This is a genomic window from Xanthomonas sp. AM6 (assembly GCF_025665335.1).
Taxonomy (GTDB): Bacteria; Pseudomonadota; Gammaproteobacteria; order Xanthomonadales; family Xanthomonadaceae; genus Xanthomonas_A.
The window spans coordinates 4493705-4718820 of the sequence record NZ_CP106869.1; the positions used below are offsets into that span (position 1 = coordinate 4493705).

Below are 225116 nucleotides of genomic sequence, written 5' to 3' on the forward strand. Positions count from 1 at the left end.
AGCCGCCGAGGTCGCCGATCACCTCCTCCACCTCGCGCCCGACCACGTGGTGCGACAGCGCCGCGATCGCCGCGCTCTGCACGTCGTTGCCGCGGCCGATGGTGAACACCAGGCCGTAGCCGGCCAGGCCGTCGTCGGTGTCGGTGCGCAGGCGCAGGTAGGCGGCCGAGTAGTCCGGATCCGGGTTCATCGCATCGGAACCGTCCAGTTCGCGCGAAGTGGGGAAACGCACGTCGAAGGTCTCGAGGGCAACGATTTTGCTCATGGGGATCCTGGTCGGTGAGGCGGTGGAAAAAAGCGCTGTGTGGGCCCCTCTCCCCGGAAGCGGGGTTGGGGTGAGGGTGCGGGCGATGTACCCACAACACCCTCCGGATGCGCGAACGCAGCGGACGCGGCTGTGCCCACGCATGGAATGCGGAAGAAGGTGGGGCGGAAACTGCCTGCGCATGCATTGCGAGGTGGCTTCGCCCCGTACCCTCACCCCAACCCCTCTCCCGATGGGAGAGGGCTTTGTCTTACTGCGCGTCGCGGGGGTGGGCGACGACGGCCTGGCGCTGTTCGCCCAGGCCTTCGATGCCCAGCGCCATCACGTCGCCCGGCTTCAGGTACACCGGCGGCTTCTGCCCCAGGCCCACGCCCGGCGGCGTGCCGGTGCTGATCACGTCGCCGGGCATCAGCGTCATGTAGCGGCTGATGTGGCTGACCAGCTCGGCCACGCCGAACACCATCGTGCGCGTGCTGCCGTTCTGGTAGCGGTGGCCGTTGACCTCCAGCCACATCGACAGGTTCTGCGGGTCCGGCACGTCGTCGCGGGTGACCAGCCACGGGCCGAGCGGGCCGAAGCCGTCGCAGCTCTTGCCCTTGACCCACTGCCCGCCGTGCTCGAGCTGGAACTCGCGCTCGGACAGGTCGTTGATCACCGCGTAGCCGGCGACGTGCCGCATCGCCTCGTCCACGCTCACGTCGCGGGCGACGTCGCCGATCACCACGCCCAGTTCCACTTCCCAGTCGCTCTTCTTCGAGCCGCGGGGCAGCGTCACCGTGTCGTTGGGGCCGCTGATCGCGGTGGTCGCCTTCATGAACAGGATCGGCATCTCCGGCACCGCCATCCCCGATTCGGCGGCGTGGTCGGCGTAGTTCAGGCCGACGCAGATGAACTTGCCGACGCGGCCCACCGCCGGCCCGTAGCGCACCTCGCTCTGCACCTTCGGCAAGGTGGCCGGGTCGAGCGCGCGCAGCGCGTCCAGGCCGGCATTGGTGAGATGGTCGCCGGCGACATCGTCGATCACCGCCGACAGGTCGCGCAGGTGGCCGTCGGCGTCGAGCAGGGCTGGACGTTCGTGGCCGGGTTCGCCGTAGCGCAGCAGTTTCATGGAGTGTCCTTGTGTGAGGGGAAGGCCGGCGCGGTCAGTTCGACCAGCCGCCGTCGATGATGTGGGTCTGGCCGGTGGTGAACGAGGATTCGTCCGAGGCCAGGTACACCACCAGCTGCGCGATCTCGCGCGGGTCGCCGAGGCGGCCCATCGGCTGGCGGTCGGTGAAGCTCTTCCATACCGCCTGCTCGTCGCCGCCGAGCGCCTGCACGCGCTGCGCCAGCGACGGGGTCCTGATCGTGCCCGGGCAGATCGCGTTGCAGCGGATGCCCTGGGCCACGTAGTCGGCGGCGATGGCCTTGCTCAGCCCGATCACCGCGGCCTTGGTCACGCCGTAGGCGAAGCGGTTCGGCACGCCCTTGATGCTCGAGGCCACCGAGGACATGTTGACGATGCTGCCGCGGCCCTGCTGCAGCATGCCCGGCAATACCGCCTGGCACAGGTAGTACATCGCATCGACGTTGATCGCGAACGAGCGCCGCCACGCCGGCTCGTCGCAGTCCAGGATGCTGCCCTGGTGCACGTAGCCGGCGCAGTTGAACAGCACGTCGAAGGCCGGGTTGGCCGCGACCAGCGCCTGGATCGCGGCGGGGTCGGTGACGTCCAGCGCCTGCGTGACGATGGTCGGCGCCTCGGCGGCCAGCGCCTGCAGCGCGGCGGCATCGATGTCGGTGGCCAGCACCTGCGCGCCTTCGCGCGCGCAGGCCAGCGCGCTCTCGCGGCCGATGCCGGCGCCGGCGGCGGTGATCAGGCAACGCTTGCCGTGCAGCCGGCCGCTCATGCGCGGCTCCGGCGGTGGAATGCGGGCGTGTTCATCGTGGGGGTTTCCGGTCGGTGGAAGGAAGGGAATCGGGCAGCCGGTAGAAACGGCGCGCGGTGCCGGCGAACACGTCGGCGGCGTGGCCGGCGGCATGCCGCGCGACCAGCGCCTGCGCCAGCGCGAACCAGTCGCCATAGCCGGCGCGCTGGGTCAGCACCGGCCAGTCGCTGCCCCACATGACCCGTTGCGGGCCGAAGCTGGCGAACACCTGCGCCACGTACGGCTCGAGCGCCGCGGCATCGGCAATGGCGCCCGCAGGCACTTCGGTGAGCAGGCCGGACAGCTTGCACAGCACGTTCGGATGTTGCGCGAGGCGCGCCAGGCCGTCGGCCCAGGCGGCGAAACCGTCGCCGCCGATCGCCGGCTTGGCGGCATGGTCGAGCACCACGCGCAGCTGCGGGTGGCGCTGCAGCCGCGCCTGCAGCGCCGGCAGGTGCAGCGGCTTGACCAGCGCGTCGAACGCCAGTCCGTGGCGCAGCAACGCGTCGAACGCGGGGTCCAGCTGCGGCCGCGCCAGCCATTGCGGATCGGCCAGGTCCTGCACCATCGGCCGCAGGCCCTTGAGCAGGCCCTCGCCCTCGGCGCACAGCGCGGCGATGCGCGCGGCGGCGTCGCCGGCCTCGAAATCGACCCAGCCGACCACGCCGGCGATGCGCGGCTGCGCACGCGCCAGCTGCAGCAGGTAGCGGCTCTCCGCCTCGGTCTGCGCCGCCTGCACCGCGACGATCGCCTGCACGCCGTGCGCATCGAGCGTGGCGCTCAGGTCTTCGGGCACGAAGTCGCGATACAACGCGGCCAGATCGGGCGTCAGCCAGGCGTAGTCGCCGCGCGCCAGCTGCCAGAAGTGCACGTGCGCATCGACCACGTTCACGGCGTCGGCACCTGCGCCTGCAGCAGGCCCTGGTTGCGCAGGTCGCGCCACAGCGCGCGCGGGATCGGCGCGCGCAGGCGCGTGGCGGCGCTGGCCACCTCCGCCGGCGTGCGCATGCCGGCGACCACGGTGGCGACCGCCGGGTGCGCCAGCGGGAACTGCAGCGCCGCCGCGCCCACATCCACGTCATGCGCGGCGCAGGCCGCGAACAGCTGCTGCGCATGCTGCAGCGTGCGCGGATCCACCGGCGCGTAGTTGTAGGTGGCGCCCGGGCCGCGCGCGTCGCTGAGCAGGCCCGAACTGTACGGCCCGGCGACCAGGATGCCGATCTGCTGTTGCAGCGCCTGCGCCATGATCCGCTGCGCGGCGTGCTGTTCGAGCAGGGTGTAGCGGCCGGCCAGCATCACGCAGTCCAGCGGGAACAGCGGCATCAGCTCCAGCGCGATGTCTTCCTCGTTGACGCCGATGCCGATCGCGCGGCAGGCGCCGCCGGCCTTGAGCTCGGCCATCGCCGGCAGCGCTTCGTCCAGCGCCTGGCGCAGCATCGCCGGGTGGCGGTCGCCATGGGTGAGGCGGCCGATGTCGTGCAGCAGCAGCACGTCCACGTGGTCGGTGCCGAGCCGCTGCAGGCTGGCCTCGAACTCGCGCAGCACGCCGTCGCGGCTGTAGTCGAACGCCGCGCCGCGCCCGGCCACGGCGAAGCCGTCGCGGCCCGGCGCGGCGCCGGGGTCGTCGTAGACGCGGCGCCCGACCTTGGTCGACACCGTGTAGCTGGCGCGCGGCAGCCCGCGCAGGCCCTGGCCGAGGCGGCGCTCGCTGAGCCCGTAGCCGTAATAGGGCGCGGTGTCGAAATGGCGGATGCCGGCGGCATGGGCCGCGGCGACCGCGGCCAGCGCCACGGCCTCGTCCACTTCCGCGTACAGATTGCCGATCGGCGCAGCGCCGAAGCCGAGCGTGGCGATCTGTACCCCGCTGCGGCCCAGCGGGCGCCGGGCGATGGCGTCGGGCCCGGCGCTGACGGCGGCGGTCACCGACACCCGCGCGAGCCTCGGTCGATCGCCGACGCGGACCGCCCGCTCGGTCTGCCGGCTCGGGTGCTGCTCGGGTTGCGCATGCCACGCCTCCGCCCATCGGGGCCAGATCGGATGGTGCCGGATCGCGCGCCGCCCTGAAGGGCGTCGCTTGCCGGCTGTTCGTATATGAATATAGCAATCATAAGTGAACAATCAACGCCGCGGCGCAGCAATGGGGCTGGGAGACGGGAATAGGGAGTCGGGAATGGGAAAGCACCGTTCCTGGGGGCGGCCAGGCGCGCCCAGGCCGGACGCCCGGAGGGCTGGGATTCGCCGAGCCGGGAGGCGGGGCCGTGCTTGCTTGCGGCGACGCTGCGATCAGGCCGGAATCGCCAGGCCCAGCCGGTTCCACAGGTCGGCCGGGCGTTGCAGCAGCGGCAGCGGCGTGTGCGGTTGCAGCGCCGCCGGCAGGGTGTAGCCCCAGCCGACGCCGGCGAAGGCGATGCCGGCCTGACGCGCGGCGTCGGCGTCGCGGATCTCGTCGCCCACGCACAGGGCGCGCGCGGCCGGCACGCCGCAGGCCTTCAGCGCCGCGCGCAGCTTGCGGCGCTTGCCCAGCAGCGCGGCGCCGCAGCCGACGTGGCGGAAGCGCGCGGTCAGCTCGGTGCCGAGCACACGCTCGACGTTGTCGCGGCTGTTGGACGTCACCAGGGCCAACTGCACCCCGGCCTCCTCGAGCGCGCCCAGCAGCTCGGCCACGCCGTCGAACACCGCGATGCGCTCGATCTGCGCGGCCATCCGCGCGCGCATGCGCCGCGCCACCGCCGGCACCCGCCACCAGCGCAGGCCGCTGCGCGCCATCAGTTCGCGCGCGCTCAGGCCACGGATTTCCTGCAACCGCTCCGGTTCGAAGCGGCGGAAGCCGAATTCGTCGGCGACGTCGTTGATGGTGTCGAGGAACCAGGCGAAGGAATCGGCCAGGGTGCCGTCGAAATCGAAGATGACCAGATCGTAGCGGCGCATGCCCTGCCAGCATGCCGCAGTGGCCGCCCCCCATGCCACCACCTTGGCCATGGCCGGTGGCAGCACCTGTTCAGAAGCCGGAGCCGGCCGCGGCCGGCCCCGGCGCCGGTTCAACCGCAGCAGTAGCAGGTCAGCGGCTTGCCGGGGCCGCCCGGCCCCAGCTCGCCGCCGAACGGCGCGCACTCCTGCGCGCATTGCCAGGCGCTACACGATGCGTCCTTCTCGATCCCGTCGCCCGCGGTAGCCTGCATCGCGCCGAAGCCCATGCTGGCCAGGAACACGGCCGCGACCATCCCGTTGCGCAACGCTGTCCAACGCTGTTTCATGAGTTCACTCCTCGACAGTTGCCAAAGCCGCCGGCACTTCCGTGCGTCGCACTGCGGCCACCAGGTCCTGCACCCGCTCCGTGGTATCGAAGGCGCCGACGCGCGCGTAGCGCACCCGTCCATCGCGATCCAGCGCCAGCATCAGTGGCACGTTGCGCGCGCGGAACAGCATCAGCGCGCGGCGATCGGTGAGCGTGGTCACCGGAAAGGCGAAGCGGTGTTCGGCGGCGTACCGGCGCGCCTGCTCCGGACCGCAGTGGCATACGCCCAGCAGCTGCACGCGGCCCCCGCCCTGCTCGGCCAGGCGCTGCGCCGCCTGCACCACGCTGGGCGCCGAGCGCTTGCAGTACGGGCAGGTGGTGGTGAAGAAGAACAGCACCTGGAAGTCCGCCGCCGGCACGCCCAGGGTCAGCGGCGCGCCGTCCAGCGTGGTCGCCGCGATCTTCGGCACGTACATGCCCAGGTACGGTTCGGTGGTACGGGTCACCAACCAGCGGCGCTCCTCGCGCAGCTGGCGGTTCTGCCAGGCCAGCACCGCCACCAGCGCGCACGCGCCCAGCAAGCCCAACCACACCCAGGGAAAGCGACGTGCCATGCCGAACGCACCCGATGCCGTGACCGGAGTGCAGGCTGCGCAAGCCGGCGGCCGCGGTCAATGCATCGCGTGCGCGTTCATGCGACGCATTGCGACGCTGGGGAGCAGGTCACGCGGGGACTGGAATGGAAGCGGCGCTTGGATCGGTCCGATCCCGCCGGCGATCGCTGAATGCGACAGCGGCAACGGCTCGTGCCGCTTAAGCCCCGTGCCCCTGGGTCGATAACTCCTTGCCTCTGTCCGAAAGGTAACGCCCCCATGCCCCACACCTCCCCTCCCGGTTTCGTCAGCCTGCAGACCAAGCTGCTCGGCGCCCTTGCGCTGGGCCTGAGCGTGATCCTGCTGTGCGCGCTCGGCGGCCTGGCCAGCGCCTGGATGAACCTGTCCACGCAGGTGCCGCGCGAAGTGGCGCAGGCCTCGGCCAGCGAAGTGCTGAGCCGCGATTTCCGCATGCAGGTGCAGGAATGGAAGAACGTGCTGATCCGCGGCCACGCCGAGGACATGCGCGCGAAGTACCTCAAGGCCTTCGACGAGCAGGGCCGCAAGGTGCAACAGGGCAGCCAGGCGCTGGCCGCGGCGCTGGCCGATCCGCAGGCGGCGGCGCTGGCGCGCCGGTTCGCCGCCGAGCACGCCGACCTCGAACGCCACTACCGCAGTGCGCTGGAAGGCTTCGCCGCATCGGGCTACGACACCCGCGTCGGCGACGACGCGGTGCGCGGCCTGGACCGCAAGCCCAGCGACACGCTGCAGGCGCTGGTGGAACGCAGCACCGCGCTGGCCGAAGCGGCGGTGCTGCGCAATTCGCAGGATTCCCGGCGCAGCCTGGTGTATTCCGGGATCCTGACCATCGTCGCCGCGCTGACGCTGGTGGTGGTGATCGGCTGGTGGATCCGGCGCTCGATCGTGCGGCCGATCGAAGCGGTCGCCGACGCGGCGCGTGCGGTGGCCAGCGGCGAACTCGATACCCGGCTGCAGGTGCGCAATCGCGACGAGATCGGCGTGCTCGGCACGGCGATGCACCAGGTGGTGAGCACGCTCACCTCGGTGTCGGTGGCGCAGGCGCAGATGGCGCAGCGGCACGAGGACGGGCAGATGAGCTACCGCATGGACAGCGCCGCGTTCCCGGGTGCCTACGGGCGCATGGTCGACGACACCAATGCGCTGATCGGCGCGCAAGTGGCGCTGATCGAACGGATGCTCGACACCATGCAGCGCTACGCGGTCGGCGACCTGTCGCAGGACATGGCGCGGCTGCCCGGCGAAAAGGCGCAGATCACCGCGGCGATGGATGCGACCAAGCGCAATCTGGCGGCGATCAACGGCGAGATCCGCGCCCTGGTCGAGGCCGCCGCGGCCGGCGACTTCTCGCGCCGCGGCGACGCCGAGGCCTACCAGCACGACTTCCGCGCGATGATCCAGGGCCTGAACCGGCTGATGGCCACCGCCGACGGCAACCTCGATGCGCTGTCCAAGCTGCTGCAGGCCATCGCCGCCGGCGACCTGACCGCGCGCATGCACGGCGAGTTCAACGGCGTGTTCGCGGCCATGCGCGACGACGCCAACGCCACCGCCGCGCAGCTGGCCGACATCGTCGGCCGCATCCAGGCCGCGGCCCTGAGCATCAACAGCGCCGCCAGCGAGATCGCCGCGGGCAACGACGACCTGTCGCGGCGTACCGAACAGCAGGCGGCCAGCCTGGAAGAAACCGCCGCCTCGATGGAGGAGCTGACCTCCACCGTCAAGCAGAACGCCGAGCATGCGCGCCAGGCCAACCAGCTGGCGGTCGGCGCGGCAACAGTCGCCGCGCAAGGCGGCGCGGTGGTCGGCCAGGTGGTGCGCACGATGGACGGCATCGAGACCTCGTCGAAGAAGATCGCCGACATCATCAGCGTCATCGACGGCATCGCCTTCCAGACCAACATCCTCGCGCTCAACGCGGCGGTGGAAGCGGCGCGCGCCGGCGAGCAGGGCCGTGGCTTCGCCGTGGTCGCCAGCGAAGTGCGCACGCTGGCCCAGCGTTCGGCCAGTGCCGCCAAGGAGATCAAGGGCCTGATCGAGGCCTCGGTCGGGCAGGTCGCCGACGGCTCGGCGCTGGTGCGCCAGGCCGGCGACACCATGCAGGACATCGTGTCCTCGGTGCAGCGCGTCACCGACATCATGGGCGAGATCTCCGCCGCCTCGCAGGAACAGTCCGCCGGCATCGAACAGGTCAACCAGACCGTCACCCAGATGGACGAAGCCACCCAGCAGAACGCCGCCCTGGTCGAGGAAGCCACCGCCGCGGCGCGCGCGATGGAAGAGCAGGCGAACGGCCTGAGTGCGGCGGTGGCGGTGTTCCGCACCGGCGCCGGCAGCCCGACGCTGGCGGCAGCGGCGTAACGCGGCACGGCAGCGCGCGTCGCGGCCCGGAATGGGCCGCGACGCCAGGCCAGTTGGATCGATCGCCGGCCCGGTGGTGCTGAACCGGCCGGTCGGCGACTGGAGTCGGACCGGACGATTCCAGCGGCGCGCGACCGCTCCGGCGACGCGCGCAACGGCCACTTTTCATCCGCCCTTCCCGCTGGCTTCACGTGCTGCGTTCGCGGCGACGCGCACGGTGCGTATCTGAATCCCCACCGTGGAGACGCCCATGCAGATGCAGAATCCCAATCCTGGCCAGGACCCGCAGCAGCCGCCGAACGAGGTGCCGGGCCAGGTGCCGAATCCGGGCGTGGACCCGACCCCCGACCGCCCGGTGGATCCGATCCCGGACCAGCCGACCGATCCGACCATCCCGCCGATCAGCGATCCGGTCGGCGACGTAGACGCCCCGGTCCCGGGGCCGCGCGGGCCGACGCAGTACGTGTAGCGTCGTCGCCGAACACTGCAAACCCTGTAGGAGCGGCTTCAGCCGCGACCGGGCGTTACCGGGAACGCCCGGTCGCGGCTGAAGCCGCTCCTACAGGGAACACTGCAGCAACTAGCGAATCCGGAACCCCATCGTCGCTTCCACCGCCTGCTTCCAGCCGGCGTACAGTTCCTCGCGGCGTTCGGCCGGCATGCGCGGTTCGAAGCGGCGGTCCACCGCCCACTGCTGGGCGATCTCCGCGCGGTCCTTCCAGAATCCCGTCGCCAGGCCGGCCAGGTAGGCCGCGCCCAGCGCGGTGGTCTCGGCCACTTCCGGGCGCAGCACCGGCACGTCGAGGATGTCGCTCTGGAACTGCGCCATGAAGTCGTTGCTGATCGCGCCGCCGTCGGCGCGCAGCTCCTTCAGTTCGATGCCCGAATCGACCTGCATCGCGGTCAGCACGTCGCGGGTCTGGTAGGCCATCGATTCCACCGCGGCGCGGATGAAATGTTCCTTGGTGGTGCCGCGGGTCAGGCCGAACACCGCGCCGCGGATGTCGCTGCGCCAGTACGGCGCGCCCAGGCCGACGAAGGCCGGCACGAAGTACACGCCGTCGTTGTCGCCGGCGCGCTCGGCGTAGGCTTCCGAATCGCTGGCCTTGCCGAACATGCGCAGGCCGTCGCGCAGCCACTGCACCACCGACCCGGCGACGAAGATCGCCCCTTCCAGCGCGTACTCGACCTTGCCGTCCACGCCCCAGGCGATGGTGGTGAGCAGGCCGGTGTTGGAGGCGACCGCCTTCTCGCCGGTGTTCATCAGCATGAAACAGCCGGTGCCGTAGGTGTTCTTGGCCATGCCCGGCTCGAAGCAGGCCTGGCCGAACAGCGCCGCCTGCTGGTCGCCGGCGATGCCGGCGATCGGCACTTCGTGGCCGTAGAAATACTGGCCCTGGGTGGTGCCGTAGACCTCGCTGGACGAGCGCACCTCGGGCAGCATCGAGGCGGGGATGTCGAGCATCTGCAGCAGCTCCTCGTCCCAGCGCAATTCATGGATGTTGTACAGCAGCGTGCGCGAGGCGTTGGTGTAGTCGGTGACGTGCACCTTGCCGGCGGTGAGGTTCCAGATCAGCCAGCTGTCGATGGTGCCGAACGCCAGCTCGCCGCGCTGCGCGCGCTCGCGCGCGCCTTCGACGTGGTCGAGGATCCACTTGACCTTGGTGCCGGAGAAATACGCGTCGATCAGCAGGCCGGTCTTGGCCCGCACCATGTCCTCGTGGCCGGCGGCCTTGAGCTGCTCGCAGATGTCCTTGGTCTGCCGCGACTGCCAGACGATGGCGTTGTAGATCGGCTGGCCGGTGGCGCGGTCCCACACCACCGCGGTCTCGCGCTGGTTGGTGATGCCGATGCCGGCGATCGCGCTCGCGTCCACCTGCTGGTTGTTCAGCAGCTCGGTGATCGTGGTGTAGACGCTGGTCATGATCTCGCGCGGGTTGTGCTCCACCCAGCCCGGCTGCGGGAAGATCTGCCCGAACTCGCGCTGCGCCATGCCGGCGATGTGGCCCTTGCGGTCGAACAGGATCGCGCGCGAACTGGTGGTGCCCTGGTCGATGGCCAGGATGAATTTCTTTTCCATCGGTGACTCCTGCGGGGTCGTGAGGGCGCGCGCCGCGGCGCGCCCAAAATGATGGGGGACGTGCCGGCAGCGCCGGCACGAGAGGCGCGCCGGCTCAGGCCTTGCGCGCTGCCGCTTCTTCCTCCAGCGCCTTCACCCGCGCCGGCAGGAACGGATAGATCAGCAGCTGATAGGCGCCGCCGCCGACCACGCCGCCGATCAGCGGGCCGACGATCGGGATCCACCAGTAGCTGTTGGCCGACGGCAGCGCCGAGGAGCCCCAGCCGGCGAAGTAGGCGAACAGGCGCGGGCCGAAATCGCGGGCCGGATTGATCGCCCACGCTTCCAGGTAGCCCATCGAGGCGCCGATGGTCGCCACCAGCAGGCCGATGATCAGCGCACCGGAATTGGCGGTGGGCGCGGCCTCGTTGTAGCGCTCGGTGATGGCGAAGATGCCGAAGATCAGGAACGCGGTCAGGATCACCTGGTCGCGCAGCGCATGCATCGGCGTGATCGCCAGGCCCGGCGCGGTGAAGAACACGCCGGCCGCGCCGCCCGCGTCGCGGGTCAGCTGGTGGGCCTGGTTGTAGTGGTCGATCACCGGCGCGAACAGCAGGTAGACGATGCCCGCGCCGAGGAACGCGCCGACCACCTGCGCCGCCCAGTACGGCAGCACCTTCTTCCAGGCGAAGCCGCGGAACACGGCCAGCGCCAGGGTCACCGCCGGATTGGCGTGGGTGCCGGAGACCGAGCCGGTGACGTAGATGGCGATCGTCACCGCCAGGCCCCAGGCGATGCACACGCCCCAGTAGGCGTTCTGGTACGGGCTGGGGTCGTACAGCACGTACATGCACGCCACCGAGCAGCCGAAGGCGATGATGATCAGCATCGCCACCGCCTCGGAAATCAGTTCGCCAAGCAGTTGCCGGTTCATGCGCGCCGCTCCTGCGCTGCCGCCGTCGTCTTGCCGCTCATGCCGCTCGTCGTCTTGCCCATGCCTGCCACCCTCCACGGTCGTTTCCAGGTTCGCGCGCGGCGGCGGGTGCCGATGCGCGCGGCGATTGTGCACGCGCGGCCGGCGCCCGCGATGGGTGCGCCGGCCGCGCGTGCGTGCCTCATGCGGGCGCGGCGGCCACCGCGGCCGGCGCCTGTTGCAGATAGTCGGCCAGGCGCTGGTGGCCAGCCGCGTCGATGCGCAGGCCGAGCTTGCTGCGACGCCACAGCAGGTCGTCGGCCTGCGTCACCCATTCGTGTTCGCGCAGGTAGTCCACTTCCGCCTGGTACAGGTCGGCGCCGAAATGCTCGCCCAGCTGCTGCAGCGAGCCGGCCTGGCCCAGCAGCACCTCGGCGCGGGTGCCATAGTTGCGCGCCAGCCGCGCGGCGGTGGCCTCAGCCAGCCACGGCCGCGCCGCGCGCAGCTCCTGCGCCAGCGCGCGGATGTCGCGGCGTTCGCCGCCGGGCAGCGGCGCGCCGCGCACGGTCCACGCCGGCGCCTTGCGCCCGGCGTGCGCGACCAGCCGGTCCACCGCTTCCTCGGCCAGCTTGCGGTAGGTGGTGAGCTTGCCGCCGAACACGTTGAGCAGCGCCGCGCCGTCGTCCGCGTCCAGTTCCAGCAGGTAGTCGCGGGTGACCTCGGCGGCGTTGTCTTCCTCGTCGTCCAGCAGCGGGCGCACGCCGCTGTAGCTCCACACCACGTCGCCGGGCGCGATCTGCTTGAGGAAGTAGCGGTTGGCCGCCTCGCACAGGTAGCGCGTCTCCTCGGCATCGATCTTCGGCGCGGACGGATCGGCGCGGTAGTCCACGTCGGTGGTGCCGATCAGGGTGAAGTCGTGTTCGTAGGGAATCGCGAACACGATGCGCCGGTCCGGCTGCTGGAAGATGTAGGCGTGGTCGTGCTCGAACAGCCGCGGCACCACGATGTGGCTGCCCTTGACCAGGCGCAGCGCGTGGTCGTGGCCGACCTTGGCCACGTCGTCCAGGAACTGCACCGCCCACGGTCCGGCGGCGTTGACCAGCGCGCGCGCCTGCACCTGCTCGCGGCGGCCGTCGGCATGCTGCAGCGTCGCCTGCCACAGCCCGTCGACGCGGCGCGCGGAGACGCAGCCGGTGCGGGTCAGGATCCTGGCGCCGCGCTGCGCCGCATCCATCGCATTGAGCACCACCAGCCGCGCGTCCTGCACCCAGGCGTCGGAGTAGACGAAGCCGGTGCGGAACTCCTCGCGCAGCGGCGCGCCGACCGGGTCCGAGCGCAGCGCCATGCGCTTGGAGCCCGGCAGGGTGCGGCGGCCGCGGCCGAGATGGTCGTACAGGAACAGGCCGGTGCGGATCATCCACGCCGGGCGCAGGTGCGGCTGGTGCGGCAGCAGGAAGCGCAGCGGCCAGATGATGTGCGGGGCCAGGCGCAGCAGCACCTCGCGCTCGGCCAGCGCCTTGCCGACCAGCGCGAACTCGTACTGCTCCAGGTAGCGCAGCCCGCCGTGGATCAGCTTGGTGCTGGCGCTGGAGGTGTGCGAAGCCAGGTCGTCGCGCTCGCACAGGCACACCGACAGGCCTCGGCCCACCGCGTCGCGGGCGATGCCCACCCCGTTGATGCCGCCACCGACCACCAGCACATCGTAGATCTCGCTCATTGCCTGACTCCGGAAGCTCGTGTCCTGGCCGGCAGCGCGGGGCTGGCGTCGCGGGACGAAAAGATCGTAAACGAACATTTCCGAACATATCACGCTGCGGTGCAACGTAACGTGCAGGCGTGGCGCGGGAATCGGCTGTTACACAACCAATGTTGTCCGGATTAGTGCCTGTGCGCCGGTCTGGAGAGGGTCGGACGGCGCCTCTTTAACGTAACAATAACGAAATAATACGAACATAAACGTACACGAAACGTGTGCCCGCGACGCACCACGCCGCCCGCTTCCCCGGGCGCGCCAGCGCCGGGACGGCGCCTTCAGTCCGGATCGACGACGTCCCCGGCCGCCGCGTCCGGCGCATCGGCGCCTTCGCCATCGTCGGTGGCGACGAACACGCGGGTACCGGCCTCGGCCAGCACCGCGGCCAGCTCCGGCGGCGGCGCGCGGTCGGTGAACCAGGCCTGGACCCGCGCGATCGACCCCAGCCGGACCATCGCGTTGCGCCCGAGCTTGCTGTGGTCGGCGGCCAGGAACACCTGCCGCGAGTGCTCGATGATGGCCTGCGCCACCCGCACCTCGTGGAAATCGAAGTCCAGCAAGGTGCCGTCCGGATCGATGCCGGAAATGCCGATCACGCCGAAATCCACCTTGAACTGGCGGATCAGCTCGATCGTCGCCTCGCCGGTCACGCCCTGGTCGCGGCCGCGCACGCGCCCGCCGGCGACCATCACCTCGAAGCTGGGGTTGGCGCTCATCATCACCGCCACGTTGAGGTTGTTGGTGATCACCCGCAGCCCGCTGTGCCCCATCAGCGCGCGCGCCACGTCCTCGTTGGTGGTGCCGATGTTGATGAACAGCGAGGCGTCGTCGGGGATGTGCTGCGCCAGCAGCGTGGCGATGCGCCGCTTCTCCTGCGCCTGCAGCGTCTTGCGCGCCGTATAGGCCAGGTTCTCCACGCTCGAGGGCAGGCTGACGCCGCCGTGGTAGCGGCGCAGCACGCCGGCCTCGCACAGCAGCGCCAGGTCGCGGCGGATGGTCTGCGGGGTCACGTCGAAACGCGTGGCCAGCCCTTCCACCTCGGCGTAGCCCTGCTGCCGCACCAGCGCCACCAGCTGTTCCTGGCGCGGATTGAGCGCGGGCACCGCGCCCGCCTTGGGAATCGTGTTGTCCATGCGCCGATGATGGCGCATGCGCGCGCCGATGCAAACGCTCCGCGCGATGGAGGCGATCGCAGGCGTGGCCCGATCGCCGCGTGCGGCGGGCAGCGCACGTGATGGGCGATCGCATCGTCTCCGTGTCCAGGAGCCCGGACGCGCCGCGTCGGGCCACCGGTTCTGGGCGCGTGGCCCGCGCACGGCCGTTCGTGGCCGTTCGTGGCCGGGCGCGGCCTACTCGCGACGGGTGACACGGCCTAGACTACGCACCCCGCCGGACGCCACCGGCCACACCCGGACCGGCCATGATCGCCAACGACGTACTGCGCTCCATCCGCTACATGCTCGACCTGAGCGACCAGAAGATCGTGGACATCGTGCACCTCGCCGATCCCGCGTTCCCGATCGACAAGGCGCAGGTGCCGGCCTATCTGAAGAAGGAAGACGAGGACGGCTTCGTCGCCTGCAGCGACCCGGTCCTGGCGCACTTCCTCGACGGGCTGGTGTTCCACTACCGCGGCCGCGACGAGACGCTGCCGGCGCGCCCGGTGGAGACCCGGGTCACCAACAACGTGGTGCTGAAGAAGCTGCGCGTGGCGTTCCAGCTCAAGGACGTGGACATGCACCAGATCTTCGCCGACGCCGGTTTCCCGGTGTCCAAGCCGGAACTGTCGGCGCTGTTCCGCCAGCCCGAGCACAAGAATTTCCGCCTGTGCGGCGACCAGCTGCTGCGCAATTTCCTCAAGGGGCTGACGTTGCGGGTTCGCGGCGCGGGTTGAAGCCGTCGAGCAACGCGCGGCATGGCCGACGCGTGTGGTGGCGGCCGCGCGCAGCATGGCGCGGTGCGCACGCATGTGTAGTGCAGAGGCGCTTCAGCTCGACGGTGTCCGCGTCCGCGCTCTCGCTGCCGCCGCGGTCGCGGTTGAAACCGCTCCTACAGAAGGCCTGCTTGCTGACGTCGCCTGCTGGGCCCCGCTGTCCCGGCGTTGCCCGAGCCATCGGGCCCACCATTTCGTTCGTCGCGACTGAAGTCGCTCCCACGGGGCATTGCAGCGGCTGGCCGCGTGCAAGAACGATTGGGCATCATTGCCGCAGCGCGCGAGCGTGCCGCGCCTGCAGGAGCAATCGGCTGACGGGGCACTGTGGGGATGCCTGTCCCCAGACTTTCCGCAGCGTCAGGTCACCGCTTCGTTCGTCGCGACTGAAGTCGCTCCTACAGGGAGGATTGCAGCGGACCGGCTGTGCAGGAACGACCTGGCACAGGTTGCTGTGGCCATCACCTCTCACCTCTGGCGTGGCCGCAACCGCTCCTGCGGGCGAGGCAACGGACGCGGGCTTCAGCGGATGCGGTACACCCGCGCCTTCGGCAGGTCTTCGTCGACCTGCAGGAACCAGCGCCCGGCGATGCCCGGCACGACCGTGATCGCCGGCGAGGCCAGCGCGCTGCGCAGGGTCATGCTGCCCTTGAGCACCTTCCACTGCTGGCCGTTGTCCAGCACGAACACGGTGCCCGGCGCCCAACCGGAAACCTCGCCCTGCACGCGGGCGCTGATCGGGCCGTCGTCCAGGCCGATCATCATGCCCTGCTCGGGCTGGGGCTCGGCGCTGCCGGCCGCCGCCATCGCCGGTGCGGCCACGGGCCGCGGCGGGGCCTGCGCCGCGTCGCGCGCGTCGGCCTCGCGCAGCAGGCGATTGAGCGTGCCCAGCTGGGCCGGGGTCAGCCCGACCTCGCGCAACTGCTCGGCGCTCAGCCGCCGCTCGATCTCCACATACCCCGACTGCGCCCACGCCGCCGGCGCCATCAGGGCGCATGCCAGCGCCAGCACCACGTATTTCATCGTTCGATCCTGCCGCCTGTGCGGATGAGAAAAGACACGGTCCGACGGGACCGGCTCCCCAGTTCGGCAAGTTTGGGTCAGTTCGGTGACACTTGGATGACATGCGACGCCAGCTCCAACGTGGATCGCTTGTCCAGCTGCGAACGCCGCCACTGCCGCTGTTCGGCGCGGCGCGATGATGACCGCCCATGGTGATCGCATCGCAGCAGCGCTGCCGATGTTCGCGCTTGCAGCAGCCCGCCTCGCACAATGCTCTGGCGGCAGTGCGCACCGGGCGCAGCGTCGCGGCAGGACGTCGCCGAACGGCCAACGCACGTCGCCCAGCGCGAGCGCACACGCATCGTTCGATCCAGGCGTCGACCGAGCGGCGCTCGATCGCCGCGATTCCCATCGGCAAGTTCTAGCGCGCCGAGCGTGGTCCCGTCTCTGATTTCGCTGCCGTCTCTGTTGCAGGCCATGCGACCACCACACTGCGCGGCGATTGGCGGTGGCGATTGGCGACGACGGCGGATCGCCGACACGGCGGCGGAACAGCGCGGCGCTGTCCGACGCCCCCCGGTTCGGCAGAGCGTCCGCGGCGCCCACGGCCGCTCCCGCAGTGCGTCGTTCACACGCCTCGCAGCGTGTCCAGCCGGCACCATCAGGACGCACCATACCCCCAGGTGTGCACGCCGCCCGCCACGAATCGGTCTACGATGCGCGGGATTCGCCACCCATGGCGGGCGCCGCCCGCTCCCTGCGCGGCGGTGTCCCTTCCCGTTCCGTGTCGAGGTCTCCATGAAACTAGAGGTGCTGTTCGACCAGTTGCACACCCTGCCGACCATCCCCAAGGTGGCGCAGGAGCTGATCCTGCAATTCGACAATCCCAAGACCAGCCTGGACAGCGTGGCGCGCAGCATCGAGCGCGATCCGGTGATCGCGGCCAAGGTGCTGCGCCTGGCCAACTCGACCCGCTTCCGCGGCGCGCGCGACTCGACCAGCGTCGAGGACGCGGCGCTGCGCCTGGGCTTCAACACCTTGCGCACGCTGGTACTGGCCTCGTCGATGACCGACGCGTTCCACGCGCCGGCCCATTTCGACCTGCGCGGGTTCTGGCTGCACAGCTTCGAGGTCGCCGGCATCTGCCGGCTGCTGGCCAAGCAGAAGGGCCTGGACGCGGAGACCGCGTTCACCTGCGGGATGATGCACAACATCGGCGAGCTGCTGATCCAGACCGGCGCGCCGGACTATGCGGCGCAGCTGCATCCGGGCGCCTCCTCCAGCGGCCGCGCCGCCGACGAGACCGTGCAACTGGGCTTCGGCTATCCGGAAGTGGGCGCCGAGCTGGCCCGGCGCTGGCACCTGCCGCAGGTGATCCAGACCGCGATCGCCTACCAGGCGCGCCCGCTGCAGGCGCCGGACAACGAACCGATGCCGCGCGTGGTGGCGCAGGCGGCGCTGGTCGCCGATGCGCTGGAAGCCCATGGCGGGGCGACCCCGGAAGCGCGGCAGGCGGTCGGCGGCCCGCTGCTGGACGACGTGGACCTGGACGCGCTGTTCGCCGCGCTGCCGGAAGTGATCGAGGCCGACCGCGCGTTCACCGAGATGCTGCGCTGAGCGTTTTCGTTGCGCCTTCGGCAGCGAAGGCGATCGGCTTCCTTGTAGGAGCGGCTTCAGCCGCGACCGGGCGTTACCGGTAACGCTTGGTCGCGGCTGAAGCCGCTCCTACAGGGAATATGGAGGGCATCCGCTAGCCACCGCCCTCCGCCCGCAGCGCGCCGACCACGCTCGGCCACAGTTCCGACACGGTCGGATGGATCGGCACCGCCCATTGCAGCGTTTCGAACGGCTGCTCGGCGTTGATCAGGTCGAGCACGCCATGGATGGCTTCGTCGCCGTTGATGCCGAGGATCGCCGCGCCGAGGATGCGGTGGGTCTGCGCGTCGGCCACCAGTTTCATGAAGCCGGCGGTCTCGCCGTTCTCGCGCGCACGCCCGACCTGGGTCATCGGCCGCTTGGCCAGCAGCAGCGGGCGGCCGCTGGCGCGCGCCTGCGCCTCGGTCATGCCGACCCGGCCCAGCGGCGGATCGGTGTACAGCGCATAGGCGGGCACGCGCTGCGACACGCGGCGCTGGCCGCCGTCGAGCAGGTTGGCGGCGACGATCTCGTAGTCGTTGTAGGCGGTGTGGGTGAACGCGCCGCGGCCGTTGCAGTCGCCCAGCGCCCACACGCCGGCGGCGCTGGTCGCCAGCTGCTCGTCCACCTGGATGTAGCCGCGCGCGTCGGTGGCGATGCCGGCGCGGTCCAGGCCCAGGTCGTCGGTATTGGGCTGCCGCCCCATCGCCAGCAGCACATGGCTGGCCACCACGTCCGGCGCGCCCTCGCGGCACTCCACCTGCACCGCCACGCCCTGCGCGTGCGGCGCGAAGGCGATGCACTGCGCGCCGGTCCGCACCGTCACGCCCTCGCCTTCCAGCACCGTGCGGATGCAGTCGGACACGTCCTCGTCCTCGCGCGCGATCAGCCGTGGCTGCTGCTCGACCACGGTGACCTGCGCGCCCAGGCGGCGGAAGATCTGCGCGAACTCCAGGCCGATGTAGCTGCCGCCGACCACCGCCAGGTGCCGCGGCACCTCGCGCAACTGCAGAATCGAGGTGTTGGTCAGGTAGTCGATCCGCTCCACGCCCGGCAGCGCCGGCACGTGCGCGCGCCCGCCGACGTTGAGGAAGATCCTCGGCGCGGTGATGGCCTCTTCGCCCACGCGCAGCCGCTGCGGCGCCTCGAAGCGGGCATGGCCGCGCAACAGGGTCAGCCCGTGCATGCCGCCCAGCCACTGCTCCAGGTTGTCGCGCGCGCCGTGCGTGACCGCGTGCGCGCGCGCCATCACCCGCGCGATGTCGATGCCGACCTCTCCCTGCAGCTGCACGCCGTAGTCGGCGGCGCGGCGCGCCAGGTGCGCCACGCGCGCGCTGGCGACCAGGGTCTTGGTCGGCATGCAGCCGGTGTTGACGCAGGTGCCGCCGACCAGCTGCCGCTCGACCAGCGCCACCTGCATCCCGGCCGCGACCAGGCGCGCGGCCAGCGACGGGCCGGCCTGGCCGGCGCCGACCACGATCGCGTCGAACGCGCGGCTCATCGCAGCAGCGCCATGGCGAGCACGCCGAGCGCGAGCGCCGCAGCGTCCTCGAGCAGCGCGGCCGGCTGGTCGCGGCCGAAGCGGCGCGCCATCGCCGCGCGCGCCGCCGCGCCGCCGAACGTGCCGAACACCGCGCCCAGCGCACCGGCGACCATCGCCGCCACCCACAGCCCACCCGTCATGCCCACCGCCGCGCCGCACAGGCCGCCCATCACCAGGCGCGTGCCGAACTGCAGCGGCACCTTGCGGCTGGGCGTGCCCGGCAACTGGTCGGTCACCAGCTCGGCGATGGCCAGCAGCGAGACGATCCACGGCGTGAAGCGCCAGCCGAGGAAGGCCAGCGGCGTGCCGATCAGCGGCAGCACGCCGAGGCTGGCGGCCCAGCTGACCACGGCCGGCGCGGTCATCGCGCGCAGGCCGGCGACGATTCCGATCAACAGCGCGACGACGAGCAGGCTCATGAGGGCGACTCCAGCGGCTGAGGTAGGAAACCGGACGACCCGGCACGCGCGGCGCAGGGCGCGCGGCAGCGCCCCTCGAGTATAGGCAGCATGGCGCGGCGCCCGCCATGCACCGCCGAGATGCGCACGCGCATGCAATGCGGCTCAGGCGGGTGTAGCCGGCTTCGCGCGCCTGGCGGCCCTGGCCGGTTTCGCGCGCCGGGCCGGCGCGGTGGGATTGGCGGTGTCGGCGAGCTTGAGAGAACGCGCTGGTTTGGTCGGCTTGGTCGGCTTGACCGCCTTGGCGGCCTTGGTCGCCTTGGCCGGTTTAGCCGCCTTGGGCGCCTTGGTCACAGGGGGCGCCCCAGTCTCCCTGGTCGATTTGATCGCCTTGACTGCCTTGGTCGCCCTGGTCGACCCGACAGCACCAGGCGCCTTGGTCGCACCGGTCGCCTTCGCCGCTTTGGGCGCTTTCCCGGCCCTGGCGGAGCGCGTTGACCCGGCCGACGTCGCGGTGGCCGCAGTAGCCGCGACCTTCGCGGTCCTGGCGGTTTTCGTCGGCGCGGCCGGCTTGGCCGCTTTCCCGGTCCTTGCAGCGCGCGTCGACTCGGCCGCCGGTGCGGCCTTCGCGGCCCTGCCGGTTTTCTTCGCGGGCACTGCCTTGTCATCGGCCGCCGCGTCCCCGCCCTGCGCCGACGCCTTCACCATGACCCAGGTCGGCGCATGGTCGCTGGCATGCGGCAGGTCGCGCACCCAGCGGTCCACGTCGGCGTCGAGCAGGCGCGCGGCCAACGGCGGGTTCAGCAGCAGATGGTCGATGCGCAGGCCGGCGTTGCGTTGCCAGTGCTGGCGGAAGTAATCCCAGAACGTGTAGATCCGCGCATCGCCATGGCGCTGGCGCAGGCTGTCGGTCCAGCCCTGCGCCAGCAGGTCCGCGTAGGCCTGGCGGCTTTCCGGCTGCAGCAGCGCATCGCGCCGCCACGACTTGGGATCGTAGATGTCCTCGTCGGTCGGCACCACGTTGAAATCGCCGATCAAGGCCACCGGATGCGGCAGCGCGACCAGTTGCCGCGCATGCCGCTGCAGCCGCGCGAACCAGTCCAGCTTGTAGTCGAACTTCGGCCCCGGCTGCGGATTGCCGTTGGGCAGGTACAGGCAGCCGACCAGCACGCCATGCGCCATCGCCTCCAGGTAGCGGCTCTGCGTATCGCGCGCATCGCCCGGCAGGCCGCGCCGACTCTCCACCGGGTCGCTGCCCTTGGCGAGGATCGCCACCCCGTTCCAGGCCGACTGCCCCATCCACAGCGCGCCATAGCCGGCGGCATGGATCTCGTTGAGCGGGAAACCCGCATCCACGCTCTTGAGTTCCTGCAGCCCGACGATGTCCGGCGCCTCGCGCCGCAACCATTCCAGCAGCTGCGGCAGGCGGCTGCGGATGCCGTTGACGTTGTACGTGGCGATCTTGAGCGTCTTCATCGCATGCGCCGTTGCAGAACCGGTCATCACCTTGCCCAAGCTAGGCTCGGCGCATCGTGAAAATCGGGAGCGCGGCATGACCCCACTGGACAAACCGTTGCGCCGGGAACTGGAGATCGACGGCACGCCCTATACGCTGACCATCGACCCGGAAGGCCTGAAACTCACCGAAAAAGGCCGCCGCAAGGGCCTGGAACTGCGCTGGAGCGAGCTGGTCAGCGGCGACGCCGCACTGGCCACTGCGCTGCAAGCCTCCCTCGCCACCGCCAAGAAATGACGCCAGGGACGGCCGCGCCGCGTGGCCGCACAAAGCGCGGACCACGCAAGGGGCGCGGCCGCGGCCGGCCCGCCAGATGCCGTCGGCCCGCCCCGGTGGTATTTTCGCCCGACCGCCAACGGCAAGGAGCAGGCAGATGCAATCGAGCGACGGCACCGATCCTCGGGTGGGCCTGCGCCCGCGGTCCATGCGGCTGCCGCACATGGCCGTGCTGGCGCTGGCCGCCCTGGCCGGCAGCGCCAGTGCGCAACAGGACGCGTTGCGGATCGTGACCAGGACCGTCCATGCGGCGGGCACGCCGGAATGGCGCCAGATCCGCGAGTGGCTGCTGCAGCATCCCGAGACGATCAACGGCAAGCGACTGGGCGATCCCGACCAGCTTAGCGCGGTGAGCCTGGACTACAGCGCCGGCAAGCCGGCCGCCACCCGTACGGTGCCGCGGCCCGTGCCCTTGCCCGCGACCGGGACGCCCGGCGACAGCATCGCCATCGCGTCGTGCGCACAGGGGTATCTGCAGTCATGGAAGTACGGCGTGGACGACAGTCCGCAGCACCGCTGGAGCCTGCAGTCCTATTCGCTGACGTTGAGCGCCGCGTGTCCGGACGGTGCCGGCGCGGGCTGACGTCCGCTAGCGCGTGCGATCGGTTCGGGCGGCCGGCGCTTTCCAGGGCGCCGCAGCCACAATGGCCTGTTGGCCGGAAACCGCCACGGCGCTTCGATCGGCGCCAGAGCACCGCGCGGGCAGGCGGCCTTGCGCCCGGATCGCACCGCTTCACGCCGGGAGATCGCCCAGCGGCCGCACTTTCCCCGCTGCAACCGCTTGTCGATTCCGAACACGCTCGTACGTCGTATCCAGCAAGGCGCCCATCCCGGTGCGCCGGACTTCGGAGGTTCCCATGTCGTATGTCGATGGTTTCGTGTTGGCCGTGCCCACCGCCAACAAGCAGAAGTTCCTCGAACACGCGCGCATCGACTCGGTGTTCATCGAGCACGGCGCGCTGCGCGTGCTCGAATGCTGGGCCGACGACGTGCCGCACGGCCAGCAGACCGATTTCTACCGCGCGGTGGAGGCCAAGGACGACGAGACGGTGGTGTTCTCGTGGATCGAGTGGCCGGACAAGGCCACCCGCGACGCCGGCATGCAGAAGATGATGGAGGACCCGCGCGCGGATCCTGCCGTCAATCCGATGCCGTTCGACGGCAAGCGCATGATCTACGGCGGCTTCGTTCCGGTGCTGGAATTGAACAGATAGCGCGCAGGCGGCCGACGCGCGGCCATCGCTGCGCGGCCACCGCGGCATGTGGCCTGCGCGTGCCGCCGCATGCCGCGGCGACGGCGACGGCGACGCAGCGCGGCGGCGCGCTCAGAACCGGTAGCTGAAGCTCAGCGTCGCATTGCGCCCGGCGGCGTAGTACAGGTTGCTGTATTCGTCCAGCACGAAATACTTGCGGTCCAGCAGGTTGTTCGCGTTGAACTGCAGCGAGGCCTGCGCGTTGATGGCGTAGCGCGCCATCGCACTGAGCAGCGTCACCGAGGCCTGGTCCACGTGCTGCGGGCCGCTGGGGCCGTCCACCGCGGCATGGCTGGCGGACTGCCAATTGGCGCCGCCGCCCACGGTGAGCCGCTGCCATGCGCCGGGCAGCCGGTAGGTGGTGAACAGGCGCACCAGCGTGCGCGGCAGCGCGGTGCGCAGGTCGGCGCCGTCCGGGCCCTCCAGCTCGAAATGCGACCAGCCCAGCGACGCGCTCCAGTCCTCGCTCAGCTCGCCCGACGCTTCCAGTTCGAAGCCGCGCGAGCGCGTGCCGTCCACCGCGACGTAGGCCTGGGTCAGGCCGTCGGGCAGGGTCTGGCCGACGTCGGCCTCGGCCACGTTGTCCTGGCGGGTGTCGAACAGCACCAGCGCGGTGTTGAGCCGGCCGCCGAAATGGCGGCCCTTGATCCCGATCTCGCGGCTGCTGCCCAGCACCGGATCGAGGAAGCTGCCGTCGCGGCGGCGGTTGTCCTGCGGGTCGAAGATCTCGGTATAGCTGACGAACGCCGAATACACCGGGGTGATCGCGTAGACCAGCCCGGCGTAGGGCACGGTCTTGCGATGGTCGTGGCGGAACACGCCGCTGTAGAGGTCGTCGGTGTCGTTCTTCCAGCGGCTGTAGCGGGCGCCGGCGATCAGCGTCAACGGCTCGGCCAGCGACAGGCGCGCGGCGGCGTAGGCGCCCTGCTGGTCGGTGCGGATCGCGGTGACCTTGTCGGCGTCGGCGGCGAACTGCGGATACGGATAATCGCCATTCCACTGCAGGAAATCGCCGACCGGCGCCAGCGCCTCGGTGGCGTTCACCCACGAGGCCCTGGTGTAGCGCGATTCGCTCAGGCCCAGCACCAGTTCGTGTTCGCGGCCCCAGGCCTGGAACGGCCCGGACGCGTACACGTCGAGCATGTCCTGGCGGCCGCGGTCGCGGCTGCGGTAGGCGGACGGCTCCACGGTCTGCCCGGTGGCGCGGTTCGGGAACCCGTAGACGTAGAACAGCGCCATGTCGCCGTCGGTCTTGCGATGGCTGGCCATGGCCCGCAGCAGCCAGCCGTTGCCGAACGCGTGCCTGAGATCGGCGAAGGCGGTAGCGGTGGTGGTGTCCCAATAGGTCCAGTCCGCGGCGCTGCTGAAACCGCGCGGCCACTCCAGGAAACTGCCGTCGTCGTAGAACACCGGGTAGCTGCCCCAGGTGACGCCCTTGGGCCGGTTTTTCTGGTAGTCGTAGCCCACGCTCAGCGTGGTGGCATCGCCCAGGTCGGCGTCGACCACGCCGTACAGCACGGTCTTCTTCTTGCTGTAGCTGTCCAGGTAGGAATCGCCCTGCTCGTAGGCGCCGACCAGGCGGCCGCGCACGCTGCCGTCGGCGGTCAGCGGCGCGGCGACGTCGGCGCTGCCGCGCCAGGTGTCCCACGATCCCGCGCTCAGCGACGCGTCGGCCTGCAGCGTGCGGCTGTCGGCGCGCTTGCGCACGAAGTTGATCGTCGCCGACGGGCTGCCGGCGCCGGTGAGCAGGCCGCTGGCCCCGCGCAGCACTTCGATGCGCTCGTAGATCGCAGTGTCCAGGCTGGCGTCGGCGGACCCGGAATTCAGCCCAGGCGCGACCGGCACGCCGTCGTAGGCCATGTTCTCCACGGGGAAGCCGCGCGCATAGAACAGCACGCGCTCGGTGTCGTAGGCGTTGGACGACACCCCGGTGACGTTGTCGAGCACCTCGCGCACCGAGGTCAGGTGCTGGTCCTCGATCCGCTGCGCGGTGACGATGCTGACCGATTGCGGCGTCTGCTGCGGCGTCAGCGACAGGCGTGTGGCCGCCGCGGTCTGTTCGACCGTGTAGGAGCGTGCGCGTTCGCCCTTGACGTTGATCGCGTCCAGCGTGGTCGGATCGGCGGCGTCCGGCTGCGCCGCGGCCGACACCGCGATGGACAAGCCGACGGACAGCACGCTCAAACGCAGTGCGGCGGCGCGGAGATGGAAAACGGACATGGCAAAACCCCTGGATGAAGTGAGCCACAGGCAGGCGGCCTGTGCGGACTCTCACGACTGGGGCTGGCGGGGAACCACTGCTTGCGCGTCGTCAAGGCCGCCAGTTTAGCGCAGCGTGTGCCGCCTCTTACAGCGCCCGCACCGGCCTGCATGCCTGCGCCAGCATGCTTCGTCCCTTCTCCCATCGGGACCACGGCACTGTGGCGCGAAGCGCCGGATGCGGGTGCGCGCGGAACTCATGCGCCTGAATCGCACGAAGCTTCTCCCGTACCCTCACCCCCTACGCCTCTCGCGGCGGGAGAGGGGCTCAGCGCCGTTGCGCGCATCGGTGCCGCGGCGGCGCGGTAAACTGCGCGCTGCATCCAGCGGCGCCCGCGCCCCTTCCACGCCATGCACGTCGCCCACCCGCGGACCGCGTCCCGCCCCCTCCTCGCCTCCATTCGCCTGCTCGCCAAGCTCGCCGCCTTCCTGCTGGCCAGCGCGGCGCTGATCCCGCTGCAGTGGCTGTGCATGCGCTTCACCCGCGGGCGCGGCGCCTTCGTGCTGCCGCGGCTGTGGTTCGCCTGCCTGCGCGCGCTGCTGGGCCTCCGCGTGGAGACGGTGGGCGCGCCGCGACGCGGCGGCGGCACGCTGTTCGTCGGCAACCACGTCTCGCATTTCGACATCGTGGTGCTGGGCAGCCTGCTGCACGCGCGCTTCATCGCCAAGAACGACATGGAACGCTGGCCGGGGATGCGGCATCTCGGCGCGCTGGCGCAGACCGTGTTCGTCAGCCGCCGCCGGATCGACGCGGCCAACGTGGCCGCGGCCGTCGCCGCGCAGATCCGTCCCGACCACGACGTGGTGCTGTTCGCCGAAGGCACCACCTCCTCCGGCGAACGCGTCGCCCCGTTCAAGTCGAGCCTGTTCTCGCTGTTCCTGGGCGGCGACGCCAACGGCCGGCCGTGGACGCTGCAACCGTTCACGCTGGACGTGCTGTCGGTCGATGGCCGCCCCCTGGCGCACGGCGGCGACCGCGACGCCTACGCGTTCTACGGCGCGATGCGGGCCGGCGCCCACGTCGCGCGCTTCCTGCGCCTGTCCGGCGCCGTGGTGCGGGTGACCTTCCACGCGCCGATCGCCGTCGGCCACGGCGCGGACCGCAAGGCGCTGGCGAAGCAGGTGCATGCGATCGTGGCCTCGGCACTGGTGGCCGGCCGGGCGCCCGACATGTCGCCAGGCTGAAAGCGCGGCGAACCCTCCGCGTTGCAGGGCGGCGCGTGCGTCGGCGGCTGCGGGTGCGATCGACGTACGAAGCCGCGCCGCATCGCTGGCGTGCGTGGCGATTGCGGCTTGCTTCCGCATCGCGCGCAAGCCGCGTGCGATGCACTGGCGATTTTTTCGCGACGCCGGCGGCGCCAGTACAGAAGCGAATCGGAGGCACGTGCTTGGCGTGGTGGACGCGGCGTCCGGCTTGCCGTACCCGGTTCGTGTCACGCAGACGACATCGGGACTTCCTAGCCTGCTTCCAGCGCCGGCAGCCGACGCCGCGAAGGAAGCTCGCCATCGAAGTCCTGCTGTGGAGCGTGTTCGCCGTGGTGATGAGCGCCGTGCTGGTGACGGGCGTGTCGGTGGTGATCGTCGCCACCCGCGAGAACCGCATCTACTCCGCCGAAGCCAGGACCTGGCAGCGCCTGATGCACAGCGGCATCCCGGCCGAGGCCGAGATCCGTTCGCTCAAGCGTTCCGAGCACGGCCTGTCGCGCGGCGGCAGCCAGGGCCAGACCGTGCATGCGGTGGAACTCGTGCTTGAAGTGTTCGACGCGGCGGGCGGCGCGTCTTCGGCAACCGTGCGCACCTTGATCGACGAAGCGCTGTTGCCGCAATTCTGCATCGCCGGCACCCGCGTGCATCTGCTGCGCGATCCCGAGGATGCCGCGATCCTGGCAGTGGACCGCGCACGCACGCCGCTGGAGATCCCGCGCGTTGGCGGCTGATGGCGTGGGTGCGAGAGTGAGGAGCCTCGGGGTTGTGGCTATTGCCTTTCAATAGGGCCGGGGGACATTGCAGGGGGCTGCACCACTCTGGTCACCCGAGGTTTCTGTCGCGGCTGAAGCCGCTCCTACAGGTGCGGGCGGACTGGCTCGGTCGTCGCGGCCGATGGCCCAGGGCAGCCCGGAAGGCGCTTCCGCAGGAACGTGCGGACGCCTGCCGAGGGCGGCCCCCGCTACGGTTTCGCCGCCTCGCACAGCTTGCGGTTGAACCAGGTGGACTTGGCGATCGGCAGATAGCTGTCCCAATCGGTCGGCGGCAGCATGGTGCCGTTCTTGTCCAGTTCCTGCTGCAGCGACTCCTCGTCGCGGCTGGTGCCGGCGATGGTGCCGTCGAGCGCGGCCAGGCATTCCTTCGGGCGGCCCAGGCGCAGCAGGGTGATCGCGCGATCGTTGGCGAAGCGGTCGCGCTCCAGCCAGTGGAAGTACGTGCCGCATTCCTTGCCGAACGCGTCCATTCCCGCCAGCGCGGCCGCATAGCGCTTGCCGCGATAGTCGGCCAGGTACGCCGCGCGCCGCCGCGTGCTCGCCGCGGCGGTGCAGCCCGCCGGCAGCGCCAGGTATTCGCCGTCGAAGCCGGCGCGCGCGCCGCAGTAGTCGCGGCAGCTCTCCTCGGTCAGCGGCTTCACCGCGAAGCCGCCGGCCGTGCGCTTGAACGACACGCGGCACGGCGTGTCGCTGCCGTCGGTGGCCTCGGCGATCTCGCCCCGCAGCGTCCCCGACAGCCCGCAGGTATGGCCATTGGCGCCCACCGCCTCGATCTCGAACCGGCGCACGCCGCCCTGCTCGGTGATCTGCAGGCTGCCCCAGCCATCCTTGGTGCCGTACTCGACCGGCGCCGGCGCGGCCGCTGCGGCAGCGAACGCCGCGGCACACAACAGCACCGTCCATGTCCATCGTCCTGACATCGCGATTCCAAATGCGGGAAGGAAGAAGGATTGTCCGTCATCTGGCGCGCCGCGGGCCAGGACCAGGGAATTTTCGCGTGCGCGCTTTGGCACTGCCTGGACTGCCGCGGCGCTCGGGCCAACCCGAATGCCACGTGATGCACGTTGCGGGCGCAGGACGCGCGCACCGCTATCGCCGGCACCGCATCCAGGGCAGAATCACCCCATGCATCCCCTCGCGCTACCGCTCGCCACCATGCTCGCCGGCATCGCCGCGGCCGCCCCGGCGCCGGAGCGCATGCTGATCTTCAGCAAGACCGCCGGCTTCCGCCACGAGTCGATCCCCACCGCGGTGGCGACGCTGCGCCAGCTGGCGAGCGACGAGGGCCTGGTTGCCGACCACAGCGAGGACGCGAGCGACTTCACCGACGCCAACCTGGCCCGCTATCGCGTGGTGGTGTTCGCCAGCACCACCGGCGAGGTCCTCGACCCGGCCCAGCAGCGCGCCTTCGAAGGCTTCGTGCGCAACGGCGGCGGCTTCGTCGGCGTGCACTCGGCGGCCGACACCGGCTACACCTGGCCGTGGTACGGACGCCTGGTCGGCGCCTGGTTCCAGGGCCACCCGCCCGGCCTGCAATCCACTCGCGTGCAACCCGAACGCGACGGCCGCCCCGTCGGCACCCCGTGGCCGATCCGCGACGAGATCTACAACTACCGCAGCAATCCGCGCGCCCAGGTGCAGGTCGTCGCCACCGTGGACGAACGCTTGTACGAGGGCGGCACCATGGGCGCGGACCACCCCATCGCCTGGTGCCACCCCTTCGACGGCGGCCGCGCCTGGTACACCGGCCTGGGCCACGACGCGGCGGTGTACGCCGACCCGAATTTCCTGGCGCAGCTGCGGCAGGGCCTGCGCTATGCGGCCGGCCAGGCAGCGCCGTGTTGATCGGCGCGGCCTGCGCCACCAGGCCACATCGATACCGCGGTTGGTGACCGCATCGGCCGCGCGCTTCAAGGCTTCGGCCGCATTCCACGCACGGCGGACGGCATCGCCCTAGCGGCCACGACTTCTCGCATCGGCCCGCAACGGCTTGGCGTGCGGGGCACGTTGGGACACCCGCTCGCGATTCGCCCATGACGCTTCGGCGGGATCGCCGGCCGTGCATGCCGACGCTGTGCCCATGAGGTGGATTGCAGCCGCGCATGACGTTTGCTTCCGATCCAGGCCCGCGGCGCGCACCGTCGCAGGCGTGGCGCGGCGCCGTCGATCACCTGCAGGCCTGGGTCACAGCTTTCTCGACCGCCTGCATGAAGTCGCGATCGTCTTTCATGGCCGGATCGGCGCGGGCGCTGTCGCGCACGTGCCTGGCGCGCGTGCAGGCTTCCGGACCCGGCTGGCGCACCGAGCTGATCAGGCTCGCGCCGAAGCTGGGTTCCTGGCCGCTGCCGGCAGACGGTTCCGATGACCGTTGCGGACTTTGACTGCCGGCAGCCGGAGCGGGCGCCGCGGTCTCCCAGCGCTTCTGTTCGGTGCCGTTCGCGCAGGGCGCCGACTGGTACACCGTACCGAGCTTGGGATCCTTGCATTTGTAGGCCGACTGGGCCGACTGGGCCGACGCCGGCAGCGCCAGCACGCACAACAGTGCCGCAAGACTTCTGAGCATGGCGCCCCTCCCCCCAGGGAAAAACGCGAGCTTACACGACCGGCTCATGCGGGCAGCGCGTGCTTGCAGAGCGAACGCCCCGGTCTCCTCGCAAGGATTCCTGCGTGGCCGGCAAGCGGCTACCAAGCTGCATGGCCGCCCTATTCAGCTACCATATGAGATTAACTCTCATTCCGGATTGGCCATGCCCTTGCGTTCCCGTCCCCGCTCCCTGTCCCTGGCCATCGGCTGCGCGTTGGGCCTGGCAGGCCATTCGGCGACCGCGCAGGACGCGGGCGGCGATCCGGTCACGCTGGACCAGATCTCCGTCTACGGCCGCGTGACCAGCGAGACCACGCTGCAAATTCCGCAGACCGTGGACGTGATCGACCGCGCCATGATCGAAGCCACCGGCAGCGAGACCGTGGGCGATGCGCTGCGGTTCGTGCCGGGCGCCTCGCGCGACGGCTCCACCCTCGACGCGTTCGGCGACACCTACCTGATCCGCGGGTTCGCGGCGAACCAGACCGTCAACGGCATGACCGCCAACGCCCTGCGCCAGGCGCGCGATGCGGTCGGCATCGAACGCATCGAAGTGCTCAAGGGACCGGCCTCGGTGCTGTACGGGCAGTTGCAGCCGGGCGCCGTGGTCAACATCGTCACCAAGCAGCCGGAGAGCATCTGGGGCGCCGAGGCCACCGTGAAGTACGGCCGTTTCGACGATTGGCGCGGCACCCTGGACCTCACCGGCCCGCTCTCGGCCGACGGCGCCGTGCGCTTCCGCCTCACCGGCGCCGCCGACGACAGCAAGTCGTTCGTCGACTTCTGGAACCGCCAGCATCAGTTCATCGCACCCACGCTGGCCATCGACCTGAGCGAGCGCACCACGTTGACGCTGGAGGCCTTCCACACCCGCAACCGCATCGAAGGCTTCTTCAACGGCGTGCCGGCCGAAGGCACCGTGCTGGCGAACCCGAACGGCCGGCTGCCGCGTTCGCTCAGCCTGGTCGATCCCACCTTCGATCCGTCCGTGCGCAGCAACACCGACGTCAGCGCGCGCCTGGAGCATCGGTTCAGCGACAGCGTCCGTTACCGCGCCGCGGTCTCGTGGACGCGGGAAGAGGTCGACGAAGAGAACATCTTCGGCGTCCTCGGCTGGGACGAGCCGCAACGCACGCTGACCCGCGCGGTGCTGGATGGACGGAGCGCCGGCGAAGCATGGTCGGCCCACAACGACCTCGCCTGGCAGGCCAGCACCGGTGCGATCACCCACGAGGTCGTGGCCGGCGGCGACTACACGCGCTTCAAGCGCCACAGCGCGAGCACCACTGGGCTGGCCGACAGCCTCGACCTGTACGCGCCGGTCTACCAGCTCGCGCGCAGGCCCGAGGTGGTCCCGCTGCCGGCGCGCAGCAGCACCAGCGAGGAAGCCATCCGCACCCTGGGCCTGTTCGCGCAGGACCGCATCGGCCTGACCGAACGGCTGCGCGCCGTGGTCGGCGCGCGCTGGTCCACGTATCGGCAGGACACCACCTCATGGTCGGGCCGAACGGGCAACGGCAACTTCAGGCAGAAGCAGGACGCCTGGACCAGCCAGTTGGGACTGCTCTACACCCCGCACGAGCATCTCGCCCTGTTCGCCAATCGCACCGCCTCGTTCCTGCCCGTGTCCGGCCTCACCGCGAGCGGCACGCCGCTGGAGCCGGAAACCGGCGTGCAGTACGAAGTGGGCGCGAAGTCCTCGTTCTGGAACGGGCGGCTGGTGGCGACGGGCGCGCTGTTCCGGCTCGAGCGCGAACACGTGGCGGTCTCCGATCGCGACAATCCCAGCTCGCTCGCCGCCATCGGCAAGCAGCGCTCGGAAGGCGTCGACCTTTCCGCGCGGTTGGGCATGCACGGCTGGACCGTGCAGACCGGCTACGCCTACACCCGCGCCAGGACGGTGGAGGACACCAACACCGACCTGGTGGGTGCGCCCATCCGCAACGTGCCCAGGCACAGCTTCGTACTGCAGAGCGAGTACCGCTTCAGCGAGGGCGCCCTGAGCGGCCTGCGCCTCGGCGCGTCCTCCACCTACATCGGCACCCGCACCGGCGACGTGGAAGGCAGCTTCGAACTGCCGTCGTACTGGCGCACGGACCTGTCGATGGACTACGAGATCAGCCGCCAGCTCACGATGGGCATGCGCATCGACAACGTGGCCGACAAGCGCGGCTACACCCACGCCTTCAGCACCTTCGAGGTCTGGCCGGACATCCCGCGCACGGCCAGCATCACGGTGTCCTACCGCTATTAGGCCGCGGCGTGCGCCAGTTGTTCATCGGGCTGTATCGCGATGTCGGGCTGACGATTGCAGGCGCGCCGTTGGTCGTCGGCATCGCCGGCCACCGTCTTGCGTTCCAGGGAAACGACGCGGGCTGAACCCGGATGGGCAGCGATAGCCACCGTCGGGCGATCCCTTCGACATGCCGCTCTCGTCGTGGAGTGGCGGGCCAGCATCTACGGCGCGATTTTTACACGCGAGTTCGTTCGGTTGTTTCCCAGCCGACGCAGGAGTAATTTTTTGTCGGCGACACCATGTTCTGGCCCGCCGCCAAGCCAACGCATGCTCTATCTGCTCATGTAGATCACTCAAGTAGAGAAGGATTTTTATATGAGGCTGCAACCGATCATTGCCAGCGCAGTGACCAAGCCTGGAATTCTTCTGCGCAATTCCGCACGAGCGCAGGCAGCCCAGCGTAGAGGCAGCGCTGCCGAAGACCTACACGCGCAACTCGGCAACACGTCGTGCCTGCGACCGCTGGATGACCACAACACATACACTCTTCCTAATCGCGGCACATGCTCACGCAAGGTCGGCTCCATCTGCACGAGCAACTGCTGATGCGATTTACGACGTTCGCTGGTGCTGCCATCCTCTGGATGGCAGCACTTTTCACATCCCCTGCGACGGCTGCTCCTGAGGGCGTAGCTGCCGATACGCTCTATGAACGCCTGGCCAGCTTGAACGTGCAGTTGCGCGACGCGAGCGCGCAGGCGCGTGGGACAGCGGTCGTGCGGCGCTACCGGCAGCTGACGGCGGACACGCAACCTTGCACACCGGCAATGGCGAGCGGCTTCAGCGCCGACGACCTTTTCAGGGCGGCAGCGTTCGCCGAGCTCTACTCTCTCGAGACGAAGGACGTCGACACGCTCGGCTGCCTGTATCGCGCGCTGGTCGCGAGCGGAATCGCGACCGACTGGCACGCGCGCACCTATGCAGGCGCGCTGACGACCGTCTCGCGTTTTGCCGAGGCCAATGCATTGCGCGCGCAGACGACCGGGTCGAGCACGCCAATATTGCCGCAGCTGGAGGTTTCCCGGGACGCGACCGCGCCGGGCTGGCGCATGCTGTCGTTGAAGGACGCCGAACATGCCCGGGTGGAGACATGGCAGCCGGCCAGCCATCGTATGCATGTGGTCGCCGTGGTCCACCCGACCTGCGCCTACTCGGTGCGCGCCCTGTCGGAAATCGAACAGCGGCCGGAATTGCAATGGCTGCGCGACGACATGCTGCTGGTCGTGCCGCCGGACGCGTCCCTTCCGACAAGCGGTCTGCTCGCATGGAACGCGGCGCATCCCCGTCTCCAAATGCATCCGATGTATCTGCGCTCGGACTGGGAGGCATTAACCAGCCTGGATACGCCGACGTTCTATCTGGTCCGCGATGGCCAGGTCCTCAGCTCCTTCGAAGGGTGGCCGAACGCAAAAGGCCTCGCCGCGTTGCGGGCCGCCGCCGTGGCGCTTCATGGCCAAGCCAAGAGGTGACTCCTTGCAGGCGGAACGCGCACCAAAACACGCCGCGTCCGATTGCTCGACAGGCAACGTCATTCCATACGCAAGGGTCCGGGCAAGAACTTGATCCTGACCGGCGCGCCCAGCTTGCGCGTCAGGGTAGGCATCCGGCTGGCGTAATCGCGGTGATCGAGCGTTTCGCTATACACATCGAGCACGATATCCCCTGTGCGCTCATCGACAAAGATTCCTTGCAGTCCCGGAACCGTTTCGTACAGATCGGCGCGATGCCGTTTGATCTTTTCCCAAAGCTCAACGATGGTAGCGGGTGCTCCCATCTTTATCACGATGGGAAGTTCTCCCCTTGCAGTGGCCACGTTCGGTACGGGCGTCACTGGCGCCGAACCCTTGAGCCTTATCACGAAGTGCAGCGTTGGCACATCCTCCCAGTACGCGCCCGCCAGTCTGCTTTTGTAGCGATCGGCAATGCGGGACACCTCGGCCTGGGTATGCTCCTGCACATACAGCCTCCTGGCGGCTTCGTCCTGCGAGATTCCCACGCTTTTGGCATAGGACGCCGCCGCATCGTCATCGGAAGATTGCGCAAGGGCGGCACCCGACAGCGCAAGCGCTGCAGCCAGCATCCCGATCAGCGTTCTCATCTACAGTCTCCCTAGCGCGGCGCGGCAATCGATACCACACCTGCGCAGTGGCCCGGCTGACGAAGCAGTCCTGTGGTCCACGCGCTATGCATAAACCATCAACGCGAGCAGATCCATCAGGCCGTGGGCGATGATGGCCGGCCACAGCCGGCCCGTGCGTGCGAACCACCAGCCGAGGATCAGCCCCACCACGACCAATGCAATGGCGCCGATGGGGCCCTGGTACAGGTGATACGAGGCCCGGATCGCCACACTGACGTTCACTGCGAACGACCGGCCATGCCTTCGCTCCAGCACGCGTATCACGTAGGCGCAGACGAACACTTCCTCGAAAACCGGATTGATCAAGGAGATCGCCACGACCGCGGCCAGCGACAGGTTGCCGGCGACCATGGCGTCCCTGGAGGGATTCACACCCTCGGCCATGAATGCGCCGAGCAAGTTCACGGGATAGCACGCCGCGAGGCACGCGAGCACCAGGCCCAGTGCGGGCCAGATGTCCCGCCTCTGCCAGCGCAGGCCCAATGCCTGCGCGTTCCATCCACGCAACCGGAGCGCCGGACCAAGCACCGCCATGACCAGCAGCTCGTAGAAGACCATCGACCACAGGCTGGCTTCCGTAAAAGACGCATCGACGTCGGCCGTCAGCGCGGCCGAAAAACTCCAGTAGATGGGCAGCCCGAACGCGATCGCCACGACGACCAGCAACTCGCCCCAACCGGCAGATGACGTTTCGCGTCCTTGCATCGATGCCCTTTGTCAGACCCTGATCTGCAGGGAAGCGCTATCAGCCGTGCAAGGCCGTGCCACAGACTTGCGCGACTTCAGGCAGTGGACCTGCTGCGGGTGACCGGAAAGGCGGTTCACCGGGGTCGATCGCATCCAGGCCCATTGCAGTTCGTTCCCTTCCTTCAAAGTCTAAGAAATTTCACCGCGCCGTGCCGGCGTTGTCGCCCAGCGGGTACCGCGCTGTCCGCATGCAGCGCTTGCCGCGCACCGCATGCGACCACGACCTCAACAGGCGCCGCAATCCAAGCCATGCACCATGCGACAGCATGGCATCGCCCTCAGCCTGGGCGCCGCCCGACGCCTTTTCATGCTCCATCCCCCGGACGTCCGAACTTCTCTGCGTACAGCGTACTCAGCCAATCGACGAACACCCGCACCCGCGGCGACAGCTGGCGGTGCTGCGGGTACATCGCGGACAGAGGGTAGTCCGGACTCGGCCAGTCGGCCAGCACTTCGACCAGGCGTCCGTCCCGCAACTCATCTTCGACATGGAAGCGCGGCAGCTGGATCAGGCCGCAGCCGCGCAGCGCGCAGATGACGTTGTTCTCGGCATCGTTGACCGACATCCAGCCGTCGAGCGCGAACGCGCGGACGTGGCCGCCGACACGCAGGTCCAGGGTGTTGTCGGTGGCGCCGCCGCTGGAAAAGAACTTCACCACCTGATGCGCGGCAAGGTCGTCGGGATGGCGGGGCGTGCCGAAGCGGGCCAGATAGTCCGGGCTGGCGCAGACCACCTGCGGCATGATCGCCAGCCGCCGCGCCACCAGCGAGGAGTCGCGCGGGGTGCCCGCGCGGATGACGCAATCCACGCCTTCGCGGACCAGGTCGACCAGCCGGTCGCCGCTGCTGACGACCAGCTCGATGCCGGGATAGCGCGCCCGGAATGCGTCGATGCGCGGCAACACGATCCGCGTCGCGTGCGTGCCGTGCATGTCCACGCGCAGGACGCCGCGGGGATTGGACGCGACCTGGCGCAACGAGGCCTCGGCGTCGTCCAGCTCGCTGAGCACATGCACGCAGCGCGCGTAGAACGCCTGACCGTCCAGGGTCGGGCGCACGTTGCGCGTGGTGCGGTCGAGCAGGCGGGTGCCGAGCCGGGCTTCCAGCGCCTTGATCGCGTAGGTGGCGGTGGCGCGGGGGACGTCCAACGCCGCCGCGGCCTGGCTGAAGCTGCCCAGCTCCACGATGCGGGTGAACAGGTGCAGCGAGTCGAGGCGGTCCATTGGCCCTATTGTTGCTTGTGATTGAATTGTGATGGCAATTTACCAGGATTTATCCCAATGGCGCGAACCAGAAGAATGGCGGTCCACGGGCAGCCCGCCCTCCCTCTTCCGGAGCACGCCATGCACACCAACGCATCCAAGACCGCCATCGTCACCGGCGCCTCCCGCGGCATCGGCCAGGCCATCGCCCGGCGCCTGGCCGCCGACGGCTTCGCGGTGGTCGTCAACTACGCCGGCAACGCCGCCAAGGCGCAGGACACCGTGGCCGCCATCGCGGCGGCCGGCGGCACGGCCATCGCCGTCCAGGGCGACGTCGGCAACCCCGACGACGTCGCCGCGCTGTTCGACGCCGCGCGCGAGGCGTTCGGCCGCATCGACGTGGTGGTCAACAGCGCCGGCGTCATGCCCATGGCGCGGATCGCCGCGGACAACCTGGCCGACTTCGACCGGGTGATTGCCACCAACCTGCGCGGCACCTTCCTGGTACTGGGCCAGGCCGCGGCGCAGCTCGGCGAGGGCGGCCGCATCATCGCCCTGTCGACCAGCGTCATCGCCAAGGCGTTCCCGGGCTACGGCCCCTACATCGCCTCCAAGGCCGGCGTCGAAGGGCTGGTGCGCGTGCTCGCCAACGAGTTGCGGGGCAAGGGCATCACGGTCAACGCCGTCGCGCCCGGGCCGGTCGGCACCGAACTGTTCCTCAACGGCAAGAGCCCCGAGCAGATCGAGCAGAGCGCGAAGCTGGCGCCGCTGGAACGGCTGGGCACGCCCGACGACATCGCCGCCGTGGTGGCGTTCCTGGCCGGCCCCGACGGCGGCTGGGTCAACGCCCAGGTGCTGCGCGCGAACGGCGGCTTCGCCTGAACCCTGCATTCGCCCTTTATCGAGGAATTTCCCCCATGAGCCAAGTGATCCTGGTGACCGGCGCCTCCAGCGGCTTCGGCGCGATGAGCGCCCGCGCGCTGGCCGATGCCGGCCACGTCGTCTATGCCAGCATGCGCGACACCGGCGGCCGCAACGCGCCGCAGGTCGAACGTGCGCAGGCCTACGCGACCGAGCACGGCGTGCAGCTGCACACGATCGAGCTGGACGTGCAGTCGCAAGCCTCCGCCGACGCGGCCGTCGCGCGCATCGTCGCCGAGCAGGGGCGCATCGACGTGCTGCTGCACAACGCCGGGCACATGGTGTTCGGCGCCGCCGAGGCGTTCACGCCCGAGCAGTACGCCGAGCTCTACGACGTCAACGTGCTCGGCACGCAGCGGGTCAACCGCGCCGCGCTGCCGCAGTTGCGCCAGCAGGGCAAGGGCCTGCTGCTGTGGATCGGCAGCAGCAGCCACCGCGGCGGCACGCCGCCGTTCCTGGCGCCGTACTTCGCGGCCAAGGCGGCGATGGATGCGCTGGCGGTCAGCTACGCCGCGGAGCTGGCGCGCTGGGGCATCGAGAGTTCCATCGTCGTGCCGGGCGCGTTCACCCAGGGCACCAACCACTTCGCCCACGCCGGCACGCCCGCGGACGCGGCGCGCCAACGCGCGTACGACGAAGGCGCCACCCGCGGCCTGGCCGACACCGCGCTGACGAACCTCGCCGCATGCGAACCGCCCGACGCCGACCCCGCCAGCGTCGCGCGCGCAGTCGTCGACGTGGTCAATGCGCCCTACGGCCGTCGCCCGTTCCGCGTACATGTCGATCCTTCCGACGACGGCTGCGCAGTGGTCGCGGCGGTGGCCGACCGTATCCGCGTCGAATTCCTGCGCCGCATCGCGCTGGGCGATTTGCTGGCGCCATCCACACCGGCGTCGGCCGGCAGCTGATTCCTGATCCAGCGCCAGGGGTCTGCCCTGGCGAACCATCACGGCGTCATTGCCGAAAACCTGCCCTCCCTGCCCCACTCGCTTTTCCCACCCTGTTGCACCACCAACGGAGCACTCCCATGCCATTCGCCAACTACAAGTTCCCGGAAGGAATCCTGGACCACGCCCGCAAGGAAGAGATCATCCACCGCACCACGGCGATGTTCGTCGAGTACTTCGGCGAGGAGGTGCGTCCTTTCAGCATGGTCCTCGTCGAAGAAGTCGCGGACGGCGGCTGGGGCCGCGCCGACGAGACGCTGACGCTCGAGAAGATGGGCTTGCCGCCGAAAGGCAAGTAACGCCTTCGGATGGCGGAGAGGCGGTGGCAGCAACGCGCTGCCGCCGCTGCCTTCGCTGTGCAGAACCACGCTAGCGCCTTTGCGAGCGGCGGCGACGCAAGGCCGCCACGCCAGCGCTCGCGCATCCTTCCAAGGAGTTCCGATGACCGTCCAGACCACATCGCCGCTGCGCACCGCCTGGTCCGCCGCGGGCGCACGCGTCGCGCGCCTCGAACCCGCGCTCTACGCCCTGTTGCGCATCGCCTTCGCCACAGTGCTGTTCACCCACGGCCTGCCGAAGGCGCTGCGCATTCCGCATGGCTCGATGCAGGACCCGATGGCCGGATCGATCCACCTCATCCAGAACGTGATGGGCCTGCCCTTCGCGCCGCAACTGGCGTTCCTGGTCATGCTGCTGGAGACGGGCGGCGCGTTGATGCTGGCGATCGGGCTCGGCACCCGGCTGGTCGCGCTGCTGATCGTCCTGCAGATGGCCGCGATCAGCTATGCACTGGGGCCGACCTGGCCCTGGCTGGACCGCGGCATCGAGTTTCCGGTCCTGATGGGTTTTCTTGCGCTGTACATCGCCGCGCGCGGCGGTGGGCGCTATGCGCTGGATACGCGGCTAGGCCCGCACAGCAAAGTGGCCGCCGCCGCTCGCTCGTCGTGACGCAGGGAGCGGGCCGTCCCAAATATCCAGCGTGCAAAGCCGCGCTCCTCGGCAGCGGGCTGCCCCCACCAGCACCGCCACTGGAGTCATGCCGCACATGCGCTGGCGCGTTCCTTGCTCACGGGAGCGGTAAGTGACCATCATCGAAGACGGCGGGAAGACGCATGAGCACGACAACAAGGTACTTTTTCCTCTTTTGCGCCTTGTAAACAACGTGAAATTCAAAGCGTCATCTGGGGTTTAAGCGCCCTAGAAAATCGCTCTTTATCTATGAAGAAATTCTTATCTCCCGACCTCACAATGCCATTGTTGTCCACAAAATAAACGTCCCGCTCAGAGAAGTATACCTTTGCTCTCACGTGAGAAGATAGATAAAATTCAGAACTAGGCCTGGAGACAAGCATCTTAATGAACTCAGTCTTTTCTATCGAGTATCGGCAGTACTCGGGGCTGCTTATAGTTTTCTCCGTCTTTCCGACAAGAAACTGAACTTCAAAGCCAGTAAAACAGACATACCCGCTAGAAGATGAAGGCTCTTTCGAACTAATCTCTCGAGAGTCGGCCCATTGGCAAAATACCAATAACAACACTAAGGCAATCAATGCATTTAACTTCTTCATCGCGATCTCCGGCACTCGTCAATATTCTATCCTGAGCGGCAGCTTCATTTCTAGCCTTATCGGATTTTCAATCATCCTAACATTATCTCCCACCGAATCACCTGGCCCTGGATTATCTTGATAGCCGAGCCATGCGTGGCCCAATTCATGTGCAATTGCTATTGGCAAGAGGACAGTCTGTAGGCCTGCAGTGGTTTTAACTTGCGGCATGTGACAGGGATCGATGAACACTGCTCTCTCGTGGCCTTGGCAAGACGGCAATGAACCCGCGGCTAGTGGGCAATAAAGGTTACGACCATCTTTTGAGGCTCTAATTTCGTACACATTCGATGATCGTTCCAACTCACCATTCATGAGCCTTGCAACTTTAGAGCCTGCATTTAGTTCGGCATAGGCGTTCATCAGCAGCCTTGCTACAGCAGGATCGTTTTCGACGACTTTTACAACCAGCCCAAACCTGTCCACGGCAGCTAGCGGCGTTCCTGCGCCGTATCCATAGGTACTCGTGCCACCACCGGGTCCTGTCGGATCACTCTGCGTGTAGCGACCAGCAGCATCATAATCCCGGAAATAGTTCTGTTTAAGCTCCGTCGCACCGTCGTAGCACTGCCCCGGGAAGCGCATGCCGAACACCAACGCCGTGCCATCGCGATCTGCATCCTGGTCCGGCGGCGAGTTGCCAAACGCCTCGCCCTTGATGTCCCACTTCCAGATCGCCACGTCGCGCACCGAGTCGATGACCGTGCGTGGTGTGCCGAGATGGTCCGGCTGCACGTAGTTCAAGGCGGTGCCAGACAGCGCGCCCACGGGCAGCTCGTCCAACCAGATCGCCTGCTGGAGCGCCTTGCCGGTGGTGTCCTAGTCGCCCAGCCAGTGCCCGGCTTCGTCGGATTGGCGCTGGTGCGCATGAGTGATCGGGTTGCCAAGCCCGGCTGCATGATTTAACGCTACGATTTAATTTTGTTCTTTGCCAAGCAGGCGTCAACGAGCATTTGTAGACAGAAATGCAGGCTCTATACCAATATAAAGTCTACTCTGGCCCCGGCATTCCGTAGAAATAAGCTTCCCTGCCGCCTTCTGGAATTCGGTTTTTTTGGAGGCCACTTGTAACCCCGGCAGTTTAGAACCTAGAAACACGCACTTTGAGAGAGTCGACATAAGGGTTGGACATACGATCAGTTGAACGCCGTTGCGGCGTCAGAAAAAACGCCGCACGAGTACTCATAGCGAGGCATTGCCTAACGCCCAAATAGTTACTTCTTTGAAACAAATGTCATCTTGAGGCTCTGGTAGGTTTCCCTATCTCGGTCATCGCCCTTCTCAGCAGCCAACTTACCCCAGCGCAATGCCTCTGGGCCGTTGTTATGCAGGACGCAATCCAAGTAGTAATCTCGCATCCCTCTTATTGCCGAGAGCTCTCCACCCTCAGCCTTTGTCCGACTGGAGGCGACATCAAAGGTTCGACAGCTTTCTTCTCCTGACACAGGGACCGCGCCCGCATTCTGATCTCCCTTGCCGCAAGAAGCCAAAAATACTAAGCATCCAAAAATCACAATTCTGCGCATCACGGCTTGGAACTCCTGTATTCGCCTGGATTGCTCACATCTCTAGGTCCGTGAATATCACCCTTATGCCCATACGGCGTAGCCATCGGGCCCTTAGGGGTATACCAAACAGATCTTGTCGGAGCATCAACCTCAGTCCCCCTGACTTTGGATAGGCCAGTCATAACATTGACCATACCAGGAACTTCAGGATCAGCGCCAGTATTGCACGCCTTAAGGATAACCGGCTCATAGTCCTTATATCCGGACTGCCTGAGAAGATCATTAAATCGAGACATCGAACGGGAATCATTGGCAAAATATCGAACTTTATTTGCGGTTCCAGCTCGAGTATCAGATAGGTGGGTCCAAGCGCCATGGGCGTATACAACGCAGTATCCAACCATATCCACGTCCGCCACGGCCCCTTTATAGATAGTCGCATCATCCTTATTTTGAGGGCCTACCAGGTACACTTTCGACAACCCCAATGGATCGATAAAGGCCATCGGCCCACCATCAACGTAGGCGTACGTGCTGCTGCCCCACTCAGCCCGATTAGATCGCTTTGCGAATACCGCCCAGTGCTCGTGTCATAGTCCCGGAAGTAGTTCTGGTTGAGCTCCGTCGCGCTGTCGTAGCGCTGACCCGGGAAGCGCATGCCGAACACGAACGCCGTGCCATCGCGATCCGCGTCCTGGTCCGGCGGCGAGTTGCCGAACGCCTCGCCCTTGATGTCGCACTTCCAGATCGCCACGTCGCGCACCGGGTCGATGACCGTCCGCGGCGTGCCAACGTAGTGCTGTAGCGCGCCCACCGGCGGGCCCTCTAGCTATTTATAAAATATCGTCATTTATGCCCCCTCCTTATCATCAAAACCCAAATAAATTTCACAGAAAAATATACCGCCATACAGATGCAAAAATACAGCGCCACCCTGATAAAACTGCCAAATATATTGAAGTAATAAGCTCCATACATGCCAATCAGCACAAGAAAAGAATCAATGCGCCATTTGCGGGACATAGCTATAGCGTCCTTTATTTTCGATACTCGACCCAGCCGCTGGTTTTATCGTTATTTCCTGTAGCGTCCGGACAAATATCCACCTTAGTATGAAGAACATCGCCGGCATGCACCGGATCTTTAGCTTGAGACAGAGCTTCACCGCAAACAAGCCCAACAGCGAATCCTCCCCAAAGACCAACACGGGCGGTCATGACTCCAACCGCTCCACAAATAAAAAAACTAACCCGTCCGTTCAGCGTATTGATGGCGTCGGCTTCGTCACGCGACAGTATTTTTTGAGAAGAATATCTCACCCCGAATTCAGGCGCGGGCTTTCTCTCTGGTCAAGCACCTGGAGCAGTCCAACTGCAATCTGAACCTGAATCGTCAGCTGGACCACAAACCAGCCCACCGTCAGGTCCAAGTATTTTCATATTTTAAAATAGCCGCCTACCTACTCTTATTAAAACCTTCGCGCTTGGCCCGGATCTCTGCCATCAAGGCGTGGAGTCGATCGGCATCCAACATGTCACCCTTCAACTCTTCCGTCGTAAGACATTCCACAGGAGTGCCCGGCTCTGTTGCCGTCAGGGCTGAACCAGATTCGTAATAGCTAAATACATCCTGAAAGTACCAAATGTCCCTATCCACATCATCATCAGAAAGATTAACCCCCAGGCAAACGTAAGCCCTTATCACCGGGAAGCGCATCTCCGGATCGAGGTAGGTAAGCCTGTAATAGATTTCCTCAACTTTCATGCAGCCACCTCATTGGCAGGCAAAAAATTCTTCATCAGCGCAGTTGCAATTAACTGTCCGCTGTGGTGACTTTATCGGATTACCACCGCGAATTGCCTTTATCTTCCAATCGATGGAGACATAGCAACCCTCCACTCGTGTCGGGCAACGTGCCCTGCAAATATCCATTTCCGCTGGCTTGCAGGAGTCCGTGCGGGGAAGTCCTTTGCTTTCACTGTAGGGCAAGGATTGCGCGGGAACGGGCATTACCGGGTCAACAGGAAGGGGGGCAGTTCTAGGTATCAGCCGCGGCAATACCGGACTGAAACGCGGAAACACCAGCGGAGCAAGTCCGTTTGGATCAGAGGAAGAAAGCGGGCTGCTTGAAACGTATGCGTAGGATGCAATACCACCGCCCAATCCAATCGGATCGCTCTGCGCATATCGCCCACCGCCCGCATCGTAGTCCCGGAAATAGTTCTGGTTAAGCTCCGTCGCACCGTCGTAGCGCTGACCCGGGAAGCGCATGCCGAACACGAACGCCGTGCCATCGCGATCTGCATCCTGGTCCGGCGGCGAGTTACCGAACGCCTCGCCCTTGATGTCCCACTTCCAGATCGCCACGTCGCGCACCGGGTCAATGACCGTCCGCGGCGTGCCGAGGTGGTCCGGCTGCACGTAGTTCAAGGCGGTGCCGGCCAGCACGCCGACTGGCAAGTCGTCGAGCCAGATGGCCTGCTGGAGCGCCTTGCCGTCGGTGTCGTAGTCGCCCAGCCAATGCCCAGCTTCATCGTAGACCGTGTAGGTGTTGGTCGTGCCCAGGAAGCGGCGCACCTGCTCGCCCCGGTCGTTGTAGCGATACTCCATCGCCAGCGTGCCGCCGCGCTTGGCCTGGCTCAGCCGCCCCGTCGCGTCGTAGGCGAACTCGCGCGCCGTGCCATCGATGGCCGTGGTGTTGCCCGCCGCATCGTAGCTGCGCGCGGCGCCGGCCACGCTCGCCAGGCGGTGGCTGTCGGTGGGGTAGCTGTAGATCTGGCTGCTGCCGTTGACTTGCGCACTGAGTCGGTTGCCGGTGGCGTCGTAGCTGTAACCGTCGATCACGGTGCCGGTCGGGCCGTCCTTGAACGCGGTCAACCGGTCCAGGTTGTCGTAGCCCAAGCTCACGACCGGAGCGGTGTTGCCCGGCGCCGTCAACGCGGTGAGGTTGCCGACCGGGTCGAAGCCGAAGCCGACGTTGAGGCCGTCGCTGCGGCTGTCCTGGATCGCCAGCGGACGGTAGTCCTGGTCCAGCACGCGCTGCAGCGGCCGGCCGTTGCCGTAGGACCAGCCGGCACTGGGGCCGAACGGATAGTAGGTGGTGCCGCCGAGCAGTTTCTGTCGCGTGCCACCGGCAGCGGTGACGCCGACTTCCGTCGCCTGGCCCAGCGCGTTGCGCACGTAGTCCACCATCGCGCCGTCCGGATAGGTCACCCGGCTCAGGCGCCCGCCCTTGGTGTAGGCATAGCGCACGGCGAAGGCCTTGCCGTTGGTGGTCTGCACCTTGCGCACCACGCGCCCGAAGCGGTCGTAGCAATACTGAGTCAGGCCGCTGCCGTCTTGCAGCTTGCTCAGGCGACCCAGCGCGAACGTTTCGCCGGCCGCGCAAACGGTCTGGTTCGCGTCGTAGGTGTAGGTCGCGATCAGCGCCTTGTCGGCGTAGGTCGCCTTGGCCAGACGGCCGAGCACGTCGTAGACGTAGTTGGTCTTGGTGCCGCGCGCGTCGGTCTGGGTGGCCATGTTACCGGCGCTGTTGTAGGTGTAGCTGGTCACACCGGTGTCGGGGCTGGTCAGCTTCAGCACGTCACCAAACCCGTTGTACTGGTAGCTCGTTGCCAAGCCCTTGGGGTCGGTGACCTTGGTGGTGCGGTCCAGGGCGTCGTATTCGAACTGGGTCTTCGCTGCAATGCCGCCGACGTCCTGCAGGGCCTGCTTGACCCGGTTCAGCGGGTCGTAGTCGTTCTGCGTTTTGCGCTTGAGGGCATCGGTCACCAGCTGGACGTTGCCGTTGCTGTCATAGGTGAAATCGGTGGGATCGGCCTCGGCCGTGGCCTGGGTGGCCAGCTGGCCGAGCTTGTTGTAGATCCGCGACAGTGTGTGCTTGAGCGCGCCCGAAGCGTCCTTGGTGTCTTCTTTGGCCCGGTTGCCGGAGGCGTCCAACGTGTAGTGGATGCTATTGCCGGCGCCATCGGTCACGTCGGTCAGGCGGTGCGCAGCGTCGTAGCCGTAGGTGACGAAGCTGCCGTCGGGGTCGGTGACCTTGCTGACGCTGCCCACCTCATCGTAGGCGATGAGCGTAGCCTGATCCTGGTCCGACGGCGTGCCGTCGGCGTTCGCGCGCAGCGTGCTCGAGGCCGCCCAACCGCGCGGCGTGTAGGTGAGGTCGCGGATCAGGCCATTGGCGTCCTGGGTGCGCGTCGGACGGCCGTTGCGGTCGTAGGCCACGTAGGTCGTGGCCCGGCCCAGCGCGTCGACCACCTGATACAGATCCCCGGCGCGATGGCAGGCGCCGCCGACGCTGGCGCAGCCGGATTCGTCGGCAGTGAGGTAGTAACGGTAGGTGGTGATGTCGGCCACGTCGGTGCGCGGACCGTCCTGGCTCAACACCAGGCCGATCTGCGGGCACTGCGTGCCATCGACGGTATCGCAGTAGCTGGTGAGCCACTGGCGCACGCCGGTAGGCGCGTTGGCCGCGCTCCCGCAGCTGTAGGTCATGGCGGCCGAGACCGCCGGATCGACCTCGCAGCGCGCCGTCTGCTGGCCGCGTGCGTTGTAGGCCCATGCCGTCTTGGCCGCCGTGGCGCCGGCGGCATCGAGCACGGTGCGGGTCAGCGGCACCCGCAGGCTGGTATTCCATGTGGTGTTGGTCGTGCGCTGCTGCGGGGTGCCCGAGGCATCGATCTGCTGGGTCAGCAGGCCGCCGGCCGCGTAGGTCGTCTTGGTGACCGTGCCCCTGAAGTCGGTCGTCGAAGCCGGATAGCCATTGGCATCGTAGGTCAGCGACTTCCATGGCTGGTTGCATTGTTCACCGCACGCGACGCCGGCACCGGTCGGCTTCAGAGATCCATAGCCGCTGTCGGTGTAGCCCAAGTAGACCCGCGTCCCCAGTGGCGAGGTGATGGTAGCTGGAATGCCCCAGTTGGAGGTCGATGCGGCGTATTCGACCGTCACGGCGTCGACGTTGCCGGCGAAGCTTGAGGAGATCGCCTTGCCGTTGCTGGCGTAGCCGGTGCTCTCGAAGCGAACGCCCTTTTCGTCGATGACGCCGGTCAGTGCCGTGGGCAGGTTGGCCTTGGAGGTGAGCGTTTGCTCGTTGTAGACGTATTGGCGGGTCTTGCCATCCGGATATTGAACGGATGTCAGGTTGCCGGTGGTGTCGTAGCCATAGGTCAGCGTGCCGCCGTCGGGCAAAGTGACCGTGCTCAGGCGGCTATTGCTGTCGTAAGCGAAGCCCAGCGAGCGGCCACCCGCGTCGGTCACCCGCTGCAGTAGGTTGGGTGGGGTCTTGGTGCCGGGCACCGTCGGCGGATCGCTGTACTCCAGGGTCAGCACCGTCTGGCCCATGCGGTCGAAAACCGAGCGCAGCAGGCCAGCAGTGTCGTAGATCTCCGTCTGCTGCGTGGCCCTGACCTCCAGTGCGAAGCCCAGCAGCAGTCCGGCACCATCCCGGCGCTCGGTCAGGATGTCGGGCACGTCCGGGTCCGTCGTCCACACCCCGTTGCTCAGGCGGAACCGCTCAACGCCGCCGTCCGGACGCCGGGCCTCGACTCGGCTGCCGCCATTGGTGACGCCGGACAACATAACGTCCAGCGTGCGCTCAAACGAATGGCGCCACTGCTTGCCCAGCGCGACCGAGGTGACGAAGGTCTTGCTGTTGTAGAAGCGGCGAAGGGTCAGCCAGGTCGGCGAGTCGTAATCGGTGTCCTGGCGGAACATGTTGCCGGTGGCGGTATTGATCGGGTCGCCTTCGAAGGAACTGCCCCGATGCACGCCACCCTGCTTCAGCGCTGCGTCGCCGCTGCTGCCATGCGGACCCGTGTTGTCGCCCCTCTGACCCAAGCCGCCGGTGCACATCGTGTTACAGCTGCCGGTGTTCTTCGCTGGCGCGCCTTGGCCGGCGATGTTGTCGTTCGCGAACACCCTCCCCCACTCGCGCCCGTTGGAATAAACGTAGGCAACAGTAAAACCGTCGCTGTAGGAATCGGTAATGACAGGCGGGTCGACACAACCTCCTGAACCGGTTTCGCACAGCCGCATAATTCCGTCATGGATGAACTGCACCGCTTGACCAACCGTCGGAAAGGCGGCTGATCCGCTCGGGGAGCTGGCCGAATAGGGAGGCCCGTATTGCCGCTGCGGCGCCGCTTGGCTCAGCGGCGAAACCAGCATCCCGGCGAGCAACAACAGGCAGGCCACGCCGATACGGCGGGAGAGACGAACGTGGGGGTTCGACACAGCGTCATCCTTGAGCTTGGATAGAGTTGTAGGTGGTGACCGCGGTGCGCGGGAATTGCCCGGCACCAACAAATCGTATCGCTCCTTTGTTGCAAATTCTGAGACGGCTAGAACATTCTTGTGGGAGGTAGCTTGATTCGCCATCGGCCAACAAGCTGTGGGGCACGCGTCAGCCACCGCCCCCTCTAGCCATGTCCACCACCTTGCCAAGCCCATAGGCGATCGAGGCACGGGGACCGGAAACTCGACGATCGAGCGCGGGGTGCTTCTGCCAAATCGTAACTTGCCATCACTCGGGTCGATGCCTGCGTCCATCGTTCGTGTCGCGCGCGAACGATGGGCGCGTGGCGATAAAGCCACAGGGCAACTCCTGCTTCCGGCGGGCAATCGGACTCGTATCCGACCAGCACCGACACACAATCGATCAGTCGGCGCGCTGGCTCAGCATCCGCTGGTGCCCAGCGTAGGCGCGATCACCAGCGCGCCATCGACGATGGCGATGTGCGGCTTGCTGCCCGGCGCGAATCCCAGTTCCGCCAGCCATTGGCCGCTCAGCCGCAGGATGGGAATGCGCCGGCTCTGCCGGCGGCCGTCCACCAGCACGTCCTGGCAGACATAGCCCACCGTGCATTGCGTAGGGCAGCGCGGAGTGTGGGAACGCTTGAGCCGCAGTTCGTCTTCCGTCGGAACCGGATTGAACAGCGTGGTGCGCGACAGGTTGCCAAGGGATAGCCCAATCATCGTTGAGGTGGCAGCAGCCGCGTCGAACGGGTTTGCTGGCTTGCGAGTGCGGCGACGGGGGACCGGAGTGCTAGCGGATGCGATTGCTTTGCGGGACATAGTGGATTCCTCGGTAGCAAAGGGAATCCGCCACGCCGAGACCAATCGAGGTGGCGGACGGTACGGGTTGGTCTACCGGACCGAGGACCGGCGGGGCCGAAGCCCCCCGCGTACCGCCCGCCATGAACTGGCGAGTACGCGCCTCACACGACGCCGGGCAACAAAAAAGCGCCGAGCATCGGACGATGGGCGCTGGTGCGCCTCGATAGCGGGAGACCAATCCCGGCTGCGTGACTTAACGCAGCGATTCAATCTTGCTCTTTGGCAATGTCCGTGTCAACGAGCTTTACAGACGGAATGAAAAATATACATTAATAAAAGTCTACTTTTCCCGGTCATTTTGCTCCTTGTGACGAGGCCGTGGCTTTCGCGGCTCAAACAAAGTGGGTTGTAAATCTAAAACACCGTCCCTTATCAACTGATCCACTGGCAACGCCGAGATCACTTCATAAAGGATGTCATATTCTTTGTCTATTAGCTCAGCAACCAAGCCGAGCACTTCCTGGGCTAAAGAGTAGAATCTATCGATATCTACCGAGCCCGCACAGGCCACACGCCCCAGAGAAAACCCTATTTTATCGAATTCCTGCCGCCCGCCATCATCTTTCCTTACATCAACGTATGCCGCAGAAAGCTCAGCACTACCAACCGAATGAGCATAACTTCCATTTCTCAAATCAATAATATGGCTGTGTGTAGATCGACCTTGCCTAGACAAAGAGTTAAGAACAAACTCTCGATTCCACTTAACGACGCCATTCGTAAAGCACCGAGCGTAACGAATAATTGCGCTCGCCCAGCATGCCTCACTCAAAACTGCTGAATGGTTCGGGAAGTTCGGCCCTATCCTTATCTCGTCAAGCCACCGCATGACCAATTCTAGATCATGCTCCACGATCGCCAAGTCGGCCAATGGCTGTGCTTGTGGCCGATTAATGACATAGGATGTGACATCCACGATTCACCCCGCAGTAATTCTTCCAACGCGCTCAGCTATTTTCCCATGTTACTGAGATCTCACCCAGCAATTAATTTGGTTCTTTTAGACGCCCAGACCATCTTAAATACACCAGCAGATAGGGATCTGGAATGTCGAGAATTTGCGTCTGCTCATCCCAGTCAAGCACACGCTCATTCGGAAACTTCTGTTCAGCTAGTCGTGCCATATGTAGACATGTCCCGATTACACTAGACCCGACGGGAGCATCAACGACGCATATTTTCTGGGTACGCTCCAGCAGTTCCTGATAAGGAAAAGAAAGGCCAGGGGGGTCCGAAGCGACGGCTTTTAACACACAACGATAAACATCACCATTAGTATCATCAGTGAATTGGTACATTTTTCGTTCGATCCCGCGCGTTTTAGGCCCGGAGTCAAGAACATCGACTAACGACCTAAAGCTTGCCGTAGTGCTAACCTGCTCAAATATCTTAGAAAAATGTGCTTCTGTGAGTGGATATGCTTGTAGACTCTCTAGCGCCCCCCTGACATCTAAGACAAAGCAAGCTTGTAAGCATATTTGTTGCATAAGCTGCGGCGAACCAGCAGCCTCAGTGGCGAGCCTTTTTAGATCAGGCAAGCCGATTTCCACATTTAACCGATTAAAACCTTCAGTCCCAATTCTAACCAAGTCATCCAAATCCCAGTAGTTGAGATCGAAGCTGCTAACTCGTCCACGCAGTTCCGGATTAGCACGGAGAATGTCATCGCCACGGTGCAGGACAGCAGCGGTACATATTTTTATTTTGAGTCTAACTGCTTCTTTAAGAGCTTTTGCCGCCTCTGCTTGGACGTCGCGCGGCATATAGTGGAAATCATCAACCAATAGAACGTAGTCGCTGTTGGAAATCTCTCTTTCCACTTGAGCTAGGCCAGCCCGCGATGAGAGTGACACAGTCGAGGAAGAAGTAGATGCCTTCGCACCACCTTCTGCTCCAGCTTCTCCGCCGCCAAAACCCAAGATATTCGCTTTCGCCTTAGCGGAGATGCCTACAGAAGTCTCTCTACCTCCTCCCTTGGAAAGGGAAACACTATTTGGCACCCCCATCCAATTAAGAACTTTATCCCATATATCGTCTGCTGACTTAATGCCAACGCCAGACACGGCTATTAAATTATCTTTTCCAACAACCTTTCTACCAGCACTGTCTTGCCAGACTTCGATGGTCCTGCAAGGGAAACTAATTGCCCGGGCGTTTCCAGAGCATCGCGAAGAGAAGTTTCAAGTTGTTGATCACCTCTTTCCACATACGTGTAGGCTGGAAAAGCGCCAGGAGTGAACACTTCAACCGCCCTAAGGTTCATTAGATCACCCACACTTCGAATACCCACAATTCAAACAAGTCGCACACCCGTCCATGATCACCAGGGCCTTGGTGTTGCACTTGTGGCACATCGTGGCCGACGGCGGGAAACTCGCGCCGTCGCCGGTGACGGCGATGTCTTCTTCGTGGTCGGCGGTGGAGTTGGCGACAACCGTCCCTTCGTCCGCCCTTCGGGCACCTTCTCCCGCAGGAGAAGGCGCGGCCGGCTTCACTTCACTGTTTTTTTTTGAGCGGTCTTCGTACTGCTTGCGCTTTTCGGCGATCAGTGCGCGCTGGTGGTCGCTCATCTCCGGGTCGTGCAGCAGGCCGATGGACTTCATGTGCTCTTCGACGATGCTGCCCAGTTCGGCCACCAGCGAGGGCATGTACACGCCGCCGGCCTTGAAGTAGCCGCCCTTGGGGTCGAACACGGCCTTCATCTCGTCGACCAGGAAGGTGACGTCGCCGCCCTTGCGGAACACGGCGGACATGATGCGGGTCAGCGCCACGATCCACTGGAAGTGTTCCATGGACTTGGAGTTGACGAAGATCTCGAACGGGCGGCGCAGTTCGTGCTCGGTGCCGGCGTTGAGCACGATGTCGTTGAGGGTCACGTACATGGCGTGTTCCACCAACGGCGATTTGATCTTGTAGGTGCTGCCGATCAGCACGTCGGGGCGCTCGATGCGCTCGTGCATGTGGATGATGTTGTCCGCCGGCGCTTCGGCCTCGGCGGTGGCGCGGTCGATCGACGCGGCGGGCACGGGCGGTGCGGCCTCGCGCGCCTTGTCTTCGGCGGTGACGACGGCGTAGCCCTTGATTTTCTTGTCGATCTTGACGGCCATGATGCGTTTCCTGATGTGCGTGTCGTAATGGGGCGCACGTCCCTCGCCCTGCCCCTCTCCCGCGAACGGGAGAGGGGATGCAGCGTGGGACGGCTTACTTCCTGGCGCGGGTGGCCGCGGCCTTCTTGCCGGCGCTCTTGCGCACGGCGGTCTTCTTCACCGCAGTGGCCTTCTTGGCGACCTTGGCGGTGCTCTTCTTGGCGGCCTTGGCGACCTTGCCGACGCTCTTCTTGGCGACGGCCTTGCGGGCGCCGGCGCTCTTCTTGGCCGGGGCCTTCTTGGCGGCTACCGACTTCTTGGCGACGGTCTTCTTCGCGGCGACCTTCTTGGCGGCCTTCTTCGGCGCGGCCTTCTTGGCCGGGGCCTTCTTCACTGCGGCCTTCTTGACGGCGGTCTTCTTGCCGACGGCCTTCTTGGTCGCGGTCTTCTTGGCGGCGGTCTTGCTCGCGGCCTTCTTGGCGGTCGCCTTCTTGGCCGTGGCCTTCTTCGCGGTCTTCTTGCCGGTCCTGCCCAGCGCGGCGGCTTCGGACTGGGCGTTGGCCTTGGCCGCTTCCAGCTTCTTGCGCGCGTTGGCGACGGTCTTCTTCACCGACTTGCCGGCCTTCTCGGCGCGCTTGGCGACGGCCTTCTCGGCCTGCTTGACCACCTTGCGGGTCTTGGCGACCTGGTCCTGCACGCGCTTTTGCACGTTCTCGGCGGTCTGCTTGACGCTGGCGACGGCGTCGCTGGCGGTGGCGGCGATCGCTTCGCCCACGCTGCTGGCGGTCTCTTTCACGTTTTCGGCGACCTGCGTCAGCGTCGCCGTCACACCATTACCGTTGCTCATAAAACCCTCCTCAGGGTGTCAGTGTTTATGTAACGCGGGCGATGCTATACCGATTGGAGCGAAGCGTGGAACCGGATGCGGCGGCAACCGACGCGCGGTGGGGAAGCGTTGGGGAAGCCGGCCTGCCGCCCTCCCCGTTCCCCGCCGCCGGCAGGCGCGCCGCGGCCGTCAGAACTTGCCGTAATACCCTTCCTTCAGCGCGTCGAACAGGTTGGCGGCGGTATGCATTTCGCCGTCGTATTCGATCTGCTCGTTGCCCTTCACTTCCACCACGCTGCCGTCTTCCAGTTCGAAGCGGTAGGTGGTGTTCTCCAGGTCCGTTTCCTTGACCAGCACGCCCTGGAAGGCGGCCGGGTTGAAGCGGAACGTGGTGCAGCCCTTCAACCCCTGCTGGTGGGCGTAGCGGTAGATGTCCTTGAACTGCTCGTAGGGGTAGTCGGTGGGGACGTTGGCGGTCTTGGAGATGGAGCTGTCCACCCACTTCTGCGCCGCGGCCTGCACGTCCACGTGTTCCTTGGGGTGGATGTCATCGGCGGAGATGAAGTAGTCCGGCAGCTGCGCGTCGGCGGCCTCGGCGAACGGCATCGCCTTGGGGTTGACCAGGTGGCGGTAGGCCAGCAGCTCGAAGGAGAACACGTCCACCTTCTCCTTGGACTTCTTGCCTTCGCGGATCACGTTGCGGCTGTAGTGGTGGGCGAAGCTGGGCTCGATGCCGTTGGAGGCGTTGTTGGCCAGGCTCAGCGAGATGGTGCCGGTGGGGGCGATGGAGCTGTGGTGGGTGAAGCGCGCGCCCACTTCGGCCAGTTCCTCCACCAGTTCCGGCGCCACGGCGGCGATGCGCTGCATGTAGCGGCTGTACTTGGCGTGCAGTACCCGGCCTTCGATCTTCTGGCCCACGCGCCAGCCGTCCTTCGCCATTTCCGGGCGCTGGCGCAGCATCGCGGCGGTGACCTCGAAGGTCTCCTGCATGATCGGCGCCGGGCCCTTTTCCTTGGCCAGGGTCAGCGCGGTTTCCCAGCCGGCCACGGCCATCTCGCGGGCGATGGCTTCGGTGAACTCGCACGAGGCCGGGCTGCCGTACTTCATCTGCAGCATGGTCATGGTCGAGCCCAGGCCGAGGAAGCCCATGCCGTGGCGACGCTTGCGCAGGATCTCGTCGCGCTGCTGCTGCAGCGGCAGGCCGTTGACCTCGACCACGTTGTCGAGCATGCGGGTGAACACGCGCACCACTTCCTTGTATTCCTCCCAGTCGAAGCGCGCCTGGGCGGTGAACGGGTCGCGCACGAAGTTGGTGAGGTTGATCGAGCCGAGCAGGCAGGCGCCGTACGGCGGCAGCGGCTGCTCGCCGCAGGGGTTGGTGGCGCGGATGTTCTCGCACCACCAGTTGTTGTTCATCTCGTTGACGCGGTCGATCAGGATGAAGCCCGGCTCGGCGTAGTCGTAGGTGGAGACCATGATCATGTCCCACAGGTGGCGGGCGCGGATCTGCCCGTACACCTTGCACGCGACCAGGCCGTCGTCGCGGACGATGTAGTTGCTGTGGGTGGGCCAGTCGCGCCAGACCACCTCGGCGCCGGCCAGGTCGATGTCGGCCTCTTCCTTGCGGTTGACCGGGAACACCAGCGGCCAGTCGGCGTCGTTCTCCACCGCCTGCATGAAGCCGTCGGTGATCAGCAGCGACAGGTTGAACTGGCGCAGGCGCCCGTCCTCGCGCTTGGCGCGGATGAAGTCCTTCACGTCCGGGTGCGACACGTCGAAGGTGCCCATCTGCGCGCCGCGGCGCCCGCCGGCCGAAGACACGGTGAAGCACATCTTGTCGAAGATATCCATGAACGACATCGGCCCGGAGGTGTAGGCGCCGGCGCCGGCCACGAACGCGCCGCGCGGGCGCAGCGTGCTGAATTCGTAGCCGATGCCGCAGCCGGCCTTGAGGGTCAGGCCGGCTTCGTGGACCTTCTCCAGGATGCCGTCCATCGAGTCGGTGATGGTGCCCGACACGGTGCAGTTGATGGTGCTGGTGGCCGGCTTGTGTTCCAGCGCGCCGGCGTTGGAGGTGATGCGCCCGGCCGGGATCGCGCCGCGGCGCAGCGCCCAGGCGAAGCGCTCGAACCAGTAGGCGCGCTTCTCCTCGGTGACCTCGGCATCGGCCAGTGCGCGCGCCACACGCTGGTAGGTGCCGTCGATGTCGGCATCCAGCGGCTCGCCCTGCTTGGTCTTCAGGCGGTACTTCTTGTCCCAGATATCCTGCGACGCGGGCTGCATCGGGATGGGGTTCTGCTTGGACTCGGTCTGGACGACTTCCAGGCGCACCGTGCTCATTCTTTTCTGTTCTCCTCGAACCTGTCCCGATGGGGCGGAAGGGGATGGTCCCTCCGCCGTGTCTCTTATGTGTATCGCGCTGGCGCTGCACGACGACGACAGCCGCGGCAGCGCGCGCGGCGCCGCCCATCGGCCGAATGGGAATGTGCGGGGCCTTGCCCGGCCCGTCTCACGTTCGCGCTCTGCGTCACTGCCTGCGCCCCCTGGGCATGGACCCAGCGAAAACCCCAGTAGTTGGGTTGCCTGACCGCCTCACCGCTACATGTAGTGGCAAAACAAGGTGCCCACGCTAACCCTGGGCCGGCCGGCTGTCAACGTCGGAACCGGGGTCGGGCGGCGTTGCCGCACACTGCCGCGAGGTTCGCCGGCGCCGCCCTTTCACCGGCGGTTAAACGCCGCCCGTTCATCTTGATTTACGCGCCCTGGCGCCCATCTGCCCTGCGTCCCTCGCCGCGTCATCCGGAACCCGACCCATGCGACCGCTGCCCACGCTGCTGACCCTGACCGCCGCCGCTGCCTTCGGCGGTTTCGCCGCCACCGCGATCAACGCGCATCTGGACAACCGCGCCGAGGCGGCGCCGGCGCCCGCCGCGCCGGTGGCGCAGACCCTGGCCGGCAGCGCGGCCTTGCCGGCCTCGGTGGCCGGGCAGCCGCTGCCGTCGCTGGCGCCGATGCTGCAGCAGACCATGCCGGCGGTGGTCAGCATCAACACCAAGCAGGTGGTGCGGGTGCGCAACCCGTACTTCAACGATCCGTTCTTCCGCCGCCTGTTCCCGGACATCCCGCAGGAGCGCATCAACGAGTCGCTGGGGTCGGGGGTGATCATCGACGCCAAGAACGGCTACGTGCTGACCAACCACCACGTGGTGGAGAACGCCGACGACGTGCAGGTGACCCTGGCCGACGGGCGCAGCTTCAAGGCCGAGTTCATGGGCTCGGACGCGGACACCGACGTGGCGCTGATCCGGATCAAGGCCGACAAGCTCACCGAGATCCGCCTGGGCGACAGCAGCAAGCTGCGCGTGGGCGATTTCGTGGTGGCGATCGGCAACCCGTTCGGCTTCACCCAGACGGTGACCTCGGGCATCGTCTCGGCGATGGGCCGCAACGGCATCCGCGGCCTGGGCTACCAGAACTTCATCCAGACCGACGCTTCGATCAACCCGGGCAACTCCGGCGGCGCGCTGGTGGACCTGCACGGCGAACTCGTGGGCATCAACACCGCCAGCTTCAACCCGCAGGGCAGCATGGCCGGCAACATCGGCCTGGGCCTGGCGATCCCGTCGAACCTGGCGCGCGCGGTGGTCGATCAGTTGCTGAAGAACAACGGGGTGATGATCCGCGGCACCTTCGGCATCGAGACCCAGAACCTGACCATGCAGATGGCGCAGGGGCTGGGCCTGGACGCGGCGCGCGGGGCGCTGGTGACGCGGGTGCTGAGCGGTTCGTCCGCGGCGGCGGCCGGCCTGCAGCCGGGCGACGTGGTGGTCGGCGCCAACGGCGAGCGGCTGGACAGCGCCGAGGCGCTGCACAACTACGAAGGCCTGCAGCCGGTGGGCAGCACGGTGACGCTGGACGTGCGCCGCGACGGCAAGCCGCTGCAGATCAAGGCCACGCTGAAGGAGCAGCCGCGCGCGGTGGCCGGCGAATCGCTGGACCCGCGCCTGACCGGGGCGACCTTCACCGACCTGCCCGAGTCGTTGCGCCAGTCCGGCCTCAACGGCGTGCTGGTCGGCACCGTGGCGCGCGGCAGCCGTGCGGCGCGCAACGGCCTGGCCGGCGGCGACATCGTGGTGGCCGCCTCCACCGGCGAGTTCGCCGACCTGGCCAGCTACCGCGCCAACTTCGCGCGCAAGCCGGCGCAGCTGGTGCTGCGGGTGATCCGCAGCGGCGCGCAGGCCGACCTGTTGATGCAGTGAGGCGCGGCGGCGCTCACTTCAGGCGCGCGGCGTAGTCCTCGCGCACGTGCTGGTTGAGATAGGTGCTGAGGCCGCTGCCGGCCTCGGCCAGGCGCTGCATCTCGGCCACGTGGTAGGGCCCGGGGTGGCGCGCGTCGTAGCGATAGGTACTGCCGTCGACGAAGCGCAGCACGATCCAGTCCGGGCCGGTGTCGTAGGCGACCACGCCCGAGCCGCCGCCTTTCTTGCCGTAAGCACGCATTGCGTTCCTCCTCTGGCCGCGCGGCCGGACAGCGGCGACACTGTGGCTGCGCGCCAAGCCTAACAAGCCGTACACCGCGCCGATGGTATTGCTGTCGCCCGCGATCCGCGAAGCCTCTGCGCGCAGCGGGCGGTAGCCCCCAAATCCCTCAGGAGACACGCGATGAATACCAGCCCCACCAATACCGAAAACCTCAAGGACAACCTCAGCGAAGCCGGCTCGCACCTGAAGTCGGCCGCCAGCTACGCCGGCGAAGCGATCAAGGGCGCCGCCGGCGCGGCGGGCGAGGAGCTGAAGCTGGGCAAGGCCAACGTCAAGTCCGAGCTGTCCGACAGCGCGCTGTCCGGCCTGGCCGCGGCCGAGTTCGGCGGTGCCGCGGCGAAGGAGCAGGTCGATGTGCTGCTGGACAAGGGCCGCGACCTGGTCGACAGCGCCGCCGAGCTGATCCGCGAACGCCCGCTGGCCTCGTTCGGCGTGGCCTTCGCCACCGGCTGGATCATCGCCAAGCTGGCGCGCAGCAGCGACAAGTAAGCCCACGTGAGCGACGAGCAGGCCCGCGACGGCGCCACAGCGTCCGCGCCCGACCCGGCGGCGGCCGCACGGCCGTCGCTGGAGGAATCGTTCCGCGAATTCGGCAACGCCGGCCGCGAGGGCCTGGCCGCCACGCTGGAAGCCAGCCGCGCGCTGCGCCGGCTGGTGGTGGCGGACCTGGCGCTGGCGCGCGCGGCACTGGCGCGCGCGCTGGTATGGCTGACCATCGCCGTGTCGTTCGGCGCCTCGGCGTGGATGCTGCTGATGGGCGCGCTGATCGCGGTGCTGCAGCGGCTGGGCTGGTCGTGGCTGGCGTCGATCTCGGCGACCGCCGCGTTCAGCCTGGTGGTCACCGCGCTGGGCGCGTGGCAGGCCTTGCGCTATTTCGAGATGAGCAAGCTCGACGCCACCCGCCGCCAGCTGGCCAAGCTGGGGATCGGCGGCGACGACGATGACGACCATGCCGGCGGCGCAGCCGCGGACAGCGAGGCGCGCCGATGAAATTCGAACAACTGCAGCACCGCATCGCCCGCGCCGAGACCGTGCTGGAAGGGCGCCAGCAACAGGTGCAGGCGCAATGGACCACGTTGCAGCGGGTCTGGCGCGAAGGCTGGACGCCGCTGCGCATCGTGGTGGTCGGGCTGGGCGCCGGATTCCTGGTCGGGCGCGCCGAACCGGCGGCGGCGATCGGCAAGCTCGGCGGCGCGCGCTGGCTGCAGATGATCAGCGCGGTGTCCAGCCTGCTGACCGCGACCCGGGCCAGGGAGGCTTCCCACCACGCCGAACGCGCGGCGGACACGGCGCAGGACGCGGCGCAGGACGCGGCCGCCGCGGTCGATCCGGCGGCGGCGGCCGCTGGCGTGCCGCCGCGGCCGCCGGCACCGGCCCCGGTGGCGCCCGCGGCGCCGGACAACCAGGCGCCCCCGCGCGCGGCCGAAGCGGCCACCGAGCTGTCCGAACGCTGAGCGCGGTCGCGCGGCGCGGCGCGGCGGCGCCCCGCCGCCACGCGGTCTTCATACCGCGCAGGCCAGGATTCGGCCTACACTCCGCCTCCCTCTTTTTGCGCCGAACAGCGTGCGTCCGCAGGACGCGCGCCGGGGCCACGTACGCAGCGCAGGTCCGATGAGCACTCTCTCCGATTCCGTGGCCGACGCCGGCGACGTGGCACCGTCCCCCGAGGACGCCCTTCCGCCACCGCCGTCGCCGCGCCCGCGCGGACCGGTCTCGTTGGTGGTGCTGGCCACGCTGGCGGTGGGCTACACCCTGTGGGCGGCGCAGGAAGTGATCCTGCCGGTGCTGCTGGCCGCGTTCTTCGCGCTGGTCGGCAACCCGATCATCCGCGGGCTGCAGCGGCTGTACCTGCCGCGCTTCCTCGGCGCGCTGCTGGTGCTGCTGTCGGGCATGGCGGTGGCGACGACGCTGACCATGCAACTGGCCGGCCCGGCCGGCGAGTGGGTGCAGCAGGCGCCCGGGCAGATGCGCCACATCGCCACCCAGGTGCGCGACCTGACCAAGCCGATGCAGCAGGCCAACCAGGCCGCGGAGAATTTCGCGCGCGCCGCCGGCGGCGAGAGCGGGCGCCGCGTGCAGGTGATCCGCACGCAGATGGACGACCCGTACAAGGCGCTGGTGCGCACCCCGCGGCTGGCCGCCTCGGCGCTGGCGGTGGTGCTGCTGACGTTCTTCTTCATGGTGTTCGGCGAGAACCTGCAGCGGCATGCGATCGCGCTGCTGCCCAACCGCCAGCAGCAGAAGTTCACCACCGAGATCCTGCGCTCGATCGAGCGCGAGGTGTCGCGCTACGTGCTGACCATCAGCGTCATCAACACCCTGGTCGGGCTGATCTTCGCCGGCGTGCTGGTGCTGCTGAAGATCCCGCTGCAGGAAGCGCTGCTGTGGGGCACGGTGGTGGCGCTGCTCAACTTCGCCCCGTACGTGGGGCCGCTGATCGGCGCGATCCTGATGCTGCTGATGGGCTTCGTCGAATTCCGCGATCCGCTGAGCGCGGCGCTGCCGGCGATCGTGTACCTGGGCCTGCACATGCTCGAAGGCCAGGTGGTGACGCCGATCGTGCTCGGCCGGCGCATGGCGATCTCGCCGCTGATGCTGATCCTGGCGCTGATGCTGTTCGGCTGGCTGTGGGGCATGGTCGGGCTGCTGCTGGCGGTGCCGCTGCTGGTGTGCATCAAGATGGTGCTGGCGCGGGTGGAGGGCATGCAGCGCTGGGCCAGGTTGCTGGAATGAAGCCGGAACTCGGGACCCGGGGACTCGGAAAAGCAAGCGGCGCGGCGCCGGGGCCTGCGCGCGTGTCTACCCTGGGCGCCGGCCGCTGCGGCGGGTTGGCGTAAAATGGGCGCAGTGACCTCCTTGCCTTCCTTCCCCGTTCGCGCGATCACGCTGGACCTGGACGACACGCTGTGGCCGTTCGCGCCGATCGGCGCGCGCATCGAGCAGGTGCTGCACGACTGGCTGCTGCAGCACAGTCCGCGCACCGCCGAGCGGTTCCCGATCGCGGCGATGCGGCAGCTGCGCGATGAGGTGTTCGCCGCGCATCCGCACCTGGTCCACGACCTGAGCGAGATGCGGCGGCTGACCCTGCGCCGCGCGCTGCGCGACAGCGGCGCCGACGAGGCGCTGGCGGAGCCGGCGTTCGCGGTGTTCTACGCCGCGCGCAACCAGGTGGAGTGCTATCCGGACAGCATCGCCGCGCTGCAGCGGATCGCCGCGCGGGTGCCGGTGGCGGCGCTGAGCAACGGCAACGCCGACCTGGCCACGATCGGCCTGGCGCCGCATTTCGCATTCCAGCTCAGCGCGCGCGAGCACGGCGCGGCCAAGCCGGACCCGAGCATCTTCCACGCCGCCTGCGCGCGCCTGGGCGTGCCCTGCGCGCAGGTGCTGCACGTCGGCGACCACATCGAGATGGACGTGCTCGGCGCGATGCAGGCCGGCCTGCGCGGCTGCTGGATCAACCGCGACGCGCAGGCCTGGCATCCGTCCACGCCGCCGGACCTGCACTTCGCCACCCTCACCGGCCTGGCCGACTGGCTCGACGCCACCCAGCCGGCCGCCGGAGCGCGCGCTTGAACCGCGCCTGCGCGGCCGCCTGCGACCACTTCTTCGTCCCCACCGCGCCCACCGACGGCCGCGCCCGACCCACAAGGACCCGCTGATGTCCCTGCCTTCCGGCTTCACCGACGCCTCCACCCACGCGCTGCCGCTGCATGTGCTGGACCGCGAACGCCTGGCCGAATGGCGCGCCGCGCAGGCGCCGGCGTGGGTCGCGTGGCTGGACGCGCAGCAGTTCGTGGCCGCGCCCGGCACGGCGCTGCTGCTGCCGGGCGCCGACGGCGTGGCCGCGGCGGTGCTGGGCGTCGGCGACCGCGGCGATGCCTACGCCTACGCGCACGCGCCGCTGGCGCTGCCGGCCGGCAGCAGCTGGCGGCTGGCCAGCGACCTGAGCGAGGAAGAGCAGGCCGCGCTGCAGCTGGGCTGGGGCCTGGGCAGCTACCGTTACGCCCGCTACAAGCAGCCGACGCGCCAGCCGGCACGCCTGCTGGCCACGCCCAGCGCGGAAGTGCGCGACCTGCTGGAGGCCTGCGTGCGCGTGCGCGACTGGGTCAACACGCCGGCCGAGGACATGGGCCCGGAGCAGCTGGAAGCGCTCGCGCGCGAGCTTGCGCAGGCGCATGGCGCGCAGTGCGAGAGCATCGTCGGCGAGGAACTGCTGGCGCAGAACTTCCCGGCGATCCACGCGGTCGGCCGCGCCTCGCACCGCGCGCCGCGGCTGATCGTGCTGCGCTGGGGCGACGCGGCGCACCCGCACGTGGCGCTGGCCGGCAAGGGCGTGTGCTTCGACACCGGCGGCCTGGACCTGAAGCCGGCCGACGGCATGCGCCACATGAAGAAGGACATGGGCGGCGCGGCGCATGCGCTGGCGCTGGCCGGGCTGGTGATGGCGCAGCGGCTGCCGCTGCGGCTGACCGTGCTGATCGCGGCGGTGGAGAACGCGGTCGGCCCGGATGCGTTCCGCCCCGGCGACGTGATCGCCACCCGCCAGGGCATCAGCGTGGAAATCGACAATACCGATGCCGAAGGCCGGCTGGTGCTGTGCGACGCGCTGACCTACGCCAGCGAGCAGGCGCCGGACGCGATCCTGGATTTCGCCACGCTGACCGGCGCGGCACGCATCGCGCTGGGCCCGGACCTGCCGGCGCTGTTCTGCAACGACGACACGCTGGCGCAGGCCTGGATCGCCGCCGGCGAACGCAGCCGCGACCCGGTCTGGCGCATGCCGCTGTGGCGCCCGTACCTGCGCTACCTGACCAGTTCGATCGCCGACCTGGCCAACGCCGGCTCGCGCATGGCCGGCGCGGTGACCGCGGCGCTGTACCTGGAACGCTTCGTGCCCGCACGGCAGGCCTGGGCGCACCTGGACGTGTACGCCTGGAACGACAGCGACCGCCCCGGCCGCCCCGCCGGCGGCGAAGCGCTGGCGCTGCGCTCGGCGTACGCGATGCTGAAGGCGCGTTACGCGGGGTGAGGCCTGGTGGGTGGCGTGTTGGAGGCGTGGCCGAGGTGGCTGCGGGCGCCTTCCTGTAGGAGCGGCTTCAGCCGCGACAGACAACCTACACCGCCGTGGTTCCCGGTATTGCTCGTCGCGGCTGAAGCCGCTCCTACAGAGGGCCTGCAGCCTGCTCGCTGGGTGCACTGTAGGAGGGACTTCAGTCCCGACGCTACGGGTGCCGCAGCTCCATCGCTTCGTTCGTCGCGGCTGAAGCCGCTCCTACAAGGAGCCTGCAGTCTGCCTGCTGGGTGCACTGTGGGAGGGACTTCAGTCCCGACTGCTCTAATGCATCTGCCACACGAAGACCGAAGCTGTGGCGGTCGGCTCCGCTCGTCGCGGCTGAAGCCGCTCCCACAAGGGGCCTGCGGCCTGCTCGCTGGGTGCACTGTGGGAGGGACTTCAGTCCCGACACGCTACGGGAGCCGCAGCTCCATCGCTTCGTTCGTCGCGGCTGAAGCCGCTCCTGCGGGGAGCCGTTGCGCGGCAGGCATTCGCCACGCGCAGGTGTGCCGTGCTGGCTCAGCCTTCCCCGCGCAGCAGCGGGGCGATCTGGCGCATGCGGGTCTGGGTGGCCGGGCCGACCAGGGCGAAGGCGGTGCCGCCTTCGGACCAGTACTGGGCCAGCAGGCGGCCGTCGCGGCGTTCGCCGTCGCGCAGGCGGGCGCTGCCCGGGCGCAGGTACAGGCCGATGCGCGCGCCGGCGGCGTCCTGGTAGACCAGCATCGCGGCCGCGCCCTCGGGCGTGGACAGCAGGCGCCCGCCGCGCAGCGCGAAGCCCTGCGCCTGCAGGTCCGGCACCGCGCCGGCGTCGCCGAAATGGGTGCGCAGCCAGCCCTGCAAGGCCACCCGCCGCGCCGGGTCGAATTCCAGCGGCTGCTCGCCGTCGGCGAACAGGCGGTAGGCGGCCACCGCGTCGGCCATCGGCAGGCGTTCGCCGCCCAGGCGGCTGTCGCGCAGCTGCCAGCCCAGGCCGATCCCCAGGCCCAGCGTCAGCACGCAACTGGCGGCCATCGCCGACAGCGTGCGGCGGCGCTGGCGCACGCGGCGGCGCAGGGCCGAGGCGCTCAGGGCGGGATTGGCCGGCATCGCTTCGGCGCCGGCCCAGGCCGCGCGCAGCGCGTCGGCGTCCTGCTTCCAGCCGGCCACGCGCGCGGCCTGCGCGGGATGGGCCTGCAGCCAGGCGGCGACCTGGGCGCGGCGCGCGGGGTCCAGGCGGCCATCGACATAGGCGTGCAGGGTTTCGTCGTCGGGGCGCAGGTCGGTCATTTGAGCACTCGCAAGACAGGGCCGGCGCCGCTGCGGCCTTCGCCGATCTGGCGCAGTTTCTCGCGGGCGCGCGACAGCCGCGACATCACCGTGCCGATCGGCAGGCCCAGCGCGGCGGCGGCGTCGCGGTAGCTGAATCCCTCGACGCTGACCAGCAACAGCAAGGCGCGCTGTTCGGCCGGCAGCTGCGCGAAGGCGGCCAGCATCGCGCGGCCGTCGTGCACCTGTTCGGCCGACGGCGCCTGGGTCGGCTGCTGCGGCGCGAACAGCGCCAGCACGCGCTGCCAGCGCTGCGCCCGCCGGCGCGTATCGACGAACTGCCGGTACACGATCGCGAACAGCCACGGCTGCAGCGCATCGGCGTCGCGGCGGGTGGACCAGCGCCGCAACGCGCGCTCCAGCGCCGCCTGCACCAGGTCGTCGGCGCTGGCCGCATCGCCGCTCAGCGATTGGGCGAAACGCCGCAGCCGCGGCATCAGCGCACGCAGGGAGTCGTCGTCGAGGTCATGCATGGCTGGGTTCGCGCGGCAGGGTCGGGAGGGCGGTCACGGGTAGGACGCACGGCGAGGCGGATTATTCCCGGGGGCGGGTTAGCCGATTGTCGGGATCGGCCGGTCGGCGCGATCGCACCACGTGCGCGCCGGCCGGACACGCTGCCGGCGACGGCGCGTTCCCACAGGCAACGCACAAAAAACACCGGCGCCGGGAATAGAACGCGGCGCCGCACGTCTCACTGCCGATCGCCGCCGCCACAGGAGTTCCCCCATGTCCCATCCCGATCCCACTTTGCCGCCGCCACGCGCCCGGCCCTGGCTGCCGCTGGCGGCCATCGCCGCGATCGCCGCCGCGCTCGCCGCCGCCTTCGCCTGGAGCGCCGGCTGGCTGGGCGGGCCGCAGCGCTTGACCGCGCAGCGCATGACCGACGCCATCGAGGCCGGCGGTCCGCCGCATCCGGGCTTCCGCCGCGCGCACAGCAAGGGCATGTGCGTGAGCGGGCATTTCGAAGGCAACGGCCAGGCCAGCGCGCTGTCCTCGGCGCGGGTGTTCGCCCAGGCCTCGGTGCCGGTGCTGGGACGGATGTCGATCGGCGGCGGCGACCCGCACGGCGCCGACGCCAGCGCGCGGGTGCGCAGCATGGCGCTGCTGCTGCGCAGCGACGACGGCCAGCAGTGGCGCACGGCGATGAACAGTTTCCCGTTCTTCGTGGTGGCCACGCCGGAAGGCTTCATGGCGCAGACCCTGGCCGCGCAGCCGGACCCGGCCACCGGCAAGCCGGACCCGGCGAAGATGGCCGCGTTCCTGCAGCGCTATCCGGAAGCCAAGAAATTCCAGCAGTGGGCCAAGACCGCGCCGTGGTCGGACAGCTGGGCCAACACCCAGTACAACGGGGTCAACGCGTTCCGCTTCACCGCCGCCGATGGCAGCAGCCATTTCGTGCGCTGGTCGATGCGGCCGCAGACCGCGTTCAAGGAATTGTCCGCGGCGCAGCGTGCGCAGGCCGACGCCGATTTCCTCGGCGAGGACCTGCAGGCGCGGCTGGCCCGCGGTCCGCTGCGCTGGGACCTGGTGCTGACCGTCGCCGCGCCCGGGGACCCGGTGAACGATCCGTCGCAACCCTGGCCGCAGGACCGGCGGCAGGTGGTCGCCGGCACCCTGGTGCTCGATCACGCCGAGCCGCAGGCCACTGGCCCGTGCCGCGACCTCAACTACGATCCGCTGATCCTGCCGCGCGGCATCGCCGGCTCCGACGATCCGATCCTGGCCGCGCGCTCGGCGGTGTATTCGCATTCGTTCAACCGCCGCGAGCGCGAGATCGGCCGCGGCCAGGCGCCCGAGGCCACCGGCCAGGCGCAGGGAGGTGCGCGATGAGCCGCGCGAACCGGACCGGCCACTTCAACGCCACCGCGCGCGTGCTGCACTGGCTGATGGCGGCGATGATCCTGACCATGCTGTTCGTCGGCGTGGGCATGGTCGCCTCGGTGTCGCAGCGGCCGTGGCTGCTCGACCTCCACCGTCCGCTGGGCATCGCGATCTTGCTGCTGGCGATCGTGCGCCTGGGCAACCGCCTGCGCCACCGGCCGCCGCCGCTGCCGGCGGACCTGCCGGCCTGGCAGAAGGTGGCGGCGCACGCCTCGCACTGGTTGCTGTACGCGCTGATGCTGGCGATGCCGCTGCTCGGCTGGTCGCTGCTGTCGGCCGGCGGCTATCCGATCGTGCTGTGGCCGGGCATGCAGCTGCCGCCGATCGCGCCGCACGATCCGGCACTGTACGCGTGGCTGCGCAGCGCGCATGGCTGGCTGGCGTACCTGCTGTTCGCCACGGTGCTGGGGCATCTGTGCGCGGCGCTGTTCCATGCCTGGGTGCGGCGCGACGGGGTGTTTTCGAGCATGGCGCGGGGTGGCGGGGCGCCGGTGATGGTGGTCGAGCAGGCGCCGCGGCGGGAGGAGGCTTAGCCGCTCTGTTCTTCTTCGTCTGGGGCGCTTGCGAGCCGCTTTGGTGGGCTGTCGGTCGCGATGGGGGTTATCGGTAATGCCTGTCGCGACTGAAGTCGCTCCTACAAGAAAAGCGGCGGCGTGCTGGCCCGGTGCTTTCGTAGGAGGGGCTTCCGCCCCGACAGATGCCTGCAGAAGGTTGGGTTCCTGTCGCGGCTGAAGCCGCTCCTACACAAGAGGCGTACGGTGTATTGGCCGGGCATCCATGGGAGAGCTGCAGGCTCGGCAGATTCCCATCACCGGCCAAGTGTCCGGCTCCGTTCGTCGCGGCTGAAGCCGCTCCTACGAAGGCAGGCGGCGTGCGGGCGAGCGTGGCGTAAAGGAGCGGCTCAGCGCGGACGTGGCGTTGCTTTCGCATCGCCGGCGATGCCGTGGCCGGTGGCGGCCCAGTAGATGCCGCCGTACAGGTGTTCCAGGTAGCGCGGGTCGTTGTAGGCCTCGGCCTGGTGGCCGAGCGCGGTGGCGAACACGCGCGCGCCTTCGAAATGGTGGTACCAGGCCACCGGGTGCTGCTTGCCCATGCCCTTGGCGACCTGGCCGGGCCAGATCAGCGTCGGGTCGTAGCTGGTTTCGTCCACCGTCATCAGCGTGACCAGGTCGTCGCTGTACGGCGGGTCGTATTCGTACCACTCGTCCGACCACATCCAGCGCTGCGGCAGGCCGGCGGTGGCGGGGAAGTTGTGGTCGACCACGTCGACCATCGCGGTCTGCAGGTAGGGATGGGTGCGGAACGAGCGGCCGATCAGGCGGTCGTACCAGTCCCACTGCCCGCGCGCGATCGCGAACGCCTTGTGCACCGCGACCACGCCGCCGCCGGCACGCACGTACTTCTGGAAATTGGCGCGCTGCGCCGGGTTGAGGTCGGTGGCCGGCGTGTTGAGCAGCACGATCGCCGCGTACTGCGACAGGTCGCCGTCGAACGCCTCGGCGTTCCACGCCCACACCAGCTCGAAATAGTGCTGCCGCGCCATCGCCTCGAACCGCGGCTTGGCCACCGGGATGTAGTCGTGGTGGTACTTGTTGGGGATCGCCGCGACCAGCACCTTGAACTGGCCGTCGGCCGCGAACGCGGCACCGGCCGGCAACGCCCACGCCACCAGCAGCGACCAGCCCAGGCACAGCGCACGCATCCACTTCATCCCGCACTCCCCGTCGACCGATGCAGGCGAGCATAGCCACTGGCGACCGCGGCGCCGCGCGGCCACGCACAATTTCATAGGCACGTGCCGAACCGGCATACCGGACGGGCGTCGGCAACGGCGGTTGCGACGCGGGCCGGCAGGCGCGCGTTCAAGCGCCGCGCCATCGCACGGCAAGGGCGATGCGGCCTCTGCACTGGCCATTCTCGTGGAAGCCCACGCTGCCGATTCGCCGGAGCGGCCGCCAGGCCGCGCGCCATCGCATCGAGGGCTGCACCATCGCGCGGACGCCGTACGGGAACTGCCTGGCCATCGCCGCGGGCGCTGAAGTCGCCGGCCGCGGCTTCGGCCAACTGCTGGACCTGCGCGTTCTCATCGGCGTCGGGTCGGCGTTGGCGATGACCACCCCAGTCATGGCGGGCCTCCTCGCCGGGCACGCGCGCGGCCAGCGCCTCGTGCCTGGCTGCCTGAGAGTCGCCCTGCCCGGCCACGGTGCGGCGCCGCGAATGGCTGCGCCAAGCGCCATGTGGCAGCGCCCGACATGGCCTTGCCGCGCCGACGCCGTTACACTTGCCGCCGTGGGCTTCACCCTGATTTAACGGCCACGAAGCCCGTTTCCGAGAAATCCGTCATTCGCCGGCCGCCTTCCGGGGCAGCCGGCTGCGTCGACAGCGCCAGCCAGGTGCGACGCCCCGGCAGCAGGCTTGCCTGCACCCGGTGGTCGTCCCGCTCCAAGCCAGCTCCACAACCCGACCGTCCTTCCGGCGCTGCATGCAGCGCCGTCGATGGCCATGCCTGCTTGCCCTGGAGTCCTGCAATGAACCGTTTCCTCCCTCCCCGCCCCTTCCCGCGCCGCTCGGCATTGGCCATGGCCTGCCTCATCGCCACCCTGCCGGCCTTCGCTGCCGAACCGGCTGCCGACAGCGCCGCCGACAGCGACGTCACCACCCTGGACAAGGTCAGCGTCAAGGGCGAGCGCGCCGAAGGCTACAGCGTGCGCAAGACCACCGCCGGCACCCGCTTCGAACTGGCGCCGCGCGAGATCCCGCAGTCGGTGAGCATCATCAGCCACCAGCGCATCGAGGATCAGAACCTGGACGACATCATCGACGTGCTGGAGAACACCACCGGCGTGTCCAACACCCGTTCCGACAGCGAGCGCTTCGAGTTCTACGCGCGCGGCTTCTACATCGACAACTACCAGTTCGACGGCATCCCGACCACGATGGTGCAGAACTGGAGCTACGGCGATTCGGCGCTGGACCTGGCGCTGTACGACCGCGTGGAAGTGGTGCGCGGCGCCACCGGCCTGATGACCGGCGCGGGCAACCCGTCGGCCTCGGTCAACCTGATCCGCAAGCATGCCGACAGCGCCGAGCTGACCGGCAGCGTGCAGGTCACCGCCGGCAGCTGGGGCCGCACGCGCTCCACGGTGGACGTCACCACCCCGCTCAACGCCAGCGGCAGCGTGCGCGCGCGGGTGATCGGCAGCTACCTGGACACCGACTCGTACGTGGACCGCTACAGCCAGACCAAGGCCCTGGGCTATGCGGTGATCGATGCCGACCTGACCCCGGACACGCAGCTGAGCGTGGGCTACGACTACCAGAAGAAGCAGTCCGACGACGTCACCTGGGGCGGCTTCCCGCTGTGGTATTCCGACGGCAGCCGCACCGCCTATTCGCGTTCGTTCAACCCGGCCGCGGACTGGACGTTCTGGGACACCACCACCAAGCGCGCCTTCGCCACGGTGCAGCACGATTTCGCCAGCGGCTGGAAGATCAAGGCCAACGCCACCCACGACCAGACCAACGTCACCGACAAGCTGTTCTACCCCTATTACACGATCTACGGCTTCGACCGGGCCACCGGCGCCGGCGTGGTGCCGTACTCGGGCTACTACATCACCGAGCGCAAGGTCGATGGCCTGGACGGCTATGCCGAAGGCCCGTTCCAGCTGTTCGGGCGCGAGCACGAGCTGATGGCCGGGGTCAGCTACAACCGCCGCCGCTACGCCAACAACGGCGCGTTCGATTTCCCCGGGCCGATGGACAGCTACCTCGGCTGGACCGGCAACTACCCGGAGCCGACCTGGGCGGCGCTGGCCGAATTCAGCCGCGGCACCGTCACCCAGAAGGCCGGCTACGCGGCGGCGCGCCTTTCGCTGGCCGACCCGCTGAAGCTGATCGTCGGCGCGCGCTACACCGACTGGAAGGTGGACGGCGCCGAGAGCGGCGTGCCCTACAGCAGCCGGCAGAAGGAAACCACGCCGTATGCCGGCCTGGTCTACACGATCGACGAGGTGTGGTCGGCCTACGCCAGCTACACCGACATCTTCCAACCGCAGACCGCGCGCACCCGCGGTGGCGCCTACCTGGATCCGGTGATCGGCAAGAGCTATGAGGCCGGGGTCAAGGCCGCCTGGTTCGACGACCGGCTCAACGCTTCGCTGTCGGTGTTCCGCATCGAGCAGGACAACGTGGCCCAGGCGACCACCGAGTTCGTGCAGGGCACCACCGAGACGGCGTACGTCGCCGCGCAGGGCACGGTCAGCCGCGGCTTCGAGTTCGAAGTGAACGGCGAACTGGCCCCGGGCTGGAACGGCACCTTCGGCGCGGCGCGCTACGTCGCCAAGGACGCCGGCGGCGCGGACATCAATTCGCAGCTGCCGCAGACCACGCTCAAGCTCTACACCAGCTACACCCCGCGCAGCCTCACCGAGCTGACCTTCGGCGGCGGCGTCAACTGGCAGAACCGCATCTACTACGTCGATGCGGTGTACGGCCGCTTCGAGCAGGACGCCTATGCGCTGGTCAGCGCGTTCGCGCGCTACCGGTTGTCGGAGGAGTTCACGGTGCAGGCCAACCTCAACAACCTGCTGGACAAGAAGTACTACGCGCAGATCTACGGCTACGGCGCCTGGGGCGAACCGCGCAGCGGCTCGCTGAGCTTCACCTGGTCGTTCTGATCGGCCGTTGCCCGCCCGTTGCCATGCAGCGGGCGGGCCTGGATCCAACCCGAATGCCGGTGGCCTGCCACCGGCATTCGCGTCTGTGGCGGCGCTACAGCCAGCCCTTCTGCCGCGCCAGCCGCGCCGCCTCGATGCGGTTGCCGACGCCGAGCTTGCCGATCGCCTCGGACAGGTAGTTGCGCACGGTGCCGTGCGACAGCCCGAGCCGGGCGGCGATGTCGCCGGCCGAGGCGCCCTCGCCGGCCAGGCGCAGCACCTGGCGCTCGCGGTCGTTGAGCGGGTCGGCCTCGGACCAGGCCTCCAGCGCCAGTTCCGGATCGATCGCGCGGCCGCCGCGATGCACCTGGCGGATCGCATCGACCAGGCGCTCGGGCGGCGCGTCCTTCAACAGATAGCCGCCCACGCCGGCGTCCAGCGCGCGGCGCAGGAAGCCGGGCCGGGCGAAGGTGGTGACGATGACCACACGGATCGGCAGCTGCTGGCGCTGGATCCGCTGCGCCAGTTCCAGGCCGCCGAGGCCGGGCATCTCGATGTCGGTGACCAGCAGGTCCGGCGTATGCGCCTGCAGCGCGCGCCACGCGGCCTCGCCGTCGGCGGCGCTGGCGACCACGGCGATGTCCGCTTCCAGGCCCAGCAGCGCGCCCAGCGCGCCGCGCACCATCGCCTGATCTTCCGCCAGCACTAGTCGAATCACGGCTCCCCCGGTCCTTGTGGACGCATTGTAGGGCGGCGCTCAGCGCAGCGCGGAATCCTGGTAGCCGCGCGGCTCCGGCGCGGTCTCCGCAAGGGGCGCCGGCGCAGGCTGCGGCGTGCGCGGCAATGGCGCCGCCGCCAGCAGGCGGGTGCCCTGGCCGCGTTCGGAATCGATCCGCAACGAACCGCCCACCGCTTCCAGCCGTTCGCGCATGCTGGCCAGGCCGGTGCCCGGCTGCATCGCGCTGCCGCGGCCATCGTCGCGGATCTCCAGCCAGGCCTGGCCGTGCTCGCACCACAGCCGCAGCTGCGCATTGCCGGCGCCGGCATGGCGCTGGATATTGGTGGCGGCCTCGCGCAGCACCATGGCGAACACGGTCTCCAGCTGCGCGCACTGCGGCAGCGCATCGACCTGGTAGCGGAAGGTCACCCCGGACGATTCCAGCAGCAGTTTGGCCGAGGCCATCTCCGCCGCCAGCTGCGCGGCGCGGATGCCGCTGACCGCGCGCCGCACCTGGCCCAGCGCCTCGCGCGCGACTTGGCCGACGTCCTCCATCTCCTGCCGCGCCGCGTCCGGGTCGCGCGCCAGCAGGCGCGCGGCCAGGTCCGACTTCAGCGCCACCAGCGACAGGGTGTGGCCGAGCAGGTCGTGCAGGTCGCGGCCGATGCGCTCGCGTTCGGCGACCGCGGCCAGCCGCCGCACTTCCTCGTGGCTCAGGCGCAGCTGCGCGTCGGCGCGCATGCGGCGCTCGAAGCTGATGTTCATCAAGCCCGTCGCCAATCCCACCAGTACCGCGCTGGCCATGTACAGGGGCGACCAGCCGCGCGACCACCAGGCCGCCGCGAACAGCGCCAGCAACAACAGCATCGCCAGCAGCGCCCGCGACGCGGTGAAACAGAACGGCAGGAACGCGCAGGCGAAGATGATGTAGCACTGCGCGCCGGGGTTGTACGGCAGCAACGCGAAGGCCAGCGCGGCCATGCCGGCCACGCACCAGCGCAGGTAGCGGCGGTGGCGGTAGTAGGCGCAGTAGTACAGCGCCAGGAATACGGCATAGCTGGCCATGGTCGGCCAGAACCAGCGGGTGAAGTAGTGCGGCTCGTACAGCGGGGTGACGAACAGCCAGATCGACCAGATCAACGACAGCCACACGAACCAGTGCGCGCCGGGCCGGGCGGTATTCCAGCCCAGGCGGCGGGCGATCAGCGATTCGGACGAGGCGTGCAGCAAGGCGATCACGGCAGGCTCCAGGGGCGGCGCGGCCGCGGTGCGTAGCATAGCGAGTGCGCAGGGAGGCCGCGCGGCGGCGCGGGCGGCCGGGCGCGGGCGGCGCGTCCCCGCCCGGCCGGGCCACCGTGGCGCAGGCCGGCCATCAGCCTTGGCGCAGGCGCCGATGCGCCAGCGCGTAGAACGCCACGGTCACCGCCAGCAGCGCGGCGACATGGCCGGCGCTGCTGCCGCCGCCATCCTGGCCCACCACCCGCAGCGCCAACTGGCCCAGGTGATACGACGGCCACAGCGGCGCCAGCGTGGTCAGCAGCGACGGCAGCAGTTGCAGCGGAATCCACAGGCCGGACAGGAACGCCATCGGCAGGTAGACCAGATTGACCAGCGCCGGCGCGCCGCTGCCGCCGACGCGCGCGCCGATGTACAGGCCGATCGCGCAGAACGGCAGCGTGCCCAGCACATCGACCAGCAGCAGCAAGGCGCGCTGCGGCAGCGCCAACCTGACGCCGCCGAGCGCGCTGCCGAGCAGTTGCAGCAGCACGCCGATCGCCAGCGCGAATAGCATCGCCAGCACCGTGCGCGCCAGCAGCATCGCCCCCGGCGGCACCGGCATCGCGCGCTTGAGGGTCAGCAGGCCGCGCTCGCGGTCCAGCGCCAGGCCCACGCCGAAGCCGAACAGCGCCGGCGCCATCACCCCGAACACGCCGTAGCTGGCCATCAGGTACACCGCGGCGGCGGGATTGCCGCGGTTGAGCACCACGCCGAACAGCAGATAGAACATCGGCGGGAACAGCAGGGTCGGCAACGCGAACGACGGCGTACGCAGCCAGCGCAGCAACTCGTAGCGGATCTCGCGCAACAGCAATGCGGCGTACTCGCGCAGCGGCAACGCAGACGCGTCGTACGGCCGCGCGGCGGCGCCATGCGCTGGCGCGGCGACGGGCGCGATGCGGCGTGGATCGGGAGCGTTCATGCGGCCTCCGCACGGGTAATGGCGAGGAACGCCTCGGCGAGGCCGGCGCGCTTCACTTCCAGTTCGTCCAGCCCCGGATCGGCGGCGAGCAGTCGCGCCACCACCGGCTCGGCCGGTTCGGCGACGATCTCGAGCACGCCGTCGCGGCCTTCCGCGCGGCGCACCTGCGGCCAGTCCGCCACCTGCGTCGCGGCCAGCGCGCTGCGGCAGCGGATGGTGCGTTGCTCGAAGCGCGCGCGCAGCTGTTCCACACTGCCTTCGGCGATCAGCGTGCCACGCTGCAGCACCGCGACCTGGTCGGCCAGCGCTTCGGCCTCTTCCAGGTAGTGCGTGGTCAGCAGCACCGCGCAGCCGTCCGCGACCAGTTCTTGGATGGCCCGCCACAGGCCCTGCCGCGCCTCGATGTCCAGGCCGGTGCTGGGCTCGTCCAGGAACAGCACCTGCGGCCGGCCGCAGATCGCCAGCGCGAACTGCACGCGCCACTGCTGGCCGCCGGACAGGCTGCCGTAGCGGCGCGGCAACAGGCCGTCCAGCCCGGCCAGCGCCACGCAATCGGCGACGCTGCGCGGGCGCCGGTAGTAGCCGCGCGCCTGCGCCAGCAATTCGCCGACGCGCAGGGCGTCCGGCAGACCGGCGGACTGCAGCATCACCCCGGCCTGGCGCCGCGCGCCGAGCGCACGCGGGTCCTGGCCGCACAGGGACACGCTGCCGGCATCGGCCACCTGCAGCCCGAGCATGAGCGCGACCGCGGTGCTCTTGCCCGCGCCGTTGGCGCCGAGCAACGCCAGCAACTGGCCGCGCCGCAGTTGCAGGTCCACGCCGTCCAGCGCGACCGCCGCGCCGTAGCGCTTGTGCACGCCGCGCAGTTGCGCCAGCGGGGGAATGTCGGGAGCGTGCATCGGCGTGGACCGGTGGTGGCGGGAGTGGCCATGCTGCGCCGTGCCCGCGGCGCCTCCCAGTGCGGCCCGTCAGCCGCCGCGGGTGACAGCTGTCACTGGCGATGGCCGCGCGATTGCCGCATGCTGCGCTCCACGCCATGGGGATGGCGCCGCCGCATGCCGCAGTGCAACGCAGAAAGTGACTTCCGGCAACTGGGAAACGCATGCCCCGCCGCGCCACACTGCGCCTACCGATTCGTCCAGGGACAAGATGAGTACCTCCGCCGACCTGCTCAAAGAACTCCGTATCGACCGCAAGGCCCCGCCGAGCGCGCCGCCGTCGCGGCGCGGGCTGTGGATCGCCGTGATCCTGGTGCTGTTGCTCGCGCTCGGCGTCGGCGGCTGGCTGCTGTTCGGCCGCGGCAAGGCCATCGAAGTGACCACCGCGCCGGTGGTGGCGATCGCCGCCGGCAGCAGCAGCGCCTCGGTGCTGGACGCCAGCGGCTACGTGGTGGCGCGGCGCATGGCCACGGTGTCGGCGAAGATCACCGGCAAGGTGCGCGAGGTGCTGATCGAGGAAGGCATGCGCGTGGAGCAGAACCAGGTGATGGCCACGCTGGACCCGATCGACGCCGGCGCGCAGCGGCAGCTGTCGGCCTCGCAGCTGGACGCGGCGCGCAGCCAGGTGGCGAACATGCAGGCGCAGCTGCGCCAGGCCGAGGCCGACGCGCAGCGGCTGCAGACCCTGTCCACGCAGCAGCTGGTGTCGCGCTCGCAGTACGAGCAGGCGCTGTCGCAGCGCGACGCCCTACGCGCCCAGCTGCAGAGCGCGCAGCGCAACGTGGTGGTGGCCGGCAACCAGCTGTCGATCTCCGACCTCAACGTGGACAACACCATCGTGCGCGCGCCGTTCGCCGGCGTGGTCACCGCCAAGGCGGCGCAGCCGGGCGAGATCGTCTCGCCGCTGTCGGCCGGCGGCGGCTTCACCCGCACCGGCATCGGCACCATCGTGGACATGGAATCGCTGGAGATCGAGGTGGAAGTGGGCGAGGCCTTCATCGGCCGGGTCAAGCCGGGGATGCCGGTGGAAGCCGTGCTCAACGCCTATCCGGAGTGGAAGATCCCGGCCGAGGTGATCGCGATCATCCCCTCGGCCGACCGCGGCAAGGCCACGGTGAAGGTGCGCGTGGCGCTGAAGCAGAAGGACCCGCGGATCGTGCCGGAAATGGGCGTGCGGGTGAGTTTCCTGGAGGCGCCGCAGGCGCAGGCGCAGGACAAGCCGCAGGGCGTGCGCGTGCCGGGCGCGGCGATCGTCAAGCGCGACGGCCAGGACGTGGCGTTCGCCTTGAAGGAGGACAACACGGTCGAGCGGCGCGCACTGAAGACGGGCATCGCGCTGGGCGACGACCGACAGGTGCTGTCGGGCCTGGCGCCGGGCGATACGGTGGTGCTGGATCCGCCGGAAACGGTACGCGACGGGGTCAAGGTGAAGATGGCGGAGGCAACCGAACAATAGCGCGGGCGCGTGTGAGGTACCGCGCCTTGGCGCGAACCATTGCATGCACCTCGACGTTGGCTTCACCACACCCTATAGGCAGCATCGCGTTCACCGGCTTCGTCCAGTGCTTGCCGTGGCGAATGCCTTTTCAACCATCGTTTCCTAGCAATATTCGTTTCTGCTCGTACTCGATCCAACCTGCAACAAGTTCCACGCTCGCCCCAACCATCACGGCACTCTAGTTTTTGTTTTTTGCTGTTGCTCTGGCTATTGCTGTTGCCCTGATTGCTGCTGTTGCCCTGGTTTTTGCTCTCAGTTCTGGCTATCGCTCCGCTCTGGCTCCGCTCTGGCTCTGCTCTGGCTCTGCTCTGGCTCTGCTTTGGCTCTGCTTTGGCTTTTGACTTACCGGGTTCCCTTCCGCAGCGGCGGATGGACCGGGGAAACACCCGAAGGGCGGCGCACATGGATGTGCGCCGTTCGCGGCAGGGGCAGGATGCCCCTTCCGCGAATCCCCGGTGCATCCGCGGACCCGGAGCGCGCAGCGCGGAGGGCGCGCAGGCAGGGCGCGCTTTCTTTTGGTTACTTTTCTTTGCGCGAGCAAAGAAAAGTAACCCGCCAAGGGCGGAAGCTTTTGCTTTGGTTTTTGCTTCAAGCGTTTGCCTTTGTAGGAGCGGCTTCAGCCGCGACGCTCTTCCTGTCAGATCTGGTCGCGGCTGAAGCCGCTCCTACAAGGATTCTTCCCACTGCCATCGCAAGAGCAACAGCAAAGCTTTCGCCTACGGCGAGTTACTTTTCTTTGCTTGTGCAAAGAAAAGTAACCAAAAGAAAGCACACCCTGCCTTCGCGCCCTCCGCGCTTCGCGCTCCGGGTCCGCGAATAGGACGGGATTCGCGGAAGGGGCATCCTGCCCCTGCCGCGAACGGCGCACATCCATGTGCGCCGCCCCTTCGGGGTTTTTCCCGCCCTATTCGCCGCTACGTAAGGGACCCGGTAGAGCAACGGCAACACAGCGACAGCAAAACCAAAGCAACAGCACAGCAACTGCACTGCAACCGCTAGCCATACCGCAACCCGCACCTCCGACACCCGTCCACTGCCAGGAACACCACCATGTCCACCCTCGTCAAACTGCGCAACGTCACCAAGACCTACCAGCGCGGACCCGAGAAAGTACAAGTCCTGCACGGCATCGACCTGGACATCGAACGCGGCGACTTCGTCGCCCTGATGGGTCCGTCCGGCTCCGGCAAGACCACCCTGCTGAACCTGATCGGCGGCCTGGATACCCCCAGCGGCGGCGAGATCGAGATCGAAGGCGAGCGCATCGACCGCATGAGCGGCGGCCAGCTGTCCACCTGGCGCAGCCAGCACGTCGGCTTCGTGTTCCAGTTCTACAACCTCATGCCCATGCTCACCGCGCAGAAGAACGTGGAACTGCCGCTGCTGCTGACCAACCTCGGCGCCACCCAGCGCAAGCGCAACGCCGAGATCGCGCTGACCCTGGTCAACCTTGCCGACCGCCGCAGCCACCGTCCCAACGAACTGTCCGGCGGCCAGCAGCAGCGCGTGGCGATCGCCCGCGCGATCGTCTCCGACCCCACCTTCCTGATCTGCGACGAGCCTACCGGCGACCTGGACCGGCACGCCGCCGAGGAGATCCTGCAGCTGTTGCAGCAGCTCAACCGCGAACACGGCAAGACCATCATCATGGTCACCCACGACCCCAAGGCCGCCGAGTACGCCAGCCACACCGTGCACCTGGACAAGGGCGAGCTGGCCGACGCGCCGCTCGTGGCGCATTGAACCGGCCGCTGCCGCATCGCGGCACGCCGCTGCGCGCATTCGGCGCGGCGGCATCCCGCTCCTTCGAGGATCGAACATGAAATACTTTTCGTTGGTCTGGGCGCAGCTGTTCCGCAGCAAGACCCGCACCCTGCTGACCCTGCTGTCGGTGGTCGCCGCGTTCCTGCTGTTCGGCATGCTCGACTCGGTGCGCGTGGCGTTCAACTCCGGCGGCAGCGTCGAGGGCGCCAACCGGCTGATCGTCTCCTCGCGGCTGTCGATCACCCAGTCGCTGCCGGTCAGCCTGCAATCGCAGATCGAATCGGTGCCGGGGGTGAAGAAGGTCACCTACGCGATGTGGTTCGGCGGCATCTACCAGGATCCGAAGAACTTCTTCCCGAACTTCTCGGTGGCGCCGAACTTCTTCGACGTGTACAGCGAGTACGATGTGCCGCCGGCGCAGCTCAAGGCGTTCCGCGAAACCCGCACCGCCGCGGCAGTGGGCGCCGCCTTGGCCAAGAAGCACGGCTGGAAGATCGGCGACACCATCCCGCTGCAGGCCACCATCTTCCCGCGCGGCGGCAGCAACGACTGGCCGCTGACCCTGACCACCATCTTCAAGGTCAAGGACGCAAAGAACGCGCAGGCGGAGAACCAGTTGATGATGAACTGGAAATACTTCGACGAGTCCAACGACTACATCAAGAACAAGGTCAGCTGGTACACCGTGCAGCTGGCCAATGCCGACCAGGCCTCGCGCGTGGCGCAGGCGATCGACGCGCTGTCGCTGAACTCCGACCACGAGACCAAGAGCCAGACCGAGGCCGCGTTCTCGCAGGCCTTCGCCAAGCAGTTCGCCGACATCGGCCTGATCGTCACCGCGATCATGGGCGCGGTGTTCTTCACCCTGCTGCTGCTCACCGGCAACACCATGGCGCAGGCGGTGCGCGAACGCATCCCGGAACTGGCGGTGCTGAAGACGCTGGGGTTCCGCGACGGCACCGTGCTGAGCCTGGTGATGGTCGAATCGGTGCTGCTGATCGTGCTCGGCGGGCTGATCGGCATGGGCCTGGCGGCGCTGGTCATCCCCGGCGTGGCCGCGGCCAGCGGCGGCATGATGCCGATGCGCGGGGTGCCGGCGCAGACCTGGCTGGTGGCGCTGGGGCTGATGGTCGCCATCGGCATCGTGGTCGGCCTGCTGCCGGCGCTGCGCGCGCAGCGGCTGAAGATCGTGGACGCGCTGGCCGGGCGCTGAGCCCGCCGCCGCACCGTTCCCTTCGCATTTTCGGAAGACGCACTGATGAAACTCAAACACTGGCTGGGAAATCTGCTCACCTTGCTGCTGCTGGCGGTCGGGCTGGGGCTGTGGATCGCGCTGCCCTGGTACGGCGTGCTGGCGCTGGCGGGCGCTGTGGCGCTGTGGCTGCTGCTGACCCGCAGCGGGCGCCTGGCCCTGGCGGCCACCCGCATCGGCGTGGCCAGCCTGCCGCAGCGCTGGGGCGCCTCGTCGGTGATCGTGGTCGGCATCGCCGGCGTGGTCGGCGTGCTGGTGGCGATGCTGGCGATGGGCGAAGGCTTCCAGGCCACGCTCGACAGCACCGGCGACGACAACACGGCGATCGTGCTGCGCGGCGGCTCGCAGGCCGAGACCAATTCGGTGATCACCCGCGACCAGGTGCCGTTGATCGCCAGCCTGGCCGGCGTGGCCAAGGGCGCCGACGGCAAGCCGCTGGTTTCCCCGGAGCTGTCGCAGGTGATCAACCTGCCGAGCAAGGCCGACGGCACCGACACCAACGTGCAGTTCCGCGGCGTCGGCGATGCCGGCTGGGCGGTGCACGACAAGCTCAAGATCGTCGAGGGCCGCCGCTTCGGCGCCGGCCTGCGCGAGATCGTGGTCGGCCAGGGCGCCAAGGCGCAGTTCCGCGGGCTGGACGTGGGCAAGACGCTGAGCCTGGGCCGCGAGCAGTGGACCGTGGTCGGCGTGTTCGCCTCCGGCGACGCGCACGACTCGGAGCTGTGGGCCGACGCGCAGACCCTGGCCTCCACCTACAACCGCAGCGCCTACCAGTCGATCAGCGTGCGCACCGCCGGCAAGGACGGCTTCGCCCAGTTCAAGGCGGCGATGGCCGCCGACCCGCGGCTCAAGCTCGACGTGGAGACCACCCGCGTCTACTACGCCAAGCAGGGCGGCAACCTCAGCAAGCTGATCAGCGTGCTGGGCACGGTGATCGGCGCGATCATGGCGGTCGGCGCGGTGTTCGGCGCGCTCAACACCATGTACGCGGCGGTGGCCACGCGCGCGCGCGAGATCGCCACGATGCGCGCGATCGGCTTCCGCGGGCTGCCGGTGGTGACCGCGGTGATGCTGGAGACCATGCTGCTGGCGCTGCTGGGCGGGATGCTGGGCGGGTTGATCGCCTGGGCCATCTTCAACGGCTACAGCGTCTCCACGCTGGGCAGCAACTTCAGCCAGGTGGTGTTCCAGTTCAAGGTCTCGCCGGAACTGCTGTGGAGCGGGCTGAAGTGGGCGCTGGGCATCGGCCTGGTCGGCGGGCTGTTCCCGGCGCTGCGCGCGGCCCGGCTGCCGATCACCACCGCCTTGCGCGCGCTGTAGCGGCGGCTGCCCCGGCGCTCGGGACACCCCGTGCCACGCCGGCGCGGATGCGCGGAAGGGCATCGGCGCTCCCGCGTCCGCGCGCCAGCGCGGCGCGACGGGTCTGGCCGGGCGCCGCAAGCCGGCGCGGCATCGCCCGACCTGAACGCCGGCCGGTCCCGCGCGGCGCCGGCCGGGCGCCGGATATCGCCGCGGCACCCCGCGTGCGCTGGGCGAATGCCCGCCGCGCAAGGCACGGCCGGCCAAACCGGGCCGGCACTCCCGCTTCGGTGCGCCACGCCTGCACCGCGTCATCGTTTCGTCATCCAATTGCGGTAGAGCCGCGCCGGCGAAGACGGTAGCCTGCGCGGCCGTTCATCCACCGCCTACCGCCATGTCGTCGCGCCTGCGTCTCCTGCTCGTCCTCTGCGCCAGCCTGTGCCTGGCGGCCTGCTGCGTGGCCGCAGGCACCTCCACCTCGCTCAGCGACCGCCTGGTCGCGCCGGGCGGCGTGTCGCCGCTGATGGACGAAGAACGCATCCAGGGCCTGCTGGCGACGCTGCCCAACCGCAGCGGGCACGTGCTCACCCCCGGCGGCATCCCGATCTTCTGGCGCGCGATCGACCCGGGCGACTACCGCATGCGCTACCGCTACGAGCGCGCCGGCCGCGACGCCAGCGGCCACGAGCGCGCCGATTTCGCGATGGACGTGGCCGCGCCGCAGCCCGGCCCGCACGCCGCCCCGCGCGGCACCGTGGTGCTGCTGCACGGCTGGATGATGGACGGCGATTCGCTGCTGCCCTGGTCGCTGGACCTGGCCCAGGCCGGCTACCGCAGCATCAGCATCGACCTGCGCAACCACGGCCGCTCCGGCGGCGGCCCGGCCGGCTACGGCACCCGCGAGTCCGACGACGTGGCGGCGGTGATCCGCGCGCTGCGCGCGCGCGGCGAGGTGCAGGGCCCGCTGTACCTGTTCGGCGTGTCCTACGGCGCCGCCACCGCGCTGTTCACCGCGCAGAAGCTGGGCGGCGAGGTCGATGGCGTGGTCGCGATGGAATCCTTCGCCAATGCCGGGCGCGGCATCCGCGACATGATCCCGCACATGCTGGCCAGCCGCCCGCAGGGCCTGATGGCCAGCGCGGCGATGGACCTGGCGCGCTGGCGCTACGCCGGGCAGAACCTGGATGCGGTCATCGGCAACGCCAGCCAGCGCCTGGCGCTGAACCTGGACCAGGTCGACGTGACCGTCGCCGCACGCGCCGCCCCGGCCTGCGTGCTGCTGCTGCACGGCAGCGCCGACCAGCACATCCCGGTCGCGCACGGCCGCCTGCTGGCGCTGGACGCGCCGCGCGCGCACTACCTGGAGATGCCCGGCGAGAACCACATCAGCCTGCCGATGCGGCTGGACCTGCTGGCGCCGACCGTGGAGGACTGGTTCGCCGACCTGCCGGCGCAACGCCACGACGGCCACTGCCCGTCGCCGCTGGCGCCGCGCGTGGACGCCGCCCAGCAGCTGACCGGCGCCCCGGCCGCGAGCGCCAGCCGGAGCTGAGCGGGAGGCCGGGATTCGGGATTCGTAACAGCGGCCTGCGTGCGCGGCCGCGCTATCGCTGCGAGCGGCTGCGGCCCTTGCGAATCCCCAATCCCGAATCCCCAATCCCGGCTCCTCGCCCCCAGCCCGAGCGCCACAGGCTCTCGCCGGCGAACAGCAGCAGGCCGACCCAGATCGCGGCGAAGCCGATCGCCTCGCCGGTGTCGAACGGCTCGCGGAAGAACCACACGCCCAGCAGCAGCTGCAGGCTCGGCGCGATGTACTGCAGCAGCCCGACCAGCGACAGCGGGATGCGCCGCACGCCGTAGGCGAAGCCGATCAGCGGCACCGCGGTGACCACGCCACCGAACACCAGCAGCAGATCGTTGCGCCAGCCCCAGCCGCCGGCGAACCCGCCGCCGTGCCCGGCCTCGCCCCACAGCACGAAGCCCAGCGCCGGCAGGAACAGGTACAGGCTCTCCACCCCCAGCCCGGCCACCGCATCCACCTGCACCAGCTTGCGCAGCAGCCCGTACAGCCCGAACGAGCCGGCCAGGCTCAGCGCGATCCACGGCAACGCGCCGGCGTCGACGGTGAGCCAGGCCACGCCCAGCGCCGCGCACGCCACCGCCAGCCACTGCAGCGGCCGCAACCGTTCCTTCAGCACCAGCACGCCGAGCAGCACGTTGACCAGCGGGTTGATGAAATACCCCAGGCTGGCCTCGATCACGTGGCCGGCGTTGATCGCCCAGATGTACAGGCCCCAGTTGAACGCGATCGCCACGCTGCTCAATGCCAGAACGCCCAGCGCGCGCGGCTGCGCGGCGATGCTGCGCCACCACTGCAGGCGCGTGCGGTACAGCAGCCAGCCCGCCACCAGCACCGCGCTCCACACGATGCGGTGGGCGATGATGTGCGCCGACGGCACCGCCTTGAGCAGATGCCAGTACACCGGCACCACGCCCCACAGCGCGAAGGTCAGCGCGGTGACCAGCAGCCCGCGCCGCGTGTCCTGCTCGGTGGGGGTCATCGCCGCGTCCGCGCCACGGTGATGACCACCACGCCGGCCAGGATCACCGCCATCGCGCCCAGGTCGCTGGCGGTGAAGCGCTCGCCGCCGAGCCAGCTGCCCAGCGCCACCGCGATCACCGGATTGACGTAGGCGTAGCTGCCGGCCAGCACCGGACGCACGTTCTGCAGCAGCCACACGTAGGCGGTGAACGCCACGATCGAGCCGAACACGCACAGGTACGCGACCGCCATCAGCGCATGCGGCGTCGGCCAGGCGTGCGGCCGCTCGCCGCTCAGCAGGCCCGCGGCGACCAGCAGCACACCGCCGCACAGCATCTGCCCGGCCGCGGCCATGAACGGCGTGGGCAGGTCGCGCCCGCGCGACCACACCGACCCGAACGCCCAGCCGATCGGCGCGATCAACAGAAACACCAGGCCCTTGGGGGTGGCACTGAGGCTGCTGCCGGCGTTGAGCCACAGCACGCCGACGAACCCGACCACGATGCCCAGCCATTCGCCGCGGCTGGCATGTTGCCCGCGCAATGCACCGAACAGCGCCATCCACAGCGGCACCGACGCCACCGCGACCGCGGCCAGGCCCGAGGACACCTGGCGCTCGGCCAGCACCACCATGCCGTTGCCGCACACCAGCAGCAGTGCGCCGAGCACCACCAGCGAACGCCATTGCGCGCGGGTCGGCGCGGCCACGCCGCGCCAGCGCAGCACCGCGTACAGCAGCGAACCGGCGACCACGAAACGCAGCCCCGAGACCATGCTCAACGGCGGCGTCCCGCCCTCCAGCGCGAAGCGGATCGCCAGATAGGTCGAGCCCCACACGACGTAGACCAGCAGCAGCGCAAGGACGACGAAACCGCCGCGTGCGGGAACGGCGGCGACGGGAGAAGACGGGGACGACATGCGCAAAGAGACCGTGCGGTGTGGACATGGATTCTAGGCCAGCGAGCACGACCAGCGACAGCAACGCGGCACGCCATCTACGGCACACTGCTTTGCGGGCGGCGCAAGGCTTGGACCGGCAGATATGCGACGGCAGCGTACTTGCCATGGCTGCGGCGCTTTTTTGTGGGAGCGACTTCAGTCGCGACGCGCGAAGCCGGGACCGCACCGGCTCCGGACACTGTCGGGGCTGAAGCCCCTCCCACAGTGCACCAGCACGCAACCCGCAAGCTCTTGTAGGAGCGGCTTCAGCCGCGACAACGGCATCGGAAGCCACTACCTCGGACACTGTCTGCCGGGGCTGAAGCCCCTCCTACAGTGCACCCAGCATGCTATCCGCGAGCTCTTGTAGGAGCGGCTTCAGCCGCGACAACGGCGTCGGAAGCCACACTACCTCGGACACTGTCTGTCGGGGCTGAAGCCCCTCCTACTGTGCACCCGGCATGCGACCGCAATCCTTTGTGGGAGCGGCTTCAGCCGCGACAAGCGGCGTCGGAAACAACACCAGCCTCGGACACTGTCTGCCGCGGCTGAAGCCCCTCCTACAGTGCACCAGCGTGCTCATCGCAAGCCCTTTGTAGGAGCGGCTTCAGCCGCGACAGACGGCATCGGAAACTGCACCAGCTGCGGACATTTTCTGTCGGGGCTGAAGCCCCTCCTGCAGTGCACCCAGCATGCTATCCGCGAGCCTCAGCAGGAGCCCGCTTCAGCCGCGACAAGCGAAGTCGGAAACTGCGCCGGCTCCCGGCACTGTCTGCACCAGTCGATGGCCTTCTGCCCGACGGCGGTTCCTCACGACGAGCGGGCGCACCCGACATCGCGAGGAGCACCGCCTGTGCGCCTACTTCGGTGTGAGCCGGTACAGGCCACCGGGCCTGGCATCTTCCAGCAACCACAGCGAGCCGTCCGGCGCTTCCTCGATATCGCGGATGCGCTTGCCGACGTTCCAGCGATTGGCCGCGGTGGCGCCACCCTTGCTGTCGACGGTGACGCGGACGATGCCCTGGCTGGCCAGGCCGCTGATCAACGCGCTGCCCTTCCACTGCGGGAACAGGTTGCCCTTGTAGAACATCAGGTTGCCGGGCGCGATCACCGGCGTCCAATAGATCGCCGGCCTGACGAGATCGGGCCGCGTCTCGGGCTTGGGAATCGGCACGCCGTTGTAATTGACGCCATACGAAACCAACGGCCAACCGTAGTTCTTGCCACGCTGGATCAGGTTCAGTTCGTCGCCGCCATTGGGACCGTGCTCGAGCTCCCACAGCCGACCGTCAGGAGCGAAGGCAAGACCGTAAGGGGTGCGGTGGCCGATGGACCAGGTTTCGGCCGGCGTGAGGTTGGCTTTGGGGAACGTATACGTGCTGACCACCGGTGCCGTCTTGGCCGCCTCGGTATCGCTCGCCGGATCGATCAGCGGGATGGTGCGCGCGCCGCCCCTGCCTGCCCACGGATTGCCCGGCGCGGGCTTGCCGTCCAGCGTCAACCGCAGAATCTTGCCTACCGGCTGATTGAGATCCTGTGCCGGCGTGAAGCGCTGGCGGTCGCCCACCGTGAGGAACAGGTACCGGCCGTCCGGCGAAAAGGCGATCTGCGCACCGGCCTGGCCGCCCTTGCCCGTGGGCATCTGGCGCCACAGCACCTTGAAGTTGTCCAGCCGGGCCTCGTTGCCCTCGACCACAAGTCTGCCCCGGCCCATGGCCAGGCCACCGCCGTAGTCGCCAGGTGCGACATAGGTCAGGTACACACTCTTGTCGATGGCGTAGTGGGGCGACAGGAACACGCCCAGCATGCCGTTCTGGCCCTCCACGTAGCTGGCCGGCACGCCCTTGACTTCGGTCTTGGCGCCTTGCGGGGTCACCAACTGCACGCGACCGACCTTCTCGGTGATCAGCATGCGGCCATCGGGCAGGAACGCGATGCGCCAGGGCAGATCGAAGCTGGCCACCTTGGTGACGTTGAAAGGGATGTCGGGGTCGGGCTTTTGATTGCCTGCGTTGGTCTGCGCGTGCGCGACACTCGTCAGTAGGATTCCGAGCAGGACCGCATTTGCCAGCGTCTTCATCTGCATGATTCCTCGCGTCCAGGTGGCGCGAGGAATCGTAGTGTGTTCGACGTCGCCCGGGTGTGACACCGGCCCGTCTTGGGATGTCGGTCAGAAACGCCAGTCGGCCAGCCACTCCCACCGGAGACCTCAAGAACGGTTCCGGCGGCGCAGGGTCGGTCAGCAGGAGGACCCCCACGTGCCCAACGTCGGCGATCGTGCCGACCCGGCGCAAAACGCCGTCGCGACCTTGTTGCGGAAGGCCTCCACATCGTCGGCGCGCAGGGCGCCCAGAATGCCGGGTCAATGAACCGGGCCCTATCGTGTTCACCCGGACGGGCGCCAGCTCCAGGGCGAGGGAACGCGACAGCGCGTCGACAGCGGCGAACGTCGAGGCGACGGCCGCCATGCCAGGCTTCGCCCTCGCTCCGCTACCACCGCCAAGGAATGGCATCGAGCCGTTGCGCGCCCGATGCGGAACGGCATGCTGGACGCCGCCACCTTCAGCGTCGCGCCGCCTCGCTCGCATCGCGCGCCGGCTTGAATTCCGAACCCTCGTCCCAGCGCGGCCATTCGCGGCCGTCGGCCAGGCGCTGGCCCAGGTCGTACAGCAACAGCGTATCGGCGGCCTGCCCGGCCGGATCCCATGACGCGCTCCAGCGGTCGCAAGGCTGGTGGTAGCACTCGGCGAAATAGCGGTCGCGGATCGCCTTGCCGGCGGCCACGCCGCCGTCCAGCTTGTCCAGCCCCGGCCCCACCGTGATCGCCGGCACCCCGGCGCGGGCGAAGGCAAAGTGGTCGGCGCGATAGAAGAAGCCTGCCTCCAGGTTCGGATCCGGCGAATAGGCGCGGCCGCGCGCCTGCGCCGCGGCCGCCAGGTCGCGCTCCAGCGACACCCGCCCGCGGCCCCAGGAGGCGATGTCGCGGGTGGCGCCGTCGGGGCTGAACATCTCGCTGTTGATCACCGCCACAGTGGTCGCCAGCGGCGCCAGCGGATGCGCCGCGTAGTAGGTCGCGCCGAGCAGGCCCTTCTCCTCGGCGGTCAGGGCGATGAAGTACAGCGTGCGCTGCGGCCGCGGGCCGGCCGCGAACACCCGCGCCAGCTCCAGCACGCTGGCCACGCCGGTGGCGTTGTCGACCGCGCCGCGGCGGATGCGGTCGCCGCTGGCGTCGGCCGCGCCGAGGCCGAACGCGTCCCAATGCGCCGAATAGATCACCGTCTCGTCCGGATGCGTGCTGCCTTCCAGCTTGGCCACCACGTTGTGGGTGACCACGCGCTCGCGCTTGACCGCCAAGCGCACCGACAACGTGGCATCGCCCAGCACCTGCGGGCGAAAGTCGGCGCGCTGCGCGCGCTTCTTCTCCGCCTCGAAGTCCAGCCCGGCGCGCTGGAACAGCGACACCGCCAGCGCGCGCTGCATCCAGCCGCGCACCGGCACGTGCTGCGCGCGCGCCTGCGCGTCGCTGCGCTCGATGTCGAACAGCGGCGACAGCCCGGAACTCTTCACCGTGGCCCAGCCGTACGCGGCCGGCGCGGTCTCGTGCACGATCAGCACGCCGGCCGCGCCCTGCCGCGCGGCCTCCTCGTACTTGTAGGTCCAGCGCCCGTAGTAGGTGACCGCGCGGCCGTCGAAGGCGCCGGGCTGCGGCGTCTCGAAGTCGGCGTCGTTGATCAGCATCACCGCGATCTTGCCCTTCAGGTCCACGCCCTTGTAGTCGTCCCAGCCGCGCTCGGGCGCGTGGATGCCGTAGCCGACGAACACCAGCGGCGCGTCCTTCAGCGCCACCTTCTTACCGGGGCGCAGGCTCTGCAACACCACGTCCTCGCCGTTGACCAGCGCCTGCGACGCGCCGGCCACGCGCAGCGTCGCGGTCACCGGCCCATCCACCTGCGCGCGCACCAGCGGCACCGCCTGGGTCCAGCCGCCATCGTCGCCAGCCGGCTGCACGCCGGCCAGGCGGAACTGTTCGCTGAGATAGGCGACGGTCTTGTCCTCGCCCGGCGTGGCCGGCGCGCGGCCCTCGAACGCGTCGGAGGCCAGCGTGCGCACATGCCGCTCCAGCGCCTGCGCATCGATGCCGCCGCCGGGCAGCGCCTCGTTGGCCGCCTGCGCGGCGCCCCCCATGAACAGGCAGGCGGACAGCAGCAACATGCGCATCGGATTCACGGCGGGGACCTGGGACATAGCGGGTTGCACAGTGTAGGGCGTGCTGCCGTCATGAGACAGGCTGGGAATGGGGAGCCGGGAATCGGGAATCGGAAGAGCGGAGTGCTCCGTGCTCGCTCAGCCGCCGTGACGAATCCCCAATCCCAAATCCCCGATCCCGGCCCTCAACGCTCCAGCCAGCAGGCCAGGCCCTGCGCATTGAGCTCGATGTCCATCTGCAACACCTGCTCCACGCCGGCATCGTCGAGCGGGCAGCCATGCAGACGCGCACGCTCCAGGTACAGCGCGCTCAGCGCCGCGACCAGGCAGCGGTGGCGATCGGAACGGCCGTCGCAGCTGCGCGCGATCGCCACCATCGCATCGAGTTGCTCGAACAGGTCCGCGGCCAGTTTGTCCGCCGCGCCGACTGGGCCGTAATGGGTCAGATACAGCGTTTCCGGCGCGTAATCGAGCATGCGCTGGATCGAGGCGCGCATCGCCTCCGGGTCGAACTGCACCGGCGAGGACGTCGGGATCACGAACGCGCCCTGCGCGCTGTCCAGCTCGCGGTACGACAGGCCGAAGGTGTCGCCGCTGAACCAGCTGCGGCTGCGCGCGTCCCACACGCACAGATGGTGGCGCGCGTGGCCGGGCGTATCGATGCACAGCAGGTCGCGCTCGGCCAGCCACAGCCGCTGGCCGTCCTCGGCGACGACGACGCGGTCGGCCGGCACCGGCAGGATCGTGCCGTAGCTGCGCGCGATCTCGGCCTCGCCGTACACCGCGGTGGCGCCGGCGATCAGCCGCGTGGGATCAATCATGTGCGGCGCGCCGCGCGGATGCACCACCAGCCGCGCGTTCGGCAACCGCTGCAGCAGCGCGCCGGCGCCGCCGGCGTGGTCCAGGTGCACGTGGGTCAGGATCAGCCAGTCCACGTCGCCCGGCGCCAGGCCGGCGCCATCGAGCGCAGCGAGCATCGCCGGCAGCGAGTGGCTGGTGCCGCAATCGACGAACGCGCCGCGCCCATGCTCCACGATCAGGTAGGCCGCATCGAACTGCGCGCGCTGGAAGCCGGTGTCGATGAGATGGATGCTGGAATCGCGTGGCATGCGCAATGCGGTGGCTGGGCGAGGGTCCATTCTAGGCCGTAGGGAGGGTGTTGCCAGCCCTGCTGGCGGCGCCTGCCCCGGCATCGTGGCTCCCGCCATGCCATCGGCACACGCGGTCCAGGCCCAGCGGATGCACCACGCAGCCGGCTTTCTGACCGGCTTTGGCGCGGACGACCTTCTTGCAGCCAGCGGCGACCCAGGCCTTTGTGGAAGGGACTTCAGTCCCGACGCCTTCCCGACAAGGCCGCGTCGGGACTGAAGTCCCTCCCACACGATTCATGGCCGCGCATGCGGCCTGCTCTGGCGTCAGCCCGCGTCGCGCAGCCGCTGCAGCGCGGCCAGCACCGCGTCGGCGGGCACCGCCAGGGTGAGGTCCGCGCCGTGCAGCGCATCGGCCTGCGTGGCCTGCTTGAGCGTGCCGATCACGCGCCCGGCCTCGCGCGGCGAGTCGAAGCCGCCGCTCTGCAGCAGCAGGGCGCCCTCGCCGTCGAGCAGCTTGAAATAGAAGCGGCCGTCGCCTTCGCGGTACTGCTTGAAGGTCGGCAGCGCCTGCCTGGCCGTCGCCGCGGCGTCGGCCTGCCCCGCTTCGCGCAGCGACAGGTCGCGCAGGCCCACCGCATGCCGCAGTTCGGCCAGGAACGGCGTGGCGTAGCGGTCGCGCAGGCGCTGCGCGTTGTCGCGCAGGATCGCCTCGATCTCGCCCGGGCGCGCCATCAGCGCCTCGTAGCGCTCGCGCATCGGCGCGATCTCGGCATCGATGCGCTCGAACAGCTGCTGCTTGGCCTCGCCCCAGCCGATGCCGGCGGCGAAGGCCTGCGCGAACGCCGCGGCCTCTTCGGCGCTGGCGAAGGCCTGGTACAGCTGGAACAGCGCCGAGCCCTCGGTGTCCTTCGGCTCGCCGGGCGCGCGCGAGTCGGTGACGATCGCGAACACGCGCTTCTTCAGGTCCTCGCGCGGGGCGAACAACGGGATCGTGTTGTCGTAGCTCTTGCTCATCTTGCGCCCGTCCAGCCCGGGCAAGGTGGCCACCTGCTCGTCGATCAGCGCCTCGGGCAGGGTGAAGTAGTCGCGGCCGTAGACGTGGTTGAAGCGCTGGCCGATATCGCGCGCCATCTCGATGTGCTGGATCTGGTCGCGGCCCACCGGCACCTGCTGCGCGTTGAACAGCAGGATGTCGGCGGCCATCAGCACCGGGTACATGAACAGCCCGGCGCTGATCCCGGCGTCGTCGTCCTCGCCGTCGGCGCGGTTCTTGTCCACCGCCGCCTTGTAGGCGTGGGCGCGGTTGAGCAGGCCCTTGCCGGCGACGCAGGTCAGGAACCAGGTCAGCTCGTTGGTCTCCGGCACGTCGGACTGGCGGTAGAACCACACCTTCGACGGATCCAGCCCGGCGGCCAGCCACGAGGCGGCGATCTCCAGGGTCGAGCGCTGGGTGCGCGCCGGGTCCTGCGCCTTGATCAGGCTGTGCAGGTCGGCCAGGAAATAGAAGCTCTCGATGCCGGGACGCAGGCTGGCCTGCAGCGCCGGGCGGATCGCGCCGACGTAGTTGCCCAGGTGCGGGGTGCCGGAGGGGGTGATGCCGGTGAGGACGCGGGTGGTCATGCGGGGAATCGAAGGCCGAAGAAAACCCGGCGAGTTTAACCGCTGCGCGGCAACCCCGTTCCGGCGCCTGGCGCGTTCAATGCCAGGTCCCCTTCCTGGAGTCGCCGCAATGCGCACGTTCGCCCGCCTGCTTTCGCTCCGCCCGATCGGCCCGTTGCCGATCGCCCTGCTGTGCATCGGCCTGCTCTGCGGGTTCCGCCCCTACCCCGGGCCGCCGCCGTCCGCGCCGCTGGTCGCGCTGAGCGTGGTCGACCGCGACAGCGGCGCCGATCTGCCGCAGCACGTGCAGCGCGGCGAGCGCTGGATCGCCGCCACGCCCGGCCACCGCTATGCGCTGCGCCTGACCAACCTCACCGGGCGCCGCGTGCTGGCGGTGCTGTCGGTGGACGGGGTCAACGCGGTCAGCGGCGAAACGGCCTCCAGCGACCAGCGCGGCTACGTGCTGGCGCCGTGGCAGAGCACCGAGATCGCCGGCTGGCGCAAGTCGCAGCGCGAGATCGCGCAGTTCGTGTTCACCGACCTGGCCGACAGCTATGCCGCGCGCACCGGCCGCCCCGACAACGTCGGCGTGATCGGCATGGCGGTGTTCGACGAAGCGACGCGCATCGTGCCGCAGGCGCGCATCGAGGAGCGCGCCGAACGCGCTGCCGCGCCGGCCCAGGCACCGGCCCCGGTGGCTGCACGCACCCAGGAAAGCGATGCCGCGCTGGGCGCGGTGCAGCGCCTGGGCACCGGCCATGGCGAACGCGAATGGTCGCCGTCCAGCGTCACCGAGTTCGAGCGCGCCAGCGAGCTGCCGCAACAGCGCCTGCAACTGCGCTACGACAGCCGTGCGCGGTTGATCGCGCGCGGCGTGATCCCGCCGCCGCGGCCGTACCCGCGCGTGGCCGACGCCCCGCACGCCTTTCCGGGCGACTTCGTGCCCGAACCGCCGGCACGCTGAAACTGGATGCGCGCGCGCAAAAAGGAACGGGCCGCGATCGCGGCCCGTTCCGGCACAAGGCGCATCGATCGCCTCAGTTGCGGTAGTCCTTGTCCAGGCTGTCCTGGAACGTGCGCACCTCGCGCTCGGCGCGGTCGCGATCCCAGCCATAGCGTTCCTGCAGCTTGCCCGACAGGTACTGCGCATTGCCTTCGGCCACGTCGAAATCGTCGTCGGTCAGGTCGCCCCACTGGGCCTTGATCTTGCCCTTGAGCTGGGTCCACTTGCCGGAAATGATGTCTTTGTTCATAGCAGCGCTCTCGTTGGTATACGCGGCGATTGAACCGCGCGCACAGGATCGCGCCGGCGCCGTTGCCGCTCGATCAATACGCCGTCAACGATGCATGAGCGCAAGAACGTATTCACCTCGCGTCCAGCCGCATCATCGGAACGCAAAAAAAACGGGCCGGCAAGGCCGGCCCGTCTTCGTCACCGAGCGCGCGGGCTCAGTTCTTGGCGGCGTCTTCGACCTTCTCGCCGGCGCTCTGCACATCCTTGCCGGCACCGGCAACGGTGTTGCAGCCGGACAGCAGGCCAACCGAGAACATCGCCAGCAGCATCCACGCAAAAGTACGCTTCATAGGTCACTCCTTCATTGATCAGTGGGAACACGGCGCGCGGCCGCGCCTGGATTTTGGAAAACGCGAAGCCACTACAGCTGATCGATCAGCACTTGCCGTCGCTGCAATCGCCCGCCTTGTCTTCCACCTTCTCGCCCGCCTTCTGCATGTCTTTGCCGGCACCGGCCATGGTGTTGCAGCCAGTCAGCATGCCCGCGCAGAACAGGGTCAGCATCATCAAGGTGAGCAGTCGCTTCATCGTGGATTCCTCGCAGTAAGACGGGTCTAGGGGACAGCGGCGATAGCCGTTGCCGAGCTACCGTCTGGCGGTGAATCTGACTTCACCACTGTGGATTTCACGTGAATGAAGCGGCCTGGTGTTCAGTTTCCTTCCAGAAACGCGGCTCAGTCGCGCATCAGCGTGGACTTGCCGAACAGGCTTTCGACCAGGTCCACCGCCAGTTCGGCGGTCAGGTTGCGATGGTCCAGCACCGGGTTGAGCTCGACGATGTCCAGCGAGCCCATGCGCCCGCTGTCGGCGATCATCTCCATCACCAGTTGCGCTTCGCGATAGTTGGGACCGCCGGGCACGGTGGTGCCGACGCCCGGCGCGATGCTGGGGTCGAGGAAATCCACGTCGAAGCTGACGTGCAGGTGGGTGTCGGCATCGAGCCCGTCCAGCGCCGCTTCCATGGTCCGCTTCATGCCCATCTCGTCGATGTAGCGCATGTCGTACACATCGATGCGGTGCTGCTTGATCAGCCGCTTTTCGTCCGGGTCCACCGAGCGGATGCCGATCTGGCGGACCTGGTCCGGGCGCAGCGCCGGCGCGTCGCCGCCCAGGTGAGTCAGCTCCTGCGGCCCCAGCCCGCACAGGCAGGCCACCGGCATGCCGTGCACGTTGCCCGACGGGGTCACCTCGCTGGTGTTGAAGTCCGAATGCGCGTCCAGCCACAGCACGCGCAACGTGCGCCCCTGTTCGCGGCAATGCCGCGCCACTGCGGTGATCGAGCCGATGCCCAGGCAATGGTCGCCGCCGAGCATGATCGGCATGCGGCCGGCGCGCAGTTCGGCGTAGCTGGCCTCCATCAGCGCGCGGTTCCACGCCACCACCTCGTCCAGGTGGCGGTAGCCGCCGACCGGGGATTGCCACGGATTGCGCGGGCCGTCGAGGTTGCCCAGGTCGCGCACCTCGATGCCGCGATTGGCCAGCGCCTCGTGCAGGCCGGCGATGCGCAACGCTTCCGGGCCCATGCGCGCGCCACGGTGGCCGGCGCCGATGTCGGTGGGAACGCCGATCAGGGACACCGGCAGGAAAGGGGAACTCATGCGGACACGCTCCAGCGAAAAATGTGCGCCAGTCTAGCGAGCCGCCCGCGGCGCGACCCGCCGCGGCGCAGCAGGCCGCGCCGGCGCCGGTGCGACGAACCGGCGTGCAGTGGGTCCGCCGCTGGTTCGGCAGTGCCGAGAGCCGGGCGATTCGGACGCTGAACGCGGGAGCCGCGTTGCCGGCTTCCGGCTGCCGCGCCGATGCGCGGCAGCCACGGGTTCAACGCGGCGCGCCGCCCGTCGCGGTTGCCGTCGCGCCCACGCCGTAGGAACCGAAGACCTCATCCGCCGAGCGCATCTCCGGCAGGATGTAGACCACGCCGCTGCTGTGCGCGAACGCGGGGCCGATCACGCGTTCGTAGAACGCCGCCGCCACGTTGATGCAGCCGTAGGAAATGCGATTGTCCGCCGGGGTGGCGCTTTGCAGGCGTTCGGCGCGCCGCTCCGACGGCGTGCCCTTGGCGATGCGGTGCAGCGCAAGCGCCGAATCGTAGTCGATCCACAGGATCTGCCTGCCGTGCAGGTCGAGGGCCAGGGATGCCACGTACCTGCCCGCAGGCGTCGTGCGTTCGCCGGGTGCGATGGCCGCGAGCCGGCGCGCGCCGATCCCGCTGACGGTGCCGTCGCCGCGCTCCATTCCAAGCAGCGCTGGTCCCGCGCCCTGCAGCCGCCCGAGCCGGTCGAACACGAACACCCTGGCCTGGACCTTGTCCACGATCAGGTACGGCATGCCGGCGTTGTCGCCGGAGTGCACGGCCCAGTCCGCCACGCGCCTGGCCTCCGGCGACGGCGATTCTTCGCCGAAGTCGGCCAGCGGCGACGGTGTGGCCGTCGCCTTGTCCGCCGCCGGATCCGCGCCCGAGACCGGTGCGCCTTGCGCAGCCGCTGCGTCCTGCAGCGCCGCCATCAGCATGAAGGCGCCCACCAACCTCGCCGCGGCGCGCAAGCCGCGCGGCGGCCGGGATGCCATGCAGCCATCGGTCGCGCTGGCCATGCTAGTTGCGGTACGGCTTGGGCACGCGCACCGGCGCCACGTATGCAGGCGCCTGGACCGGCGCCGACACCCGCTCCGGCGCCACCACCGTCAGCGTCTGCGGCAGTTCCTCCTGCGCCGCGACCGCCACCAGGGTTTGCGGCGGCAACCACGGCAGTTCGGAACGCGACCGCGACGCGAAGTAGGGTTCACCGGTGGACGACACCATGCTCGACGTTGGCGGCGCGGCGGAGGTCGTCACTGGAGGGGTCGAGGGGGGCATCGTGGGTGTCGTAGGTGTCGTGGGTGGGACGGTCGGTGGCGTCACAGGCGGCGTCACGGGTGGGCTGACAGGCGGCGTCACGGGCGGCGTGACAGGCGGAGTGACAGGCGGCGTGACAGGTGGTGTCACGGGCGGAGTGATCGGCACTGCGGCGGTGATGTTGCCCGTGGTATGCGCCACGACCGGGCCGCAGCAGTTCAACGGCAGCGCGAAGGCGCCGGCGTCGGCGCCGGCCAGGCTGTAGCCGGTGAAGCTGATGGCCTTGTCGCTGCCCGTCTGCGGAGTGGCGAAATTGGCGCTGGCGCCCAGACCGGCGAGCAGGATCACCCCGTCGGGATTGCCTTTCAGCCCGGTCAGCGTGGTCGCGGTGGTGCCGTCGAAGGGCTTGTCGCCGCCGGTGGCGAACACCAGCATGAACTGGCGCAGCGCCGCGCCCTGGGTGAGGGTGAGGCGGGTGGAATAGTCGGTCGGCGCCGTGTACGACACGGGGTTGTAGTAGATCGTCACCGGCGCGGCGGTCACCGTGGCCGGCGGGGCGAGCGCATCGAACACGACCGTGCCGCCCTCGATGCCGGGACCGGTGCCGTCGGTGTCCGCGCTCAGGGTCAGGCCCAGCGGCAGGTTCAGGCTGCGGGTCGGATCGCCGGTGCCGCGGGTGACGGTGATCGCGCCGCCGATGTTGACGTCGTTGGCCGCGCACATCATCAGGTTGCCGTCGGTCACCGTGATCGCCGCGTCCTGGTTGATGTCCCGGCCCGCGCTGAGCAGCACGCTGCCGTTGGTCGTGGTGATGGCGGCGTCGACGTTGACGTCCTGGCCGCAGCACACCACCAGGTTGCCGTTGGTGGCGGTGATGGGTGCATTGATGTCGACGTTGCGGTCGGCGGTGAGGGTGAGCGTGGTGGGGCTGCCGCTGGCCGACCAGGTGACCGCGTCGTTGACGAAGATGTCGCCGTTCTCGGTCCCGGCCCCGCTGGTGCTGATCTCGATGTTGTTGGTCACCAGCTGGGCCGAGAGCGTGGAGCCGGCGATGTTGTCGCCGGGGTCGCTGCCGATGGTGAAGTCCTGCGGATCGATCAGCCAGCTGCCGGTGCGGCCGGCGGTCGCCGCGGTGGTCACGCGTGCACCCGCGTCGACGGCGACCGTGGCGGCCGAGGTTTCCACGAAGCCGCCGTCGCCGCCGCCGGGCGCGCTGGCGTCGATGATGCCGCCGACCGTGACCGTGCCGCTGCGCATGTCGCCCAGCAGCAGGATGCTGCCGTTGCGGCGCTCGATGGTGCGGGCCTGGACCACGCCGGTGTTGTTGACCGTGGTGTGCAGCAGGTTGCCGGCGGCCTGCGCCGTCATCAGCACGCGACCGCCATCGGCGCGAAGCAGTCCGCCGTTCTCGGCCAGCGCGTGCAGCGCGCCCGCGGAGACCGTCACGTTCAATAGCCCGTCGCCAGCGACATCCAGGGTGACCGCGTCGCCGGCGGCCAGCGCCACCGTGCCCAGCCGGGCGACGATCAGGCCCTGGTTGCTCACGCTCCTGCCCATCAGCGCCACGTAGCCGCCATCGGCGGCGGCGATGCTGCCCTGGTTGACCACCGAGCCGGTGCCGGCGCCGGTGAAGGCGTACCGCCCCGCCTGGAAATCGGCGTCGCTGATGGTCATGGTCGAGGCGACGAGCCCGCCGACGTTCACCGACGCGCCCTGGGCAAAGAGAATGCCGTTGGGATTGAGCAGGAACACCCGGCCGTTGGCGGTCAGGTTGCCCAGGATCAGCGACGGATTCGCGCCAAGCACGCGGTTCAGCGCGATGGAACTGGCGCCGGGCTGCACGAACTGCACCGACTCGCCGGCGCCGATGCTGAAGTCCTGCCAGTTGATCGAGGCGTTCGCCGTGGTCTGGGTGATGCGGGTGTGCGCGCCGGCCTGGTCGATGCTGGCCGCGCCGGTGGTCACCACGCCGCCCGATGGCGGAGCGGCGTGCAGCGCTGGCGCCAGCGCCAGCAGCAGGGCGGCCGACAGCGCATGGGTAACCATGCGATCCAGTGCGCGACCAGCGTGGGGACGGCGCGCGTTGGCGGTGGCCGGACTTGTCGCCCGGCTGGAAGCTTGGACACGGTTCATGGGTGATCCTTCGAATGAGTGGGTGGGCGCGTGCGGCGAACGCTCAGAAATACTTGATGGCCTGGATCCAGAAGCGCCCGGACCTGTCCGCTGCGGAGACCGCGTCTTCGCCGCCCAGCTTGCGTGCGTAGTAGGTTCTGACCGCGAAGTCGCCCGGCGCCTCCCAGGTGGCGCCGATGCCGGCGCCGCTGAGGGTGCGGTCGTTGGAACCGGCGAACCACGGATCCCGGTTGGCCGCGATCCTGCCGGCGTCGATGAAGCCGACCAGGTGCACCTGGCCGGGCACGCGCTCGCTCAGCCCCGTCAGCAACACGCGTGCTTCCACATTGGCCAGGATGCCTTCGTCGCCGAAGCCTTCGCCCTGCGGATAGGCGCGCACGCCGTCGATGCCGCCAAGCACCATCTTTTCGTAGGGGTCCAGGTTGCGCGAGGCGATCTGTCCGCCGATCGCGCCGTACAGCGCGACCCGGTCGGTGACCCGCTGCAGGCGCGAGGCGTTGAAGGCGAGCTTGGCGTAGCCGCCATCGCTGCGCGCGCTCGCCGCGTCGGCGGCGCGCGCGGTCGGCGTGCGGATGTCGAGTTCGCCCACCGACAGCCCCAGGTAGAACGTGTTCGCACCGCCGCCGCCGAAACCGTCGTAGCGGTTGCCGTAGAGACTGGCCGTGGCCACGCGCGCCTGCTTGTCGACCACCGAGGAGATCAGGTCGATCCGGTCCTGGAAGTCGCGGTGTTCCAACAGCAGGCCCGTGTAGAGATTGGTGTCGCGCGAGCGGATCAGCGGGACCGAGCCGAAGAGGCTGGCGATGTCGGCGCTGCCGTGGGCGCCGAGGCCTTCGTACCGATCGCCCAGCTCGTATTCCAGGCGGCTGTAGGCCATGCCCGCGGTGGCCCGGCCGAACGGCATCTGGTAGGCGGCGCGGCCGTAGCTCAGGCCCGAGCCGGAGGTCAGCACGCGCAGCGAGGCCACGTCGCCGCGTCCGAGCGGATTGTTGAGGTTGACCGTGGCGCCGACGCGGTATTCCCCGGTGTACGGGTTGCCGGCGTTGTCGGCGTCGACGCTGCCGGTGACGCGCCGGCCCGGAGCGACGTCCACGACCAGGTCGGAACTGCCCGGCGCCTGGCCGGGTGCCATCGTCGACCGTACGACGACGCCCGGCAAGTCCGACAGCAGCAGTAGGCGGTCCTCGATCGGCTCGATGGTGAGCCGATCGCCGCTGTCCAGCCCGGCCAGGCGGCTCCTGGCCACCTGGTCGGCCAGGCCGCTCTGGTTGCGCAGGATGACCTGCCCCAGAACACCTTCGCTGACCGCGATGGTCAACGTGCCGGTGGTGACGTCCTGCGCCGGTAGATAGGCGCGCGCAACGAAGTAGCCGTGGTTCCGGTAGTGGTCGGTGATGCGCGCGGCCATCGCCTGCATCTGCGCCAGGGTCTGCGTGGCGCCGGGGACGAACCCGGCGACCGCGACCAGTTCGGCTTGCGGATAGGCGGTGGCGCCGGCGATCCGCAGCTGGTTGACCAGTACGCTGGGCGCATCGGCGGTGGATGGGGCGGCAGTGATGCCGTCCTCGATGCGGATCTGCGGCGGCGGCAGCGGCGCGGGCGGCAGCGGCGCGGGCGGCGGCGTCGGCAGCTGGCGCAACTGGCTGCCTGCTCCAGGCAGTTGCTGCGCCAGCGCTCCGTGGCCGATGGCGAGCAGCATCAGCGGCAATAGTTTCAATCTTGGATTCATGGCCTGCGTCCTTACCGGTATCGGCCATCGCCGCATCTGGGTGCAGATGCGTGCGGTCGGCCGCGTCGCGTTGATGGGAGGTAGTGGCCGGCCACACGGCGCGCGTGCGGACGTAAGCGCAGCTGGATGCAGGCGCAGGCGTTGCCGGCAATCGCGGCGGCGAATGCAGGACGGACGGGCTACGGGCGTTCCTGTTGCCTGAGGCGAGTGGCGCAGTGGTTTGCGCCGATTCCTTGCCCTGGCAAAGCGGTCTTCGGCCTGATGTGGCGATGGAGAGAGCGGCACGGACGGGCCGTGGCAAATCCACTACTGGGTCGGCGTATGCAACCAACGCAATCCCGGTGGATGGGCCATTAGGGACCGTTTGTTAGAAAATCGTTGTGACAGGGTTGGCAGACGGCCGGGCAGCAGTGACTGCGGTTAAGGCTGGCCCGACAAAGCGCGGCTGAACGCTCAGGCGTTCGCCGTGATGGCGTGATGGATCGCGCAGCGCGTGATTGCCGGACAGGTATCGCGCAGTTGCATGCGCGGCCGAAGGGCGACGCCGCATCGCAGGTGCAAAAAACCCGCGGCAATGCGCGGGTGCGATGAAGCGGCACGACAGCGGCGTCCCTGGACCGCCCGATGGTGCCGACACCCGGATTCGAACTGGGGACCTACCGCTTACAAGGCGGTTGCTCTACCAACTGAGCTATGCCGGCAAAGGCTGCGCGACGCGCGTGCCGCGTGGCGGCGCGCCATTCTAGCGCAGCGCGGCGCAGTCCAGTGAGCGCTGCCGCTGCGCGCCGAGCTGGCGCCGCAGCGACGTGGCCTGCGCCGCGGAGGCGGCGCGCAGGTCCAGCCACCAGCGCGACTGGCCGCTGCCGCCGCTGGGGATCAGGTCCACGTTGAAGCCGACCTTGGCCAGTTCGGCGCGGCGGCGTTCGGCGCCTTCGCGGCTGCGGTACTGGCCGAGCGCGATGGCGCCGGTTTCCTCGCCCTGGCGGATCGGGTAGTAGTCGCGGATGCCGGCGGCGACGATGCGATCGACCGCGGCCTTGACCCCGTCCTCGCCGCCGATGGTCGGCAGCAGCACGCGGAAGCTGGTGGCGTCGTCGTCGCCGACCTCGCGCAGGCGCGGGCGCGGCGCGGCGGCGCCGAGCGTGGCGACGGCGGCCTCGGCGGCGGCGCGGTCCGGATACGGGCCCAGGCTCAGGCAGACCGCGGCGGCGGCAGGTTCCGTGGCGGCGACTGGCGCGTCGCTGTCGCTGGGTGCCTTGGGAGGTAGCGGCGCGGCGGCGGTCGGCGCGGCGGTCGCTGGCACCGCGGTGGCCGCGGGTGCGTCGGGGACCGCAGCGGCAGCGGCCGGCGCGGTGGCGGGAGGGGCATGCGCTGGCGCCGCAGCGGACGCAGGCGCCGTGGACGCCGCCGCTGGCACGGCCTGCGATGCCGGGACCAGCTGCAGCGACGCCACCCCGGCAGGCGGCGTCGGCAGCGGCGCCGGCGCGGGGGTCTGCGGCTGCGTCGCCCACCACAGCGCGACGCCGAGGTTGAGGATGGTCAGGACGACGAGCAGGGCGCGGACGAGCATGCGCGGATTCTACCCGGCGCGTCCGGCCGCGGCGTGCGCCTGCGCCCACAGCGCCAGCCCGTCCAGCACCAGCGACGGCCGCTGCTCGGCCGCCGGCAACGCGTGCAGCAACGGCGGCGCGCCGCCGCCATGCAGCAGCAGCCGCGGCGGCCGCGCCAGCAGCGCCTGGCCCTGCTGCAGGCTGCGCTCGATCAGCGCCAGCGCCGCGCCGTCGCACCCGGAGGCCAGCGCATCGGCGGTCTCGGTGGCGAACTCGCGGTAGCTGCCGCCCTCGGCCGGCAGCTGCGCGGCGCGCTGCTGCAGGGCCTGGCGCATCGTGGTCGGCGACGGCGCGATGCGCCCGCCGTGGTGCAGGCCGTCGCGATCGAGCAGGTCCACGGTCAGCGCGGTGCCGACCCCGACCACCAGCACGTCGCCACCGCCATGCGCGGCGAGCAGCGCCAGGAAGCGGTCCACGCCGAACTTGTGCGGCTGCGCGTAGGCGATGCGCACGCCGGCGCAGGCGGCCTCGGTGCGCGCTACCTGCACCTGCGCGAACCGGCTGCGCAGCGCGTCCAGCACCGCCGCGGTCAACGCCGGCGCGGCGACGCTGGCGACATAGGCGGTGTCGCCGCGCGGCAGCGCCGCCACCGCGGCCGCGTCCATCGCCTCGGCGCCGTGCGCCCAGGCCTGCACCGCACCGGCGCGGCCGCGTTCCAGTGCGGCGAACTTGAAGCGCGAATTGCCCAGGTCGAACAGCCAGTCGCTCATGCCGGCCTCACGCTGACTTCGCCGGCATGCAGCGGCCGCTCGCCATCGGCGAAGGCCACCCGCAGCGCGCCGTCGTCGGCCAGGCCCAGCGCCACGCCCTCGCGCGCGACGCCGCCCTCGTCGATGCGGATCGCGCGCCCGGCGAGCAGGTCCAGCGCGGCATAGCGCGGCAGGAACGGCGCCAGGCCCTGCGCGTCGAACAGCGCCAGCGCCGGCAGCAGGTGCGACAGCACCGCGGCGGCGATGGCGTTGCGCGACACCGCGGCCTCGGCGCCGGCCAGCGTGGCCAGGTCGGTCCACGGCTGGTCGATCGCCGCGGCGCTGGCCGCCGGCATGCGCACGTTGAGCCCCAGGCCGATCACCGCCCGCGCCGGCCCGGCGAACTCGCCGCCGCCTTCGACCAGCAGCCCGCCGAGCTTGCGCCCGTCGGCGAGCAGGTCGTTCGGCCATTTCAGCCCGACCGTGGCGAAACCGGCCGCGCGCAGCGCCTCGGCCACGGCCACGCCGGCGGCCAGGCTCAGCCCGCCCAGCCGCCCCAGCCCGCCGCCGAAGCCGCGCGCCACCGACAGGTACAGGTGCGCCGCCAGCGGCGAGGCCCAGACCCGGCCGCGGCGGCCGCGGCCGCCGGTCTGGCGCTCGGCCAGCAGCACCTCGCTGCCGCGCGCCGGGGCCGGCCGCGCCAGCAGCGTGCTGTTGCTGGAGGCCAGGCTCCAGGCGATCTCCAGCCCGGCCAGTTCGGCGCGCGCCGCCGGCGCCAGCGCGGCGCCGATGCGCTCGGCCTGGAGCAGTTCCAGCGGCCGCGCCAGCCCGTAGCCCTCGCCGGCGCGGCCGTCGATCTCCACCCCGGCCGCGCGCAGGCCCTGGATACGCTTCCACACCGCGGCCCGGGTCAGCCCGAAGGAGCGCGCCAGGGCGTCGCCGGAAAGGCGGCCCTGGCTGAGCCGGGCCAGTAGTTCGCGCTCGTCCACGCCGGTTCCATCGCCTCGTTTCAATCCGCACGCCCCTGAAGACGCGACCTCGAAGCGGAAAAGTATGCGGGAAGCGTCGCCCCTGCGTGCAGCGTCGCCCCTGCCCGGGGCGAAAACCGCGCTAGAATCGGGATTCACCGCCGCTCGCCCTGGATGCCGACGATGCGCCGCTTCCTGCCGTGCCTGATCCTGCTGCTGCTCCCGCTGGCGGCCGCCCACGCGTCCGACGCGCTGGCGAGCAAGCAGCGCAACGACTGCGTCTACACCGATGCGACCGACGCGGACACCGCGCCGGCACGCCCGGCCGCGGCAGCGCACCCGCCGGCCTCCGCCAAGCCCGGCGCGGCGCCGAGCGGCGGCGGCGGCGACAGCGACCTGGTGCCGCGCCTGCGCATGCCCAAGTGGCACAGCTTCCTGCCGGGGATGTTCCGCTGATCCCACGCTGGTTGCGCTGGCTGTCGCCGGCGCCTGTCGCGATCGACGAGACGACCTGGCAACAGGTGCGGCAGCGCTGCGCGTGGGTGGCGGCGCTGGACGCGGCGCGCGCGCAGAAACTGCGTGCGCTGGCCGCGCAGTTCCTGCACAGCAAGACCATCTCGCCGCTGGCCGACCTGCATCTGGATGCGGTACAGCGCGCCGTGCTGGCCGCGTTGTGCTGCCTGCCGCTGCTGGAATTCGGCGGCGACGGCCTGCGCGGCTGGTCGCAGCTGCTGGTGTATCCGGACGCGTTCCGCGTGCAGCGCAGCCACGTCGATGCGGCCGGCGTGCTGCACGAATGGGAGGACGAACTGATCGGCGAATCCTGGGACAGCGGCCCGCTGATCCTGTCCTGGGCCGACGTGCAGGCCGACCTGGACGACCCGCGCGCCGGCTATTGCGTGGCGGTGCACGAGATGGCGCACAAGCTCGACGTGCTCGACGGTGCGCTGGACGGCACCCCGCCGCTGCCGCGCGACTGGCAGCGCCGCTGGGCCGCCGACTTCCAGCGCAGCTACGACGCATTCTGCGAACGCGTGGACCGCGGCCGCGCCAGCGAGATCGACGCCTACGCCGCCGAGGCGCCGGAAGAATTCTTCGCGGTGGTCAGCGAATACCACTTCTCCGCACCGCAGCGGCTGCAGCGCGAGATGCCGGACGTCGCCGCGCACCTGGCGCGGTTCTACGGCCCCTCGCCGTTCGCCGCGGCGTAAGCGCGCGGCGCGCGGCGCGCAGGCGGCGGTCACGCATCGCGGGCGCCCTGCAGGAACGGCTCCAATCGCGACAGGCGCAACGGCGAACTCTCCGGCGTCGGACGCTGTCGGGACTGAAGTCCCTCCCACATGCGCCAGTGAGCTTGCCGCGCATCCTGTAGGAGCGACTTCAGTCGCGACGAGCGAAGCAGTGGACCTACCGCAACCGATCACGGGTCGGGGCTGAAGCCCCTCCTACAGCGCACTCGGCCAATCGATCGCGAGCTCCCTGCGGGAGCGGCTTCAGCCGCGACGAACGCAGCGATCAGCTTTCCGGCGACGGACACTGCAGGGCCGAAGCCTCTCCTACAGCGAACCATCCAGCTTGCCGCAAAAAGCCCCTGTAGGAGCGACTTCAGTCGCGACGAGCGAAAGCGGCAGACCCGACGGGATCGAACAGCACCCAGGGCGATGCACCAAGCCACGCCGGCTCATGGCGAACACCACGCCTCACACCAACTGCAGATCCCGCACACGCGCCTGCGGAAACACCTGCTGCAACTGCGACGGCGACAACCCCCACATGCGGCGCAGCAGCCCGGCCAACAGGTCGCGGTAATTGGTCAGCACCGGATAGTCGCGATCCTGGAACAGCTTCTCCCTGCTCACCGCGACCTGCTCGCCGGCGATGCGCCCGCCATTGACCGCGCCGCCCATCACCCAGTACGTGGTGCCGTGGCCGTGGTCGGTGCCCTTGTCGCCGTTCTCGCGGAAGGTGCGGCCGAACTCGGACAGCACCACCACCACGGTGTTGCGCCATTCCGGCCCCAGCGCCTCGGCATACGCCGCCAGGCCCTCGGACAGGTTGCCCAGGTTGGTGGCCAGCGGGCCGTCGGTGCTGCCCTGGTTGACGTGCGTGTCCCAGCCGCCGACGTCGACGAAGCCGAGCCGGTAGCGCTCGCGCATCAGCGTGGCGATGCGCCGGGTCTCGTCGGCGAAGGTGCGGGCGCTGGCGGCGCCGCGGTTGGCCTGCTGCATCTCGTCCTGCAGCGCCTGCGACACCTGCTGGCGCAGCGCCAGGCCGTGCGCGGCGCTGGCCAGCGGCGTGCCCTGGTACATCTGCGCCAGGATCCCGGCCTGGCGCTGGTCGAAGGCCGGCGCGGGAGTGCGCTTGAGCGACAGGTTGGGGATGTCGCCGCCGCCCTGGAAGCTCAGCGGCAGCGAATCGGTGAAGGCGATCGCCGGGGTGCCGGTGGCCACCTGCGACAGCCGCGCCAGGAACCCGGAGCGGTAGTCGCTGCGCTGCCCGGCCGGCTGCCCGGCCTCGATGCTGTCCTGGGTCTCGAAGTGGCTGCGCGACAGGTCGTCGGTGCCGGCGAACGGCACGAACGCCAGCTGCCTGTCGTTCCACAGCGGCAGCAAGGTGTCGCGCAGCCGCGGGTTCAATCCCCACTGCGCGTCCAGCGCGATGGCGCTGTTCGGGTTGCCCGGATCCGGCCGCGCGATCGCCAGGGTCGGCCGCGCCGCGTAGTAGAAATCGCTGGCGCAGGGAACCAGCAGGTTGTTGCTGTCGTAGCCGCCGCGCAGGAACACCACCAGCAGGCGCGGCGACGGCGCCGGCGCGGCGAACAGGCGCCCGGCGAACGGCAGGCTGGCGGCCGCGGCGGCGGAGGCGGAGGCGGAGGCGAACAGGAAATGGCGGCGGTGCATGGCGGGGATCTCCGTGATCGCCGGACGCGGCGACGAGCGCTGCGCCCGGCGCTATGGGCCGGATCAGCGGTAGTTGAAGTCGGGCGATGACAGCAGGAACGCGTTCCACTCCTGCTGCGAGCGTGCCTGCGCCAGCGCCTGGCGGGTGGCCTCGCCGAGCTGCGGTTCGATCGCCTGGTAGTACAGCGGCGTGGTCAGTCGCGGAAAGCCGCCGCGCTGCTGGCCGTCGCTGGTGAACAGCTGGGTGTTGCCGCCGCCGATCGCCCGCGCGATCTCGAAGCGCTGCGCCATCTGCCCGGAACTGTTCCAGGCGCTGGACTGCAGCGGCCAGCCGTCGGGAGTGATGCGGCCGTAGCTCGGCTCGCCCATCTGGCTCAACCAGCCCAGCAGCGGCTGCGGATTGACGATGGTCTGCCCGTCGTAGGCCAGGCGCAGCGAGGACACCAGGAAGCGGTACGGATCCTTGAACTTGTGCGGCGCGCCGGCGGCCATCTCCGGCGCGGCGAACATCACCTGCAGCACGGCGGCGATATCGCCGTCGCTGCGCTGGAACGCGCGCGCCATCTTCTCCACCAGCGCCGGCGGCGGATCGTCGGCGACGAAGTACTCGGCCAGGCGCCGCGACACGAAGTGCGCGCATGCGGATTGGCGCACGATCAGCTGCACCGCGCGCTGCACCTCGTCGAAACCGCCGCCGGCGATGCGCTGGCCGAGCAGGGTCTTGTCGCCGGGCTGGTGCCGCGCCGGATTGAACTCGAACGCGCCGCGGCGCAGGTATTGCGCCTGCTGCGGCGGCGCCAGCTTCGGCGGATCGCGGTTGGGCGGGGCGATGCCGGCGCCGGTGAGGATCAGCGCCAGCTGCTGCACGTCGCGCTGGCCGTAGCCGCCATCCACGCCCAGCGTGTGCAGCTCCATCAGTTCGCGCGCGTAGTTCTCGTTGACCTTGCCCTTGGCGTTCTGCGCGTTGTCCAGGTATTCGAGCATGGCCGGGCTCTGCAGCGTGGCCATCACCAGGTCGGAGAACTTGCCCAGCGCGTGCGGGCGGATCGCGTTGTCGGTGTAGTCGGCGACGGTCCAGCGCAGGCGGCCCTTGTCGGCGAACACGCTGAAATGGTTGAGCCAGAACCACACCATCTGCTCGCGCAGCTGGTCGCGCGAATACACCGCCCGCAGCAGCTGCGCCTGCCGCGCCTGCGCCAGCAGCGCGTCGGCGCGCTGCCGCAAGGCCTTCTTCGCCGCGACCTTGGCTTCGCCGTCGGGCATCGCCTTGATGGACTGCTGGCGCGCATCCAGCTGCCTGAGCAGTTCCTGCACCGGCGTGTGCAGCGCTTCGTAGCCGTCCAGCTGCGCGCGCACCGGCGCCGGCAGCGCGGCGTCGCCGCTGGCGGCCTGCAGCTGCTCGCGCAGGTAGCGCTTGCGCCCGTCGCGCTGCAGCTGCGCCACGCTGGCGCTGTCCAGGCCGGTGGTCATCGATTGCAGCCAGCGCGCATCGTCGCGTTCGAGCACCTTCTGGCTGCCGGCGATGGCGGCCACGGTGAACAGCACCAGCAGCAACGACAGCAGCAACCGTTGCGCGTTGCGCAATGCGCGCCGCCCATGCACGCGCAGGCGCAGGCGCGATGCGGGACGAAGCCGGGGCTCGGGCATGCGGCGCTCCTTGATCGGGAAACCGTGCGTGACGATCCGCGCAGTATCCGCGCACAGCCAGCGCGCGCGTTAAGCGGATGTCGGAAAGCGCTGCGACATTCGCACGGGATTCACCCTCGCGACAACGCAGGTCGAACGCCGGCTACAGGCCGGGCGGCAGCGTCACCAGGAAGCGCGCGCCACCCAGTTCCTCGGAGCGGCTCACCTGCAGTTCGCCGCGGTAGCCCTTGACCAGGTCCTGCACGATGGCCAGGCCGATGCCGTGGCCGTGCACGCGCTCGTCGCCGCGTACGCCGCGCTGCAGGATGTGCGCGACTTCCTCCGGCGCGATGCCGGGGCCATCGTCCTCCACCGACAGCACCAGCCCGGCGCGGCGGCTGCCGGCGGCCGGGGCCGGGCGCACGCTCAGCAGCACCCGCCGCCGCGCCCACTTGAAGGCGTTCTCGAGCAGGTTGCCGAGCAGTTCCTGCAGGTCGCCGGGCTCGCCGTGGAAACGCGCGCTCGGCTCGATGTCGAACTCGCACAGCACGCCCTTGGCCGCGTACACCTTCTCCAGGCCGCGCACGATCTCCTCGGCATTGGGTTCGATCGGCAGCGGCGCGGAGAACAGCTTGTGGCCGCTGGAGGCGGCGCGGCTGAGCTGGTAGGTCACCAGGTTGTTCATGCGCCGCAGCTGCGCGTCCAGTTCCTCGCGCAGCTCGGGGCCGTCGTTGCCGCTGTCGAGCTGGGTGCGCAGCACCGCCAGCGGCGTCTTCAGGCTGTGCGCCAGGTCGGCCAGGGTGTTGCGCTGGCGGTCCAGGTTCTCGCGCTCGCTCTCGATGAAGGCGTTGATGCTGTCGGTCAGCGGTTCCAGTTCGCGCGGATGGCGGTCGCCCATGCGCACCGCTTCGCCGCGCTGCACCTTGGTCAGCTCGTTGATCACCCGCCGCAGCGGGCGCAGGCTCCATTGCAGGATGAAGGCCTGCAGCAGCAGCAGGATCAGCCCGGCGCCGCCGAGGTTGAACCACACCCGGCCGCGGAACACGCGCAGCTGCGCGCCCAGCGCGCGGGTGTCCTCCATGACGTAGATGGTGACCGGGGTTTCCTTGTCGCGGCGCACGTAGGCCAGGCCGATGCCGTAGCGGTAGACCTCGCCTTCGCTGCCGTCGATCTGGGTCATCGGCCAGGGGCCGTCGAAGGTTTCCTGGCGCGGTTCGAGCATGCCGCCCTTGGGCGGCAGCGGGCCCTCGCTGGACATCGAGATCCAGCGTTCGTTGGGCATCACGATCTGCGCGTACAGACCGCTGCCGGGCCGGTCGAAATGCGGGTCCGGCGGCGGCTTGTCGTTGTTGATGTACAGCGAGCCGTCGCGCGCCACGTCGACGTTGTTGGCGTAGGCGGTGGCGTAGCTCTTCAGGCGTTCGCGCAGGTTGCTCAGCGCGGTGTCGGCGAAGGCCTGGTCCAGCGCGTAGCCGGCCGCGGCCAGGAACGCCACCAGGCTCAGGCTGGCCGCCAACAACTGGCGCGCCTGCAGCGAACGCGGGCGCCAGCGCTTGTACCACCTGGGTCGTGCCACCACGCCGTCGCGTCCTTCGCTTGCTCGTCGCAGGCGCGTGGGATCAGCCTTCGGTGCGCGGGATGGCGAAGCGGTAACCGCGGCCGCGCACGGTCTCGATCGGCTTCAGCTCGCCATCGGGGTCCAGCTTCTTGCGCAGGCGGCCGATGAACACTTCCAGCACGTTGGAGTCGCGGTCGAAGTCCTGCTGGTAGATGTGCTCGGTGAGGTCGGCCTTGGAGACCAGTTCGCCGGCATGCATCATCAGGTATTCGAGCACCTTGTATTCGTAGCTGGTCAGATCGACGTTGCTGCCGCTGACGCTGACCGTCTGCGCCGCCAGGTCCAGCGCCACCGGGCCGCATTCCAGGGTCGGCTTGCTCCAGCCCGCGGCCCGGCGCAGCAGCGCGTTGACCCGCGCCAGCAGCTCTTCGACGTGGAACGGCTTGACCAGGTAGTCGTCGGCGCCCTGCTTCAGGCCCTCGACCTTGTCCTGCCAGCTCGAACGCGCGGTGAGGATCAGCACCGGGAACTTCTTGCCTTCGTCGCGCAGCGCCTTGATCAGCTCCATGCCCGACATCTTCGGCAGGCCGAGGTCGATGATGCCCACGTCGAAGGGCACTTCGCGGCCCATGTACAGGCCTTCCTCGCCATCCTGCGCCGCGTCCACCGCAAACCCCTCGCGCTTGAGGCGAGCCGCCAGGGTCTCGCGCAGGGGGGCTTCGTCTTCGACCAGAAGGATACGCATGAACTCTCCCTAGTTACTTCTTTACGGATGGCCGACGGCCGGGGCATTGGGGTGATGCAAGCTGAACCAAACTATCCGGGTTCAGGGGTTATCGTCGCGTGGTGGTTGCTGCGGGTCGATCGGGCGCGGCACGCGTGGCGGCACGGCGCCCGGTTGCGGGTCGTCCATGTAGCGCACGCGCCCGCGCCCGTCCATGTACTTGACCCGGTTGATGTCGCGCCCGTCGAACGGCACGCGCTCGGCACCCAGGATCTGCCCACCGGTGGAGCGCTGCACCCGGCGCACCGCATCGGACAGCGAGCTGCCATGGTAGTCGCGCGCCCGGGCCGCCTCGCGGGCCTGGGCGATGCCAGGACCCGGCGGACCCGGCTGCTGCGCCCAGCCATCGCCGACGGCCGTGAGCGCGAGTGCGATCACGGCGGCGGTGCGGCAGCGGCGGAGAGTGGCAGAGGTCACGACTGGCATCCTAACGGACTGATCGGAAACGTTCAAAAGTTGTGAAACGTGCCGCATGGCAACGGCGGCACGATTCCGCAAAATCGAGCCAAATTCTTGATTTTTCGGGGTGAATCCGATCTGAACTTTTCCGGCCCGGGCCGTCATCGTTCAGTCAAATGAACTCCCCTTTCCGATGCGGCAGGCCGCCATCGACAGTGTCCGGCCCCGCCCCCGCGGGGCTCTGCCGGTCCCCTTGCGGCGGCAGTGGCCGCCATTACAACCTGAACAAAGTAACTGAACGCCTATCCCAAAAGCAGCATTGGCGTCTTGCCGCTGAAGGGAATGGAGGGCGGACGCCCAGGACAACGCGACCGCGAAAGCCGCTACGCCGCGGCGCGTGCCCCGCCCTCGGTCAGTTGCAACGCCTGTTCCAGCAGCGTCCAGTCCGCGCCCGGCCGATGCGCGCCTTCGCTGAGCACCTGGCGGAACGCGCGGCCGCCCGGCTGGCCGTGGAACAGGCCGAGCAGATGGCGCGCGATGTGCTTGAGCGCCACGCCGTCGGCCAGGCGCGCCTCGACGTAGGGCCGCAGCGCACGCAGCAGCTCGGCGCGCGGCCGCGGCGCGGCGCCGGTCAGGGCCGCGTCCAGCCGGTGCAGCACGTAGGGATCGTGGTAGGCCGCACGCCCCAGCATCACTCCGTCCACCGCCTCCAGCTGCGCCTGCGCCGTGGCCACCTCGGCCAGCCCGCCATTGAGCACGATCTGCAACTGCGGGCGCTCGCGCTTGAGCCGATGCGCCCACTCGTAGCGCAACGGCGGCACCTCGCGGTTCTCCTTCGGCGACAGGCCCTGCAGCCACGCGTTGCGCGCGTGCACCACGAACAACCCGCAACCGGCGGCGGCGACCTCGTCGACGAAGGCGAGGAAGACCGCGTAGTCGTCGTCCTGGTCCACGCCCAGCCGGCACTTCACCGTGACCGGGATGTCCACCGCCTGCACCATCGCCGCCACGCACTCGGCGACCAGCGCCGGCTCGCGCATCAGGCAGGCGCCGAAGCGCCCGGCCTGGACCCGGTCGGACGGGCAGCCGCAATTGAGATTGACCTCGTCGTAGCCCCACTCCTGGCCGATCCGCGCCGCCTGCGCCAGCAACGCCGGATCGCTGCCGCCCAGTTGCAGGGCCAACGGATGCTCGACCGCATCGAAGCCCAGCAAGCGCGCGCGATCGCCCAGCACCACCGCATTGGCGTGCACCATCTCGGTATACAGCCGCGCCGACGGCGCCAGCAGCCGGTGGAACACGCGGCAGTGGCGATCGGTCCAGTCCATCATCGGCGCGACGGACAGGCGCAGCGAGGCGGCGTAGCGCGCGGACAGGTCGGAGGTCGGGAGCGGAAGCGTCATCGGGTGCGGCGGTGCTGCGCTGTCGCCCCGGGGGCTTTAGCGGCAGATCATTGCTTTTGGGATCAACAGCTTACACGTTTACCGCGAACGCTGCCGGGCGCAGCGCTGACCCAGAGAGGGAAGAGCCGAAGAGACTCGCCGCCATCCGGACCGGCAAAAGCGGACTCGGCCTCTACCGACGCACATGTCCGCTTCCGCCGGAAGCAGACCTTCAGGAACCCACCATCAAGCCACGCCGCGAAACGGCGCCGGTCCGGATGCATCGTCAGGGCGCATCCGGTCCCCAGTCCGTGACTGCCAGGAATCTCTCGGACTCCGGCGTCTTCTCGAAGGCACTGCCCTCCGGCGCCTCGAGAAACGGGACGATGCTTGGATCGTAGTTCGCAATGGTGTTGACGTCGTAGATGCCATGGTTGTCCGGGTCGTCCATGTAAGCGCCGTCCTCGAACCCGGACATGAACCGCCAACCGCTGTCCATCTCGTTGTTCGGGGCTTCCCGATACATGAATCGGACGGGATAGCCGTCGACCGTGATCTTGTCCGTGGCGATGCAGGCGCCGTAACCCTCTGCCACCGGTTTGATCTGGCCGGCGGAGCGCTGGAACTGTTTGGTCATGCGTCGTGCCTGCCTGATCGCGCGATCGTCGCATCCGATTATACGAGTTGCCGACGGCGCGCCCTGTGCGCGCACTATCTTTCGACACCACGCGCTCTCAGCATTCGACCTCAAGCCACGCTTTCCTGCAGCGACCTGCGCAAGACTTCGTAGACGCGCCGGTCGGAACATTGGGCGACGTTGAAACGGAAGAACGCATCGCCCGCTTCGCTCAGGCTGAAGGTGCTTCCCGGCGCGAGAACCACACCGTGTTTCAATGCCACGCGCGCCACCTTGACCGCGCTGGCGCCGTCCGGGAGCCGGCTCCACAGATACATGCCTTCGCCAGGCTCGGCCCATGGCGTGATGCCGACACTCTCCAGCTTGCGCCGGACGTTCGGCATGGCGCGCGCCAGCCGTTGCCGCAGTGTCTCCACATGGCGTCGATAGCCGCCATCGCGCAACATCGAGTAGACCAGTTCCGATGCCAGGCGGCCGCTGCCGAACGCGGTGGCGATCTTCAGATCGGTCAGTGCGTCGATCCAGTCCGCACGCGCGGCGATATAGCCGCAGCGAACCGACGCCGACAGGGTCTTGGAAAAACTCCCGACCTGGATGACGTGCTGCAGGCCATCGAATGCCGCGAGCCTGGCCGAGGGCACCGACTGGAACTCGGCGAAGATGTCGTCCTCGATGATTGTCACACCGTGCTGCTCCGCCGCCTTCAGCACACGGTGCGCGGTCGCCGGCGACAGCGTGGCGCCCGTGGGATTGTGCAGCGCCGAATTGGTCAGGTACAGGCGCGGCTTGTGTCGGAGCACGGCGCCTTCGAACGCGTCCACGTCCGGCCCGTTCGGGGTGTAGGGCACGCCCACCACAGTTGCCCGGTGCGCGCGCAGCAGCGCATGGAAATTGAAATAGCAGGGATCGTCCACCAGCACCGTGTCGCCAGGCTCAAGCAGGAAGCGGCAAGCCAGGTCGACAGCATGCGTGCCCGATTCCACCAGCAGGATCTGGTCGGCGTCGGCCTCGACGGCGCGGTCGGCCAGCCTGCGGGCCAGCAGTTGCCGTAGCCCAGGATGACCGAGCGGCGTGGCGTAATCGGCTAGCTCGGCATCGTCCAGCTTCGCCGATGCCCTGAGCGCGCGCCGGATGCTCTCCTGCGGCATCCAGTCCGACGGCAGCCAACCGCAGCTCGGTTTCAACAACCCCTCCTGGCCGCTCAACGACTGGTGTGCGACCCATAGCGGATCGACGTCGCGATCCGCCCTCGGATTGCCGGGAGCCAGAGAAAGCACTGCCTTGCGCTGGGGAACGTAGAACCCCGAGCCGGGCCGGGCGAGGATGGCGCCCTCGGCTGCGAGCCGGTCATACGCCTCGACGACTGTCGACTTGGACACCCCCAGGCTCTCGGCAAGCCCTCTGATCGAAGGAAGCCGGGCACCCGGCGGAAGTTGGCACCGATCGATGCGCTTGCGGATGTCGCCGACCACGCGCGCAGTCAGCGTTTCTGGCTTGGCGTTCATACGCGATCCGATGTGTACCGACCAATGGACCAGTACAGTTCTATTGACTGTACCCATGATTGTCCCTGCCCACCGCCTTGGCAACTGCCGAGCATGAGCGCATCCAAGACCCGGGAACGGCGGTGCAGAAAAAGGCGGACGGTTGGTTGAGCGGGATCGTGGGGGTGGCGATCTTCAGCGGCTCGCTGCCCGCCACGCGCGTAGCGGTCGCGGATCTGTCCCCGGTGTTCCTCACCTCGGCGCGCGCAGTCATCGCTGCGGCCATTGCCGTCGCGATCTTGTTCGCATTCAGGGCGAAATGTCCGGCGCCACGGCAGCTGCCGCCGCTGGCGGCGATCGCCGTTGGCGTGGTGATCGGCTTCCCCCTGCTCAGCGGCTATGCCCTTCAACACATCTCCGCGGCGCGCTCGCTGGTGTTCGTCGGTTTGCTGCCGCTGTCGACCGCAGTGTTCGGCGTACTGCGCGGCGGAGAACGGCCGCGTCCCGCCTTCTGGCTTTTTGCCGTCCTCGGCAGCGCCTGCGTGATCGGCTTCGCTTCACTGCGGCAGCAGGCCGCCACCCTCCATGGCGATCTGTTGATGCTCGCCGCGATCGTCGCCTGCGGGTACGGCTATGCCGAGGGAGGACGTCTGTCACGGGAGCTGGGCGGCTGGCAGGTCATCAGCTGGGCGTTGGTGATCGCGCTGCCGGTCACGCTGCTGCTCACGCTGACGCATCTGCCGATGCATCCGGCGCAGGTTCGGACGAGTTCGTGGATCGCCCTGGCGTACGTTGCGATCTTCAGCATGCTCATCGGATTCTTCTTCTGGTATCGTGGCCTGGCGCTGGGAGGCATCGCGGCCGTAGGCCAACTGCAATTGTTGCAGCCTTTCATGGGGCTAGCCTTGGCGACACTGCTGCTGCACGAACCCGTCGGCTGGCAGTTACTCGCGGCAGCCCTCTCCGTCGCCGCGTGCGTCGCCGCTGCCAAGCGTTTCTCAAGCAATCGTGCCGTTGCTTTCACGCGCGGCCGAAGCGTGCCCGGTATGCCAGGACAGCAGTAAGGCAATGCGCTGGCGGCGGCATTCCGCTGCAGCGACGCCGCCCTTCCCTCAAACGATACCCGGACAAACACACTCGTCATCGGTCTGCTTGACCCGCCGCCGCATCCGGCCTATCGTGCGCTCGCCGAAGGTATCCATCGGCATGCATAGGATTTCGCGCGGCCCGGTCGGACGCTATCAGCGAACGACGCAACCGATTGTCGGAGAAGCCCTACGCGATGCCTGCGGCCGGTACGCCGCCTAGCTGCTGGGAAACGGCGCGGATCTGCGCCGCTCTCCCCTGCATGCTGGCGTGCAGTACCGCGCTACCGGTGCAGAGCGGACCCAGGTACCGCCGCACAAGCGGCTAGAGAATGCGCCGGCAGGCCGCGGCCTGCCGATCGGCAACCTGTCATCGCAGTTCTTCGCCAACGTCTACCTGGACGCGCTGGACCAGTTCGCCAAGCGCGAGCTGCACGCCAAGCGCTACCTGCGGTATGTCGATGACTTCGTGCTGTTTCATCACGACCGCGCCCAGCTGCAGCGCTGGCAGACGCAGATCGAGCAATTCCTGAGCGATCAGCTCAGCCTTGGGCTGAAGGCCGACATCCGGCTGCGCCGGCTGACGGATGGGTTGGATTTCCTTGGCTACGTGATCTACCCCACCCACACGCTGGCGCGGCGGCGCGTCATCGGGCATGCGCGTGCGGCCATGGCGGTATGGGGGGGGTGCGCACGTCGTCGCCGGCAGCATCCGATGCACGCCGCAGGACTTACGTGACATCCGCGCGCGCCTGGCGAGCTACGAAGGCCATCTTCGGCATGCGAACAGCTTTCGCCTCCGCGCCGCGCTGCACCGTCGTTTCAAGTGGCTCCGCTCCGCTACGGCCCCGCGTCGCTTCAGCGCTCAACTGGAGGGCTGCCGCGTCCGCTTTCGCACGAGGAGCGATTGATGCGTTCAGACACGACGCAGATGGATCTCGGAATCCGACTAAAGCCTACGGCCGAGGATTGGCGCCAGGCCGCCGCTACTGCCATGGTCAATCCATACGAAACGCCGGAGCGTTGCCGCTGGCGCGCCGAGTATTGCCTTGCACAGGCAAAACAACTGGATGAGCGCGGCGAATGACAAGAACCCTAGAAGTCCGTTTCAGCCAAATCCCCCTTGCCATCGGTAGCCCAATGCAGAGTCAGCTCGCGAGCGGATCTCAACACTTCAAGGAATGTCTCGAATGCCAGAGCGATCGACCGAAGGTCGTCAGCAATCTGCAGCGCGCTGTCTTCTTGGAAGCGCCCCTGATCGAGAAACGTGCGATTCACGTACCAACTACTCAACGCAGAAAGCAGCTTTGCGGCGCCACCTGCGCCAAAGGCGTCCAAATCGCCCGCGAAGCGAGTCAGCATCGGCAGAGGGTCGACCGGCATCTGCTTTGCGGCCCAGGCCGCCGTGGCGACTGGATCTTTCAACGCCTCTGGGTGAGAAAGCACGTCCGCTATACGACGTATCTCGCCCCCAAGGACATAGAGCTCGTGGTCGAGCACGATCGCTCGAGCCACAGCTCTGTCCTTATCCGCCTGCAGTCTTGCAGCTCGATCTTCGTCGCGCATCCGACGCGCCTCGTCCACGGCAGTGCGGCTCGTCCTCATCGCAACAAGGACCGCCCAGAAGGTCGCTCCCGCGGCAATCGCGGCGATCACCACTGCCGCCCAGTCCGCCCAACTACCCCAATCCGCCGAGAGCGGACACATCTCCATTGCCATACCTCCCCCTTTGTTTAGCTGATGCTGCCATGACCGGCATACACGCGAGCGAAAAACTCGCCCTCCCGCAGTGGGGCGTCAAGTGCACCGTGATTTACTCAGGCCTCTTCGTCAAACAGCTGGCCGAGTTCTTCCGACGCTTTGCGCATGAGTTCCAGAACAGCATCCAGCGAACGTTTCGCTGCGGTAACTGCCTGCCCGTTTCTCGTACCGTCGCTCCTCGATCCGCATTCCATAAGCTTGCCGCGCAGAAAAGAAAGCTCAAGCAGCGCCAGTTGCAGCGTGCTTCCTGCGGGCCCAAGTTCGTGCAATTGCTTGACCGCGTCCTTAAGGCGGGCAGGAAGGGCTATTCGGAAGACCGCCGAGGCATAGCCGTACACGTCTCCGAGGGTCTTGTACCCGTCTTCGTGCAATGCCTGTATGGAAGCCGTCAATGCTGTCATGTCGTCGAGCACGTCCACTGCCAAAGACCGTGCCTTTGCTTTAGCATCCGCCACCTTCGCCAGGTTCGCCTGTCGCTGCAGTCGAAGTGGCACGAGTACCGCAACGAGGATTGCGACCACGCTGCCGATGGCCTGCCACCACGCGGCCCACACCTCCGGTTTCAGGCACGGTGCGGCGAGAAGCCACGGACAGTAGAGAGGATCCGCCATGTCGGTGTTCCGGGATTGAGGCCCGAATCGTGCAGTGGCTTGAGTCCCGAAGCAAGCATGGGAGCAGGTGCCGTCGGCCACGGAGACTATACGAGCCCCCGCCGCCAGCGCTGTGCAGCGACCGGGCGACAAGATCGACCTGGCTGCTATGAGGATCGGCGAGTGAACGCGTGGCGCTCAGCCGTTCCCAGCGTCACGCGCCGCCAAGTCACTGACTGCCTTCGCGGCGGCCGCGTCGTTCAGTGCCCGAACCTCCTCAGGCGTTATCGGCGTGATGCCCGGAAGGTCCGCAAAGAATGGCTCCAGCATCGTCATTGTCTCCCGATGAAGCTCGCAGACCTCTCGCGCTTGCGCAATGATCCTTGGCTGAGCCTTTCGAAAGAACTCGCCTGCTGGCATGTTGGGAAAACCATCCGATATATACGGCATGGCCTTCCAGTTCGTCATGTTGTTTACCAATGCGATAGCGAGCTGGTCGGGGAATACATCCAACGAACCCAGGAACCGTTCGTGCATCGCGAAAACGCGCGGGTTCAGTGGCTGGGCATAGACCTTTATGTACTGCTCAAGATCCACCTGCGTGCGGACTGCTTCGGTGACGTGGATCAGCGCCACCATCTCGGCAAGCCCTTCGTACACCTCCCGATGGAAGATCTTTGCAAGTCGGCGAGCCAGAGATTTCCGCTCGCCCGCCATCCTCGCGAGTTCCTCTCTCTGAGCCTGATCGGCCCGATTTCGCTCTGTGTTCCGATGTTCGTTTTCAGATCGAATCGCATGCCATGCGAAGTAAACGGCTGCAGCGGTAGCAACTGCGGAAATCGCGTCCCAATCCAGAACGCACGTTGCACTTAGCGGGGCGCACTGCACCACCCCATCGAACCAGCCCATAGCCACTCCCTTGTCCGAGAGGTAATTCTGCCATGACCGCCATCTACACGAACGACAGCTGGCCGCCCTGCAATGGGCTGTCGAGCGCGCGCACCAGGTCGCCGCCGGAGATGATCTGGTGCGCCCAACGTCCTGCCGAACCTAGATCCGGCGCATCAATTGCCGGTGGCTGCATGACCGGACTAGTTATCGATCAGAGTCGTCGCGAATGCCAAGCCAGCGTTGATGGCCGCATCGAGCGTCGGGTGGTTGCCGCAATCGGGGCTCTCGATTGGGGGCAGCTCCCCTGCTTCGATCATATGGACGAAGGCCTCCCCTCCCTCCGGTTGCCAAGCCTCGATGAAGATGTCCTGGCCGTAGTAGCTGACGACGCTAGACTTCCTGAAGATCGCTGGTGGCATGGCTCGCTCCCTGTCATTGGGCCGAGTCTCTCCGGCATACGATGCGCCGTCAATGCTGCGCGAGCAGCTGGCCCAAGCCGCCAGCGAGATCAAGCGGGCTGCGAGCCAAGAACGAACGCCTGCGTGCGCCCTGGTGGCGCCGCTTCACAATGAGCCGGCGCCGCGCGCCGAAGGATACGCAATGAACACGATCACGCCCGAGGCGCTGGAGCGCGCCCTCTCCGCCGCACGCGCCGCACTCTCCCTAGGCGATCAGGCCGAGATTCCCACGCGCACTACGACGCGCTGGTCGCCGGCTGGCTTGCGCTGCAAGCAGTGTAACCGGCCTCATCGGACGCCGCGCAGTTGACAGATGAACAGGGCCGACCAATGACCTATTGGGGCGGCAAGGCCACCGCACAGCCACAGCAGCCACAGGCGCCGCAACTGCGGTGCCGGAGAGCGACTTCACGGCCGAAGAAGTGGACGAAGTGATCGAAGCAGCGCTCAGCAAAGGCACGCGCTTGATCTCTGTCGAAATCATCGAACAGATGCGCCAGGTGCTGCTCGCCGCCGCGTCGGCGCCGGAGGCGCCGCGATGAGCCTGCAGCAGCTTGAAGATGCGGAGGGCCATAGCCATGGCCGCTGACGACTACTCGACGTTCTGGCTGCTGTTCGGCAAGTACGGCGCCACGATGACGATCGAGCAACTGCGCGATGCGTTCTTCCCTGGCACCGCCATGAAGACCATGGCGAACAAGCACAGCGCGCGCTTATTGCCGGCAAGGACCGGCGACGTGTACGACACGCGGGACGTGGCTACGTGGTGGGATGCGCAGAGACGGCAGCGAGCGTCCTGACCTACAGCAAAAAAAAGGACCGCCCTGCTACAGGCGGCCCTTAAGAAATATTAGTTCAGCGCTTGTACGTTGGCGCTTGTGCGACTCCAACCCAACCTACAGCGATACCGTAAGAATCTTCGGTTACTAAACCCTGCTTGACCAGTCGGTCGAATTTCACGTTGAGCTCATTGACGCGCGCAGCAGAAGCGGGCTCAAGCCTCTTAACCGCTTGCGCGATTGCCTCATTTGTGCGGGTTGCGATATCCATGATTGGTCTCAATGTCTGTGGTGAATTCTGAACGAGGCTCGCTGCTGATCCAAGTAGTCTAGCAACAAGCGCGTGTAAGCGTGTAGCGGCTTCCGAATCTCATCAATCGCACTGTAGTCCTCAATTCTCAGCTTCAGGGACCCCGTTAACGTATCCGCGCTGATCATGCGGCCATGTGAATGCCAATGCTTGTTGTCACTAAGCTGACGGGCAATCTCTTCCGCGCGCGCGATCTTCTCGTCTTGCGTCACAACTTCGCCGTTTGAACTGTGCTGAACCCAATCTTTGAACTTATATTTAACCAACCACTTTTTCAGCAGACTGATTGACAGTTCTTTCGCTTGCTCATAACGCTTTAAGGTAGCGAGATCCAGCCTTTGAAGCATCATGAGTTCAGCGTCCGTGATAGTCCCATCAGCAGACTTTCCGATCAATTCATCGACCTTATCAATGTAGCCAAGGGCCGGCACAAAATGCCCATCAGGGTTCTGGACTTGCGGGTCAATCGGCCCTAATGAAGAAGTGTAGTCCATGAATATTTTGTCGCCCGACATAGAAAATATAGTCCCGGCAGACATTGCAGACATGGGAACTAGAAAATAAACTTCGGAAAAATGGTGCCGAGTAACCTCTACCATCTTTTCAACGGTTTCCACCACACCGCCTGGCGTAGTCAGCGCAATAATTATCCTATCGCTATCAGAGTATTCGCCCTTAGCAGCCGCAACCTTCTCCACAGCGTCTATATACGCTTGAAGAACCGACGGATGAATCTGCCCCACATAGGACATCACCGGGCTACCAAAGTAATTCTCGACTTCTCGACACTGAAAATTTAGCGCATAACCAATGTAGTTAGATAGCTCTTCCATGCCTCCCCCTAATCCTTGCTAATCTCACTGACCCATGAGCCGCTAGCCCAGCTGCGGCGCGAGCTTATCAGCGTTTTGCAGCTGAGTCCTATACAGAATAGCTAAGCAAATGCCGTGCCACACGAGGTCAGCAGTGCCATGGCGAATGTACCCATAGTGCACCAACGTGTCCGGAAGCCCTGACCTGTCTATTGGTCGGTCCAGTCCATCATCGGCGCGACGGACAGGCGCAGGGACGCGGCGTAGCGGGCTGGCAGGTCGGAAGTCGGAAGCGTCATCGGGCGCGGTGGTGCTGCGCTGTCGCCTGCTGGCGGAAGCGGCAGATCATTGGCTTTGGGATCAATAGCTTACACGTTCGCCATGAACGCTGCCGATGCCTGCCCGCAATGCACTTGGCGCTTGACCCGCCGCCGCATCCGGCCTATCGTGCGCTCGCCGAAGGTATCCATCGCTTCATTCGGATGAAGGGATGGATTTAAACGGGAATCCGGTGACGGCCGGCGCCGCAAGCGCCTGCCCATTCCGGAGCTGCCCCGCAGCGGTGAATGGAAACGACCTCCGTCAATGGCACTGGGCCGGCGCATGCCGGCCTGGGAAGCGGCGGACAGTAGGCGCGCAGCCGGCACGGTGCGCTCGTCCATCAGCCCGAATACCGGCCCCGGCCGGAGGACCTGTGCGTCCTCCGATTCGACCTGGCGCCTCCGCGGGGAGGCGGCCGGAAGTCGTGTCGCGGCCCTGCGCCGCGCCGCGCTCTTCCGCCTGCCCGCGTGGCGCCGGTTCGCCCGCGGGGGCGAAGGTCGCTGGCGTGGCGGGCGTCCCGTGCGAACGGGCGGACGGCGCGCGGTTCCTTCGTTCCTCAATGCCCATGAACGCAATGAGGAAACGCAAATGACGATCGTGACCAACCTGGGCTTCCCGCGCATCGGCGCGCGGCGCGAGCTCAAGCGTGCGCTGGAAAGCTACTGGCGCCGCGAAACCGACGGCGCAAGCCTGCAGGACACGGCGCGGCAGCTGCGCCAGCGGCACTGGCGGCTGCAGGTCGAGGCCGGGGTGGACCTGCCGCCCAGCAACGACTTCAGCCTGTACGACGCGATGCTCGACACCGCGTTCCTGTTCGACGCGATCCCGCAGCGCTACCGCGCGCTGGCCGATGCCGATCCGCTGGCCGGCTACTTCGCGATGGCGCGCGGCACGCAGGAGGACGGGCTGGACCTGCACGCGCTGGAAATGACCAAGTGGTTCGACACCAACTATCACTATCTGGTGCCGGAACTGGCGCGGCGCCAGCACTTCCGCCTGCGCGGCGACAAGCCGCTGGCCGAGTTCCTGGAAGCCCAGGCGCTGGGCATCGCCACGCGGCCGGTGCTGATCGGGCCGGTGACCTTCCTGCTGCTGTCCAAGACCGTGGACGGCAGCGACCGCTGGGCGCTGCTGGACGGCCTGTTGCCGGTCTACGCCGAGCTGCTGCAACAGCTCCACGCGGCCGGCGCGGAATGGGTGCAGATCGACGAGCCGGCACTGGTGCTGGACCTGGACGTCGCCGCGCGCGAGGCCTACGGCCGCGCCTATGCGTTCCTGGCCCAGGCGCCGCGGCCGAAGCTGTTGCTGACCACGTATTTCGGCGAGCTCGGCGACAACCTGGAACTGGCCACGGCGCTGCCGGTGGACGGCCTGCACGTGGACCTGGTGCGCGGCGTGGCGCAGTTGGACGCGGTGCTGCAGGCGCTGCCGGCCGACCGGGTGCTGTCGGCCGGGCTGGTCAACGGCCGCAACGTGTGGCGCACGCCGCTGGACAACGCGCTGACCCTGGCGCGCTACGCGGCCGGGCACGTCGGCCGCGAACGCCTGTGGCTGGCACCCTCGTGCTCGCTGCTGCACGTGCCGGTGGACCTGGAGCAGGAAAAGGCGCTGGACCGCGAGCTGTACGCATGGCTGGCCTTCGCCAGGCAGAAGCTGCAGGAGCTGCGCACGCTGGCCGACGCGCTGCACGGGCAGCCGCATGCGCAAGCCGAACTGACCGCGGCGCGCGAGGCGCTGGAGACGCGGCGCGCGTCGGCGCGCGTGCATCGTCCCGAGGTCGCGCGCCGGGTGGCGGCGCTGAGCGAGGATGCCGGCCGCCGGCAATCGCCGTATCCGCAGCGGCGCGAGGCGCAGCAGGCGGCGCTGCGGCTGCCGGCCTACCCGACCACCACGATCGGCTCGTTCCCGCAGACCGCGCAGGTACGGCAGGCGCGCGCGCAGCACAAGGCCGGCAAGCTCGGCGACGCCGAGTACGACGCGTTCCTGGCCGCGGAGACCGAGCGCTGCGTGCGCGCGCAGGAGCAGATCGGGCTGGACGTGCTGGTGCACGGCGAGTTCGAGCGCAACGACATGGTCGAATACTTCGGCGAGCAGCTCGACGGTTTCGCCTTCACCAGGCACGGCTGGGTGCAGAGCTACGGCTCGCGCTGCGTGAAGCCGCCGATCATCTTCGGCGACGTGCAGCGTCCGGCGCCGATGACGCTGCGCTGGACCCAGTACGCGCAGTCGCTGACCGACAAGCCGATGAAGGGCATGCTGACCGGGCCGGTGACGGTGCTGCAGTGGTCGTTCGTGCGCGACGACCAGGAGCGCGCGCAGACCTGCCGGCAGATCGCGCTGGCGCTGCGCGACGAGGTGCGCGACCTGGAGGCGGCCGGCATCGGCGTGATCCAGATCGACGAGCCGGCGATCCGCGAGGGCCTGCCGCTGCGCCGCGCGCAGTGGCAGGCGTACCTGGACTGGGCGGTGCAGTGCTTCCGCATCGCCGCGGCCGGGGTGCGCGACGCCACCCAGATCCACACCCACATGTGCTACTCGGAGTTCAACGACATCATCGAAGCGGTGGCGGCGATGGACGCGGACGTGATCTCGATCGAGACCTCGCGCTCGCGGATGGAACTGCTCGATGCGTTCGTGCGCTTCCGCTATCCGAACGCGATCGGCCCGGGCGTGTACGACATCCACTCGCCGCGCGTGCCCGGCACGCAGGAGATGCTGCAACTGCTGGACAAGGCGCGCGCGGTGCTGGATCCGCAGCAGCTGTGGGTCAATCCGGATTGCGGGTTGAAGACGCGCGGCTGGCCGGAAACGCGCAGCGCGCTGGAGGCGATGGTGGCCGCGGCGCGGCAGCTGCGCGCGCAGCAGGCGCAGGCGGCATAGGCCGACGATGCCCGGCGTGCTTCACGCCGGGCATCACAGCGGCAAGCGCGCGCGGCATCCCAGTTCGGACGCATTGCTGCGCTGCGTCTTTGTCCGGCAACCTGGGCTGGCTATAAGCGGAAGGAATCTTCGCGGCGAGGGGGCGCCGCGTCCTCACGGACGTGCCGCCGCCGCTGCGCAACGCCGCGATGCGCCGGCCACGCACGTCCGCTTCTTCGCACCGCCACGGAGAGCGCGTCATGCCGAAGCTGTCGAGAGTGTCCGCCGTTTGCATCCTGTGTCTGGCCCTTCCTGCCGCAGCGCAGGCGGCCGAGCTGATCCCCAAACAGCTGGCCGGCCCGCCCGAGGAGTTCGCGCAGATGCGCGCGCCGGCGCCGGCCGAGGCCGCGATCCTGTCCAAGAGCGCGTTGCTGCCGGTGGAATTCTCTTCCGCACGCAGCGGCGCGGCCGCGCAATGGCAGGCGACGCTGCCGGTGGAGAACGGCAAGCTGCGCTTCGTGCTGCTGTCCGGCGCGCACGACTGGCAACCGCAACTGCATGCGCCCGGCGCAGCGAACGCACGCGCCAGTGCCGCGAGCATCGTGCCAAACGCCATCGCCACCCGCCTGGGCAGCGGCGACGCCGCGCTGCCGGCGCGCGAATACCGCGTGGACGCGGCCGCCAATGGCGACTGGACGCTGACCCTGCGCGCCGACGGCGCCGATCCGCAACGCGGCTACCTGCTGATGGAAGGCGATGCGCGCACCCAGCTGGCGTCCTATCCCAGCGATCGCCGGCAGCTGCGCAGCGGCCAGCGCATCGGCCTGACCGCGCTGCTCGGCGGCACCGACAGCCACGGCGCCACTGCGCTGGGCGCCAATGCCGGGCGCATCCGCGATGCGCAGCTGCGCGTCACCGCGCCCGACGGCACGGTGACGCAGTGGCCGATGGCCGACGACGGCCGCCATGGCGACGGCGCCGCCGGCGATGGCGTCTATGCCGGCGATTTCCCGGCGAAGGCGCCGGGCAGCTATCTCGCGCAGGTGGTGGTGCACGGCGAGGACGCCGCCGGCCAGGCCTTCGTGCGCACCGCCGAACACGTGTTGCCGGTGCTGGACACGTCGCTGCGCATCGCCGCCGACGCGGTGGCCGCCAGCGCGCAGGCCGGCACGCGGCTGGCGCTGCCGATCCCGGTCAGTGCCGACGGCCAGGCGCCGGCGCACTACCGCGTGCTCGGCGAACTGTGGGGCACCGGCCGCGACGGCGGCGCGGTGCCTGTGGCCTGGATCGGCGGCATGCTCGCGCCGCAGGACGGGCGCCTGCCGCTGAGCGTGGACGAGCGCTGGATCGTACGCGCCGGCGCGCGCGCGCCGTTCACGCTGCGCAACCTGCGCATCGAGGACCCGGACCATTTCGTGCCGCTGGCCACGCGCGCCACGCTGCCGCTGACCCTGCCGGCCCTGCGCCGCAGCAGCGTGGCGCGCGGCGGCGCGATCGACGCCAGCATGCGCATGGGCGAGCGTCCGGCGACGCTGCTGCGCGCGGCGACCGATGCGCAACCGCAGGCGACCGGCACGCGGCTGGTGCTGGTGCATGGCTATTGCTCCGGCGGGGTGTGGCCGGTGGCGCAGTTCAGCAATGCCTCGGCGTTCCTGGACGTCAACCAGAACCGCAGCAACGACCAGTTCGCGCAGCGGCTGGCGCAGTTCGGCAGCCAATGGAATTCCTTCGGCACGGTGGCGCACAGCCAGGGCGGCATGGCCGCGCTGCACCTGTACAGCTACTACTGGAGCGGGCTGGACAACGCCAGCGGCGGCCGCGTGATGCAGTCGGTGGGCACGCCCTACCAGGGCACCAACCTGGCCGGCATCCTGGCCACGGTGGGCTCGTGGTTCGGCGTGGGCTGCGGCAGCAACAGCGACCTGAGCTACGACGGCGCCAAGGCCTGGCTGGCCGGTATCCCCACCTCGGCACGGGCGCAGGTCAACTACTACACCACCTCCTTCGCCAAGACCAACTGGTACACCAACGACTACTGCAACGCAGCCTCGGACCTGGTGCTGGACGATCCGGAGGACGGTACCGTCGAGCAGGTCAACGCGCAGCTGCCGGGCGGGATCAACCGCGGCCACACCACCGGCCAGTGCCACACCACCGGCATGCGCGATCCGGCGCAGTACCTGGATGCCAGCCGCAATGCGACGATGAATGCCAATGCGGCGCGGTGAGAGGCCGGGATTGGGGATCAGGGATTGGGGATTGGTAAAAGCGGCTGCACCGGGCATGCAGACCCGGTGCAGTCTGATGTCATTTGTGGGAGCGACTTCAGTCGCGACGGGCCTTGCCGGTAGAGCCCGTCGCGACTGAAGTCGCTCCCACAACATTGCGACAACTGCGAATACACGTGTCGGAAATGCGCTAAGGACCCGCGTCGGCCACCGGCGCTCCGCTCTGCGCGTCGGCGCCGCCGCCGAGCACCTTGTACAGGGTGACGCGGTTGCTGGCCTCGGTCAGGCGCAGGGTGATCAGGTTCTGCTGCGCGGTGTACAGCGAGCGCTGCGCGTCCAGCGCGTCCAGATAGCTGTCCACGCCGTTGCGGTAGCGGGCGTCGGCCAGCGTGTAGCTGCGCTGCGTGGCCGCGACCAGGGCGCGTTGCGCATCCATGCGCTCGTCCAGCTGCGCACGCGTGGCCAGCGCATCGGCCACTTCGCCGAAAGCGGTCTGGATGGCCTGCTCGTACTCGGCGACGCCGACGTCGCGGGTGATCTTGGCCACGTCCAGCTCGGCCTTGAGCGCGCCGGCGCGGAAGATCGGCACGCTAATGCTGGGCACGAACGACCAGGTGCGATTGCCGGCATCGAACAGGCTGGACAGCGCGTCGCTGCTGCGCCCGGTCGAGGCGGTCAGCGAGATGGTCGGGAAGAACGCCGCGCGCGCCGCGCCGATGTCGGCATTGGCCGACTTCAGCGTGTGCTCGGCGTACAGCACGTCTGGACGCTGCAGCAGCACGCGCGACGGCAGCGTGGCCGGCAGCGGCGCCAGCGCCACGCCGGCTTCCAGCGCGACCGCCTGCGGCAACGCCTCCGCGCTCACCGGTGCGCCGACCACCAGGTCCAGCGCGTTGCGTGAGGTGGCCAGCTGTGTGGTGTAGCTGGCGACGTCGGCCCGCGCGCTTTCCACGCTGGTCTGCACCTGCGCCAGGTCCAGCCCGGAGACGATGCCCTGCTGATGCTGCAGTTCGGTGAGCTGCAGGGTGCGGCGCTGGCTATCCAGGGTCTGCTGCGCCAGCGCCAGGCGCTGCTGGTCGGCGGCCACGGTCAGCCAGTCGGCCGCGACCTCGGCGACCAGGCTCATGCGCGTGCTGCGCTGGGTCTGTGCGGTGGCCAGATAGGTCTCCAGCGCTTCGTTCTTGAGGCTGCGGATGCGCCCGAACAGGTCCAGTTCCCAGCTGCTGACGCCGACCTCGGCGCCATAGCTGCGGCTCACGTCCGAGCGCCCGCTGGCGCTGGTCGATGCGCTGCCGCGCGCCGCGCTCTCGCTGCCGGTGACGCTCACCGACGGGAACAGGTCCGCGCGCTGGATGCGGTACTGCGCGCGCGCCTTGTCAATGTTGAGCACGGCCACGCGCAGGTCGCGGTTGTTGTCCAGCGCTTGCGCGATCGTCTGCTGCAGGCGCGGGTCCAGGAACACCTGGCGCCAGTCCAGCATGGCCACGTCGGCAACGTCGCCTTCGCCGCCGCTGCCGGTGCCGCTGTCGGCGAACGAGGCCGGCACCGGCGCGTCGGGGCGGGCGTAGCTCGGCGCCATGCTGGCGCAGCTGGCCAATGCGCCGACGCAGGCCAGGGCCAGCGCCGCGCGGGTCAGGGACGGACGGCTCATGGGGTTGCCTCCTCGCGGCGCGCCAGTTCCGGTTCGGCCCGCTTGCCGGGGAACAGGCTGCGCACGATCACGTAGAACAGCGGCACGAAGAAGATGCCGAGCACGGTCGAGACCAGGGTGCCGCCGAGCACGCCGGTGCCCAGCGAATGGCGCCCGCCCGAACCGGCGCCGCTGCTGACCACCATCGGCAGCACGCCGAGCATGAACGCCAACGAAGTCATCAGGATCGGGCGCAGGCGCAGGCGCGCGGCATGCAGGGTGGCCTCGATCAGCGGCTGGCCCTTTTCCTCCAGTTCCTTAGCGAACTCGACGATCAGGATGCCGTTCTTGGCCGCCAGGCCCATCGTCGCCAGCAGGCCGACCTGGAAGTAGATGTCATTGGACAGCCCGCGCAGCCACGTCGCCAGCAAGGCGCCGACGATGCCCACCGGCACCGCCAGCATCACCGAGATCGGGATCGACCAGCTCTCGTACAGCGCGGCCAGGCACAGGAACACGAACACCAGCGACACCGCGTACAGCATCCAGGTCTGCGCGCCAGCGGCCTGCTCCTGGTAGGACATGCCCGACCAGGCGTAACCGACATCCTTGCCCACTTTCCCGACCAGCCCGGCGATGCCGTTCATCGCGTCGCCGGAACTGACGCCGCTGGCGGCGTTGCCGGTGATCTCCATCGACTCGGTGCCGTTGAAGCGGTTCAGCACCTGCGGCGCATAGGCCCACGCGCTGCTGGAGAACGCCGAGAACGGCACCATCGCATCGCTGCCGTTGCGCACGTACCACCGGCCGATGTCGCCGGGCAACATGCGCGCGGAGGCTTCGCCCTGCACATAGACGCGCTTGACCCGGTTGTTGTTGAGGAAGTCGTTGACGTAGCTGCCGCCCATCACCGTGGCCAGCGTGGTGTTGATGTCGGAGGCGGCCAGGCCGAGCGTGCCGGCCTTGGCGTCGTCGATCTGCACGCGGTAGGTCGGCGCATCGTCCAGGCCGTTGAAACGCACCGCGCTCAGGCTCTGGTCGGCATTGGCCAGTTGCAGCAGTGTCTGCCGCGCGGCGACCAGCGCGTCGTGACCCTTGCCGGCCACGTCCTGCAATTGCAGGGTGAAACCGGAACTGGAGCCCAGGCCGTTGATCGCCGGCGGCGACAGCGCGAACACCTGCGCGTCGGGCAACGCGCTCATCATCGCGCCGGTGATGCGGTTGGCGACGTCCGCTGCAGACGCGTCGCGCTCGGCCCAGTCCTTCAGGCGGATGAAGCCCATGCCCGAGTTCTGGCTGCTGCCGGCCAGGCTGAAGCCGGAAATGGTCATTATCCCTTCCACTTCCGGCTGCTTGAGGATGAACTGCGTGGCCTGGTCGATCGACTGCTGGGTGCGCTGCTGGGTGGCGCCGGCCGGCGTGCTGAACATCACCATCAGCATGCCCTGGTCCTCCTCGGGCAGGAACGAACTGGGCAGGCGCCAGAACAGCAGCGCCATCGCCGCGAGCAGCGCCAGGTAGACCAGCGAGCCGAGTTTGCGGCGACCGATGAGCTTGCCCACGCCGCGGCCGTAGCCGTCGGCGCCGCGGTCGAAACGGTCGTTGAACCAGCCGAAGAAGCGCCCCAGCAGGCCCTTGCGCGAGACGTGGCCGCCCTGCTCGATCGGCTTGAGCAAGGTGGCGCACAACGCCGGGCTCAGGGTCAGCGCGACCAGCAGCGACAGCAGCATCGCCGCGGCGATGGTCACCGAGAACTGCCGGTAGATCTCGCCGGTGGCGCCGCCGAAGAACGCCATCGGCAGGAACACCGCGGTCAGCACCAGGGCGATGCCGACCAGCGCGCCGGTGATCTGGCCCATCGACACGTAGGTGGCCTGCTTCGGCGACATGCCCTCCTCGCTCATCAGGCGCTCGACGTTCTCCACCACCACGATCGCATCGTCCACCAGCAGGCCGATCGCCAGCACCATCGCGAACATGGTCAGCGTGTTGATCGAGAAGCCCAGCAGCGCCAGCACGCCGAAGGTGCCAAGCAACACCACCGGCACCGCGATCACCGGCACCAGCGTGGCGCGCCAGTTCTGCAGGAACAGGTACATCACCAGCACCACCAGCACGATCGCCTCGAGCAGGGTCTTGACCACTTCCTCGATGGAGATGCGCACGAACGGCGTGGTGTCGTAGGCGACCTGATACTTGAGCCCGGCCGGAAAATACGGCTTGAGCTGATCGAGCTTGGCCTCCACCGCCTTGGCCGCATCCAGCGCGTTGGCGCCGGTGGCCAGCTGCAGGCCCATGCCCGAAGCGGACTTGCCGTTGTACTTGGAACTGGAGGAATACGATTCGGAGCCCAGTTCGACCCGCGCCACATCGCGCAGGTACACGGTGGCGCCGTCGCTCTGCGACTTCAGCACGATCGCCTCGAACTGCGCCGGCGTCCTGAGCTTGCTGCGCGAGGTGACCGTGGCGTTGAGCTGCTGGCCCTGCACCGACGGCAGCGCGCCCAGCGCGCCGGAGGAGACGTCGGCGTTCTGCGCCGAGATCGCGTTGCTCACGTCCGAGGGCATCAGCGCATAGGTGCGCAGCTTCTCCGGGTCCAGCCACACCCGCATCGAGTATTCGGACCCGAACACGTTGACCCCGCCGATGCCGTTGAGCCGGCTGATCGGGTCCTGCAGCGTGGACACCATGTAGTCGCCGATGTCGGTGCTGTCCATGCTGCCGTCTTCGGAGGTGAAGGCCAGCACCATGAACATGCTGCCGCTGGCCGACTTGGTGACGGTCACGCCATTGCTCTTGACCGCGTCCGGCAGCATCGCCTCGCCCTGCGAGACCTTGTTCTGCACCTGCACCTGGGCGGTGTCCGGATCGGTGCCGGAATCGAAGGTCAGGGTGATCGAGGCGCTGCCGGCGGAGCTGCTGCTGGAGGACATGTACAGCAGGTTGTCCAGGCCGGTCATCTGCTGCTCGAGGATCTGCGTCACCGAGTTCTGCACGGTCTCGGCCGAGGCGCCGGTATAGGTGGCGCTGACGCTGACCGAGGGCGGCGCGATGTCCGGATACTGCTCCAGCGGCAGCGACAGGATCGAGATCGCGCCGGCCAGGGTGATGACGATCGCGATGACCCAGGCGAAGATCGGACGGTCGATGAAGAAACGGGCCATGGCGGTTCCTCAGTTGGCCTGCGGCGCAGCGGCAGCGGCGCCTTGCGTGCCCGCAGGCGCCTTGGCGGCGGCGGCATTCGCGGTCACTTCCACCGCCTTGACCTGGGCACCCACCGCGACCTTCTGCAGGCCCTGCACGATGACCTTGTCGCCGACCTTCAACCCGTCGCGCACCACCCACTTGTCGCCGATCGCATCGCCGGTGGTCAGCACGCGCTGCGCGACCTTGTTGTCGCTGCCGACCACCATCGCCACCGCCTCGCCCTTGCTGTTGCGGCTGATCGCCTGCTGCGCCACCAGGATCGCCTGCTCGTCCACCGCCGTCGACAGCACCGCCTTGACGTACATACCCGGCAGCAGCAGGCGATCGGGGTTGGGCACCACCGCGCGCAGCTTGACCGTGCCGGTAGCAGTATCGACCGCGGCATCGACCACTTCCAGCGTGCCGCTGCGCGCATAGGTGCTGCCGTCCTCCAGCTGCAGTTTCACTTCGGCCTTGCCGTCCACCGCCTTGAGCCGGCCGGCGTCGAGCTGGCGGCGCAGCTGCAGCAGCTGCGCGCTGGACTGGGTCACGTCCACGTACATCGGATCGAGCTGGTTGATGGTGGCCAGCACGTCGCTCTGGCCGGCGCTGACCAGCGCGCCGGGCGTGTAGCTGGAGGTGCCGATGCGGCCGCCGATCGGCGCGGTGATGCGGGTGTAGTCCAGATTGATGCGCGCGGTCTGCAGCGCCGCCTTGGCCGCCACCACCGCTGCCTCGTTCGAGCGCAGCGTGGCTAGCGCATCGTCGCCGTCCTGCTTGCTGACCGCGTCCAGCGCGACCAGGGTGCGATAGCGCTGCGCCTTCGGCCTGGCCGACTGCACCGCCGCCTCGGCCTGCGCCAGATCGCCCTTGGCGCTGTCGTACGCCGCCTGGTAGGTGGCCGGATCGATCTCGTACAGCACCTGGCCGGCCTTGACGTCCTGGCCCTCGGTGAACAGCCGCTTGCGCAGGATGCCGCCGACCTGCGGGCGCACCTGCGAACTCATGTACGCCACGGTGCGTCCGGCCAGGGTCTGGTCCATGGCCAGCCGCTGCGCCCGCACCGTCTCCACGCCGATCTGCGCCTGCTGCTGCGGCGGCGGTTGCTCGGAAGAACACGCGGCCACGGCCGCGGCGATGGCGGCGGCCAACAGCCAGCGCGAGGACGAAACGGGGAAGCGACGGGCGACGACGGGCAGCATGCGGCGGACTCACGGTTTATCCGAATGTGGCCACGCTACGGCGCGAATGTGCAGCAAATTTGGAGATTGCCGGCAATGGTGCTAATTCGCTTGATTTCCCCTGCCTCGGCGCGGTTAATGCACAGCATCCGCCGTCGCCGCGTCCCGCATTGCCTCTCCGATGAAACTGGGCATCACCGCCAAGCTGTTCCTCGCCATCCTCGCCGCGTGCGTGGCGGTGCTGCTGGTCAACGGCGTGGCCGTGCAGATCTTCCTCAAGCGCCAGTTCCTGGATTACCTCAACGACCAGGGCGTGGAACGCATGCTGGAGACGCTGCCGCGGGTCAGCGCCGAGTACGCGCGGCACGGCAACTGGGACTTCGTGCGCGACAACCCCGACGCCTGGTTCGTGCTGATGCGCCCGGAACGCGGCGGCGGCCTGCCGCGCCGCCCGCCGCCGATCTCCGACCAGACCGGCGCCGTGTTCCGCTTCGCCGTGCTCGACAAGGACTACAAGTCGGTGATCGGCAATCCCGACGTCGGCCGCGACGACATCCTGCGCCCGATCGTGGTCGACGGCCGTACCGTCGGCTGGATGGCGATGTTGCCGTTCCAGAAGGTGCTGGCGGCCGAAGACGCGCGCTTCTACCAGGCACAGCAACGCGCATGGTGGACGATCGGCAGCGCCTCGCTGCTGGTCGCCGCGCTGCTCGGCTGGCTGCTGTCGCGCGCCTTGCTGCGGCGCATGCGCGGCCTCACCGGCGCCACCCATCGCCTGGCTGCCGGCGATTACGCCACCCGCATCGACACCGGCGCGCGCGACGAATTCGGCCAGCTTGCGCGCGACTTCAACCTGCTGGCGCAGGCGCTGGAGCACAACGAACGCGCGCGGCGCGAGTTCATGGCCGACATCTCGCACGAGCTGCGCACACCGTTGGCGGTGCTGCGCGCCGAACTGGAAGCGCTGCAGGACGGCATCCGGCCGATGACGCCGGCGTCGCTGACCTCGCTGCACCAGCAAATCGGCCAGCTCGGCAAGCTGATCGAGGACCTGTACGACGTCTCCCTGACCGACGTCGGCGCGCTCGCCTACCGGCGCGCGCCGGTCGACCTGGCGCTGATCCTGGCCACCGTGCTGGCCGGCGCGCGCGCGCGCTTCGCCGCCGCGCAATTGCAGTTGCAGGTGCAGATTGTCGGCAGCCCGCTGCAGGTGGATGGCGACGAGCGCCGATTGCAGCAACTGCTCGGCAACCTGCTGGAGAACACGCTGCGCTACACCGATGCCGGCGGCCAGGTACAGGTGCACTGCATGCGTCACGACGCGGTGCTGGAACTGCAAATCGAGGACAGCGCGCCGGGCGTGGACGCGGACAAGCGCGCACGCCTGTTCGAACGCTTCTACCGCGCCGAGGCCTCGCGCAACCGCGCCAGCGGGGGCAGCGGCCTGGGCCTGGCGATCTGCCGCAACATCGCCGAGGCGCATGGCGGCTCGATTGTCGCCGAAGCCTCCGCGCTCGGCGGGCTGCGCGTGGTGCTGCGCTTGCCGGCGTTGGCGGCATGAACGGCCTCGCCCCGATCGGCCACGTGCTGATCGTCGAGGACGAGCCGCGCTTGGCCGCGGTGATGAGCGAATACCTGCATGTGGCCGGCTATTCGCATGACTGGATCGCCGATGGCGCGCAGGCGCTGGGCGCGTTCCGCGCGCAGAAGCCGGACCTGGTGCTGCTAGACCTGATGCTGCCCAACCGCGATGGCCTGGAGATCTGCCGCGAACTGCGCAAGGAGAGCGCGGTGCCGGTGATCATGGTCACCGCGCGGGTGGAGGAGATCGACCGCCTGCTCGGCCTGGAGATCGGCGCCGACGACTACATCTGCAAGCCGTTCAGCCCGCGCGAGGTGGTGGCGCGGGTACAGGCGGTGCTTCGCCGCCATCGCCACGACCCCAACGACGCGCCGGCGCCGGGCCTGCGCATCGACGCCGACGCCTGCCGTGCCAGCGTGCACGGCCGCGACCTGGACCTGACCCAGGTCGAGTTCCGCCTGCTGCGCACCCTCGCCACCACCCCGGGCCGCGTGTACTCGCGCGAACAACTGATGGACCGGCTCTACGCCGACCACCGCATCGTCACCGACCGCACCGTCGACAGCCACGTCAAGAACCTGCGCCGGAAGCTCGCCGACGTTGGCGGCGAGGAGTGGGTGCGCTCGGTGTACGGCGCCGGCTACCGTTTCGAGCCCTGAGCGGGCGGCAAAAAACCAATCACTGAAAAAAACACCTCGGCCTATCCCGTCACCGCGCAGAACCCCAGCTCTTGCGAGTCCCGAGTCCCGAGTCCCGAGTCCCCAGATCAGCGAAACACGACCGTCCGATGCCCATTGAGCAGGATGCGATGCTCGACGTGGCGGCGGACCGCACGCGCCAGCACCTGCGATTCGGTGTCGCTGCCCAGGCGCACCAGTTCGCGCGGAGTCATCGCGTGGTCCACGCGGGCCACGTCCTGTTCGATGATCGGGCCTTCGTCGAGGTCGCCGGTGACGTAGTGCGCGGTGGCGCCGATGATCTTGACCCCGCGCGCGTGCGCCTGGTGGTACGGCTGCGCGCCCTTGAAGCTGGGCAGAAAGCTGTGGTGGATGTTGATCGCGCGCCCGGCCAGCGCCGCGCACAGCGCCGGCGAGAGGATCTGCATGTAGCGCGCCAGCACCACCAGGTCGATGCGTTCGCGCTCCACCAGCGCCAGCAGCTGCGCTTCCTGCGCATCGCGGTTGGCGGCGCTGACCGGCAGGTGGTGGAACGGCACGTCGTAGGAGCGCGCCAGCGCGGCGAAATCGTCGTGGTTGGACGCCACTGCGGCGATGTCCACGCGCAGCTGCCGGCTGTGCGCGCGGAACAGCAGATCGTTGAGGCAATGGCCCTGCTTGCTGACCAGCACCAGCAGCCGCGCGCGGCGCCGCGCATCGTGCAGCTGCCAGTCCATCGCGTAGTCGGCGGCAAGCGGCCCCAGCTGCACCTTCACCGCGGCGACGATGCCGTCGGCCGGCACGTCGAAGTGCACGCGCAGGAAGAAGCGGCCGCTCTCCTCGTCGCCGAACTGCTGCGCATCGAGGATGTTGCAACCGTGCTCGAACAGCAGGCCGCTGACACGATAGACGATGCCGGTACGGTCCGGGCAGGACAGGGTCAGGATGTAGTCGGGGCGCATCCGCGCAATGATAGGGGAGAATTCGGGATGCGGGATGCGGGATGATGGGCGCGGGTGTTGCGAGGACACTGAATGTGGAATGCCACAGGGCACTGAAGGTGTCTTGCCGAATGTAGGAGCGGCTTCAGCCGCGACAGGCGTTACCGGTAGGGCTTGTCGCGACTGAAGTCGCTCCTACAGGGACTTGCGGTGAGCCAATCGGGTGCGCTGTGGGAGGACTTCGGCCCCGACGCCATACGGCATGGGAAAGTGCACCTCTCCGCTCGTCGCGACTGAAGTCGCTCCTACAGGGACTTGCGGTGAGCCAATCGGGTGCCCTGTGGGAGGGACTTCAGTCCCGACGCCATGCGGCATGGGAAAGCGTCCCTCTCCGCTCGTCGCGACTGAAGTCGCTCCCACAGGGACTTGCGGCGAGCCAATCGGGTGCGCTGTGGGAGGGACTTCAGTCCCGACGCCGTGCGGCATGGGAAAGTGCACCGCTTCGCTCGTCGCGGCTGAAGCCGCTCCTACAAAGTGCGGCATCCACGCTGGCCGCGCAGCGCCGGCACGTCACTCCGGCCGCAACCGCAGCGCCAGGCGCCGGTTGACCTTCTCCAGCCGCGCCAGCGAATCTTCCACCGACATGCCGACCGCTTCATGGGTGGTGATGTGCGCGCGCAGGTGCGCCGGATCGTCCAGGTCGCCGCGCACCAGGAACACGTTCTCGCCCTGCTCCACTTCGCCCAGCTCGCGGCTCAGCACCACGTGATCGACCTGGTCGAAGCCGTATTCCTTGGCCAGCGGCAGCAGCCGCGCCACCATGCGCTCGCTGATCGCATCCGGCGCGCGGCCGCAGGCGGCATCCAGCGCGTGCACGCCTTCGCGGATCTGCGCGTACAGCAGGTGGTCCGGGTGGTCCGGATGCTCGGGACCGAGCGCGGCTTCGCGCGCCACGGCGCGCGGCGGCTGGATGGGCGTCATGGCGCCGGGGTCGGACGAATTCGGGCTCATGGCATCCTCCTATGATGCGCCTGCCAGCCGCGCACCTTAGCGGGAAGCACGCGGCAAGCTCAAGCGCGGCAAGCAGTCTGCATCACGCCGCGACAAGGCCGCCTGAAGATCGCCCGCGACGCGCGGGGCGGACCCGCGCTCAGGCCTGCCCGGCGCGGCGTGCGGCGACCTTGGCCAGCGCCGACCAGTCCAGTTCGCCGTCGCCGTGCGCGATCGCGTCGATGAACTGGTCGCGCAGCACCGCGGCCAGCGGCATCGGCACGTGCCGGGTTTCGCCGGCGCTCAGGGCCAGGCGCACGTCCTTCAGCCCCAGCGTGGTCTTGAAGCCGGCCGGGCTGTAGCGCTGCTGCGCGATCATGCCGCCGTAGCTCTGGTAGGCCGGTGCGGCGAACAGGGTGTTGCCGAGCATGCCCAGGAAATCGGCCGCGTCCACGCCGTGCCCGCGCACCAGCGCCGAGGCTTCGGCCATGGTGCCGATCGCGCTGGCCAGGCACAGGTTGGCCGCCAGCTTGACCGCGTTGGCCTGCTCCGGCGCGTCGCCGAAATACCAGGTCTTGCGCCCGATCACGTCGAGCAGCGGCTGCACCCGCGCCAGCGCGGCGGCGTCGCCGGCGGCGAGCAGGTTGAGCTGGCCGGCGGCGGCGACGTCGCTGCGGCCCAGGACCGGGACGGCCAGGTAGGCCACGCCGCGCTCGGCATGCAGGGCGCCCAGTTCGCGCGCCAGCGCCACCGAGATCGTGGCCATGTTGACGTGCACGCTGCCGGCGGGGAGCGCCTCCAGCGCGCCGCGGTCGAGCAGGGTCTCACGCACCGCCGCGTCGTCGGCCAGCATCGAGAACAGCACCTGGCCGCGCACCGCATCGGCCGGCTGCGCGGCCACCTGCGCGCCGGCCTCGAGCAGCGGCTGCGCCGCGGCGGCGCTGCGGTTCCACACGGTCAGCGCATGCCCGGCGCGCAGCAGGTTGTGCGCGATCGGTTGGCCCATCGTGCCCAGGCCGAGAAAGCCGATGCTCATCGCAAACTCCTTGAACGGTTCCAGGTGGAGGCCGCGCCGCGCGCGGCCAGGCGCGCGCGCGTCACGCGTCGAACAGGCCGCGCGCCGAGCGCGGCTCGCAGCGCAGGTATTGCGGCGCCGGCTTGAGCTTGGCGCCCAGCGCGGCGGCGGCATGCCACGGCCAACGTGGATCGTAGAGGATGCCGCGGGCCAGCGCGATCGCGTCGGCCTGGCCCTCGGCCAGGATCGCCTCGGCATGCTGCGGCTCGGTGATCAGGCCGACCGCGATCACCGGCATCGTCACGGCGCGATGGATCGCCTCGGCCTGCGGCACCTGGTAGCCGGCCGCGACCGGGATCTGCTGGCGGCGGTCCAGGCCGCCGCTGGACACGTGCAGGTAGTCGCAGCCCTGCGCCTGCAGCGCCTGCGCCAGCGCGACGCTCTGCGCCACGTCCCAGCCGCCGTCGACCCAATCGGTGGCGGAGATGCGCACGCCCACCGCCACCGACGCCGACACCGCCGCGCGCACCGCCGCATGCACGCGCAGCAGCAAGCGCATGCGGTTCTCCAGGCTGCCGCCGTAGGCGTCGCCGCGCTGGTTGCTCAGCGGCGACAGGAACTGGTGCAGCAGGTAGCCGTGCGCGGCATGCAGTTCGATCAGCTCGAAACCCAGCCGTTCGGCGCGCTGCGCCGAGGCGACGAACGCCGCGACGATGGCGTCGATGCCGGCCAGGTCCAACGCTTCCGGCGGCGTGCCGTTCTCGGCGAAGGGCAGCGCCGACGGCGCCACCGTCTGCCAGCCGTTCGGCTGCCCCGGCGCGATCGCGCCGCCGCCGTCCCACGGCTTGTGCGTGGACGCCTTGCGCCCGGCATGCGCGAGCTGGATGCCCAGCGGCATCGGCGACCAGCGCCGCACCGTGGCCAGCACGCCGCGCAGCGCCGCTTCGGTGGCGTCGTCCCACAGGCCCAGGTCGGCGTAGCTGATGCGCCCGCGCGGCTCCACCGCGGTGGCTTCCAGGATCATCAGGCCGGCGCCGGACTGCGCCAGCTGGCCGAGGTGGATGGTGTGCCAGTCGCTGGCCTGGCCGTGCTCGGCCGAGTACTGGCACATCGGCGCGATGACGATGCGATTGGACAACGACAGCGGCCCCAGCGCGAGGGGCGAGAACAGGTGGCTCAAGGTGGCGTTCCGTGGGGGCGCCCGCCGTGGTGCGGGCAGGCTGCCATTGCACTCCTGCCGCCGCTGCCGATCAACCACTGCCGGTGGATCAGTTCGTGCGCGGATTCGGAACGCGCGCCGCGCCGTCCGCTACGCGGCCACCGGCGGTAGCAGAAAGTGCAGTGCCTGCGCGCAGGGTTGGGCCAGCTTCAGGCTCAGCAGGTCGTCGCCGCGGGTGCGGCCCAGGTTGACCGCGGCGATCGGCACGCCGGCCCTGGCCGCGGCCTGCACGAAGCGGAAGCCGGAATAGACCATCAGCGAGGACCCCAGCACCAGCATCGCGTCGGCCTGCTGCAGGTGCGCGAAGGCGGCGGCCACGCGCTCGCGCGGCACGTTCTCGCCGAAGAACACCACGTCCGGCTTCAGCACGCCGCCGCAGTGCGTGCACGCCGGCACCGCGAAGGCGGCGAAGTCCACGTCCTCCAGGTCGGCGTCGCCGTCGGGCGCCTGCCCGGCCTGCAGCGTCGCCCACTGCGGGTTGTGGCGCAGCAGTTGCTGCTGGAACTCCTCGCGCGGCAGGCGCCGCTCGCAGCCCATGCAGCGCACCACGTCCAGGCGCCCGTGCAGGTCGATCACCGCCTGGCTGCCGGCGGCCTGGTGCAGGCGGTCCACGTTCTGGGTCAGCAGCAGTTCGACCTGGCCGCGTGCTTCCAGCTGCGCCAGCGCCGCATGCGTGGCGTTGGGCCGGGCATGGCCGAAGCGCGGCCAGCCGACCAGGCTGCGCGCCCAGTAGCGCTGCCGCGTCGCCAGCTCGCCCATGAACGCCTGGTAGGTGACCGGTTGCGCGCGCTTCCAGTCGCCGGCGGCATCGCGGTAGTCGGGAATGCCCGAATCGGTGCTGCAGCCGGCGCCGGTCAGCACGAACAGGCGCCGGTGCCCCTCGACGAACGCTTGCAGCGCCGCGGCGTCGGCATCGGCCTCTGGCGGCAGCAGCAACTGATGCATCACGGCACTCCAATAGGGCGGGTGGCCCTTTTATCTTGGGCGTCCGCGGCCACGGCGCAAGGGCCGCACATAAACGCGCATGGGTTGCGGGCGATCGGGGTATCCCCGCCGCGCTCCCGCGCGAGCGGTGCCGGGTGGTCTCGGCCATCGGCCGCGACGAACGCGGCGGGAAATGTGCGACGTGGCGATCGCGCTAGAGCAGGTTGCTGACCTCGATCAGGTTGCCGTCCGGATCGCGGAAATACAGCGACAGGATCGGCCCGGTGGCGCCGGTACGCCGCACCGGGCCGTCCTCGATGGCGACCGCCGCCGCGTCCAGTTCGCTGCGCACCTGCGCCAGCGGCGTGGCGGTGATGAAGCACAGGTCGCCGGAACCGGGCGTGGGCACGCGCGCCTTCGGCTCGAACTCGCGGCCGGCGGCGTGCAGGTTGATCTTCTGCCGGCCGAATGCCAGCGCGGTGCGGCCTTCGCCGAACCGCTGCACCTGCATGCCGAGCACGCGCGCGTAGAACGCGCAGCTGGCGTCGATGTCGGCGACTGTGAGGACCAGATGATCAAGGTGCTCGATCTGCATTTCTGCCTCCAGTGGGTACACGCCGCCGCACCAGGGCATGCGCGGCAGCGGCGCGCCTACTCGCCGCGCGGCGGATGCGGGCCGAAGCGGCCGTACGGGCGGCTGTCGTCGGCGCTACGCCGCAGCACCTGCGCGGCGACCAGGCCGATGCCCAGCAACAGCAGGCAGCAGCCGACCAGCGCGTTCCAGCCGCCATGCTGCCAGGCCGCGCCGCTGAGCGAGCCGATCAGGCTGGCGCCGCTGTAGTAGGCCAGCAGGTACAGCGACGCGGCGTGGCCCTTGTTCTGCCCGCCGAGGCGGCCGACCCAGGCACTGGCCGCCGAATGCGCAATGAAGAAGCCGATGGTCAGCAGCACGATGCCGGCGATGACCAGCGCCAGCACGTGCGCGATGGTCAGCGCCACGCCGAGCGCCGCCACCGCGATGCCGGCCAGCACCACCGGGCCGCGGCCGAAACGGTCCGAGGCCGCGCCGGCCACCGACGAGGACACGATGCCGAACACGTAGGCGCTGAAGATCATGCCCAGCTGGCTCTGGCTGAGTCCGAACTCCGGCCCGCCCAGGCGGAAGCCGGCGTAGTTGTAGACGCTGACGAACACGCCCATCGCCAGGAACGGGATCGCGAACAGCCACGGCAGATGGCGGTCGCGCAGATGCCCGCCCCAGGCCTGCAGGTGGAAGCGCAGATTGATGCCGCGGCGGCGCACGAAATGGCGCGAGCGCGGCAGCAGCAGCACGAAGCCGACCGCCGCCAGCAGGTCGATGGCGGACACCGCGGCCAGCGCGATGCGCCAGTCGAAATGGTCGGTGAGCACGCTCATGCCGATGCGCCCGACCATGCCGCCGAACGCGTTGCCGGCCACGTACAGCCCGGTCGCCGCGCCCAGCTTGCGCGCCGGCACTTCCTCGGCCAGGTACACCATCGCCACCGCCGGCACCCCGCCCAGGGCGATGCCGGACAGCGCGCGCACCGCGACCAGCGCGCCCCAGTGCGGCAGGCACGCGGCAATCAGGTTGAGCAGCGCCGCCAGCGCGATCGACACGAACATCAGCCCGCGCCGGCCCAGGTTCTCCGACACCGCGCCGGCGCAGAAGATCGCGATCGCCAGGCCGCCGGTGGCCAGCGACAGCGGCAGCGAACTGGTCGCGGCGCTGACCCCGAACTCGCGCGCGAACGCCGGCAGCAGCGGCTGCACGCTGTACAGCAGCGAGAAGGTGGCGAACCCGGCCAGGAACAGCGCCAGGCGGATGCGCACCAGTGGCGCGGCGTCCACGTCCTGCAGCGGCGGGCATTGGCTGGAAGTGCTCACGACGACCGGGCAGCGAAGAAGGGCGGCCAGTATTTGCCTGCATCGATCCGGTGTCCAATATATGATCCAGGCATTCTCCATATCGTGTGGATATGACATGGAACTGCGCCACCTGCGCTATTTCCTGGCCGTCGCCGAGGCCGGACACTTCACTCGCGCCGCGGCGCAGCTGGGCATCCAGCAGCCGCCGCTGAGCCAGCAGATCCGCGCGCTGGAACGGGAACTGGGCACGCCGCTGTTCCTGCGCACCCCGCGCGGCGCCGACCTCACCGAGGCCGGGCGCGCGTTCCGGGTGGAGGCCAAGCGCGTGCTCGCCGACCTGGAGCGCGCCGGCGATGCCGCGCGCCGTGCCGCACGCGGCGAGAGCGGCGTGCTGCGGCTGGGCTTCACCGCCTCGGCGGCATTCAATCCGGTGGTGCCGATGCTGGTGCGCAACTTCCGCCGCGGCTGGCCGGCGGTAGCGCTGGCGCTGGAGGAAACCAACACCGCCGGCCTGCTCGCCGCGCTGGTGCAGGGCCGCCTGGATGCGGCCTTCGTTCGCTACAGCGTGGTCACGCCGCCCGAGCTGCAGCTGCTGAAATTTCCCGACGAGCCGATGAAGATCGCGGTCCCCACCGCGCACCGCCTGGCCAAGCGCAAGCGGGCGCCGCTGTCGGCGCTGGCCGGCGAGCCGTTCATCCTGTTCCCGCGCAGCTTCGGCACCAGCCTGTACGACGAGATCCTCGACGCCTGCCGCCAGTCCGGCTTCGAACTGCAGATCAAACAGGAAGCGCCGCAGATGTCGTCGATCGTGAACCTGGTCGCCGCCGAACTCGGCGTCTCGGTGGTGCCGGCCTCCACCACCCAGGTGCAGTTGCCCGGCGTGCGCTACCTGGACATCGAAGGCCGCGTGCCGATGGCGCGACTGGCGCTGGCGGCGCTGCCGGCCACCGCGCGGGCGATGCCGGTGGTGCGCCACCTGTGGCAGCTGGCGCAGGCGCAGGCGGCGGGCAAGCGCGGGTAGGCTGCGATTCTTCTGCAGGGCACTCGTGTCCCTTTGTAGGAGCGGCTTCAGCCGCGACGGGCTTTGCCGGTAACGCCTGTCGCGGCTGAAGCCGCTCCTACAGGGAGGCATGGGCGGGCCGCATCAACGCGACACCACCTCCCACCCCGTCGCGTCGCGCAGCACCTGCCCGCCGCGCACGCCTTCGACGACCACCCGCATGCCACGCGCGAACGGCAGCTGGCGGTGCTCGGGAAACCAGCGCCGCTGCGCATCGACCACGATCAGCAGGCCTTCGTGATCGCCGAGCGGCGCGAACACGTCGCGCACCGGCATGAACGGCAGCACGCCCAACCGGTCCTGCGCCGCGGCAGCGACCGCATGCACGTGCGCGCTGGGCAACCCGACTTCGCTGATGCACAGCAACTCGTCTGCGGAGAACGCGCCGTCGGCGACCGCCTGCACCGGCAACGGCCGGCGTGCGATCAGTTCCAGCACTGCGCCGTCGGGCCCGGCGAAATACACCGACTGCGATTGCCACGCCGCACCGAGCGCGAAGTGCACCTCGCCGAGCGGATCGCGCAGCAACGGCACGCGCGCGGACAGCCAGTCGCAGGCGGCGGCGAAGCGCGCGGGCGGCATGTTGAAGGCCAGATGCACGCTGCCGACCTCGGCGCCGGCGGGCACCAGGTCGAGCCGGCTCCAGCCGATGCGCACCCGCGTGGCCGCGACCGGCAACTGCAGCACGTCGCGATAGAAGGCGGCGCTGGCCGCGGGGTCGCTGGCGGGCAGGCTGAGTTCGGTGATCCGCATGAAGGCTCCTGGTGCTGGGAGCCTGGATTAGGCGATCTCAAGCGCGGTTGAGGTCAAGCGCGATGGCGAGCGTGCGCGGCGTGCTGCGGATGCTGCCGGCATGAGCGCCGACTGTTGCCGTGCATGCGCAGCGGCGCTCCACCGGCGATGCACCGTGCATGCGATGCCTTCTGTGGGAGCGACTTCAGTCGCGACGGGCTTCACCGACAAGGCCCGTCGCGACCGAAGTCGCTCCCGCAAGGATGCTGCGCAGCGCTGCGAGCAGCGGGCAGTTGCGCGAAACGAACGCGAGCGGGCCGAGCGAGCGGCACCCGCGCCGCGAAACGCACTCAGCCCAGGTGCGCGCGCACTGCTTCGTCGATCTTAGCCGGCGGCACGAAGCCGGGCACCCGCGCCACTTCCTCGCCCTGGCGGAACAGCATCAGCGTCGGGGTCTGGCGCAGGCCCTGGGCGCGGAAGAAGTCCTCGCCCACGTCCTCCATCTTCACCTTCAGCAAGGTCACGCCCTGCGCGCTGTCGCTCTCGGCGAAGCGCTCCAGCGACTTGTCGAGCATGCGGCAGCCGGGGCAGTTGTCCTTGTTGAAATCGGCCAGCACGCGCGGATGCGCGGCGATGGCGTCGGCGAACTGTTCGGCGGTGGCGACGGTGATGGTGGTGAACATGGAGCGGAACCTTGTCTGGTGTCGGGGAATGGCCGCGCAGGAGTGAAGGCGCCGGCGCTGCCTTGAAACGATGGGGAATGCGGCGTCAGCCGCTGCCGTGCAGCGGCAACGCCATCGGCACGAATCCGGCGGACCCGCCGGCCGCGGGCTCGGCAGCGGCTGGCGCAGTCGCCGACGCGGAGCCGCCCGCCGCCGCCGCACGCGCGGCGCGCAGCACCAGCACCCGCGCGCACCAGGCATCGATCGCCGCGCTGTCGCGCTCGCCGTGCGGCATCTGTTCGATCTCCAGCAACGGATAGGCGCTGTCGAAGAAACGGGCGATGCGCTTGACCGCGCCGCAGTAGTACTCCAGCCCCCACTGCGTCTCGCCGGTACCGAACGCCGCCACCTCGATCGCCTTGCCGGTCGCCTCGACCAGCTCGGCGATGTAGCGCTTCATCTCCGCCGGGGTGCGCCCGGCGTTGTCGCTCCAGCTGCCGAGCAGGTGCAGGTCGAACCTGGCCGCATGCGCGGCATCGCCGAGCGCGCCGTGCAGGGTCTGCATGTCGGTATGGATCACCGTCACCCGATGCCCCGCCGCCTCGCACTGCGCCTGCACGCGGCGGGCGACGTCGCGGGTGTTGCCGCTGAGCGAGGCGTAGGCTAGCAGGACGTTCATGGGGCCGGGATTGGGGATTGGGGATTGGGGGATTCGGAATTGGTAAAAGCGGGACCGTGGCTGTTACCGATCGCGCCTCACAAAACTCCGGATCGCTGCTTCTCAGGTCAATGAGTCGGAGAGAGATCGGGGATTGGGAAAGGCGGGCTCGGGATCGCTTTTGCCAATCCCCAATCCCGGCCCCTCACAGATCGTCGAATCCGTTGTCCGAATTGGTCTTCTTGTAGCTGGCGTTGCGCATCTCGAAGAAGTCGGTCTTGGTCTCGGTGAAGTTGTCCGCGTAGGCCTTGATCCACGGCATCACGTTGTCGCTGGCGTCGGTGTACAGCTTCTCGATGCCGAGCATGCCGGACATCTTGTTGGCGCGGTACTTCACGTACTGGATCATCTCGTCCACGTCGATGCCCTCGATGCCGTCGAGCACTTCCGAGGACCACTCGGTCTCCAGCCGGATCGCGTGCTCGAATGCCTGGTGCACGTAGTCGGTCAGTTCGTTGGTCTGCAGCTCGGCGTTCTCGCCGATGATCGCGCGGATCAGCTCGCTGATGAACTTGGTGTGGGCCAGCTCGTCGCGGTTGATGAAGCTGATGATCTTGCCGGTGCCGGTCATGCGGTTCTGCCGCACCAGGTTGTAGAAGTAGGCGAAGCCGGAATAGAAGTTGATGCCTTCCAGGATCGAGGACTGGATCAGCGAGCGCAGCAGGGTCTCGGCGGTCTTCTCGCGCATGAAGTCGTCGTAGGCCTGCATGATCGGCTGGTTGCGCGCGATGATGGTCGGGTGCGTGCGCGCGATCTCGAACACGCGGTTCTGGTCGGCCAGCCCGGCGATGGACGCCAGCACGTAGGAATAGCTCTCGTTGTGGATCACTTCCTGCTGGCCGATGATCGCCGCGTTGGCGTGCGCGGCCGGGTCGGTGATGTATTCGGCGACGTTGTAGATGAAGCGCGTCTGCGGCGAATCCAGCGTGGCCAGCAGGCCGATGATCGAGTCGTAGGCATTCTTCTCGCGCGCCGACAGCTCGCCGTACTGCTTGGCGTCGCCCTTCATGTCCACCTCGTCGGGGATCCAGAAGTTGGTCGACAGTTCCTTGTAGGCCCGGTAGAACGACGGATACGGGATGTCGTTCCAGTTGAGGATGCCGCTGGTGGTGCCGTTGATGATCCCGGTGGAGCGGTTGGGATGCATCGGTTCGAGGATCTTGATGCGGTCGAGCGCGATGGCCATGGGTCGGATTCGGTAGTCGGGTGAAAAGCGCCGCAGGCGGCGCGGCGATGCGGGGCGACGCACCGCGCGCAGGGCGCCCCTTGGGAAGCCATGCGCGCGGGAGCGCCGCTACGGGGTGGCGATCAGCTCGAGCACCACTCGCATTCGCTGATGTCGATATCGTTGGAGCGCACGTAGTAGGTGGTCTTCAGGCCTTCCTTCCACGCGGTCATGTGCAGGTCCAGCAGGGTGCTGGCGCGGATGCCGCTGGGCACGTAGAAGTTGAAGCTGATCGACTGGTCGACGTGGCGCTGGCGGCGCGCGTTCTGGCGCACGCTGGCGAACTGGTCCACCCGGTAGGCGCCCTTCTCGTAGTACGGGTAGGTGTCCACGGTCAGGCCCGGCGCCACCACCGGACGGCGGAAGTCCTTCTTTTCCTCGTAGTAGAACGCGCTGTAGATCGGGTCGATCGAGGCGGTGGAGCCGGCGATCTGCGCGGTACTCATGTTCGGCGCCACCGCCACCATCCACGCGTTGCGCACGCCGTTGATGCTGACCTGCGCGGCCAGTTCCTGCCACTCGGGGCTGGTATAGCCGCGCTTGCTGAAGTACTCGCCGTTCTGCCAGTCGCTGCCCTTGAACACCTTGTAGGCGCCCTTCTCCTTGGCCAGCGCCAGGCTCGCCTGGATGGTCAGGTAGTTGATGCGCTCGTAGAGCTCGTCGCTGTAGTCCTCGGCCTGCTTGGAATTCCAGTCGATGCCCTTCTGCGCCAGCAGGTGGTGCCAGCCGAACGTGCCCAGGCCGATCGCGCGGTACTTCTGGTTGGTGATGGTGGCCTGCGGCACCGGCAGGTCGTTGAGATCGATCACGTTGTCGAGCATGCGCACCTGCACGCGGATCAGCCGCTCCAGCACGTCCGGCGAGAGCAGGTCCGGCTGCGCGGTGACCGCGCGGCCCAGGTTCACCGAGGACAGGTTGCACACGACGAAGTCGCCGGCCTGCTTGGTGGTCACGATCTGGTCGCCGCTGATCATCTCCTGGATGACCCGGGTCGGGCTCATGTTCTGCAGGATCTCGGTGCACAGGTTGCTGGAATAGACCATGCCCTGGTGCTTGTTCGGGTTCATGCGATTGACTTCGTCGCGATAGAACATGAACGGGTTGCCGGTCTCCAGCTGGCTGACCATGATCCGCTTGAACATGTCGATGGCCTTGACCACCTTGCGGCCGATGCGCTCGTCGGCCACCACTTCCTCGTAGCGGGCGCGGAAGCTGCCTTCGCCGCGCTTCTCGTCGAAGAAGTCCTGCAGGTACCAGCCCTTGACCTCCTTCACCTCGTGCGGGTCGAACAGGTACCACTCGCCGCGGCGTTCCACCGCTTCCATGAAGATGTCCGGCACGCACACCGCGGTGAACACGTCGTGCGCGCGCAGGCGCTGGTCGCCGTTGTTCAGGCGCAGGTCCAAGAACGCCTCGATGTCGCGGTGCCAGATGTCCAGGTACACGGCGATGGCGCCCTTGCGCTGGCCGAGCTGGTCCACCGACACCGCGGTGTTGTTGAGCTGCTTGATCCACGGCACCACGCCGCCGCTGGAGTTCTTGACCCCGCGGATCGCCGAGCCGGACGACCGCACGTAGCCCAGGTAGGCGCCGACGCCGCCGCCGTGCTTGGACACGCGCGCCACGTCGGTGTTGGAGTCGTAGATGCCCTGCAGGCTGTCGTCGACGGTGTCGATGAAGCAGCTCGACAGCTGCCCGCCGATCTTGCCGGCGTTGGCCAGCGTCGGCGTGGCCACGGTCATGTACAGGTTGGACAGCGCCCAGTAGGCCTCGCCGACCAGCTGCATGCGCCGCTCGCGCGGCTTCTCGTCCTGCATCAGGTACAGCGCGATGGTCAGCCAGCGCTCCTGCGGCAGTTCGTAGACCTTGCGCGAGTTGTCGGTGGCCAGGTAGCGCGTGGCCAGCAGGTACAGGCCGTTGTAGGCGAACAGCTTGTCGCGTTCCGGGTCGATCATCCGGCCGGCTTCGGCCAGTTCGTCCTTGGAGTAGTTCTTGAGGATGTCGATCGAGTACACGCCGCGGTCGGCCAGGCTTTCCTGCAGGCCGACGTAGGAGCCGTACTTCTCGCCGGCATCGTAGAAGCGGTTCTTGCTGGCGCGCTTGTACAGGCGGTGCAGGTACAGGCGCGCGGCGAAGTACTCCCACTCCGGCGTGGCGATGTCCACGCGCGACTCGGCCTCGCGGATCAGGTAGTCGACCATGTCGTCGGCCGACAGGCTTTCCTTCTTCTCCACGAAGGCGAAGGCCTTGCGCTCGTAGTCGGCCACGTCCAGCTGCGGGAACTCGGCGTGGATCCGGTCCAGGGTGCGCTGCAGGCGCGAGCGGTCGAAGGCCATGCGGCGGTTGCCGCCGTCCTTGACGATCCAGGTCACGGCGCGCTGGTCGTTGCTCGGCTCGCTGGCGGCCACGTCGGGCTGCGCGGCGGCGGCGGCAGGCGTGGAGTCGACGTCGGCGGCGTCGAGGGGGGCTGCGGCCGGCAGGCTGTGGGTCTGGCTCATGATGGTCTCCAAGCGTGGTGCACCGGCTGCCCGGCCCTCGCAGGCAGGACTCCGACCGGATCAGCAGCGTGGGGACGCGGTGTCGCAGCGACCGCGACGGCGCAGGCGCGAGCCTGCGGGCGGTCACCGCTTCACCGACCATCTCCCCCCGGAGATTCAACGGTCGGCGCCGCGCTGTGTGCATCGCGCGGCTGTCGGCAGGTCTTCGGGCTTATGGGCGGCGGCCGAATGGCCGGTTCCTAGCCCGTCGCTTCCCAAGGCGGGACGCCTCAGTGCGGGTGACGGGTTCGTTCCCAATTACCGCTGCGGGGCAGCGCCGGCCTGAGCGCTCGCGCGCCGCACCGGCTTCCCTTTTGATCCCGCAGCCTGGTGGCTGCTGGAACCGACCACCACAAGATAGTGGGGTGCCCGGGCGTCGTCAACGCTAAATGTAGTCGAAAAGCCGAAAACCCAAGCGGGGCAAGAGTTTGCCGTGGCGACGCGGCGAAACCCCGCGGCGGGACGCTGGATCCGGCCTGGAACGGGCCACAGCGCCCATGCCGCAAAGGCCTCGACGCGGCCACCGGGGGCTGGCGGCGCGCGCCGGCCCGCGCCGGTTGCGCAGGACACCGGCAACCGGCACGCCGGGCAGGCCGAACGGCGGCCGCAGCGGCCGCCGCCAGCCGTGTGCGGCCCGGGTCGCACGAACATGCGGTGCAAGCGGCGCTGGCCGCCGTAGGGACGCGGGTCCCGCTCAGTTCAGCGCGAGCGCGGTCCGGCCTGCTGCATGGCCTGCTGCATGGCCGCGCGCAGTTCGTCCGGCGACAACTGGCCGTCGTGGTTGCTGTCCAGCGCATCGAAGCGCCTGGCGATGCGTGGCAGCGACGCGTCGGCCTCGTTGCGGCTGACCAGGCCGTCGCCGTTGGCGTCGGCCGCCGTCAGCCGCTGCTGCAGCTGCTGCTTCTGCGCGGCGGTCGGCGCGGTCTGGGCGGCGGCGGTACCGGCTGCCAGCAGGCTGCACAGCACTCCATGGATGATGGCTGTCTTCATGGCGATCCTCGGCTAAGGGATAAGGAATGGACGAAACGCGGCGGCACGCGCGGCAACACGCGGCGGCGCAGCGCGATGTCGATGGCGAAGCCGCCCCGGGAATGTGATCGCTGCACCACGGCGCGCGACTACGGACGGCAGGCCACGACTTCGCCGGCGGCAGTGGTGCAGGTCCCGGTGTGGCTGACGCTGCCGTCGGCGGCCGTGGTCGAGCCCTGGTAACTGGCGCCGTTGGCGGCCGTGGCGCTGGTCTGGCGGCTGCCGGTCACGCTGCCGTCGGCGCTGCGGGCGAACCCGCCGCTGCTGCTGGCGCTGCCGCCGTTGGCGCCGACGACGCTGGCGCTGCCCTGGCGACCGGCGCTGCCGTCGGCGTTGTGGTAGGCGCTGCCCTGGCGCGTGACCGCGCCGCCGTTGACGCCGCTGGCGGTTGCGCCGCTGCTGCCCGACGCGTTGCCCTGGCCGTCGGCCTGCCACTGCCGCGCCCGCGTGCGGCTGCCGTGGGCACCGCTGGCGCTGGCATTCACTGCGGCGCTGCGGGCGCCATCCACGTGGCTGGCGGTGCGGGTCCGGGTGCGCTCGCGCGCCTGCGCCTCGGGCGCCGCCACTGCGGTCAGGCCGCCTGCGGCCAGGGTGAACAGCAGGATCGAGCTACGTAGCGAGAGGGTCATCATGGTTCTCCGGGGAAGCAGCGCGGGGAACGCTGCGGTGGAGCCACGATAGGCCGCATGCGGACGCAAGATGTCGCAGCGTGGCCAGCGGATGTTTCTGCGGGCGGCGGCGGAAACATCCGCTTACAAAGTCCGCGCGGCGGGCGTTGCCGGACAGCCGCGGCGCAGCCGATAGTGGCGGCCATGAACGACGCCCCTGCCCGCTTGCTCCTGGTCGACGACGACGCGCGTCTGCGCGAACTGCTGCGCCGCTACCTGGAAAGCCAGGACTTCTCGGTGAAGGCGGTGGCCGACGGCGCCCAGCTGCAGCAGGCGCTGGCGCGCGGCCATTACGACCTGGTGGTGCTGGACCTGATGCTGCCCGGCGAGAACGGCCTGGAGATCTGCCGGCGCCTGCGCGGCCAGGGCGACACCACGCCGATCGTGATGCTCACCGCCAAGGGCGACGAGATCGACCGCATCGTCGGCCTGGAGATCGGCGCCGACGACTACCTGCCCAAGCCGGTGAACCCGCGCGAGCTGCTGGCACGGATCCGTGCGGTGCTGCGCCGCACGCGGCCGGCCGGTGCCGGCGCGCCGCAACCGGACGGCGGCGAGATCGGCTTCGGCCGCTTCCGCCTGCACCTGGGCCGGCGCGAACTGAGCTGCGACGGTCAACCGCTGAAGCTGACCACCGCCGAATTCGCGGTGCTGTCGGTGCTGCTGCGGCATCCGCAGCAGCCGCTCAGCCGCGACCGCCTGATGAGCCTGGCGCACGGCCGCGAGCACGACGCCTTCGCGCGCAGCATCGACGTCACCGTGGCGCGGCTGCGCAAGCTGCTCGAAGACGATGCGCGCACGCCGCGGCTGATCCAGACCGTGTGGGGCATCGGCTACGTGTACGTGCCGCCGGAGACCGCGCCATGAGCCGCGTCCGCCACGCAGGCGATGGCTGGCCGCGCAGCCTGTTCGGGCAGCTGGCGCTGGTGATCGCGCTGGTGCTGGCCGGCGCCGGCCTGCTGGCGCTGCTGCTCGGCCGCGAACTGGCGCTGCGTCCGGCCGCGCAACAGCTGCTGCGCACGCTGGACGGTTTCGCCAATGTCGCCGAGGCGCTGCAGCGCTCGCCGGCGGCCGCGGCCTTGGAGCCGGCCCTGCACGAGGCCGGTCTGCAGGTCAGGCACAGTCCGCCGCCGGCCGCCACGCGCACAGGCCCGCTGGCGAATGACCTGCAGCGGCGCGCCGCCGGCCAGCTCGGCGCGGGGCGCGAACTGCGTCGCGGCGACGACGGTGCGGTGTGGCTCAAGCTGGCCACGCCCGATCCGCTGTGGGTGGCGTTTTCCAGCGAACGCCGCGGCCATGGCGTGCGCCGCTTCTCGGTGGCGTTGCTGGCCGCCTGCGCGCTGCTGGTATGGCTGGCCGCGGCGTACTTCGCGCGGCGCCTGGTGTTGCCGCTGCGACAGCTGGCCCAGGCGGCGCCGCATATCGTGCGTGGCGACGGCGCCGTGCCGATCGCCAGCGGCGGCCCGCGCGAGGTGAGCGACCTGGCGCGGGCCCTGGCCGATGCCAGCGCCGACGTGCGCAGCGCCGCGGCCGAGCGCAGCTTGCTGCTGGCCGGCATCTCGCACGACGTGCGCACGCCGCTGACCCGCCTGCAGTACGCGCTGGCGCTGCTGCCGCAGGTGGAGCCGGAGCTGCGCGACGGCATGGAGCGCGACATCGGCGAGATCGATGCGATCCTGGCGCAGTTCATCGCCTATGCCCGCGACGGCCGCGACGAAGCCAGCGCGCCGCTGGACCTGGTCGAACTGTGCCGGCATGCGCTGGGCGCGACGCGCGCGGCCTGGGAGGTCGAATTGCCGGAGCACGCGCCGCTGTACGCCAAGCCGATGGCGCTGCAGCGCGCGCTCGGCAACCTGATCGGCAATGCCGAGCGCCACGGCGCCGCCCCGTTCCAGTTGCGCCTGGCGCGCGACGGCGACGGCTGGCGCATCGAGGTGCGCGACCATGGCCCCGGGCTGGACCCGGCGCTGGCCGCCAGCGCGCGGCAGCCGTTCGTGCACGGCGGCCATGGCGGCAGCGGGCTGGGCCTGGCCATCGTCGAGCGCGTCGCCCGCCAGCACCACGGCGAGCTGCGCCTGGACAATGCCGCCCCGCACGGGCTGCGCGCGACGCTGCGGGTGCGCGAGGCATGAACGGCGGCGCAGTGGCGACGCCGGCCGCCATGCGCGCCGCGCCAGCCGTTGCCGCGCGCGGCGCAATCGCATCGGCAACGCATCGCGCCGCCCTCCCCTCCCACGCCTGCACCCTCCAAGGATTTCGCCCATGACCTCGCTCGCCCGCACCTTGCTCGGTGTAACGCTGTTGCTGACCGCGCTGCACGCCGCAGCGCTGCATGCGCAGGATGGCCGCCTGCGCGAGCGCCTGCGTGCGCGGCTGGCGCAGTCGGCGGCCGCGCCGCGCGCGCCGCTGCCCGACGGCACGCGCGTGCTGCGCGATGTCGCCTACGGCGCCGATCCGGCGCAACGTTTCGATGCCTACCTGCCCGCCAATGCGCGCAACGCACCGCTGATGGTGATGGTGCACGGCGGTGGCTGGGCCAACGGCGACAAGGACAATCCCGGGGTCGCCGCCAACAAGGTCGCGCACTGGCTGCCGCAGGGCTATGCGCTGGTTTCGGTGAACTACCGCATGCTGCCGCAGGCCACGCCGCTGCAGCAGGCCGGCGACGTCGCGCTCGCCGTGGCCAAGGTGCAGTCACTGGCCGCCGGTTGGGGCGCCGATGGCAGGCGGATGGTGTTGATGGGGCACTCGGCCGGCGCGCACCTGGTGGCACTGCTGGATCTGTCGCCGACGCTGCTGGCGCAGGCCGGCGCACGCCCGCCGCTGGGCACGGTGGCGCTGGACAGCGCGGCGATGGACGTGGAGCAGGTGATGCAGGCGCGGCACCTGCCGCTGTACGACCGCGCCTTCGGCAGCGACCGCAGCGACTGGATCGCCGCCTCGCCGTACCACCAGATGGGCACCGCCGCGCCGCCGCTGCTGGCGGTGTGCTCCAGCCGCCGTGCCGATGCCTGCGCGCAGGCCCGGCACCTGGCCGACAAGGCGAGCGCGCGGCGGATCCGCGTCGAGGTGCTGCCGCAGGACCGCAGCCACGCCGAGATCAATCACGATCTGGGCCTGCCATCGGCCTATACCGACGCGGTGGACGCGTTCCTGCGCTCGTTGCGCTGACCGCTTGCCGGCGCGGATCGCCTGGGCCTGACTTCAGCCCGCCGGCCAGCGCTGCAGCAACAGCGGCAAGGCCAGTGCGGCGGGATCGCGCCAGTGCAGGTCGGCGTGCGCGGACAGGCCGCTGGGTTCGGGATTGATCTCGACCACGCAGGCGCCGCGCTCCTTGGCGCGCAACGGCAGCCCGGCGGCCGGATACACCAGGCCGGAACTGCCGATCACCAGCACCAGGTCGGCTGCGTCGGCGGCGCTCTCGGCGCGCGCCCAGTCGGCGGCCGGCAGCGCCTCGCCGAACCACACCACGCCCGGGCGCACCGCGCCGCCGCAGGCCGCGCAGGCCGGCGGCGCCAGGCGCTGGGTCGGCGCCTGCACGTCGATCGGCGGCAGCAGCCCGTGCCAGGCCTGGCCGCAGTCGCTGCAGCGCAACGCCGACAGGCGCCCGTGCACGTGCGCGGCGACCTCGCTGCCGGCGCGCTGGTGCAGGTCGTCCACGTTCTGGGTCGCCAGCGTGGTGCTCTTCAGTCCGGCCAGGCGCACCAGGGCGTGATGCCCGGCATGCGGCTGCGCCTGCGCGACGATCGCCATGCGCCAGCGGTACCAGCCCCAGACCAGCGCCGGGTCCGCCCGCCAGGCGTCCTCGGTGGCCAGTTGCTGCGGATCGAAGCGCGCCCACAGGCTGTCGTCCTGGCCGCGGAAGGTCGGCACCCCGCTCTCGGCGGACATGCCCGCGCCGGTAAGCACCAGCAGGCGGCGCGCGCCCTGGATGAAGGCGGCCACGGTATCGGCGTTGTAGGCGGAGCTGAGCATGGCGCGCGCAAGAGTGATGGCCTTCGCACTATCACATCGGCCCAGTTCCGCCTCAATCTGCAGCACAGCAATGGCGCCGCGTCTGCACGGCAAAGGCAGCCCGGTACGAAGGCGATGCGGTCGCTGCCGCAATGGCATGCAGTCCATCGCCGTCATTTTTCCCGCCATCGTGATCGAGTGAGCCCTCTTGCTGTTGCTGTTGCTCTTGCTGTTGCTCTTGCTGTTGCTCTTGCTGTTGCTCTTGCTGTTGCTCTTGCTCTTGCTTTTGACTTACCGGGTTCCCTGCCGACGCGGTGGCCATGGCGGGGAAAAATCCCGAAGGGGCGACGCACATGGATGTGCGCCATTCGCGGCAGGGGGATGCCCCTGCCGCGATTCCTCGTCATGGGCGCGGACCCGGAGCACGCAGCGCGGAGGGCGCGAGGCAGGGCGTGCTTGACCAGCCTTCGGCTGTGGCAGAGCGCTTCTTTTGGTCACTTTTCTTTGCACGAGCAAAGAAAGTGACCGCGCTCAAGCGCGGAAGCTTCTGCTTTTGGTGTTGATTTTGTAGGAGCGGCTTCAGCCGCGACCGAAGCATTGCGGGGAACGCATCTGTCGCGGCTGAAGCCGCTCCTACAGTGATTCAGCCGCTGGCGCTGCCGCTGCTGCTGCCGCTGGCGCTGCCGCAAGAGCAAGCGCAAAGCTTTCGCCTTGCGGCGAGTTACCTTGATCAGCCTTCGGCTGCTGAAAAGCCTTCTTTCAGCGTCTGCGGCGAATCGACGATGCCGCCGCGGTACATGCGCAATGGCGGCTCGGCCACTGTCACACCGCAGACAGCAAGAACCCCGCCGCGCAGGCCGCGCGACGGGGTTCTCGGGCAAGCGGCATCGCTCAGTCGAGGACGACCAGGTTCACGTCGATGTTGCCGCGGGTGGCGTTGGAGTACGGGCACACCTGGTGCGCCTTGTCGACCAGCGCCTGCAGTTCCTCGCGCGGCATGCCCGGCACGGCGATGCGCAGTTCCACCGCGATGCCGAAGCCGCCGGGAATCTGGCCGATGCCGACGCTGCTTTCGATGCTGACCTCGCCCGGCAGCTTCTGCTTGCCCTGCGCGGCCACCGCCTTCATCGCGCCGATGAAGCAGGCCGAATAGCCGGCCGCGAACAGCTGCTCCGGGTTGGTGCCGTCGCCGCCGGCGCCGCCGAGCTCGCGCGGGGTGGACAGCTTCACATCCAGCGCCTTGTCGGAGGAGACGGCGCGGCCTTCGCGGCCGCCGGTCGCGGTGGCGTGGGCGGTGTAGAGGATCTTTTCGGGTGAGGCCATGGTGGTGCTCCTGGTGAGGCGCGACGCGCCGGGTTGATTGATAGCGATTTAATAGCACACTACATAATTAACGGAACGTCATGCCTGGCGACGGCCTCAGCCGCCGCCCAGGTTGCCGCGCAAGGTTTCCAGTTGCTGCTTGAGCTGGCGCAAGTCCTGCAGCGAGCAGGCCGCGGCGCAGAACACCTGCTCGGGCACCGCGCCGGCCTTGCTGCGCAAGGCGCGGCCGGCCGCGGTCAGGCGCACCACGACCTGGCGTTCGTCGTCGGCCGAGCGTTCCCGCGTCACCAGGCCGCCGGCCTGCAGCCGCTTCAGCAGCGGCGTCAGCGTGGCCGAGTCCAGGAACAGGCGCTCGCCGATCGCCCCGACCGTGCGCGCGTCCTGCTCCCACAGCACCAGCATCACCAGGTATTGCGGATAGGTCAGGTCCAGCGACTTCAGCAGGCCGCGGTAGAGCTTGTGCATGGCCAAGTTGGCCGAGTACAGCGCAAAGCACAGCTGCTGGTCCAACTGCAGCGCCGCGTCGCGGCTGGGGATCTCGGCGGGAGTGCGTTGCTTCGGCATGGGCGCAATTTACATAGCGCGCGATTTAATTGCAAGCACTTTCTTCGGGCGGCATCGGCCGGCGCGGGCGCCGCCTCGCCCGTTGCGGCCGCCGGCCCGGACGGGAGTGCGTGGCCTGCCGGTGGCGGCTTCGTTGGTCGCGGCTGAAGCCGCTCCTACAGGAGCCGAGGGCATGGTGGCCGGGTGCACTGTGGGAGCGGCTTCAGCCGCGACGAACGCAAGCGCCATTCTTCGGCAGGCACCAAAGCATCGCAGCCCGTGACCCGAGCCCACCAAAAGCCGCCATCCCAAGGACCCTTAACGAGACACGGGCATGCCGCCCTCCCGCCAAGGCCATCGCCTCCCAGCCAAGATCGCCGCTCAGGCGCGGTGCGCGGTGGCCAGGTACTCGGCGCTCTGCATTTCGATCAGGCGCGAGGCGGTGCGCTCGAACGCGCCGGCCAGGCGCTCGCCGCTGTACAGCTGCGGCGGCGGGTCCTGCGCGGTGCAGACCAGGTTGACCTGGCGGTCGTACAGTTCGTCGATCAGGTTGACGAAGCGCCGCGCCGCATCTTCGTTCATGCGGTCGAAATGCGGGATGCCGCCGAGCAGCACGGTGTTGAACTCGCGCGCGATCTCGATGTAGTCGGACGGCCCGCGCGGGCCTTCGCACAGCGCGGCGAAATCGAACCAGGCGATGCTCTTGCCGCGGCCGCGCACCGGGATCTTGCGCGCCTCGATGACGATGTTGCCGCTGCGCGCGGCCTCGTTGCCGCTGAGCTCGCCCCAGCGTCCGTCCAGCCATGCGTCGGACTGCGCATCCAGCGGCGCGCGGTACACCGGCGAGCGGGTCAGCGCGCGCATGCGGTAGTCCTCGGTGCCTTCGGCGTACAGCTCCACGCAGTACTTCTGCAGCAGCGCGATCGCCGGCAGGAAGCTCTCGCGCTGCAGGCCGTTGAGGTACAGGTTCTGCGGCGCGGTGTTGGAGGTGGTGACCAGGGTCACGCCCTCGGCGAACAGCCGTTCCAGCAGCCGCGCCAGCAGCATCGCATCGCCGATGTCGGTGACGAAGAACTCGTCCAATACCAGCACGCGCAACTGGGTGCGCCATTCCTGCGCGATCTTGGCCAACGGATCGCTCTGCCCGGCGTGCTCGCGCAGGCGCTCGTGCACGCCGCGCATGAAGCGGTGGAAATGGGTGCGGTACTTCTGCTCGATCGGCAGGCCGTCGTAGAACAGGTCGACCAGGAAGGTCTTGCCGCGGCCCACGCCGCCCCAGAAATACAGGCCGCGCACCGACTCGGGCTTCTTCCAGAACGCGGACAGGCGGTCCAGCCAGCCGTCCTGGTCGCTGTCCACGATCGCGGCGTGGATGCGGTCCAGTTCGGCCAGCGCGGCGTGCTGCGCCGGATCGTCGCGCCAGTCGCCGCGCGCCACGCCCTCGGCATAGCGTTGCGAAGGAGCGGCGGCGCTCATCGGCATGCACCCGCGCCGCGATGCGCGCACCGCCCTGCGCGCGCCTGCGCCTGCGCGGCGCTCACGCCGGCTTGCCCGGCAGCCATGCCTTGACGCCGTGCTGCAAGGCACCGCGCAGGTCGATCAGCTTGCGATGGAAGAAATGGCTGGTGTCGGGCATGCGCACCAGCATGGGCTGCTGCTCCCGCGTCTCCAGCCACTCGTACACGGCCTGCGGGTCGACGATCTCGTCGGCCTCGCCCTGGATCACCAGCCACTGCGGCGGCGGTTCCACGCCGGCGAAATCCCAGCGCCCGGCGGGCGGCGCGATCGATACCAGCGCCTGCGGCTGCAGCGCGGCGCTGGCGCGCAGCGACACGTAGGCGCCGAAACTGAAGCCGGCCAGCCACAACGCATCGTGCGGGCGCTGCGCGCGTACCCACGCCGCCACCGCGGCCAGGTCCTGCTGCTCGCCGTCGCCGTGGTCGAAGCTGCCGGCCGAGGCGCCGACGCTGCGGAAGTTGAAGCGCACCACCCGCACGCCGAGTTCGCGCAGCGCGCGCGCGACCATCGTCACCACCTTGTTGTGCATGGTGCCGCCCTCGGTGGACAGCGGATGGCAGACGATCGCGGTGACCGGCAGCACGGCCGTGCCTGCCTCGGGCAGATCGACCGCGACCTCGATCGGGCCGGCGGGGCCGTCCAGCAGCAACGCGCCGGATTCGGTGGGGAAAGCGGGAGAAGTCATGCGGTCATAATACCGGGGCTGGGTGCAGGCCACATGCAGGCCGTGCGCACGCAGCGTTCTCTTCCCCGACCGGATCCCCTGCGCGTGGCGTTCGTTTTCCTGAGTGTGGTGTGCAGCGTGCTGGTCTCGGCGCTGCTGAAGCTGGCGCCGCGCCGGCGCATCGACCTGGCCCAGGCGGTGACCTGGAACTATCTGGCGGCGCTGCTGCTGTGCGCGGCGCTGCTGCAGCCGCCGCTGGCCACGCTGCGCAGCGCGCAGGCGCCGTGGGCGGAATTGCTCGGGCTGGCGCTGCTGCTGCCGGCGCTGTTCCTGGTGCTGGGCCGCGCGGTGGCGCTGGCCGGCATCGTGCGCACCGACGCGGCGCAGCGGCTGTCGCTGCTGCTGTCGCTGGCGGCGGCGTTCGCGCTGTTCGGCGAGCGCGCCAACGGCTACAAGCTGGCCGGGCTGGCGCTGGGCCTGCTGGCGATCGCCGGCATCGTGCACCGACCGGCACCGGCGGCCACCGGCGCGGCGCGCGCCGCGCCCTGGCTGCTGCTGGTATGGGCCGGCTTCGCCCTGATCGACGTGCTGCTCAAGCGCATCGCCCAGGCCGGCACGCCGTTCGCCGCCTCGCTGCTGGTCGCCTTCGCGATCGCCTTCGTGCTGCTGCTCGGCGTGCAGCTGTGGCGGCATGTGCGCGGCAGCGCGCCGCTGGCCTGGCGCAACCTCGGCGCCGGGCTGCTGCTGGGCGCGCTCAACTTCGGCAACATCGCCTTCTACGTGCGTGCGCACCAGGCGCTGCCGGACAGCCCGGCGGTGGTGTTCGCGGCGATGAACCTCGGCGTGATCGTGCTCGGCGCGCTGCTCGGGATGCTCGCGTTCGGCGAGAAGACCAGCGCGTGGAATCGCGCCGGGCTGGTACTGGCGCTGCTGGCGATCGTGCTGATCGCGGTCGGTGCGCGCGGCTGACCGCGGTGCGGCGGGCGCATGCGCCGCAGGACCGCGCATAGGCGGATCGAGGAGCGAGCCCTGGAACACCGATGGCACCGGCCGGGAACCACGCCTTCCAGGACCACGCTGCAAACGGCCGCGCTTCACGGCTGGTAGCGGGGTGACTGCGCAGGCGACGCGGGAGCCTGGACGTCGCGGGGAAAATGTTACTATATAACACTACAAGTCCCGGAGCCGCCCCCATGAGATCCCTCCCCCAGCCCTTCTTCGATGCGTCCGCCGTGGTCCTGTCCGGGCTGTGCCTGCTGCATTGCCTGGCCTTGCCATTGCTCGCCGCGGCGCTGCCGTTGTTCGGCGTGTGGGCGCAGGCCGAATGGGTGCACGGGCTGTTCGTGGCGCTCGCGTTGCCGCTGGCCGGGCTGGCGCTGTGGCGCGCACAGCGGCAGCGCCCGCTGCCGTGGCCGCTGTGGACGCTGGCGGCGCTGGGCCTGGGCGGACTGCTGGCCGGCGCCCTGGGCTGGCCCAGCGAACACGCCGAAACCGCCATCACCGTGGCCGGCAGCCTGGCCCTGGCCAGCGCGCACATCTGGAACTGGCGCCGGCATCGGGCGTAGGGCCGGGAGTGGGGATGGGGGATTCGGGATTGGCAAGAGCGGGGGGGACGCCTCGTCCACCGTTCCTGGATTCAATTGAGCGCGGCCTGCCAGGCCGCAGCTCGCGCCTCGCGCTTCAACGAATCCCCGATCCCCAATCCCGAATCCCGGCCTTCACGAATCCCGGCCCTCACAGCTCCAGGCCCAGCAGCAGCGGATCGTGGTCGGAGCTGCGCCACGGTCCGGGCAGGTTGCGTTCGCGGTAGCCGTCCTGTTCCGGCAGGTCGGCGTTGACGTGCCATTCGGCGGCGCCGCGCAGCAGCGGCGCCAGCGCCGGGCTCAGCAGGGCATGGTCGAGGCGGCCGCTGAGGCCGCGGTAGACGAAGCTGTAGGGCTGTTCGACGTGCGCCTGCGCCAGCGCATCGCGCCAGCCGGCGTCGCGCAGCAGGCGCAGCGGGTCTTCCATCGCGTAGGCGTTGAAGTCGCCGAGCAGCACGCTGGCGGTGGCGCCGCTGCCGGTCGGGTCGGTGCGCAGCCAGGCGTCCAGGCGCCGCGCCGAGTCGGTGCGGGTGGCGTTCCAGCAGCCCTGGCCGTCGCCGCGGTCGGCATCGTCGGCGGCCGCCTCGCCGCAGCCCTTGGACTTGAAGTGGTTGGCCACGACCACGAACGGCTGCCCGTTGCCGCGCCGGAACGCCTGCGCCAGCGGCACCCGGCTGTGGGTGGCGAACGGGCCGCCCTCCAGCACCGCCGGCTTGCCGACCAGGCTGACCCGCGAGGCGCGGTAGATCAGGCCGACCCGGATCGGGTTGTCGCCCGGGCCGCGCCCGGCATCGACGAAGCGCCAGTCGCCGCCATCGCCGGCGTTGAGCGCGGCCACCAGTGCGGCGATCGCCGAGGTCGGCCCGTAGCCGTCGTTCTCCAGTTCCATCAGCGCGGCGACGTCGGCCTGCAGCGGGCGGATGGTGGCGACCAGCTTGGCCAGCTGCGCCTGGTACTCGGCGGCGGTGCGCGCGCCGCGCTGGGTCGGGAAGCCGCCGCCGCGGCCGTCGCCGTTGAAGAAATTCTCCAGGTTGAACGCGGCCACGCGCAGCGTGCCGGCGACCTGCGGCGGCGCCGGGGCCGGCGGCGGCGTCAGCTGCAGCGGCGCGGTCGGATACAGCCGCGCGGCGCCATCGACCACGCCGCCGACGATGCCTTCCACGCCCGACAGCGTCGCCCCGGCGCGCGGCGCGGCGGCGGCCTCGCCCGTGCCCAGGTAGGCAGGCAGGCTGTCGGGCGCATGCGCGCCGGCCTCGCCCAGGCGCAGCAGGCGCCGCGCGTTGTCGGCGACCGCGGCGGCGTGCTCGGCACTGCCGGGGACGGCGATCTCGCTGGGCTGCCACAGGCGCCCGCCGAAGGCGACGCCGAGTTCGCCCGCCTTGGCCAGCGCATCGGTATCGACCACGGTCAGCGCCGCGTCGATGCGCACGCGCATGCCGGCCAGCGCCGACCAGTCGGCCGGCGCGGCGTCGAGCACCTGCAGTGGCAACGGCTGCGCGCGCGCCAGCAGCGTGTGCCCGGCCTCGCGCACGCTGCGCCCGGCGAACGGCACGCTGGCCGGCGCCGGGCCGGACGCGCGCCGCGGCGCCAGTTCGCCCCACACCCGCACCCGGTCGCCCGGCGCCAGCTCGGCGGCGTCGCCGCGCACCAGCAGCGCGTCGGCGGTGAGCGGATCGCCGTCGCCGGCGTCCTGCACCAGGTAGCCCGCGCCGCCGGCCTCCACGCGCGCGGTGACCACGCCTTCGAACACCACGTTCTGCCCGGTATCGGCCGGCCGCAACTGCCCGATCGGGACCAGCGGCGGCGGCGACAGGGCGTGGGCGGCGGGGGCGCCGGCAACCAGCAACAAGGACAACAGCGGGGGCAGTACGCGCATGCGATCACTCTCCTTAGCTCGCCGGCGCAGGGCCGGCATCGAATACGAAAGCGCCGCCCGGAGGCGGCGCTGCAACCCGCGTGGACAGGGCTTGCGGATTATTTCAGGTTGGCCAGCATCCAGTCGACCGTGGCGTGGACCTGCGCTTCGCTGAGCGCCGGATTGCCGCCCTTGGGCGGCATGATCCCGCCATCGGGGCCGGTGTAGCCCTCGATCGCGTGCTTGTACAGCGTGTCCTTGCCTTGCGCGATGCGCGCGTCCCAATGCGAATGGTCCAGGGTCGGCGCCTTGCCGACGCCGGTGGTGTGGCAGGCGGTGCACAGGTTGTCGAAGATCACTTTGCCGTCGGTGGTGCCGCCGTAGGCGACCTGCGCGGACGCCTTGGCCAGCGCCGCCGCCTGCGCGGCGGCCTGCGCCGCGGCGCCGGTGCTGCCGGCATAGACCGCGCCGGCCGGCGCGATGCGTTCCTCGGTGCGCTTGAGCGCCACCGGCGAGACCTCCGGCGGGATCGCCCGCTGCAGGTAGGCCGCGAACACGATCAGGCCGAGGGTGATGACGACCAGCAGGCCGATCACCAACGAGAACCGCTTGAGAAATTCGAGGTCGTAATTCCGCACATCACACCCCTTTGGCACGTGGAGACCGACCACTGCTACGCGGCCGAGTATAGCCAGCGTTTGCCGCGCACGGCAGCCCGGCGGCGCCGCGGATCGCAGACGATGTGTGCTGCATCGCAGCAGTTGGGCCGCGTGCCACAACGCCGCCGCGGCTGGTCGACGCGTGCGGGCGACCGGTATTCGCCGCTCCCTGCAGGAGCGGCTTCAGCCGCGACAAACGCGGCGGCAGGCCGTCGGCCTTCGCATGCCGTCGGGGCTGCTTCCTCCTGCAGTGCACCCAACCTCGCATCGGCGAGCAATGCCGCGCGGCACAGCCCGGCGCACTCGCGCCAGGCCCGTTCGCATCGACACCCCTGCGCGCCCGCCGGACCGTGGCTATGCCGGCAACGCTATGGCGCCTGCGCACTGCCGACCGCGCGCAGGCAGAAGCCGCACACCGCCTCGACCAGGCGTTCGCTGTCGCGCGGGCCGTCGCGGCTGGGCGCGGTCGGCCCGACCAGGGCTTCGGTGTAGGCGCCGACCAGGCACGCGGCCGCCGCGTCCAGGTCCTGCGCCGGGAATTCGCCGGCGGCCACGCCGTCGGCCAGGATGCCCTTGAACAGGTCGCCGAACAGGCGCCGGCAGCGGATGCGCTCGGCGTCCACCTCCGGCTCCACCGGTTCGGCGATGAAGGCGTAGGCCAGCCCCGGTCCGGCCAGTGCGCGGCGCACGAACGAGGCGATCGCCGCGCGCAGCCGCTGCGCCGCCGGCGCCGGTTCGGCGGCGATGCCGTGCAGGATCGCCAGTTCGTGGTCCACCGCCGCGGTCAGCACCTCGACGAACAGCTCGGCCTTGGACGGGAAGTGCCGGTAGATCAGTCCGGTGGATACCCCCGCCTCGGCCGCCACCGCGGTCACCGGCGCGCCGCGGAAGCCGCCGGCGGCGACCAGCCGGCGCGCCGCCAGCAGGATCCGCTGGCGGTTGCCGGCGAGGCGTTCTTCCATCAGCGCGGAGCGTTTGTAGGCCATGGGGTGATTCTAGGTTCAATTAATGAATTGTTGTTCACTTCTTCGCCGATCCCGGCTACGCTGGCGCCCTTGCCCTGGCGCCGCCTGGATTCTAGGCGCCCCATCCGCCGCACGCCCGCCTTCCGGAGCTCGCCCGCCATGCTGATGCCGTCGTTGAATTTCGAACTGGGGGAGGACATCGACCTGCTGCGCGACACGGTGGCCGCCTTCGCCGCGCGCGAGATCGCGCCGCTGGCCGAACACGCCGACCGCGACAACGCGTTCCCGGCGCCGCTGTGGCGCAAGCTCGGCGAGCAGGGCCTGCTGGGGCTGACCGTCGAAGAAGAATACGGCGGCAGCGCCATGGGCTACCTGGCGCACGTGGTGGCGATGGAGGAGATCTCGCGCGCGTCCGGCGCGATCGGCCTGTCCTACGGCGCGCATTCGAACCTGTGCGTGAACCAGTTGCGCAAGAACGGCAGCGAAGCGCAGAAGGCGCGCTACCTGCCCAGGCTGTGCAGCGGCGAGCACGTCGGCGCGCTGGCGATGAGCGAGCCGGGCGCCGGCTCGGACGTGGTGTCGATGAAACTGCGCGCCGAGTTGCGCGGCGACCACTACGTGCTCAACGGCAACAAGATGTGGATCACCAACGGCCCGGACGCCGACGTGCTGGTGGTCTACGCCAAGACCGACCCGGCCGGCGGTGCGCGCGGCATCACCGCCTTCCTGGTCGAGAAGGGCATGCCCGGCTTCAGCACCGCGCAGAAGCTGGACAAGCTCGGCATGCGCGGCTCCAACACCTGCGAACTGGTGTTCCAGGATTGCGAAGTGCCGGCGGAGAACGTGCTGGGCAGCGTCGGCGGCGGCGTGCGCGTGCTGATGTCGGGCCTGGACTACGAGCGGCTGGTGCTGTCCGGCGGCCCGCTGGGGCTGATGGCCGCGGCGATGGACGTGGTGATGCCGTACGTGCACGAGCGCCGCCAGTTCGGCGAGGCGATCGGCAGCTTCCAGCTGATGCAGGGCAAGCTGGCCGACATGTACGTGGGCCTCAACGCCTGCCGCGCCTACGTGTACGCGGTGGCGCGCGCCTGCGACGCCGGCCGCACCACCCGCCAGGACGCCGCCGGCGCGATCCTGTACGCCGCCGAGAAGGCCACCTGGCTCACCGGCCAGGCGATCCAGGTGCTCGGCGGCAACGGCTACATCAACGACTACCCGACCGGGCGCCTGTGGCGCGACGCCAAGCTGTACGAGATCGGCGCCGGCACCTCGGAGATCCGCCGCATGCTGATCGGCCGCGAGCTGTTCGAGCGCACCAAGTGAGCCAGTCGCGCAATCTGCGGCCCGCTCCACTGTAGGAGCGGCTTCAGCCGCGACGAAGCTTTCCCGGAAAAGCGTCGGGGTTGAACCCCTCCTACAGACATTGCCTTCCTTCCATCTCCACGGTCCCGTGCCCCATGAGCGTGATCCAGACCCAGTTGCAACCCGGCAGCGACGTCTTCGCCGCCAACGCCGCGGCGCTGCGCGCGGTGGTCGACGACCTGCAGCAGACCCAGGCGCGCATCGCCCAGGGCGGCAGCGAGGCCGCTCGCGCCAAGCACCAGGCGCGCGGCAAGCTGCTGGCGCGCGAACGCATCGACGCGCTGCTCGACCCGGGCAGCGCGTTCCTGGAAATCGCCCCGCTCGCCGCGCTGGGCCTGTACGCCGACGAGGTGCCGTGCGCCGGCGTGGTCGCCGGCATCGGCCGCGTGTCCGGGGTGGAATGCGTGATCGTGGCCAACGACGCCACGGTCAAGGGCGGCACCTACTACCCGATGACGGTGAAGAAGCACCTGCGCGCGCAGGAGATCGCGCAGCAGAACCGGCTGCCGTGCATCTACCTGGTCGATTCGGGCGGCGCGTTCCTGCCGCTGCAGGACGAGGTGTTCCCGGACCGCGACCACTTCGGCCGCATCTTCTACAACCAGGCCAACCTGTCGGCGCAGGGCATCGCCCAGATCGCCTGCGTGATGGGCTCGTGCACCGCCGGCGGCGCCTACGTGCCGGCGATGAGCGACGAGACGGTGATCGTGCGCGAGCAGGGCACCATCTTCCTCGGCGGCCCGCCGCTGGTGAAGGCGGCCACCGGCGAGGAAGTCAGCGCAGAGGAACTGGGCGGCGCCGACGTGCACACGCGCATCTCCGGCGTGGCCGACCATTTCGCCGACAACGACCTGCAGGCGCTGGCGCGGGTGCGCGCGATCGTGGCCCAGCTCAACTGGCGCAAGCCCGCGCCGGCGCTGGCATTGCGCGCGCCGGAGCCGCCGCTGTATCCGGCCGAGGAACTGTACGGGGTGATCCCGGCCGACCCGCGCAAGCCGTTCGACGTGCGCGAAGTCATCGCGCGCGTGGTGGACGGCTCGCGCCTGGACGAATTCAAGGCGCGCTACGGCACCACCCTGGTCACCGGCTTCGCGCACCTGCACGGCTATCCGGTCGGCATCGTCGCCAACAACGGCATCCTGTTCTCCGAGTCGGCGCTGAAGGGCGCGCACTTCATCGAACTGTGCGCGCAGCGCGGCATCCCGCTGGTGTTCCTGCAGAACATCACCGGCTTCATGGTCGGGCGCAAGTACGAGCATGGCGGCATCGCCAAGGACGGCGCCAAGCTGGTGATGGCGGTGGCCTGCGCGAAGGTGCCCAAGTTCACGGTGGTGATCGGCGGCTCGTTCGGCGCCGGCAACTACGGCATGTGCGGCCGCGCGTATTCGCCGAACTTCCTGTGGATGTGGCCGAACGCGCGCATCGGGGTGATGGGCGGGGAACAGGCGGCGAGCGTACTGGCGACGGTGCGGCGCGACGGCATCGAGGCCAAGGGCGGCACATGGCCGGCCGAGGACGAGACCGCCTTCAAGACGCCGATCCGCGAGCAGTTCGAACGCCAGGGCCATCCGTACTACGCCAGTGCGCGGCTGTGGGACGACGGCATCATCGATCCGGCGCAGACGCGGCGGGTGCTGGGCCTGGGCCTGTCGGCGGCGTTGAATGCGCCGGCGGAGCCGACCCGGTTCGGGGTGTTCCGGATGTGAGCGGGCATCCCCGCCCGGCTTGCAATGCGGCGCGGCCGGTGGCCGCCGCGGACGCCATGCACGCAGCAGGCCCAGCTCCTGCTGTTGCTGTTGCCGTTGCTCCTGCTCTTGCTTCGCTTTTGATTTACCGGGCCCCCTCGGCGCGGCAGGCCCGGCGGGCGAATACCCGAAGGGCGACGCGCAGGATGCGCGTCGTTTTTCGCCGGCACATGGATGTGCCGTCGAAAAATGCCCGTTGGGCCTGCGGACCCGGAGCGCGTAGCGCGGAGGGCGCGCTGTGGGGTGTGCTTTCTTTTGGTTACTTTTCTTTGCACAAGCAAAGAAAAGTGACCCGCGCCAGCGGAAGCTGTTGCTCTTGCTTCAAAGCTTCAAAACACCAATACCAGAACCAAGCTAACGGCAACCGCAAAAGCAAAAGCTTTCGCCTTACGGCGAGTCACTTTTCTTTGCTCGCGCAAAGAAAAGTAACCAAAAGAAAGCGCGCCCTGCCTCGCGCCCTCCGCGCTGCGCGCTCCGGGTCCGCGTCCATGACGGGGATTCGCGGCAGGGGCATCCTGCCCCTGCCGCGAACGGCGCACATCCCTGTGCGCCGCCCCTTCGGGGTTTTTCCCCGCCATGGCCGCCGCTGCGGAAGGGAACCCGGTAAGTCAAAAGCGATGACAACAGCCAATGCAACTGCAACTGCAACTGCAACTGCAACTGCAATAGCAACGTACGACACCCTTTCTCCAGGCAACTGACCATGGCCACGCCCGACCTGCCGATGTTCGACAAGATCCTGATCGCCAATCGCGGCGAGATCGCCTGCCGCGTGATCGCCACCTGCCGCAAGCTCGGCATCGCCAGCGTCGCCGTTTACTCCGACGCCGATCGCGACGCGCGCCATGTGCGCCTGGCCGACGAAGCCATCCACATCGGCGCCGCGCCCGCGCGCGACAGCTACCTGCGCGGCGAACGCATCCTCGATGCCGCCCAGGCCAGTGGCGCGCAGGCGATCCATCCCGGCTACGGCTTCCTGTCCGAGAACGCCGACTTCGCCGAGGCCTGCGCCGCGCGCGGCATCGTGTTCATCGGCCCGCCGCCGGCGGCGATCCGCGCGATGGGCGACAAGAGCGCGGCCAAGGCGCTGATGCACGCCGCCGGCGTGCCGCTGACCCCGGGCTACCACGGCGAACGGCAGGAGCCGGAGTTCCTGCGCGCACAGGCCGACGCCATCGGCTATCCGGTGCTGATCAAGGCCAGCGCCGGCGGCGGCGGCAAGGGCATGCGCCGGGTCGACCGCAGCGAGGACTTCGCCGCCGCGCTGGCCGCCTGCCAGCGCGAGGCGCAGGCCGCGTTCGGCAACGCCCACGTGCTGGTGGAGAAATACGTGCTGCGGCCACGGCACATCGAGATCCAGGTGTTCGGCGACAGCCAGGGCGAGCAGGTCTACCTGTTCGAGCGCGACTGCTCGGTGCAGCGCCGCCACCAGAAGGTGCTGGAAGAGGCGCCGGCGCCGGGCATGCACGCCGAACGCCGCGCGGCGATGGGCCAGGCCGCGGTGGAAGCGGCGCGCGCGGTCGGCTACGTCGGCGCCGGCACGGTGGAGTTCATCGTCGCGCCCGACGGCGCGTTCTACTTCATGGAAATGAACACGCGGCTGCAGGTGGAGCACCCGGTCACCGAGTGCATCACCGGCACCGATCTGGTCGAGTGGCAATTACGCGTGGCCGCAGGCCAGCCGCTGCCCAGGCGCCAGCACGAGCTGGCGATCCGCGGCCATGCGCTGGAGGCGCGGCTGTACGCCGAGGACCCGGCGCGCGGCTTCCTGCCCTCCACCGGCACGCTGCAGCACCTGCGCCTGCCAGCCACGGACGCGCATACCCGGGTCGATGCCGGCGTCGAACAGGGCGACGTCATCGGCCCGCACTACGACCCGATGATCGCCAAGCTGATCGTCTGGGACGAGACCCGCGAACGCGCGCTGCGGCGCATGCAGGCGGCGCTGGCGGCGTGCCAGGTGGTCGGCGTGGCCACCAACGCCGCGTTCCTGCAGCGCCTGGTCGGCACCGCGGCGTTCGCAAGCGCCGATCTGGATACCGCGCTGATCGAACGCGAGCACGCGGCGCTGTTCGAGGCCGAGCCGGCCACCGCCGACTCGGCCTGGACCCTGGCCGCGCTGGCCTGGCTGCTGCATGAGCATGCCGACGCCGCGCAGGCGGTCGATCCGCATTCGCCCTGGGACCTGCGCGACGGCTGGCGCCTGGGCGCCGCCGCGCCGCGCAACCTGATCCTGCAACAGGGCGAGACCCGCCGCACGTTGCGCGCGACCGCGACCGACGCGGGCTGGCGCGTGCACGACAGCGCCAGCGGTGCGGCCGTGCACGCCTCCGGCCGACTGCACGACGGCCGCCTGCAGGCGCAGCTCGATGCGCAGCGCGTCGCCGCCGACGCGGTGTTCGCCGGCAGCCGCCTGCACCTGTTCGTCGATGGCCAGGCGCAGCTGTTCGACCTGCACGACCCGGTGGCCGAGGCCGACCAGCCGGTCGCCGACGGCGGCGGGCTGACCGCGCCGATGCCCGGCCGCGTGGTCGCCCTGCTGGTCGCGCCCGGCACGCAGGTGGCGCGCGGCACGCCGCTGCTGGTGCTGGAGGCGATGAAGATGGAGCACACCTTGCAGGCCCCGGCCGACGGCACGGTGCACGGCTATCGCGTGCGCGAGGGCGAACTGGTCGGCGACGGCGTGGCGCTGCTGGATTTCGAGGCGGCCTGAGCGCACGCCTTCGTGGCAAGTGTCCCGCATGCGCTGCGGGCGCGATGCTTGACTTGGCTGCCCCGCATCGCCGGCAGCGGTCGCCATGCCGGTGCCGACAGGTCACACTCGGCGCTCGTCCCCAGCCGATGCCGCCATGAAACTCACCGCTCACGTCCTCGACGGCCATACCCTCGACGTGCGCCCGGCGCCGCGCGAGCGGCCGTGGATGGACCGCACCGACCAGCGCTACGCCTACCGTTGCCTGCCGCTGGACATCGCCAACGCGCACGGCTGGGAGCTGCTGTGCCAGAGCGGATTCGAGGCCGAGTGGAGCGGCGGCAACGCGCTCGATGCGATCCGCCTCCACGCCGACGCCGGCAGCCATGCGCCGGCGGTCAGCCATTTCGGCTACGGCGTGCTGACCTTCCACGTGCCCTGCCTGTTCCGTACCGAACCGGGCGTGGACCTGTACGTGACCGCGCCGGTCAACCGGCCCAAGGACGGCATCGCCGGGCTGACCGGGTTGATCGAGACCGACTGGAGTCCGTACACCTTCACCATGAACTGGCAGTTCACCCGTCCCGGGCGGGTGCGCTTCGACGCCGGCGAGCCGTTCTGCCATTTCTTCCCGGTGCAGCGTCGGGTACTGGCCGAGACCGAACCGCGCTGGCAGCCGTTGTCGCAGACCCCGGAACTGGAACGCGACTACCAGGCGTGGATGCGCAGCCGCGGCCAGTTCCTGCACGACCTGGCGCAGGCCGATCCAGCGGCCCAGCGCGAAGGCTGGCAGCGCAGCTACTTCCGCGGGCCGGCGCCGGGACAGTGCCCGGCCGGCGTCGAGCATCGGGTCAAGCTGCGGCTGGCGCCGTTCGCGCGCGGCGAAGAAACCGGCTGAGCGCGATTCAGCGCAGCGCGGAAGGCGCGTGCCGCTGGCGGGCGCGGCTGGACATGCGGAACACGCCGTAGGCCAGGACCAGTCCGAGCAAGCCGGCGAACCCGTGCGCCCAGTCGAACACCCGCGGCGCAGCGCCGCCGAGGTCGTGGCCCCAGAGGTTCAACACGACCAGCACGATCGCCGTCACCGCCAGGCCGAGCAGGAACCAGGCGCGGTTCGCGCCCAGCGCGTAGAACAGGAACGGCAACCCGAGCCCGACCAGGAAATGCACCGGGAAGAAGTACACCGCGCCGTACGGGCGCACCAGAGACCAGAGAACGGCGGCGAATGCCGCGACGAACGCGAAGAAGCCCAGCGACAGCGCGCGGGTCTTGGCGGGGGGAAGTCGAGGCTCGGACATGGAGACAACCTGTGCGGGGAACCCGACCTTAGCGAAGCCGGTATCACGGCGCGGTCAAGGCCGCGGCAGCGCGTCCGGACACCCGAAGCAGCCCCTGATCACGTGCCGCGAACGCGACGGAGGCTGCGGGAGCGCCGCCCAGGTCGCGCTGGCCGACCGTATCCGATGCAATGCGTCAGTGGCACCACTGCCGCTCGCACGGCACGCCGTCGTGGTTGCCGTCCATCTGCACGCCTGGGCAGTTGCGCAGGAAATAGGTCGCCTCCTCGCACGAGGTCATCTGCGCGCAATGGGTGCGTCCGTCGCACTGGAAGCGCGGCCTGGGCGGCGTGGCCACCGTGGCCGCGGTCGGCGCGGCCACGTCCGGTCCCGGCCCGGTAGCCGGGCGCGGCGCGACCACCAGCCAATACGCATAGACGCCGATGCCGAGCACCAGCAGCACCGCCAGCACGCGGCCGAACACGCTGCGGCGCGGCGCGTCGGCGGCGGCATGACGCGCGTGCCTGGCCGGCGCGCGCCCCGGGCGCATCACCCGCACCGCACGTGGCCGTCCTTCCGCATCCTGCTCCAGATCGAACGAAATCAACTCGCCGAGCCGCGGACGCACCCCGTCGCGCGGGAACTCCGCAATGTGCACGAACACCTCGGCATCGCCATGCGCCGAGCGCACGAAGCCGAAGCCCCGCGCCTCGTCCCACTTGATCAACGTTCCGTGCGTGCGCATGGGGCCACCTCGGAGGGAAGACGCATTCCTGTCTAGCGCCGACGATAACGTGGGCGATGTCCGGCTGCGGCCATCGCCTGCGGCCTATCGCCCCAAGGCGCCGAGGCCGAACGTCGCCGCCGCACACCAGGCCACGACCCACAGCGCCGGGCGCTGCAGGCGCGCCATCAACACCAGACCCAGTGCCACCACCAGCAGGTCCGGCGGACTGCGGATGCCGTCGCGCCACAGCGGGTCGTACAGCGCCGCGGCCAGCAGGCCGACGACCGCGGCATTGATGCCGGCCAGGGCCCGCGCCACCGCGCGGTGCCCGGCCAGCGCCTGCCACAGCGGCAATGCCGCGCCCAACGCCAGCAGGCCCGGCGCGAACAACGCCGCCAGCGCCAACGCCGCTCCCGCACCCGGGGCGATGCCGCTGCCGGCGTTCGGCCCCAGGTAGGCGGCCAACGCGAACATCGGGCCTGGCATCGCCTGGGCCGCGCCGTAGCCGGCGAGGAACGTGTCCGCGGACATCCAGCCGCTGGCAACCAGTTCGCGCTGCAGCAGCGGCAACACCACGTGGCCGCCGCCGAACACCAGCGCCCCGGCGCGGTAGAACGCCGCGGCCCACGCTGCCGGCGATGGCGCCGCCGCGGCGTGCATGGATGCCCACAGCGCCGCCGCCAGCAGCGCGCAGAACGCCAGCGCGCACAACGCGCCCACATCGCGCCGCCAGCGCCATGGCGCGACGGCTGTGGCCTGGACGGGCGGCGGCCGGCACCAGGCGATCCCGGCCAGCGCCCCCAGCGCGATCACCAGCGGCTGGCCCCAGCTGCGGTCGAGCGCCAGTACCAGCAGCGCGGCCGCCAGCGCCAGCAGCGCGCGCGCCAGGTCCGGCGCCAGCGTGCGCGCCATCGCGTACACGCCATGCGCGACCACCACCACCGCGACCAGCTTGAGCCCGTGCAGCAGGTCCGCGCCGAACGGATGCGACAGCCAGCGCGGTGCGGACAGCGCCAGCGCGAACATCAGCAGCGCCGACGGCAGGGTGAAGCCGGCGAACGCGGCCAAGGCCCCGCGCCAGCCGGCGCGCTGCCAGCCGATCGCCACGCCCAGCTGGCTGCTGGTCGGGCCCGGCAGCACCTGGCACAGCGACAGCAGCTGCGCGAAGCCGGCGTCGTCCAGCCAGCCGCGGCGGCGCACGAACTCCTCGCGGAAGTAGCCCAGGTGCGCGAGCGGGCCACCGAAACTGGTCAGCCCCAGGCGCAGGAACACGCCCAGCACGTGCCTGGCGCGTCCCGGCGCGGACATCGGCGAAGGCTCGACGACTGACATGCGGTGTCCCCTGGCGCAGCGCCAGCGGTGGCGGCGCGTGCCGATTCTGCCAGGGCGCGGCGACCGCTGCCGTATCGGCGGTGCGGCCGGCACGTGGCGGCCGGCCGGGCCTTACGACGATCGCGACGGCCGCCGCCGACCACGAGTCGGCGCCGACCGGGACCATGCCACGCACGCGCGGACTGGCTGCTGCGCGACAGCCGCAGGGTGCCCTGGGTGCGTATCCGGCGCGCCAGCGTTGCGGCGGCAACCGCGCCGACCATGCGGACCATACGCGGCACCGTCCTGCGTGCTGCTAAGGGCCGTCCTCCATCCTTTTACGGAAGCTCAAACCGATCAGTGCCAATCCGAAGCCGGCGATCAGCACCGACACCGCATAGAGCATGAGCACCGCCAACCAATACTCCACGGGCTGCTGTGCGGAGGTGGCATGGACATCCAGGTAGCGTCCATCAAAGTCGATGGATCCGGACTGCAGGTTCGAGCGCTGGGCAAAGCCACTCATTGCACCCAGGATCAGCGTGAAAGTGCCGCCGACAATGAAGGTCAACGGCCTGTGCTTCGGCGGTCTGAGTCCCCGAAAGATGCGAACCCCTGCGAATACCGAAAGGGGCACAAACGCGACTGTCAGCAGCAGTTCCACACGCCCTCATCCGTTACCACCACGGTTGGATAGCGTCATCCTCAAGCACGATTTGCTGAACACCGCCATAGGAATCCTGGCGAGTCCCAACAGCGTAGCGCCTCGTCGCAGTGCGCCGCTACGCAGCCGCTCGCTTCATGTCATTCCCAGTCGCCACCGCCGACAACCACGCCTCACCCCTTCCCCACCGGCAACACCACATCCATCAGCGTCGCATCCTCCGGGTCGGGCGTGGCCTTGAACCCGAGGTGTTCGCACATCGCCAGCATGGTGCGGTTCTCGCGCAGGACCTGGCCTTCGACGACGTTGAGGCCGAGCCAGCCGGCGTATTCGATCATGATCCGCATCAGCTGCCAGCCGATGCCGTGGCCCTTGAGGTCGGAGCGGATCAGGATGCCGTATTCGCCGCGGTCGTAGTCGGCGTCGGCGTGCAGGCGCACCGCGCCGAGCATGTCGCCGGTCCTGGGCTCGATCGCCACCAGGGCGATCGAGCGGGCGTAGTCGAGCTGGGTCAGGCGGGCGATGAATTCGTGGCTGAAGTGCTTCACCGCCTGGAAGAAGCGCAGGCGCAGGTCTTCGTCGGTGACGCGGGCGAAGAAGCTGCGGAACAGCGCGTCGTCTTCCGGGCGCACCGGGCGCACGAAGGCGGTGCCGCCGTCGTTGAGCACGATGCGCCGTTCCCATTCCTTCGGATACGGGAAGATCGCGAAGCGCGGGTGGCCGCGGCCCTTGTGCAGGCGCCGCGACGGGGCCACCGCCACGCGGGCGTCCACCGCGATCACGCCGTCGCGGTCGGCCAGCAGCGGGTTGATGTCCAGTTCGCGCACCTCCGGCAGGTCGGCGGCCAGCTGCGCCAGCTTGACCAGCACCATCGCCACCGCGCGCTCGTCGGCCGCGGGCACGTCGCGGTAGGCCTTGAGGATGCGGCTGACGCGGGTGCGGCCGATCAGTTCGTGGGCCAGGCGCAGGTCCAGCGGCGGCAGCGCCAGCGCCTTGTCGTCGATCACCTCCACCGCGGTGCCGCCGCGGCCGAACACGATCACCGGGCCGAAGGTGGGGTCGTCGGCGATGCCGGCGATCAGTTCGCGCGCCTTGGGCCGCAGCAGCGTGGGCTGCACCAGCACGCCGTCGATGCGCGCGTCCGGGCGCGCGGCGCGCGCGCGGGCGAGGATGCCCTCGGCGGCGTCCTGCACCGCCTGCGCGCTGACCAGGTTCAGGCGCACGCCGTCCACGTCGGACTTGTGCGGGATGTCGGCCGAATGGATCTTCACCGCGACCGCCAGGCCCTCGGCCAGCATCGGTGCGGCCACCCGCGCGGCCTCGGCGGCGTCGGCGGCATGCACCACCGGTGCGGTGGGAATGCCGTAGGCGGCGAGCAGGCGGGTGGCGGCCAGCGGGTCCAGCCAGGTCTGCCCGGCGGCCAGCGCGGCGTCGACGATGCCGCGCGCGGCGGCCGCGTCGAACGCGAAATCCTCCGGCAGGCTCGGCGGGGTCTCCATCAGCGCGGCCTGCGCTTCGCGGTAGCGCACCAGGTGCATGAAGCCGCGCACCGCGTCGGCCTCGGTGGCGTAGGTGGGGATGTGCGCGGCGTTGAGCGTGGCGGTGGCGCTTTCGTCGTTGCCCAGCCACACCGCGAACACCGGCTTGTCGCGATGGTGGCGCGGGCGCAGGCCGAGGGTGCGGGTCAGCGCCTGCGCCGCGTCGGCCGAGGAGGTGAACGCGGTCGGCACGTTGACCACCAGCACCGCGTCGTTCTCCGGATCGGCCAGCAGCGCTTCGGCGGCGGCGGCGTAGCGCTCGCCGTCGGCGTCGACCACGATGTCCACCGGGTTGGCGTGCGACCACTCCTGCGGCAGCGCCTGTTCCAGCCGTTGCAGGGTCTGCGGCGACAGCGCCGCGAGGGTGCCGCCGAGGTCGGCGAGCTTGTCCACCGCCAGGCGGCCGACGCCGCCGCCATTGCTGAGGATGGCCAGGCGCCGGCCGGGGAAGGTGCTGAGCCGGCCCAGGGTCTCGGCCGCGGCGAACAGTTCGTCCAGCGCGCGCACCCGCAGCAGGCCGGCGCGGGCGAAGGCGGCGCCGTAGACCGCATCGGAACTGGCCAGCGCCTGCACGTGGGTGTCGGCGTTGGGATCGATGCGCAGCTGGCGGCCGGACTTCACCACCACCACCGGCTTGGCGCGCGCCGCGGCGCGCGCGGCGGACATGAACTTGCGCGCGTCGCGGATGTGTTCGACGTACAGCAGGATCGCGCGGGTGCGGTAGTCGGTGGCGAAGTAGTCGAGCAGGTCGCCGAAGTCCACGTCCAGCGCATCGCCCAGCGACACCACCGCGGAGAAGCCGACCGAGCGCGCCACGCCCCACTCCACCAGCGCCGCGGCGATGGCGCTGGATTCGGAGACCAGCGCCAGGTCGCCCGGCTGCGGGCAGTGCGCGGCGATGCTGGCGTTGAGCTTGGCGTGCGGGGCGATCACCCCCAGGCAGTGCGGGCCGAGGATGCGCAGGCCCTTGGCGCGCGCCGCCGCCTCGACCCGCGCCGCGGCCGAGCCCGGGCCTTCGCCCAGGCCGGCGGTGAGGATGATCGCCGCGGCGGCGCCGCGCCGTGCGGCGATGGCGACGATGCGCGGCACGATCCGCGCCGGCGCGGTGATGACCACCAGGTCCGGCACCCACGGCAGATCGGTGAGCCGGCGCACGGTGGGCACGCCGTCGATCTCGCGGTAGCGCGGGCTGACCCAGCCGATCTGCCCGGGAAAGCCGGCCGCGCGCAGGTTGCGCACCACCGCGCGCCCGGCCGAGCGCTCGCGCGGACTGCCGCCGACGATGGCGACCGAGGCGGGGCGGAACACGGACTGCAGGTGGTAGGTGCTCATGGCGGGGACGCGGGACGGGCAAGCGGTGCGACAACGGTACACGGGTGATGCTGGCGCGGGGATGATCGCGGTGGCCGCGCTGCCGGGCGGGCGGCGTCGGCCGCAACCACGCAGGCCGGTGCGTTTCCAGGCACCGAACCCGGTCGGGGCGATGACCCGAGATCGCCCGGAGGCCCTGCGTCAGTGCCCCCATCGGCCCATCGCGCGCCTGCAGGAGCGGTTCCAACCGGGACGAGCGCCGCCGCGAACGGTCCGGCGTCCGATCCTGTCGGGGCTGAAGCCCCTCCTGCAGGCAGCCGGGGGCTTGGTCGCAAGCCCGTAGGAGCGACTTCAGTCGCGACGAACGAAGTGGAGGCGCCTGCCGCCATCGCGCCCTGTCGGAGCCGATGCCCCGAAGCCACCCGGCATCCCACGGCCCCCGGGGCGGCGCCGCAAGCCCGCGCCTGCGCCCACCCCAATCCGGGGTAAGCGGACCGTCGTGCAGCGGCTGCATACTATTGGGATGGAGACGACTCATGCATAGCGGCGGCCTGGAGCTGGCGCTGGTGTTGCTGCTGGCCGCGGTGATCGCGGTGCCGGTGTTCAAGCGCCTGGGCCTGGGCGCGGTGCTGGCCTACCTGGCCGCGGGCGTGGTGCTGGGCCCGGACGGGCTGGGCTTCGTGCAGGACACCGAGCGCATCCTCAACGCCGCCGAGATCGGCGTAGTGATGCTGCTGTTCCTGATCGGCCTGGAACTGTCGCCGGCGCGGCTGAAGCTGATGCGGCGCGCGGTGTTCGGCGCCGGCACCGCGCAGGTGGCGCTGACCGCGCTGCCGCTGGGCGCGTTGCTGCTGTGCCTGGACCTGAACTGGAAGAGCGCGCTGGTGGTGGGCCTGGCGCTGGCGCTGTCGTCCACCGCGGTGGGCCTGCAATTGCTGGCCGAGCGCAAGGCGCTCAACAGCGACTACGGCCGGCTCGGGTTCGCGATCCTGCTGTTCCAGGACCTGATCGCGATTCCGCTGCTGGCCGCGATCCCGCTGCTCGGCGGTGCCAAGAACGACACCCTGACCTGGCCCGAGGTGGCGCAGGCGCTCGGCGCGTTGGCGGTGGTGGTGCTGTGCGGCCGCTTCGTGCTGCGCCACCTGTTCCGCATGGTGGCGCGCACGCGCATGCCGGAGGTGTTCACCGCCAGCGCGCTGCTGGTGGTGCTGGGCAATGCGTGGTTCCTGCAGAAGGCCGGGCTGAGCCCGAGCCTGGGCGCGTTCCTGGCCGGCGTGCTGCTGGCCGATTCGGAATTCCGGCACGAACTGGAGGCGCAGATCGAGCCGTTCCAGGGCCTGCTGCTGGGCGTGTTCTTCATCGCCGTGGGCATGGGCATCGACCTGGACCGCATCGTCGCCGAGCCGTGGCTGATCGCCGGCGGCGTGGCCACGCTGCTGCTGGTCAAGTTCAGCCTGCTGGTCGGCATCGGCCGGGTGGCGCGGCTGCCGCTGCGCAGCGCCTTGCTGCTGGGCGGCCTGCTGTGGCTGGGCGGCGAGTTCGCGTTCGTGGTGTTCACCGAGGCGCAGCGCGTGCGATTGCTCGACGACGCCAATCACGACCGCCTGGTCGCGGTGGTCGGCGTATCGATGGCGCTGACCCCGCTGCTGCTGATCGGCATCCAGCGCCTGCTCGACGGCGGCGACGCGGCCAAGGCCAAGCGCGCGCCGCCGGCGGCCGCCCGCTACGACACCGTGGACGAGCAGCGCGCGCAGGTGCTGATCGCCGGCATGGGCCGCTTCGGCCAGATCGTGGCGCGCCTGCTGACCGCGCAGCGCATCCCGTTCGTGGCGCTGGAGCACAACCCGGACACGGTCGAGGACCTGCGCCGCTTCGGCAACAAGATCTACTACGGCGACCCCAGCCGCCCGGACCTGCTGCGCGCGGCCGGCAGCGACAGCATCGGCATCTTCGTGGTGGCGATGGACGATCCGGAGACCAACATCAAGACCACGCGGCTGATCCGCCGCCTGTATCCGAAGGCGCAGGTGCTGTCGCGCGCGCGCAACCGCCAGCACGCCTGGCGGCTGATGGACCTGGGCGCCGAGCCGTTCCGCGAGGTGTTCGCCTCCAGCCTGGAACTGAGCGAGAAGGTGCTGCTGAGCCTGGGCCTGAGCGCGGACACCGCCCGCGACCGCATCGCCCGCTTCCGCGAGCACGACGAGCAGCTGTTGCGCGCGCAACACCTGGTGTACGACGACGAGGCGGCCGTGGTGCAGACCTCGCGCGATGCGCGCGCGGATCTGATGCAGCTGTTCGAGGCGGACGTGAGCGAGGCGCCTGGGGATGCGGCCGAGGGCGTTGCGCCGGTGGTGCAGCGCGAAGCGTAGGGTTTCGGCTGCGCGGCGTCGGAGGGTGTGGGTGGGTTTCGGCCCGGACAGGATGCGCAGCCGGTGACTCCACCGCTGCGTTCGTCGCGACTGAAGTCGCTCCCACAGGGCTTGCGATCGCTTGCCGGGTGCGCTGTGAAAGGGGCCGGCCTTGGACCATCCCGCCCTGACAGGATCCGAAGCTGGCGAGTGTGCCGCTTCGTTCGTCGCGGCTGAAGCCGCTCCTACAGGGTTTGCGAGTGGCTGCAGCTCCTGTAGGAGGGGCTTCAGCCCCGACAGGATCCCGCAGCGGGTAATTCCACCGCCGCGTTTGTCGCGACTGGCGCCGCGCCACGGGGCTTGCGATCGGCTTGCCGGATGCGCTGTGGATGCTGCCTTGGGCCATCGGCCGTAACAGGTCCCGACATTCGATGACTCCCCGCTTCGTTCGTCGCGGCTGAAGCCGCTCCTACAGGGTTGCGAGCAGGTGGCTCGTGCAGCACTCGCGACCTGCGGTCCGGGTGCACTGTGGGAGGGACTTCAGTCCCGACTGCAGCCGGCGCTCGCCGCCGGCTGTCTTCGACATCAACTGCGCCAGCTCAGGAGACCATGACGGCTCAGCGCTTCGTCGCCGGGCGCTTGGCTGCGGTTGCGGTCGCCTTGTCTGCCGCCGGCTTGCCCGCCTTCGGCTTCTTCGCCACCCGCTTGCTCGCTTTTCCGGACGTGGACGCGCCGGCCTTCGTCGATGCGGCCGCCTTCTTGCCCGCCGAGGCCTTCGTCGGCGCGCCCGCCTGCCTGGACGATGCGGCCTTCTTGGACTTGGCCGCACCGGTCGCCCTGGCCTTGGAGGCAGGCTTGGCAGCGGCCGCGCGCTTCGCCGGCGCCGCGGGCCTGGCCTCGGCGCCGGCTTCGGCCGGTCGCCGCGGCGGGGGGCGGCGGCCGGCGGTCAGGGTGCGCCAGCTGTGCCCGCCGTTGAGCGCGAGCAGCGCGTCGGCGGCGGCCGGGCCGGCGCTGCCGGCGGGATACTGCGCCACCTCGTCGGCCGAGCCCTGCCACGCGTCGAGGATCGGCTGCACGATGCGCCAGGCCGCCTCGACCATCGTCGCGTCCTGGAACAGGCCGGCCTCGCCGTTCATGCAGTCCTGCAGCAGGCGCTCGTAGCCGACCGTGTATTCCTTCGGAAACCAGTCGCGGTAGCGGAAATCCATCCGCACCGGCGCCAGGCTCACGCGCGCGCCCGGGCGCTTGACGTCGAACTGCAGCGAGATGCCTTCGTCGGGCTGGATGTGCAGCACCAGCCAGTCGGGGCCGTAGCCGCCGATCTCGGCGCTGCGCAGCGGCGCCAGCGGCGCCGGCTTGAAGCGGATCGCGATCTCGGTGGTGCGCTCGCGCAGGCGCTTGCCGGTGCGCAGGTAGAACGGCACCCCGGCCCAGCGCCAGGTATCGACCTGCAGCTTCATCGCCACGTAGGTCTCGGTGTTGGAATCGGCCGGCACCGTGTCCTCCTCGCGGTAGCCGGGCACCGCGTTGCGCCCGATCGCGCCGGCCGCGTACTGGCCGCGCACCACGTCGCCCGGGGCCAGCGGCCGCACCGCCTCGATCACCTCGGCGCGCCGGCGCAGCATCGAGGCGGGGGTGAACGCCGCCGGCGGTTCCATCGCGATCATCGCCAGCAGCTGGAACAGGTGGTTGGGCACCATGTCGCGCAGGCAGCCGGTGGGATCGTAGAAGCCGCCGCGCCCTTCCACGCCGATGGTCTCGGCAGCGGTGATCTGCACGTGGTCGATGCGGTCGCGGTTCCACACCGGCTCGAACAGGCCGTTGGCGAACCGGAAGGCGAGGATGTTCTGTACCGTCTCCTTGCCCAGGAAATGGTCGATGCGGAATACCTGGTCCTCGTCGAGCACGCGGCCGACGATGGCGTTGAGGTCCTTGGCGCTCTGCAGGTCGTGGCCGAACGGCTTCTCCACGATCACCCGCCGCCAGCCGCCGTCGGCGCGCTGCTTGACCAGCCCGGCCGCGCCCAGCTGCTCGATCGCCGGGGCGAAGAAGCGCGCCGCGGTGGCCAGGTAGAACAGCACGTTGCCGCCGGTCTGGTACTGCGCGTCGTACTTGGCGATCACCTCGCCCAGCGCGCGGTAGGTGGCCGCGTCGGCGAAATCGCCGCGCAGGTAGTGCAGGCGCGAGCGCAGCCAGCCCCACACCTCTTCGTCCAGGCCGTCGGCCTTGAACTCGGCGTCGCGGTCGGCGATCAGGCCGTGCAGCGCGTTGCCGAGCAGCCGCCGCCAGGTGGTTTCGCTGATGTCGCCGTGGTCCACGCCGATCACCGCGAACTGGTCGGGCAGCGCGCCGCTGCGGCGCAGGTTGTACAGCGCCGGCAGCACCAGGCGCCGGGTCAGGTCGCCGCGCGCGCCGAAGACCACGATCAGGCAGGGCGGAGTCGCTTGCGTCGCATCGCTCATGGATGGGTTTCCTGTTCGCCGAGTAAGCCATGCAGGCGCAACGCGGCGTGGACCAGTGCCACGTGCGAGTAGCCCTGCGGAAAGTTGCCGAGCATGCGGCCGCTGCGCGGATCGTATTCTTCGGCCAGCAGACCGACGTCGTTGCACAGGCCGAGCAGGCGCTCGAACAGCGCGCGCGCCTGCGCGCCGCGGCCGAGCAGCGCGTAGTTCTCCACCAGCCAGAAGCTGCAGGCGATGAAGGTGCCCTCGCCCGCCGGCAGGCCGTCGCCGCTGGCATCGTCGGCGCGGTAGCGCTCGACCAGCCCGTCGATGCTCAGCTGCTGCGCGATCGCGTCGGCGGTGGCGGCCACGCGCGGATCGTCCGCCGGCAGGAAGCCGACCAGCGGGATCAGCAGGGTCGCCGCGTCCAGCCGCTCGCTGCCGTAGCTCTGCACGAAATAGCCATCGCGGTGCACGCCCTGCGCCAGCACCTGCGCATGCACTTCGTCGGCCAGGGCGCGCCAGTGCGCGCGCTGCGCGGCGTCGGCGTCGGTGACCCCGTCGCGCGCGCCGCAGTCGAACGCCAGCCAGGCCATCACCTTGGAATGCACGAAATGGCGGCGCTGGTCGCGGATCTCCCAGATGCCCTCGTCCGGCTCGCGCCAGCGCTGTTCCAGCACTTCCAGCAGCTGCCGCGCCAGCGAGCGGCCGTGCACCGCGGTCGGCATGCCTTCCTTGTGCGCGCGGTGGAAGGCGGCGATCACCTCGCCGTACACGTCGAGCTGGAACTGGCCGGCGGCGGCGTTGCCCACGCGCACCGGCAGCGCGCCTTCGTAGCCGGGCAGCCAGTCCACCTCCCATTCGGGCATGCGCCGCTCGCCGCCGATGCCGTACAGCGCCTGCAGCTGGTCCGGCGAGCCGGCCACGGTGCGTTGCAGCCAGCCATGGAAGGCGCCGGCCTCGTCGGAATAGCCGGCCGCGCGCAACGCGGTCAAGGTGAACACCGCATCGCGCAGCCAGCAGAACCGGTAATCCCAGTTGCGTTCGCCGCCCAGGCGCTCCGGCAGCGAGGTGGTGGGCGAGGCGACGATCGCGCCGGTGGGCAGGTAGCTCAGGCCTTTCAGCACCACCAGCGAGCGCCGCACCGCCTCGGTCCACGGGCCGGCGTGCACGCAGCGGTGCGACCAGCCGTGCCAGAACGCCTCGGTCTGCTCCAGCGCCTGTTCCGGCGCCAGCGGCGGCGGCAGTTCCAGGTGCGAGGCGCCGTGGCTGAGCACGAACCAGGTGCTGTCGCCGGCCTCCAGCGCGAACTCCGCCTCGGTGGCGAAGCCGTGGCCGTGCATCGGCTGCGGGCTGCGCAGCGCGATCTGGTCCGGGCCCGCGATCGCCTGCAGGCCGCCGTCGATCTGCGACACCCAGGGAATGGTGCGGCCGTAGTTGAAGCGCAGCTGCAGCTCCATGCGCAGCGGCACCCGCCCGCGCAGGCCGCGCACGATGCGCACCACGTGGTTGTGCGGGACGTTGTCCTGGCTGGCGACCATGAAGTCCAGCACCGCCACGGCGCCATCGTCGGTCTCGAACTCGGTCTCCAGCACCAGGCTGCCGTCGCGGTAGCGGCGCGTGCTGCGGAATTCGCCCTGCGGCGCGATCGACCAGCGGCCGTGCTCGGGGGTGCCCAGCAGCGCCGCGAACAGGGCGTCGGAATCGAAGCGCGGCAGGCATAGCCAGTCGATCGAACCGTGCTTGTCCACCAGCGCCGCGCTGCGGCAGTTGCCGAGCATGGCGTAGTCTTCGATGCGTGAAGCCATCCGGTCCGCCGTTCGCAGGGAAACCGCAAGTCTGGCAGCCCGTGCGTTTGCTTCACGTAAGGACCGGCGGCCGGCACCGGCAGGCGCAAGCGACCCGCTGCGGCTACACTGCGCCGGCGCATGAATGCTCATTCCGCTGCCGCCGCCCTGCGCGTCCTGGTCCTGGAGGACGATCCGATGCTGCGCGAGCGCATCCTGCTCCCGGGCCTGCGCCGTTTCGGCTTCGATCCCCGCGGCTGCGGCACCGGCGCCGAACTGCAGGCGCAGCTGCAGGCCGCTCCCACCGACATCGTCGTGCTCGACGTCGGCCTGCCCGATACCGACGGCTTCACCGTGGCCCGCGACCTGCGCCAGCGGCACCCCGGCATCGGCATCGTCATGTTGACCAGCCTGGGCCAGACCGAGGACCGGATCCGCGGACTCACCGGCGGCGCCGACGCCTACCTGTCCAAGCCGGTGGAGATCGACCTGCTGGCCGCGACCCTGCACAGCCTGACCCGGCGCCTGGTGCGCAGTCCGGCGCCGGAACCGGCGCGCGGACGCTGGCAGCTGAGCGAGGACGGCTGGTGCCTGCTGGCCCCGTCCGGCGCGGCCGCCGCCCTGACCGAGAGCGAGCGGCGCCTGTGCCGGCGCCTGCTCGAGCAGCCCGGCCTGCTGGTGCCGCGCGAAGCCTTGATCGCGGCGCTGACCGACCGCGTCTACGACTTCGACGCGCACCGGCTCGATTCCATGGTGCACCGCCTGCGCAGCAAGGCGCAGCGCCGCTGCGGCGTCGCCTTGCCGTTGGCGGCGGTGCACGGCAAGGGCTACATCCTCGATCCCTCCGGCTGAACGGGCGCCGCGCCGCCCATCGCATCCGCATCCGGCAAGGCGATGCGGAAACGGGTGCCCGCGCCGGGTTCGCTGTGCACCTGGATCCGCCCGCCGGCGCGCACCACCAGATCGCGCACCACCGCCAGGCCCAGCCCGGTGCCGCTGTCGGCGGGCTTGGTGCTGTAGAACGGCTCGAACGCCCGTGCCACCACGTCCGCCGTCATGCCCTGGCCATCGTCGGCGATCTCGATGACGGTCCAGCCGTCCTCGCGCGAGACGGCAATGTCGAAATGGCCGCGGTCGGCGATCGCATCGCGGCTGTTGGAGGCCAGATTCAACAACATCAGGTCGAACTGGCTGCGTTCGAAGCGGATCGGCGCCGCCGCCGCGGGCAGCTGGCAGCGCAACACGATGCGCGCTTCCAGCAACTGCCGCAGCATCGGCTGCAGCGCCGCCACCGCGGCGGCGGCGTCGAAGCGCTCGACGTGCTCGGGGTCGCGGCGGCTGAAGCGCAGCAGGCGGCGCACCACGGCCATGCCGCGCCCGGCCGACTCCTCCACCGCGGCCAGGCTGTCCTCCAGCTGCGCGATGCGCTCGGCGGCGCTGGCCGCGTCGTCGTCGTGGCGCGCGGCCGCGAACCCGGACATCACCGCCAGGATGTTGTTGAAATCGTGGGCCAGGCCGCTGGCCATGCGCTCGGTGATCTCGCGCTTCTGCGCGTGGATCAGCTGCGCCTGGGCGCGCTCGCGTTCCAGCATCTCCTGCTGCAGGCGCTGGCCGCGCGCGTTGGACTCGCGCAGGCTCTCGCGCAGCGCCTCGGTGGTGCGGTCCAGCAGCGCCGCCACCAGCAGGTAACTGAACAACACCGGCAGCACGTTGTAGAACGCTTGCGCCGGCGTGTCGGTCAGTTCGAGCAGCGCATCGTGGCCGACGCCGACGCCGAGCATCAGCAACAAGGCCGCAAAGGTCATCCACAGCGCGCGGCGCCCGAGCACGAGGCCGGCCAGGATCAGCATCAGCATCTGCGCCAACTGGTCCGGCAGCTGTTTCTGGAACCCATGGATGGCGGCATTGACCAGCAGCGAGCCGAGCATCGCCCCGAGCACCAGCCGCACGGCGCCGCGCAACGCGCCTTGGCGCACGCGCACGAAGCCGATGCCCGCGCAGACGCCGATCAGCAGGCTCATCGTCAGCGAGACGACCAGGCCCGGCGGCACCGCCTGTCCGCGCAACTGCGGCCACGCCAGCACCAGGGCCACCGCCAGCGTGGCCGGAATGGTCACCGCCAGGAACAGCAGCAGCAGCTGGATCACGCGCGCATTGCGCCGGTCCACCTCGTCGGTGAGCGGCGCCCGGCCGAGCCAGGTCCAGAACGATTTCACGATGCTGCCTTGCTCCGGACCTGGTTCAGTGAGATTTCGATGATGATCATGCGAGAACTTGCAGGTGACAAGCCAATGACCGCCGGCCTAAGTTCGTGTTACGGAACGCGCCCGGGGACGGCGGCGCGTCTCCCAGACCCCTCCTGACCGATGCGGAGGCGCTTGCGCGCCGCCGACGTCACCTTTTGCCTCGACGTTTCACGCAGCCAGAGATCGCCATGAACGAACGCACTGCCATGCGCGGCACCGCCGCCCGCCATCCGACCCGTCGCATCGTTGCCGGCGCAACGCCCACCCGCGGCCACAGCGTACTGGCATTGGCCTGCGCGCTGTGCCTGGCCACGCCGGCCATGGCGCAGGCCGCCAGCGCCGCAGCGGCGACCGCAGCGCAGGCCGCGGCGGCGACCGACGCGGCGCCGGCAGCCGCCGGCGGCGCCGACTTCTACCTGCAGGCCACCGGCAGCGACAGCAGCGACGCCGGCGCCTATGCCGACGGCGAAGAGGCGCTGGCGGCCGGCGAGGCCGCCTCCGCGGTCGGCACCGGCACCGTCGCGCTCGGCGCCGGCGCGGTCAGCTACGCCAATCATGCGCTGGCGGTGGGTCACAACAGTCTGGCCACCGAAATCTCCACCACCGCGGTCGGCGGCGTGCTCGACCTGGACTTCTCGTACGTGCCCGACGGCATGGTGATCCTGCAGCAGACCTCCGCCACGGGCGTTGCGGCGACCGCGCTGGGCGCCGGCGCCCAGGCCAGCGGCAAGTACAACGTGGCCGCCGGTGCCGGCGCGATCGCCAGCGATCGCTCCAGCGTCGCCGTCGGCGGCATCGTCGACGTGGGCGAAGACGGCTTCGGCTCCCAGGGAATGCAGTTGCAGGCCACCCAGGCCACCGGCCCGCTGTCCACCGCGCTGGGCGGCGGCGCGCTGGCCACCGCCTACAACGCGACCGCGGTCGGCGCGCTGGCCGAGGCCAGCTCCCAGCGCACCGTGGCCGTGGGTTCCACCGCGCTGGCCAACCAGTACGCCGCCGTGGCGGTGGGCGCGCAGAGCCAGGCCATCGCCGAGTGGGCGACCGCCTTCGGCAACGGCGCGCACGCCTGGGGCACCCGCAGCGTGGCGATCGGCCCGCAGGCCCTTGCGCAGAACGACAACGGCACCGCGCTCGGGCAGGGGGCGTTCGCCGGCGGCGTCGGCGCCACCGCGCTCGGCGACAGCTCCTGGGCCGGCGGCACCCGCAGCCTGGCGATCGGCGCGGCGATGGTGTGGAACGGCGATTTCTTCCGCGATGTCCCGGTGCTGTTCTACGACAGCATCGCCATGGGCACCGGCGCGGACGTGTTCGGCGACCAGTCGATCGCGATCGGCCCCGGCGCGCGTGTCGGCAACTCGCAGTTCGTGGACGACCGGCAGGTCATCACCAACCGCAGCGTGGCGCTTGGCGCCGGCTCGGTAGCCGAACGCGACAACACCGTGTCCATCGGCGCGGCGGGCGCCGAGCGCCAGCTCACCAACCTGGCGGCCGGCACGATGGATACCGACGCGGTCAACCTGGCGCAGCTGCGCAATGTCGCCGCCGCGTTCGGCGCCGGCAGCGTGGTCGACGCCAACGGCAACCTGATCGGCGGCAACTATCTGGTGCAGGGCACGCACTACACCGACCTGGGCTCGGCGATGGGGGCGATCGACACCGCGCTGACCGGATTCGACAGCCGCATCAACGCCATCGGCAGCTCTGGCAGCTCAGGAGGCATCAGTGTCGGCGGTGGCAGCGGCGGCGAGGTGACCGCGCCCAGCACCGGCACCGGCACCAATGCGGTCGCGGTCGGCTCCGGCGCCACCGCCAACGGCGAAAACGGCCTGGCGATGGGCGCCGAGGCACTGGCCTATGGCCCCAACGACACCGCAGTCGGTGCCAATGCCAAGGTCAACGCCGACGGCAGCACCGCGGTCGGCGCCAACGCCCGCGTCGCGGCGGTCGCGACCAACGCGGTGGCGGTGGGCGAGAGCGCCAGCGTCGGTTCCGCGTCCGGCACCGCACTCGGCCAGGGCGCATCGGTCACCGCGAACAATGCGGTCGCTCTGGGCCAGGGCTCGGTCGCCGATCGCGCCAACACCGTCTCGGTGGGCAGCAGCGGCAACGAACGCCAGATCGCCAACGTCGCCGCCGGCAGCGCCGGCACCGATGCGGCCAACGTGGCGCAGATGCGCGCCGGCGACAGCGCCACCCTGAGCAGCGCCAATGCCTACACCAATACCCGCATCACCGCGCTAGACGACAGCTTCGAGCAGCTGCGCACCGACACCGAACATCGCCTGGACGGCATGGACCGGCGCATGGACAAGCTGGGCGCGATGAGCGCGGCGATGCTCAACATGGCAGTCAACGCCGCCGGCACGCAGAGCCCGCGCGGGCGCGTGTCGGTCGGCGCCGGCTTCCAGGGCGGCCAGCAGGCGCTGTCGATCGGCTACGCCAGGAAGATCGGCGCGCGCGCCTCCTTCAGCCTGGGCGGCGCCTTCAGCAGCGGCGAGTCCTCGGCCGGCATCGGCGTGGGCCTGGACCTGTGACCCGCCGCGGCGCCGCGCGCCTCGGTTCTTTCCTTACACCTCTTCATTTCTAGGATCTGCAGATGACGTCCTCCAACACGCTCGCCGCCGCGCTCGCCGCTGTCCTGTTTGCCGGTGCCGCGCAGGCGGCTTCTCCCACCATCCGCCTGGGCGGCGTGCGCGGCCCGACGCCGCAAGCGGCCACGGCCACCGACCTGGGCCAGCGCTTCATCGTCAAGACCCGCGAGGGCGGCACCCATGCGCGCAGCCTGCTGGCCACCACCCTCAGCAGCGCGGTCGCGCGCAGCGGCATGCAGCGCGCCAAGAGCGCCAGCGCCGGCGTGCCGGCGCGCAGCGCAGTCAGCGCCAAGGTGTTGCGCGACATGGCGGTGCCGGGCTGGCACGTGGTGCAGACCTCGCGCCACCTCAGCGACAGCGAGCGCACCGCCTTCATCAACGAGCTCAAGGCCGACCCGTCGGTGCTGACGGTGCAGGTCGACCGCCTGTACCGGCGCCTGGACGAAGCCAGCGTGCGCCTGCCGGCCGCCATCGCGGCCGCCGCCTCCACCACCCCCAACGATCCGGCCTACGCCCAGTTGCAGTGGAACTTCCACAACCCGGTCGGCGGGGTCAACGCCGAGCAGGGCTGGACCCGCTCCACCGGCCAGGGCGTGGTGGTGGCGGTGATCGATACCGGGGTGGTGCAGAACAATCCGGACCTGGCCGCCAACGTGCTGCCGGGCTACGACATGATCACCGACCATCGCGTCTCGCGCCGCGACAGCGACGGCCGCGCCCCCGGCGGCTACGACCTGGGCGACTGGGTCGAGGCCGACTACTGCACCGCGCTCGGCGCGTCCGGCAACGCCCCGGAGCCGAGCTCCTGGCACGGCAGCCATGTCTCCGGCACCATCGCCCAGGTCACCAACAACAGCCTGGCCACCGCCGGCCTGGCCTACAACGCCAAGATCCTGCCGGTGCGCGTGCTCGGGTCCTGCGGCGGTTTCGGCAGCGACATCGCCGACGGCATGCTGTGGGCCGCGGGCCTGCCGATCGCCGGCCTGCCGACCAATCCGAATCCGGCCGAGGTGATCAACATGAGCCTGGGCAGCGGCGGCCCGGATACCTGCCCGCAGATCTACCAGGACGCGATCGACCAGATCAACGCCAAGGGCACGATCATCGTGGTCGCCGCCGGCAACTCCAACGCCAACGCAGCCACCTACACCATGTCCTCCTGCAACGGTGTGATCAGCGTCGGCGCCTCGCGCGTCAACGGCGGCCGCGCCAGCTACTCCAACTACGGCACGCGCGTGGACATCGCCGCGCCGGGCGGCGGCGGCGACGTCGACGGCGATCCGAACGGCTACATCTTCCAGGTGCTCAACGGCGGCACGCAGGGCCCGACTGGCGACTGGCAGATCGGCGGCATGGCCGGCACCTCGATGGCCTCCCCGCACGTGGCCGCCGCGGTGGCGATGGTGCAGAGCGTGGCCGCGACCCCGCTCACCTGGACCGGCATGCGCGACCTGCTGCGCGCCAGCGCGCGGCCGTTCCCGGTGGCGATCTCCACCACCACGCCGATCGGCGCCGGCATCCTGGACGTGGACATGCTGCTGCAGATGGCGACCACGCCGCCCTGCCAGCCGTCGGACAGCAGCTGCGTGCCGCCGACCAAGACCCTGACCAACAAGGTCGAGATGAGCGGTCTCGGCAGCCAGGGCGGCGACGCGCTGTACAGCTTCCAGGCCGAGGCGGGCAAGGCGGTGAGCTTCATGACCTTCGGCGGCACCGGCAGCGTCGCGCTGTACGCCGCGGCCGGCAGGGTGCCGACCAGCAGCAGCTACGATGCGCGCTCGGTGCGGGCCGGCAGCACCACCCAGACGATCCGCGTCACCCCGTCCAGCGCAGGCACGTATTACCTGCGCCTGTCCGGCAGCTACAGCGGCCTGACCCTGGTGGTGCGGCAGTAAGGCGGCAAGCGGCGGCGTGGGTCGCCGCCGCGCCGGCGTGCGCGGGAGGAACCACCATCCCGCGTACGTATCGAAGGATCGATCGGCCCGCCGTCCGGCGGGCTTTTTTTCGGGGCGCCGCAACGGAAGCGACGCCGCGCGACTGCCGCGCCGGCGGATTCGCGCATGCGCACGCGCCAGGCACGCGGCGCAGCGCGCCGACCGCCGCCGTCAGCGGCTTTCGCGCAGGAACCGGGCCATCGAGGACACCCCTGGCAGTGCCGGCTGGAACTGGCCGGCGACGTCGACGAAGCCGCGCATCACCGCGATCTCGCGCGGGGTCCGGTTCAAGGTGTCGCGCAGGTCCGGGTCGGCGCCGGCGCGCAGCAGGCGCTGCACCAGCAGCGGCAGGCCGTGCAGCGCGGCCAGGTGCAGCGGGCCGAAGCCGCGCGGGTCCTGCACGTCCAGGCTCACGTCTTCGTCGAGCAGGCGCTCCACCCCGGCCAGCACCACCGGCTCTTCGCAGGCGGTGCCCGGTTCGGCGCGCGCGCCGAGCAGCAGCAGCAGCGGGGTCACGCCGCCGGCGGCGCTGCGGTCGGCCTCGGCGCCGGCCAGCAGCAAGGTGTCCAGCAGCGCCAGCAGGCGCGACTTGTCGCGCGCGGTGAAGCCGTACAGCGCGGCGCAATGCAGCGGCGCCAGCTGCTGCGCATCGCCGGCATGCACGTCGGCGCCGGCCGCCAGCAGGCGTGCGGCGATGTCCGGCAGGCCCAGCGCACAGGCCAGCATCAGCACGGTGACGCCGCCGGGCAGGCGCTGCTCGATCTGCGCGCCGGCCGCCAGCAGCGCGGCGACGATGTCGGTCTGGCGCATGCTCACCGCCGCCGACAACGGCGTGGCGCCGCTGCCCGCGGCGTGCTGCAGGTCGGCGCCGCGCGCCAGCAGCAGGTCCACCGCCGCGGCATGGCCGCCGCCGGCGGCGCGCAGCAGCGCGGTGCAGCCCTGCGCGTCGACCGCATCCACCGCCAGGCCCAGATCGATCAGGCGGCGGATCGCATCGGCGTCGCCGACCATCGCCGCGGCCGGCAGGTCGGCCTCGCGCAGCGGGCGCCGCGGCAACGGCCAGATCCGCCAGTCGAGCCAATCGGCCAGGTCGCGGCGGCCGCTGGCCAGGGCCACGCCCAGCGGGGTCTGCCCGTCGGCGGCGCGCGCCTCCGGCGAGGCGCCCTGCTGGATCAGCAGCTTCAACGAGGCCTCGCGGCCCAGCGCGGCGGCCAGGTGCAGTGCGGTCATGCCGTGGCTGTCGCGCGCCTCGCGGTCGGCGCCGCGTTCGAGCAGCTGCAGCTGCAGGCGCAGCCAGCCCAGGCGCACCGCCAGCGACAGCGGCGGATCGCCGGCCGGCGACGGCGCGAACGGATCGGCGCCGCGCTCGAGCAGGTCCAGCGCGAACTGCTCCAGCGCGCGCGAGGCATGGTCGTGCTGGGCGCAGGCGGCGAGCAGCCGGGTCAGGCCGCCGCGGCCGGCCGGCGACACGCCGTGGCGCAGCATCGCCTGCAGGCTGGGCACCGCCTCCACGCCGCGCGAGAGCAGCGCGAACATCGGCGTGTCGCCACAGGCGTCGAGCACTTCCGGCGCGGCGCCGTGCGCCAGCAACCAGTCCACCGCCTGCGGGTTCAGCGCCAGGTGCGGATCGTGCAGCAGCGCACCCAGTTCCTCGGCCGCGCACAGCCGCGCCAGCGCCGCCAGGCCGTCGCGCTGGCCCAGTTGCAGGCCTTCGCGCAGCAGTTCCAGCGGCGGCCGGTCGGGCAGGCTGGCGTGGCCGACCTCGCCCTGGCCGTCGCTGACCGCGGCCGGCAGCGGATAGTCCGGATCCAGCGCGGACACGATCGCCCAGCGCCCGGCCTCGGCGGCCAGGTCGACCGCGCGGCGCCCGCCGTGGTCCGGCTGCGCGGCCGCGATGCCCAGCTCCAGCAGGCGCCGGATCAGCCCCGGCGAGACCTGGTCGGCGGTGCAGGCCAGCAACACCGCGTTGCGGCCGTCGCCGTCGACGGCGGTCAGGTCGGGCTTGTGCGGCAGCAGGTGTTCGAGCACCGCGACGCGGCCGTGGCGCGCGGCTTCCAGCCACGGCGTGCGGCCCAGCGCGTCGCGCGCTTCCAGGTTGGCGCCGGCGCCGAGCAGCGCATCGACGATCTCCACGTGCCCGGCCTGCGCCGCTTCGTGCAGCGCGCTGCGGCGCTGGCGGTCGCGCGCGTCGACCCGCGCCTTGTGCTTGAGCAGCAGCTGCACGCCGGCCGGATCGTCCTCCTCGGTGCCGGCCGCGGCCAGCAGCACCGGGCTGCCCTCGGCCGGTTCCGGCTTGGCGCCGCGCTCGAGCAGGAACTTGGCCATGCGCCAGTTGCCGACGTGGCAGGCCACCGCCAGCGGGGTCAGGCCGTCGCGGTTGAGCGCGTCCAGCTCGGCGGCGGCATCGCGCAGCAGCGCGGCCACGCCCGGATCGGAACTGCGCGCGGCATGGTGCAGCGGGGTGTTGCCGTCGCCGTCGCTGGCGCGCGGGTCGGCGCCGTTGGCGAGCAGGGTCATCACCGCCTCGGGGCGGCCGTGCCAGCTGTCGCGGGTCGCGGCCAGCAGCGGGGTCATGCCCAGGTGCGGCTGGTTGACGTCGACGCCGCGCACGATCAGCTCGCGCAGCAGGCGCAGGTCCGGCAGCACCGCGGCCAGCACCGGCAGGCTGCGCTGGTCGCGCCAGTCCGGCGCCGGCAGCGCGTGCGGGTCGGCGCCGGCCTGCAGCAGTTGCAGCGCACGATCGACGCGGCCGCCGCGCGCGGCGTCGTACAGCGCCGCGTGCAGTTCGTCCGGCGCCGGCGCCGCCTCGTCCTCGCGCGGCGCGGAGGCCGCGCTCAGTTCGGCGAACAGGTCCGCCGAGGAAGCCGGCACCGCCAGCGTCTGCGGCGCGGCCACGCGCTGCAGCAGGGCATGCAGCAGCGGCGACAGCAACGCATAGGCCAGCGCCAGCGGCCAGCGCGCGGCGGCGGCCAGTAGGCCCGGCCACGCCAGCAACACGCCGATCCCGGCCAGCACCAGCACCAGCGCCGCCACCGCCAGGCCGCGCCAGGCCTGCACGTCCTGCTGCGCCAGCGCCTGCCAGCGCGCGCCCAGCGGGCCGCCGGCGCACTCGCTGCCGTGCCACAGCGGCCAGGTGCGCCACAACCCCAGCAGCGCCGCGCTGGCGGCCACGCTCAGCGCCAGCGCCGCGGCCAGGCTGCCGCTGTCGCGCAGCGCCGCCAGCGGCCAGGCCACCAGCAACGCGACCAGGCCCAGCCCGCCGGCCCACAGCGCCAGCAACGGCAGCAGTTCGCGGCCCAACGCCTGCGCGCTGGCCGGCCGCGGCCGGCTGCCGCGCTGCCAGGACAGCGCCAGCGCGAACGCCGGCTGCGCCAGCCAGGCGCCCAGCGCCGCGGCCAGCGGTCCGACCCCGGCGACCAGCGCCAGCAGCGCGCCCAGCGCCGCGGCGATCCAGGGAGCGCGCGCGCGGAAGGGGGAGTCAGTCATCGTGTCGATCGGTCCGGCCGTCGGGGAGCGGCGGCAACTGCAGATGGAAGCCGCAGCCGGCCAGATTCGCGCGGACCGCGGCCGGGTCGGTGCGGGCCAGGGTGCGCTCGGCGGTCAACGCCACCTCGAGCACGAACCCCAGCGGCTGCAGCGACGCCAGCAGCGCCTGCGGCAGACAGCCGAAGTCGTCGCGCTTGGCGAGGTAGAGATAGGTGTCCGGCTTGCGTTGGCTTTTGTAGACGTAGGCTTGCATGCCCGTGGCGTGCGCCTGGCGTGGAAAGGCAAGCGATTGTGGAGGAAATGCGCCAGCGGCGAAAGCGCGCGCCCTGCGTTGCATTTATAAATGCATGCGCCATGCCCGTTCACGTTCAGCGTGGGCGCGTGCGCTTCACGGCTTCGCGCACCGCGTCGATATACTCCTGCGATTCATCCTCTACGGAATATCGCGTGACCGAAGCGTCCCCGTCGCCCCGCATGGCACCCGTCGCGATTCGTGCATACACCGCGACCACCGCGCTCGGCAGCGGGCTGCAGGCCCAGGCCACGGCGCTGCGCGACGGCCGCAGCGGCCTGCGCCGCAACGATTTCGGCGCGCAGCCGCTGCCCTGCTGGATCGGCCGCGTGGACGCGCTGGAAAGCCTGCCGCTGCCGTCGGCGCTGGCCGACTGGGAATGCCGCAACAACCGCCTGGCGTGGCTGGCGCTGCAGCAGGACGGCCTGCGCGAGGCGGTCGCCGCCGCCGCGCAGCGCCATGGCGCCGAGCGCGTGGCGGTGGTGATGGGCACCTCCACCTCCAGCATCGGCGCCAGCGAGGAGGCCTATACCCGGCTCGAGCACGATGCCGAGGGCGCGCGCTTTCCCGCCGACCTGGAGCGGCCGATCGTGCATACGCCGCACTCGCTGGGCGATTTCGTGCAGCACGCCACCGGCCTGCGCGGGCCGTGCATCACCGTCGCCACCGCCTGTTCGTCCAGCGCCAAGGTGTTCGCGCAGGCGGCGCGGCTGATCGCCGCCGGGGTGGTGGATGCGGCCCTGGTCGGCGGCGTGGACACCTTGTGCGGCAGCGTGCTGTTCGGTTTCAACGCGCTGCAGCTGGTGTCGCCGGAACCGTGCCGGCCGTTCGACGTGCGCCGGGTCGGGCTGTCGCTGGGCGAAGCCGGCGGCTATGCGCTGCTGGAGCGCACCGACGCGGCCGCGGCGCCGCCGGCGCTGGCGGTGCTGTGCGGCTACGGCGAATCCAGCGACGCGCACCACATGTCCGCGCCGCACCCGCAGGGGCTGGGCGCGCGCCTGGCGATGGGCGCCGCGCTGCGGCGCGGCGGGGTGGAGGCGGCCGAGGTCGGCTACCTGAACCTGCACGGCACCGCCACCCCGGCCAACGACAGCATCGAGGCCGCCGCAGTGGCGGCGCTGTTCCCGGCCACCCTGCACGCCAGTTCGACCAAGGCCTGGACCGGGCATACCCTGGGCGCGGCCGGCATCGTCGAGTCGGTGTTCGCGCTGCTCGCGCTGCGCGAGGGCCTGCTCCCCGGCACCCTCAACAGCGACCAGCCCGATCCGGAGTGCGGCCCGCAGATCCGCTTCGCCGCTGCCCACGCACAGGTCCGTTACGCGATGAACAATTCCTTCGGCTTCGGCGGCAACAACTGCTCGCTGCTGTTCGGCCGCGCATGAGCACGCCGATGTTGACCGCGACCATCGAAGGCATCGGCTTCTGGACCGGCGGCCTGCCCAACTGGGCGGCGGCGCGCGCCTTCGCCAGCGGCGCCGGCACCACGCTGGAGACCCCGGCGCGGCCGGCGTCGCAGCTGCTGGCGGCCAACGAGCGGCGCCGCGCGCCGGACACGGTGGCGGTGTCGCTGGAAGTGGCGCTGGCCGCATGCCAGGACGCCGGCCGCGATCCGGCCACGCTGCCGTCGGTGTTCACCTCCACCCACGGCGACCTGGCGATCACCGACTACATGTGCGCCACGCTGGCCGACGATCCGCTGGCGATCTCGCCGACCAAGTTCCACAACTCGGTGCACAACGCCGCCGCCGGCTACTGGACCATCGGCGCCGGCGCCACCGCCGCGGCGACCGCGATCAGTGCGCACCGCGCCAGCTTCGCCCAGGGCCTGCTGGAGGCGCTGTCGCAGCTGGCCGCCGGCGAGGAGGCGATCCTGCTGGCCGGCTACGACAGCCGCTCGGCCGGCCCGCTGGGCCGCGTCTCGCACAGCGAGGGCCTGCTCGGCGGCGCGCTGGTGCTCGGCGCCGCGGCGCTGCCGGGCAAGCCGCGCCTGCGCGTGCGCCTGGGCGACGGCGCGGCAGACGCCGACGGCGGCGCGCTGGCCCGGCACGCCGCCGGCAATGCGATGGCGCCGATGCTGGCGCTGTTCGACGCGCTGGCCGCCGGCGCCGCCGGCTGCACGCTGGACGCAGGCGGCGGCCGCTGCCTGTACGTGGAGCTGGCGGCATGAGCCGCAGCCCGCTGAGCGCCGCCGATGCCGCGATCCTGATTCCGGCATTGAACGAATCGCTGCGCATCCGCGAGGTGGTCGGCGATGCGCTGGCGCACTGCCCGCGGGTGATCGTGGTCGACGACGGTTCCGACGACGGCACCAGCGACTGCATCGCCGACCTGCCGGTGACGCTGATCCGCCACCCGCAGCGGCGCGGCAAGGGCGCCGCGCTGCGCAGCGGCTTCGCCGAGGCGCAGCGCCAGGGCGCGCGCGCGGTGATGACGATGGACGGCGACGGCCAGCACAGCGCCGCCGACTTCCCGCGCCTGCTGGCCGCGGCCAACCGCCATCCCGGCTGCGTGATCGTCGGCGCGCGGCTGCGCAAGCGCGCCAGCCAGCCGACCATCCGCCGCATCGGCAACGACTTCGGCGACTGGGGCATCGCCTGGGCCTGCGGCTTCCAGCTGGTCGACAGCCAGAGCGGGCAGCGCCTGTACCCGCAGTCGGTGTTCACCCTGCCCGACGTGCCCGGCGAAGGCTTCGTGTTCGAGGCGCAGTTGCTGATCTCCGCCGCGCGCCAGGCCGGCGCGCGGGTGGTCGCGGTGCCGATCGAGACGCGCTACGCGCACCAGGCCGGCGAGTTCCGCAAGAGCCATTTCCGCCTGGTGCGCGACCTGTGGAAGATCACCTCGCACGTGGTCGTGCAGGTCTGCAGGTACGGCCAGGTGCTGCGCGAATACCGTCGCGTCCGCGCCAATCCGGTGCTGATCGACGATGCCCCCGGCGGATTTCCCGAGGTGCCCACACCTTTCGACAAGGAAGAAACGACATGAACGAGCAGCACGCGGATGTGGTGATCACCGGCGGCGGCCTGGCCGGGCTGACCCTGGCCCTGCAACTGCGCCAGCGCGACCCGGCACTGCGCATCAGCGTGCTGGAACGGCGGGCGCATCCGGTACGCGAGGCCGCGTTCAAGGTCGGCGAATCCTCGGTGGAGATCGGCGCGCACTACTTCGCCAACGTGCTCGGCCTGCGCGAGCACCTGGAAACCGAGCAGATCCGCAAGTTCGGCTTCCGCTTCTTCTTCTCCGACGGGCGCGAGGACATCGACCGCTGCACCGAGCTGGGCGTGAGCCAGCTGCTGCCGACGCCGTCGTGGCAGATCGACCGCGGCCGCTTCGAGAACTTCCTCGGCGAGCGCGCCCGCGCGCTGGGCGTGGAGTTCATCGACGGCTGCACGGTGCGCGGCATCGACCTGGCCGACGACGACGCCGACCACCAGGTGCGCTACGAGCGCGACGGCGCCGCGGCGACGCTGCGCGCGCGCTGGGTGGTGGACGCCAGCGGCCGCGCCGGCCTGCTCAAGCGCAAGCTGGGTCTGGCCCAGGACAACGCGCACAACGCCAACGCGGTGTGGTGGCGGGTGGACGGGCTGGTGGATCCCAACGCCTGGTCGCAGGACAGCGGCTGGCTGCAGCGCTGCACGCCGCCGGACCGCTGGCGCTCGACCAACCACATGTGCGGCCCGGGCTACTGGTTCTGGCTGATCCCGCTGTCCTCCGGCGCGCATTCGCTGGGCATCGTCTGCGATGCGCAGATGCATCCGCTGGAGACGATGAACACCCACGACAAGGCGATGGCCTGGCTGCGCACGCACCAGCCGCAGGTGGCGCGCACGCTCGAACAGAGCCAGCACGCGCTGCAGGACTTCCTGTTCCTGCGCAAGTTCTCCTACGGCTGCAAGCAGGTGTTCTCGGCGCAGCGCTGGGCGCTGACCGGCGAGGCCGGGGTCTTTCTCGACCCGTTCTATTCGCCGGGCAGCGACTTCATCGCCATCTCCAATACCTACATCTGCGAACTGATCGGGCGCGACCGTGCCGGAGGCAACCTCGCGCCCTACGCCGAGCTGTACCAGCAGCTGTATTTCTCGTTCTACGAGAACACCCTGACCCTGTACCAGGACCAGTACCCGCTGTTCGGCGACGCGCAGGTGATGCCGGTCAAGGTGATCTGGGACTACACCTACTACTGGGCGCTGCTGGCGCCGCTGTTCTTCTCCAACCGCATCGCCGACCTGCCGACGCTGGGCCGGTTGCGCCCGGACTTCACCCACGCGCGCGAACTCAACCTGGGCATGCAGGCGCTGCTGCGCGACTGGGGCCGCCACAACGCGGCGCAAGGCCAGCCGGAAGCCGACGGGCGGCTGCTCGACCAGTACGTGATCGGCTGGTTCCACCAGCTCAACGCGGCGCTGAACGATGTGCTGGACGACGCGGCGTTCGTCGCGCGCGTACGCGAGAACGTGGCGCGGATGAGCTGGCTGGCGCGCGAAGTGCTGGGCCAGGCGCGGGCGCAGCATCCGCAGATCGATGGCCACGGCCTGGACGCGCTGCTCGCCGATACGCTGGACGGCGAGCGCTCGCTGGCCGCCACCTGGTACGCGCGCGCAGCGTAGCGTCCGCACGGCCTGCCGGGACGGCACGGGACGCGGTGATCGGGATCGGCGACCGGCCGCGCCGAGCGCCATGGCGCTGGCGGTCGCTGCCGACGATCGCCGCGTCGCGCGCGGCGGCGTGAGCGCTCACTCCGCGTCGGCGGCCCGCGGGCGCGGCGCCTGCGCGGCGGCGTCCCGCTCCGCGTCGCCCTGCTCCGCCTCCGCCGGCTCGCTGCCGAAACGGTCGAACACGTCCGGATCGAACAGGCTGGCGTTGGCGATGTCGCCGGTGGAGATCACCTTCGCCGCCGGCAGCTCGGAGCCGGAGAAGATGTCCTCGGAGTAGTTCTCGGTCACCACCACCCGCAGGGTCTGCGCATCGCGGTAGCCGCTCCACACCGGGATCAGGCGCAGGTACGGCGAGGCGTCGGCGCGCAGCGGCGGGATCCATTCCAGCCAGCCCGCGTAGACCTTGCGGTCCTTCAGCGACAGCAGCACCGGCACCGGCGCGAGCAGGCCGTCGCTGGTCTCCAGCGCGTCCAAGCGATCGGCCGGGTGCGCCTGCGCATCCAGCCCGGCCTGGTCCGCCGCCGAGCGCGACGACAGCACCCGCGACAGCCAGCGGCGCAGGCGCAGCGGCGGATGCCACAGCATGCGTATCGCCAGTTCGGCGACGAAGCCGCGGGTCCGCACCTGCTCCACGCGCAGCACGCTGAGGAAGAACAGCCGCTCCAGGCTGTTGTAGGTGCCGGTGCCGTACAGCCACAGCGCCGCCTCGTCGCGCGGCCAGAACCAGTTGATCCACACCCGCAGCGCCAGGCAGATCAGGAAGGCGAGCAAGGCGGTGCCGATGCCCGGATACGGCGCGACCAGATGCAGCAGGTGCCAGGCCTCGCGGCCCCAGGCGGTGGCCATCAACAGCACCGCCAGCACCCGGGCCATCGCCAGCGCGAGGATGCCGACCAGCGCCGAGGCCATCAGCAACTGTTCCTTGCCCTGGCGCGAGGCCCAGTAGGAGGTGATGAAGGTGAAGTTGACGAACAGATAGCCGCCGATCAGCGGCAACAGCAACTGGTTGAAAGGCATTCCTTGCCCCCGCGGCTATTTGGCGCGCTTGGCCTCGACGCGGCCGCGGACCGTGCGCGCCACCTTGCTCACCGCCTGGCGCCCGGACTCGCTGTTGAAGAACGCCTGCAGGTCCACGCGCACGCCCGACCCGGTGAACACGGCATAGGTGCGGTCCTTGAGCTCGGACACGGTCGCGACCGTGCCGCCCGGGACCCGGCTGGGGCGCTTCTTGCTGGCAGGCACGACGGACATGTCCCGACTATAGGCCCGCCCCGCCCGCATTCCAAGTACCGCGCCGCGGGCGCCAGGGCGCGTCGCCATTCCCGAACGGGTCGCATTGGGCCGGTCAGGTCGCGCGCCGGTGCCGCGTGGCGCAGCGCCTGGCCGGTGGGCGGGTCGAGCCGCGCGGTACCGGCGGACGGCCTGACAGGCGCCAACCCGCAGGGCCACGCTTGCGCGTGCACGCCGCCGTATCGGCGCTGCCGCGAACCCGCATGCGCGGGCGTGGCGCGCGCCGTTCAGGGGACGGATGACACGTCCTAGCCCATGCCGCCGTTGACGCCGATCACCTGGCCGTTGACGTAGCCGGCCGCGTCCGAGCACAGGAAGCCGACCAGCGCGGCGACCTCGTCCGGCCTGCCGGCGCGGCCGGCCGGCACCAGTTGCTTGATCGCCTCCGGCGCGAACGCCTCGCCGGCCATCGCGCCCTCGATGACCCCGGGCGCGACCACGTTGACGCTGATCCCGCGGCTGGCCATCTCCCGCGCCAGCGACTTGCTGGCGCCGTGCAGCGCGGCCTTGGCCGCGGCGTAGTTGGTCTGGCCGCGGTTGCCGAGCACCGCCGCCACCGACGACACGCTGACGATGCGGCCCCAGCGCGTGCGCGCCATCGGCAGCAGCAGCGGCTGGGTCACGTTGAAGAAGCCGTGCAGCGACACGTCGATGACCCGGTGCCATTGCGCCGCGTGCATCCCGGCCATCGGCGCGTCGTCGTGGATGCCGGCGTTGTTGACCACCACCTGGATCGGCCCGGCCTCCAGCAGCGCGGCCAGTGCCGCGGCGCTGGCATCGGCGTCGGCCACGTCGAACGCCACCGCCTCGGCGCTGCCGCCGGCAGCGGCGATGTCCTGCACCACCGCCGCCGCGCGTGCCAGATTGCCGTTGGCGTGCACGATCACGTGCAGCCCGTCGGCGGCCAGGCGCCGGCAGATCGCCCCGCCCAGGTCGCCGCTGCCACCGGTGACCAGGGCGCGGCGCGCGGAAGAAGGCTGTGACATCGTAGTTCCTCGGGCGGAAGGGGGCGGGGTCGCCATGCTAGCGATTCGCGGGCGTGGCGCCAGCGTATGCGGCGTTTGCAGGAGCGGCTTCAGCCGCGACGCGTTGCTGACAGAGCCTGTCGCGGCTGAAGCCGCTCCTACAGACGCCAGTCGAAACGCTACGCCGCGCCGAGCATCACCGTGGCGCGGCCTTCGGCCAGCAGCTGGCCGCGATGGACGATGCGGAAGCCGTATTGCTGGCTGTCCTCGGCCTGCAGCAGCACTTCGGCCTCGCACTCGATCGCCTCCGGCAATGCCTCCAGATCGGCCACGTGCAACTGCACGCCGCGCAGCGCGACCAGCATGCCCGGGCGCACCGGCTTGCCGCTGGCGCGGCCGAGCAGGCCGCCGTGCACCGCCATCGCCTGCGCGCCGTATTCGCACAGGTGCAGCGCGCGCAGGCGGCCGCCGCTGCGCAGCGGATGCTCGGCGGCGCGGTGCGCCAGGCTGCGCAGCACGATGCGCTGCGCGTCCCAGGCCAGCACCTCTTCCCACAGGCACATCAGGCCCTGGTGCGGCACCAGCGCCGCGATCGCGTCGCGTCCGCGCGGCAGTTCGCTCATGCGCTTGCCTCCCCGTGCACCACGGCCGGCGCGGCGCTGGCGTCCTCGCGCGAGACCAGCAGCGCCAGCACGAAATTGAACAGCACGCCCAACGCCACGGTGCTGCCGATCGCGCGCAGCACCGGGATGCTGGAGGCGGCCAGCAGCGCGAACACCAGCAGCGTCATCAGGCTGCACACGATCAGGGCATGCAGCGTGCGCAGCTGGTCGGCGCGGTCGTCGCCGGCATGGTCGAAGAACAGCGCGTAGTCCAGGCCCAGGCCGGCGGCCAGGATCAGCGCGATCAGGTGGAACAGGTTCAGTTCGACCCCGCAGCCGCGCAGGATCGCCAGGATCAGCAGCGTGGTCAGCGCCATCGGCAACAGCACGCGCACGATCCGGCGCGGCGTGCGCAGCGCCAGCGCCACGGTCAGCGCCAGCAGCAGCGCGGCGATGCCCAGCGCGCCGAGCACGCGGCCGCGGTAGGCGGCGACCAGCGATTCGGAGGCGTCCTTCAGGTCCAGCAGCTGCGCGCCGCTGCCCTGCACCGCGCCGGCCAGCCGCGCCGGGTCGCGCAGGCCGGTCAGCGACACCAGCGCGGTGGCGTGGTCGGCGCGGTCCAGCAGCAGGCCGTCGACGGTGGTCGCCAGCGGCGTGCCGCGCAGGTCGCGCGCGGTCAGCGGCGGCGCGCTGCGGGCGCGTTCCAGGTCGGCCAGGAACGGGGCGAAGGCGTCGGCGCGGAACGGCGTGGCGGCCACCGCCGCGGCGGTCAGCGCACGCGCCTGCGCCGCGTCCGGCAACGCCGCCTGGCGCCGCCGCTGGGTCGCCGCGCTGGGCAGGTAGCGCGCGGCCATGTCGTAGCCGGCCAGCTCGCCACGCGCGACCAGCGCGTCCAGGCGCGGGCGCAGCCGCTCGGACGCGGCCAGCGCGGCATCGGCCGACGCCGCCGGCAGCGACAGCACGTAGCGCACGTCCGGCGCGCCCAGTTCCTGGCGCAGGTGCGCGTCGCGGGCCAGGCCGTCGGCCGGCACCGGGGTCAGCTTGGACAGGTCGTTCTGCCAGAACGGGCCCGGCGCGAACGCGATCACCGCCGCCGCGGCCAGGGCCAGCGCCAGCAGCGACCAGCGCGGCCGCGGCAGCCGCGCGATGCCGCGCCACAGCCGCGCCAATGCGGGCGAGTCGGCGTGGTCGCGCGGCGAAGGATCGATCAACGCCGGCAGCAGCAGGCGCGTGGTCAGCGCCGCCACCAGCAGCCCGGCGATGGTGAACACCGCCAGCTGGCGCAGGCCGTCCACGCCGGAGAACAGGAAGGTGACGTAGGCGATGCAGGTGGAGACCACGCCGGTGGCCAGCGTCGGCCACAGGTGGCGCGCGTTGGCGCGCGGGTCCAGGCCCGGGCGCTGATGGCTGAACAGGTGGATCGGATAGTCCTGGACCACGCCGATCAGGGTGAAGCCGAACGCCACGGTGATGCCGTGCACGCCGTCGAACAGCAGCGCCACCGCGCCCAGCCCGGCCAGCCCGGCGCTGGCCAGCGGCAGCACGCCCAGCACCGGGATCTTCCAGCTGCGGTAGGCGACCAGCAGCAGCACCACCAGGCCCAGCGTATCCAGCATGCCGATCCACTGCGCCTCGTTCTGGGTGCGCCCGCCGATCTCCACCGAGAACGCGCCCGGCCCGGTCAGGGTCAGGCGGCTGGCGCTGCCGGCGCTGGCCTTGGCGAAGGCGGCGTGGATCGCGTCCACCGCGCGCTGTTGCCCGGTCGGGTCGAACCCGGCGGCGCGGGTCTGCGCGACCAGCAGCGCGTCCTTGCCGGCGCGGTCGAACCAGACCCCGTCGCGCTGCTGCGGGCCGCCGGCCGGCTGCAGGCTCTCGGCCAGATGCAGCATTTCCAAGGTCGGATCGCGCGGCAGCAGCGGCTCGACCATCGCCGCGGCCGGCGAGCCCAGGTCCTGCAGCCGTGCCTGCAGCGCGTCGGCCAGCGTCGGCGCATCCAGCGGATGCGCGTCGAAGCTGTCGCTGAGCAGGTAGCGGTAGGCCAGCAGGCGCTCGGGAATCGCGTCCAGCCCGGCATCGGCGCCGTTGGCGACCAGCTCGAAGGTGTCGCGCTGCGCGGCCAGCTGCGCGCGCAGCGCCTGCGATTGCCGCGCCAGCGTCGCCGCATCGGCGCCGGACAGCGACATCAGCAGCAGCCGCGAGCCCGGGCCTTCGCCGAGCTCGTCGAGCAGCAGGGTCTGCGCGGGGGTCTGGGCTTCGGGCATGAACTTGCGCAGGTCGCCGGACACCTGCAGCACGTTGCCCAGCCACCAGCCGCCACCGGCCAGCAGCGCCAGCCACAGCAGCGCCAGCGCGATGCGTGCCTTCGAACCCAATTGGCGTTTCATCGCTGCGACCCGGCAACGGCCCGCATATCCGGCACCGCGGCCGCGCAGGCGGCGGCGCACGGCGCGGGCCGCTGCGCGCTATCGCAGGCGGGGCGCATCAATGCGCGTCGCCGTGGCACAGCGCGGTCAGCGCATCGGTCTCGAGGAGGCTGGCCGCGTCGCGCGCTGCGCCGGCCAGCAGGGTGCGCTGCACGTCGCCCTTGGCCGGGGTGGTCTCGATGCAGCGCAGCTCGGCACCGCGCCCGTACAGGCGCAGGCTGCGCACCTGCGCGGCCAGCGCCGGGTCCCTGGGCTGCAGCTGCAACTGCCAGCGTTCGCGGGTGCCGCTGCTGCTCAGCGCGTAGTGCTGCTGCAGCTGCGCGCGGTCGCCGGACAGCAGCGCGCCGAAGCCGTTCTGCAGGCCGGCCAGTTCCGGCACCCGCGCCAGCGAGAAACGCCGCGGCGCCTTGCCGGCGCGTTCCAGGGTGGCCTCGCCGCCGCGCAGGGTGGTGGTCTCGCGGTACGGCGCGGTGACTTCGCGCACCAGGGTGTCGGTGTCCGGGCGGCGGTACTGGCCCTGCACCCGCAGCGGCGCCTTCAGCAGCGCCGAGCCGCGCAGTTCGACGAAATCGGTACTGACCGGGACCGGCCGCGCCAGCTTCTGCAGGATCCAGCCGGGGTCCAGCGGCTCAGGCGGCGCGGCGCACAGCGGTGCGGCGCTGCACAGCAGTATCAGCATCCACGGCAAGGTGCGACGCATCGGCATGGCGGTTGTTCCAGAAATCGTAGAAGTTGAACCAGTTGTACGGCGCGGAGCGCGTGTAATGTTCCAGCCTGGCGGCGTAATCGCGGATGAGCGCCGCCAGCACCGGCGCGCGCTGCCGCCGCGGCAGGTCCAGGCCTTCGCTGAACGTCTCGAACACCAGCTGGTAGCGGTTGCCGCCGCGGTACAGGCCGAACGCCAGCACCACCGGCACCTTCAGCGCCGCGGCGATCAGCCACGGCGAGGTCGGGAACATCGCGCCCTGGCCGATGAACGCGGCCGGCAGCGCCGGGTCCTCCGGGCGCGGGCGGTCCACCAGCAACGCGACCAGCGCGCCTTCGTCGGCGGCCTGCTTGATCGCCATGACGATCGAGGTGCTGTCCATGCCGGCATCGATGATGTTGGCCGCCAGCTGCGGATTGAGCGCGCCCAGCAGTTCGGTCATCGCCGGGTTGTGCGCCTTGTCCAGCACCACCTTGACCTGCACGTCGGGGCGTTCGGTGGCCAGCACCCGCAGCGCGTCGAAGCTGCCCAGGTGAGAGCCGAAGATCAGCACGCCGCGGCCGCGGTCCATCTGCGCGTGCAGCTGCTCCAGGCCCTGGATGTCGACCTGGAAGCGGTGCATCTGCCCGCACAGCATGAACACCCGGTCCAGGATGGTCGAGGCGAAGGTGTGGATGTGCCGGGCCACGTCCAGCAGCGTGGCCGGGCGGTCGAACACGCGGCTGAGGTAGTCGCGCGAATCGCGCCGCTCCGGGCCGCGCACCAGCAGGAAATACAGGGTGATCGGATACAGCAGCAGGCGCCCGACGGCGCGGCCGCCGTAGCGGGCGATGCTGCGGATCAGCCACAGCGCGAACCGGCCGCCGCCTTCCGGACGGTGCTTCCAGCTGGCGCTCATGGCGCCGCGTCCGCGACCAGGTCGCCGCTGACCAGCAGGTCCTCGCCGCGGCGCACGCGGAAGCGCCAGCGCGGCGCCGCCCCGTCCAGTTCCACCCGCGCCGGCTGGCCGGGCAGCAGCGGCTGCAGGAACTTCACCTGCGGCAGGCGCAATGGCCCGCGCGCGCCGTGCACGGCCTCGACGGCCTGCAGCACGTGGTCCAGCACCACCACGCCGGGCACCACCGGGTGGCCCGGGAAATGCCCTGGCAGGCTGGGATGATCATGCGGTACGACGAAATCCATAAGGGCAGCGGCTCATATCCTGGGTTCGAGCATGGCACGGACGGCGTGGTGCGCGCGTTGGGTCAGCTGTTGCCGGTCCAGCGGGCCATCGGCGCCGTTCACGTTGATCGGCGCGCCGATCCGCACCCGGATCACGCCGGGCCGGACCCGGAACAGGCTGGTCGACGGCAGCACCTTGCCCGCCCCGTCCAACGCCACCGGCACCACGTCCACGCCAGCATCGATAGCGGCCTGCAACAGCCCCGCCTTGAATTCGGCCAGTTCGCCGCTGCGGCTGCGGGTGCCTTCCGGGAACAGGCACAGGTCCTGGCCCTGGCGCAGCAGCGCCGCGGCCTGGCGCCGGACCATGGCCCCGGCGCGGCGGCTGTCGCGGTCCAGGAACAGCATGCCGGTGGCGCGCGCGTACCAGCTCACGAACGGCACCTGCAGCATTTCGTCCTTGAGCAGGAAGCGCAGCGGCACCGGCAGCGCCGCGAACAGCGCGCAGATGTCGATGATCGACTGGTGGTTGCTGACGAACAGGTGGTTGCGCGACCAGTCCACCCGCTCCTGGCCTTCCACCACCAGCCGCGCCCCGGCGCCGAAGAACAGCACCGGCGCCCACACCCGCGCGCCCATGCGCAGCGGCAGGCGCGGCCCGCACAGCAGCAGCAGGCCCAGCGCCGCGACGATGCCCACCGCGGTGAAGGCCAGGGTGAACAGCAATTGCACTGCGTTCCACACGGCCCAGGCCATGCGCGACGGCATCCCTGCCTGCGGCATCTTCAGTTTTTCCTTGGTGATCTGCACAACCCTCTGCCCCCGCGATGCGCGCGTCAGCGCAACAGATCGCGCCAAAAGACCGGCCCCAGCCGCGCCAACCGGTGCAGGAAGTCAGGCAGATTACGGTAGGGACGCTGCGGAAACCAGCGCCCGCGCAGGAAGTACTCGCCGACGAAGAAGCCGCCGATGACCCCGTAGCCCAGCAGGTTGGCGATCAGCGAGGCGCGCGCGTCGCCGATCGGCAGCGGCGAGGCCTGTCCCAGCTGCGCCAACACCCCGCTGGGCACGGCGCACAGCGCCAGGACCAGGTTCAGCACGGTCATGGCGGCCAGCAGCAGCGTCCAGGCCAGGGTCAGCCGGCGCGTGTAGCGCAGTTGCGCGGGGGTGAGCGGCAGGTTCGCCTGGCGGTACAACGCCTCGACGATGCGCGAGATCAGCGGGGTGCGCCCGCGCTGCAGGCTGCGCCCGAAGAACCAGGCCACCCACGCGGTGAACAGCACCGGCGGCGCGGCCAGCAGCAGCAGGGCGTGCGGCGAGCGCCACAGCGGCGCCAGCAACGCCAGCGCCAGCAACGCCAGCGCCCAGGCCCATGGCCGCCGCCGCGCCATCGGCTCCACCAGCAGCATCAGCACCAGCGCCGCGCCGGCCAGCACGGCCAGGTCGGAACGGTGCGCGGCATTGGCCCAATGCGCCAGCGGCGAATACGCCAGCGCCAGCAGCACGCTCAGCGCCAGCGCCCAGGGCGCGGCGTCGGCCGGATCAGCTGGTCTTGTTGGCTTCGACATGCGCCGACAGTGCGCGCAGCGAGGCGAAGATGCGGCGGTTTTCGTCGTTGTCCGAGCGCAGCTGGAAGCCGTAGCGCTTGCTGATCGCCAGCGCCAGCTCCAGCGCGTCGATCGAATCCAGTCCCAGCCCGGTGTTGAACAGCGGCGCCTCCGGATCGATGTCGCCGGGCTGCACGTCCTCCAGGTTCAGGCTCTCGACCAGCAGCTCGGCCAGTTCACGTTCGGCGGCGGTTTGCGAAGACATCCAGGGGCTTCCAGGCTAGAGGACGGGTGCGACAAGATGGTGCATCGGGCGCAGCGGCGCAACTGCCCGATCCTGGCCGGCAAGCTATCATGCCGTCCGTCTTACATGTCCGCCGCAGGTTTTTCAGGATGAATCCCACCGCCGCCGTCTCCGCGCCCTCCCCCGCCACGCCGCAGGCCGCCGCGGCGGAAACGCCCGACGTGCTGGTGATCGGCGGCGGCCCGGCCGGCTGCGCCGCGGCCACCCTGCTGGCGCAGAAGGGCTGGCGGGTGACCCTGCTGGAGAAGGACCACCACCCGCGCTTCCACATCGGCGAATCGCTACTGCCGATGAACGTGCCGATCCTGCAGCGGCTGGGCGTGCTCGAGCAGGTGCGCGCGATCGGCGTGCTCAAGCTCGGCGCCGACTTCCCCAACGACGCCGGCGGCTACAACACCTTCCGCTTCGCCAACGCGCTGGGCGCGCAGTCCGACTACGCGTTCCAGGTGCCGCGCGCCGAGTTCGACCGGGTGCTGTTCGCCCACGCCCGCGCCGCCGGCGCCGACCTGCACGAGGGCGTCAAGGTCGAGGCGGTGCAGCTGGACGGCGAACGCCCGCTGGTGCAGGCCCGCGGCGCCGACGGCGTGCGCACGTTCCGCCCGCGCTACCTGATCGACGCCAGCGGCCGCGACACCTTCCTCGGCAACAAGCTCAAGCTCAAGCGCGCCAACGCGCAGCACCAGTCGGCGGCGTTGTTCAGCCATTTCCGTGGGGTGGCGCGGCGCCCCGGCGAGGACGCCGGCAACATCAGCATCTACCGCCACCCGCATGGCTGGATGTGGCTGATCCCGCTGCCCGACGACGTGATGAGCGTCGGCGCGGTGTGCTACCCCGAATACATGAAGACCCGCCAGGGCGACAGCGAAGCGTTCCTGATGCGCACCCTGGCGCTGAACCCGGACGTGACCGCGCGCATGGCCGGCGCGCAGCGCGTGGCGCCGGTACACGCCACCGGCAACTACGCCTACGAATGCACGCGCATGGGCGGGCCGCGCTGGCTGATGCTCGGCGACGCCTACGCCTTCGTCGACCCGATGTTCTCCTCCGGCGTGTACCTGGCCATGCACAGCGCCGAGCGCGGCGCGGCGATGGTCGACGCGGCGCTGCGCGATCCGGCGCGCGAGGCGCGGCTGCAGCGCGGCCTGGAGAAACACCTGCGCCGCGGCCTGGCCGAGTTCAAGTGGTTCATCTACCGCTTCACCTCACCCACCATGCGCGACCTGTTCGCGCAGCCGCGCAACGTGCTGCAGGTGGAACAGGCGGTGGTGGCGATGCTGGCCGGCGACGTGTTCGACAACCGCGCGGTGCTGCGCCGGCTGCGCGTATTCCGCGCCATCTACGCCATGTCCGCGGCCGCGATGCTGCCGCGCGCCTGGCGGTCCTGGCGCCAGCGCCGCCGCCAGGCGCGCGAACACTTCCAAGGCGACACCCTGCACGGAGACAAATCATGAGCCGGCCGTACCCGCAGTTCCCGCCCCACGACCAGCGGCATCCGCAGCTGCAGGTGGACTACGTCGCCGAGACCGATCCGGGCGAGCTGCTGCGCGACGAACGGGTGCTGGCGGTGTTCGGCTTCGGCAACGACGCCCCGCGCCACGATGATCCACGCTACCTGCGCGTGCCGCTGCAACCGCACGGCCCGCGCATGCTGGAGATCTGGCGCACCGACGCGCCGGTGCGCAGCGGCCGCGACGGCGACATCGCCTGGGCCAGCGACGGCCGCCTGCAGTTCGGCGTGATCGAGATCGACGAGCAGGCGCTGGAGATCGAAGAGGCCTCGGCGCTGGCCTATGCGCAGATCACCGCGTTCGTCGCCGGCAGCGCCACGCCGCGCCTGCTGCGCATCTGGAACTACCTCGACGCGATCACCCTGGGCAGCGGCGACCGCGAACGCTACCGCCAGTTCTGCGTCGGCCGCGCGCGCGGGCTCGGCGATTTCGACACCAGCCAGCTGCCGGCCGCCACCGCGGTCGGCCGCTGCGACGACGCGCGGGTGATCCAGATCTACTGGCTGGCCGCCGCGCAGGCCGGCACGCCGCTGGAGAACCCGCGCCAGGTCAGCGCCTACCGCTACCCGCGCCAGTACGGCCCGCAATCGCCGAGCTTCGCCCGCGCGATGCTGCCGCCGGCCGGCAGCGACATGCCGCTGCTGCTGTCCGGCACCGCCAGCGTGGTCGGCCACGCCTCGATGCACAGCGGCCAGCTGCTGGCGCAGCTGGAGGAAACCTTCGCCAACTTCGACGCGCTGCTGGCCGCCGCGCGCACGCACGCCCCGGACCTGCCGACCCAGTTCGGCGACGGCACCCGGCTGAAGGTCTACGTGCGCGAAGCGGCCGACCTGCCGCTGGTCGCCGAAGCGCTCGACGCCCGCTTCGGCAACCGCGTCCCGCGCCTGCTGCTGCACGCGGTGATCTGCCGCAACGAACTGGCGGTGGAGATCGACGGCGTGCATGGCTGAGCGTGCGCGCGGCCGGGCGCGCCAGCTCGCCATCGCCGCGATGGCGGGTGCGGTTTGCTCGACCAGGCGTCGAGCAATGCAGGACGTTCGGTCGCGACCGCCGCTGCGGTTCGCCACCTGCAGATGCACGCACCCGAATCCCAAGTAACGTCGCCAGCTGCTCGGCGGCGTCCGCTCCAGATCCTCGCACTGGCATGCCATGTCCGACAGTCGCCGCAAGATCGTGATCGTGTCCGGCGCACCTGGCGCAGGCAAAACCACCTTGGCGGTACCGCTCGCCACACGGCTCGGGTTTCCGCTGTTCTGCAAGGATTTCATCAAGGAAACGCTGACCGACACCCTCGGCGACAGCGGCGGCGATCTCGCCGCATCGCGCCGGATCGGCGGCGCGGCGATGGAACTCCTCTGGTCGCTGGCACGCCACGCGCCGCACGCGGTGCTGGAAGCCAACTTCCGGCCCCGCAGCGCGTACGAACGCGACAGACTGGCCAGCCTGGACGCGGTCATCGTCGAGGTTCACTGCGACTGCGGGCCAGACGAAACCGCCCGACGTTTTCGCAATCGGGCGACGGCAGGCACCCATCACGCTGCGCATCCATTGAAAGAATTGTCGCCGGACATGCTTGCTGAGTACGCCGGACCGGTGGGACTAGGGACTGTGGTCGCGGTGGATACGCGCGTGCCGGTGGACGTGGAGCGGCTCGCCGCGGAGGTGTCGAGCGCCTTGTCGTGAAGAGCGGTGGGTGGTCAGCCGCGTACTCCGCAGATGCGCCGGACACCTGGGGCGCTGCGGCGTCCGGCGCTGACCAGTCTTCAGCCCTCGCGCTCGCCCATCAACAGCGCCAGCAACCGGTCGCGCGGCAGCTTGCCGGTCTCGTTGCGCGGCAGGGCGTCGAGCTTGCGCAGGCGGCGCGGCAGGAACACCGGGTCCAGTTCGCGGCGCAGGGCGGCCAGGATCGCGGCGTCGTCCAGGGTCGGCGCGACCACCACGGCGGCGATGCGGCCAACCGCCTGACCGGGTTCCGGTTCCAGTTGCAGCATCGCGCCGTCGACCACGCCCGGCAGCGCCAGCAGGCGCCGGGTCAGGTCGGCCAGCGAGGCGCGCTTGCCGGCGATCTCCAGCAGGTCGGCCTGGCGGCCGCGCACCTGGAAGCGGCCGTCGGCGGCCACGTCCATCAGGTCGGCCAGCAGCACTGGTTGCGGCAGGTGCGGCGCGTGCACCAGGGTGCCGTCGGGCTGCGGCAGCACGCGCACGCCGGGCAGCGGGGTCCACTGCGCCTCGCATGCGGTGCGCCGACTGGCGAACACGCAGGTCTCGGTGGAGCCGAACATCTCGCGCACTTCGCCGCCGAAGCGGGCCTCGGCGGCCCTGGCCAGTTCCTGTGCCAGCGGCGCGGTGGCCGAGACGATGCCGGCCAGCGGCGGCAGCGCCACGCCGGATTCGACCAGCGCGCGCAGGTGCACCGGCGTGGTCACCAGCAACCGCGGTGCCGGCACCTGCGCCAGCGCGCGCGCCACGTCCTCGGGGAAGAACGGCCGCCCGGCATGCACTGCCAGCGGCGTCACCAGCGGCAGCAGCACCGACAGCTCCATGCCGTACATGTGCTGCGGCGGCACCGTCGCCACGACCTGCGGGATTTCGTCGGCCTGCCAGAGCCCGGCCAGCGCCAGCAGGTCCTGGCGGGTGCTGGTCAGGAAACTGCCCCAGGTCTTGGGATTGGGCTTGGGCGCGCCGGTGCTGCCGGAGGTGAAGCCGATCGCGACCAGCGCATCGGCGGCCAGCTGCGGCATGTCGCCGTCCAGGCGCGGCAGCGGCTCGGGCAGCTGCCAGTAGTGCGGCGGCGGCTCGGCCAGCGCCAGGTCGCCCAGGCAGTAGCTGTCGGCATGGCTGCGCTGCACCTCGGCGACCACCGCCGGCGCGCGCGAGGACGGCAGCAGCGAGGTCTGCCCGCGCAGCGCCACCGCGCAGAACGCGACCATGAAGCGGTAGCGGTCCTCGCACAGGTTCAGCGCGTAGCGGCCCGGCGGCAGCGCCGCGGCCAGGCCGCGCACATGGCCGAGGAAGGTGCCCAGGTCGATGTGCTGGCCGCCGGCATAGGCCAGCGCGCGGTGCGCGTCGCCAACCGCAAGCGGATACGACGGGAGCGTGGAAACAGGGGAAGGAACGGCAGGCATGCGTGGCGACGGCTCGGCGGGCGGCTGGACCGCAGCGGACCGCGGGTCCGGGTAGCTTGGCCGCCGCCACCGCCGCTGGCAAGCCGGACGCGCGCCTGGACCGGCGCGCTGCCACCACGCCACGCGCAACCGCTAGTGGTGGTAGCCGGTGTCGGCGGTGATCTTGCCGCGGAACACCCGGTACGACCACGCCGTATAGCCCAGGATCACCGGCAGCAGCACCGCCAGCCCAGCCAGCACGAAGCCCTGCGAGGACGGCGGCGACGCCGCTTCCCAGATGCTCAACCCCGGCGGCACGATGTTCGGCCAGATGCCCAGCACCAGGCCGAAGAAGCCGAGCACGAAGAAGCACAGGGTCAGCACGAACGGGCGCGCATCGCGGCCCTGCGCCATCGCCGCGCGCCACAGCGCGAACGCGTTGAGCAGCACCAGCAGCGGGATCGGCGACAGCCACCAGAAATTGCCGTCGTGGAACCAGCGCGCCATGATCCGCGAGTCCAGGAACGGCAGCCACGCGCTGACCAGGCCCATGAACACCACCACCACCAGCACCAGCGGCCGGGTCAGCGCACGCGCGATGCGCTGCATCGCCCCTTCGGTCTTCAGGATCAGCCAGCTGCCGCCGAGCAGCGCGTAGCCGAACACCACCGCTGCGCCGGTCAGCATCGAGAACGGGCTGAACCAGCCGAGCACCCCGCCCAGGTACTTGCCGCCCTGCAGCGGCATGCCTTCCACCAGCGCGCCGAGGATCACGCCCTGCCAGAACGCCGCGCACAGCGAGCCGGCGGCGAACGCCCAGCCCCACAGGTACTTGGAACTGTGCGCCTTGAAGCGGAACTCGAAGGCCACGCCGCGGAACACCAGCGCGATCAGCATCAGCAGCACCGGCAGGTACAGCGCCGACAGGATCAGCGCATAGGCCTTGGGGAACGCCGCCAGCAGGCCGGCGCCGCCGAGCACCAGCCAGGTCTCGTTGCCGTCCCAGATCGGCGCGGCGGTGTTCATCATCAGGTCGAGCTGGTCCTCGTCCTCGGCGAACGGGGCCAGGATGCCCAGGCCGAGCACGAAGCCGTCCAGCAGCACGTACATCAGCACGCCGAAGCCGATCACGCCGAACCAGATCACCGGCAGCACGGTCGCCATGTCCATCAGCGCGTCTCCTCGAGGTCGTCGTCGGCCGCCGAGATCGGCCGCGCCGGGGTCTTGTCGCCGTCCTGCAGCTGCGGTTCCGGTTCGTGCGGCAACGGCCCCTTGCGCAGCATCTTCAGGATGTACCAGCCGCCGAAGCCGAACACGAAGGCGTACGCGGCCACGTACACGCCCAGCGACACCCACACCATCGCCGGGCTGATCGCGCTGACCGCATCGCGGGTGCGCAGCAGGCCGTAGATCGCGTACGGCTGGCGCCCGATCTCGGTGACGAACCAGCCGGCCAGCAGAGCCACGAACCCGGCCGGCAGCATCGCGTTCCAGACCAGGTGCAGCCAGCGCTGCCGCAGCAGCGTGCCGCGCCACCAGAAGAACAGCGAGGCGAGCGCCAGCAGCAGCATCGCCATGCCCAGCCCGACCATGATCCGGAACGCGTAGAACACCGGCTTTACCGGCGGCCGCTCGTCGGCGGGCACGGAGGTCAGCGGCGCGATCTCACCGTCCAGCGTGTGGGTCAGGATCAGGCTGCCCACGCGCGGGATCTTGACCTCGTAGTCGTTGCGCTCGGCCTTTTCGTTGGGCACCGCGAACAGCACCAGCGGCACGCCGGCGCCGGGCGCCTCGCCGTGCCAATGGCCTTCCATCGCCGCCACCTTGATCGGCTGGTGCTCCAGCGTGTTCAGGCCGTGCGCGTCGCCGGCGGCGATCTGCAGCGGCACCGCGATCGCGGCGAACGCCACCGCCAGTTTCAGCATGCGCCCGGCCGCGTCCAGGTGCTGGCCGCGGCGCAGGTACCAGCCGCTGACCCCGCCGATCACGAAGCAGGTGGTGATGAACGCGGCCAGCACCATGTGCGCGAGCCGGTACGGGAACGAGGGATTGAAGATCACCTCGCGCCAGTGCGCCGGCTGGAACACGCCGTCGACGATCGCGTAGCCGGCCGGGGTGTGCAGCCAGCTGTTGGCCGACAGGATCCAGAACGTGGAGATCAGCGTGCCCAGCGCGACCAGGCAGGTGGACAGGAAGTGCAGCTTCTCCGGCACCTTGCGCCAGCCGAACAGCATCACCCCCAGGAACGAGGCTTCCAGGAAGAACGCGGTCAGCACCTCGTAGCTGAGCAGCGGGCCGAGGATGTTGCCGGCGCGCTCGCTGAGCACCGACCAGTTGGTGCCGAACTGGAAGCTCATCACGATGCCGCTGACCACGCCCATGCCGAACGACACCGCGAAGATCTTCAGCCAGAAGAAATACAGGTCGCGCCACAGCGTGTCGCGGGTGCGCAGCCAGCGCCATTCCAGGAACGCCAGCCAGCTCGACAGGCCGATGGTGAAGGCCGGGAACAGCACGTGGAAGCTGATGACGAATCCGAACTGGATGCGCGAAAGCATCACTGCGTCCATGGGGCTCGCTCGGGAAACCGTAACTGGCCGCCATTGTTGGCCCAGCCGGGTGAAATTGCGTGTGACGTCTTGTCGCAGGGGGCTGGGAGTGGGGAATGGGGAATGGAGAATGGCAAAGGCACTTCGTCTGCATCTGCATTGCACGCGCGGTCAACAGCCTCTCAGGAAACCGCTCTTGCCATTCCCGATTCCCGATTCCCAGCCCCCCTGCTACCCTCGCCGCTTGCCCGTTCGACCGGAATCCAGATGCGTCGCGTATCCCTGTGCCTTGTGTTGCTGTCCCTGTCCTGCCTGGCGCCGCTGGCCGCCGCGCAGGAAACCGCCGCTCCGCTGACCATCGAGCAGGCGATGGCCGATCCGGACTGGATCGGGCCGCCGGTCGAGGCGGCATGGTGGGCCTGGGACGGGCGCCAGGTGCAGTACCAGCTCAAGCGCGCCGGCAGCCCGGTGCGCGATACCTACCGGCAGGGCGTCGATGGCGCCGCCGCGCAGCGCGTGGAGGACACCCAGCGCAGCACCCTGGATGCGGCCGATCCGGTCTACGACGCGACGCGCCAGCGCATGCTGTTCGTGCGCAACGGCGACGTGTTCCTGCGCGACCTGCGCAGCGGCGCGCTGACCCAGCTGACCCGCAGCAACGAGGCCGCCTCGCGCCCGCAGTTCACCACCGACGGTGGCGCGCTGTGGCGGGTCGGCAACGACTGGTACCGCTGGAGCGCCGGCGGCGGCACGCTGCAGGCCGCGGTGCTCAAGGCCGAGCGCGATCCCGACGCCGCGCCCAAGCCCGATGCGCTGCGCGAGCAGCAGCTGCGCACCCTGGAGACCCTGGCCCGCGACCGCGCGCAGCGCGACCTGGCGCGGCAGCAGGAGCAGGCCTGGCGCCGCGCCGACGGCAGCCGCGCGCCGGCGCCGGTGTACCTGGGCGAGGACGTGGCGATCGACGACAGCGCGCTGTCGCCGGACGGCCGCCACCTGCTGGTGGTGACCCACGCCAAGGGCGCCGACGAAGGCCGCGACGGCAAGATGCCCAAATACGTCACCGAGTCGGGCTACGAGGAATTCCAGGAAACCCGCACCCGCGTCGGCCGCAACCCGCCGCTGGCGCAGACCCTGTGGCTGGTCGACGTGACGGCCGGCAGCGCGCGCAAGCTTGACGTCGCCGCCCTGCCCGGCATCGACGCCGACCCGCTGGCGGCGCTGCGCAAGGCGGCCAAGCAGGAACCGCTGAAGGGCCCGCGCGCGATCCGCGTGGAGACCGACGGCGATGGCGCCGGCCCGTCGATCCACTGGAGCGCCGACGGCCGCAACGCCGCGGTGATGCTGCGCGCGGTGGACAACAAGGACCGCTGGATCGCCAGCGTCGACCTGGACAAGGCCACGCTGCAGAACCGCCACCGCCTCACCGATGCGGCCTGGATCGGCTGGAGCTTCAACGAGTTCGGCTGGCTGCCGGACAACCAGACGCTGTGGCTGCTGTCCGAGCAGTCCGGCTACGCGCACCTGTACACCCAGCGCGGCACCGACAAGCCGCGGCCGCGCACCTCCGGCAAGTGGGAAGTCTCCGCGCCGGTCGTCACCGCCGACGGCCAGGGCTTCCTGTTCCTGTGCAACCGCACATGGCCGGGCGACTACGAGGTGTGCAGGCTCGACCTGCGCGACGACCGCGTCAGCGAACTGACCGCGCTCGACGGCGTGGAGGACTTCGCGCTGTCGCCGGACGGCCAGCAGCTGCTGGTGCGCTATTCGGGCAGCTACCTGCCGCCGCAGCTGGCCGTACTGCCGGTGGCCGGCGGCACCGCGCGCACCCTCACCGACACGCGCAGCGCCGCGTTCAAGGCGCGCGACTGGATCCAGCCGCAGTACGTGCAGGTGCCGTCCAAGCACGGCGCCGGCGTGGTCTGGGGCAAGTACTACGGCCCGCAGCGCCCCGAGCCCGGCAAGCGCTACCCGATCGTGATGTTCGTGCACGGCGCCGGCTACCTGCAGAACGTGTCGGCGCGCTACACCCCGTACTTCCGCGAGCAGATGTTCCACAACCTGCTGGTGCAGAAGGGCTACGTGGTGCTCGACCTGGACTACCGCGCCAGCGCCGGCTACGGCCGCGACTGGCGCACCGCGATCTACCGCAACATGGGCCATCCGGAACTGGAGGACTACCTGGACGGCCTGGACTGGCTGGTCGCGCAGAAGCAGGGCGACCGCAACCGCGCCGGCATCTACGGCGGCTCCTACGGCGGCTTCATGACCTACATGGCGCTGTTCCGCAGCCCCGGCACGTTCAAGGCCGGCGCCGCGCTGCGCCCGGTCGGCGACTGGAGCCAGTACAACCACGAGTACACCGCCAACATCCTCAACACCCCGGAGCTGGACCCGGAGGCCTACCGCACCTCCTCGCCGATCGAATACGCCGCCGGCCTGCGCGACCACCTGCTGATCGCCCACGGCATGATCGACGACAACGTGTTCTTCCGCGACTCGGTCAGCATGAGCCAGAAGCTGATCGAACTGCACAAGGACAACTGGGAGATCGCCCCGTACCCGCTGGAACGGCACGGCTTCACCCGCGCCGACTCGTGGCTGGACGAATACAAGCGGATTTTGAAGCTGTTCGAGCAGCAGCTGAAGTAGGTCGCCTCTTGCAAACGCAGCCGCGCACTGCAGGAGCAGCGCGGCTGCGTAAAGTGGCGGCACGCCGATGGGCGCCCCCGTGGCGGGCCCATCGGCGCTGAAGCTCCTCCCCCATGACGCCGAGCCCCTGTAGGAGCGGCTTCAGCCGCGACGAACGAAGCGATGAACTTGCCGATGCCGCGCGCCTTCGGGGCCGGAGCGCCACCGGGGCTGCGACCACACTCCGCAAGCCACCCTTAAGAGGCGATTCGGCTGCGACGGACGAAACGTCGGACGTCCGGCGGTGGACATCGGCGCGGCTGCAGCTCCCTACACACCAGGACCCAACCCGCTTTCCGCAAGCCGCATGTGGGAGCGGCTTCAGCGGCGACGCATGAGCGACACGGCGCCCGGGGCCCAACGGCCGACGACATGACGGCCCGGCAGCATCCGCAGCCGGCTTGCGTCACCGGCCACGCCCTCTATCCTTGACGGACGCTGCGCGGCGCCCTGCTGCCGCCATCCCACCGAAGGACCGCCGATGCCGCCCCCGCCCCTGCCCGTTGCGCGCAACCCGATGATCGATTCGATGGCCAAGATCTCGCTGCTGCTCGGCGTGATCTGGCTGCTGTGCGCGCTGGCGCAGGCGCTGCTGATGACGGCGCTGCCGGCCGGCACGATCGCGCAGCTGCCGGCGCTGATCGCCTTGCGCCTGCCGGCGTGGCTGCAATGGTGCCTGGACCACCTGCTCGTCCTGTCGTGGCTGTCGCTGGCGCTGGCGCTGGCGTTCTGCGCCACGTCCTGGGCGCTGCTGCGCCGGCGCGAGTGGGGGCGGCTGGCCTTCGTGGCGTTCCTGGTGCTCACCGCACTGGCCAACTTCGCCAGCCTGCCGCTGATCTGGCAACTGTTCGATGCGCTGCAAGCCTGGCTGCCGCACGCCGCGCAGTACGGCGTCGACGCCGTGCAGCTGCATTCGGACCTGCGCGTGGGGCGCATCACCGGCATGGTCAGCGCAGCCTTGACCGCGCTGGTGTTCGCCGCGCTGCACGGCTGGATCGTCCATCACCTGTACCGTCCGGCGATCCGCGCCGAATTCCGCGCCTGACCCCCCAACCGCCGGCAGCGTGCCGGCACCGAAAAGGATGTCCGATGCCCTCGTATTGCCCTGGCCGCCGCTTCCCGGCCATCGCCCTGTTCGCGCTGGCCTGGCTCGGCAGCGCCGCCTGCGCCGACGCCGCGCCCGCCGCCCCGGTCTGCGGCCTGTACGTGGACGACGCGCAGAACGCGCTGTACCTGGAAAGCGCCGACAGCGCGCGGCTGGAGCCCGAGCAGGACTCGCCGCGGCGTTTCCACCTGCTGCGCGAGGGCGACGCCCTGCAGCTGTTCGACCTGGACAGCGGCCGCAGCGAACGCTACGCGCTCTCGGCGGACAGCGCCCGGATCCGCGCACCGGACGGCACCGTCTATCGGCATGGCAGCACCGCGCCCTGCAAGGCGCCGGTGCCGGCAGCGACACCGGCGATCGCGCAGTGCCGCAAGGACCTGCCGGCCTGCGCGCAGCGGCTGGCGCAAGGCGCGCCTGCGCAGGCACAGGCGCTGTGCGGACCGCAGCTGCCGTTCGCCTGCCGTGGCTTGCTCGACGCGGCGACGGACGCGGCGCCCGCCCAGGCTGCGACGGCATTGCAAGCCGAAGCCGTATGCCGGCGCAGCGCCTCCCCGCACATCTGCACCGCGGCGGCGGAGCGGCTGTGGGACGCGGGCCAGTTCCTGCGCGCGAAGGCGCTGCTGGAGCAGGCCTGCGCCCTGTCCGACCCGGTCGCCTGCGGCCGCACCACGGCGCTGGAAGAGGTGGACGCGGCGCTGCTGCAGTCGCCGCCGGCCACGCGCTTGCCGTGCGGCCGCTTCATCGCCCCCATCGGCAACGCGGTCAGCCTGCAGTTCGGCGCCGACGGCAGCGTGCGCAGCGGCGACGGCGAGGCGCTGCAGGCGCGCCTGGACGACGGGCAGATCGCGCTGCGCCAGCAGGACGGCCAGCAATGGCGGCTGCGTCCGCTCGGCGCCAACCTGCTGCTCGGGCTGGATCGCGCGCACCGCTTCGTCGTGTTCTTCGGCGACGAGGCCAGCCGCTGCGGCGCCGCGGAGCGATAACGGCCTGGGCAGCGGGCCAAGCCTGCCACGCGCCAGGAGGCTCGCTGCATCGCCCGGCAACCGCTCGTTCTCCTCCCGGGACCATGGCCCCTTTTCGGGGAAGGTGTCTCGAAGCGACGGATGACGGTACGGCCGACGCTCCATGATGCTCTGAGCGCCGCGCCCTCGCGACCTGTCCATCGGCCGCGTCATTGACAGGCCCCCGGCGCGGCCACGCAATAATGTGGCGCGCCCGTGCCGCCTCGTGCCCAGCGAAGCTGGCTGGCCCCTCCCACTGCCCGACTGCCCATCCCCGCCATGACCGAGTTCGACCGAGTACGCGACTACCTGACCGGCCTGCAGGACCGCATCTGCGCCGCCATCGAGGCCGCCGACGGCCGCGCCCGCTTCGCCGAAGACCAGTGGCAGCGGGCCGAGGGCGGCGGCGGCCGCACCCGCATCCTGCGCGACGGCGCGGTGTTCGAACAGGCCGGGATCGGCTTCTCCGACGTGTCCGGCACGCGCCTGCCGCCCTCGGCCAGCGCCAACCGCCCGGAGCTGGCCGGCGCCTCGTGGCGCGCCACCGGGGTGTCGCTGGTGTTCCACCCGCACAGCCCGTACCTGCCCACCACCCACGCCAACGTGCGCTTCTTCCGCGCCGAGCGCGACGGCCAGACCGTGGCCTGGTGGTTCGGCGGCGGCTTCGACCTGACCCCGTACTACCCGTTCGACGAGGACGTGGTCCACTGGCACCGCACCGCGCAGGCGCTGTGCGCGCCGTTCGGGCAGGACCGCTATGCCGCGCACAAGCGCTGGTGCGACGACTACTTCTTCCTCAAGCACCGCAACGAGACCCGCGGCGTGGGCGGGCTGTTCTTCGACGACCTGCATGGCGACTTCGAGCGTGATTTCGCCTACCAGCGCGCGGTCGGCGACGGCTTCCTGGACGCCTACCTGCCGATCGTCGAGCGCCGCCGCGCGCTGCCGTGGGGCGAGCGCGAGCGCGAGTTCCAGCTGTACCGGCGCGGGCGCTATGTCGAGTTCAACCTGGTCTACGACCGCGGCACCCTGTTCGGCCTGCAGAGCGGCGGCCGCAGCGAGAGCATCCTGATGAGCCTGCCGCCGCGGGTGCGCTGGGAATACGGCTTCCAGCCCGCGCCGGACAGCGCCGAGGCGCGCCTGGCCGAATACCTGGTGCCGCGCGACTGGCTGGCATGAGCGGGCCGTTGCCGGCCAGCGTGCTGGGGCGCGAGGACAAGGCGCGGATCGCCGAGCAACTGCAGCGCTACCTGCACGACGAGCTGCAGCAGGAGATCGGCGCCTTCGAGGCCGGGTTCCTGCTGGATTTCGTCGCCGAACGCATCGGCGCGCACTTCTACAACCACGGCGTGCAGGACGCGCGCACGCTGCTGGCCGCCCAACTGGACGCGCTGGACGACGCGCTCTACCAGCTCGAACGGCCGACCGCGCCGCGCCGCTAGCGCGGTGACGCCTCCGCGCATCACCTATCGGCCACCGTGCGGCGCGCCTGCGCTCTTGTAGGAGCGGCTTCAGCCGCGACCGGGGCGTTGCCGGGAACGCCTGGTCGCGGCTGAAGCCGCTCCTACAGGGGGCGGCCAGCGGCTTGACGCGCCGGCCCGCTCAATCGCCCTTGCCGGCGACGATGGTGATGTGGCCGTTGGTCTCCAGCAGCGCCAGCCGGACCTCGTCCAGCTGCAGGCAGCCCTGCTGGCGCATCGCCGCCTCGAAGTCGGCGTTGCTGACCAGTTCGCGGCGCAGCACCTGGCGGAACACGTGGCCGTCGCGCGCCAGCACCACCGGCTCGCCTTCGATCAGGCGCTCGGCGCGCGCGCTGCGCGAGGTGATCAGGCCGACCCCGAAGTTCAGCGCGATCAGCGTCGCCGCCAACAGCAGGCCGCCGCCGAGCGAGGTGTCCTGGCCGAGCAAGGCGTTCTGCACCGCGTTGCCGAGCAGCACGATCAGCAGCATGTCGAACGGTGTCAGCTGCCCCATCGCGCGCTTGCCCGACACCCGCACCATCGTCAGCACCGCCACGTACACCACCACCGCGCGCAAGATGAATTCCCACCACGGCATCGACAGATGGAAGAGATCGGGCATCGCGCGGCTCGCAAGGATGATGGGGCCGCGATCCGGTGCCGGCATGCGCCGGCGGCCGTGGCGGCGCACTGGATCTTTTCGCAGGCAATAAAAAGCCCCGCGGACCAGGGGGAGGTCGGCGGGGCCAGGGAACGGAGACTTGGGGAGGAGTCGCCGTTCCTAGATCTGCTCCAGGGGATGGGAGGAGATCCGCGACAGGTATTGCGCCTGTCGAGGGATATAAAACCATTTTGCACCTTGCTAGTTCGTGAAGATTTTAGTTAAAAAATTGTCGGATTAAGGGCGGATTCATTCGCGAAATTCGGTGCAACGCAAGGTTCCAAAAACAACTGCTTTTTATAGCTGAATTCGTGCACAGGAACGATGCGGCTCGACGCCCGCGCTGCGGCATCGATCCCGAAATCGCGCGCTGTCGCCCATCTGGTGCATCCATGCTCCAGCATCGATGCCGATGCGGGCGAGGGCGGAAAGATTCAGGCGCAAATGCCGGCCGCAATGTTTCATCGTCCGAGAGAGCATCCTTCCGAGAATCACGCTATCGGATGAAGCCGTTCAGGCGTTTCGCGGCATCGCGAGCGCGTTCCGCCCACTGCCCGTTCGCCTGCGGCTCGGCGGCGACGGCGCCCCGCCTCCGCTCACCGCATCGGCCCTGGCCCGCCGAATCCCGCGGCCGCGAGTCCCGAGTCCCGAGTCCCGAGTCCCGAGTCCCGCAAAACTAATGCGCCTCGTCCCAGTTGTCGCCGACCCCGCTGTCCACCACCAGCGGCACCTTCAGTTCGGCGGCGCCGGCCATCAGCCGGGTCACCTCGGGCAGCAGCGTGTCGACGAAGTCGGCGTCGGCCTCGAACACCAGTTCGTCGTGCACCTGCAGGATCATCAGCGCGCGTTCGCGGTGCGGCGCCAGCCACGCGTCCACGGTGACCATCGCGCGCTTGATGATGTCCGCGGCGGTGCCCTGCATCGGCGCGTTGATCGCCGCGCGCTCGGCGCCGGCGCGCAGGCCCTGCTGCTTGGCGTTGATGTCGTTCAGGTACAGGCGGCGGCCGAACAGGGTCTCCACGTAGCCCTGGGTGCGCGCCTGCTCGCGCATGCGCTCCATGAAGTCGCGCACCCCGGGGTAGCGGCTGAAGTACAGCGCCACGTAGTCCTGCGCCTCGCCGCGGCCGATGCCCAGGTTGCGGGCCAGGCCGAACGCGCTCATGCCGTACATCAGGCCGAAGTTGATCGCCTTGGCGGCGCGGCGCTCGTTCGGCGTGACCTCCTCCAGGCTGCGCCCGAACACCTCGGCGGCGGTGGCGCGGTGCACGTCCACGCCGGCGCCGAAGGCGCGCAGCAGGCCCGCGTCCTCGGACAGGTGGGCCATGATCCGCAGCTCGATCTGCGAGTAGTCGCAGGCGATCAGCTTGCGCCCGGGCGGGGCGACGAAGGCGCGGCGGATGCGGCGGCCGTCCTCGGTGCGGATCGGGATGTTCTGCAGGTTCGGATCGGCCGAGGACAGCCGCCCGGTGGCGGCGCCGGCCTGGTGGTAGCTGGTGTGCACGCGGCCGGTGTCGAGGTTGATCATCTCCGGCAGCTTGTCGGTGTAGGTGCTGCGCAGCTTGGCCAGGCCGCGGTATTCCAGGATCACCCGCGGCAGCTCGTGCTCGGCGGCGATCGCCTCCAGCGCCTCTTCGTTGGTGCTGGGCTGGCCCTTGGGGGTCTTCAGCAGCGCCGGCAGCTTCAGTTCGTCGAACAGCACCGCCTGCAGCTGCTTGGGCGAGTCCAGGTTGAAGGTGCGCCCGGCCAGCGCGGTGGCCTTCTGCTGCGCGGCCAGCATGCGCTGGCTCAGGTCCTGGCTCTGCTTGCGCAGTTCGGCCATGTCCACGCTGACGCCGTTGGCCTCGATCCGCGCCAGCACCTGCACCAGCGGCATCTCGATCTCGCGGTAGACCTTTTCCAGCGCCGGCTCCGCCGCCAGCTGCGCGGACAGCGCACCGTGCAGGCGCAGGGTGATGTCGGCATCTTCGGCGGCGTAGCCGGTGGCGTCGTCGATGGCCACCTGCGAGAACGCGATTTGCTTGGCGCCCTTGCCGGCCACGTCCTCGTACTTGACCGTCTCGTAGCCCAGGTAGCGCCGCGCCAGCGAATCCATGTCGTGGCGGCTGGCGGTGGAATTGAGCACGAAGCTCTCCAGCATGGTGTCGTCGGCGTAGCCGCGCACGTCGATGCCGTGGCGGCGCAGCACGTGCAGGTCGTACTTGCCGTGCTGGCCGACCTTGGCCTTGGCCGGGTTTTCCAGCAACGGTTTCAGCGCGGCCAGCGCCAGCTGCCGGTCCAGCTGCACCGGCACGCCGGGGTAGTCGTGGCCCAGCGGCAGGTAGTCGGCGCGGCCCGGCTCGATCGCGAAGCTGAGCCCGACCAGGTTGGCGCGCATCGCGTCCAGCGCGTCGGTCTCGGTGTCGAAGGCGAAGCGCTCGGCCACGCGCAGGCGCTCGAGCAGGTGTTCGAACTGCTCCGGAGTCACGATCGCGGTGTAGTCGCCCTTGGCCGCCAGCGCCGGGTCCAGCGTCGTGTCGACGGGCGCGGCGGCGCGGGCGTAGCCGGCGGCGGTGCCGCGCAGGCTGGGCGTGGCCTCGGCCGCCCCGGCCGGGGCGGCGACGCCGCCGTCCAGGTCGCGCAGCGCCTGGGTGAAGCCGTAGCGCTGGTACAGGCCGCGCAACTGGTCCGGATCCTGCTCGCGCAGGCCCAGCGTGCGCGGGCCGCCGGGCAGGGCCACGTCGGTCTTGATGGTGACCAGCTCGCGGTTCAGCGGCAGCCGCGCCAGCGCCGCGCGCAGGTTCTCGCCGATCTTGCCCTTGATCGCGTCGGCGTTGGCCATCACTCCGTCCAGCGAGCCGTATTCGGCCAGCCACTTGGCCGCGGTCTTGGGCCCGCACTTGTCCACGCCCGGCACGTTGTCGATGGCATCGCCCATCAGCGCCAGCAGGTCGACGATCTGGCTCGGCCACACGCCGAACTTCTCCATCACCGCCGCGTCGGAGTCCATGCGGCTGCCGCTCATCGTGTTGACCAGCTGCACGCCGGGGCGCACCAGCTGGGCGAAATCCTTGTCGCCGGTGGAGATGGTCACCTCCAGGCCGTCGCCGGCGCCCTGCAGGGCCAGGGTGCCGATCACGTCGTCGGCCTCCACGCCGCTCTCGCGCAGGATGGTGATGCCCAGCGCATGCACGATCTGACACATCGGCTCGACCTGCGCGCGCAGTTCCTCGGGCATCGGCGGGCGGTTGGCCTTGTACTGCGGGTACAGGTCGTCGCGGAAGGTCTTGCCCGGCGCATCGACCACGAAGGCCACGTACTCCGGGCGCTCCTTCAGCGTGGCGCGCAGCATGTTGACCACGCCGAACAGCGCGCCGGTGGGCTCGCCGGCGGGGTTGGTCAGCGGAGGGAGCGCGTGGAACGCGCGATACAGGTAACTGGACCCGTCGATCAGGACTAATCGGCTCATCCGCAGATTCTACGCTGCCGGGGAATGGGGGCCAGGGAGCGGGACGCGTGGGGCTGGTGGCTTATTCATTGGAACAGTGCAGGCTGCGCCCGTACCCTTATCCGTCCCTCGGGGGGCACCTACCCCCCAAAAAGGGGGTCCACGGTCCCGATGGGAGAAGGGCAGCCGCGGCGCGCTTTAGCCCCTCCCCCGGGGAGGGAGTGGGGTGAGGGCCCGGCGCGAAGCGTCCCACTGTCTTTGAGGTGCGCGAGCCTGCGCCCGTCGCTCGATCCGGCCGTGCGGACACCTAACCTCGAAAGTGAACACTGCCCCGGGCGGAAGAAGCGCACGCGCGTCCGGCCGTTTGTGCGCCGGATGCGGCCGCTCGGCGCATAATCCAGGCCGACGACTTCGGCTGTGGAGAATGCTGCGATGAAAGCCCTGATGCTGGTTCCGCTGTTGCTGCTGGCGGGTTGCGCCTCGACCGGTCTTGGCCCGGACGGCGCGCCGGCGGACGTGCGCGGTGCGGACGTGACCCAACGCAAGATGGACAACGGCGACACCGTGGACGAGTACCGGGTCTCCGGCCAGCTGCGCATGGTCAAGGTGACCCCGGCCAACGGCCCGGCCTATTACCTGTACGACCAGAATGGCGACGGGCACATGGACGGCAGCAAGGACAACGTGTCGCCGGTGTATTGGAAGTTGTATAGCTGGTGAGCCGGGATTCGGGATTGGGGATCGGGGATTCGCGAGCCGGCTCCGGTCCCGACCACGCGTCCTTGGCAGGAAGGGTCTTGTTCCCCCTCTCGGGATGGGCCGCGCGGCGCATGTGGCGCTCGGCTGTCGTGCACGGGCCTGGCTGCCCGGGCCCGTTCTTCTCGGGCCATGCCAGCCGAACCCAAACCTTGTTTGATGAATGGCCCCGAACGGCCTCGCCATTCAACGCGAGCAGTGAAGCGCCAAGGTCTCGGACGCCCACGCTTTCGGGCTGATCCCCCAAAGCGGACAAGAGCCGCTCTACAGGGCACCAGCGGCTCCCCTGTGCGAGCGACGTCGGTCGCGACGAACAGAGCGACAGACACCCCGCCATGGGACGACACCAGGGTGGAAGCCATCCACGGCGTCAGTCACCGCTGCCGGCAGGGAGAGCGGATGCATGGCCGTGTCGTCCGCTCCGTGCCGCCACACCGTCGGCCGCTCTCCATTTCCGGCGACCTGCGCCTTCAGCGAATCACCAGCACCGGCACCTGGCTGTGCGCCAGCACCTCGGCGGTCTGGCTGCCGAGCAGCACCCGGCTCATGCCACGGCGGCCGTGCGAGGTCATCACGATCAGGTCGCTGCGGTGCGAGGTGGCGATGTCGATGATGCCCTCGGCCGCGTAGCGATCCAGCACATGGCAGCCATGCGCGACCACGCCGGCCGCCGCCGCGGCGGCGAGCGCCGGCGCCAGGATCTTCTGCGCGCCGTCCTCGCGGTCCTGCCGGTATTCGGGCGTGGCTTCGTAGCCCACGCTCCAGCCCATCGCGTCGTACATGCCCATCGCCCAGGGCTCGGAAACGGTGACGATGTCCACTTCCGCGCCGAGCCTGGCGGCCAGCGCCAGGCCCTGCTGCAGGCCCTTGGCGGACAACTCGGAACCATCGGTTGCGATCAGGATGCGTTGGTACATGTGCGTGCTCCGGCAACGCCGCCCGCGGCGGCACGGCACCATTGCACACCCGGCGCAACCGCCGCGCCTTGACCCGGATCAAATTCCGGGCGGTTGCGCCGCCAACGGCCGCGCCGGGTTGCCGGCCACGCGCGCGCCGGCCGCCACGTCGCGGGTGACCACGCTGCCGGCGCCGATCACCGCATCGTCGCCGATCGTGACCCCGGGCAACACGATCGCGCCGCCGCCGATCCAGACGTTGCGGCCGATCGTCACCGGCCGGCCCAGCTCCAGGCCGGCCGCGCGCTGCGCCGCATCGCGCGGATGATCGGCCGCATACAGCTGCACCGCCGGCCCGATCTGCGTGCCGGCGCCGATGCGCACCGGCGCCACGTCCAGGATCACGCAATTGAAGTTGAGGAACACGTCCTCGCCCAGGTGGATGTTGTAGCCGTAGTCGCAATGGAACGGCGGCCGCACCACCGCGCCGCGCCCGACCGCGCCCAACTGCTCGCCCAGCAACGCGTGGCGCCGCGCCGGCGACTCGGCCAGCGCCGCGTTGTAACGCACCATCCACGCCTTGGCCACGGCCTGGTCGGCCTGCAGCTGGGCATCGCCGGGGAGGTACGGCTCGCCGGCAAGCATCTTGTCCTTTTCGCTGCGCATCGTGCGCTCCGTGCGGTGTCGATGCGGAATTATCGCACCGCGCGCCGCACGTCCGTTGCAGTGTCCCGCGGCATAGGCAATACCCGATACGCTGAACGGCGCACGACGATGACCAGCAGGATGGTTTATGCAAGGTCCTCTCGCGCGGCCCGTCGTCCTTCTCGCCGCATCCTCAATTGAACCGACCGACGCGATAGGGACACACCCTGCTCAGGGGTGGCGGCTACCATCTTGAAACAGGCCGGTTCCGCGTATCCGGCAGGACATGGCGTTCACCCGTCCTCGACGACGTCGCCCCGCATCATGCGCTTGCCCCGCGGCACAGGCATACAGAACGCCGCACGCGCGGGAAATCTCTCACAACAAGGCGGTGCGCAATGTCCGAGCGAGTGGAAGTTGGCCAGATGGTCTTCGTCACCGACGGCGAGCTCGGGGTCGGCGCGGTGCGCGAAGTGCGCCAGGCGTCCGCGGAGTTCGTCGTCAATATCCAGAACGGCGGCGACTTCGTGCTGCCGCTGAGCGCGGTGAAGGACGTGCATTCCGGCAAGGTGATCCTGGCCGTCGACAAGTTGCCCGAGCAGGTGCGCGATGCGCTGCGCCACCCGCACGACGCGGAGATCCAGACCCCGACCTATGCGGCGACGGATCCGAGCGACGGCGCCTTGAAGGAGTGAGACAGCCGGCATCCGGCGGGCGCTCGGCGCGGTCGTAGCGCCGCTCACTGCGGAATGGCGGCGCGGTCGCCCGCGCCCTTCGAGCGGCACCACGCCGATGCCACGTCGTCGGCCCGAACTCACTGCAACGCGCTCGATGAGGGGCATGCGTGCCCCGAACGCAGATCCGGCGCGCCGGCATCCTCACGCCTTGCACGCGGGCCACCGGCAAAATGCATGCAGGCCCTTCCTGTCCGCGCTGCATGCCTTCGATCAACGTGCTGACCCTCAACGCGCACATGGGCTTCAGCCTGCTCAACCGGCGCTTCGTCCTGCCCGAGCTGCGCGAGGCGATCCGCACGGTGTCGGCCGGGATGGTATTCCTGCAGGAGGTGCTGGGCGAGCACGCGCTGCATGCGGGCCGGCATGCCGACTGGCCCGCGCAGACCCAGTACGAGTTCCTGGCCGATACGCTGTGGCCGCAGTTCGCCTACGGGCGCAATGCGGTCTACCCGCATGGGCACCACGGCAATGCGCTGCTGTCGACGTTCCCCATCGTCTCCTCGCACAACCGCGACGTGTCGGTGCAGGGCCACGAGCAGCGCGGCCTGCTGCATGCCGTCGTGCAGGTGCCGGGCCACGACGTCGACGTGCATACCATCTGCGTGCACCTGGGCCTGCGCGAAGCGCACCGGCGGCAGCAGATCGGGCTGCTGTGCGGGATCGTCGCCGACGAGATCCCGGCGGAGGCGCCGCTGATCGTGGCCGGCGATTTCAACGACTGGCGCGTGCGCGGGCATCCGCTGCTGCGCCGTTGCGGGATGGTCGAGGCGTTC

199 protein-coding genes, 1 tRNA gene, 2 pseudogenes and 2 riboswitches (2 of these 204 running past the window's edge) are annotated in these 225116 nt (G+C 69.8%); of the genes and pseudogenes, 74 read left to right on the forward strand and 128 right to left on the reverse strand.

Annotated elements, in window-relative coordinates; genetic code table 11:
- The 8 genes from OCJ37_RS19230 to OCJ37_RS19265 all read right to left on the reverse strand — a co-directional run.
- A protein-coding gene (locus tag OCJ37_RS19230; protein WP_263111290.1) for an L-fuconate dehydratase crosses the window boundary here: on the reverse strand, positions 1 to 265 show its 5' end (the start). The gene continues 1055 nt to the left of window position 1, outside the view; the window shows 265 of its 1320 coding nt (coding positions 1-265); the start codon lies at positions 263 to 265; its stop codon lies beyond the left edge, outside the window.
- A 250-nt stretch (positions 266 to 515) separates the two neighbouring features.
- Positions 516 to 1373, reverse strand: a complete 858-nt coding sequence (locus OCJ37_RS19235; protein WP_263111291.1) for a fumarylacetoacetate hydrolase family protein — start codon at positions 1371 to 1373, stop codon at positions 516 to 518.
- Between the two features lie 34 nt (positions 1374 to 1407).
- Positions 1408 to 2154, reverse strand: coding sequence for an SDR family oxidoreductase (locus OCJ37_RS19240; protein WP_263111292.1), 747 nt, complete (start codon positions 2152 to 2154; stop codon positions 1408 to 1410).
- Between the two features lie 31 nt (positions 2155 to 2185).
- Complete coding sequence (locus OCJ37_RS19245) at positions 2186 to 3064, reverse strand: amidohydrolase family protein (protein WP_263111293.1); 879 nt, start codon at positions 3062 to 3064, stop codon at positions 2186 to 2188.
- Positions 3061 to 4095 carry an aldo/keto reductase gene (locus OCJ37_RS19250; RefSeq protein ID WP_263113737.1) on the reverse strand — a complete coding sequence of 345 codons (1035 nt, stop codon included), beginning with the start codon at positions 4093 to 4095 and terminating at the stop codon, positions 3061 to 3063. The genes OCJ37_RS19245 and OCJ37_RS19250 overlap by 4 nt, the downstream gene beginning before the upstream one ends.
- 360 nt (positions 4096 to 4455) lie before the next feature.
- Positions 4456 to 5100: an HAD hydrolase-like protein gene (locus tag OCJ37_RS19255; RefSeq protein ID WP_263111294.1), complete on the reverse strand. Its 645-nt coding sequence runs from the start codon at positions 5098 to 5100 to the stop codon at positions 4456 to 4458.
- A 110-nt stretch (positions 5101 to 5210) separates the two neighbouring features.
- A complete protein-coding gene (locus OCJ37_RS19260) occupies positions 5211 to 5426 on the reverse strand; it encodes a hypothetical protein (protein ID WP_263111295.1) in 216 nt (71 codons plus the stop codon).
- A gap of 4 nt (positions 5427 to 5430) precedes the next feature.
- Positions 5431 to 5994 (reverse strand): peroxiredoxin family protein, encoded by a 564-nt coding sequence (locus tag OCJ37_RS19265; RefSeq protein ID WP_263113738.1) that lies wholly within the window; start codon positions 5992 to 5994, stop codon positions 5431 to 5433.
- 285 nt (positions 5995 to 6279) lie between these two features.
- Between OCJ37_RS19265 and OCJ37_RS19270 the strand changes: the two genes are divergently transcribed.
- Positions 6280 to 8400, forward strand: coding sequence for a methyl-accepting chemotaxis protein (locus OCJ37_RS19270; protein WP_317633198.1), 2121 nt, complete (start codon positions 6280 to 6282; stop codon positions 8398 to 8400).
- A 250-nt stretch (positions 8401 to 8650) separates the two neighbouring features.
- Positions 8651 to 8869: a hypothetical protein gene (locus tag OCJ37_RS19275; protein ID WP_263111296.1), complete on the forward strand. Its 219-nt coding sequence runs from the start codon at positions 8651 to 8653 to the stop codon at positions 8867 to 8869.
- Positions 8870 to 8980: 111 nt separating this feature from the next.
- On the opposite strand, the gene glpK is transcribed toward OCJ37_RS19275, so the two are convergent.
- The 4 genes from glpK to OCJ37_RS19295 form a co-directional block, all read right to left on the reverse strand.
- On the reverse strand, positions 8981 to 10480 hold the full coding sequence (gene glpK / locus OCJ37_RS19280) for a glycerol kinase GlpK (RefSeq protein ID WP_263111297.1): 1500 nt from the start codon (positions 10478 to 10480) through the stop codon (positions 8981 to 8983).
- A gap of 94 nt (positions 10481 to 10574) precedes the next feature.
- On the reverse strand, positions 10575 to 11393 hold the full coding sequence (locus tag OCJ37_RS19285; protein ID WP_263111298.1) for an MIP/aquaporin family protein: 819 nt from the start codon (positions 11391 to 11393) through the stop codon (positions 10575 to 10577).
- Positions 11394 to 11574: 181 nt separating this feature from the next.
- Complete coding sequence (gene glpD, locus OCJ37_RS19290; protein ID WP_263111299.1) at positions 11575 to 13089, reverse strand: glycerol-3-phosphate dehydrogenase; 1515 nt, start codon at positions 13087 to 13089, stop codon at positions 11575 to 11577.
- A 314-nt stretch (positions 13090 to 13403) separates the two neighbouring features.
- Complete coding sequence (locus OCJ37_RS19295) at positions 13404 to 14276, reverse strand: DeoR/GlpR family DNA-binding transcription regulator (protein ID WP_263111300.1); 873 nt, start codon at positions 14274 to 14276, stop codon at positions 13404 to 13406.
- Positions 14277 to 14545: 269 nt separating this feature from the next.
- Between OCJ37_RS19295 and OCJ37_RS19300 the strand changes: the two genes are divergently transcribed.
- A complete protein-coding gene (locus OCJ37_RS19300) occupies positions 14546 to 15019 on the forward strand; it encodes a YehS family protein (protein WP_263111301.1) in 474 nt (157 codons plus the stop codon).
- Positions 15020 to 15577: 558 nt separating this feature from the next.
- Here OCJ37_RS19300 and OCJ37_RS19305 read toward each other — a convergent pair.
- Positions 15578 to 16078, reverse strand: a complete 501-nt coding sequence (locus OCJ37_RS19305) for a hypothetical protein (protein ID WP_263111302.1) — start codon at positions 16076 to 16078, stop codon at positions 15578 to 15580.
- A 777-nt stretch (positions 16079 to 16855) separates the two neighbouring features.
- Between OCJ37_RS19305 and OCJ37_RS19310 the strand changes: the two genes are divergently transcribed.
- Positions 16856 to 17674 (forward strand): HDOD domain-containing protein, encoded by an 819-nt coding sequence (locus OCJ37_RS19310; RefSeq protein WP_263111303.1) that lies wholly within the window; start codon positions 16856 to 16858, stop codon positions 17672 to 17674.
- 133 nt (positions 17675 to 17807) lie between these two features.
- Here OCJ37_RS19310 and OCJ37_RS19315 read toward each other — a convergent pair whose 3' ends face one another.
- The 3 genes and pseudogenes from OCJ37_RS19315 to OCJ37_RS19325 form a co-directional block, all read right to left on the reverse strand.
- Positions 17808 to 19193, reverse strand: a complete 1386-nt coding sequence (locus OCJ37_RS19315) for an FAD-containing oxidoreductase (protein ID WP_263111304.1) — start codon at positions 19191 to 19193, stop codon at positions 17808 to 17810.
- A complete protein-coding gene (locus OCJ37_RS19320; RefSeq protein ID WP_263111305.1) occupies positions 19190 to 19654 on the reverse strand; it encodes a DUF4126 domain-containing protein in 465 nt (154 codons plus the stop codon). Before OCJ37_RS19320 ends, OCJ37_RS19315 begins: the two co-directional genes overlap by 4 nt.
- Before the next feature lie 504 nt (positions 19655 to 20158).
- Positions 20159 to 21109, reverse strand: a pseudogene (locus OCJ37_RS19325) (exodeoxyribonuclease III); the annotation flags it as partial.
- A gap of 76 nt (positions 21110 to 21185) precedes the next feature.
- Between OCJ37_RS19325 and OCJ37_RS19330 the strand changes: the two are divergent.
- From OCJ37_RS19330 to OCJ37_RS19340, 3 genes are all read left to right on the forward strand, one after another.
- Entirely contained in the window at positions 21186 to 21386 is a 201-nt protein-coding gene (locus OCJ37_RS19330; RefSeq protein WP_263111306.1) for a hypothetical protein, read from the forward strand.
- 136 nt (positions 21387 to 21522) lie between these two features.
- Complete coding sequence (locus OCJ37_RS19335) at positions 21523 to 22008, forward strand: hypothetical protein (RefSeq protein WP_263111307.1); 486 nt, start codon at positions 21523 to 21525, stop codon at positions 22006 to 22008.
- 274 nt (positions 22009 to 22282) lie between these two features.
- Positions 22283 to 22639, forward strand: coding sequence for a DUF1428 domain-containing protein (locus tag OCJ37_RS19340; RefSeq protein WP_263111308.1), 357 nt, complete (start codon positions 22283 to 22285; stop codon positions 22637 to 22639).
- A 111-nt stretch (positions 22640 to 22750) separates the two neighbouring features.
- Here OCJ37_RS19340 and OCJ37_RS19345 read toward each other — a convergent pair whose 3' ends face one another.
- The gene (locus tag OCJ37_RS19345; RefSeq protein WP_263111309.1) at positions 22751 to 24898 is read right to left on the reverse strand and encodes a TonB-dependent siderophore receptor; all 2148 of its coding nucleotides are present in this window, start codon (positions 24896 to 24898) and stop codon (positions 22751 to 22753) included.
- A 390-nt stretch (positions 24899 to 25288) separates the two neighbouring features.
- Between OCJ37_RS19345 and OCJ37_RS19350 the strand changes: the two genes are divergently transcribed.
- Positions 25289 to 26122, forward strand: coding sequence for a lysophospholipid acyltransferase family protein (locus tag OCJ37_RS19350; protein ID WP_263111310.1), 834 nt, complete (start codon positions 25289 to 25291; stop codon positions 26120 to 26122).
- A gap of 203 nt (positions 26123 to 26325) precedes the next feature.
- The gene (locus tag OCJ37_RS19355; RefSeq protein ID WP_263111311.1) at positions 26326 to 26874 is read left to right on the forward strand and encodes a hypothetical protein; all 549 of its coding nucleotides are present in this window, start codon (positions 26326 to 26328) and stop codon (positions 26872 to 26874) included.
- Between the two features lie 230 nt (positions 26875 to 27104).
- On the opposite strand, the gene OCJ37_RS19360 is transcribed toward OCJ37_RS19355, so the two are convergent.
- A complete protein-coding gene (locus OCJ37_RS19360; RefSeq protein WP_263111312.1) occupies positions 27105 to 27836 on the reverse strand; it encodes a hypothetical protein in 732 nt (243 codons plus the stop codon).
- Between the two features lie 205 nt (positions 27837 to 28041).
- On the opposite strand from OCJ37_RS19360, the gene OCJ37_RS19365 reads away from it, so the two are divergent.
- Positions 28042 to 28761: a ThuA domain-containing protein gene (locus OCJ37_RS19365; RefSeq protein WP_263111313.1), complete on the forward strand. Its 720-nt coding sequence runs from the start codon at positions 28042 to 28044 to the stop codon at positions 28759 to 28761.
- A gap of 322 nt (positions 28762 to 29083) precedes the next feature.
- On the opposite strand, the gene OCJ37_RS19370 is transcribed toward OCJ37_RS19365, so the two are convergent.
- Positions 29084 to 29479, reverse strand: a complete 396-nt coding sequence (locus tag OCJ37_RS19370) for a DUF4124 domain-containing protein (protein WP_263111314.1) — start codon at positions 29477 to 29479, stop codon at positions 29084 to 29086.
- Positions 29480 to 29663: 184 nt separating this feature from the next.
- Between OCJ37_RS19370 and OCJ37_RS19375 the strand changes: the two genes are divergently transcribed.
- Both OCJ37_RS19375 and OCJ37_RS19380 read left to right on the forward strand, forming a co-directional pair.
- Positions 29664 to 31754 carry a TonB-dependent siderophore receptor gene (locus OCJ37_RS19375; RefSeq protein WP_263111315.1) on the forward strand — a complete coding sequence of 697 codons (2091 nt, stop codon included), beginning with the start codon at positions 29664 to 29666 and terminating at the stop codon, positions 31752 to 31754.
- Between the two features lie 545 nt (positions 31755 to 32299).
- Positions 32300 to 33265: a hypothetical protein gene (locus OCJ37_RS19380; protein WP_263111316.1), complete on the forward strand. Its 966-nt coding sequence runs from the start codon at positions 32300 to 32302 to the stop codon at positions 33263 to 33265.
- A gap of 59 nt (positions 33266 to 33324) precedes the next feature.
- Here the strand turns inward: OCJ37_RS19380 and OCJ37_RS19385 are convergent, their stop codons facing one another.
- From OCJ37_RS19385 to OCJ37_RS19395, 3 genes are all read right to left on the reverse strand, one after another.
- Positions 33325 to 33894, reverse strand: coding sequence for a hypothetical protein (locus OCJ37_RS19385; RefSeq protein ID WP_263111317.1), 570 nt, complete (start codon positions 33892 to 33894; stop codon positions 33325 to 33327).
- A gap of 84 nt (positions 33895 to 33978) precedes the next feature.
- A complete protein-coding gene (locus OCJ37_RS19390) occupies positions 33979 to 34641 on the reverse strand; it encodes a CPBP family intramembrane glutamic endopeptidase (RefSeq protein WP_263111318.1) in 663 nt (220 codons plus the stop codon).
- A gap of 347 nt (positions 34642 to 34988) precedes the next feature.
- Entirely contained in the window at positions 34989 to 35906 is a 918-nt protein-coding gene (locus tag OCJ37_RS19395; RefSeq protein ID WP_263111319.1) for a LysR family transcriptional regulator, read from the reverse strand.
- Between the two features lie 120 nt (positions 35907 to 36026).
- Between OCJ37_RS19395 and OCJ37_RS19400 the strand changes: the two genes are divergently transcribed.
- The 4 genes from OCJ37_RS19400 (at position 36027) to OCJ37_RS19415 (ending at position 38701) form a co-directional block, all read left to right on the forward strand.
- Complete coding sequence (locus OCJ37_RS19400; protein WP_263111320.1) at positions 36027 to 36767, forward strand: SDR family oxidoreductase; 741 nt, start codon at positions 36027 to 36029, stop codon at positions 36765 to 36767.
- A gap of 35 nt (positions 36768 to 36802) precedes the next feature.
- Complete coding sequence (locus tag OCJ37_RS19405) at positions 36803 to 37714, forward strand: SDR family oxidoreductase (RefSeq protein ID WP_263111321.1); 912 nt, start codon at positions 36803 to 36805, stop codon at positions 37712 to 37714.
- 119 nt (positions 37715 to 37833) lie between these two features.
- Entirely contained in the window at positions 37834 to 38052 is a 219-nt protein-coding gene (locus OCJ37_RS19410) for a tautomerase family protein (RefSeq protein ID WP_263111322.1), read from the forward strand.
- Positions 38053 to 38194: 142 nt separating this feature from the next.
- Positions 38195 to 38701 (forward strand): DoxX family protein, encoded by a 507-nt coding sequence (locus OCJ37_RS19415; RefSeq protein WP_263111323.1) that lies wholly within the window; start codon positions 38195 to 38197, stop codon positions 38699 to 38701.
- A gap of 638 nt (positions 38702 to 39339) precedes the next feature.
- Here OCJ37_RS19415 and OCJ37_RS19420 read toward each other — a convergent pair.
- The 11 genes and pseudogenes from OCJ37_RS19420 to OCJ37_RS19470 all read right to left on the reverse strand — a co-directional run.
- A pseudogene (locus OCJ37_RS19420) lies at positions 39340 to 40209 on the reverse strand (RHS repeat-associated core domain-containing protein); the annotation flags it as partial.
- A 1119-nt stretch (positions 40210 to 41328) separates the two neighbouring features.
- On the reverse strand, positions 41329 to 41682 hold the full coding sequence (locus OCJ37_RS19425) for an RHS repeat-associated core domain-containing protein (RefSeq protein ID WP_317633199.1): 354 nt from the start codon (positions 41680 to 41682) through the stop codon (positions 41329 to 41331).
- A gap of 223 nt (positions 41683 to 41905) precedes the next feature.
- A complete protein-coding gene (locus tag OCJ37_RS19430) occupies positions 41906 to 42187 on the reverse strand; it encodes a hypothetical protein (RefSeq protein WP_263111324.1) in 282 nt (93 codons plus the stop codon).
- Positions 42188 to 42323: 136 nt separating this feature from the next.
- Complete coding sequence (locus OCJ37_RS19435; protein WP_263111325.1) at positions 42324 to 42632, reverse strand: hypothetical protein; 309 nt, start codon at positions 42630 to 42632, stop codon at positions 42324 to 42326.
- 9 nt (positions 42633 to 42641) lie between these two features.
- Complete coding sequence (locus OCJ37_RS19440; RefSeq protein WP_263111326.1) at positions 42642 to 47102, reverse strand: RHS repeat-associated core domain-containing protein; 4461 nt, start codon at positions 47100 to 47102, stop codon at positions 42642 to 42644.
- 441 nt (positions 47103 to 47543) lie between these two features.
- The gene (locus tag OCJ37_RS19445) at positions 47544 to 47942 is read right to left on the reverse strand and encodes a SymE family type I addiction module toxin (protein WP_263111327.1); all 399 of its coding nucleotides are present in this window, start codon (positions 47940 to 47942) and stop codon (positions 47544 to 47546) included.
- A gap of 322 nt (positions 47943 to 48264) precedes the next feature.
- Positions 48265 to 48900, reverse strand: a complete 636-nt coding sequence (locus OCJ37_RS19450) for a hypothetical protein (RefSeq protein WP_263111328.1) — start codon at positions 48898 to 48900, stop codon at positions 48265 to 48267.
- A gap of 70 nt (positions 48901 to 48970) precedes the next feature.
- Positions 48971 to 50047, reverse strand: a complete 1077-nt coding sequence (locus OCJ37_RS19455; RefSeq protein WP_263111329.1) for a hypothetical protein — start codon at positions 50045 to 50047, stop codon at positions 48971 to 48973.
- Between the two features lie 204 nt (positions 50048 to 50251).
- Positions 50252 to 51091 (reverse strand): TSCPD domain-containing protein, encoded by an 840-nt coding sequence (locus OCJ37_RS19460; protein ID WP_263111330.1) that lies wholly within the window; start codon positions 51089 to 51091, stop codon positions 50252 to 50254.
- A gap of 94 nt (positions 51092 to 51185) precedes the next feature.
- Positions 51186 to 51917 carry a hypothetical protein gene (locus tag OCJ37_RS19465; protein WP_263111331.1) on the reverse strand — a complete coding sequence of 244 codons (732 nt, stop codon included), beginning with the start codon at positions 51915 to 51917 and terminating at the stop codon, positions 51186 to 51188.
- 168 nt (positions 51918 to 52085) lie between these two features.
- Positions 52086 to 54236, reverse strand: coding sequence for an adenosylcobalamin-dependent ribonucleoside-diphosphate reductase (locus OCJ37_RS19470; protein ID WP_263111332.1), 2151 nt, complete (start codon positions 54234 to 54236; stop codon positions 52086 to 52088).
- Between the two features lie 473 nt (positions 54237 to 54709).
- Here OCJ37_RS19470 and OCJ37_RS19475 point away from each other — a divergent pair, with 473 nt between their 5' ends.
- Entirely contained in the window at positions 54710 to 56155 is a 1446-nt protein-coding gene (locus tag OCJ37_RS19475; protein WP_263111333.1) for a Do family serine endopeptidase, read from the forward strand.
- A gap of 13 nt (positions 56156 to 56168) precedes the next feature.
- On the opposite strand, the gene OCJ37_RS19480 is transcribed toward OCJ37_RS19475, so the two are convergent.
- The gene (locus tag OCJ37_RS19480) at positions 56169 to 56396 is read right to left on the reverse strand and encodes a hypothetical protein (protein ID WP_263111334.1); all 228 of its coding nucleotides are present in this window, start codon (positions 56394 to 56396) and stop codon (positions 56169 to 56171) included.
- Positions 56397 to 56558: 162 nt separating this feature from the next.
- Here OCJ37_RS19480 and OCJ37_RS19485 point away from each other — a divergent pair, with 162 nt between their 5' ends.
- The 6 genes from OCJ37_RS19485 to OCJ37_RS19510 all read left to right on the forward strand — a co-directional run bounded on the left by OCJ37_RS19485 (position 56559) and on the right by OCJ37_RS19510 (position 61467).
- Positions 56559 to 56927: a hypothetical protein gene (locus OCJ37_RS19485; RefSeq protein WP_263111335.1), complete on the forward strand. Its 369-nt coding sequence runs from the start codon at positions 56559 to 56561 to the stop codon at positions 56925 to 56927.
- Between the two features lie 6 nt (positions 56928 to 56933).
- Positions 56934 to 57428 carry a phage holin family protein gene (locus OCJ37_RS19490; RefSeq protein WP_263111336.1) on the forward strand — a complete coding sequence of 165 codons (495 nt, stop codon included), beginning with the start codon at positions 56934 to 56936 and terminating at the stop codon, positions 57426 to 57428.
- A complete protein-coding gene (locus tag OCJ37_RS19495; RefSeq protein WP_263111337.1) occupies positions 57425 to 57892 on the forward strand; it encodes a hypothetical protein in 468 nt (155 codons plus the stop codon). The genes OCJ37_RS19490 and OCJ37_RS19495 overlap by 4 nt, the downstream gene beginning before the upstream one ends.
- Positions 57893 to 58049: 157 nt before the next feature.
- Entirely contained in the window at positions 58050 to 59171 is a 1122-nt protein-coding gene (locus tag OCJ37_RS19500; protein WP_263111338.1) for an AI-2E family transporter, read from the forward strand.
- A gap of 123 nt (positions 59172 to 59294) precedes the next feature.
- Complete coding sequence (locus OCJ37_RS19505) at positions 59295 to 60011, forward strand: HAD family hydrolase (RefSeq protein ID WP_263113740.1); 717 nt, start codon at positions 59295 to 59297, stop codon at positions 60009 to 60011.
- A gap of 85 nt (positions 60012 to 60096) precedes the next feature.
- Positions 60097 to 61467: a leucyl aminopeptidase family protein gene (locus tag OCJ37_RS19510; RefSeq protein WP_263111339.1), complete on the forward strand. Its 1371-nt coding sequence runs from the start codon at positions 60097 to 60099 to the stop codon at positions 61465 to 61467.
- Positions 61468 to 62010: 543 nt separating this feature from the next.
- On the opposite strand, the gene OCJ37_RS19515 is transcribed toward OCJ37_RS19510, so the two are convergent.
- Together OCJ37_RS19515 and OCJ37_RS19520 are read right to left on the reverse strand one after the other, a co-directional pair.
- Positions 62011 to 62757, reverse strand: coding sequence for an anti-sigma factor family protein (locus OCJ37_RS19515; protein WP_263111340.1), 747 nt, complete (start codon positions 62755 to 62757; stop codon positions 62011 to 62013).
- Complete coding sequence (locus OCJ37_RS19520) at positions 62754 to 63269, reverse strand: RNA polymerase sigma factor (protein ID WP_263111341.1); 516 nt, start codon at positions 63267 to 63269, stop codon at positions 62754 to 62756. The genes OCJ37_RS19515 and OCJ37_RS19520 overlap by 4 nt, the downstream gene beginning before the upstream one ends.
- 253 nt (positions 63270 to 63522) lie before the next feature.
- Here OCJ37_RS19520 and OCJ37_RS19525 point away from each other — a divergent pair, with 253 nt between their 5' ends.
- Both OCJ37_RS19525 and OCJ37_RS19530 read left to right on the forward strand, forming a co-directional pair.
- A complete protein-coding gene (locus OCJ37_RS19525) occupies positions 63523 to 64626 on the forward strand; it encodes a catalase family peroxidase (RefSeq protein WP_263111342.1) in 1104 nt (367 codons plus the stop codon).
- A complete protein-coding gene (locus tag OCJ37_RS19530) occupies positions 64623 to 65210 on the forward strand; it encodes a cytochrome b (RefSeq protein WP_263111343.1) in 588 nt (195 codons plus the stop codon). The genes OCJ37_RS19525 and OCJ37_RS19530 overlap by 4 nt, the downstream gene beginning before the upstream one ends.
- A 368-nt stretch (positions 65211 to 65578) precedes the next feature.
- On the opposite strand, the gene OCJ37_RS19535 is transcribed toward OCJ37_RS19530, so the two are convergent.
- Positions 65579 to 66379 (reverse strand): ThuA domain-containing protein, encoded by an 801-nt coding sequence (locus OCJ37_RS19535; protein WP_263113741.1) that lies wholly within the window; start codon positions 66377 to 66379, stop codon positions 65579 to 65581.
- Between the two features lie 191 nt (positions 66380 to 66570).
- Between OCJ37_RS19535 and OCJ37_RS19540 the strand changes: the two genes are divergently transcribed.
- Complete coding sequence (locus tag OCJ37_RS19540) at positions 66571 to 66987, forward strand: hypothetical protein (protein ID WP_263111344.1); 417 nt, start codon at positions 66571 to 66573, stop codon at positions 66985 to 66987.
- On the opposite strand, the gene OCJ37_RS19545 is transcribed toward OCJ37_RS19540, so the two are convergent.
- Complete coding sequence (locus OCJ37_RS19545; protein ID WP_263113767.1) at positions 66974 to 67258, reverse strand: hypothetical protein; 285 nt, start codon at positions 67256 to 67258, stop codon at positions 66974 to 66976. The two genes, OCJ37_RS19540 and OCJ37_RS19545, sit on opposite strands and share 14 nt — an antisense overlap.
- Here OCJ37_RS19545 and fhuE point away from each other — a divergent pair.
- Positions 67206 to 69356 (forward strand): ferric-rhodotorulic acid/ferric-coprogen receptor FhuE, encoded by a 2151-nt coding sequence (gene fhuE, locus OCJ37_RS19550; protein WP_263111345.1) that lies wholly within the window; start codon positions 67206 to 67208, stop codon positions 69354 to 69356. The two genes, OCJ37_RS19545 and fhuE, sit on opposite strands and share 53 nt — an antisense overlap.
- A 94-nt stretch (positions 69357 to 69450) precedes the next feature.
- On the opposite strand, the gene OCJ37_RS19555 is transcribed toward fhuE, so the two are convergent.
- The 4 genes from OCJ37_RS19555 to OCJ37_RS19570 all read right to left on the reverse strand — a co-directional run bounded on the left by OCJ37_RS19555 (position 69451) and on the right by OCJ37_RS19570 (position 73152).
- Positions 69451 to 70053, reverse strand: coding sequence for a response regulator transcription factor (locus tag OCJ37_RS19555; RefSeq protein WP_263111346.1), 603 nt, complete (start codon positions 70051 to 70053; stop codon positions 69451 to 69453).
- Between the two features lie 39 nt (positions 70054 to 70092).
- Entirely contained in the window at positions 70093 to 71292 is a 1200-nt protein-coding gene (locus tag OCJ37_RS19560; RefSeq protein ID WP_263111347.1) for a sensor histidine kinase, read from the reverse strand.
- Between the two features lie 133 nt (positions 71293 to 71425).
- Positions 71426 to 72253 carry an ABC transporter permease gene (locus OCJ37_RS19565; RefSeq protein WP_263111348.1) on the reverse strand — a complete coding sequence of 276 codons (828 nt, stop codon included), beginning with the start codon at positions 72251 to 72253 and terminating at the stop codon, positions 71426 to 71428.
- Positions 72250 to 73152, reverse strand: a complete 903-nt coding sequence (locus tag OCJ37_RS19570; RefSeq protein ID WP_263111349.1) for an ABC transporter ATP-binding protein — start codon at positions 73150 to 73152, stop codon at positions 72250 to 72252. Before OCJ37_RS19570 ends, OCJ37_RS19565 begins: the two co-directional genes overlap by 4 nt.
- Positions 73153 to 73402: 250 nt before the next feature.
- Between OCJ37_RS19570 and OCJ37_RS19575 the strand changes: the two genes are divergently transcribed.
- The 5 genes from OCJ37_RS19575 (at position 73403) to OCJ37_RS19595 (ending at position 80556) form a co-directional block, all read left to right on the forward strand.
- Positions 73403 to 74647 (forward strand): efflux RND transporter periplasmic adaptor subunit, encoded by a 1245-nt coding sequence (locus tag OCJ37_RS19575; RefSeq protein ID WP_263111350.1) that lies wholly within the window; start codon positions 73403 to 73405, stop codon positions 74645 to 74647.
- Between the two features lie 1092 nt (positions 74648 to 75739).
- A complete protein-coding gene (locus OCJ37_RS19580; RefSeq protein WP_263111351.1) occupies positions 75740 to 76432 on the forward strand; it encodes an ABC transporter ATP-binding protein in 693 nt (230 codons plus the stop codon).
- A gap of 76 nt (positions 76433 to 76508) precedes the next feature.
- Positions 76509 to 77666 (forward strand): ABC transporter permease, encoded by a 1158-nt coding sequence (locus OCJ37_RS19585; RefSeq protein WP_263111352.1) that lies wholly within the window; start codon positions 76509 to 76511, stop codon positions 77664 to 77666.
- Positions 77667 to 77711: 45 nt separating this feature from the next.
- A complete protein-coding gene (locus tag OCJ37_RS19590; RefSeq protein ID WP_263111353.1) occupies positions 77712 to 79025 on the forward strand; it encodes an ABC transporter permease in 1314 nt (437 codons plus the stop codon).
- 373 nt (positions 79026 to 79398) lie between these two features.
- Entirely contained in the window at positions 79399 to 80556 is a 1158-nt protein-coding gene (locus OCJ37_RS19595; RefSeq protein WP_263111354.1) for an alpha/beta hydrolase, read from the forward strand.
- Positions 80557 to 80608: 52 nt separating this feature from the next.
- On the opposite strand, the gene rarD is transcribed toward OCJ37_RS19595, so the two are convergent.
- The 6 genes from rarD to OCJ37_RS19625 form a co-directional block, all read right to left on the reverse strand.
- Positions 80609 to 81565 carry an EamA family transporter RarD gene (gene rarD / locus OCJ37_RS19600; protein WP_263111355.1) on the reverse strand — a complete coding sequence of 319 codons (957 nt, stop codon included), beginning with the start codon at positions 81563 to 81565 and terminating at the stop codon, positions 80609 to 80611.
- Complete coding sequence (gene yedA, locus OCJ37_RS19605) at positions 81562 to 82464, reverse strand: drug/metabolite exporter YedA (RefSeq protein ID WP_263111356.1); 903 nt, start codon at positions 82462 to 82464, stop codon at positions 81562 to 81564. The genes rarD and yedA overlap by 4 nt, the downstream gene beginning before the upstream one ends.
- A gap of 880 nt (positions 82465 to 83344) precedes the next feature.
- Entirely contained in the window at positions 83345 to 84565 is a 1221-nt protein-coding gene (locus OCJ37_RS19610; RefSeq protein ID WP_263111357.1) for a PQQ-dependent sugar dehydrogenase, read from the reverse strand.
- 482 nt (positions 84566 to 85047) lie between these two features.
- Positions 85048 to 86703 carry a M28 family metallopeptidase gene (locus OCJ37_RS19615; RefSeq protein ID WP_263113742.1) on the reverse strand — a complete coding sequence of 552 codons (1656 nt, stop codon included), beginning with the start codon at positions 86701 to 86703 and terminating at the stop codon, positions 85048 to 85050.
- A 173-nt stretch (positions 86704 to 86876) separates the two neighbouring features.
- On the reverse strand, positions 86877 to 87800 hold the full coding sequence (locus OCJ37_RS19620; protein ID WP_263111358.1) for an MBL fold metallo-hydrolase: 924 nt from the start codon (positions 87798 to 87800) through the stop codon (positions 86877 to 86879).
- 306 nt (positions 87801 to 88106) lie between these two features.
- Positions 88107 to 89402: a tryptophan--tRNA ligase gene (locus tag OCJ37_RS19625; RefSeq protein WP_263111359.1), complete on the reverse strand. Its 1296-nt coding sequence runs from the start codon at positions 89400 to 89402 to the stop codon at positions 88107 to 88109.
- 109 nt (positions 89403 to 89511) lie between these two features.
- Here OCJ37_RS19625 and OCJ37_RS19630 point away from each other — a divergent pair, with 109 nt between their 5' ends.
- Positions 89512 to 90345 carry a hypothetical protein gene (locus tag OCJ37_RS19630; protein ID WP_263111360.1) on the forward strand — a complete coding sequence of 278 codons (834 nt, stop codon included), beginning with the start codon at positions 89512 to 89514 and terminating at the stop codon, positions 90343 to 90345.
- 73 nt (positions 90346 to 90418) lie between these two features.
- Here OCJ37_RS19630 and OCJ37_RS19635 read toward each other — a convergent pair whose 3' ends face one another.
- The 11 genes from OCJ37_RS19635 to birA all read right to left on the reverse strand — a co-directional run bounded on the left by OCJ37_RS19635 (position 90419) and on the right by birA (position 100658).
- Positions 90419 to 90634: a CsbD family protein gene (locus tag OCJ37_RS19635; RefSeq protein WP_263111361.1), complete on the reverse strand. Its 216-nt coding sequence runs from the start codon at positions 90632 to 90634 to the stop codon at positions 90419 to 90421.
- A 196-nt stretch (positions 90635 to 90830) separates the two neighbouring features.
- Entirely contained in the window at positions 90831 to 90965 is a 135-nt protein-coding gene (locus OCJ37_RS19640) for an entericidin A/B family lipoprotein (protein ID WP_263111362.1), read from the reverse strand.
- Between the two features lie 85 nt (positions 90966 to 91050).
- Positions 91051 to 91203 carry an entericidin A/B family lipoprotein gene (locus tag OCJ37_RS19645; RefSeq protein WP_263111363.1) on the reverse strand — a complete coding sequence of 51 codons (153 nt, stop codon included), beginning with the start codon at positions 91201 to 91203 and terminating at the stop codon, positions 91051 to 91053.
- Positions 91204 to 91349: 146 nt separating this feature from the next.
- The gene (rocF, locus tag OCJ37_RS19650) at positions 91350 to 92273 is read right to left on the reverse strand and encodes an arginase (protein ID WP_263111364.1); all 924 of its coding nucleotides are present in this window, start codon (positions 92271 to 92273) and stop codon (positions 91350 to 91352) included.
- Between the two features lie 220 nt (positions 92274 to 92493).
- Complete coding sequence (locus tag OCJ37_RS19655; protein WP_263111365.1) at positions 92494 to 93267, reverse strand: hypothetical protein; 774 nt, start codon at positions 93265 to 93267, stop codon at positions 92494 to 92496.
- 1 nt (position 93268) lies between these two features.
- Positions 93269 to 95641: a two-partner secretion domain-containing protein gene (locus tag OCJ37_RS19660; protein ID WP_263111366.1), complete on the reverse strand. Its 2373-nt coding sequence runs from the start codon at positions 95639 to 95641 to the stop codon at positions 93269 to 93271.
- Positions 95642 to 95684: 43 nt separating this feature from the next.
- Complete coding sequence (locus tag OCJ37_RS19665) at positions 95685 to 97370, reverse strand: ShlB/FhaC/HecB family hemolysin secretion/activation protein (protein WP_263111367.1); 1686 nt, start codon at positions 97368 to 97370, stop codon at positions 95685 to 95687.
- A gap of 625 nt (positions 97371 to 97995) precedes the next feature.
- A tRNA-Thr gene (locus OCJ37_RS19670) sits at positions 97996 to 98071 on the reverse strand.
- A 41-nt stretch (positions 98072 to 98112) separates the two neighbouring features.
- Positions 98113 to 98940 carry an SPOR domain-containing protein gene (locus OCJ37_RS19675; protein ID WP_263111368.1) on the reverse strand — a complete coding sequence of 276 codons (828 nt, stop codon included), beginning with the start codon at positions 98938 to 98940 and terminating at the stop codon, positions 98113 to 98115.
- 9 nt (positions 98941 to 98949) lie between these two features.
- Positions 98950 to 99690: a type III pantothenate kinase gene (locus OCJ37_RS19680; RefSeq protein WP_263111369.1), complete on the reverse strand. Its 741-nt coding sequence runs from the start codon at positions 99688 to 99690 to the stop codon at positions 98950 to 98952.
- Positions 99687 to 100658, reverse strand: a complete 972-nt coding sequence (gene birA / locus OCJ37_RS19685) for a bifunctional biotin--[acetyl-CoA-carboxylase] ligase/biotin operon repressor BirA (protein ID WP_263111370.1) — start codon at positions 100656 to 100658, stop codon at positions 99687 to 99689. Before birA ends, OCJ37_RS19680 begins: the two co-directional genes overlap by 4 nt.
- A 162-nt stretch (positions 100659 to 100820) precedes the next feature.
- Here birA and OCJ37_RS19690 point away from each other — a divergent pair, with 162 nt between their 5' ends.
- On the forward strand, positions 100821 to 101093 hold the full coding sequence (locus tag OCJ37_RS19690) for a hypothetical protein (protein WP_263111371.1): 273 nt from the start codon (positions 100821 to 100823) through the stop codon (positions 101091 to 101093).
- Positions 101060 to 101848: a M90 family metallopeptidase gene (locus OCJ37_RS19695; RefSeq protein WP_263111372.1), complete on the forward strand. Its 789-nt coding sequence runs from the start codon at positions 101060 to 101062 to the stop codon at positions 101846 to 101848. Before OCJ37_RS19690 ends, OCJ37_RS19695 begins: the two co-directional genes overlap by 34 nt.
- A gap of 489 nt (positions 101849 to 102337) precedes the next feature.
- Here the strand turns inward: OCJ37_RS19695 and OCJ37_RS19700 are convergent, their stop codons facing one another.
- From OCJ37_RS19700 to OCJ37_RS19735, 8 genes are all read right to left on the reverse strand, one after another.
- The gene (locus tag OCJ37_RS19700) at positions 102338 to 103537 is read right to left on the reverse strand and encodes a DUF1501 domain-containing protein (protein ID WP_263111373.1); all 1200 of its coding nucleotides are present in this window, start codon (positions 103535 to 103537) and stop codon (positions 102338 to 102340) included.
- 63 nt (positions 103538 to 103600) lie between these two features.
- A complete protein-coding gene (locus OCJ37_RS19705) occupies positions 103601 to 105184 on the reverse strand; it encodes a DUF1800 domain-containing protein (protein ID WP_263111374.1) in 1584 nt (527 codons plus the stop codon).
- Positions 105185 to 105326: 142 nt separating this feature from the next.
- The gene (locus OCJ37_RS19710; protein WP_263113743.1) at positions 105327 to 106697 is read right to left on the reverse strand and encodes an ATP-binding protein; all 1371 of its coding nucleotides are present in this window, start codon (positions 106695 to 106697) and stop codon (positions 105327 to 105329) included.
- An 85-nt stretch (positions 106698 to 106782) separates the two neighbouring features.
- Complete coding sequence (locus OCJ37_RS19715) at positions 106783 to 107466, reverse strand: response regulator transcription factor (RefSeq protein WP_003469280.1); 684 nt, start codon at positions 107464 to 107466, stop codon at positions 106783 to 106785.
- 81 nt (positions 107467 to 107547) lie between these two features.
- Complete coding sequence (locus OCJ37_RS19720) at positions 107548 to 107922, reverse strand: hypothetical protein (protein ID WP_263111375.1); 375 nt, start codon at positions 107920 to 107922, stop codon at positions 107548 to 107550.
- Positions 107923 to 108287: 365 nt separating this feature from the next.
- Positions 108288 to 109307, reverse strand: a complete 1020-nt coding sequence (dusA, locus tag OCJ37_RS19725; protein ID WP_263111376.1) for a tRNA dihydrouridine(20/20a) synthase DusA — start codon at positions 109305 to 109307, stop codon at positions 108288 to 108290.
- A 265-nt stretch (positions 109308 to 109572) separates the two neighbouring features.
- The gene (locus OCJ37_RS19730) at positions 109573 to 109923 is read right to left on the reverse strand and encodes a DUF2185 domain-containing protein (RefSeq protein ID WP_263111377.1); all 351 of its coding nucleotides are present in this window, start codon (positions 109921 to 109923) and stop codon (positions 109573 to 109575) included.
- A gap of 110 nt (positions 109924 to 110033) precedes the next feature.
- Complete coding sequence (locus OCJ37_RS19735) at positions 110034 to 111428, reverse strand: aminotransferase-like domain-containing protein (protein WP_263111378.1); 1395 nt, start codon at positions 111426 to 111428, stop codon at positions 110034 to 110036.
- Between the two features lie 122 nt (positions 111429 to 111550).
- Here OCJ37_RS19735 and OCJ37_RS19740 point away from each other — a divergent pair, with 122 nt between their 5' ends.
- The 3 genes from OCJ37_RS19740 to OCJ37_RS19750 all read left to right on the forward strand — a co-directional run bounded on the left by OCJ37_RS19740 (position 111551) and on the right by OCJ37_RS19750 (position 113579).
- Positions 111551 to 112471, forward strand: coding sequence for a DMT family transporter (locus tag OCJ37_RS19740; RefSeq protein WP_263113744.1), 921 nt, complete (start codon positions 111551 to 111553; stop codon positions 112469 to 112471).
- A gap of 292 nt (positions 112472 to 112763) precedes the next feature.
- Positions 112764 to 113231, forward strand: a complete 468-nt coding sequence (locus OCJ37_RS19745; RefSeq protein WP_263111379.1) for an RNA-directed DNA polymerase — start codon at positions 112764 to 112766, stop codon at positions 113229 to 113231.
- Positions 113232 to 113402: 171 nt separating this feature from the next.
- Positions 113403 to 113579 carry a hypothetical protein gene (locus OCJ37_RS19750; RefSeq protein ID WP_263111380.1) on the forward strand — a complete coding sequence of 59 codons (177 nt, stop codon included), beginning with the start codon at positions 113403 to 113405 and terminating at the stop codon, positions 113577 to 113579.
- A gap of 8 nt (positions 113580 to 113587) precedes the next feature.
- Here the strand turns inward: OCJ37_RS19750 and OCJ37_RS19755 are convergent, their stop codons facing one another.
- The 5 genes from OCJ37_RS19755 to OCJ37_RS19775 all read right to left on the reverse strand — a co-directional run bounded on the left by OCJ37_RS19755 (position 113588) and on the right by OCJ37_RS19775 (position 116153).
- Positions 113588 to 114211: a hypothetical protein gene (locus OCJ37_RS19755; RefSeq protein WP_263111381.1), complete on the reverse strand. Its 624-nt coding sequence runs from the start codon at positions 114209 to 114211 to the stop codon at positions 113588 to 113590.
- A gap of 98 nt (positions 114212 to 114309) precedes the next feature.
- The gene (locus OCJ37_RS19760; protein WP_263111382.1) at positions 114310 to 114864 is read right to left on the reverse strand and encodes a hypothetical protein; all 555 of its coding nucleotides are present in this window, start codon (positions 114862 to 114864) and stop codon (positions 114310 to 114312) included.
- Positions 114865 to 115041: 177 nt separating this feature from the next.
- The gene (locus OCJ37_RS19765) at positions 115042 to 115752 is read right to left on the reverse strand and encodes a hypothetical protein (RefSeq protein WP_263111383.1); all 711 of its coding nucleotides are present in this window, start codon (positions 115750 to 115752) and stop codon (positions 115042 to 115044) included.
- 43 nt (positions 115753 to 115795) lie between these two features.
- Complete coding sequence (locus tag OCJ37_RS19770; protein WP_263111384.1) at positions 115796 to 115927, reverse strand: hypothetical protein; 132 nt, start codon at positions 115925 to 115927, stop codon at positions 115796 to 115798.
- 7 nt (positions 115928 to 115934) lie between these two features.
- A complete protein-coding gene (locus tag OCJ37_RS19775; RefSeq protein ID WP_263111385.1) occupies positions 115935 to 116153 on the reverse strand; it encodes a hypothetical protein in 219 nt (72 codons plus the stop codon).
- A gap of 181 nt (positions 116154 to 116334) precedes the next feature.
- Between OCJ37_RS19775 and OCJ37_RS19780 the strand changes: the two genes are divergently transcribed.
- From OCJ37_RS19780 to OCJ37_RS19790, 3 genes are all read left to right on the forward strand, one after another.
- Positions 116335 to 116502: a hypothetical protein gene (locus OCJ37_RS19780; RefSeq protein WP_263111386.1), complete on the forward strand. Its 168-nt coding sequence runs from the start codon at positions 116335 to 116337 to the stop codon at positions 116500 to 116502.
- A gap of 82 nt (positions 116503 to 116584) precedes the next feature.
- Positions 116585 to 116734 carry a hypothetical protein gene (locus OCJ37_RS19785; RefSeq protein WP_263111387.1) on the forward strand — a complete coding sequence of 50 codons (150 nt, stop codon included), beginning with the start codon at positions 116585 to 116587 and terminating at the stop codon, positions 116732 to 116734.
- 36 nt (positions 116735 to 116770) lie between these two features.
- On the forward strand, positions 116771 to 116992 hold the full coding sequence (locus tag OCJ37_RS19790; protein ID WP_263111388.1) for a hypothetical protein: 222 nt from the start codon (positions 116771 to 116773) through the stop codon (positions 116990 to 116992).
- Positions 116993 to 117047: 55 nt separating this feature from the next.
- Here the strand turns inward: OCJ37_RS19790 and OCJ37_RS19795 are convergent, their stop codons facing one another.
- Positions 117048 to 117242: a hypothetical protein gene (locus OCJ37_RS19795; protein WP_263111389.1), complete on the reverse strand. Its 195-nt coding sequence runs from the start codon at positions 117240 to 117242 to the stop codon at positions 117048 to 117050.
- Positions 117243 to 117250: 8 nt separating this feature from the next.
- The gene (locus OCJ37_RS19800; protein ID WP_263111390.1) at positions 117251 to 118114 is read right to left on the reverse strand and encodes an SDH family Clp fold serine proteinase; all 864 of its coding nucleotides are present in this window, start codon (positions 118112 to 118114) and stop codon (positions 117251 to 117253) included.
- Positions 118115 to 118536: 422 nt separating this feature from the next.
- Positions 118537 to 118790, forward strand: a riboswitch (cobalamin riboswitch).
- 212 nt (positions 118791 to 119002) lie between these two features.
- Here OCJ37_RS19800 and metE point away from each other — a divergent pair.
- Positions 119003 to 121294, forward strand: a complete 2292-nt coding sequence (gene metE, locus OCJ37_RS19805; protein ID WP_263111391.1) for a 5-methyltetrahydropteroyltriglutamate--homocysteine S-methyltransferase — start codon at positions 119003 to 119005, stop codon at positions 121292 to 121294.
- Positions 121295 to 121533: 239 nt separating this feature from the next.
- The gene (locus OCJ37_RS19810) at positions 121534 to 123501 is read left to right on the forward strand and encodes a choice-of-anchor X domain-containing protein (RefSeq protein WP_263111392.1); all 1968 of its coding nucleotides are present in this window, start codon (positions 121534 to 121536) and stop codon (positions 123499 to 123501) included.
- 190 nt (positions 123502 to 123691) lie between these two features.
- On the opposite strand, the gene OCJ37_RS19815 is transcribed toward OCJ37_RS19810, so the two are convergent.
- From OCJ37_RS19815 to OCJ37_RS19825, 3 genes are read right to left on the reverse strand one after another with little or no spacing between them, the layout of a single operon-like run.
- On the reverse strand, positions 123692 to 125152 hold the full coding sequence (locus OCJ37_RS19815) for an efflux transporter outer membrane subunit (RefSeq protein WP_317633200.1): 1461 nt from the start codon (positions 125150 to 125152) through the stop codon (positions 123692 to 123694).
- Entirely contained in the window at positions 125149 to 128295 is a 3147-nt protein-coding gene (locus tag OCJ37_RS19820; RefSeq protein WP_263111393.1) for an efflux RND transporter permease subunit, read from the reverse strand. The genes OCJ37_RS19815 and OCJ37_RS19820 overlap by 4 nt, the downstream gene beginning before the upstream one ends.
- Positions 128296 to 128304: 9 nt before the next feature.
- Positions 128305 to 129519 carry an efflux RND transporter periplasmic adaptor subunit gene (locus OCJ37_RS19825; RefSeq protein ID WP_263111394.1) on the reverse strand — a complete coding sequence of 405 codons (1215 nt, stop codon included), beginning with the start codon at positions 129517 to 129519 and terminating at the stop codon, positions 128305 to 128307.
- 160 nt (positions 129520 to 129679) lie between these two features.
- Here OCJ37_RS19825 and baeS point away from each other — a divergent pair, with 160 nt between their 5' ends.
- Complete coding sequence (gene baeS, locus OCJ37_RS19830; RefSeq protein ID WP_263111395.1) at positions 129680 to 131059, forward strand: sensor histidine kinase efflux regulator BaeS; 1380 nt, start codon at positions 129680 to 129682, stop codon at positions 131057 to 131059.
- Positions 131056 to 131739: a response regulator gene (locus OCJ37_RS19835; protein ID WP_263111396.1), complete on the forward strand. Its 684-nt coding sequence runs from the start codon at positions 131056 to 131058 to the stop codon at positions 131737 to 131739. Before baeS ends, OCJ37_RS19835 begins: the two co-directional genes overlap by 4 nt.
- Positions 131740 to 131846: 107 nt before the next feature.
- Here the strand turns inward: OCJ37_RS19835 and purU are convergent, their stop codons facing one another.
- From purU to OCJ37_RS19870, 7 genes are all read right to left on the reverse strand, one after another.
- On the reverse strand, positions 131847 to 132698 hold the full coding sequence (gene purU / locus OCJ37_RS19840) for a formyltetrahydrofolate deformylase (RefSeq protein ID WP_263111397.1): 852 nt from the start codon (positions 132696 to 132698) through the stop codon (positions 131847 to 131849).
- A gap of 549 nt (positions 132699 to 133247) precedes the next feature.
- Positions 133248 to 133658, reverse strand: a complete 411-nt coding sequence (locus tag OCJ37_RS19845; RefSeq protein ID WP_263113746.1) for an XVIPCD domain-containing protein — start codon at positions 133656 to 133658, stop codon at positions 133248 to 133250.
- A gap of 169 nt (positions 133659 to 133827) precedes the next feature.
- The gene (locus tag OCJ37_RS19850; RefSeq protein WP_263111398.1) at positions 133828 to 134703 is read right to left on the reverse strand and encodes an NAD(P)-dependent oxidoreductase; all 876 of its coding nucleotides are present in this window, start codon (positions 134701 to 134703) and stop codon (positions 133828 to 133830) included.
- A gap of 61 nt (positions 134704 to 134764) precedes the next feature.
- Positions 134765 to 135862 carry an NADH:flavin oxidoreductase/NADH oxidase gene (locus OCJ37_RS19855; protein WP_263111399.1) on the reverse strand — a complete coding sequence of 366 codons (1098 nt, stop codon included), beginning with the start codon at positions 135860 to 135862 and terminating at the stop codon, positions 134765 to 134767.
- Positions 135863 to 135991: 129 nt separating this feature from the next.
- Complete coding sequence (locus tag OCJ37_RS19860) at positions 135992 to 136846, reverse strand: NAD-dependent protein deacetylase (RefSeq protein WP_263111400.1); 855 nt, start codon at positions 136844 to 136846, stop codon at positions 135992 to 135994.
- Between the two features lie 193 nt (positions 136847 to 137039).
- Positions 137040 to 137420, reverse strand: a complete 381-nt coding sequence (locus tag OCJ37_RS19865; protein WP_263111401.1) for a VOC family protein — start codon at positions 137418 to 137420, stop codon at positions 137040 to 137042.
- A gap of 56 nt (positions 137421 to 137476) precedes the next feature.
- Positions 137477 to 138730, reverse strand: a complete 1254-nt coding sequence (locus OCJ37_RS19870) for an MFS transporter (protein WP_263111402.1) — start codon at positions 138728 to 138730, stop codon at positions 137477 to 137479.
- Positions 138731 to 138827: 97 nt separating this feature from the next.
- Here OCJ37_RS19870 and OCJ37_RS19875 point away from each other — a divergent pair, with 97 nt between their 5' ends.
- On the forward strand, positions 138828 to 139733 hold the full coding sequence (locus OCJ37_RS19875; RefSeq protein ID WP_263111403.1) for a LysR family transcriptional regulator: 906 nt from the start codon (positions 138828 to 138830) through the stop codon (positions 139731 to 139733).
- Between the two features lie 123 nt (positions 139734 to 139856).
- Here the strand turns inward: OCJ37_RS19875 and OCJ37_RS19880 are convergent, their stop codons facing one another.
- The 7 genes from OCJ37_RS19880 to OCJ37_RS19910 form a co-directional block, all read right to left on the reverse strand.
- Positions 139857 to 140525, reverse strand: coding sequence for a VOC family protein (locus tag OCJ37_RS19880; protein ID WP_263111404.1), 669 nt, complete (start codon positions 140523 to 140525; stop codon positions 139857 to 139859).
- Positions 140526 to 140854: 329 nt separating this feature from the next.
- Entirely contained in the window at positions 140855 to 141187 is a 333-nt protein-coding gene (locus tag OCJ37_RS19885; protein WP_003469256.1) for a thioredoxin family protein, read from the reverse strand.
- Between the two features lie 85 nt (positions 141188 to 141272).
- On the reverse strand, positions 141273 to 141845 hold the full coding sequence (locus tag OCJ37_RS19890) for a flavodoxin (RefSeq protein ID WP_263111405.1): 573 nt from the start codon (positions 141843 to 141845) through the stop codon (positions 141273 to 141275).
- 184 nt (positions 141846 to 142029) lie between these two features.
- Positions 142030 to 143070 (reverse strand): ribonucleotide-diphosphate reductase subunit beta, encoded by a 1041-nt coding sequence (locus tag OCJ37_RS19895; RefSeq protein WP_145703830.1) that lies wholly within the window; start codon positions 143068 to 143070, stop codon positions 142030 to 142032.
- A gap of 122 nt (positions 143071 to 143192) precedes the next feature.
- The gene (locus OCJ37_RS19900) at positions 143193 to 145607 is read right to left on the reverse strand and encodes a ribonucleoside-diphosphate reductase subunit alpha (RefSeq protein ID WP_263111406.1); all 2415 of its coding nucleotides are present in this window, start codon (positions 145605 to 145607) and stop codon (positions 143193 to 143195) included.
- Between the two features lie 178 nt (positions 145608 to 145785).
- Positions 145786 to 146009, reverse strand: a riboswitch (cobalamin riboswitch).
- 336 nt (positions 146010 to 146345) lie between these two features.
- On the reverse strand, positions 146346 to 146636 hold the full coding sequence (locus OCJ37_RS19905; RefSeq protein WP_263111407.1) for an EF-hand domain-containing protein: 291 nt from the start codon (positions 146634 to 146636) through the stop codon (positions 146346 to 146348).
- A gap of 128 nt (positions 146637 to 146764) precedes the next feature.
- Positions 146765 to 147304, reverse strand: coding sequence for a hypothetical protein (locus tag OCJ37_RS19910; protein WP_263111408.1), 540 nt, complete (start codon positions 147302 to 147304; stop codon positions 146765 to 146767).
- Positions 147305 to 147487: 183 nt separating this feature from the next.
- Here OCJ37_RS19910 and ompR point away from each other — a divergent pair, with 183 nt between their 5' ends.
- From ompR to OCJ37_RS19925, 3 genes are all read left to right on the forward strand, one after another.
- Positions 147488 to 148210 (forward strand): osmolarity response regulator transcription factor OmpR, encoded by a 723-nt coding sequence (gene ompR, locus OCJ37_RS19915; RefSeq protein ID WP_263111409.1) that lies wholly within the window; start codon positions 147488 to 147490, stop codon positions 148208 to 148210.
- Positions 148207 to 149475, forward strand: coding sequence for an ATP-binding protein (locus tag OCJ37_RS19920; RefSeq protein ID WP_263111410.1), 1269 nt, complete (start codon positions 148207 to 148209; stop codon positions 149473 to 149475). The genes ompR and OCJ37_RS19920 overlap by 4 nt, the downstream gene beginning before the upstream one ends.
- A gap of 130 nt (positions 149476 to 149605) precedes the next feature.
- Positions 149606 to 150514: an alpha/beta hydrolase gene (locus tag OCJ37_RS19925; protein ID WP_263111411.1), complete on the forward strand. Its 909-nt coding sequence runs from the start codon at positions 149606 to 149608 to the stop codon at positions 150512 to 150514.
- Between the two features lie 33 nt (positions 150515 to 150547).
- On the opposite strand, the gene OCJ37_RS19930 is transcribed toward OCJ37_RS19925, so the two are convergent.
- The 6 genes from OCJ37_RS19930 to OCJ37_RS19955 form a co-directional block, all read right to left on the reverse strand.
- Positions 150548 to 151318, reverse strand: coding sequence for an SIR2 family NAD-dependent protein deacylase (locus tag OCJ37_RS19930; RefSeq protein ID WP_263111412.1), 771 nt, complete (start codon positions 151316 to 151318; stop codon positions 150548 to 150550).
- Between the two features lie 52 nt (positions 151319 to 151370).
- On the reverse strand, positions 151371 to 151619 hold the full coding sequence (locus OCJ37_RS19935; RefSeq protein WP_263111413.1) for a hypothetical protein: 249 nt from the start codon (positions 151617 to 151619) through the stop codon (positions 151371 to 151373).
- Positions 151620 to 152188: 569 nt separating this feature from the next.
- A complete protein-coding gene (locus OCJ37_RS19940; RefSeq protein WP_263111414.1) occupies positions 152189 to 152620 on the reverse strand; it encodes an organic hydroperoxide resistance protein in 432 nt (143 codons plus the stop codon).
- 96 nt (positions 152621 to 152716) lie between these two features.
- Complete coding sequence (locus OCJ37_RS19945) at positions 152717 to 153184, reverse strand: MarR family winged helix-turn-helix transcriptional regulator (RefSeq protein ID WP_263111415.1); 468 nt, start codon at positions 153182 to 153184, stop codon at positions 152717 to 152719.
- A 360-nt stretch (positions 153185 to 153544) separates the two neighbouring features.
- The gene (gene zapE / locus OCJ37_RS19950; RefSeq protein WP_263111416.1) at positions 153545 to 154639 is read right to left on the reverse strand and encodes a cell division protein ZapE; all 1095 of its coding nucleotides are present in this window, start codon (positions 154637 to 154639) and stop codon (positions 153545 to 153547) included.
- 61 nt (positions 154640 to 154700) lie between these two features.
- Positions 154701 to 155366 carry an alpha/beta hydrolase gene (locus OCJ37_RS19955; RefSeq protein WP_263111417.1) on the reverse strand — a complete coding sequence of 222 codons (666 nt, stop codon included), beginning with the start codon at positions 155364 to 155366 and terminating at the stop codon, positions 154701 to 154703.
- Between the two features lie 84 nt (positions 155367 to 155450).
- Between OCJ37_RS19955 and OCJ37_RS19960 the strand changes: the two genes are divergently transcribed.
- Both OCJ37_RS19960 and OCJ37_RS19965 read left to right on the forward strand, forming a co-directional pair.
- Entirely contained in the window at positions 155451 to 156314 is an 864-nt protein-coding gene (locus OCJ37_RS19960) for an EamA family transporter (protein ID WP_263111418.1), read from the forward strand.
- 224 nt (positions 156315 to 156538) lie between these two features.
- Positions 156539 to 156910: a MerC family mercury resistance protein gene (locus OCJ37_RS19965; protein WP_263111419.1), complete on the forward strand. Its 372-nt coding sequence runs from the start codon at positions 156539 to 156541 to the stop codon at positions 156908 to 156910.
- Positions 156911 to 157079: 169 nt separating this feature from the next.
- Here OCJ37_RS19965 and OCJ37_RS19970 read toward each other — a convergent pair whose 3' ends face one another.
- From OCJ37_RS19970 to OCJ37_RS19980, 3 genes are all read right to left on the reverse strand, one after another.
- Complete coding sequence (locus tag OCJ37_RS19970; RefSeq protein WP_263111420.1) at positions 157080 to 158804, reverse strand: ExeM/NucH family extracellular endonuclease; 1725 nt, start codon at positions 158802 to 158804, stop codon at positions 157080 to 157082.
- Between the two features lie 98 nt (positions 158805 to 158902).
- A complete protein-coding gene (locus tag OCJ37_RS19975; RefSeq protein WP_263111421.1) occupies positions 158903 to 159421 on the reverse strand; it encodes a c-type cytochrome in 519 nt (172 codons plus the stop codon).
- Positions 159422 to 159810: 389 nt separating this feature from the next.
- Positions 159811 to 160428 (reverse strand): TetR/AcrR family transcriptional regulator, encoded by a 618-nt coding sequence (locus OCJ37_RS19980; RefSeq protein WP_263111422.1) that lies wholly within the window; start codon positions 160426 to 160428, stop codon positions 159811 to 159813.
- Between the two features lie 138 nt (positions 160429 to 160566).
- Between OCJ37_RS19980 and OCJ37_RS19985 the strand changes: the two genes are divergently transcribed.
- The 4 genes from OCJ37_RS19985 (at position 160567) to OCJ37_RS20000 (ending at position 167104) form a co-directional block, all read left to right on the forward strand.
- On the forward strand, positions 160567 to 161730 hold the full coding sequence (locus OCJ37_RS19985; protein ID WP_263111423.1) for an isovaleryl-CoA dehydrogenase: 1164 nt from the start codon (positions 160567 to 160569) through the stop codon (positions 161728 to 161730).
- A gap of 134 nt (positions 161731 to 161864) precedes the next feature.
- Complete coding sequence (locus OCJ37_RS19990; RefSeq protein ID WP_263111424.1) at positions 161865 to 163475, forward strand: carboxyl transferase domain-containing protein; 1611 nt, start codon at positions 161865 to 161867, stop codon at positions 163473 to 163475.
- Positions 163476 to 164217: 742 nt separating this feature from the next.
- On the forward strand, positions 164218 to 166227 hold the full coding sequence (locus OCJ37_RS19995; RefSeq protein WP_263111425.1) for an acetyl/propionyl/methylcrotonyl-CoA carboxylase subunit alpha: 2010 nt from the start codon (positions 164218 to 164220) through the stop codon (positions 166225 to 166227).
- Positions 166228 to 166363: 136 nt separating this feature from the next.
- Complete coding sequence (locus tag OCJ37_RS20000; RefSeq protein WP_263111426.1) at positions 166364 to 167104, forward strand: DUF6065 family protein; 741 nt, start codon at positions 166364 to 166366, stop codon at positions 167102 to 167104.
- Between the two features lie 7 nt (positions 167105 to 167111).
- Here OCJ37_RS20000 and OCJ37_RS20005 read toward each other — a convergent pair whose 3' ends face one another.
- From OCJ37_RS20005 to OCJ37_RS20025, 5 genes are all read right to left on the reverse strand, one after another.
- Positions 167112 to 167504, reverse strand: coding sequence for a hypothetical protein (locus OCJ37_RS20005; RefSeq protein ID WP_263111427.1), 393 nt, complete (start codon positions 167502 to 167504; stop codon positions 167112 to 167114).
- Positions 167505 to 167679: 175 nt separating this feature from the next.
- Positions 167680 to 168228 carry an excalibur calcium-binding domain-containing protein gene (locus tag OCJ37_RS20010; RefSeq protein ID WP_263111428.1) on the reverse strand — a complete coding sequence of 183 codons (549 nt, stop codon included), beginning with the start codon at positions 168226 to 168228 and terminating at the stop codon, positions 167680 to 167682.
- Between the two features lie 84 nt (positions 168229 to 168312).
- Entirely contained in the window at positions 168313 to 169542 is a 1230-nt protein-coding gene (gene chrA / locus OCJ37_RS20015) for a chromate transporter (protein WP_263111429.1), read from the reverse strand.
- Between the two features lie 295 nt (positions 169543 to 169837).
- Positions 169838 to 170185 carry a hypothetical protein gene (locus OCJ37_RS20020; RefSeq protein ID WP_263111430.1) on the reverse strand — a complete coding sequence of 116 codons (348 nt, stop codon included), beginning with the start codon at positions 170183 to 170185 and terminating at the stop codon, positions 169838 to 169840.
- 173 nt (positions 170186 to 170358) lie between these two features.
- Positions 170359 to 173055, reverse strand: coding sequence for a bifunctional acetate--CoA ligase family protein/GNAT family N-acetyltransferase (locus tag OCJ37_RS20025; RefSeq protein ID WP_263111431.1), 2697 nt, complete (start codon positions 173053 to 173055; stop codon positions 170359 to 170361).
- Between the two features lie 515 nt (positions 173056 to 173570).
- Here OCJ37_RS20025 and OCJ37_RS20030 point away from each other — a divergent pair.
- Entirely contained in the window at positions 173571 to 175403 is a 1833-nt protein-coding gene (locus OCJ37_RS20030) for a monovalent cation:proton antiporter-2 (CPA2) family protein (RefSeq protein ID WP_263111432.1), read from the forward strand.
- A 596-nt stretch (positions 175404 to 175999) separates the two neighbouring features.
- Here the strand turns inward: OCJ37_RS20030 and zwf are convergent.
- Complete coding sequence (gene zwf, locus OCJ37_RS20035; protein ID WP_263111433.1) at positions 176000 to 177844, reverse strand: glucose-6-phosphate dehydrogenase; 1845 nt, start codon at positions 177842 to 177844, stop codon at positions 176000 to 176002.
- Positions 177841 to 179631 carry a glycoside hydrolase family 15 protein gene (locus tag OCJ37_RS20040; RefSeq protein ID WP_263111434.1) on the reverse strand — a complete coding sequence of 597 codons (1791 nt, stop codon included), beginning with the start codon at positions 179629 to 179631 and terminating at the stop codon, positions 177841 to 177843. The genes zwf and OCJ37_RS20040 overlap by 4 nt, the downstream gene beginning before the upstream one ends.
- 120 nt (positions 179632 to 179751) lie before the next feature.
- Here OCJ37_RS20040 and OCJ37_RS20045 point away from each other — a divergent pair, with 120 nt between their 5' ends.
- Positions 179752 to 180462, forward strand: a complete 711-nt coding sequence (locus OCJ37_RS20045) for a response regulator transcription factor (RefSeq protein WP_263111435.1) — start codon at positions 179752 to 179754, stop codon at positions 180460 to 180462.
- On the opposite strand, the gene OCJ37_RS20050 is transcribed toward OCJ37_RS20045, so the two are convergent.
- Positions 180438 to 181826, reverse strand: coding sequence for a sensor histidine kinase (locus OCJ37_RS20050; protein WP_263111436.1), 1389 nt, complete (start codon positions 181824 to 181826; stop codon positions 180438 to 180440). The two genes, OCJ37_RS20045 and OCJ37_RS20050, sit on opposite strands and share 25 nt — an antisense overlap.
- 218 nt (positions 181827 to 182044) lie before the next feature.
- Between OCJ37_RS20050 and OCJ37_RS20055 the strand changes: the two genes are divergently transcribed.
- Complete coding sequence (locus OCJ37_RS20055) at positions 182045 to 184390, forward strand: YadA family autotransporter adhesin (protein WP_263111437.1); 2346 nt, start codon at positions 182045 to 182047, stop codon at positions 184388 to 184390.
- A 62-nt stretch (positions 184391 to 184452) separates the two neighbouring features.
- Entirely contained in the window at positions 184453 to 186342 is a 1890-nt protein-coding gene (locus OCJ37_RS20060) for a S8 family serine peptidase (RefSeq protein ID WP_263111438.1), read from the forward strand.
- A gap of 210 nt (positions 186343 to 186552) precedes the next feature.
- Here OCJ37_RS20060 and OCJ37_RS20065 read toward each other — a convergent pair whose 3' ends face one another.
- Complete coding sequence (locus tag OCJ37_RS20065; protein WP_263111439.1) at positions 186553 to 189867, reverse strand: ankyrin repeat domain-containing protein; 3315 nt, start codon at positions 189865 to 189867, stop codon at positions 186553 to 186555.
- Positions 189860 to 190120: a YcgL domain-containing protein gene (locus OCJ37_RS20070; RefSeq protein WP_263111440.1), complete on the reverse strand. Its 261-nt coding sequence runs from the start codon at positions 190118 to 190120 to the stop codon at positions 189860 to 189862. Before OCJ37_RS20070 ends, OCJ37_RS20065 begins: the two co-directional genes overlap by 8 nt.
- Positions 190121 to 190341: 221 nt before the next feature.
- Here OCJ37_RS20070 and OCJ37_RS20075 point away from each other — a divergent pair, with 221 nt between their 5' ends.
- Genes OCJ37_RS20075 through OCJ37_RS20090 form a run of 4 tightly spaced genes read left to right on the forward strand, consistent with a single transcriptional unit; the run spans position 190342 to position 194763 of the window.
- Entirely contained in the window at positions 190342 to 191541 is a 1200-nt protein-coding gene (locus tag OCJ37_RS20075) for a beta-ketoacyl-[acyl-carrier-protein] synthase family protein (protein ID WP_263113747.1), read from the forward strand.
- Between the two features lie 8 nt (positions 191542 to 191549).
- Entirely contained in the window at positions 191550 to 192326 is a 777-nt protein-coding gene (locus OCJ37_RS20080) for a beta-ketoacyl synthase chain length factor (RefSeq protein ID WP_263111441.1), read from the forward strand.
- Positions 192323 to 193141 carry a glycosyltransferase family 2 protein gene (locus OCJ37_RS20085; RefSeq protein WP_263111442.1) on the forward strand — a complete coding sequence of 273 codons (819 nt, stop codon included), beginning with the start codon at positions 192323 to 192325 and terminating at the stop codon, positions 193139 to 193141. Before OCJ37_RS20080 ends, OCJ37_RS20085 begins: the two co-directional genes overlap by 4 nt.
- Positions 193138 to 194763 carry an NAD(P)/FAD-dependent oxidoreductase gene (locus OCJ37_RS20090; protein WP_263111443.1) on the forward strand — a complete coding sequence of 542 codons (1626 nt, stop codon included), beginning with the start codon at positions 193138 to 193140 and terminating at the stop codon, positions 194761 to 194763. The genes OCJ37_RS20085 and OCJ37_RS20090 overlap by 4 nt, the downstream gene beginning before the upstream one ends.
- 126 nt (positions 194764 to 194889) lie before the next feature.
- Here the strand turns inward: OCJ37_RS20090 and OCJ37_RS20095 are convergent, their stop codons facing one another.
- The 11 genes from OCJ37_RS20095 to xanC all read right to left on the reverse strand — a co-directional run bounded on the left by OCJ37_RS20095 (position 194890) and on the right by xanC (position 203770).
- The gene (locus OCJ37_RS20095) at positions 194890 to 195828 is read right to left on the reverse strand and encodes a hypothetical protein (RefSeq protein WP_263111444.1); all 939 of its coding nucleotides are present in this window, start codon (positions 195826 to 195828) and stop codon (positions 194890 to 194892) included.
- A 15-nt stretch (positions 195829 to 195843) separates the two neighbouring features.
- Positions 195844 to 196062, reverse strand: coding sequence for a hypothetical protein (locus OCJ37_RS20100; RefSeq protein WP_263111445.1), 219 nt, complete (start codon positions 196060 to 196062; stop codon positions 195844 to 195846).
- A 287-nt stretch (positions 196063 to 196349) separates the two neighbouring features.
- The gene (fabG, locus tag OCJ37_RS20105) at positions 196350 to 197087 is read right to left on the reverse strand and encodes a 3-oxoacyl-ACP reductase FabG (RefSeq protein WP_263111446.1); all 738 of its coding nucleotides are present in this window, start codon (positions 197085 to 197087) and stop codon (positions 196350 to 196352) included.
- 158 nt (positions 197088 to 197245) lie between these two features.
- Positions 197246 to 197689: a hotdog family protein gene (locus tag OCJ37_RS20110; RefSeq protein WP_263111447.1), complete on the reverse strand. Its 444-nt coding sequence runs from the start codon at positions 197687 to 197689 to the stop codon at positions 197246 to 197248.
- The gene (locus tag OCJ37_RS20115) at positions 197686 to 200052 is read right to left on the reverse strand and encodes an MMPL family transporter (RefSeq protein WP_263111448.1); all 2367 of its coding nucleotides are present in this window, start codon (positions 200050 to 200052) and stop codon (positions 197686 to 197688) included. The genes OCJ37_RS20110 and OCJ37_RS20115 overlap by 4 nt, the downstream gene beginning before the upstream one ends.
- 97 nt (positions 200053 to 200149) lie before the next feature.
- Positions 200150 to 200797, reverse strand: a complete 648-nt coding sequence (locus OCJ37_RS20120; RefSeq protein WP_317633201.1) for a LolA-related protein — start codon at positions 200795 to 200797, stop codon at positions 200150 to 200152.
- Complete coding sequence (locus OCJ37_RS20125) at positions 200721 to 201695, reverse strand: lysophospholipid acyltransferase family protein (RefSeq protein WP_263111449.1); 975 nt, start codon at positions 201693 to 201695, stop codon at positions 200721 to 200723. Before OCJ37_RS20125 ends, OCJ37_RS20120 begins: the two co-directional genes overlap by 77 nt.
- Positions 201692 to 201979: an ApeI family dehydratase gene (locus OCJ37_RS20130; protein WP_263111450.1), complete on the reverse strand. Its 288-nt coding sequence runs from the start codon at positions 201977 to 201979 to the stop codon at positions 201692 to 201694. The genes OCJ37_RS20125 and OCJ37_RS20130 overlap by 4 nt, the downstream gene beginning before the upstream one ends.
- A 12-nt stretch (positions 201980 to 201991) precedes the next feature.
- Entirely contained in the window at positions 201992 to 202741 is a 750-nt protein-coding gene (locus OCJ37_RS20135; RefSeq protein WP_263113749.1) for a lysophospholipid acyltransferase family protein, read from the reverse strand.
- Between the two features lie 53 nt (positions 202742 to 202794).
- Entirely contained in the window at positions 202795 to 203526 is a 732-nt protein-coding gene (locus tag OCJ37_RS20140) for a COG4648 family protein (protein WP_263111451.1), read from the reverse strand.
- Positions 203501 to 203770 (reverse strand): xanthomonadin biosynthesis acyl carrier protein XanC, encoded by a 270-nt coding sequence (gene xanC, locus OCJ37_RS20145; RefSeq protein ID WP_003470209.1) that lies wholly within the window; start codon positions 203768 to 203770, stop codon positions 203501 to 203503. The genes OCJ37_RS20140 and xanC overlap by 26 nt, the downstream gene beginning before the upstream one ends.
- 128 nt (positions 203771 to 203898) lie before the next feature.
- Here xanC and OCJ37_RS20150 point away from each other — a divergent pair, with 128 nt between their 5' ends.
- The 3 genes from OCJ37_RS20150 to OCJ37_RS20160 all read left to right on the forward strand — a co-directional run bounded on the left by OCJ37_RS20150 (position 203899) and on the right by OCJ37_RS20160 (position 207000).
- A complete protein-coding gene (locus tag OCJ37_RS20150; protein ID WP_263111452.1) occupies positions 203899 to 205260 on the forward strand; it encodes an NAD(P)/FAD-dependent oxidoreductase in 1362 nt (453 codons plus the stop codon).
- Positions 205257 to 206267 carry a chorismate transformation FkbO/Hyg5 family protein gene (locus tag OCJ37_RS20155; RefSeq protein ID WP_263111453.1) on the forward strand — a complete coding sequence of 337 codons (1011 nt, stop codon included), beginning with the start codon at positions 205257 to 205259 and terminating at the stop codon, positions 206265 to 206267. The genes OCJ37_RS20150 and OCJ37_RS20155 overlap by 4 nt, the downstream gene beginning before the upstream one ends.
- A 199-nt stretch (positions 206268 to 206466) precedes the next feature.
- Positions 206467 to 207000: a P-loop nucleotide/nucleoside kinase family protein gene (locus OCJ37_RS20160; protein WP_263111454.1), complete on the forward strand. Its 534-nt coding sequence runs from the start codon at positions 206467 to 206469 to the stop codon at positions 206998 to 207000.
- Between the two features lie 80 nt (positions 207001 to 207080).
- On the opposite strand, the gene OCJ37_RS20165 is transcribed toward OCJ37_RS20160, so the two are convergent.
- The 3 genes from OCJ37_RS20165 to OCJ37_RS20175 form a co-directional block, all read right to left on the reverse strand.
- On the reverse strand, positions 207081 to 208442 hold the full coding sequence (locus tag OCJ37_RS20165; protein WP_263111455.1) for an AMP-binding protein: 1362 nt from the start codon (positions 208440 to 208442) through the stop codon (positions 207081 to 207083).
- 132 nt (positions 208443 to 208574) lie between these two features.
- Positions 208575 to 209591, reverse strand: coding sequence for a cytochrome d ubiquinol oxidase subunit II (cydB, locus tag OCJ37_RS20170; protein WP_263111456.1), 1017 nt, complete (start codon positions 209589 to 209591; stop codon positions 208575 to 208577).
- Positions 209591 to 210991: a cytochrome ubiquinol oxidase subunit I gene (locus OCJ37_RS20175; RefSeq protein ID WP_263111457.1), complete on the reverse strand. Its 1401-nt coding sequence runs from the start codon at positions 210989 to 210991 to the stop codon at positions 209591 to 209593. Before OCJ37_RS20175 ends, cydB begins: the two co-directional genes overlap by 1 nt.
- 246 nt (positions 210992 to 211237) lie before the next feature.
- On the opposite strand from OCJ37_RS20175, the gene OCJ37_RS20180 reads away from it, so the two are divergent.
- From OCJ37_RS20180 to OCJ37_RS20200, 5 genes are all read left to right on the forward strand, one after another.
- The gene (locus OCJ37_RS20180; RefSeq protein WP_263111458.1) at positions 211238 to 213619 is read left to right on the forward strand and encodes a S9 family peptidase; all 2382 of its coding nucleotides are present in this window, start codon (positions 211238 to 211240) and stop codon (positions 213617 to 213619) included.
- Positions 213620 to 214139: 520 nt separating this feature from the next.
- The gene (locus OCJ37_RS20185) at positions 214140 to 214703 is read left to right on the forward strand and encodes a hypothetical protein (RefSeq protein ID WP_263111459.1); all 564 of its coding nucleotides are present in this window, start codon (positions 214140 to 214142) and stop codon (positions 214701 to 214703) included.
- Between the two features lie 44 nt (positions 214704 to 214747).
- Positions 214748 to 215746: a hypothetical protein gene (locus OCJ37_RS20190; RefSeq protein WP_263111460.1), complete on the forward strand. Its 999-nt coding sequence runs from the start codon at positions 214748 to 214750 to the stop codon at positions 215744 to 215746.
- 297 nt (positions 215747 to 216043) lie between these two features.
- Positions 216044 to 216943 carry an oxygen-dependent coproporphyrinogen oxidase gene (gene hemF, locus OCJ37_RS20195; RefSeq protein ID WP_263111461.1) on the forward strand — a complete coding sequence of 300 codons (900 nt, stop codon included), beginning with the start codon at positions 216044 to 216046 and terminating at the stop codon, positions 216941 to 216943.
- Entirely contained in the window at positions 216940 to 217206 is a 267-nt protein-coding gene (locus OCJ37_RS20200; protein WP_263111462.1) for a DUF2164 domain-containing protein, read from the forward strand. Before hemF ends, OCJ37_RS20200 begins: the two co-directional genes overlap by 4 nt.
- Positions 217207 to 217366: 160 nt before the next feature.
- Here the strand turns inward: OCJ37_RS20200 and OCJ37_RS20205 are convergent, their stop codons facing one another.
- The gene (locus tag OCJ37_RS20205; RefSeq protein WP_263111463.1) at positions 217367 to 217846 is read right to left on the reverse strand and encodes a DUF421 domain-containing protein; all 480 of its coding nucleotides are present in this window, start codon (positions 217844 to 217846) and stop codon (positions 217367 to 217369) included.
- A gap of 715 nt (positions 217847 to 218561) precedes the next feature.
- Positions 218562 to 221330, reverse strand: coding sequence for a DNA polymerase I (polA, locus tag OCJ37_RS20210; RefSeq protein ID WP_263111464.1), 2769 nt, complete (start codon positions 221328 to 221330; stop codon positions 218562 to 218564).
- Between the two features lie 411 nt (positions 221331 to 221741).
- On the opposite strand from polA, the gene OCJ37_RS20215 reads away from it, so the two are divergent.
- Positions 221742 to 222029: a DUF2782 domain-containing protein gene (locus OCJ37_RS20215; protein ID WP_263111465.1), complete on the forward strand. Its 288-nt coding sequence runs from the start codon at positions 221742 to 221744 to the stop codon at positions 222027 to 222029.
- Between the two features lie 506 nt (positions 222030 to 222535).
- Here the strand turns inward: OCJ37_RS20215 and OCJ37_RS20220 are convergent.
- Positions 222536 to 222982: a universal stress protein gene (locus OCJ37_RS20220; protein WP_263111466.1), complete on the reverse strand. Its 447-nt coding sequence runs from the start codon at positions 222980 to 222982 to the stop codon at positions 222536 to 222538.
- 78 nt (positions 222983 to 223060) lie between these two features.
- The gene (locus tag OCJ37_RS20225) at positions 223061 to 223627 is read right to left on the reverse strand and encodes a sugar O-acetyltransferase (protein WP_263111467.1); all 567 of its coding nucleotides are present in this window, start codon (positions 223625 to 223627) and stop codon (positions 223061 to 223063) included.
- Between the two features lie 377 nt (positions 223628 to 224004).
- On the opposite strand from OCJ37_RS20225, the gene OCJ37_RS20230 reads away from it, so the two are divergent.
- Together OCJ37_RS20230 and OCJ37_RS20235 are read left to right on the forward strand one after the other, a co-directional pair.
- Complete coding sequence (locus tag OCJ37_RS20230) at positions 224005 to 224301, forward strand: hypothetical protein (protein ID WP_263111468.1); 297 nt, start codon at positions 224005 to 224007, stop codon at positions 224299 to 224301.
- A gap of 242 nt (positions 224302 to 224543) precedes the next feature.
- On the forward strand, positions 224544 to 225116 hold the 5' portion of the coding sequence (locus OCJ37_RS20235) for an endonuclease/exonuclease/phosphatase family protein (RefSeq protein WP_263111469.1). 171 nt of this gene lie beyond the right edge of the window; 573 of the gene's 744 nt are visible here — the first part of the coding sequence; its start codon is at positions 224544 to 224546; its stop codon lies off the right edge, out of view.

Bases quoted from the DNA above. Each gene is read 5' to 3' on its own strand.
- OCJ37_RS19235 (WP_263111291.1), bottom strand. From the start codon at position 1,373: ATGAAACTGCTGCGCTACGGCGAACCCGGCCACGAACGTCCAGCCCTG.
- OCJ37_RS19240 (WP_263111292.1), bottom strand. From the start codon at position 2,154: ATGAGCGGCCGGCTGCACGGCAAGCGTTGCCTGATCACCGCCGCCGGC.
- OCJ37_RS19255 (WP_263111294.1), bottom strand. From the start codon at position 5,100: ATGCGCCGCTACGATCTGGTCATCTTCGATTTCGACGGCACCCTGGCC.
- OCJ37_RS19260 (WP_263111295.1), bottom strand. From the start codon at position 5,426: ATGAAACAGCGTTGGACAGCGTTGCGCAACGGGATGGTCGCGGCCGTG.
- OCJ37_RS19270 (WP_317633198.1), top strand. From the start codon at position 6,280: ATGCCCCACACCTCCCCTCCCGGTTTCGTCAGCCTGCAGACCAAGCTG.
- OCJ37_RS19275 (WP_263111296.1), top strand. From the start codon at position 8,651: ATGCAGATGCAGAATCCCAATCCTGGCCAGGACCCGCAGCAGCCGCCG.
- glpK (WP_263111297.1), bottom strand. From the start codon at position 10,480: ATGGAAAAGAAATTCATCCTGGCCATCGACCAGGGCACCACCAGTTCG.
- OCJ37_RS19285 (WP_263111298.1), bottom strand. From the start codon at position 11,393: ATGAACCGGCAACTGCTTGGCGAACTGATTTCCGAGGCGGTGGCGATG.
- glpD (WP_263111299.1), bottom strand. From the start codon at position 13,089: ATGAGCGAGATCTACGATGTGCTGGTGGTCGGTGGCGGCATCAACGGG.
- OCJ37_RS19295 (WP_263111300.1), bottom strand. From the start codon at position 14,276: ATGCGCCATCATCGGCGCATGGACAACACGATTCCCAAGGCGGGCGCG.
- OCJ37_RS19300 (WP_263111301.1), top strand. From the start codon at position 14,546: ATGATCGCCAACGACGTACTGCGCTCCATCCGCTACATGCTCGACCTG.
- OCJ37_RS19305 (WP_263111302.1), bottom strand. From the start codon at position 16,078: ATGAAATACGTGGTGCTGGCGCTGGCATGCGCCCTGATGGCGCCGGCG.
- OCJ37_RS19310 (WP_263111303.1), top strand. From the start codon at position 16,856: ATGAAACTAGAGGTGCTGTTCGACCAGTTGCACACCCTGCCGACCATC.
- OCJ37_RS19315 (WP_263111304.1), bottom strand. From the start codon at position 19,193: ATGAGCCGCGCGTTCGACGCGATCGTGGTCGGCGCCGGCCAGGCCGGC.
- OCJ37_RS19320 (WP_263111305.1), bottom strand. From the start codon at position 19,654: ATGAGCCTGCTCGTCGTCGCGCTGTTGATCGGAATCGTCGCCGGCCTG.
- OCJ37_RS19330 (WP_263111306.1), top strand. From the start codon at position 21,186: ATGACCCCACTGGACAAACCGTTGCGCCGGGAACTGGAGATCGACGGC.
- OCJ37_RS19335 (WP_263111307.1), top strand. From the start codon at position 21,523: ATGCAATCGAGCGACGGCACCGATCCTCGGGTGGGCCTGCGCCCGCGG.
- OCJ37_RS19340 (WP_263111308.1), top strand. From the start codon at position 22,283: ATGTCGTATGTCGATGGTTTCGTGTTGGCCGTGCCCACCGCCAACAAG.
- OCJ37_RS19345 (WP_263111309.1), bottom strand. From the start codon at position 24,898: ATGTCCGTTTTCCATCTCCGCGCCGCCGCACTGCGTTTGAGCGTGCTG.
- OCJ37_RS19350 (WP_263111310.1), top strand. From the start codon at position 25,289: ATGCACGTCGCCCACCCGCGGACCGCGTCCCGCCCCCTCCTCGCCTCC.
- OCJ37_RS19360 (WP_263111312.1), bottom strand. From the start codon at position 27,836: ATGTCAGGACGATGGACATGGACGGTGCTGTTGTGTGCCGCGGCGTTC.
- OCJ37_RS19365 (WP_263111313.1), top strand. From the start codon at position 28,042: ATGCATCCCCTCGCGCTACCGCTCGCCACCATGCTCGCCGGCATCGCC.
- OCJ37_RS19370 (WP_263111314.1), bottom strand. From the start codon at position 29,479: ATGCTCAGAAGTCTTGCGGCACTGTTGTGCGTGCTGGCGCTGCCGGCG.
- OCJ37_RS19375 (WP_263111315.1), top strand. From the start codon at position 29,664: ATGCCCTTGCGTTCCCGTCCCCGCTCCCTGTCCCTGGCCATCGGCTGC.
- OCJ37_RS19380 (WP_263111316.1), top strand. From the start codon at position 32,300: ATGCTCACGCAAGGTCGGCTCCATCTGCACGAGCAACTGCTGATGCGA.
- OCJ37_RS19385 (WP_263111317.1), bottom strand. From the start codon at position 33,894: ATGAGAACGCTGATCGGGATGCTGGCTGCAGCGCTTGCGCTGTCGGGT.
- OCJ37_RS19390 (WP_263111318.1), bottom strand. From the start codon at position 34,641: ATGCAAGGACGCGAAACGTCATCTGCCGGTTGGGGCGAGTTGCTGGTC.
- OCJ37_RS19395 (WP_263111319.1), bottom strand. From the start codon at position 35,906: ATGGACCGCCTCGACTCGCTGCACCTGTTCACCCGCATCGTGGAGCTG.
- OCJ37_RS19400 (WP_263111320.1), top strand. From the start codon at position 36,027: ATGCACACCAACGCATCCAAGACCGCCATCGTCACCGGCGCCTCCCGC.
- OCJ37_RS19405 (WP_263111321.1), top strand. From the start codon at position 36,803: ATGAGCCAAGTGATCCTGGTGACCGGCGCCTCCAGCGGCTTCGGCGCG.
- OCJ37_RS19410 (WP_263111322.1), top strand. From the start codon at position 37,834: ATGCCATTCGCCAACTACAAGTTCCCGGAAGGAATCCTGGACCACGCC.
- OCJ37_RS19415 (WP_263111323.1), top strand. From the start codon at position 38,195: ATGACCGTCCAGACCACATCGCCGCTGCGCACCGCCTGGTCCGCCGCG.
- OCJ37_RS19435 (WP_263111325.1), bottom strand. From the start codon at position 42,632: ATGAAAGTTGAGGAAATCTATTACAGGCTTACCTACCTCGATCCGGAG.
- OCJ37_RS19445 (WP_263111327.1), bottom strand. From the start codon at position 47,942: ATGTCCCGCAAAGCAATCGCATCCGCTAGCACTCCGGTCCCCCGTCGC.
- OCJ37_RS19460 (WP_263111330.1), bottom strand. From the start codon at position 51,091: ATGGCCGTCAAGATCGACAAGAAAATCAAGGGCTACGCCGTCGTCACC.
- OCJ37_RS19465 (WP_263111331.1), bottom strand. From the start codon at position 51,917: ATGAGCAACGGTAATGGTGTGACGGCGACGCTGACGCAGGTCGCCGAA.
- OCJ37_RS19470 (WP_263111332.1), bottom strand. From the start codon at position 54,236: ATGAGCACGGTGCGCCTGGAAGTCGTCCAGACCGAGTCCAAGCAGAAC.
- OCJ37_RS19475 (WP_263111333.1), top strand. From the start codon at position 54,710: ATGCGACCGCTGCCCACGCTGCTGACCCTGACCGCCGCCGCTGCCTTC.
- OCJ37_RS19480 (WP_263111334.1), bottom strand. From the start codon at position 56,396: ATGCGTGCTTACGGCAAGAAAGGCGGCGGCTCGGGCGTGGTCGCCTAC.
- OCJ37_RS19485 (WP_263111335.1), top strand. From the start codon at position 56,559: ATGAATACCAGCCCCACCAATACCGAAAACCTCAAGGACAACCTCAGC.
- OCJ37_RS19495 (WP_263111337.1), top strand. From the start codon at position 57,425: ATGAAATTCGAACAACTGCAGCACCGCATCGCCCGCGCCGAGACCGTG.
- OCJ37_RS19500 (WP_263111338.1), top strand. From the start codon at position 58,050: ATGAGCACTCTCTCCGATTCCGTGGCCGACGCCGGCGACGTGGCACCG.
- OCJ37_RS19510 (WP_263111339.1), top strand. From the start codon at position 60,097: ATGTCCCTGCCTTCCGGCTTCACCGACGCCTCCACCCACGCGCTGCCG.
- OCJ37_RS19515 (WP_263111340.1), bottom strand. From the start codon at position 62,757: ATGACCGACCTGCGCCCCGACGACGAAACCCTGCACGCCTATGTCGAT.
- OCJ37_RS19520 (WP_263111341.1), bottom strand. From the start codon at position 63,269: ATGCATGACCTCGACGACGACTCCCTGCGTGCGCTGATGCCGCGGCTG.
- OCJ37_RS19525 (WP_263111342.1), top strand. From the start codon at position 63,523: ATGTCCCATCCCGATCCCACTTTGCCGCCGCCACGCGCCCGGCCCTGG.
- OCJ37_RS19530 (WP_263111343.1), top strand. From the start codon at position 64,623: ATGAGCCGCGCGAACCGGACCGGCCACTTCAACGCCACCGCGCGCGTG.
- OCJ37_RS19535 (WP_263113741.1), bottom strand. From the start codon at position 66,379: ATGCGTGCGCTGTGCCTGGGCTGGTCGCTGCTGGTGGCGTGGGCGTTG.
- OCJ37_RS19540 (WP_263111344.1), top strand. From the start codon at position 66,571: ATGCGGCCTCTGCACTGGCCATTCTCGTGGAAGCCCACGCTGCCGATT.
- fhuE (WP_263111345.1), top strand. From the start codon at position 67,206: ATGAACCGTTTCCTCCCTCCCCGCCCCTTCCCGCGCCGCTCGGCATTG.
- OCJ37_RS19545 (WP_263113767.1), bottom strand. From the start codon at position 67,258: ATGGCCAATGCCGAGCGGCGCGGGAAGGGGCGGGGAGGGAGGAAACGG.
- OCJ37_RS19565 (WP_263111348.1), bottom strand. From the start codon at position 72,253: ATGAACGCTCCCGATCCACGCCGCATCGCGCCCGTCGCCGCGCCAGCG.
- OCJ37_RS19570 (WP_263111349.1), bottom strand. From the start codon at position 73,152: ATGCACGCTCCCGACATTCCCCCGCTGGCGCAACTGCGCGGCGTGCAC.
- OCJ37_RS19575 (WP_263111350.1), top strand. From the start codon at position 73,403: ATGAGTACCTCCGCCGACCTGCTCAAAGAACTCCGTATCGACCGCAAG.
- OCJ37_RS19580 (WP_263111351.1), top strand. From the start codon at position 75,740: ATGTCCACCCTCGTCAAACTGCGCAACGTCACCAAGACCTACCAGCGC.
- OCJ37_RS19585 (WP_263111352.1), top strand. From the start codon at position 76,509: ATGAAATACTTTTCGTTGGTCTGGGCGCAGCTGTTCCGCAGCAAGACC.
- OCJ37_RS19590 (WP_263111353.1), top strand. From the start codon at position 77,712: ATGAAACTCAAACACTGGCTGGGAAATCTGCTCACCTTGCTGCTGCTG.
- OCJ37_RS19595 (WP_263111354.1), top strand. From the start codon at position 79,399: ATGTCGTCGCGCCTGCGTCTCCTGCTCGTCCTCTGCGCCAGCCTGTGC.
- rarD (WP_263111355.1), bottom strand. From the start codon at position 81,565: ATGACCCCCACCGAGCAGGACACGCGGCGCGGGCTGCTGGTCACCGCG.
- yedA (WP_263111356.1), bottom strand. From the start codon at position 82,464: ATGTCGTCCCCGTCTTCTCCCGTCGCCGCCGTTCCCGCACGCGGCGGT.
- OCJ37_RS19610 (WP_263111357.1), bottom strand. From the start codon at position 84,565: ATGAAGACGCTGGCAAATGCGGTCCTGCTCGGAATCCTACTGACGAGT.
- OCJ37_RS19615 (WP_263113742.1), bottom strand. From the start codon at position 86,703: ATGCGCATGTTGCTGCTGTCCGCCTGCCTGTTCATGGGGGGCGCCGCG.
- OCJ37_RS19620 (WP_263111358.1), bottom strand. From the start codon at position 87,800: ATGCCACGCGATTCCAGCATCCATCTCATCGACACCGGCTTCCAGCGC.
- OCJ37_RS19625 (WP_263111359.1), bottom strand. From the start codon at position 89,402: ATGACCACCCGCGTCCTCACCGGCATCACCCCCTCCGGCACCCCGCAC.
- OCJ37_RS19630 (WP_263111360.1), top strand. From the start codon at position 89,512: ATGCGCACGTTCGCCCGCCTGCTTTCGCTCCGCCCGATCGGCCCGTTG.
- OCJ37_RS19635 (WP_263111361.1), bottom strand. From the start codon at position 90,634: ATGAACAAAGACATCATTTCCGGCAAGTGGACCCAGCTCAAGGGCAAG.
- OCJ37_RS19640 (WP_263111362.1), bottom strand. From the start codon at position 90,965: ATGAAGCGTACTTTTGCGTGGATGCTGCTGGCGATGTTCTCGGTTGGC.
- OCJ37_RS19645 (WP_263111363.1), bottom strand. From the start codon at position 91,203: ATGAAGCGACTGCTCACCTTGATGATGCTGACCCTGTTCTGCGCGGGC.
- rocF (WP_263111364.1), bottom strand. From the start codon at position 92,273: ATGAGTTCCCCTTTCCTGCCGGTGTCCCTGATCGGCGTTCCCACCGAC.
- OCJ37_RS19655 (WP_263111365.1), bottom strand. From the start codon at position 93,267: ATGGCCAGCGCGACCGATGGCTGCATGGCATCCCGGCCGCCGCGCGGC.
- OCJ37_RS19660 (WP_263111366.1), bottom strand. From the start codon at position 95,641: ATGAACCGTGTCCAAGCTTCCAGCCGGGCGACAAGTCCGGCCACCGCC.
- OCJ37_RS19665 (WP_263111367.1), bottom strand. From the start codon at position 97,370: ATGAATCCAAGATTGAAACTATTGCCGCTGATGCTGCTCGCCATCGGC.
- OCJ37_RS19675 (WP_263111368.1), bottom strand. From the start codon at position 98,940: ATGCTCGTCCGCGCCCTGCTCGTCGTCCTGACCATCCTCAACCTCGGC.
- OCJ37_RS19680 (WP_263111369.1), bottom strand. From the start codon at position 99,690: ATGAGCGACTGGCTGTTCGACCTGGGCAATTCGCGCTTCAAGTTCGCC.
- OCJ37_RS19690 (WP_263111371.1), top strand. From the start codon at position 100,821: ATGCGCCGCTTCCTGCCGTGCCTGATCCTGCTGCTGCTCCCGCTGGCG.
- OCJ37_RS19700 (WP_263111373.1), bottom strand. From the start codon at position 103,537: ATGCACCGCCGCCATTTCCTGTTCGCCTCCGCCTCCGCCTCCGCCGCC.
- OCJ37_RS19705 (WP_263111374.1), bottom strand. From the start codon at position 105,184: ATGCCCGAGCCCCGGCTTCGTCCCGCATCGCGCCTGCGCCTGCGCGTG.
- OCJ37_RS19715 (WP_003469280.1), bottom strand. From the start codon at position 107,466: ATGCGTATCCTTCTGGTCGAAGACGAAGCCCCCCTGCGCGAGACCCTG.
- dusA (WP_263111376.1), bottom strand. From the start codon at position 109,307: ATGACGCTTCCGCTCCCGACCTCCGACCTGTCCGCGCGCTACGCCGCC.
- OCJ37_RS19730 (WP_263111377.1), bottom strand. From the start codon at position 109,923: ATGACCAAACAGTTCCAGCGCTCCGCCGGCCAGATCAAACCGGTGGCA.
- OCJ37_RS19735 (WP_263111378.1), bottom strand. From the start codon at position 111,428: ATGAACGCCAAGCCAGAAACGCTGACTGCGCGCGTGGTCGGCGACATC.
- OCJ37_RS19750 (WP_263111380.1), top strand. From the start codon at position 113,403: ATGCGTTCAGACACGACGCAGATGGATCTCGGAATCCGACTAAAGCCT.
- OCJ37_RS19755 (WP_263111381.1), bottom strand. From the start codon at position 114,211: ATGGCAATGGAGATGTGTCCGCTCTCGGCGGATTGGGGTAGTTGGGCG.
- OCJ37_RS19760 (WP_263111382.1), bottom strand. From the start codon at position 114,864: ATGGCGGATCCTCTCTACTGTCCGTGGCTTCTCGCCGCACCGTGCCTG.
- OCJ37_RS19765 (WP_263111383.1), bottom strand. From the start codon at position 115,752: ATGGGCTGGTTCGATGGGGTGGTGCAGTGCGCCCCGCTAAGTGCAACG.
- OCJ37_RS19770 (WP_263111384.1), bottom strand. From the start codon at position 115,927: ATGCAGCCACCGGCAATTGATGCGCCGGATCTAGGTTCGGCAGGACGT.
- OCJ37_RS19775 (WP_263111385.1), bottom strand. From the start codon at position 116,153: ATGCCACCAGCGATCTTCAGGAAGTCTAGCGTCGTCAGCTACTACGGC.
- OCJ37_RS19780 (WP_263111386.1), top strand. From the start codon at position 116,335: ATGAACACGATCACGCCCGAGGCGCTGGAGCGCGCCCTCTCCGCCGCA.
- OCJ37_RS19790 (WP_263111388.1), top strand. From the start codon at position 116,771: ATGGCCGCTGACGACTACTCGACGTTCTGGCTGCTGTTCGGCAAGTAC.
- OCJ37_RS19795 (WP_263111389.1), bottom strand. From the start codon at position 117,242: ATGGATATCGCAACCCGCACAAATGAGGCAATCGCGCAAGCGGTTAAG.
- OCJ37_RS19800 (WP_263111390.1), bottom strand. From the start codon at position 118,114: ATGGAAGAGCTATCTAACTACATTGGTTATGCGCTAAATTTTCAGTGT.
- metE (WP_263111391.1), top strand. From the start codon at position 119,003: ATGACGATCGTGACCAACCTGGGCTTCCCGCGCATCGGCGCGCGGCGC.
- OCJ37_RS19810 (WP_263111392.1), top strand. From the start codon at position 121,534: ATGCCGAAGCTGTCGAGAGTGTCCGCCGTTTGCATCCTGTGTCTGGCC.
- OCJ37_RS19815 (WP_317633200.1), bottom strand. From the start codon at position 125,152: ATGAGCCGTCCGTCCCTGACCCGCGCGGCGCTGGCCCTGGCCTGCGTC.
- OCJ37_RS19820 (WP_263111393.1), bottom strand. From the start codon at position 128,295: ATGGCCCGTTTCTTCATCGACCGTCCGATCTTCGCCTGGGTCATCGCG.
- OCJ37_RS19825 (WP_263111394.1), bottom strand. From the start codon at position 129,519: ATGCTGCCCGTCGTCGCCCGTCGCTTCCCCGTTTCGTCCTCGCGCTGG.
- baeS (WP_263111395.1), top strand. From the start codon at position 129,680: ATGAAACTGGGCATCACCGCCAAGCTGTTCCTCGCCATCCTCGCCGCG.
- OCJ37_RS19835 (WP_263111396.1), top strand. From the start codon at position 131,056: ATGAACGGCCTCGCCCCGATCGGCCACGTGCTGATCGTCGAGGACGAG.
- purU (WP_263111397.1), bottom strand. From the start codon at position 132,698: ATGCGCCCCGACTACATCCTGACCCTGTCCTGCCCGGACCGTACCGGC.
- OCJ37_RS19845 (WP_263113746.1), bottom strand. From the start codon at position 133,658: ATGACGCCCATCCAGCCGCCGCGCGCCGTGGCGCGCGAAGCCGCGCTC.
- OCJ37_RS19850 (WP_263111398.1), bottom strand. From the start codon at position 134,703: ATGAGCATCGGCTTTCTCGGCCTGGGCACGATGGGCCAACCGATCGCG.
- OCJ37_RS19860 (WP_263111400.1), bottom strand. From the start codon at position 136,846: ATGCATCAGTTGCTGCTGCCGCCAGAGGCCGATGCCGACGCCGCGGCG.
- OCJ37_RS19865 (WP_263111401.1), bottom strand. From the start codon at position 137,420: ATGCAGATCGAGCACCTTGATCATCTGGTCCTCACAGTCGCCGACATC.
- OCJ37_RS19875 (WP_263111403.1), top strand. From the start codon at position 138,828: ATGGAACTGCGCCACCTGCGCTATTTCCTGGCCGTCGCCGAGGCCGGA.
- OCJ37_RS19880 (WP_263111404.1), bottom strand. From the start codon at position 140,525: ATGCGGATCACCGAACTCAGCCTGCCCGCCAGCGACCCCGCGGCCAGC.
- OCJ37_RS19885 (WP_003469256.1), bottom strand. From the start codon at position 141,187: ATGTTCACCACCATCACCGTCGCCACCGCCGAACAGTTCGCCGACGCC.
- OCJ37_RS19890 (WP_263111405.1), bottom strand. From the start codon at position 141,845: ATGAACGTCCTGCTAGCCTACGCCTCGCTCAGCGGCAACACCCGCGAC.
- OCJ37_RS19895 (WP_145703830.1), bottom strand. From the start codon at position 143,070: ATGGCCATCGCGCTCGACCGCATCAAGATCCTCGAACCGATGCATCCC.
- OCJ37_RS19900 (WP_263111406.1), bottom strand. From the start codon at position 145,607: ATGAGCCAGACCCACAGCCTGCCGGCCGCAGCCCCCCTCGACGCCGCC.
- OCJ37_RS19905 (WP_263111407.1), bottom strand. From the start codon at position 146,636: ATGAAGACAGCCATCATCCATGGAGTGCTGTGCAGCCTGCTGGCAGCC.
- OCJ37_RS19910 (WP_263111408.1), bottom strand. From the start codon at position 147,304: ATGACCCTCTCGCTACGTAGCTCGATCCTGCTGTTCACCCTGGCCGCA.
- ompR (WP_263111409.1), top strand. From the start codon at position 147,488: ATGAACGACGCCCCTGCCCGCTTGCTCCTGGTCGACGACGACGCGCGT.
- OCJ37_RS19920 (WP_263111410.1), top strand. From the start codon at position 148,207: ATGAGCCGCGTCCGCCACGCAGGCGATGGCTGGCCGCGCAGCCTGTTC.
- OCJ37_RS19925 (WP_263111411.1), top strand. From the start codon at position 149,606: ATGACCTCGCTCGCCCGCACCTTGCTCGGTGTAACGCTGTTGCTGACC.
- OCJ37_RS19930 (WP_263111412.1), bottom strand. From the start codon at position 151,318: ATGCTCAGCTCCGCCTACAACGCCGATACCGTGGCCGCCTTCATCCAG.
- OCJ37_RS19935 (WP_263111413.1), bottom strand. From the start codon at position 151,619: ATGGCCACCGCGTCGGCAGGGAACCCGGTAAGTCAAAAGCAAGAGCAA.
- OCJ37_RS19940 (WP_263111414.1), bottom strand. From the start codon at position 152,620: ATGGCCTCACCCGAAAAGATCCTCTACACCGCCCACGCCACCGCGACC.
- OCJ37_RS19945 (WP_263111415.1), bottom strand. From the start codon at position 153,184: ATGCCGAAGCAACGCACTCCCGCCGAGATCCCCAGCCGCGACGCGGCG.
- zapE (WP_263111416.1), bottom strand. From the start codon at position 154,639: ATGAGCGCCGCCGCTCCTTCGCAACGCTATGCCGAGGGCGTGGCGCGC.
- OCJ37_RS19955 (WP_263111417.1), bottom strand. From the start codon at position 155,366: ATGACTTCTCCCGCTTTCCCCACCGAATCCGGCGCGTTGCTGCTGGAC.
- OCJ37_RS19965 (WP_263111419.1), top strand. From the start codon at position 156,539: ATGAGATCCCTCCCCCAGCCCTTCTTCGATGCGTCCGCCGTGGTCCTG.
- OCJ37_RS19970 (WP_263111420.1), bottom strand. From the start codon at position 158,804: ATGCGCGTACTGCCCCCGCTGTTGTCCTTGTTGCTGGTTGCCGGCGCC.
- OCJ37_RS19980 (WP_263111422.1), bottom strand. From the start codon at position 160,428: ATGGCCTACAAACGCTCCGCGCTGATGGAAGAACGCCTCGCCGGCAAC.
- OCJ37_RS19985 (WP_263111423.1), top strand. From the start codon at position 160,567: ATGCTGATGCCGTCGTTGAATTTCGAACTGGGGGAGGACATCGACCTG.
- OCJ37_RS19990 (WP_263111424.1), top strand. From the start codon at position 161,865: ATGAGCGTGATCCAGACCCAGTTGCAACCCGGCAGCGACGTCTTCGCC.
- OCJ37_RS19995 (WP_263111425.1), top strand. From the start codon at position 164,218: ATGGCCACGCCCGACCTGCCGATGTTCGACAAGATCCTGATCGCCAAT.
- OCJ37_RS20000 (WP_263111426.1), top strand. From the start codon at position 166,364: ATGAAACTCACCGCTCACGTCCTCGACGGCCATACCCTCGACGTGCGC.
- OCJ37_RS20005 (WP_263111427.1), bottom strand. From the start codon at position 167,504: ATGTCCGAGCCTCGACTTCCCCCCGCCAAGACCCGCGCGCTGTCGCTG.
- OCJ37_RS20010 (WP_263111428.1), bottom strand. From the start codon at position 168,228: ATGCGCACGCACGGAACGTTGATCAAGTGGGACGAGGCGCGGGGCTTC.
- chrA (WP_263111429.1), bottom strand. From the start codon at position 169,542: ATGTCAGTCGTCGAGCCTTCGCCGATGTCCGCGCCGGGACGCGCCAGG.
- OCJ37_RS20025 (WP_263111431.1), bottom strand. From the start codon at position 173,055: ATGAGCACCTACCACCTGCAGTCCGTGTTCCGCCCCGCCTCGGTCGCC.
- OCJ37_RS20030 (WP_263111432.1), top strand. From the start codon at position 173,571: ATGCATAGCGGCGGCCTGGAGCTGGCGCTGGTGTTGCTGCTGGCCGCG.
- zwf (WP_263111433.1), bottom strand. From the start codon at position 177,844: ATGAGCGATGCGACGCAAGCGACTCCGCCCTGCCTGATCGTGGTCTTC.
- OCJ37_RS20040 (WP_263111434.1), bottom strand. From the start codon at position 179,631: ATGGCTTCACGCATCGAAGACTACGCCATGCTCGGCAACTGCCGCAGC.
- OCJ37_RS20045 (WP_263111435.1), top strand. From the start codon at position 179,752: ATGAATGCTCATTCCGCTGCCGCCGCCCTGCGCGTCCTGGTCCTGGAG.
- OCJ37_RS20055 (WP_263111437.1), top strand. From the start codon at position 182,045: ATGAACGAACGCACTGCCATGCGCGGCACCGCCGCCCGCCATCCGACC.
- OCJ37_RS20060 (WP_263111438.1), top strand. From the start codon at position 184,453: ATGACGTCCTCCAACACGCTCGCCGCCGCGCTCGCCGCTGTCCTGTTT.
- OCJ37_RS20065 (WP_263111439.1), bottom strand. From the start codon at position 189,867: ATGACTGACTCCCCCTTCCGCGCGCGCGCTCCCTGGATCGCCGCGGCG.
- OCJ37_RS20070 (WP_263111440.1), bottom strand. From the start codon at position 190,120: ATGCAAGCCTACGTCTACAAAAGCCAACGCAAGCCGGACACCTATCTC.
- OCJ37_RS20075 (WP_263113747.1), top strand. From the start codon at position 190,342: ATGGCACCCGTCGCGATTCGTGCATACACCGCGACCACCGCGCTCGGC.
- OCJ37_RS20080 (WP_263111441.1), top strand. From the start codon at position 191,550: ATGTTGACCGCGACCATCGAAGGCATCGGCTTCTGGACCGGCGGCCTG.
- OCJ37_RS20085 (WP_263111442.1), top strand. From the start codon at position 192,323: ATGAGCCGCAGCCCGCTGAGCGCCGCCGATGCCGCGATCCTGATTCCG.
- OCJ37_RS20090 (WP_263111443.1), top strand. From the start codon at position 193,138: ATGAACGAGCAGCACGCGGATGTGGTGATCACCGGCGGCGGCCTGGCC.
- OCJ37_RS20095 (WP_263111444.1), bottom strand. From the start codon at position 195,828: ATGCCTTTCAACCAGTTGCTGTTGCCGCTGATCGGCGGCTATCTGTTC.
- OCJ37_RS20100 (WP_263111445.1), bottom strand. From the start codon at position 196,062: ATGTCCGTCGTGCCTGCCAGCAAGAAGCGCCCCAGCCGGGTCCCGGGC.
- fabG (WP_263111446.1), bottom strand. From the start codon at position 197,087: ATGTCACAGCCTTCTTCCGCGCGCCGCGCCCTGGTCACCGGTGGCAGC.
- OCJ37_RS20110 (WP_263111447.1), bottom strand. From the start codon at position 197,689: ATGAGCGAACTGCCGCGCGGACGCGACGCGATCGCGGCGCTGGTGCCG.
- OCJ37_RS20115 (WP_263111448.1), bottom strand. From the start codon at position 200,052: ATGAAACGCCAATTGGGTTCGAAGGCACGCATCGCGCTGGCGCTGCTG.
- OCJ37_RS20120 (WP_317633201.1), bottom strand. From the start codon at position 200,797: ATGCCGATGCGTCGCACCTTGCCGTGGATGCTGATACTGCTGTGCAGC.
- OCJ37_RS20125 (WP_263111449.1), bottom strand. From the start codon at position 201,695: ATGAGCGCCAGCTGGAAGCACCGTCCGGAAGGCGGCGGCCGGTTCGCG.
- OCJ37_RS20130 (WP_263111450.1), bottom strand. From the start codon at position 201,979: ATGGATTTCGTCGTACCGCATGATCATCCCAGCCTGCCAGGGCATTTC.
- OCJ37_RS20135 (WP_263113749.1), bottom strand. From the start codon at position 202,741: ATGCCGCAGGCAGGGATGCCGTCGCGCATGGCCTGGGCCGTGTGGAAC.
- OCJ37_RS20140 (WP_263111451.1), bottom strand. From the start codon at position 203,526: ATGTCGAAGCCAACAAGACCAGCTGATCCGGCCGACGCCGCGCCCTGG.
- xanC (WP_003470209.1), bottom strand. From the start codon at position 203,770: ATGTCTTCGCAAACCGCCGCCGAACGTGAACTGGCCGAGCTGCTGGTC.
- OCJ37_RS20150 (WP_263111452.1), top strand. From the start codon at position 203,899: ATGAATCCCACCGCCGCCGTCTCCGCGCCCTCCCCCGCCACGCCGCAG.
- OCJ37_RS20155 (WP_263111453.1), top strand. From the start codon at position 205,257: ATGAGCCGGCCGTACCCGCAGTTCCCGCCCCACGACCAGCGGCATCCG.
- OCJ37_RS20160 (WP_263111454.1), top strand. From the start codon at position 206,467: ATGTCCGACAGTCGCCGCAAGATCGTGATCGTGTCCGGCGCACCTGGC.
- OCJ37_RS20165 (WP_263111455.1), bottom strand. From the start codon at position 208,442: ATGCCTGCCGTTCCTTCCCCTGTTTCCACGCTCCCGTCGTATCCGCTT.
- cydB (WP_263111456.1), bottom strand. From the start codon at position 209,591: ATGGACATGGCGACCGTGCTGCCGGTGATCTGGTTCGGCGTGATCGGC.
- OCJ37_RS20175 (WP_263111457.1), bottom strand. From the start codon at position 210,991: ATGGACGCAGTGATGCTTTCGCGCATCCAGTTCGGATTCGTCATCAGC.
- OCJ37_RS20180 (WP_263111458.1), top strand. From the start codon at position 211,238: ATGCGTCGCGTATCCCTGTGCCTTGTGTTGCTGTCCCTGTCCTGCCTG.
- OCJ37_RS20185 (WP_263111459.1), top strand. From the start codon at position 214,140: ATGCCGCCCCCGCCCCTGCCCGTTGCGCGCAACCCGATGATCGATTCG.
- OCJ37_RS20190 (WP_263111460.1), top strand. From the start codon at position 214,748: ATGCCCTCGTATTGCCCTGGCCGCCGCTTCCCGGCCATCGCCCTGTTC.
- hemF (WP_263111461.1), top strand. From the start codon at position 216,044: ATGACCGAGTTCGACCGAGTACGCGACTACCTGACCGGCCTGCAGGAC.
- OCJ37_RS20200 (WP_263111462.1), top strand. From the start codon at position 216,940: ATGAGCGGGCCGTTGCCGGCCAGCGTGCTGGGGCGCGAGGACAAGGCG.
- OCJ37_RS20205 (WP_263111463.1), bottom strand. From the start codon at position 217,846: ATGCCCGATCTCTTCCATCTGTCGATGCCGTGGTGGGAATTCATCTTG.
- polA (WP_263111464.1), bottom strand. From the start codon at position 221,330: ATGAGCCGATTAGTCCTGATCGACGGGTCCAGTTACCTGTATCGCGCG.
- OCJ37_RS20215 (WP_263111465.1), top strand. From the start codon at position 221,742: ATGAAAGCCCTGATGCTGGTTCCGCTGTTGCTGCTGGCGGGTTGCGCC.
- OCJ37_RS20220 (WP_263111466.1), bottom strand. From the start codon at position 222,982: ATGTACCAACGCATCCTGATCGCAACCGATGGTTCCGAGTTGTCCGCC.
- OCJ37_RS20225 (WP_263111467.1), bottom strand. From the start codon at position 223,627: ATGCGCAGCGAAAAGGACAAGATGCTTGCCGGCGAGCCGTACCTCCCC.
- OCJ37_RS20230 (WP_263111468.1), top strand. From the start codon at position 224,005: ATGTCCGAGCGAGTGGAAGTTGGCCAGATGGTCTTCGTCACCGACGGC.